This window comes from Scytonema millei VB511283 (assembly GCF_000817735.3).
Lineage (GTDB): Bacteria > Cyanobacteriota > Cyanobacteriia > Cyanobacteriales > Chroococcidiopsidaceae > Chroococcidiopsis > Chroococcidiopsis millei_B.
Genome location: NZ_JTJC03000003.1, coordinates 230687 through 461372, shown reverse-complemented (window position 1 = coordinate 461372; position 230686 = coordinate 230687). Strand labels below are relative to the sequence as shown.

Below are 230686 nucleotides of genomic sequence, written 5' to 3'. Positions count from 1 at the left end.
CGCACCAACTCAGGAAGCAGCCAACCAAGCTTTAGAAACTGTTAAATTCAATCCTGATTTTCGCGTTAACCAAGCCTCACTTGGAAATCCAACCTCTGGTTATCCAATTACAGGTTTAACCTGGATCATGGTCTACAGAAACTACGAACAACCAGGTAAAGCCGATGCCGTGAAGCGGATGGTAAAGTGGATGTTAACTGACGGTCAAAAAATTAACGACCAGCTCGATTACACGCGAATTCCTTCTAGTGTTGCTAGCCAAGTCGTACAGACTGTAAACAGCGAAGTGAAGTAGATAATTACATGTAGAGACGTTACATGTAGAGACGTTACATGTAACGTCTCTACATATGTGATTTCAATTAAGTGATTTCAACTAAATGATGTATGTCAGAACCACATGTAGAAAACAATCGGCAGTTTCCTCTTCAGTCAGAGAGTGATTTAGCTGCATCTTCAGGAAAATTTGCGTGGTTCGACCAAGGGTTTACCTGGCTGGTATATGGCTTAGCGTTTGCTATGGTAGCCCTGCTATTTTGGATTAGCTTTATTATTTTTGAAAATGCCCTGCCAGCTATTCGACAATTTGGACTGAGTTTTTTGTGGAGTCAAGAATGGAATGTAGCAGATCTCAAATTTGGGGCGCTGCCATTCATTTTTGGTACTCTAGTCAGTTCGGCACTCGCAATGTTAATTGCCGTTCCCGTGGGATTAGCAGTAGCTTTAATTACGAGCGAAGATATTTTGCCTGCTTCAGTGCGATCGCCCATTGCTTTCATGGTAGAGTTGATTGCCGCTATTCCTAGCGTCATCATTGGTCTGTGGGGCATTTTCGTACTCATTCCGTTCTTGCAACCGATTCAACAATGGCTCTACGACCATTTCGCTTGGATACCGCTGTTTAGCACTCCACCAGCAGGCTATGGGATGTCGAGTGCAGGCGTGATTCTGGCAATTATGGTTTTGCCGACAATGGCAGCAATTAGCCGCGAAGTTTTACTTGCCGTCCCAAAAGAATTACGCAGTGGTTCGATGTCTTTAGGTGCAACCCGTTGGGAAACTATCTTTGGCGTACTATTACCGGCAGGTATTTCTGGCATAGTTGGAGCGGCAATTTTGGCACTCGGACGAGCGTTAGGGGAAACAATGGCTGTGACGATGGTAATCGGAAATACAGCACAGATTAGCCCTTCATTGTTAGATGTTGCATATACGATTCCAGCCGTGCTAGCAAATGAGTTTGGCGAAGCATTAGATGGATTGCATGTCGGTGCGTTAATGTACTTAGCTTTAATTTTATTTTTGGTTACGCTACTGGTAAATATTGCTTCAGTAGCTCTGGTAAAATTTATTAGCCGACATAATTAATTAAATGGCGATCGCCAAGTATAAACTTCATCTGACTGTCTCATCACTGATTGTAAGATTCAATAGCTATGCACGATCGCCCAATTGCAGAAAAGATCGACCCATCTTTGGCAGCAGAATTACGCCGTCCCTTGCCTACATATAGGGCAGTTTTTAATAGCGGTATGACTGCGATCGCTCTGCTCTTAACGGCTCTAGCTATATTACCTCTAGGATCGATCTTGCTCGAAATTCTAATTAGGGGTGGTCAAAACTTTAGCTGGGCTGTTTTTACGAATATACCTGCTCCCGTAGGCGTAACGGACGTTCCCAATGGCTTTGGGAATGCGATCTTGGGTACGTTAATGATGGTAGGTATTGCCTCGGCGATCGCAATTCCAGTAGGAGTGCTGACGGGGATTTTCCTATCTGAATTTGGTAGAGGCACGAAGATCGGAAATTCGATCCGCTTTATCATTACCATTCTCACGGGTATACCTTCGATTATCGCGGGCGTATTTGCTTACGGCGTATTGATCTTGAATAAAGTTACGCAATTTTCCGCCGTAGCTGGAGGTTTTGCCCTGGCAGTCATCATGCTGCCAATTGTGGCGCTGACGACGGAAGAAGCTTTGAAACTGATCCCCAATCACCAACGCTTGGGTTCCGCCGCCTTGGGTGCAAATCGTCTGCAAACAACATTTCGCGTTGTCGTTGCTGCCGCAATTCCTGCCATCACCACTGGCGTTTTACTCGCTGTTGCCCGTGCAGCAGGTGAAACAGCACCGCTACTATTTACTGCTTTATTTAGTATTAGCTGGCCCGATGGATTGTTTAATCCTACCCCCGCGCTATCCGTCCTGATTTACAACTACGCCAACTCTCCTGACATTGGGCAAAACCAGATGGCATGGACTGCGGCTTTAGTTTTAGTAGGTTTGGTTTTATGTATTAGTATTATCTCGCGGATTGTAACCCGAAGAAAACAGTGACTAGTGGCTAGTGGCTAGAGAATTTTAGATTTTAGATTTTAGATTGAAATTCTCCCTCAGCTTCCTCAGCTCCCTCAGCTCCCCCAGCTCTCTTTCCCGACTCCCCCATTCATGAATTACACAAAGTCAGTAGCAACAACTTTAATTCCAGCGCTGCGAGTGAAAAGCCTAAACTTTTTCTACGGCACTCGTCAGGCGATCGATCGCGTCACAATGGATATTTATCAAGGACAAGTTACCGCGATTATCGGTCCTTCTGGTTGTGGGAAATCAACTTTTATTAAAGCTCTTAACCGGATTAGCGAACTGGAAGGCAAAGTTAAAGTTGAGGGTCAGGTAGAGTTTTTCGGTCAAGATATTTACGATCGCCGTGTCAATCTGAATCGCCTACGGCGCGAGATTGGTATGGTATTCCAAAAGCCTAATCCTTTCCCTATGAGTATTTACGATAACGTGGCTTATGGCGTAAGAGCGCAGTCTCGTCCGTCGCGAATGCAGTTGGATGATATTGTCGAATCTGCCCTTAAAGGTGCGGCTTTGTGGGATGAAGTGAAGGATAATCTGAAAAAATCGGCTTTGGGTTTATCGGGTGGACAACAGCAGCGTCTTTGTATTGCTAGGGCGCTAGCTGTCAAACCTAAGATTTTGTTAATGGATGAACCTGCATCTGCCCTCGATCCGATCTCGACGATGAAGATTGAGGAATTAATTCACAGTTTGCGGGGAGAATTGACGATCGCGATCGTGACTCATAATATGCAACAAGCCGCCCGCGTCTCTGACTATACGGCATTTTTCAGCACGGATGAGAGCCGAATCGGTCAGATGGTGGAGTTCGACGAAACGGAGAAAATCTTCTCCGATGCTAACGATCCTCGTACTAAGGATTATGTGGAAGGTCGTTTCGGTTGAGGATTATTGTTGCGATATTATTACTTTCGTTTGCGATCGCGTTTCCTGCGGTTGCTGGTGTTTGTCGGACTCGTGACGGACATCAAATCTGCATTTTGAGTCTTCAACGCAGCGCCAAAAATTATTGGGAATATCGGGCAGATGTCAGTATAGATGGTGTGAAAGGGGATACAGAGGTTTATAATTGCCGCGATCGCGTGAAAGTTCGCAAGGATCGAGTTGTGGCGTTTAGATCGGGCGATCCTGGCGATCTGGTCTGTAGTTTTTTCAAGCGATCGTAGGGGCGGGTTTATCGGTTAGATTTACCGTAGGGGCGGGTTCACCAACAATATATCCTGAGAGCGGAGTTGCTTGATAAACCCACCCTCAAATGTCACGCAAAGACGCATACGCGCAGCGTTCTCGTAGAGTAGGCGCAAAGGGTTAGCAAGGGATCTGGGTGGTTGCAAATATATCTACGAAGGTTCTTTAGCTGCTAAGGGTGTGGGTAAACCGTCGATACTGACAAGATTTTTTTGCTTTTGATAGTCTTGTAATCCCTGTTCGCCTTTTTTGTGCGCCCACTTGATAAGGTTTTCTCGTTCGCCTTGGTGTTCGTATAGCGGTACGCCAAAGCCACAGGATGTCTGCACGCGATCGATCTCGGCGATGATGATTTGGCGCGTTCCTGGTGTCGGTGAAAACAGGGAGTGTAGGTTATCCCACTCAGGGTTATTTGGTAATACTGTATAGCCCGTGCCGTAAAGCCGCAGAATGGATGGTGAACCTTGAAAGGCGCAAAACATTAAGGTGATACGCCCGTTTTCTTGTAAATGGGCTGATGTTTCGTTCCCGCTACCCGTTAAGTCTAAATAAGCAACGCGATTGGGGGAGAGAATGCGAAAGCTGTCTAAACCTTTGGGTGAAACGTTAATATGCCCGGTTGAACTGATGGGTGCAGTCGCTACAAAAAAGATGTGTTGGGTAGCGATGAATGCTTGTAGTTCGTCCGTAATGCGATCGAAGACTTTAGCCATTTTTGAGAATCAAGCGCGTATTTTTCGATTCTATCAGTAGCGATCGCGTGCCGAGAGTGGGAGAAAATGGGAAACTAAAGTAAATAGACCCACACCACCAACAAAATCCCTTCCACACCCAGTTCAAGTTCAAGTTAATAATTTATGGCGATGCGCGTTCTTTCAGGAGTTCAACCAACTGGCAATTTACACTTAGGTAATTACTTAGGAGCAATTCGCAACTGGGTAGAAGGACAAAGCCAGTACGACAACTTTTTCTGCGTGGTAGACTTACACGCCATCACCGTACCGCATAATCCAGCAACCCTAGCAGCTGATACTTATACGATCGCCGCCCTCTATCTAGCCTGTGGTATCGATTTAAAGTATGCCAACATTTTCGTCCAGTCTCACGTTTCCGCCCACAGCGAATTGACATGGTTGCTCAATTGCATTACACCCCTCAACTGGCTGGAAGACATGATCCAGTTTAAAGAGAAAGCGATTAAGCAGGGAGAAAATGTTAATACTGGTCTGCTAGACTATCCCGTACTGATGGCAGCAGATATTTTGCTTTATCAAGCTGATAAAGTCCCCGTGGGAGAAGACCAAAAGCAGCACTTGGAACTGACGCGCGACATTGCGGCGCGATTTAACTATCAATTTGCCCGCGAAAACCCAGTGTTAAAGTTACCAGAACCCCTCATTCGGGCAGAAGGCGCAAGGGTGATGAGTCTGACGGACGGAACCAAAAAAATGTCGAAGTCAGATCCATCGGAGTTGAGTCGAATTAATTTGCTGGATACACCAGACCAAATTCAACAGAAAATTAAGCGCTGTAAAACCGATCCGATTCGCGGCTTGGTATTCGACGACCCCGAAAGACCGGAATGTAATAATCTTCTGACTCTTTATATGCTACTATCTGGCAAAACCAAACAGGAAGTTGCAGCAGAGTGTCAAGATATGGGCTGGGGACAATTTAAACCATTGCTCACCGAAACAACGATCGCTGCCCTTAAACCGATCCAAGATAAGTACAACGAGGTGATGGTAGATAAGGGATATCTAGAGTCAGTATTGCGCGATGGCAAGCAAAAAGCAGCCGCGATCGCGAACGATACCCTGAGCAAAGTTAAAACGGCTTTGGGCTACTCCGTACCGCTTTAGATTGAGTCAGGTTTTCAGGGTGCAGTGCTATAACCTATACCTAATAACTAAAACTGAAATCTGATGCATAATACAACCCGTTTAAATTCATTTCGCAAAGCCGTCAAAGCCAAAGAGTTTTTAGTGACAGCTGAAGTTGCCCCTCCTAAGGGTGGCAATCCCAGCCACATGCTACAAATGGCGCAGGCGCTTAAAGGACGGGTACACGCAGTTAATATCACCGATGGTAGCCGTGCCGTAGTACGGATGTCTTCTTTTGCCTCATCTGTTATTCTTTCCCAGCAAGGAATCGAACCGATTTGTCAAGTTGCCTGCCGCGATCGCAACCGCATTGGCTTAGAAGCTGACTTGCTAGGCGCACATGCCCTTGGCATTCACAATATCTTGGCTTTAACTGGCGATCCTGTCAAAGCAGGCGATCGCACTGATGCTAAAAGTGTCTTCGATCTGGAATCGGTACGACTGCTACAACTGATCGGCAAAATGAATCAAGGTTTAGACTGCGACGATAAGCCTTTGACAGATGGGGCGACAGATCTATTTGTTGGTGCGGCTGTCGATCCGCAGTGCAAAAGTTGGTCGGGATTGCAGAGTCGATTTGAACGCAAATTAGCAGCAGGGGCGCAGTTTTTTCAAAGTCAGTTGATTACTGATTTCGATCGCCTAGAAAAGTTTATGAGTCAGATTGCATCTGGTTGTAACAAGCCAGTTTTAGCAGGTATCTTCTTATTAAAATCGGCTAAAAATGCTCAGTTTATCAATCGCTGCGTTCCTGGCGTAAACATTCCCGAACATATTATCGATCGCCTTGCCCAAGCCAAAGAGCCTTTAGCAGAAGGGATAAAAATTGCTGCCGAACAAGTGCAAGTTGCCCGTCAACTTTGCGACGGCGTGCATATGATGGCAGTGAAACGAGAAGATTTGATCCCCCAAATTCTCGATTTAGCCGGAATTTCTCCTGTAGTTAGTTACAGTTTGCCATCTCAGGCAGTCAGTTCGCTGAGATGAAATAACGCTTCACAAATCAGCCTGCCGTGGAGGCAGGCTATTTTGTATGTATTTTAATCATTTAAAATTACATACAAATTTTTGTCTTTTCAGTGCATTATCTAACACATTCTACAAATTTTTGCCTTTTGCCTTTTGACTTTTGCCTTTTGACTTTTATCCTACTATTCATTCATATTGCGATAAGTCGCCACAGCAGAAGGAGAAATTCTGTTGAGATAGCGGAAAATCCAGTATTTAAAAATTGTGTCGAGAATCACGGGAAATGTCGCAATAAATAAGAAGATAAAATCGTGATTTTCTGGTAATCCTAAGTGTCGCGATACGCTAGATAAAATAACTTCCCAACCGTGGGGAGAGTGAAATCCAACAAATACATCTGTAAATAGAATAATAATAAATGCTTTGGCACTATCGCTTAAACCATAAACAATTTGATCGAAAAACTCTTTCAAAACAGCGAGTTCTCGCTTGCTCATGAGTAGCAGCCAAATAAAAGCCCCAACTGAGAGTAGATCGGCAAAAACATTTTTAATTGCATTAGAACTTTCGGCACGAAATTCCTCAGCAATTTCTGTTACTCTCTCCTGTAATCTCTTTTCAATCTCAACTGGAGAGATTTCCTCGCCTCCATTTAAAAAACTTTGAAATCTCAGTCTCTCCTCAGACTTCCGCATTTCTTCTAATGCTTTCTCTTCCATCTCATAGTTGAGGAACATCGTAGCCTGTTCGGGATTGCGGAAGCGATCGACAAGCGGTCCAATAACTAGATTTTTTGAAATTTGAAAAGTTAGAAAAGGAACTATAACTAGTAATAATACTAATCTAACTGAAATGAGAGTTCTTCTTTGCGAAGTACGAAAATTTTTGACAACTTCTTCTTCAGCGCTCGGATCTAATTCTACTTTCAGTCGGTTCAAGGTACTCAAGATCGAGCGAGGTAATACACCTGTCTCTTCAGTTTTACTACTAGGTTTATTATTTTTCTCTGAACTTTCAATGGAGTTGGAGCGAAGTTTTTCTTGAGTTCCTTGAAGATCGCGATTATTGAAAACCGCATCCGATCGCATAATCTGAGGCTTAAGTGCAGGAAGGGTTTCTGTTTGTTCTTCCTGATATCTTGATGCGATTTCATCAATAAATCTAAGTTTTTCTAAAATTAAACTTGGATTATTTCTTGCTTGTATAGCAAAAGAATCTCTGTTGGAATTTATCCCATCTTGCCTAGATAATTTAGTAATGGTTTGATTAGAATCTCCAAAAATAGTACGACTGGCATTAAACTCAACGAGTCTCATGCGAATCGTTTTCAGATGTTTTTTCAGATCTGACTCAAACATCGCCATCGTATTGCGCCCGAAACTGGCAAATTCTGGTGAGATTTTCCGACCACCAAAATGCTCATCTTCGATCGTCTTAATTAGAAGTGCAGCTTTGTAAGCTTCATCGAGCGATCGCTCTGGCGTGTCAAAATACCACTGTTGGGCAGAGCGTAAGAAAGCATAAATTTTTTGCGTCCAACTATAATTTCTCATCGCCAGCCTTGAGTCAAGTTTATAGTGGTTAGTGGCTAGTGGCTAGTGGTTGAATTCTAATGTCTAGTCACCAGCAATCGCTCGCTAGTCACTGATGACTGATAACTGGTCACTGATCACTGGTCACTGGTCACTGATTAACATACCGGGTATATTAACAAATCTCCGAGGATAGAGTTAGTGCGAATTATTTCGGTTTGGATGGTTGGTTCTACTCGCAGTGGCAAAACAACTCGTTTAGTCGAACAGTTTTGTACGTGGTTGCAAGCAGGCGATCGCCAACAGTCCTCTTGGGGACGACAACGCTTATATCCCCATCAAGGAGAACCAGCAGTTTTAGTCTTAGCAGCAAATGACGATAATCGGCGGGAATTACGAGATAAATTAGCGGCAGCAACAGATGGTAAATATCCGATTCGCGCTAAAACCTTATTAGGTTTTTTTCAAGATGAAGTCACTTTATTTTGGCCCCTGCTGCTCCAGATTTTGGGGCTGAAAGCTCAGTTTCCCGTGCGGTTGCGCCCAGAAACCGAACAGGAATTAGCCACGCGCCTGTGGCGACAGCAGCTAGATGAAATTCCCCGTCCAGCAGGGGTAAGTGAGTCTCGTTGGGTGCGTCGCCTGCTGGATATCTTGCAGTTAGCAGCAAATAGCGGCACTGCGATCGAAGATGTGGGGTGTATTCTCGCAGCACTGGAAGAGGAGCAGAGGAGCAGAGGAGCAGAGGGAGAGAAGAGAGCTGAGGGAGCTGAGGGAGCTGAGGGAACTGAGGGAGAAAAACTACGCGCCACTAGCCACCAGCCACTAGCCACTCTCCTGACTCCCGACTCCCTCATTCTTAACTGGCGCAATTGGTGTTGGGAGAGGGGATTTTTAACTTATGGAATCACGACAGAACTCTACAGCAAGTATCTTTTAGGCGATCCCTACTATCAGCAGCATTTACTACGACGCTATCGCTACATTCTGGCGGATGATGTCGATGATTATCCAGCTATAGCCCGCGATTTGTTTGAGTTTCTCCTCGACCGAGGAGCGGTTGGTGCGTTTACTTATAATCCCGATGGAGCCGTGCGTTTGGGACTAGGAGCCGATCCCGAATACTTGCAAGGCTTAGCAAAGCGCTGTCAGATAGAATTTATCCAACCTTCCTCGATCGCACTGGCTGACGATTTGGCAACGCCAGTAGTAGAGTTAGTCACGGAACCACTGGCGCTGTTTTCGTTACCAGAGTCAGTGCAAGCAATCCAAACCATATCGCGGGGCGACTTACTGCGACAAACTGCCGATTTCATCATTCAAGCAATTAAATCGGGGCAAATTCAGCCGCAGGAAATTGCTTTAATTGCTCCTGGTTTAGATGCGATCGCCCGTTATACCCTAGTAGAAATTCTGACTAAACACGGGATCTTTGTCGAATCCCTCAACGACCAACGCCCATTGACAAGTTCTCCGATTATCCGTGCTTTGCTCACCCTCCTCACCCTCGTCTACCCAGGTTTAGGACGTTTAGTCGATCGAGATATGGTAGCGGAAATGTTGGTAGTTTTGAGTACGAGGCGAGAGGCAGGAAAGCAGGGAGTAGGGAGCAGGGAGCAGGGAGTAGGGAGCAGGGGAGCTGAGGGAGAATTTAATTCCGAATTCCGACTGCCGAATTCCGAATTCCAAATCGATCCTGTCCGTGCTGGCTTGATTGCTGACTACTGTTTCCAACCGCACCCAGAACATCCAAATTTACTACCAGCAACGACCTACGATCGCTGGGATCGCTTGGGCTATGCGGCAAGTTTAGCTTATGCTCAGATCGTGCAGTGGATTGAAGATCAGCGATCGCAGCAAGAACAGCGGCTCCTCCCCAGTCCCATTGTTTTACTCGACCGCGCTATTCAGAAATTTCTCTGGCAAGGCAGTAACCTCCCCTACGACCAGCTAGCAGCATTACGAGAATTACTAGAAACAGCTCAACACTATTGGGAAATCGATGCACGACTGCGGCAGTCTGAAGGGATCGATACTCCTGCTCACACTACGATTGCCCAATTCATTCAACTGCTACGACGGGGTACAATTACGGCAAATTCTTATCCCGTGCGTCCGATTGGTGCTGCTAGTCGTGCTGTCACCTTAGCAACTATCTTCCAATATCGTTCCAGTCGGCGGTTTCATCGTTGGCAATTCTGGTTGGATGCTGGCTCTCCCTTGTGGTCGCGTGGTGGTGCGGCAACTTTGTACGGTGCGCCATTATTTTTACAACATCGATTCGGTCGTCCTTGGACGGCAGAAGACGATCTAAGCGCCGACACAGAAAGACTGCGGCGAATTCTGCGCGATTTACTTGGGCGTGTAGGAGAAAGAGTTTATCTATGTCACAGCGATTTAGCCGCCAACGGACAAGAACAAAACGGTACTTTGTTATCTTTAGTCAACTCGGCGATTCCAGTTATAAACAACGGTTGATGGGAAACGCGCTCGCTACACGGACGTGTTGACGGTTGACGGTTGACGGTTGACGGTTGACAGTTGACTGATAACCGATAACTGATAACTGACAACTGATAAATGCTTACCGCAAACGATAACATACGCCTCCTTCCTGCTGTATTCGTTCAAACGATTCATCGAGATAAATTGTGGTTTCACCACCACCGAGAAATAAGTAGCCGTCCGGTCTTAATTGCTGTCTAACTTTTTTGAGAGTAGATTTTTTTGTCTCAGTATCAAAGTAAATCAATACATTTCGCAGGAAGATAATATCCATTGCTGGCATTGATAACCACGGGTGGATGAGATTGATTTGACGAAACTCAACCATCTGGCGGATCTTGTCTTTAATCTGCCAGTTCTGCTGCTGTTGCTGAAACTGAAAATATTTCTCTCGCAGCTCGACGGACAATCCGCGCTGAATTTCCCACTGGCTGTAGCGACCTTGACGAGCGCGGGCAAGGATATGACTAGAAAAGTCACTGGCAATTATCTGCAAATCCCAAGTTGTGAGTAGAGGAAAATGTTCGCGGATCAATATCGCAAGGCTATAGGGTTCTTGACCGCTAGAGCAAGCTCCACACCAAATCTTGAGCGATCGCTCTTTTGCCCGTCGCGAGATTAATTCTGGTAGCGTGAAATTTTTGAGTACTTCAAATGGATAACGATCGCGGAAAAATGATGTTTCAGTTACGAGCAGAGCTTCGATCGCTCGGACATGCAGATTGCTAAATGGATGCGATCGCAAATGCTCTACTAGACTGTTTAAGGAACCAAATCCCGCCGTTTCTGCTATTGGTTTTAAGTGTAACTCTGCTAAATAGTCTTTACTGACATCCAGCACGATCGCCGCATGTTGATAAACTAGCTGACAAAGATACTGAAAATTAATGTTGCTAATGTCTGCTGTCTGCTTGTTACAGACTCTTAACATTGTTAGATAAAAATATTGACTATATTTTAGGTATTATTACACACTAGGCGGCTCATTTCATCTGCCATCTGGTCGATCGGCAACACTCGGTCGGCAAGTCCGGCGTTAGCTACAAACCCAGGCATTCCCCAAACGACGCTACTCGCTTCATCTTGAACTAAAACTCGCCCCCCAGCCTCGCGGAGCTGTTGGCAACCCCGCAATCCGTCTTGACCCATACCTGTTAAGACAATTGCGATCGCGCTGGCACCAAAGACTTCTGCGACTGAGCTAAATAAGACATCGACGGAGGGACGACAAGAGTTTTCTGGTGGCGCTTGGTGGGTGACTAGGCGCACAACCTTGCCATCCCGTTGCACGGAGAGATGAAAATCTCCTGGGGCAATCCAAACCTGTCCAGGCTCCAGCACGCTCCCAGAAACAGCTTCAGCTACTTTTAAGCGAGACTTGGCAGCCAGCCGTTCTGCTAACATCTGAGTAAACATGGGTGGCATATGCTGCACGATCGCAATGGGTACGGGAAAATCTGCTGGCAACTGCGATAGTAATATGGCTAAAGCATTTGGTCCTCCGGTAGAAACGCCAATGGCTACGATTTTGGGAGTCGGGAGAATTCGGAATTCGGAATTCGGAATTCCGAATTCGGGAGTCGGGAGTCGGAAGTTGGTAGGGGCGCACAGCTGTGCGCCCCTACTAGTTTGACTTTTGACTTGCTTTGTCCCAAACAGTTTTATTTTCGGTACTAAGTCGTTAAAAACATGTTGGCGGATAGCTTCGATATTGCCTAAGTGACTCGGCTTGGTAGCGTAATCTGATGCACCTAAAGACAGAGCATCCAAAGTTGCGATCGCCCCTGCGCGGGTGAAAGTGCTAAACATAATCACAGCAATATAAGGATAGGTCTGCCGGATCGCTGCTAAAGTTGCTAAGCCATCCATTTCTGGCATTTCTACATCCAAAATCGCCACATCAGGATTGAGTTGAGCAATTTTTGCTAGTGCAATGCGACCATTCGCCGCTACTCCCACCACTTCCAATTCTGGATCTTCAGCTAGTAGCTTACTCAGGCGGTTGCGCACAACCACTGCATCGTCAACTACAAGAACTCGGATTTTTGGCATGAGTCATGAGTCATTGGATTAGTAAATAAACCGATCTACGACTTTTTGCAGTTCTACTGCCATACGGGCTAGTTCGCTAGCTGCTTGGGAGGTATTGCTAGCACCTGCGGTTGTAGCTTGAGCGTTACGCGCGACGATGCCAATATTTTTGGCAATATCAGTAGTACCTTTGGCGGCTTCGGCAACGTTGCGGGAGATTTCATTTGTTGTTGCAGTTTGCTCCTCTACAGCACTGGCAATCGTATTTTGAATATCATTAATCTGATTGATAATATCAGTAATTTGAACGATCGCCTCGATCGCGCTCTTTGTATCGGTTTGAATTGCTTCAATTCGTTGACTGATATCTTCTGTAGCACTGGCGGTTTGTTTAGCTAATGCCTTCACCTCACTTGCCACGACAGCAAAACCTTTACCTGCCTCTCCTGCCCTTGCTGCTTCAATCTCATCAAGGGTAGATTCCCCGTGGCTTGTCACGTTCATGAACACAGCGGGAGTGCGTCCCGAAGGGCAAATTCCGTAATGCCCCGTCCGCTTGCGGCGGGGATAGGAATTTGAGCGCCCCGCAACTTTTTACTTGTGGCATTCAGCGCTAATAAATTTGTCTGCTGGGCAATAGATGTAATCACCTTGATGACTTTGCCAATTTCACCGCTACTTTGCCCTAATTTAGTAATTGTATCGTTGGTGCGATCGGCAGTTTGAACGGCTGTATTGGCTACCTGCGCTCCTACAGCTGCGTTTTTGGCAATCTCGCGGATGCTGGCGTTCATTTCTTCTACTGCTGTAGCGACGCTGGTAGCATTGGTACTCACTTGTTCGGCGGATGCGGAAGCAGATGTTGCTTGTTCGGCAGTTTGAGTCGCGTTTTCTGCCATTTCGGTGCTTACTGCTGTTGTTTCTTCCGCAGCAGAAGCGACTGTAGTTGATATATCGGCAATCTGTTTCATGGAAGCTTTGAGATTGGCGATCATCTGATTGACGCTCTGCGTCAAGTCTTGAAACTCTCCTGCATTTTGCGCTTCAATTTGTTGAGAGAGATTACCCTGAGATATAGCTGATGTGACATCAGCTATGCTTCTCATCTGCTCTGCGAGATTGGCAGACATTGCATTTGTGTTGTCGATTAGCTCTTTCCAAGTCCCAGCAGCACCCTCAACGGTAGCACGAGCATCTAGTTTGCCTTCCGTCCCCAATTCCCACGTTACCCGCGTCACTTCGCCTGCGAAAAGATCGATTTGACTTACCATTTGGTTGAACTCTTTGGCAACTTCACCCAACCCATTTTCTTCAGATAAACGCACAGTTAGATCGCCATTTTTTACCGCTTGTATAGCTTTCAATAGCGGTTGTAGTTGCGTTTTATTCTCGCTTCTTTGCCTAGTACTCGTTCTAGTTTTACTACCCGTTTGAGTTACTTTTCTATTTGATAATCTTTCAGAATTTTCTGAAGACTCTAAGCTTTCTGTGGATGGTTGACTGGATTGATTAGCATCAGCCATTAGTAGAACTTACCCCTTGCTAATTTAAATATGAGTATGCAATGTATTCTTTGCGTCTATTCTACGAGAATCCGCTCTGCGTCTTTGCGGCTTTGCGTGAAATGATTTATCTAAACTTTTAAAACTTTTTCAATATCTAAAATCATTAAAAATCCTTGTGATAATGAGTATGTACCTCGTAATACTTTCCGCATTTGACCCGTTAACGTAGCGGGTAAAGGCTCAAAGCGATCTGATGTAAATTCCAACATATCGCCTATGTCTTCTACGAGCAAGCCAGCAATCTCATCCTTGGTTTGAACAATAATGTTATGAGCCAAAAATTCTTCATCTAACTCTAGATAAGAGATAGAAGACGGCAAGCTTTGACCCATTCCTAACCTATATTGTAAATCGATGACTGTCACAATTTTTCCGCGCAAATTAATTAAACCACAAATATCAACAGGCGCAAGTGGTACGGGATTTATCTCAGGAAGACGAATGACTTCTTGTACCTGTTTGATGTCGATCCCGAAATGAATTTTGTTAATAAAGAAAGTACAATATTGCTGAATTTTTGTCATTTGTAAGTAGTTGATTGATTATCACCGATCGCTGATAACTGATAACTGATAACAGTTAACAGTTAACAGTTAACTGATTGAAGTAAATACGGATAGACAATTTGAACTATTGTATGCAGGTCGAGAATCTCGGTAACTTGACCCTGAATAGCTGCCAAATACAGGATACCGGATCGAGTCGCATGACCCGCGATCGCCAGTGGTTCCTCAACAATATCGAGAATGCATTCTACTACCAAACCAAGACTGCGCTCTCGATCTAGCTCTACAACAATGACTTGCAGTTTATCATCTTGCTCATTTGTACCCTCCCTTTCCAAGGATTGGGGAAAGATTGCCCCCCTTGACAAGGGGGGTTGGGGAGATTGCCCTTCTGAAACATCAGAGGCAAGTTGAGGCGATTTTGCCCCCCTTGGCAAGGGGGGTTGGGGGGATCTACTTTCAGGAAAATCAGAATTACCGAATATTCGATCCAAGTAAATCAAAGGCAAAATTGTATTTCGGTATTGCACTACAGGTCGATCTGCCACAATTTCCACCGCATTCGGATCGAATTCTTCTAAACGGAAAATCTGAGACATCAGTAAACCCATTCGTGCGCCCGATCCGCCATGAAAAAGCAAGATCGACTGGCGATCGCCCGTGCGTTCTTCTAATACGGTAGCTGTGGCGATCGCCAGTTGCTGCTGTAATTGCGAAGTCACACCAGCACAATTTGCTAAACCAACGGCATCGATAATAAATGCGATTTTGCCATCACCAAGAATTGTTGCTCCCGCAAAAGCTGAGACATCTCGCAGTTGTTTGCCCAAAGGTTTGACGACAATATCTTGGATGTCTTGAATTTCATCGATAACTAAACCAAAGTAGTAGTTATCCGCATTGATAACAACTATATTAATAATCTCTGCATCGGCTCTTGCTGCCTGTAGTTGTAATGTTTGGTTTAGATAGACCAAAGGCAATAATTTGCCACGCAACCTATATACAGGAATATCGTAGAATGTTTCAATCTCAAGCAAAGATGCCTCTACTTCCAGTTGCTCCAATTCTTGAATGCTTGCTTGAGGAATGGCAAAACGATGGTTCCCACTATAAACGACCAAGGCAGGAATAATTGCCAGCGTTAAGGGAATTTTCAGCTTAAACTTTGTTCCTTGTTCTACCTGGCTATTAACCTCAACCGTGCCATCGATCGCTGCCAAATTGGTTTTCACCACATCCATCCCGACACCCCGTCCAGAGAGATTGGTGACTTGTGCTGCTGTTGAAAAACCCGAGACAAAAATCAAATTTAGTGCTTCCGCTTCGCCGATCTTTTCTGCTTCGACTGCACTGAGAATTCCGAGTTTTTGCGCTTGCTGTTTGAGCTGTTGCGGATCGATCCCGTTACCATCATCGCTAATTTCAATCTTAACAGTGCCACCTTCATGCCAAGCAGAGAGAGCAAGCTTACCCTGAATCGACTTCCCGCGACTGCTGCGAATTTCCGGTGTTTCAATTCCGTGAGCGATACAATTGCGGACAATGTGAGTTAAAGGGTCTTTAATTGCTTCAAGAATAGTGCGGTCTAGTTCCGTATCCGCACCATTCATTTCTACTTGCACCTGCTTTCCAGAGGCGATCGCCAAATCGCGCACCACGCGAGGAAATTTCTGCCAAATCGTGGCAATAGGTTGCATCCGAGTTTTCAGCACCTCTTCCTGTAGCTGAGCCGTCACTCGATTCAATCGTTGGCAAGTCGCAGTCAAGTCTGAGTCTGCTACAGTCTCGGCAAATTGTACCATTTGGTTACGAGCCAAAACCAACTCACCCACTAAATTCATCACGCGATCGAGCAGTTCCACATTCACCCGAATTGTAGAGTCTGATGGATTGGTAGTTGGTAGTTGGTAGTCGGTAGTCGGTAGTTGATTGTTGACGGCTGACGGTTGACAGTTATCAGTGACTAGTGACTGGTGGCTAGTGGCTAGAATTGCTCTCCCCTCTCCCTTGTCTCCCTCAGCTCTCTTCCCCCCGACTCCCGACTCCCGATTCCCGACTCCCGCTCCCTGCAACGCTGCGATTAATGCGGCATAATCACCATCTCCCTCATTGCCTGTCGCTTCAACTTGGGTTAAGATTTGGCGAATTGCATCGACAGTTTGAAGTAAAGTACTGGCAATCTGAGGATTGAGATTGAAATGCTGTTCCCGCAATTTGCCTAGTAAATTTTCTCCTGCATGGGCGACTGATTCTAGTTTGGGCAATGGTAAAAAACCGCAATTACCTTTAATTGTATGGAGAGCGCGATAAATACGAGTTAAATGTTCGGAATTTGCAGAATTACCTTCTAGATCGAGAATAACTTGCTCGATCTGATTCAGATTTTCGTAACTTTCATCTAAAAATGCTTTGATATCGTCATCGATTTCGAGTGACTCCATGACTGATAGGAATTAAATACATCATATATTTGATAGCCTATACTACACTGACTGTCGGTAGATGTAAATTTGTTATTTGCAATTTGTCTTTGGTGAGTGATGCGTGAAATACTTCCTGCTGATTTTTTCGATAATATGATAGTGAATAGCTTAGAAGATCGGCAATGATATCTGTTTTAATAGTTGATGATGCTGCATTCAGCCGCCGGATGATTCGCAAATTTTTGCAAGCTGATGGCTATGAGATTTGGGAAGCGACGAACGGCAAAGAAGCATTAAGTATCGTTCGCGATCGCGCTCCAGATTGCTTGGTAACAGACATTCTCATGCCTGATATGAATGGGTTTGAATTGATCCAAACTTTAAAAGAACAGGGATTGGCTATTCCCACAATTATTATCTCAGCAGATATTCAAGAAAGTTCTCGTCAGCGAGGATATAACTTAGGAGCAGCTGCTTTTATCAATAAGCCACCCAAAGAAGATGAGCTACGCCAAACCGTCCGACAAGTTTTTAGCTTCTAGAGGTATATCTCTCGTGAAGCAGTTGACAGTAGACCAAATTGATGCTTTAAAAGAGTTGATTAATATTGGCGTGGGTCGAGCTGCCAGTCTCTTAAATGAAATGGTTGGTTTTCCCATCTGCCTGGAGATCCCCTTCATTCAGGTATTCACTGTTGAAGATTTGCAGCAAGAATTAATTGCTAGATTTAATAGTAACTATTTAGCTACTGTAAGGTTGGAATTTTCAGGCTCCATTAATGGCAGCGCAGAGCTAGTATTTCCTACCGAGAGTGCATCAACACTCGTATCTATTCTCACAGGAGAAGATCTAGGCTCTCCCGATCTTGATGCAGTGAAAATTGGCACTTTAACCGAGGTAGGTAATATTGTCATCAACGGCGTAATAGGTTCGCTGGGCAATCTATTGAAGCAGCGGATGAATTACTTAATTCCTACATACACGGAAGATACTGTAGAAAATTTATTTGCTGCTGTTGAGCCAGATGACTCCACAATTGTATTGGCGCAAGCAAGTTTTACAATCGAACAGCTTCAAGTGATTGGCGATCTTATTTTTATATTTGAATTGCAAACGTTCGACCAACTTATTGCAGCGATCGAAGAAGTGGCATAGTTGTATTAGAGATGATAGTTTAGCGCTGAAATTTTTGGCGATCGCCATTTATTTTTGAGTATGGAGCAACTGAAGCAAGCCCAGCAGAAGTTTAGTATTCTAGACCAAGTACCTTTAGGGGCTTGTATTTTGCGTTCGGATCTAACGATCTTGTTTTGGAATAGCTGCTTAGAAGAATGGACTAAGCTATCTAGAGCTGAAATGTTAGGGACTTGTATCGGCGATCGCTATCCCCACTTTCGTCAAGCTCAGTATGCCAACCGCTTGCAGCAGATATTTCAAGGGGGACCGCCCACGATCTTTTCTTCTCAGTTACACAAACACGTAATTCCCGCCTCTCTACCCCAAGGGCAAATGCGCATTCAGCATACAACTGTCACCTCGTTGCCTGCCTTGGAGGGTGATGAGTTTTATGCCCTATTATCAATTCAAGATGTTACAGATCTCACATTTAGAGTCCAAGAATATCGCCAAATGCGCGATCGGGCATTGGCAGCGCAGGAAATAGCAGAGCAAGCAAACCGGGTTAAAGACGAGTTTTTGGCGATCGTCTCCCACGAGCTTCGTTCCCCCCTCAACCCAATTTTAGGTTGGTCGCGACTATTGCGAACAAAGCAATTAGATCCAGCGACGTTCGATCGCGCCCTCGATACCATCGAACGCAATGCCAAGCTGCAAGCACAATTAATTGAAGATCTATTAGATGTCTCCCGCATTCTGAGAGGAAAGCTGAAGCTCAATTGGGAAATAGTCGATCTGGCAAATACAATTACATCCGCCTTAGATACCGTAGTTCTGGCAGCAGAAGCAAAATCAATTCAGATCGAACTCAGTTTGAACCCGAATGTAGGACTGGTGCGGGGTGATAGCAGCCGCCTCCAGCAAGTCGTATGGAATCTACTTTCTAACGCAGTAAAATTTACTCCATCTGGGGGACAGATAGAGATCTCGCTTACAGAAGTAGGGAGCAGGGAGCGCTTCGGTGCAGGGAGCAGGGGGGAGAAGAGAGCTGAGGGAGCTGAGGGAGACAAGGAAGACAAGGAAGACAAGGAAGACAGGGAGCGCTTCGGTGCAGGGAGCAGAGTCAGAGAGCTGAGGGAGCGGAGGGAGCAACAACCGTTAACTGTCAACCGTCAACCGTCTTCACGCAGTGTAGCGCCAGCGTCTACCGTCAACCAACTACCAACTACCAACTACACCCAAATTCAAGTCATCGATACAGGTAAAGGCATTAGTGCAGATTTTCTCCCTTACATATTTGAATATTTTCGACAGGCAGATAGTAGCATGACTCGTGCCTACGGCGGTTTAGGACTTGGTTTAGCGATCGCTCGTCAATTAGTCGAGCTACATGGCGGTACAATCCGGGCAGAGAGCCACGGTGAGGGTATGGGGACAACATTAACGGTACAGTTGCCTATTTATGAAGGGAGCAGGGAGTAGGGGAGAAGAGAGCGGAGGGAGCGGAGGGAGCGCAAGGTTGCTGAGGGAGCAAAACAATTCAAAATTCACGCATTCACGCATTCACGCATTCCCCACACCCATTTACTACTGGTTCCACTAGCCACTAGCCACTCTTAACTGATAACTGTCAACCATTTGCTGCTTGCTGTTGAGCTATGTACGGGTTTTGCTCTATTTGTGCATTCTGAGGCTGCCAGTACCCTTTGATACCATAGTTAAATAAACCCATGTATTCGTAGAAGATCATCATTGCCCTTCTTGTGGGTGGCAAGTTTGCAGGCAAAGGAGTAGGACGGGGAAAAACGGTGAACCCCAGACTGCGAAACGTTAATAGCGATCGCATCATATGTGGCGAGTCCGTGATCAAAACAATTCGCTTCACTCCCAGTGGTTGCAGCATCGCCGCTGTAAATAGTGCGTTCTCTTCTGTTGTCTGAGAACAACTTTCGGCTTTCAATACTGACTTGGGGACTCCTTCCGTTTTGAGCATTTTCACAATATCTGCCCCATCCCCTGCACCACTCGCAAAGATTAGGGGAGCGCGTTTGCTTTTCCACAGTTCAGTCGCAACCTCTACCCTAGACTTTCTCATATACGCACCGCGACCTAAAATCACGATCGCGTCCGCTTTTCTCCCTGGATCTTCAGGTAAAAAAGCAATCAATCCCTTACTGGCGATCGCCACTGTAGCCGGAAAACTAGCAAGAAAGTAAGCTACTAACGATAAACTTCCCATCACCAACATGTAACGCTTCCAACGCCATGTGGGAAAAAACTTGATTAGCAGAATAAAAGCTGTTAGCGGTATGACAACCAGTACGGGAGTCATCAGCCAGTGGGAAAGCGTGGACTTCAAGACAAGCCACTGGCTCAGAGGACGAGCGCATAAAGCAGGGTCTAGCATTGAAGTTACCCTCAGCAGTACAAATACTCACTATATCATTAAGCTATGTAAACATACTAGGTAGATTTATAACTTTTCACTACGAGTTATAAACCTTAGATCTACTATTATTTATCTGTAAATTTCAGTGTCGCAATATACATAAATTACTAAATTAAGAATACAGAAGATGGGAGATAAAGCATTCCCAAATTTAAGACCTCCTACCCTCTTTTTATGTTCCTGCATTTTCGAGAATCCACGTAGCGATTTATATTTATATAGCTATATAAATATTCTTAGAAATACAATATAATCGCAACCTGCAATCTACCGTTGAGCTTTTAGCAATCGACTGAAACTATTTGCGATCGCTGCCGAATTTCTGCTAATGCTTGTCCCGCCTAGTACTTTCTATAGCTTCCGAGCCGATACAAGTTGGCATTAATGAGTAGAAATTAGTAATAAATATAGAGATGAAATAAAATTCACCTCCCTGTTGAGAGAGTGTGGAATTGCTAGTGCAATTGGTGAATCGGCTAAAATTGACTAAAATCTCACCTAAAATCTCACAACTAAAAAGTATGTCGCTACTCTCGAAGAAACTTCGTTCTATCTAGCTGAGTTGAATTTAATTGCTGTTCCAAAGCTTGCCAATCTTCTCGTACAATTAATTGCGCGATTTCATCTAATCGATCGCGGTATTGTTGTAGCGATCGCAACAACTCTGGGCGATTGTACCGCGCCATCATCACTCCTAATTCAGGATTCCCACCTCCAACGCGACTCGTATCGCGAAATCCAGAACTAGCGAGTTGTTGAGCTAATTCCAGAACTGCTGGGTTAGGTTCGCTTGCACAAACAGCAATTAAACTGGCGCTAACCATGACTGGTAAATGAGAAATCCAACTGACGGCGCGATCGTGATCGGCTGGATGACAATGATAAATAGTAGCTTGGAGCGATCGCGCTAATTGCTCGACAACCTGTACGGCTTTTGGTGGTGTAGTATCAATCGCGGCGATCGCATAAGGCTTACCGATAAACAGTCCTGTTTGGGCAACTTCAATCCCACTCTCAGTTTTTCCAGCCATTGGGTGTCCGCCCACAAAATTCTGCCACAAGGGGGCGATCGCGTCTACTATTGGGGCTTTTACCGAACCGACATCGGTTAAAACTGTTGCTGGATCTATGTGGGGAATCAGTTGTTCTACGGTAGGGCGAATTGCTGCCAAAGGAGTGCAGATAAAAATAACTTCTGCGGTTTTGAGACTGGTAAGATCGGCGCTAGCCGTATCCACAGCACCACAAGCGATCGCTTGCGCGCAAGTGGATTCGCGCCGACTGACACCGAAAACTTTGTGTCCTTGCGATCGCCAGTCTAAGCCCAACGAGCCACCAATCAACCCTAGTCCGATAATACCGATATTCATGACTTGACAATTTTGCTTCCAATCTCAATACTTCTTGGTTATGATGCATAGCCCTTCGAGATCCCCCTTAATCCCCCTTAAAAAGGGGGAAACAATACCATTCTTAGCCCCCCAATTCATCGGGGGGTTGGGGGGATCGAGTCTTAACCGAAAAGTATTGCTTCCGATCTTACCGTCATTCCCTTAAATCTAGCGATCGAGGGGGAGAAAGATTTGTGAGAGCGCGATAAATTGAGTAAGAGGATATGGAGGGAAGATTATGAGTTCATGGCGCGATCGGATTAACCGGATGTCAGGGCGGACTCGGTTTGTTGGCTGTCGGATATTTCTCCATCTTGCAGGGCAAGAAGTAGCACCGCTATTAGGAATTCTCAACCGTCAGGCAAGGGAAGCCATAGACGCTGATGGCGATATTGAAGTTGTAGGCGAAGGTTTGGCAGAAATTTGTCAAAGCTTGCTGCAATATGACGAGTATTGGCTTTCTGGGGCAAACGAAGGCGATGTGTTTTGGGATGAAGGTGCAGCCAGCGACTATTTCAACGAATTATTTACCGATTCTGCCCAACGTTACTTAAGCGAACCAGATTTAAGTTCACCCGCTACTACAGATGAATCTTTTTCCTTGCCCGTTACTCGTAACTTAGTCGTCATGCTAAGCGTGGTTTATGACGGAGAAGTGCCAGAATTAGAAACTAATCTGGCAGATATAAATGCGATGAAGGCTGGATTGAAAGCCCTGATTAATCTGCACTATCAAAAAAGATTGTGGGCAATTCAAGTTCAGTTTTCTCCCGCTCAATTTGGCGAAGAACTGACGAACGATCAACTATTACTACATTTTCCCGAATTAGTACCTTTGTAAAAGGAATAGAGTGTAAAAGCATAAAAGTAATAGAGTGTAAAAGCAATAGAGACGTAAGATTTTGCGTCTCTACTTTACAATAAATCAACCTTGTCCTTTTCCCCCGTAGAAATAGCTTCTAGACGATTTCTTCCCATAATTCTAAGCGTAACCTGCTTCATCAGCCAGTACAAACCAGTAATAACTGCGAAGGTAACAATCATAATGACAACTGGACGTTTGCCAAATAAATCTTCAACCACAGCAGTAAGGAGAATATCGGGTTGGGTGATGAAATCCCAACTATTAAACCGCAAAAATCTACCTAAATAGACTCCTACCGCACACAAAGCGTGAGTGATGAGTTCTGCCCCCAAAATCCACGTACTTTTACCAATTCTTTGTAAATAAGAACCTAGATTAATTAATGATAGTACGTATGCCTCAAATCCAGCTCCCATAAATAATACATATACTGGTATAAGAACCAAAGTAATTAGCCAGACTGAGTGAATATCTCTAATATCTCGATATAAATGAATGATATCAGTTAGAACATACGGTGCGTTCGGCAAAAAAGCATAAAATACTAAAAATAAAATTGACCAGTTAAAAGTTTGCCAATGCTCTCTACCGGATGAGATAAATAATAGATATAAAGGAATACAAACTAAGGGTACGAACCATATTAGCTCAGATGTAACGATACTCGTACTGAAATGTAATACATTAGTGAAAACATGACGCACACTTGGTAAGAAAGTCAACAAATCTATAAATAATAAACAGAATAGCCAACGCCGTTTTTGGCTTCCTCTGAGAAACAGCCACGCACTCAAAGTTAAAGGAACAAAAGCTAGAAACAAATTCCAGCTCATCCAACGATTATTTTTAGTTAGTACGTGCCATACGTCTGTCATCACGGCTAATAGATCCGCTTGCATAGGCATATCCTCGGTGAAGTTGGTGTTTGAGTAGGAACTTTAACCAACCAGTATAGCTATTCCCAATTGATGCTCAGCCTTCTGAGTGCGATCGCGCGGATAGTCAAACAAAGGATATGAAAACAAAAAGGATGCACTTGAGATGCATCCCGCGAATGTCAGTATTTTATCTGTTGTTTGTAATTTATCAAGTTAGTGGCACAAAGCTTTAGTACAGCTTCAGTTGAAGTATCTCATTTCTGCTTCTAGCTGGCGGATGAGATTCTCATCTCCGCTAGCTCTAGCAACATCCAGACGATGTTGTAGACTTTTTTGAATATTCTGACGGTGAGCTTCGGCAGCTTGTTTTACAGCTTGTTGTTTATTTCTGCTCATAGAGAACATTATTTTTACTTATCTTGTTTATGTTGACTTATCCTAACATACCGATTTTTCAGTAACAATAGCTACAGAAATAAATTTAAACATTTTTAAGACATATTCTAGTGAATGCCTGTAATACAGATGAATTCAAACCGGATTTTGACTTTAACCAGTGATTTTGGCTTCAGTGACGTGTATGTAGGAGTCATGAAAGGCGCGATCGCCCAAGTCAACCCCAGCCTGACAGTTATCGATATTACCCACGAGATCCCGCCCCAACATCTCGCTGCGGCTAGATTTTGCTTAATGGATGCCTATCGCTATTTTCCACATGGAACCGTGCATGTGGCTGTAGTCGATCCTGGGGTAGGTAGCAATAGACGCGCGATCGCCATAGAATTCGAGCATGGATTCTTAGTGGGACCGGATAACGGAATTTTTAGCGGCATATTGAGTCAAAGCCCTGCGATCGCCGCAGTAGAACTGACTCACTCTCAATACTGGCGTACTCCTCAACTCTCAAAGACTTTTCACGGACGAGATATTTTTGCCCCAGTAGGGGCGCATCTTGCGAGTGGAGTTCCCTTAAGAGAATTGGGAAAAGCAATCGATCTTGCTACGCTACTACAGTTAGACTTACCCCAGTTAATCTATACTTCTACAGAAATAATTGGTTGCATCCAATATATCGATCGCTTTGGCAATTTAGTCACTAATATTCCTGGTAGCGACGTGGAAAATCAAACTTGGACAGTACGATTAGGCGAACGAATCGTCCCAGGGTGTCAAACCTACAGCAACGTCTCTCCTAGAGAGGCACTCGCCTTAATTGGTAGTCATGGCTGGGTAGAAATTGCCATCAATTGCGGCAATGCCCAGTTACAATTGCAGCAGCATTGGGGAGATAGAGTAGAAGTGGTTATTAGTGAGAGGTAAGTTATGACTCAACAAATAGTATCCGAAACATATCAAGGTCAGTTTGGTGAGTTTACAATCGACAAAAGCGATCGCCTCGGTGTGATTGTCTATCGGACTGGCTTAGCGATCGCCGCCCTTAGCTTTGCCATTAGTAGCACTCTAGTTCTGTTGAACCCTCAGCCCAGTGTTTTTTCAGCACTCACACCCCTATTTTTCTGTTTTTGCGGTGCATTGGGTGTTAGCTTGCTAACTATTCATATATACTTGGCAGTACTGCATCGTGTACTACAAATATTTTGGGCGATCGGAACGATCGCCGCAGTCGCGATCGCATTTACCAATAGCACGCCGCTAGCTGTCACAGTTTACGAACATCCAGTAACTTTATTAGGTGTTGGGTTTATTTTTGCAGCGCTAACAGGAATTTACTTTAAAGAAGCATTTTGTTTTAATCGGTTTGAAACCAAATTTCTGACACCTCTAGTACCAATTTTATTGTTAGGACATTTAAGCGGTATTTTACCGCTCCAGTGGGAACAAATTATGCTTGGTACGTGGGCTGTACTATTCGTTGTCTTTGCCATTCGTAAGGCAGTACAACCAATTCCACCTGATATTGGTGATAAATCTGTGTTTGCTTATTTAAAAGCACAAAAGACAGCAACAGTAGATAGTCAGTAAAAGTAACTTTACACTAGTAAAACCACAACATCAACGTAAAAATCGTTAACTTTCTTATAGTTCGCGCAGGCGAACTTTGTTTGTGTAGTCGCGAATTCTATTCGCCCAATCCTACTGAAATCGAATTTTGGTTTAAAGTAGATTCTACACCCTAAGCTATGCAAAACTACATTTTTAATGGCTGCTAAAAAGCGATCGCAATTCAAACTACTAAATATCACTCTCATTCGACGACAAGAAATATGGCTCCCTACGGTATGGGGATGGATATTTCTGGTTTTATTAACTCTAAGTTTATTAACTATCGGTATTAGCAACTTACCATCATTTCTAGCGGTCAATCAACCAATTAACGCTGAAGTTTTGGTCATTGAAGGATGGCTGCCAGATTATGCAGTTAAAGAAGCGCTGAATAGATTTAGACGCGGTTCCTATCGCCAAATCGTGACTACAGGTATTCCCATCGAAAGAGGATGCTATTTGGCTGAGTATAAAAATTATGCTGAGCTAGCGGCAGCAACCTTAAAAACCTTGGGATTAGAGCCTGAAAAAATCGTTTCCGTCCCGACACCAGAAGTACGTAAAGACCGAACTTATGCTTCTGCTATTGCTTTTAAACAATGGTTAGAAAAGGCAAATATACCAATAAAATCGATCGATTTACTTACACTAGATTTACATGCTAGAAGAAGCTGGTTGCTGTATCGTCAAGCACTAGCTGCAACAAATACTAAAGTTGGTATTATTGCCATGCCACCCATCGATTACGATCCGAAATACTGGTGGCGCTACAGTGCAGGCGTGCGCAAAACGATCAATGAGTTAGTTGCATATATTTACGCGCGTTTTATTAACTGGAATACTTAAACCAAATACACGCAACAATTGACTAGCTTGCGATCGCCACCAGTGTTCAGTACATGACATGATTCAAATTTTTACCTTTCCTTTAAAAAACGTACGTGTATTCTCGTAGAATTCAAATTTTGCGTAAAGAGATAGTGCCGAGCGCTAAAAAAACAAGCCGATCGCTGTAAAGATAGTTACATTATAAATATATTTTTAAGTCTTATCTTCTGATGACATCTTTACGAATGCCATCAGAGACAGATTCAAAGATATTATTCAAAGTTATTAAAATCAGCTAGGTAGTCATTTTATCCGGCTGCATTGTGCAGTTGATATTTGTATTTCTAGAGGTATCCTTAGGTGGATCGTAATCAGAATTTTCGTATTGCGTGGTTGTTACCTGTTGCGTGGTTTTATTGGCAGCCAGCAATCGGTCAATTTACCCAGATATTTCCTCAAACAAAAGTATTTACCGGACTTTTTCCTGGGTTTGCACGAGGGTTCGAGAACTCATTTGTAGTAGAAGTTGTCGGCAAATTTCAGGTGCTAGAAACGGCGCGAGAGACGACAGGTTATGGCTCTAATTTTACATATCTGTCTCCCAGGATTATTTTCCACTTGCTGCGGCTTAGACCTCATGCCATCTTTTCTAGTTCTTTTGGCATTTGGACCATTCTGGCACTTCTATTAAAACCGCTTTGTTGGTGGCGAGTCATCATTGCCTATGAAGGTAGTTCGCCTGGTGTAGACTATCGCAATTCAGCATTACGTTTATTAATTCGACGACTAATGGTCAAGCTTGCTGATGCTTGCATTACCAACAGTCATGCTGGAAAAGCGTATTTAGTAGATATTCTTAACGCTAAAGACAGCCGCGTTTTCGTTCAGCCTTACGAAATTCCCGATACCAAAACCTTAGCAATTCAAGAAAATATTGAGTTAGATAATTCTCAACTCCAGCGACCAGTTTTTCTTTTCGTCGGGCATATTATTCCCAGAAAAGGCTTGCAGATACTGCTAGAAGCCTGCAAGATTCTTCACCAACAAGGATATCGAGAATACACATTACAAGTTGTAGGCAATGGATCGCAACAAGAAGAACTAGAAAAATTCGCTCAAGAGTATCATCTGACTGACTGCATACAGTGGGTAGGTAGAGTAGATTACAACCTCATCAGTGCTTATTTTCGTAATGCTGATGTCTTCGTTCTACCGACTCTAGAAGATACATGGGGCGTAGTGGTACTAGAGGCAATGCTACTAGGTAAACCAGTTTTATGTTCCACAGGTGCGGGAACGTCAGAACTCATAGTGAATGGTGAGAATGGCTATGTATTTGACCCCAATCAGCCGGAAAAACTAGCCGAACTTATGCGTCAGTTTATCGATCGCCCGACTGCGATCGAGAACATGGGTAAAAAATCGCAACAAATCATGTCTCAATATACTCCAGAAGCAGCATCAAAATGCTTAGCTCAGGTGACCAATTTAGTTTTAAATAATTGAAATTTATGACTATGAAAAAAGTTGCTATCCTGACGCATGACATTGGAGGTGGTGCGTTCACTAGTTTAGGAACTGCCCTCTCTCGCGGCTTTCAGGAGTTAGGAATCGATTGTGAGTTTGTGGTTTTAAAAGCAACTCAAGCAGAAAAAGACCAATATCCAGACATTAATATAGTTACTCTTAATACTCGACGCACGGCTTTTTCTCTACTACCAACTATTCGCTATCTTAAACAAAGTAAACCAGATGTTATCTTTCCAATGCCTTGGTATTTTAATGTTACGGCAATTTGGGCAAGGTACTTATCAGGAATTGATAGCAAAATTATTATTGGCGAACACAATATTATTAGCTTAGAAACAGGCATCGAGCATCAAGATAAACTGCATTTGCAATCTCTACCAACGCTAATGCGGTACACGTATCCCTATGGTGATGGCTTAATTGCCGTTTCTCAAGATACGATCGCTGACTTAGTTGAAACTATTAAAGTACCACCGCGCATTCCGATGCGGGTGATTTTCAACCCCATCGACCTCGATCGCGTGCAACAACTAGCGAAAAAACCAACCGATCACCCCTGGTTTTTAGACTCGGAAACACCAACCATCGTTACCGTAGCTCGTCTAGCCAAGCAAAAACAACTCGATGTATTGCTACGTGCTTTTGCCCGCGTTGTCAAGATTCAGCCTGCCAGACTGTTGATTTTGGGTGAAGGACCCTTGCGATCGCAACTAGAAACCCTGTGCTACGAACTCCAAATCGAAGATTGCGTGGCGATGCCGGGATACGATCGCAACCCTTACAGATACATGTCTGCCTGTGACGTATTCGTACTCGCATCAGCTTGGGAAGGTTGCCCGATCGCTTTACAAGAAGCAATGGCTTGTGGTGCGGCTGTTGTTGTCAACGATGCCCCAGGTGGCTCGAAGGATTTGATCGAATATGGCAAGCACGGAATGATGGTAGCTGCTGGAGATCCAGAAGCACTGGCAACAGGAATTTTGCAAATTCTCAGCAACCCCAGCCTCAAGCAGCATTATCAAACCCAGGCACGTAAACGGGCGCGAGACTTTCAGTATCTAAAAATCGCTCAGCAATATTTAGATTTCTCTACTACTGGGTTAGTTCGCCAAGAGGTACTGTGTCGATGAAGATTCTATTGTCTGCCTATGCCTGCGAACCAGGTCGAGGAACTGAATTAGGGGTAGGCTGGAACACAGTTCGAGAGGTTGCCAAATACCATCAAGTTTGGGTACTAACTCGACCTGATGACGGTCGCAAGGCAATTGAGGCAGAGCTAGCCCGTCATCCAATCCCCAACCTGAATTTTCTCTATTTCACCTTGCCAATCTGGGGTGGCGGTTGGAAATGGGGCAATGGAGCATTTCAAATCCACTACTATCTCTGGCAGATTCAAGCTTATTTTGTTGCCCGTCAACTGCATCGTCAAATTGGCTTCGACTTAATTCAGCACGTCACTTTTGTTAAATACTCTAGTCCTAGTTTCCTCTCTCTGCTGCCAGTTCCCTTCATTTGGGGTCCTGTGGGCGGCGGTGAATCTGCACCAAAGGCTTTTTGGCAAGACTTTAGCTGGCAAGGCAAAGTTTACGAAATACTGCGTGATTTCTCGCGTCGTTTAGGAGAACTCGATCCGTTTGCTCGCCTGACAGCAAGACGCTCTGTCTTAGCTTGGGCAACTACTGAGGACACGGCGCGGCAACTCTCTCAAATGGGAGCGAAAAACGTCAAAGTACTTTCCCAAGTTGCCTTACTCCCAGAAGAGATCGCCCGTTTGAGTCAGAATTGCATTTCTAGCGATCGCCCAGTCAGGTTTATTTCTATTGGCAGACTGTTGCATTGGAAGGGTTTTCACCTGGGACTACGTGCTTTTGCTCAAGCAGATTTACCCTCTGATACCGAATATTGGATTGTGGGAGACGGACCCGAACGGAAACGGTTACAAATCCTCGCCCAAGAGCTAGGAATTATCTCTCAAGTCAAGTTCTGCCCTGAGATGTCCCGCGATCGCATCTGGCAAATGATGGCAGATGCAAGGGCATTGGTTCATCCTAGTTTGCACGAATCTGGAGGATTTGTCTGCTTAGAAGCAATGGCAGCAGGTTGTCCGGTTGTCTGTCTCGATTTAGGTGGACCAGCGGTTCAGGTCACCGAGGCAACAGGTTTTAAAGTCCCCGCAATCGAACCTCAGCAAGCTGTCACAGGTATTGCTGATGCTATGTCTCGTCTGGCAAACGACGCTGAACTGAGTGCCGAATTGGGCAAGGCAGGACAGAAGAGGGCAAACGAGCTGTTCAACTGGGCAAATAAGGGTCAGCAATTAGTTCAGTGCTACGACAACATTCTCAATCGACAAACGATTCCTCATGCGTATTCTCACAGTTCATAACTATTACCAACAACCCGGTGGTGAAGAACAAATCTTTGCTACCGAATCGGCTCTTTTAGAAACGCGCGGTCATCAAGTACATCGCTACACGATTCATAACGATCGCGTTGAGGGAATGAATCCTCTGACTCTGGCGAAAAAAACAATCTGGAATAATGATGTATACCGCGATCTCCGGGCGATCGTCCGCCAGGAACGACCGGAGGTTGCTCATTTCCATAACACATTTCCTCTGATTTCCCCAGCCGCGTATCACGCCATGAAGGATGAGGGTGTACCAGTCGTCCAAACTTTGCACAACTATCGTCTCTTATGCCCCAATGCTCTGTTTTTTCGCGATGGCAAAATCTGCGAAGACTGTTTGGGTAAATGCGGTTCTATACCTGGCATCATTCGCGGTTGCTACCGAGATAGTCAAACAGCAAGTGGAGTCGTAGCAGCAATGGTAAACTTGCACTCAATGATGTGTACTTGGACAAAAACAGTAAACGTATTCGTAGCGTATAGCCATTTCGCTTTGCAGAAATTCGTTCAAGGTGGCTTACCGGAGAACAAAATTCTATTTAAAACTAATTTTCTACATCCCGCTCCCGCACCAGGAACAGGACGTGGTGGATACGCCATTTTTGTCGGGCGGCTTTCGCCAGAAAAAGGTTTAGGGACACTACTAGCTGCTTGGGAACAATTGGGTGGAAAAATCCCTTTGAAAATTGTTGGCGATGGACCGTTAGCACCTCAAGTTGTTGAGGCAACAAAGCGCATACCAGGAGTAGAGTGGCTAGGACGCAGACCGTTGGAAGAAGTCTACGAGTTAATGGGAGAAGCTGCCTTGCTGATTTTTCCTTCTGAATGGTACGAGACTTTTGGCAGAGTTGCGATCGAGGCTTTTGCTAAGGGAACTCCTGTCGTAGCTTCAGCAATTGGTGCGATCGCCGAGTTAGTTACGCCTGGGCAAACCGGACTTCATTTTCTTCCAGGTAACACCCAAGACCTTGTCGAGCAGGTAGAGTGGGCTTTATCACATCCAGAAGAACTGATGCAGATGCGCCGAGCAGCTAGGGCTGAATTTGAGGCTAAGTACACTGCGGAGGAAAACTATCGCCGCATGATGGAAATTTATACATTAGCTCCTCATGCCTAACTTACACGTAGCGGCATACAGCCCGCTCTGGTGCTTGTATCTAGAGGTGGATCGATGAACGTAGAGGCGGCGTGTCAGCAACAACGCAAGGGATTCATTAAAAGTTCCACAATTGTACTATTGGCATTTGCTACTGCTTATTTTGCCCGTATCATCGAGGCATTAGGAGTACCCGCAGCAATTAATTTTTTACACTTTGCTACAGTTCCACTTGCCTGTGGCATTGCTCTTGTCAAAGCTCGCTCTAAAAACCAGCGTCAACTTACCATCGTCCAGGAAATTCTCTTAGGATTATTAATATTTTTCGTCTTAATGTGTGCTAGTGGACTACTTAATAATGCTGGATTAATTAATGTAGTTCTCAATTATTTAATGCTGACCGAGCCGTACTTACTTCTAGTCGCGATCGCCTGCATTCCCCTGTCTCTAACTAGTACAGAAAAACTGCACTGTTGGTTAGTGCGTTTTGGCTTTATAAATCTCCTGCTTGCTTTGTCCCAGCGCTTTGTTCTCAACTTACATCTTCAGGAAGGTTTAGAAGACAATATTAAAGGAGTTTTTTTAAACCAAGGTTCTGGTCATGTTGTTGGTGCTTCAGTTTCATTGACATTTGGTACGTACTATTTATGTATTGCTAAAGAACGTCCACTTTGGCTGCGAGTATCTGTATTTCTTGCTACTATTGTTCACGTATTAGTATCAGATGCCAAACAAGTTCTAGCAGTATTTTTAGTTGCTCTCGTACTTCTTTTTTGCACTAAATTAAAAGATATTACAGAATTTGTAAAATACTCAATTGGAGCAATTTTAGCTGTATTTCTCGCAGTTTGGTTGGCAAATAATGGGTTTCTCGCCTGGAGCGTCGATATGACTTTAGAGGGGATGAAGCTTAAACTCGTAGGATTCTCAATTATTTCTTCTTTCTATCATTCACCGCTCAACCCCTTACTGGGGCTTGGTCCTGGTCATACGATCGGACGTTTAGGAGGATGGATGCTGCGTGATTATTGGGATCTGCTCTCACCTCTAGGGGCAACTCAACTTTCTGTTAGCGAAGCTGTATGGAGTGCGGTAGGAGCAAGCTGGTTTGGCGATAAATCTAGCATGTTTTCGCCGTTTTTTGGTTGGGCAGGAATTTGGGGAGATTTGGGTCTGCTAGGGTTAGGAGCTTATTTTTATCTTGCGTTTCTTGTTTGGTACAGGCTGTGTTCGGACGATATTTCTCGGTTTTTTCTCCTAACTATATTTGTTTTTGGGTTGATTTTCACTCAAATAGAAGAACCTGGCTACATGCTCTTTATGGCTACTCTTATCGGTCTGCAATGGCAAATCAATCGCTTGAGACGGATTTCATAACTTCTGTATTTTCAGAGTTTTGCGATCGAGCAATTTACGAGTTATTAAATAGAAGCAAATCTGCTACTATAGCTGGGTAGCGATCGTACCATGACTGAGCAATTATTATTTTTTAATGAAGTTGCTGAACTACTATTGCTTGTCAGTAAGCTTTGGTATAAATTTAGACATATAGATAAGTTTCAGGGTAGGTTTCATCAATCCCACCGTACTTTGAGAAAACGTGTAGCAATCTCTCAAATCTATAGGTGCTGTTATCTCTGTTGATTCATGTTTAACAGATAATATTTATAGTTTCGTCATCACTTCTATGGCTCATTTACCATACAGATTGAATTTAATCAAATAAATCATGAGTCGTCAAAACAATAGCAAGAAAATTAAGATTCCTCTAAAGTCTTTCTAGTAAAAACTAGAGTTTTGAGGAATTTGCAATTTTTCTTTTATCGTTAAAAGCGCAAATAATCAATGATTAGCAATACTATAAATTACTTTCAAACTATACTGTCATTCATGGCAATGACTCAAGTGAAGAGTTCAGGGAAATGAGATTTGATACAACAAATAAAGTAGAAACAGTGGAGTTAATCCAACAAATAACATCGGATTTCTCCGGTCTAGCGATCGCTCAATCGTTTCATACTCCAGTAAATAAATTGGAGTTAGAAGTTATTCCGGCTGAAATTCCTCAAATCAGAATTTGTGTGATTGGCTCACCAGTCACGGTAGCACCTTTCGATCGCCAAATAGACATGATATTGGAGTGGGCTAGCAGCCGTTCTAGCCGATTTGTGTGTGTGGCGAATGTCCATATGCTGACAGAAGCCTACTGGCATCCAGAATTTTATGCAGTGTTAGCTCGTGCAGATTTAGTCACTCCTGATGGTATGCCCTTAGTATGGATGATGAAACTAATGGGCGCGCAGCATCAGAATCGCGTTGCTGGGCTAGACATCATGTTATCTATTTGTCAACAGGCTCCCCAGCGTCGGATAAAAGTCTTTTTTCTTGGTTCGGAAGCCTCCATATTAGAACAGATGCGAAAGCGCTTAGAGGGTGACTTTCCCGCTTTAGAAATTGCCGGAATGGAGCCATTACCATTCCGTCCGCTTACAAAAGCAGAGGATGCGGCGGTCATTCAAAAAATCCATGATAGTGGAGCTGGAATTGTGTTAGTCGCTCTAGGATGTCCGAAGCAAGAATATTGGATGGATCGACATAAAGGCAAAATCCATGCCGTCACGATCGGTGTAGGCGGAGTATTTCCAGTGTATGCAGGAATTCACAAACGCGCTCCCTTGTGGATGAGAAACTTTGGTTTGGAGTGGTTTTACAGATTAGTTCAAGAACCACGTAGACTCTGGAAAAGATATACTACCACCATGCCCCTGTTTATCTGGCTAGCTTTGAAGCAGCTATTAACTCAGGGAGCAGAGAGCAGGGAGTAGGGAGCAGGGGAAAGAGAGCTGAGGGAGCGCGATCGGGAGCTGAGGGAGAGAGTTGACGCACCACGCACCACGCACTTACTGATAACTGATAACTGATAACTAGCCCCCTGTCCCTAATTTGTGGCAATCTGAGAAACAGATAGACTCATCTGATAATCTCGCTACAAAAATTCAGCCAACAGGTTATGCAGACTCTCCCGAACCCAGCTACAGTAAAATCTTCTTCTGGCGAACTTTCCACCGATACTACTATCCATCGCCGCCAGACTCGTCCGATTCAGGTAGGAAACGTCACGATTGGTGGCGGTCATCCGGTGGTGGTGCAATCCATGATCAACGAAGACACCCTGGACATAGATGGTTCCGTTGCTGCTATTCGTCGCCTACATGAAATTGGCTGCGAAATAGTCCGCGTAACCGTACCAAGTATGGCACACGCTCAAGCCCTGGCAGAAATCAAACAAAAGTTGTATGCCTCTTACCAACCAGTCCCAATTGTGGCTGACGTGCATCATAATGGGATGAAAATTGCCTTGGAAGTTGCCAAGCACATCGATAAAGTGCGGATCAATCCCGGCTTGTACGTATTTGAAAAACCTAAATCCAATCGCACCGAGTACAGTCAAACAGAATTCGAGGAAATTGGAGACAAGATTCGTCAAACTTTGGAACCACTGGTAGTCTGCTTGCGCGACCAGGGTAAAGCCATGCGGATTGGCGTGAATCACGGCTCCTTGGCAGAAAGAATGCTGTTTACCTACGGCGACACCCCAGAAGGAATGGTAGAGTCAGCGCTGGAATTCATTCGGATTTGCGAATCGCTGGACTTCCGCAACTTAGTAATTTCTCTTAAAGCATCGCGAGTGCCTGTGATGATCGCTGCCAATCGTTTGATGGTTAAGCGTATGAATGAGCTAGGCATGGACTATCCTTTGCATCTAGGCGTGACGGAAGCTGGAGATGGCGAATACGGTCGAATCAAATCTACTGCTGGGATTGGGACGCTATTAGCTGAAGGGATTGGCGATACCATCCGCGTATCGCTGACAGAAGCGCCAGAAAAAGAAATTCCCGTTTGTTACAGCATTCTGCAATCTTTAGGTTTGCGAAAAACAATGGTAGAGTACGTTGCCTGTCCTTCTTGCGGACGCACCCTCTTTAATTTAGAGGAAGTGTTGCATAAAGTTAGAGAGGCAACTAAGCACCTAACAGGTTTAGATATTGCCGTTATGGGATGTATTGTCAATGGTCCTGGGGAAATGGCGGATGCGGACTACGGCTATGTAGGAAAGCAACCTGGTTACATTTCTCTCTATCGCGGTCGAGAAGAGATCAAGCGCGTTCCTGAAGATCGAGGAGTGGAAGAATTGATTAACTTAATTAAGGCAGACGATCGCTGGGTCGATCCGTAAGCAGTGACCTGTTACCAGTGACCAGTAACCAAGGTTTGTCTGCTGCGGTTATCGATCGCTGTCAAAACTGGTCACTGTCTGAGCGCCCTGTGTTAAATTGGGCTTACTTGGTTTGCTTTGTTCTCCAGCTGTGCAGTGTCAATATGATCGGGAATAAGCGCGGAATTCTATTGGGTGCAACGGCAGTGATGCTCTCAACTGCCGCAGTTGCCAGTTTTAGCGATCGTTCTCAAACTCAAGCTTTCTTTCGTGAAAGTCCGAAAGAATTAGTCGATGAAGTTTGGCAAATTATCGATCGACAGTATGTGGACGGGACTTTCAACAAGGTCAATTGGCAAGCTGTGCGCAAAGAGTACTTGAGCCGCTCTTATGCCAATCGAGAGGATGCTTACAAAGCAGTCCGTCAAATGCTAGAAAAGCTCAAAGATCCATATACCCGATTTATGGACCCAGAAGAATTCAAGAATATGCAGGTAGATACTTCTGGAGAACTAACGGGAATTGGGATTCAAATCGCCCAAGACGAGAAAACAAAGCAACTAACTGTAATTGCCCCAATTGAAGATACACCTGCTTTCAGTGCTGGAATTCTTGCTAGGGATACGATCGTCAAAATCGATGGTAAAAGCACTAAGGGAATGGACGTGAATCAAGCAGTCTCGTTGATTCGCGGACAACCAGGTACAGAAGTACAAATCACGATTTTGCGAAACGGACAGCAGAAAGATTTTCGGATAAAACGAGCGCGAATTGAAATTCATCCCGTGCGTTACAGCTATCAAAATAATCCAGCAGGTGGTGTGGGATATATTCGCTTAAATCAATTCAGTGCCAACGCTGCTACGGAAATGCGCGATGCGATTCAAGATTTAGAAAAGAAGCAGGTCTCTGGTTACATTTTGGATTTACGTAATAATCCTGGCGGTTTGTTACTAGCGAGTGTAGAAATTGCTCAAATGTGGCTGGATGACGGGGTAATTGTTTCGACAAAGAACCGACAAGGGAAACAAGACATTGAAAGGTCTAATCACCGACCGTTAACAAATAAGCCTCTAGTCGTGCTAGTGAATGATGGCTCAGCGAGTGCCAGTGAAATTCTTTCTGGCGCTCTACAGGATAACAAACGCGCGGTTTTAGTTGGAGAAAAAACTTTTGGTAAAGGGTTGGTACAGTCGGTACGCAGCTTGGGAGATGGTTCCGGCTTAGCTGTAACCATAGCGAAGTACTTTACCCCTAACGGGCGCGACATCAATAAGTCTGGGATTGCTCCTAATGTGGTAGTGTCCCTGACGGACAAAGAAAAACAGGCTTTATTCCTGCGCAACCGCGACAAAGTTGGTACGCCATCAGATCCGCAGTATGCGAAAGCATTAGACATATTACAGAAGCAGATTGCAGCTAAGGGGAACTCTGCGACAAGGTAGGGGCTTAAGGCTAGGGTAAGAAGTCAAAAGTCAAAAGTCAAAAGTCAAAAGTCAAAAGTCAAAAGTCAAAAGTCAAAAGTCAAAAGTCAAAAGTCAAAACTTACCTTTTGCAAGAGCGCTTCTCATCGATAACCAATCACCAATCTAAAATCCATCATCCAAAATTCAAAATTTTCTTCTCCCAAGCCCGAGCGCCGCTCAAATAGGTTGGCATTTTCCAGCGCGGATGAGTCCGATTCGGCGGGCGATCGCTTCTGCTTGAGATGGAAACGGTCCCCAGCGTTTCCGTGCCTCCGAATCTATTTCTACATTCACCTGCTCGTCGGAAACAATTTGGCAGTGACCGTCTGGTAGCTTGACAACGTACCAAGTTTGTGAGTTTATCATAAGAAAAAATTGGGCGCTGCTTGGTTTAGTATTCTCAATTTTATGCTTTCCAAAGCCTATATGTATGTCAGAAAAAAATTCCTCTAGATCCCTTGCTGGGAAAGTTGGGGATGACAGTAATGCTAATTTGACGACGATTATTTGTAGGGGCGCACAATTCGTAGGGGCGCACAATTCGTAGGGGCGCACAGCTGTGCGCCCCTACAGATCGTGTAATTTATCTAATCGAAAACGACCGATCTTTTTAGCAGAGGTAATCAAGCCCGATGCATCAACGATTGCCGTTACCGTTACTGCCAGTTGCCAAAACTCGCTCTGCTAACTTGTCAGGAACTTCTTGTAAGTGATGGTATTGCCATTGGAAGGAACCAACACCTAGAGTTAGCGATCGCAACTCAACGATGAAGTTCTGCATCTCGGCTTGGGGTAAGTAAGCAGTGAGTTTGTCCCACCCCGACCAATCCGATCTGCCTTCATAGCCGAGAATTTGTCCCCGTCGTCCGCTCACGAGTTGCATCACCTTGGAGGTGAATTCGCTGGGCGTATTGACTTCAACTGAGGCGATCGGCTCTAATAGCGTTGGTTCGCACTGAGTCATTCCCGTTTGCATAGCTAGCCGTGCCGCTTGTTTGAATGCTTGCTCGGAGCTATCAACCGTGTGATAAGAGCCGTTGGTCAGGGTGACGGCAACATCAACTACGGGGAAGCCTAAGGGACCGTGTACCAAAAACTCCCTCACGCCAACTTCAACGCCAGGAATATATTGCTTCGGAACCACGCCACCTACAATCTTTTCGCTAAAATTAAAGCCTTCTCCGCGCCCAAGCGGTTTAATATCTAGGTAAACATCGCCAAACTGCCCATGTCCTCCTGATTGGTGCTTGTAGCGTCCGTGAACTGAAGCAGCAGGCTTGCGAATGGTTTCTTTATAGGGTACTTGTGGTAGATGAGTTCCCATCGGCAAATTATACTTCCGACGCAGGCGATCGAGGGCTACTTGCAAGTGAATTTCACCTTGTCCCCACAGGATAACTTCGTGGGTATCACCGTGTTGTTCCCACATTAAAGATGGGTCTTCTTCTAACAGCTTAGTCAGCGCCGCACTCAATTTAACTTCGTCGTTACGTTTTTCTGGGGCGATCGCCAAGGCATAAACTGGTTTGAGTATTTCTGCTTTGGGTAGTTCCTTAACTTGCCCATTTGCAGACAGAGTATCGCCAGTTTTCACGCCATCCAAGCGGCTGAGGGCAACAACTTCACCAGCTTCAGCTTCATTTATCGAGGTCTGTTGCTGTCCTAGTAGCCGATAAATCCCGCCAGCGCGAGTACCATTCAACACGATGCCATCGGTTAACTTACCTTGCCATACCCGTACTAGGGAAAGTTTGCCTCCTTGGGGCGTGTAATAGGTTTTCAATACTTGGGCTATGGGAGTTTCAGCAGTAGCGCCAAGCCCTCGTCGTTGAGCGGTGTCTTGTGGTTCAGGTGCTTCTCGTAACAGTGCTTCTAAAAGCGGTCTAACTCCAAAATCTCGGTCTGCAACTCCACAAAATACTGGAACGACTAAATCTGCCCCTAGTTCTAATTTCAAATCTTGCAGAATTTCTTCTTGAGGCGGCTCGATTTCTTCTAAAAGTTCTTCCAATAAATGGTCGTCAAAGTTGGCTAATTCTTCCAACATTTCCGCTCTAGCTGCTTGTTCTTGTGCTTTTAAAGATGCTGGCAATGGAATCGGATCGGCTGGTGCGCCAGAGTGGTATTGATATGCTTGTTCGCTGACTAAATCGATAAATCCAGTTAGCTGTTCGTCTTGAATAATGGGATATTGATGCGGTACGAGCGGACGCTTGGAAACAGCTTTAAGGGCGTGCAACATATCCATGAAATTGTTGCTAACCCGATCCATTTTGTTAATAAATACGAGATGGGGAATTTCCCAATCGTCAAGAAATTTAAATAGAGGAGCGAGGGTAAGTACCTTCTGACGCAGACCATTTTCATTATTATCATTTGCTGGTTCGCAAACAACAACTGCTGCATCTACACCCATAAGAGCGTTATATGTCTCTTGGGCAAATTCGACCGAACCCGGACAGTCAACAAATGTGAAGCGGACACCTTCATACTCGGTACTAGCGGCACTTACTTCTACACTCATTTGGCGATCGCGCGCTTCCGCTGCACTGTCTCCTACGGTGTTACCGTCGCGGACGCTACCTTTACGAGTGATAGCTCCGGTGACGGATAACAAACTTTCGAGCAAAGTTGTTTTTCCGCTCAAATATGGACCGACAATTGCAACATTGCGCGTACTCGCTCTGACATTTTCATTCATACAACCTCCTACGCGGATTCTTTTATGAGAAGCCGCACGATCGTGAGTAGACAAGAGATAATGTTGTAGAGAATTATCCCGTCTTTAATCCGACCTTATCTTGTCTTTAATCGTAAGAATGAAAATTGTAGTTTCTCGTAAGAATTAGCTGAATTAAAGTTAATTAGCTTGAAGTTTTATGCAGATATTTGGAGTTTTATCAAGAAGAGAGGGAGTTGGGAGTCGAGAACGAGAGTGGTGCGTGGTCACTGGTCACTGACGCTAGCCCCTCTCATCAGGCTTTGCAAGCAAGCATTGAGTAATTCCCAATTCAAAGAGTTATATTTTGTCTGCCCTTCCTTGCGAATATCGAGTAACCCTGCTTCTGATAGGGTTTTGGAGTGGTGGCAGAAGAGGGCAAGGCTAATGCCCAAAGATTGAGCTATTTCCGTACCGCTCAATTCTCCTGCGTTGGCGAGTAACTCGACAATTTTCAATCTGGTGGGGTCGGCAAGGGCTGCAAAGATTTTTGCCCGACGACAGCTATCGTCTACTTCAGCTACAGGTAGGGACACGAGCTTTTCTGAATTAGTCTCTTTCATGGTCGTTCGTCCGCGATCGCACTACTTGTTAAATAGTTAAATAGCTACTTGACTTTTTAATTTATATTGTCTAGCATAATAGTCAAGTGGTTGTTTAACTACTTAAATTTTAACCTACGGTTGGCGATCGGTAATAGGTAGTTGGTAATTGCCTGTTGCCCGAACTAATCCGGTTTTGATGAAGAAGGAGACTTGTAGGTATGACAGATCGTGTCAAGCCGTTGACTCTCACTGCTGAGAATTTTCAAACAGAGGTGATTGAGAGTAAAACACCAGTGCTAGTAGATCTTTGGGCAGCCTGGTGCGGACCTTGTAGGGTGGTTAACCCGATTGTGGAAGAGATTGCTGCCAATTTTGCCGGACGCGCCACAGTAGGCAAGCTGAATATTGACGAGTACGGAGAAATTGCTTCTAGATATAAGGTGCAAGCAATTCCGACGCTGTTATTTTTCCAAGATGGCGTAGTTGTAGATCGAGTTGTTGGCGTTGTGCCAGCAAAAGCGATCGCGCAAAAATTGAATGCTTTGTTAGAGCCAGCAGCAGATCGACAAGCTGCTTAGAGATTACATCTGTAGAGGCGTGAAATTTTGCGCTTCTACAGTCCACACCAGTTCACCTAATTTTCATCCATTTACCCTAGTAAAGCCTATGAATACAAATATCGATCTATTCTCACCCGTTCGGCTCGGTCGTTACGAATTACCTAACCGAATGGTGATGGCTCCCTTAACGCGCAACCGTGCGGGAGAGGGTAACGTGCCGAGAGAATTGAATGCGGAATATTACGCTCAAAGAGTATCGGCAGGACTGATTATTACGGAAGCGACTCAGGTGTCGCCACAAGGCTTAGGTTATCCATTTACCCCTGGTATTCACTCTCAAGAACAGGTAGAAGGCTGGCGGCTAGTGACGAAAGCCGTACACGATCGCGGTGGCAAAATTTTTCTCCAGTTGTGGCACGTTGGGCGAATTTCTCACCCCGATTTGCAACTCAACGGAGCCTTACCCGTTGCACCTAGCGCGATCGCTCCATCAGAAGGCATGGCATCAACCTACGAAGGACAAAAGCCATACGTTACACCCCGCGCCCTAGAAACAGCAGAAATTCCAGGAATTGTAGAACAATATCGCCAAGGGGCAAAAAATGCGCTAGCGGCTGGGTTTGATGGTGTAGAAATTCACAGCGCGAATGGGTATCTGCTCGATCAATTTCTCCACGATGGCTCCAATCACCGTACAGATGAATATGGTGGTTCGATTGAAAACCGCGCCCGTTTGTTAATGGAAGTGACTGAAGCAGTCGTTAGCGTTTGGGGCGCAGATAGAGTGGGAGTCAGACTTTCACCCAGTGGCACTTTTGGCAGCGTCTACGACTCCGATCTCAAAGCATTGTTTACCTACGTAGTTGATGCGCTGAATCAATTTGAATTAGCTTACCTGCATTTGGTAGAGCCGAGAGTTGCTGGTAACGAGACAGTAGAAAACCCAACTTCAGAACTATCATCAAAATACTTCCGTCCGATCTACAAAGGGACTCTCATCAGTGCTGGCGGCTACGATCGCGAATCGGGAAATACAGTATTAGCCTCTGGGGATGCGGACTTGGTTGCTTATGGTAGACTGTTTATTTCCAACCCCGATTTACCGCAGCGTTTTGCTCTCAACGCACAATTAAACCCCTACGATCGCTCTAGCTTTTATGGCGGAGACGAGAGGGGTTATACAGATTATCCATCTTTGGAATTGCAGGCTGCTGGTTGATGGGGGTAGGGGCGCTTTCTCTGTGCGCCCCTACTTTACCCAGATTATTTGCTAGCAGGTGGTTCTTTATCTTTGAGCAAATCTGCGGCGACTTTGAGCAGATCGCGCAGGATTTTGCGTAGTTGATACTCTCCTTTTGCGATCGCTTCTCCTACTTCTTTGAGTCTATCTTCCAGCGATCGCCCTTCTACTGATTCTCCAGCATCAGCTTTGTTACCAGTACGTTGATACCAATGCGTAGCTTCGTCTATTCTTTCTTTAATCTCCTCGTAACGTCCGCCATAGCGTGCGGCTAGGTTAGCACGAACGATCGCTAGTTGTGCTTGGAGTTGAGCGTAACGCTTCTTCATTAAAGCGAACTCTTCGCTATTTTTGAAGGCATTAATAGCGGATTGGATCGAATCTTTCAAACTAGAATCTGATTCTTTACCAACTTCTTCTACATCAACCAAGAGGCGATCGATCTCTTGTTGTAGCTCCTCTTCTTGAGAGTCAATTCTTGACTGTAGTTGGTGAACTTCTGCCTGATCTTTGACAATAGTTTGCCGTTTGCCACTACTGTAACCTGCAATAAATCCTTCTACAGCAGCCGTAACTTCCTCTTTAATTTCGCTACCTTTATCCTTAAAGTTATCGCTGACTGCTGAAATGGTATCTCTAAAAATTTGACGAATATCGCTAGACCCTGCTTTTATCTCCGTGCGGATATCGTATATAGCAGATTGGACGATCTCGCGAATTCTACTCGATCGCAACTGTCCGGTCGATTTTGCCTCTTCAAATTCGGAGCGGATCTGTAACCTAATTCGCTCGACCAAATTGCCATCTAAATTAGTTTTTGTATCTGTCTCATCTACAGGACGTTGAGCAAAATTTTCAAAGTTATCGTAATCCTTGGGGTCTAAATTAGAGTCGTATTGGTCGAGATTAGGAGTTGCTTCTTCATGAACTAACCCTGGCTTCCCTTGAGCTAGATCGTTCATGATTTTTTGTTTTTCTTCGTTACTTAAAGTCACTGTTGTTTCTCCTACTTACTAAATCAAACTACTAAAACTGAACTGTAATAAAAGAGCTGTTTTTGCGTTCTTCTTTACGCCTTTGCGTCTAACGCTTCGCTAACGGCTTCGGCTAATGCGTGAAAGGCAATCGCAGCCTCATCCAATCTAAGAAAAAATCTCTGATATCGTGTTCGGTTAATCGCTCGTAAATACCGTCAGGATCGATTCTGGAAAACCCGCCCTTGCAATAATCTGGCTATTACAACAAACGTGATATGACTTATTACTACACTAAAGATAAACAGATTCGATCGCACTCTTTCTGACGGATGAAAGTCGATCTAGAACAAGCTGAGTTGCTGAGGAAATGGCTGCAAATCGTTCCAGGGAAGCGGCGGAGCCACAACCCCTTTTTGTGTCAATAACTGGTGAAAAGACCGAGCATTGTGCGGCGATCGCTCTTCTATGGGACAATGGACGAAGAAATAAATGTGGGTTCCTTGACGTAAATTGCGATCGATAAAATCAACCCATTCTTCAAGAAAGGGCTGATTTAACTCCCACTTTGGATGGCTAATAAAGCGAACTAAGCTAAACGGCGCGGTGATACTAAATTCTACTGGTAACTTAGGTTTGCGGCGTTCGGAATGACTTTGTGGGTCATCTGGCGCATCGTATATCGGACGGCTATCGAGTAAAACTCTACCTATTCCCAACTGTTCTAAAAGCGTTCTTAGCTGATTAGCATACGGCTCTTGAAACCAGTTTGGATGACGCACTTCTAAAGCCAGCGATGCTTTTTCTCTCAAAGCATTTAAGAATATTGTTAAGTCCTCTATTGCTTCTGGACTATATCGCGGCGGAAGTTGAGCAAAAATTGGTCCCAGGCGATCGCCTAAACCTTGCATTCGTGCGATAAAACTCAAAGCATCGGGAATATGTGGTTCTAGCAAGCCTTGATGGGTAACGTCTCGCGGTAACTTAAGGCAAAATTTAAATCCTGGTGATGTTTCTGCTGCCCATCTCGCTACAGTATCGGCATCAGGGATAGCGTAAAAGGTGGTGTTTCCTTCAACAGTCGTGAGTCGCTGGCTGTATAAATGTAAAAATTCTGTCGCACGGCTTCCAGTCGGATAAAAATCGCCTACCCAACCTTTATACGACCAAACAGCACAGCCGAGATGAAAAGTCAAAAGTTAAAAGTTAAAAGTCAAAAACTAAAAGGATTTTTTACTGATGAACTGAGCCATCGGGCATAATTGCCCCAGTTAAAATTGCTCCGGTTAATTTGACCATAATTCGGTCTTTTGTGCCTACTTTGGCTCCTTTTAAATTAGCTTTACTTAAATTTGCTCCACTCAAGTCAGCACCAATTAAATTTGCTTCCTGTAAATTGGCTGAAGTCAAATTCGCGCCTAATAAGTTAGCACGAAATAAGTTGGCTTGAGATAGATTTGCTTCTTGTAGATTGACTTTGTGCAGAAAAGAATCGCTCAGATCGGCTTTACTTAAGTTAGCTTTGCTCAAGTTTCTCCCCGATAAATCTTTTTCTTTTAACTCAGCACCCCGTAAATCGGCTCCAGTCATATCGGGATAGTGAGGACGGTAGGGCTGCTGGGAAGATGAAGCAGTGGCTTGCTGGGGCGACTTAGAAGCAGAATAGTAAGATTGAGAACTGCTCTGTTGGGGCGATTGCGATCCCGAGTAATAGCTTGAGGGAGGAGATTGCTGCTTGTAGCTCGACTGTGAGGCTGAGTAGTAATCTGACTGGTACGGTTGCTTATAGCTAGATTGCGAATGTGGCTGCTGGTGCGGCTGAGTAGAGTCGTAGTGCGATTGTGACGGTTGTTTGTAACTAGATTGTGAATTATTGCCGTTCGACTGCGAACTTGCCTGTTGACGCGATCGCGACGTTGAATCGTAATATGACTGAGAATTATTGCTGCTCGACTGCGAATAACTTTGCTGGCGCGATTGTGACGCTGAGTAGTAATGAGACTGAGAATGAGTCTGCGACTGTTTAGATCTACTGCGGGACTCTGGTTTTGGTTGCGCCGGAGTAAATTTACCCGTGCGAGTCTGAATTACCCGCAATTGCTCTCGCGCTTGATTAATTTCTTTTAATTTTTCTTGCGCTTTTTGCTGCAACCGCTGATTCTCTTTCGGGATGCGATCGGGATGCCAAATAAAAGCCAAGTCCTTATACGCCTGGTTAATTTCTTCCAGGGAGGCTCCAGGCTCTAATCCAAGTACTCTGTAGCAGTGGTTCAGGTCTAACATTACTACTGCCGCATCCTCACTAGCTTGGTATTACCCATGATAGGCAGCTAATTGCGTATTCGCTACCTTCTTTTAGGCGATCGCCTAATAAGAAACTTAAACTAAACTTGTCACTACTGAGATAAGACTAGTGCAAGAAAGCAGGAGGCAGATGGCAGCAGGATTTAATCTATACAGCATCAGCCAGTCGTGCTGATTCAACTATATAGTTATTCTTGCCATAATCCGCTACATTTTTTCTCGACTTCCCCAGTCCTTTAGCCTCCAATTTCCCATGTCGAGTCATGCCATTTGATTTTCAATTGCCCAACGTGCCAGTTCAGTACGATTGTGCAGTCCCGTTTTACCAAGCATATTAGACACATGGCTTTCTACTGTCCGCTGACTCACATTCAGTTCTTCGGCAATGTCGCGATTAGCTAGACCTCTCGCCACGTACTGCACGACTTTTAGCTCTGTTTGCGTCAGATGCACGTCAAAAGGAACTTGAATTTTTGTCTCGTTTTCGCCGTTGCTACCTGATTGTTGTCTCTGGCGATAAGCTTGTTTGAGAGAAGCTTCCACTTGAGCCACTAGTTCCTCTGGCTCGAATGGTTTAACCATGTAGACATCAGCACCGATGTTTAAACCTTTGATTTTGTCTTGGCTTTGACCCTTGGCAGAAAGAAATAGAATCGGAATCCAACTGGTGCGTTCGTCTTGTCTTACCTGATTGACAAACTGATAGCCATCCATTTCTGGCATCATCACGTCACAGATAATCATATCTGGAATTTCCTGCTCCAGAACTTCTAAAGCCTCTCGCCCGTTTTCTGCGGTGATGACCTCATAGCCTCGGAATTCTAGGTAATCCTTGACGAGTAATATGAGGTTGGGGTCATCATCTATTAATAGCAGTCGCTTGTGCTCTTTTACGCTAGTTTCCTTCATGCTGCGCTTACTCGCCACAATTGAGTCAGTCGAACTTTTCAATAGCAGTTTCTCTTGCAATTTATCGGTTTGGTGGTATTTTACTGACCTTGGTCTCGCTGATTTGTAGTCGGAAAGCCATTTTAATCTTCAAAGAAGATTTATAGCTTTAGTGCTGCACTGCAACTGCAAAGATTTCAGTCTTAGTACGGACACCTAATGATACGCCCTATTTGGTATAACTTAGGCGATATCATTATATATTCTTTTTTCGGCGTTGTCGTATAAAACCTGATACAATAACAAAATATACTTGTCTTTATCTGAAAGAATCAGTAAAACCCACTAAAGTACGAGTAAACGCCAAAATTTGTACTGAGAAAAGTCAGTCAATTTTGTTTACCAAATCAAATATTCTTTGTAACTATCCTTAATAAATGGTGATGAGATGGGGTCTCGTGCAAGAAAGCTGATGGCTTTTATGTTATCTCATCAATTCTCTTGACTTTTTGGTTGATAATTGGCAACCTATCAACTTCTCTCATGCTGTACTAATTGTCCTCTGCGATCGCAGTCGATGTCGGTTCTGGCAGAGGATGAACGAGAAAGGCATATTCGCGCACAATTTTGTTGCCGATGAGATGTTCTTGGATAATCCGTTCGATAACTTCGGGGGTTGCCTGACGATACCAAACCCCATCGGGATAGACTACGAGAATTGGACCATGAGTACAGACGCGCAAGCAGTTAGCCTTCGTGCGAAAGATACAACTGGGGCGATCGCTCGTTGGTTTATCGAGTTTTAATTGTTTGAGGCGTTTTTTCAAGTAATCCCAAGATTCTAGACTCGCTTCCTTAGAACAGCACTGTGGTAAAGTCTGGTCGGCACAAATAAAAACATGGCGTTGAATTTGCGGTAAACCTAAAGCCTGGACGCAAACAGCCAAAGCTTCATCATCTTTAGGTTTACAGGTTTCGTCTTTCTCTAGGTTATCGGTCATGTGAGGAGTGAGGAGTGAGGAGCGAGGGAAAAAATCTCAGCTTCAGGGAATGAAACGGGTGAGTTAGGTAATTTACACGCATACACATTGCATTTTAAATTGTCTTGTCCCCCTTGTCCCCCTTGTCCCCCAGCTCCTCTGCTCCTCTTTCCCTCACTCCTCACTCCTCACCCCTCACCCCTAGTTCGGAAACCCGTACAATTGGATTTGTTGCCATGATCTCTATCTTTTGGCTAAATTAGCACTCAGGAGTTGAGAGTGCTAACAAGGCGAGGAATTTGTATGGCAGCAGTATCTTTAAGCGTTTCTACAGTTAAGCCACTAGGCGATCGCGTATTTGTCAAAGTCAGCGCCTCAGAAGAGAAAACCGCTGGCGGTTTGTACTTGCCCGACACTGCTAAGGAAAAACCCCAAGTTGGTGAAATCGTCGCCATTGGTCCTGGCAAGCGTAATGATGATGGTTCTCGCCAAGAACTAGAAGTTAAGGTTGGAGACAAAGTTCTTTACTCTAAGTACGCTGGCACAGACGTAAAGCTAGGTACAGATGAGTACGTCCTGTTGTCTGAGAAAGACATTTTAGCAGTTGTTAGCTAGTGACTGGTGACTAGTGGTTAGTGGTTAGTGGGAGCAAGCAACTACCAACTACCAACTACCAATCATCAACAATTTATTTGGGAACCCACAAGCAAGAGAATTTTAGACAACTATGGCAAAGCGCATTATTTACAACGAAAACGCTCGTCGCGCCCTAGAACGGGGTATGGACATTCTAGCTGAAGCGGTAGCCGTTACGCTGGGTCCAAAGGGTCGTAACGTGGTGCTAGAGAAAAAGTTTGGCGCACCGCAGATCGTTAATGATGGCGTTACCATCGCTAAAGAAATTGAATTAGAAGATCACGTAGAAAACACTGGTGTATCTCTAATTCGTCAAGCTGCTTCCAAAACCAATGACGCTGCGGGTGATGGTACAACCACTGCAACCGTATTGGCTCATGCCATTGTAAAAGAAGGCTTGCGTAACGTTGCTGCGGGTGCAAATGCAATTTCCCTCAAGCGCGGGATTGATAAAGCGGCTAACTTCCTAGTCGAAAAGATTGCCGAACACGCTCGTCCTGTAGAAGATTCTAAGGCGATCGCGCAAGTCGGTTCCATTTCTGCTGGTAACGATGAAGAAGTTGGCAGCATGATTGCTGAGGCGATGGATAAGGTGGGTAAAGAAGGTGTCATTTCCCTAGAAGAAGGGAAGTCCATGACTACCGAGTTGGAAATTACTGAAGGGATGCGCTTTGACAAAGGCTACATCTCTCCCTACTTTGCCACCGATCCCGAACGGATGGAAGCTATTTTAGACGAACCTTTCATCCTAATCACCGACAAGAAAATTACTCTAGTACAAGATTTAGTCCCCGTACTAGAGCAAGTGGCTCGTTCTGGTCGTCCGCTGCTGATTTTGGCAGAAGATATCGAGAAAGAAGCTCTAGCTACCTTGGTAGTTAATCGCCTGCGTGGCGTACTCAACGTAGCTGCGGTCAAGGCTCCTGGGTTTGGCGATCGCCGCAAGGCTATGCTGGAAGATATCGCTATCCTCACTGGGGGTCAATTGATTACTGAAGATGCTGGTCTGAAGCTGGATAATACCAAGCTAGACATGCTCGGTAAAGCACGCCGCATCACCATTACTAAAGACAACACCACTATTGTTGCTGAAGGTAACGAACAAGCTGTTAAGGCTCGTTGCGAACAGATTCGTCGTCAAATGGACGAAACCGAATCTTCCTACGATAGAGAAAAGCTGCAAGAGCGTCTAGCTAAACTAGCTGGTGGCGTTGCTGTGGTCAAAGTCGGTGCTGCAACTGAAACCGAAATGAAAGACCGCAAACTACGTTTGGAAGACGCGATTAACGCTACTAAAGCAGCCGTAGAAGAAGGGATCGTTCCTGGTGGTGGTACAACCTTGGCTCACCTAGCTCCACAGTTGGAACAGTGGGCAAACAGCAGCCTCAAAGGTGAAGAATTAATCGGTGCATCAATTGTGGCTCGCGCTTTAACTTCCCCCCTGAAGCGGATTGCTGAAAACGCTGGTCAAAACGGTGCGGTCATCGCCGAGCGCGTCAAGGAAAAAGAATTCAATATCGGCTTCGATGCTGCTAAAAATGAGTACGTCGATATGTTTAGCGCTGGTATTGTCGATCCTGCTAAAGTGACTCGTTCCGCACTGCAAAATGCTGCTTCTATTGCTGGTATGGTGCTGACCACTGAGTGTATCGTGGTTGACAAGCCAGAACCAAAAGATGGCGCTCCTGCCGGTGCTGGCGCTGGTATGGGTGGCGGCGACTTCGATTACTAAAGTCTGTCAGGGGTAGGCTTTTGTCTACTTCCGTTGTGAAGAATACAGCTGCTTCCCTTGAGGAGGCAGCTTTTTTTGTCAAGTCAAAAGTCAAAAAACAAAACTATATCCGCGTTCGTCCGCATTCATCCGCGTCCATCTGCGTTCAAATTCACAAAAAATCTACTTTTGTAAGCAGTCTCTTGTCCGAGTTAGAGCTAATTATAAATATTAAAATTAAAATTGAGTTGGTAATAGCTACAAAAGCCAAAATGACAAAATATATTCTTTATGTAGCCACAAGTATTGATGGATACATAGCGCGATCGGACGGAAGTATTGATTGGTTATTACCACCTGAACAAGTAAATAAAAATAAAGATTACCTCAAATTCTATAACTCAATTGATGCTATAGTAATGGGTTCTACTACCTACGAGCAGATTTTAGGATTTGGAGATTGGGCATATCCTGGCAAACTTTCCTATGTCTTAACTAGTCGAAATTTATCCACGCTACGTCTTGATATAGTTTTTATGAAAAGTATGGAAGAAATTGTAGAAGACGTAAATAAAAGAGGATATCAGCGAGTTTGGTTAATGGGAGGTGGAAGAGCTGCATCTCCATTCATTCAAAATGGATTAGTTGATGAATACTTCATTTTTATCATCCCAATTATTTTAGGAACAGGAATAACTCTTTACCAGTCGCTCTCAGAACTCAAGCTCGATCTGATTAGTCAAAAATCCTGTCCTTATGGTGTTGTAGAACTTCACTATAAAAGAAAATAATATACGAGATACGCTTGTTAAAGCCGATCGTCAAGGGACAGGTATTCTAATTTGACCATATCAGCCACATACTAAGATAATATGCTACATCGCCAAACACCAACAGAAATAATTGCGATCGCCCAACCGACTCATGCTTGGATTGCAGGTTGTCTGGCGCAGGCTTGGGGAAACGAAGATTTTGGATATTTTACGCCTAGAGAAGAAGTTTGTCTCGGTGCGGCGATACATGATATTGGCTGGGTATTTTGGGAAGACAAACCGACTTTAAATCCCCAGACAGGATATCCTCACAACTTCATGGAACTCCCTTCGGAAATATCGGTCAAAATTTGGTCTGGCGTAAAGCATTTAACTTTATCTTACGGTAGATACGCAGCATTACTGATCTCGCTCCACGGTACAGGGTTATTTGAACGCTTCCGAAAATGGGAAAATTCACCTGAGTCTACTCAGTTAGTTAAGGAATATTTACAACAAGAATACGCTTTTCAAGAACAGCTAATTAATCATTTGAAAAATGATACGTACTACGCAAATTATGCAATTCCAGAAGCCATTCACCGGAATCGCAATTTAGTAGCAATTTGGGATTCGCTCTCGCTAGCTTTGTGTATGGGAGTGCAGGAAGAAAGACAATTTGATGGTATTCCTACTGCATTAGGAGAAACTACGCTGACTCTCGTTCCCCTAGATGATAAGTTTGAAAAAGTTAAAGTTTCGCCTTGGGCATTCGATCGCGATGAGGTAAAACTCAATTACGATGGGCGAGTGTTACGCAATCGCTTTACAGATGAAACTCAAATGCGTCAAGCTTTAGCAAATGCAGAATGGGTGAATATGTCTACTGTTTTGATTCCTATGTAGAGACGTTACATGTAACGTCTCTACATTAAATGAAAATTATTGCAGAACGTTTCTGGTAATTTCGATGGAAATTTTGCCACTAAAATCTGGTATGGGTGCGGCGGGTTTAGATAATTTGACTTTGACTTGTTCTATCCCCTTTACTACTAAAATAGATTCTGCGATCGCAGTTGCTAGCTTTTCGACTAAAGCGAACTTAGAAGTCTTAACTAAATGCTGAACGTTACTAATAATATTACGATAATCGATTGTGTCTTCAATAGCATCGCTCTTACCCGCCACCGATAAATCTAACCACAGCGTTACATCAACCTCAAACCATTGTCCTAATACCTGTTCTTCTGGCAAATATCCCGTATAGCCATAACAGCGAATTTTTTCTAGATGAATGCAGTCCATAGATTAGGGTTTGAAGGTTAGAAGTGAGGGACGAGCGAAAGTAGAACTTGAATAGGGTGTAAAGGTATGAATTCATCAAATCGTTTGACTTGAGAACGACAAGAGTAACCAGTAGCTAAACATAATTTTCTCTGTTCTACATCGGATGAAATTTGCCGTTTCCAGCTCATAGCATAAATTCCTTGAGATTCATTATAGTGTTCGGCTTCATGTCCGTAAATCCCTGCCATGCCACAACAGCCTGTAGAAACTAAACTCAAAGGAATTTTTAACATTTGAAAGACTTGCTGCCATTGTTTTTGTGAGTTTAAAGCAAGCGTTTTTTCGGTACAGTGACCGAATAAGTAATAATGGTTTAATTCAAATATGCGATCGCCTATTCTTTGCTTTAATCGCTCGCGTTTTTCCCACAAAAATTCTTGCAGTAGTTGCACTTGAAAATTTGCTTTTAAGCCTTGAACTTTGATATACTCATCTCGGTAGGTAAGGACGATACTAGGCTCAATTCCTATCAGGGGAATTTCTAATTGTGCTAATCGATTGAGATAGTCAGTATTTTTTTGCGCGATCGCCTGAAATCTTTTTAAAAACCCTTTAACGTGTAAAGGCTTTCCACTTGGAAAAAATGGCGAAACGTACACTGTATATCCCAACTGGCATAAAAAATCGTAGGTGTCGAGAACTATTTGCGATTCGTAAAAGCTGGTAAAAGCATCTTGCAATAAAATAACGCTGTTTGCTCGTTCCAAATCGCTAAGCGTAGATAATTTCTCTAAATTAAAAACTGGTGCTTGTCTTTGTTTTAATCCGTGTCTGACAGTCAGCGTGCTGACTGCGGGTGGATCGACCATTCGGACAAGTTTTTGAATTAACCAGTGCGTCACCGAGTTTTGAGTCAGAAAATTGACTAAAACAGGTGCGTGAGATTGCCAACTGGCATGAATTTCAATATAACCGACAAAATAATCGCGCCAATGCCGGAGATAGCGGGTGTGATAGAGTTCGAGAAATTGGGCTTTCAGGCTGGGAATGTCTACATGAATCGGACATTGGCTAGCGCAAGCTTTACAGGAAAGACAGCCGTGCATTCCCTCGTAGACTTCATGAGAATAGTCATAACTTCCCCAGATCTTAGTTAAATTATTCCAGAACTTGCGGGTAAAATTTCCAGATTTTTCGAGTTCTTCACTTTTAGTTATTGCCAATTGCCGCAACCATTCCCTCATCAAACTGGCACGACCTTTAGGCGAGTGGATGCGATCGCCTGTAACTTTGGCAGACGGACACATGACATCATCGGGATTGTAGTTAAAGCACGCGCCATTACCATTACAGCTAAAAGCAACTTCGTATTGCGATCGCACTTCTTTGGCAACTTGGCGATCGAAATGTCCCCGTAAAGGTGCTTCGACTCGTACCACCTCATCGGAACTAGCGTTTGGCGCGACAATTTTCCCAGGGTTCAAGCGATTTTCAGGATCGAAAGCTGCTTTAATTTTGCCTAAATCGGGATACAGTTCACCAAAAAAAGTAGGAGTATATTCGCTGCGAAATCCTTTGCCGTGTTCCCCCCACATCACGCCACCATATTTTCTGACCAGCGCCACAACTTTGTCAGATAATTCTCTTATGAGTGCTTCATCTTGCGGTACTTTCAGATCTAGTGCTGGTCGAACGTGCATACAGCCCACATCTACATGACCGTACATGGCATAATCGAGCTGATAGGCATTGAGTAAAGTTTGAAATTCGCGAATGTAATTAGCTAGGCACGCTGGCGGAACTGCGGTATCTTCTATAAAAGCAATCGGTTTGCGATCGCCTTTCGCATTCCCTAGCAATCCTACACCACGTTTGCGCAAGTCCCATAGATGAGAAATTTCTGTTTCGTTTTGCGCCAAGTAATATCCTATTGGTTGCTGAGGCTGGCTTCGATTTAAGGTAATGCTTTGGCAAATTTGAGCAATTTTTTGTTCTAATTCCTCTACATCGTCGCCTACAAACTCAACTAAGTTAATTGCACTTGCACCTAAAATAAAATGTTTAACTTTTTCATAGATTTCATCCTGCTTCGCTAAATTCAGGATTTTCTCATCAATGGTTTCTATAGCTGCGGGTGCAGAAGCTAATAAAGTCTCTGCTGCAAATAAAGCATCGTTGAAACAGTTATAGTGAATTGCTAATAATTTTTTATATTTAGGAATCGGATTTAAATTTAATTTGGCTTCAGTAATCACAGCAAGCGTTCCTTCCGAACCTGCTAAAATCCAGTTCAGATTAAATGTTCGATCTTGGGATGAGTAAACCTTTGCCAAGTTATATCCCGTCATGAATCGAGGCATTTTGGGAAAACTTTTTTGAATTAAATCCTGCTTTGCCGTAACAATTTCATCAACTTGTCTGTAAATATCTCCGATGCGATTTGGCTGTTGCTTTAGATGATTTAATGTATTAAGGTTAATAGCGTGCGATCGCCCCACAGTACCATCTGGTAAAACCCAACTTAATTCTAAAATATGGTTGCTGGTGCGTCCGTAAATCCGCGAACCTTGACCGCAAGCATCAGTATTAATCATACCTCCAATTGTCGCGCGATTACTAGGAGATAAAGACGGCGCAAAAAACATTCCATAAGGCTTTAGTTCGGCATTCAATTTATCTAAAATTACCCCTGGTTGCACTCGTACCCATCTCTGTTCCAGATTAATTTCTAAAATCTGGTGCATGTACTTAGAGCAATCAATAATAATTCCAGAGGAAAGCGATTGACCGTTAGTTCCCGTTCCTCCACCTCTAGGCGAGAAAGTGACAGATTTAAATTGTTCTTGCCGTGCTAATTGAAATAAATGCAATAAATCTGTTTCAGTTTTAGGATAGACAACTGCTTGCGGTAAAATTTGATAAATACTATTATCAGTAGACATCATCAGCCGACTGGCAAAATCGGGGCGAATCTCTCCTGAAAATGGTGTTTTCGCCAGTGCCTCTAGGAAAAGTAGATATTCAGACTTTAGGTTTTCCTTAAGATTTAGCTTGGGAATCATAAACCTAGAAAAGGTCAAAGTTAGGAAGATTGAGCATTACATTTCAGTGTATCTAAAGATACGAATGCTATCTTCTTCCCTATATCCGTTCGGCATCCAACCCTTAAGTAACACTCTGTCAGTAACGATTGCCATTGCAACTCCCATATCGTCCAGCAAAATCGTTACGAATAACTAATGCAAGCGCCTAGCACTCCTCACAGCATATTTGGAAGATCGATCGATTTACGTCTTTGACGAATGGGCTTCCGACCAAGATCCAGCATTCAAAAAGATTTTCTATACTCAACTTTTACCAGAACTGAGAAGCCGAGGCAAGGCAGTTGCAGTAGTCAGTCACGACGATCGCTATTTCGATCTACCAGACCGAATTGTAAAATTAGATTACGGCAAGATCGAATATGGCAAAAACATGCATTAGGTATGCATAGTTAGTATTTTACATATACGTCCAACTTACAATCCGTTTGCAACTACCTCAATCTACTTGCGTCAACCCTAGATATTTTGTTAAATAAGGCGAAAACACCTCATAAATCAGCGTCAACGGCTTGCCATGATGCCAGAACAAATAGTGACGACCCCAAAATGGTCCCTGGTGTTGAAAACCTGCTTCTAATGCCTCTGAGTGACCGTAATAAACTCCTTGCACGTCCCGATACAACTCAGTCCGCAAACGTGCCAAACTAGCCCAAATTGGTAAAGAACGATTTTGTAAATATTCATCTACGTGGCTGGCTTCCCACCAAGATGCAGCATATGCCAAACGCTGACCCGATTGTTTCCTCAACCACACTTGTCGTCTCAATCTCGGTCCTGGGACAGCTTCGATGATACTAGGTGCATCATCTAAATCCATGCCAATTACCGACATATCGATTACATCAACTTCCGTAGGTTCCCCAGTTAATAGCTGTAAATGGCGCGTCGGAGAACCATCACCCAATAAAAGTAATTGCCAAGCCGGAGCAAGACGAGAATGAGGCAAGCCTGGTTGTATAGCGTTCTCATCGCCTTCCCAGATGGGTGAGAGACGATACCAACACTTGGGTAGTGCCTGCTTATCTGTAAAGTTATAAGTCGCAGTCAATTTGTTTACAAAAATTCATGACTTTCTTATTAATATAGCAGGGAGCAGGGAGCAGGGAGTAGGGAGCAGCGAAGAAGAGGACAGGAAAACTAGGGAGTTATGGAGAATTAACCACTAACCACTCTTAACTGGTCACTGGTCACTGATAACTGGTCACTGAAAAATGCGGATGGCGAGACTCGAACTCGCAAGGCAAAGCCACACGCCCCTCAAACGTGCGCGTATACCAATTCCGCCACATCCGCTTAGCAGATATATAATTTAGCATACTTGTGGAACTTGACCAGCAAAGATAAACAAAAAAGAGGCGATCGCTTGTGAGAGAATGATTCCGAATTCTGAATTCTGCAATCCCTATGCCGATCGTAGGTCAATTCTGACTTCTGACTTCTGACTTAGAGACTTCTGACTTCGTTAAGATGCGCTTTGACAAAATTCTGATTGCTAACCGAGGGGAAATCGCCCTGAGAATTCTCCGTACTTGTGAAGAAATGGGAATTGCGACGATCGCGGTACACTCAACTGTAGACCGCGACGCGCTCCACGTCCAATTAGCTGATGAAGCGGTTTGTATTGGCGAAGCTCCCAGTAGCAAAAGTTATCTCAACGTCCCTAGTATTATTGCCGCAGCTTTGACGCGCAACGCGACTGCCATCCATCCTGGCTATGGCTTTTTAGCGGAAAATGCGAAATTTGCGGAAATTTGTGCCGACCACCAGCTTGCCTTTATTGGACCAACCCCAGAAGCAATTCGAGCTATGGGCGATAAATCCACAGCGAAGGAAACGATGATCGCGGCAGGAGTCCCTACCATCCCTGGGAGTGATGGATTAGTCAGAGATGAAAAAGAAGCACGAGCGATCGCGCGTCAAATTGGCTACCCAGTCATGATTAAAGCCACTGCTGGGGGTGGTGGCAGGGGAATGCGTCTGGTTCGCAGCGATGAAGACTTAGGGCGATTATTTTTAGCGGCTCAAGGAGAAGCAGAAGCCGCCTTTGGCAACCCTGGTCTGTATGTTGAGAAATTTGTCGATCGCCCGCGCCATATTGAGTTTCAAATCTTAGCAGATAGCTACGGCAATGTCGTCCACTTGGGGGAACGAGACTGTTCGATCCAGCGCCGCCATCAAAAGCTATTAGAAGAAGCTCCCAGCCCTGCTTTAACCCCCGAATTACGGGAGAAGATGGGAACAGCCGCGGTAATGGCTGCAAAGTCGATTAATTACATCGGTGCGGGGACTGTAGAGTTTCTCCTGTCGCAAACCGGAGAATTTTACTTCATGGAAATGAATACGCGGATTCAAGTCGAGCATCCCGTGACGGAAATGATTACGGGACTGGACTTAATTGCCGAACAAATCCGCGTTGCCCAAGGCGAAAGCCTGCAATTCACTCAAGAGCAGATAAAATTGCGGGGACACGCAATTGAATGTCGGATTAATGCTGAAGATCCAGACCGAGATTTTCGTCCCGCGCCAGGACGAATCAGTGGCTATCTCGCCCCTGGAGGACCAGGAGTCAGGATGGATTCTCACGTTTACACCGATTATCGCATCCCGCCTTACTACGATTCTCTGATTGGTAAGCTGATTGTTTGGGGACCAGACCGTCCAACTGCAATTAGGCGAATGCGACGCGCCTTGCGGGAATTTGCCCTCACAGGCGTACCGACGACTATCGGCTTTCACCAACGGATTTTAGATACCCCAGAGTTTCTCAAGGCAGAGGTTTACACCAATTTTGTCGAGCAGGTGATGTTGAAGAAATAGATCGGCAGAGACGTTACACGTAACGTCTCTACATAAAATTTCAATGCATCAGCATCATCAGCAGTCCTTGCTGACCGAGCAGTATTTCTCGCAGCAGGCTAAAAATTCCGACCCAGATGATGGGGGTAATATCCACGCCGCCTATGGGTGGTACTAGTCTTCGCATCGGTACTAATAAGGGTTCTGTTGGTACAGCAATGAGCTTATATGGAAAACGCTTAAGGTCGATTTGGGGAAACCAAGTCAGCACGATACGGAAGATAAACAGCAGAATCATCAAGCCGAGAAAGATCCCCAGCACTAAATTTGCGATCGCAGCAGTTGTCATGGATTGTCATTAGTAGTTGGTAATGGGTAATTGGTAGTTGGCAAGAGGTAAGAGGCGAATTTAGATTTCTAACTTACGACTTACGACTTACGACTTTACCCTGTCACTTAAATAGATTTTGCCACTAAAATCGAGGATTAGTGGTGGAGCAACTATTGTGGGTGGTGTGAGAAATGCGCCGTTCAACCTCTTGGCAGCGTTTAGCAATTTACGGTTTGAGCGGTCCTGTTATTGCTCTGAATATTTGGTTATTGAGTCAAGCTTTTCAATATTTTCAGCATACGATCGCCGTATTGACGATCGCGGCTATTTTGGCTTTTCTACTCAATTACCCAGTCCGGTTTTTCGAGCGGGTTGGCTTTAGTCGTTCTCAAGCAGTGATCGTCGTTCTATTTTTGAGTTTAGTCTTGTTGGTGGCGATCGGTCTAACTCTAGTGCCATTGGTCTACGACCAAACGATCGAATTGATTCAAAGAATTCCTGATTGGTTAAATACAATTCAAACACAGTTGGGAAGACTAGATAGCTGGGCGCGGGTAAGAAAGTTACCTCTCGATCTGAGCGGTTTTAGCAATCGCGTTAACGATACGATTGAAAGACGCTTGCCATCTATACCTGAACAGGCGTTTGGAGTTGCCCTCGGGACGCTGTCGTGGTTAATCGAGACCATTTTAGTGGTGGTACTGGCATTTTACATGCTGCTTTACGGCGATCGCCTCTGGCGCGGTCTCATTAGCTTCCTACCACCAGAAATTGGACTCCCGTTTAGTGCTTCCTTGCGACTCAACTTTCAAAATTTCTTTCTGACTCAACTATTACTGGGGTTATTTATGTTTGCCGCTTTAACCCCAATTTTCGTAGTCCTCAACGTGCCATTTGCTCTATTATTTGCCCTCTTAATCGGCGTAGCCGAACTCATCCCATTTATTGGTGCTAGCTTGGGCATTGGTACAGTCACGCTGTTAGTGATGGTGCAAAATTGGTTGTTGGGGTTGCAAGTTGCATTTGCCGCAATTGTCTTGCAACAAATTAAAGATAACGTGCTAGCACCTAGATTGATGGGCAATTTTACGGGACTCAACCCAATTTGGATCTTTATTGCTATCTTAACTGGAGCCGAAATGGGTGGTTTTTTGGGTGCAATTGTAGCTGTTCCCCTGGCTGGTACGATTAAAAATACTATTGATGCAATTCGTAATCTGCGGCGCTCTACTGTAGCGGCTAAAATTACCATCACGCATGAGGATGCGGCTTCTACGGAAGGGAAAGACAATCTCAGTTTTTGATTTATGTTAAGGTGGGCATTACCCACCCTACATTCATTATTCGCCCCAAACTTGACATAAAACTGTTCGTTTGCGAGCGCCGTCTAATTCAAAAAATAAAACTGATTGATAGGTTCCCAATGCAAGTTTTCCATCGACTATGGGAATAACTTCGCTATTGTTGAGCATCATCGCCATTAAGTGCGAGTGAGCATTTATCGGCTCATCTTCAGGGATATTTTTTCTTAAGTGCAAGTCGTTATGCAAGTAGCGTTCTGATTCGGGAACTAATTTGCTCAAAAAAACTTTGATATCTTCTAGTAATCTTTCTTCGTCTTCATTAATCGCTAATGCGGTTGTCGTATGACGAGAAAAGACTACAACTTGTCCGTTACTAATTCCTGTATTAAAAACTATTTTCTCAATTGCTGGCGTAATATTGTGAATATTAATTCCCGCAGTGGTTTCGATGTCAATTAATTTATGAACGATTGGCATTTGTTTACCTACGACAACTGTACGGGCGGGTTTTGAGAGAAAATTTCTGACTTTAGGCTTGAATCTCGTACTAAACCCGCCCCTACGATAACTGAATAACTGAAACTTAACCTGGACTTACTGACTTATTAATAACGCGATCGCTAAGCTTAGAAACAGTCTGCATTTCTCCTTCCCTCCTCGTAACTATGCAGAGATTAAGGATTTAGTCAAGATAATGAGTGTTTTTCGACAATTTCGACTATCTGGAGCGATCGCCCCCGTCAAAACAATTCCAGTAAAAATCATTTTAGTCGCAACAATGTGTGTAAGCTGCTGGTATTCTACCCCAGCTAGAGCGCAACCTAAATCTTTAAATCTCGTCCTCAGTTCTGAGGGAATGCCTTCTTTTGCTCGTTTGATGCAGCAAGCCGAGTCACAGACTAGCAAGTTGATTCAGCAAGAGTTCGATCGAAAACCCAAAGTTACAGAAATCACTGTAACAGTAGTAGGCGATCGCAATGGGCAACAAGTCCCTTTACTCCATACTAAAGTCTCGCGAGTCGATTGGCGATCGCAACCCGTGTTGAGTCACTGGACGAGATACTTCAGTAACTCCGCACTTTTGTTAGGCTTTTCCTCATCGCCAAACGGAACTGTAACCGAGAGTCAGCGTACTCCCGTGAATGTAAATACTGCTCGTAGGTTAAGAGAAGACGATCCCGCCTATCGCGATGACTGATTGAAATGAGAAATGTACGTAATTCTGCAAATTTTGATTCTTTTTATACACGTTTGTTCTTTGTGGCGATCGCAGAGATTGACTGCTGCAAACAGCATAAAATCGTTTAAACGAAAAATTATATCCGATCGACTCTCATTTCAACTACTAGCTTAATTAGGAAAATCTCATTAAACGAACAAATCAAATTGTGCGAATAACTAAATAGAGATATTTGCTCAACATTCTTTAGAAAAGAGAACTGGAGGAATCCGAAGTAAAAAATTGACTCAGTATTAACCGAGTGATTAACTCACCTTAATGTTGCAGGATTATCGTAACTAAGGCAACAATTTTGTTTGAAAATTAAGTTTCTGTCTCGATAGTTAGTAGTAGAGAAAAAACGAGAGCAGGTCTTTTGGTTACAGCTCGATGCCAAGCTTTGTTCAATGGGTTTGTTATTAAAAATACATAAGCTCGTAAAAGAAGGCGCGGAGTACAAACTTTGCGATCGCGTTGAAACTTGACGGAATCAAAAGCCAGTAGCACTCTGCACTCTCTACTAACAATCGCAATACAGACATTTTCAAACTTGAGGATCTGGCGATTCCGAATCAAGAGGGAGTTTCATGTCTAGAATTACTCGGAGGCAGCTGTTAGTTTTCTTCGGTGCGGGTGTTGGTGCTGCTGCTTTCTCACCCGTGCTAGAGAATAAATTGTTTGGTGCTGGTTCTAGCACCGCCCAAGCAGCTGAGGCTTTATCGTTCACCCCTGTACGATTGCCCCATCCGTTACCCATTTATCAACAACTGCCTAGTTACCTACCAGCAGGCAGCGAAAAAGGGCAAGTTTTACAACCATCGGCAGATGCGAGATTGACAAAATATACCGTGTACGACGATGTTATCGTACCACCAGAATACGAGCGGTACGTCATTGTTGGCTGGGGCGATCGCGTCTTCCCCAACCCAGACGATTATTTTGGTTATAACTGCGATTACACTGGTTTTATTCCTATCAGTGGTAACGGCGATCGCAATATTACTGACGGTAGCAGCTACGACAGCATTGCTGTTAAAGACGGCTACTTGTGGGTGAACCACGAATACGTTTCCTACCCGATTTCCTTCCTCGCGCCTGAAACCCCAGAAGATCTGGCAGGGTTCTCCGAATCTTTCCCTTATTTAGGAATTAATATTAGCGAGAAAAACCGCACCTTACTAGGTGAGTTTCTCTACAACATGGGTGGCTCGATTGTCAGAATCCGCCAAGGTAATGACCGACGTTACAGCGTTGTCAAAGACCCGAAAAATCGCCGCATCCACGCCTTGTCAGGCTTAGGAATCAACAGCGATCGCACTGATGCTTACAAAGAAGTCACATCCTGGGGCGAAAAAAGCTACCAGAAAGGCGATCTCAACTACCTCATCGGTACGGGTACGGCTGCTAAGGATGTATTTGAAGCCGTTAACACCGATGGATTGGGTAGCAAAATCATCGGTACGGGACACAACTGTTCTGGTGGTACAACTCCTTGGGGAACGATCGTGTCCGCAGAGGAGAACTTCCAAGCTAGTGAAGAGTTCTTCGTCGGAGTTACAGAAGCAGTTCTGCCTAACGGTACGCAGACAGAATACACCGAAGGCACGACTGGAGCTGAATTCGGTATGGTCGGGGAAAAATACGGCTGGATGGTCGAGATCGATCCCGCCGATCCCAAATGGCGATCGCGCAAACATACTGCTCTCGGTCGCTTCCGTCATGAGAATATCACTATGGTGGCGGAGTCTGGAAAAAAACTCGTTGCCTATATGGGTGACGATCGCCGTGGCGGACATACCTGGAAATTTGTCAGTGCAGAGAAGGTCAAATCCCCTGAAGACAAGAAAAATAGCGAACTATTCGAGGCAGGTACGCTCTACGTGGCTCGTTACAATCCTGATGGTACGGGTGAATGGCTACCGTTGAAGATTGGTGCGAGTACCAACCCCATTTCCCCTTCTACGCTTGGCTCGGTGGAAATTCAAGCTTTGGGTAAAGCGACGCGCAACGCACTGCTACCATTACCGCGACGCAATGGCATTGCTGCACAAACAAAAGATGGTGGCAAGTACAACATTACGACCGAGAATGAAGCTACGGCTTTAAAAGACTACCAAGGTAAGAAACTCTCAGATTTCTATACCAGTCAAGGCGCGGTGTTAGTTGATGCTTTCTTAGCTGCTAACCTCATCGGTGGTACTCCTACCGCTCGTCCTGAAGATTTGGAAATCAATCCTCGCAATTCGAGGGAAGTCTTCATCGCTTATACCGATGGTGCGCCAGGTAGCGATGGTTATCCAGATTCTCGGATATTTGTTGTCTCTAAATACAGCAAAGATGTCAACGCGGGACAGCCTTCAGGAGAACTGTTTAAGATTACTGAAAACAGCTCCGATAATACAGGTCTAACTTTCCGTTGGGAACGCTTAGCCAAAGGTGGGGAAGCAGGAGCCGAGCCAGGAGACGGTTTTGCTAACGTGGATAACCTCGCCTTCGACAGCCAAAATAACGTCTGGGGTGTCACGGATATGTCCACTGGCGCTCATAACGGTTTTGGTGAAGGAGCAGAAGCAAAACCACTCAACATCGACCATACAGTAGTTGGAGCTGTGGTAGAAGGTGCGTCCTCCGATCTCAACATTCAAACATCCGATTTAATTGGAGTTTTCGGTAACAACTGGCTGTTCTACATTCCTCTAGATGGTGAGAATGCAGGGCAGATCGTCCCGTTTGCCTATGGTCCCCCGCGCTGCGAAATGACAGGACCTACCTTTGTCAGCGATACCTTAATTATTGCCGTGCAGCACCCTGGGGAAAACTGCCCCTTCAATCCGCCTCAAAGTCTCAATCGAGATATTGAGATGCTGAATTTGGATGGAACTCTGTTCACGCAAAACAGAACTGTCCCACGCGGTAGTAATTGGCCTAGCAATTTAGCGGGAGATCTTTACGGACCACCCCGTCCTTCGGTCATCGGCATTCGTCGTAAAAATGGTAAAGGCGATCGCTTTGTTTAATAGTTATCAGTTGTCAGTTATCAGTTATCAGTTACCAGTTATCAGTTATCAGTTACCAGTCACTTACGACTTACGACTTACGACTTACGACTTGTAACCAGTGACTAGTTATTAGTAGGGGGGGGTAATACTTACCCTACTTTTTTGTTACTAAATTATAAAAAATTTCTTCATTTATTCACTCAGATAAGTTTCCTTAAGTTATCTTGCAAATGGCTTCATGATAATCCTACGTGGGAGTATTTAGCATTAGGACGATCGCGCTTATCTGGGTTATGCGATCGCCTTAGTATTAGCTCCCAATTTTCTCATTCGTCGGATCGCAATCGGGAAAAAGCGGTTGAAGATAGCGAATTAAGATGTGTTTGGTTTCAGTCACGATCTGCTGTCGCAACCGTTCTGTTTGGGCAAGGGATAATAGCTGTAAGGCTCCAGTAATTTCTACGCTGACTAAAGCCGCTAGCTGGCGTTGCTCTGGTTCCATCTGCGGTTGTCGCAAGGCAAAAAAAGCTGCTTTTGGATTCAATACACTCCAAACACTAACCTTATGCTGAGAAAAATCGATCGAAATATCTGGGTTGGCGAACGGGAATTTAAGTTTTTCGGTCTAGAAGTGGGAACGAGAATGACAGTAATTCGCCTTGACAATGGCGAACTTATAATTATTTCTCCCATTGATGTTGATGAAATAACTATCCAGCAAATTAACGAATTGGGCAACGTCACCACAATTATCGCGCCAAATTGCTATCATCATCTTTTTATCACTAACTTCAAGTCGATTTATCCTAATGCTGAGATTTGGGTTGCTCCAGGTTTAGACTTGAAAAGACCAGATATAACGAGCGATCGCATCCTCAATGAATGTGGTAAAATTGGCAATTTGAATGAAGTTGAATATCTCTTATTCGCCGGATTTCAAACTATAGGTATCGGCAATTCGGGAGTATTAAATGAAATTGTATTTTGGCATCGAGAAAGCCAAACTTTGATATTAACTGATACGGCGTTTCATTTTGATGCTGATTTTTCCTGGCAAACGCGCTTAATTGCCAAAGTTTTAGGAGGCGATCGCCAGTTGGAACCAACATTATTAGAAAAACTTGCTTGTCGCGATAAAACACAGGTAAAACACTCAATTCAAAAAGTTCTTTGCTGGGATTTTCATCGAGTCATCATGGCTCATGGCAGCATTATTGAACGTGATGGTAAGCGTCAATTACAAGCAGGATATGAAAAGTTTTTATCTACAAAAAATCTACAGATAGCTCGTTAGTAATTCGATAGTCATGACCGGGACTCTTAATTAGAATTCAAAAGTAGTACGAATTGTCCCAACATATAAAGTATCGTTATTGTTATCGTGTTCGGGATTGATAATGGCTAAGAAACCTGGAGTCATTGAAATTTGTTCGCTGAGTTGCAAGCGGTAGAATGCTTCAAAATGCCAAGCTGTATTGCGGTCTTGAAAATCTGTGCTGAGATCGCTGTTAGTGACCTTGGGTGGTTGACCGATAACAATTCCACCCAAGCTACCCTCTTTCCCCAAGTCAGGAAAGGCAAGGGTGACAGCATAGTTAAAAATTTCTGCGGTTGGATTACCTGGTAAATCTGCGGCTGTCGCATTTGTCAAACCTATCCATCCACCGATCGCAAATTTAGGATTAATCTGCCAAGTTGTCGCAATACCATAAGAATTTGCTCGGATAGCATCGCTGTTTTCATCAAAAGGATCGTTGGCTAGTTCGCTTCCCGTACCTGTATCTAGCTGGTTGTAGGAATGTACGTAAGTTAAACCTAACTCAAATCGATCGCTATACTCAAAATACAATTGCGCGATCGCACCGTAAGCACTACCACCAATTCCAGATTCCGGTTCGTTAGCATCTTCTGCGACATATCCTAGTTGCAGAGAAATCTCCTCAGTTAAATCGTATTCCACACCTACTCCCGTACCTGAACCTTGTCTGTATATCGGATTGCGCCTGCCAAAGCGGGATACTGCCCCCCGACTGCTACTATCAAGGAAAGTATTGACGGTATCGGCAAAGTCATCTATGCCGCTACCGAAGATTCCAGCGTAAACTGTAGTTTGTTCGCCAACGGGAAAGCGGTACTCAATGCGAGTTAATTCAAACTGATTCTCGCTATCCCCTTCAAATCCCAATCGCGCCATTGTTGTCCCTGCCGCATCTTCAACTCCTGGGAAGTTATTCGCTTGTATACGCACCCTCAGACGATCTTCCCCCATGAAACTAGAATTAAAAGTTAGTCGCACGCGATCGCTCAAAACTAAATTGCTATCAACTTTTTCGCCACTACCATCGGCTTTTTCCGCACCTACAGCGCCACTGACAGAAAAGATGACTTGACCTGAGAGAGTTGTGGTTGTAGAAAATTGTTGTGCTTCAAGCAGTTGGGTTTGACTTTCTAATCCCTCTACTCGTCTTGTTTGTAGACTAGCTAATTCAGTCGCAAATTCTGTTTGCAATCTTTGCAATTTGGTGATGTCTGTTTGACTCACTCGTTTAGCGTCACCTGTAGCAATTAGTTTTGCGATCTCCGTGAGAATAGGATCTAAAGTAGCGGCAAATTCATAACGTGTGAAGCTGCGATCGCCGTTAAATTCAATTGTCGTATTATAGCGTTGGCTCAGAAATTTTAATGTTTGCCACTGCCAATCATGAGCGCTAATATTGTCGAGTTGGGAAACAGGAGTTATGCGATCGAGGCTGTTAGATTCATAAGGTGCAATCTCCTGAAAACTAGAAGATAAGTTATTTGCTTGCTCTAAACCTGTGTTTTCTTGCTTCAATTCGCTGGCAAATACGCTATTTGTTAGTGCAAGCGTTGCACTAAATACAAATACGATTGTACGAATATTATTACTAATAATCTGTAACACGATTCCTGCGACTAGAAACACTCAATAGAATATACATGAATTTTTTTCACAGGTGCAAGACTACCATATGAAAGTAATAAACTCATGAATTTAAGATGAGAAAAATCTCATTTTTACTACTCTTGAGAAAGATTACGAACAGTCGTTAAATATTTTCCTAAGAAAGGTAAACCACCAATCGCAGGTAGTAAGTAGCGAGACGTGCATAGTAAACCTAAAGCTGCTGCCGTAGGAGCATTGAAATAGGGTTGGTAGAACGCAATTAATGCAGCATCGCGAGTACCAACACCAGCAAATGTCAGCGGTAATAATCCGGCTAAAATCGCTAATGGAGAGAGAGCGAGATTGGCTAAAAATGGTGTCCAGGCTTTTAGAGCCAGAATGAAGAACCAAATCTGTAATAGATGTAAAAACCAAATAAAAATAGACGTTAAAGCAATTTTGAATAAATTGGCTCGATCGCACCAAAAGTACTTATGCATTTCCTCCCAAGAAAATTGCAAGTTTTGAAGTTTAATTTTAAGTTTTTTAGTGGCAATCGCTTTACTTAAGACAAAAAATATTTGGGCAAATTTACGAAAACTAAGTAAGAGTAACCCAAGGGTTAGACCTAATCCCACACCTACTGTCATTAGCCAAAATAACCAATTTTTATCAGGATAAAGAATTAAACCAAAAACACACCATAATAATAATGATAGTAAATCGCAAGTTTTCTCAAAAACTACTAAAGATAAAGACAAAGAGCCAGTTAAATGCCCCTGTTGCCGCATAAAATAAGCTTTAGCAATATCGCCCATTTTTGAAGGTAAGACCATATTAAGGACGCTAGCAGCTAAAATTAATTTATTTGCTTCCCCAAAGCTTAATTGAGCTTGTTTAGGAGTTAATTGCTGCAATCGCCATGCTGTAATAGTTGTTATAGGTACGACCATACATAGACTGATTATCATCCAGTAAATGTTTGAGTTTTGAAATACTTCGATGAGATTAGTAAAGTCTATTTTCCAATAAATAATTACTAAAATTATTAAGCTAACTGCAATAGAAATTATTCGTTTCATATCTAGAACTAAAAAATTTTCAATTTCTTGGAGAGATGATGTATCAACAATACTTTCTAAAAATATCGTTCTAATTTTAGCAATTCGCCTGGGGCGAGTTGTTTGACTTCTTCAGCCAAATTCCATTCAGTTTGCAATTGACCGATTTGAAAAGTTCGACTCATGACAACATAAATTGAAGTGCGATCGCAACCAATATCAGCAGCTATAACGTTTCTCCAATTCTGCGCTTTCAGTTCGTCAAGTACGTGTAATTTCCCATTTTCCCAAAGCAGTTGACGTTGGAACCAAAATGGTGCGTCTTTCTTACCAACGATCAACACTTTTTGTAACAGCTTCCGAATCAAATTAGGAAAAAATCGTCCGAAGCCCAGCATTACTATGCGTAATATCATTAAGTTGGCTGGTGTCATTTGTTTTTGTTTCGCCCATCCCAACTGTCCTTGAATTGTAATTTTGTTTTGTTCTAGAGCGATCGCATAATTTCCTACTAAATGTCCGACTGCATTCTTAATTTTTTTACCTTCTTTAACCAAAAGTGAAAACTGAGTATCTGATGCGATTAACTGGTTGTTACGAAATAGTTTGAACGTACCTCCCTTATTCAATGCTAAGTAGAGTTCGTACGTTGGAGAGTTGTTAGAGGCGCACGACTGTGCGCCCGTACTAGGGAGTCGATCTATCAAAATTCTCGCTTCGGGTAGCCAAATTCTACCTATAGGACGAGATTGAGATAAAGGACGTTGAGGAACAAAATCGCGCCAAGCTAACAAGTAATTCCAAGCATGATGTCCGATAATATGGTCGTCACTATAACAAGGTGCTAAACCATTAGCTAATCCATTTAGAAAAGCATCATTAATTCTTAAAGCATCTGGAAACCATTGCCCGACTAATTCAAAACCATGAGGAAAGAAATTATATGTATTGCGACTAGTATATTCTCCCCCGTAGGAACCATCGGGATGTACGAACTGAGCAGCTAGTTCAACTGCTTTGATTAATGCCTCTTTGATGCGAATATCAGGTTTAATTTGATAAATTCGCGCTAAACAAGAAATAGTTAAAGTATGGTAGCCAGGATCGCAACCTTCATATTCTTGAAACCAGCCTTCGCTACTTTGCCAAGCTAAAACTCGTTCTAAGCGCTGAACTTTTGCCCGATCCCAGTGAGAGGTTCTTAATAGATTTGAAAGTAATTCAAAACACAAAACAATCAAGGCTTGGTGATTGGTGAGTTTACCACTTTCATGATGTTTTGCCAACCAATCAGCACGTTTAGTAAAAAATTGCAGAGCGATAGGATTATTGAGTTTTAATAGAGTGTAGCTATCAATACAGGCAAGCAGAGAAAAAGCCGCTGCACCAGCAGCTCGTTCGTAGGGAAAATAATCGTCACAGGAACCATCTTTATGAGCGCTACGAGCAGCATATAAAATTCCTGCTTCCACCCACTGAGGAACGATCTTTTGGCGGTAAAAAGGGTTATCTGGTAAATCTGTATCGTATGCCAAAGCAAGAGGTAAGACAAATTCTTGCGCCATCCCGCTGGGAAAATCGATAATTTTATAATGCCAAAAATTGCGATCGCAACATCCATAAGTAGGGCTGTGAACATTACGATCCATCAAGGTTAAAATTTTAGGAATTTGGGCGATCGCTTCTCTAGCAAAAAGATTTTTATTTGGCACTGTTAATTGGTATTGGTAATTGGTAATTGATAATTTTTTTTATTCTCCCCGACTCCCGACTCCCGACTCCCGACTCCCTTCAATATCCGCCCGTCGCAGTCGCAGTTGAATTTCTTCTAAGACTTTGCGGTTGACTGCTAAAAGATCGGCAACTAAGCCAAAAAGCCACAATTGTACGCCAGTAATAATTAAAATTGCAGCTAAAATTAAGCTAGGAATACGAGTACGAGTTGTACCATCAAGAAAAAATATCAGCCATCGAATCCCCAGTAATGTACCCAAGCTAAAAGGAATGCTGCCTAAAATTGTGAAGAATTTTAGGGGCTGATATGTCATGAAAATGCGTAAAATTGTAAAGAGCGATCGCTGAATGTAAGTTGGAATGTTTTTAACTAAACGCGAAGGTCTGAGATATTTATTCGTTCTAATCGGAACGGCAGTCATCGGAATACCTTTTTGTCCAGCTTGAATGATTGTTTCTAGCGTATAAGTATATTCGTTAAATACATTTAATTGCAGTGCTGCTGCTCGACTAATTGCTCGAAAACCGCTGGGTGCGTCGGGAATGTTCGTGTTGCTAGCAAGGCGAACTACCCAACTGCCTAATTTTTGTAAAACTTTTTTAGTTGGGGAAAAGTGTTTGATTTTATAAATTGGTCGCGTGCCAATGACAATTTCTGCTCTACCTAATAAAATAGGAGCAATCAATTTAGGAATATCGTCAGCACAATATTGATTATCTGCATCAGTATTAACAATAATATCAGCTCCTGCGATTAAACAGGCTTCTATCCCTGCCATAAAGGCTTTTGCGAGTCCTTGATTGTGGTTCAATCTCACTATGCGATCGACCCCAAAATCTTTAGCAACTGCAAGTGTTTTATCCGTACTACCATCATCAATTACCAACCATTCTACACAGCTAATTCCAGGTATTTCACGCGGTAAAGCCGAAAGAGTAATTCCTAAAGTTTCTGCTTCGTTATAACAAGGAATTTGAATAATTAGCTTGGTCATACGGTAATATATACAGAATTCATAAGCTTTTTAGTTGTTTGTGAGTGGCTGGTAGCTAGTGGCTAGTGGCTAGTTTTTTTTCTAATCACCAGCCACTCAACACTAGTCACTTTCTTAAAATACTAAATTAAAATGTAACAATTACCCCTTCGCGATCGCCTGTATATTCGTAGGTTCTTATTTTACCTTCAGCTAGTTGCGGCTGAATAACTTCTTTGATAATGGTAAAAGTACAACTATTATTGCCAATATCAATTTGCAACTTATTGCTGAGAAACTGATATTCTATATCGTTTATATAGTTGGCACACATCGTTTTTACCTGCTTATTACTATTGACTAAATCTTGAATATCTTCAATTTTCTTTTTATATTCTTCTGGTGGTTCTGGCGGTTCGGCAGGTCGGCTAGGATTTCTAGGAGTGCGTCGCGGAAGTTTAAAAGAAGGATTGTTGTCTGAGTTAGGAGAGGTAGATTGCGCTGCCACAATTGCAGGCAATGTCAGAAAAGCGATCGCGGCGATCGAGCTAAGAATTAAACGCATAATTAAATTTACAGTTTATGAGATTAACCGGGAAGTCGTAGGTCGGAATTGACTGATAACTGATAACTGATAACTGACAACTGATAACTGACAGCTATTCACTGCTGACTAACGAAACGGTATCCCATACCTCGGACGGTTTCAATCAGATGAGAACTGATTTTTTTGCGTAAATAGCCAACATAAACATCAACGATATTAGAACCAGGATCGTAGTCGTAGCCCCAAACAGCACTGAGGAGTTGCTCGCGGCTGAGGACTTGATTGGGATGCCGCAGAAATGTTTCGATCAACGTAAATTCCTTAGCAGAGAGTTCGACTGAGCGATCGCCAATTCTAACTTGTCGCAGCCGCAAATCTAGGACAAGACTACCTGCTTTGAGTTCCGCAATCTCCTTCGTGACATTCTGAGTTTTGTCGCGTAACCGCAAACGCACCCTTGCTAACAGTTCTTCAAACCGAAATGGCTTGGTCATGTAGTCATCAGCACCTCCCTCTAGTCCCGCTACTTTATCATTCACATCGTCGCGAGCAGTGAGAATGACGATCGGTAAATATTCTCCTTGACCGCGCAATGTTGATAATATCGTCCAACCGTCTTGTCGCGGTAGCCCTATATCGAGAATCATGAGGTCAAAATCTTTACTATTGGCTACAAGTAAAGCTTCATCGCCATCCCGAACTACTGAGACTGTGTAGCCATTGGCTTTTAGCCCTTTTTCAATAAAAGCGCTAATCCGGGGTTCATCTTCGACGATTAAAATTCTACTCATGAGATGATATCTCTGATGTGGGTTCGACAGGAAGTACGATGGTAAAAGTAGAGCCGCGACGAGGACGACTACTTAGTTCAATTTTGCCACCGTGAGCTTGAGCGATCGCCCGCACGATTGCCAAGCCTAAGCCAGCACCTTCAGAACGCCTTTGACTTCTGGTAGTGCGAGCAAAGCGTTCAAAAATTCTTTGTTGGTCTGCTAGAGAAATACCTTCGCCCGTATCGCGCACCCATAACCGTACCCAATTGTGTCTCTGCATACAGCCTAAAGCGATCGTATCTCCCGTTGTCGTGTGTTGGGTGGCATTCTGAGCCAAGTTTATCATTGCTTGGGTGAGGCGCTGACGGTCGGCAATAATTGTCCCTGGACTATGGCGATCGATCTGCCAGTGACGATCCGTTGATAGGGCGATCGCTTTAGAGTAAATTTCTGCTACCAAGGTAGTCAGATCTAATCTTTCCAGCTTTAAAAAGTTTGGTTGCTCCGCCTTGGCGAGGAGTAACAGATCGTCAACAAAACGACTCATGCGATCTAATTCGTCTGTCACTAAGGCTACAGTTTCCTCTCGTTCTTGGGGATCGTCGCCCATGAGTTCCAAGTGACCGCGAATAATAGTTATTGGCGTTCGCAGTTCGTGACTGGCATCGTTAATAAAGTTGCGTTGGCTGCTGAAAGCAGCTTGGAGGCGATCGAGCATTTCATTAAAAGTCGTTGCTAGTTCGGCAATTTCATCCGACCCCTTGACAGGAATGCGACGAGTCAGGTCAGATTCGCGAATCGAGCGTGCAGTTTCCGTGAGTAAATGTAGAGGAGTCAGCGTTCTACCTGCCACTAACCACGCAAGGATAGCTGCCCCAATAATGACAAAAATTTTGACTTGAATAATCACTGCCATTGCTTCATCCACTTCTTGGCGTTCCCCTGCTGTCAGTTGAGCTACCACAAAGACACCGTGAGTTTCATCTCTAATAATGGGGGCGGCGCGATAAACGATCGTGCCTGCGGTCGTCTCTCTGGCTCCCTGCTCTGGCTTGGTCAATTTACCAAAATATTGAATTAGCTCTGAATTCTGTTTTAGTGGCTCTGGTAGCGCTCTAGGGCTAGAGCGATCGATTTCACCTTCAATGATGGCAATCAAAAACTCATCGTCATCGGGAATGTTGCGATTGAGAAAAACTCTAAACAAAGCTTTAAGGTTATGTTGAAAAGGTTTTCCCGTGTTGGGATCTTTGCCATTAGCTAAAACTCGAAACTCCTTTACTTCCTGCAACAAAGAGTTTTCATGTCTTGTCTCTAGGCGCGCCAGTAAGACTTGCCGGATGACCAAGGTGGAAAGAAACGCACTAAAAGTTAACAGCAAGACATACCAAATTAAAATGCTGGTACGCAAGCTATAAAAGATCCGCCGCCATTGTTGAGTTTCGTCGAAACGATTTGGTGGTGACACTTCTGTTTGTGATTGCTCAAACCTATTGCAGAATTTTTGACCTCGATCGCTGACTTCCCACGTTTGTTGTGTCTGATGCAACTATCTGTGGTTGAGTTCCATAAGACTGACCTTAAGGATGCACCATTTATAGTGTGTTGTCTGTTTTAATTTATGTAAAGAGTGCAAAATTATCCTTTGTAATTAGTGATGGTTTCGGTAGCAAGGCAATTTTTCTCTCAAGAGATCGATCGCTCTGACGAGCAGATCGATCTAGCCAAAGCAGCTCTCTACATTGCTCAGGAGGAATATCCAGAACTCGATCCAGCAGAATATCTCAACGCTCTAAATACGATGGCAGAAGAATTACTAGAGCGGCTACCCATTCAGAGATATCCGTTGCGTGTCATTCAAACTATTAATCAATACTTATATGAAGACTTGGGATTTAAAGGAAATGTTAATGAATATCACGATCCGCGTAATAGCTTCTTAAACGATGCGATCGAGCGACGGACGGGAATTCCGATTACACTATCGCTAATCTACCTAGAGTTAGCTAAGCGAATTGACTTTCCGATGGTTGGGGTGGGAATGCCGGGGCATTTCCTGATTCGTCCTGAGATACCGGAAATGGAGATTTTTGTCGATGCCTTCAATCGAGGTGAAGTACTGTTTCCTCAAGACTGTCAAGCAAAATTGAGCCAAATTTACGGACAGCCTGTAGCATTACGAGCGGAATTTTTGCGATCGGTGACTCATCGGCAATTTTTAGCACGAATGCTGACAAATTTGAAGTATATTTATTTACAACAGCAGGATTTAGAAAAAGCACTGGGAACAGTAGAAAAGATTTTGCTGTTGTTTCCAGATATCCCAGGTGAAACACGCGATCGCGGTTTAATTAACTACCAGTTGGGACATTGGTTTTCAGCCATTTCCGACTTTGAATCCTATCTTGCCCAAGCCCCCCATGCAGAAGATGCTCCAGTAATTCGCAAGTTGTTAAGTCAACTGGGAAGAGGATAGAGTTGGAAGTCGTAAGTCGTAAGTCGTAAGTCGTAAGTCGTAAGTCGAGAATTAACTGCTCCCTACTCCCTGCTCCCTACTCCCTACTCCCTGCTCCCTGCTCCCTGCTCCCTGCTCACTTCCTCAGCAACCTGCTTGAGGCGCTGGAGTTGAGTTTTCATGTCCGCTTGCGTCCAGGGGGCGGCGAAGGTGTGGAAACCCCAGCTAACGATGGGATTGGGTATATCAAATTCAAAGCGGTTAAGCAGGCGCGTTCCTTGGGATAAGGGCTGACACTCCCAGCGATCGCTACCTTGAAAAAAACCCTCAAACCCCCAGACAATTAACCCAGGAGCGCGACCGATCGTGATGCACTCTAAAGTGGGTTTGACTAAGGGAACTTGAATAATAAAACGGCTGCGGCTACCTATTTCCGTACTCCACTCGCCTACAGGTTCGCAACGCAGGGCTGGGTTCAACCACCGATGCATTAGATGCAAGTCGGTAACGCAACGCTCGACAGCCGTTGCACTAGCAGCAATCTCAATTGATTGTTCAAATATTTGTGTCATTCGTTCAGTTGTCAGTTGTTAGTTGTCAGTTGTCAGTTGTCAGTTGTCAGTTGTCAGTTGTCAGTGATGCGTGGAAGAGAGTTTTGAATGTTGAATGTTGAATTTAACTCAAAACTCAAAACTCAAAACTCAAAACTCAAAACTCAAAACTCAAAACTTTGGTCACTGGTCACTGATAACTGCTCCCTGCTTCCTCAGCTCCCTCAGCTCCCTCAGCTCCCTCAGCAACCTTGCGCTCTCTTCTCCCCCTTGTCTCCCTGATTTATCAGAAAATTTAATCATAATCTTAACGAGTAAATTGATTTGATTTCGCACCTATCGCAAGAATGAAAAACCTAAAAACTCACTAATCCGGGGATTCTTCTGGCATAACTACTCACTAAGGTAGATGTGGAATGAGAAACTGAGGAATCACTCTGTATAAGAACTCTATATTTCTCCTCACTAGCTAATTTGCTGACAAAGTACAAAAATACAAGGGAGTTGTAGCAGGATTTTCAATTCTGCTACCAAAAAGAGCGGTGGCTGGTACTTTCTCCTCATGAAATTTACAGTTAACTCGGAAAATTATGAATGCAATTTGGCACGGGATAACCCACTTCACTAACTGGGATAGACCCCTGCAAGCGTCTTGGCAACATTTGGCGCAAGCAGCACCACCAGTACAGCAGGGACAACAGGCTGTTGAGCGAAGTGTAGACTACGTACAAAATATTTGGGGTAGCTTGTTAGCGTTTATTCCTAACTTGCTGGGAGCAGTCTTAATTCTGGCGCTTGGTTTGATCGTGGCTGCGATCGCTAAAGCTATAGTTAAAGGCATCCTCAATCGCACGGATATTGACAACCGCATTGCAGCCAGCATTACTGGTCGTTCGGATAGCCGCGACTTACCCAGAGTCGAAGAACTGATTGCCAATCTAGTCTATTGGATTGTGATTCTCTTCACCGTAGTAGCGGTGCTAAACGCACTTCAACTAGAGGTGGTGTCTCGTCCTTTGGGTGGCTTCCTCAATACTGTACTGAGCTTCATTCCTCGGATACTAGGAGCGCTGATCTTCCTGGGTGTAGCTTGGGCAATTGCCACAATCGTGAAGTTGATTACAGTCCGAGGACTGCGCGCTGCTAGGCTAGACGAGCGTTTAGACCAGCGACCCCAAGGGGTAACTCGACCACCAAACCAGCTATCGCTCAGCGATACGATTGGCAATGCCTTGTACTGGTTTATATTTTTGCTGTTTTTAATTCCTATCCTCGATACTCTTGGTTTGCAGCAAGCATTACAACCAATAGAGGGTTTGGTGAGCGAGATCCTCTCAGCTTTACCAAATATTTTGGTAGCAGTCATTATTGCTGCTGCTGGTTGGTTGTTGGCGACTGTAGTGCGTCGGATCGTCACTAATTTGCTGATCTCAACTGGAATTGACCAAGCAGGATCGCGCTTTGGACTGCGAACCACGGCGGGAGGGCAATCTTTATCGGGAATTATTGGCACCATCGTCTACGTCCTGATTTTGATTCCAGTAGCGATCGCGGCACTACAACAACTGCGCATTGATGCGATCTCGACTCCGGCGATCGCCATGTTGCAACAGATCCTTAATGCTTTACCACTAATCTTTACAGCAGCATTAATTCTCATCCTGGCTTACTTCCTGGGGCGATTCGTTGGCGATTTGGTGACGAATATTCTCACAAGTATTGGTTTTAACAACATCTTCTCTGTGTTGGGACTGCCCACTCTCAGACGCAGAAGCGCCGCGCCAAGTCCCACCTATGAGGAACCAGGAGCAATTCCACCCCCACCAACGACGGGACAGCCAACAGTCATTCAAAGGGAACCAGCGCCTACAATCTCCGCTCGTACGCCAGCCGAAATTGTGGGCATTATTGTATTTGTAGGAATTATGCTGTTTGCCACGGTGACAGCAGTTAATATTTTGGGTATTCCTGCATTAACTACCCTAGTTAGCGGCATCATCGTAATTTTTGGGCGAATTTTAGCAGGATTGGTAGTATTCGCCATCGGTTTATTTTTGGCAAACCTGGCTTACAACATCATCACCAGTTCGGGCGATCGCCAAGCCCAGATTTTAGGACAGATAGCCCGTATAGCAATTATTGCCCTTGTCTCAGCGATGGCACTGCAACAGATCGGTATTGCCCAAGATATCGTGAATTTAGCATTTGGATTGCTATTTGGCGCGATCGCCGTTGCTTCTGCGATCGCCTTCGGTTTGGGTGGTCGGGAAATCGCCGGACAACAAGTACGGGAAATTCTCGAATCCTTCAAGCAGCAGCGTAATCTGCCTCCGCGTGTATAAGATAGTGGCTGGTGACTGGTGACTGGTGGCTAGTGAAGAAAGGGTGTAGGGTGTGGGGTGTGGGGTGTAGGGTGTGGGGTGTAGGGTATGGAGATTGTAAATTTCTTTCTCCCTTGTCTCCCTCAGCATCCTCAGCTCCCTCAGCTCTCTTTTCTAGCCCCTAATTTCGCGACCAACTCATCTTTAATCCGATTCAGAATAGAAGTTTGGTCGAGGGAGGACAAAATGCGCGTAATGACGGCTTTCGGTCCTTCTGGTCCCCAAGTTGCGCCGTTGGCGAGGTATGCTTTTGTCACTTGTCCGATGCTGTAAGCAGAAACACCCGCCACGCCTGCTTGGGTAATAGCAACAGAAAGGTAGGGAGCCAGGGTAATGCCCCCGGTAGCGGGGGTAGCTATACCCAATAAGCTTTTCAGGGAACTTAAGCCCAAATTTGCTAGCAATTGGCTGGCACTAATTCCGCCCAAACTCAGGGCGATTTTTTGTAGCAATTGCAAGGCTCCTGTCTGTGTCATCGGTATGTCATATAACTTAGCTAGAGACAGGATGAGGATTAAATCGATCGCAGCTCCACTGAGCAGATCGACCATCATTATTGGGTTCAGGGCGATCGCTACGGCTTTGGTCATGGTTGCCCGCCAAATCAAGCGCTCGGCACTGCTGGCACGAATTTCGAGTTTACGCTTGACAATTTGCTCGTTCACGTTGTCGGCATAAAGCATTGTATTGAGAGCAACTAAAGCTTTGCCTTCCCGATGTAAAATTTCGAGAATTTTTAATTTCAATTCCTCAATTTGCGGCTGTCCCTGGCTGAGTTGCACGCTTCTGGTTCCATCAGGACGCACGATCGCTTTTTTGGTCAAAGGAGAAGCCGCCGCCATGACAATTTCATCGGGAGAGAGTAATTCTTTGACTCGTTCGTCGCGAATTTTGTGATAGATCGCTATCCGGTCGGCTTGGGGATATTGGTCGATTTTATTAAATACCAACAGGATCGGCTTGCCAACGTCTCGCAGTTGGGAAAGAGCCTTGTGTTCTACTTGCGTCATATCTCCGGCGATCGCAAATAAAATCAGATCGGCACGATTGGCAATTTGCGCGGCGAGGGCAGCGCGAGTTTCCCCATCAACCTCATCTAAGCCGGGGGTGTCAATCAATTCTACTTGAGAATCACCGCTACTAGGCAAGGTAAATTTAACGTAGCGATCGCCCGTACCAATCGTTTCTTCTGTAACTTCCCACTGTGCTTTTTGAGTGCTGCGAGTTACGCCATGCAATGGACCCGTTTCAAAGACTTGCTGCCCTAACAAAGCATTAAGTAGAGATGATTTTCCCCTACCTACCATACCGAAGACAGCAATTTGCACCACCCTCTGCTCCAGATTTTCCAGCATCGTCTCTAACTGGGCGATTTCTGATTCTAATCCCTCTCGTTCTTGTGGTTTGAGGTCGAGACGAGTGACTAAGTTATGAAGAGTATCTTTTGCCTGTTTGTAGTTAATTTCTGCCTGAATATCATCAAAGCCCCAAATTGCCTTATCTAATTCATCGGCTAATTCCGTCTCTTCTAAAGGCTCATGCATAGATGGAAATAATCTCAGTTTTCAGTGACTAGTGACTAGTGACTAGTGAAGACGAAAACTAGGAATCTAGCCACCAGCCACTAGCCACTAACCACTCAAGACTCACTTTCTTTCGTTAGAAAGATCGCTTTCGCCTCTTCGATCCTATAAGTTGGTTTTGGTATTGTGGGAAGTAAGTCATTCGGAAAGCATTTCATAACGGTAGTATCATTGTGAGTCGTAAACGATTACCAGAAACTGTTGCCCACGTTCGGATTACACGACAATCTTGGCAGCATGGTTTGCTAGAAGGAGAAGTGTGCGCTGGTAATTTTGAGTGGCAATTCCAGTGGCAATTTCACCGAGGCGAGTTATCTGTTAAACCTTCGCAAGGACGGGCATTGATCCAAGAACCTCTTGGTCGCTTTCTAGAGCAACGCGACTATCAGCTAGAACCAGGCGGAGATTATGCATTTAAAATTCGGGCAGAAATTTAATGGTCATTTGTCATTTGTCATTCGTGAGGAGTTGGTAGTAAGTGACTGTTGACTTACGACTTACGACTTACGACTTACGACTTAACAAGTATCTTTCAATCAGCAATATTGCTACAATATCGTCGATCGCCCGTGGGGGTTGACGCATTCCCTGCGGGATGAGGCGAGAAAGACCAGTTGGAGGATACATCTGCCAGTAGCGATCGCGTGCTTCTAAAGTCGTGTTGCGTTCGTCTACCATGACTATGGTTAGCGGTTCTAGTTGTGCTTGACTAATTTTTTGCTGCCACTGTTTGGATGTGGTTCGATCGCCCATAACTAACAGGGAGATGCGGTATTTTTGGCGCAAGGCTTGAATAGTAGCGATCGCTTCTGCTGCTGATACAACTTGATGGTAGGACAAATTACCATCCAGTCCCATCACTGCTACACCACATTTATCTCGACCAGGATCGAAGCCTAATATCACAGTTGAGTGCATCTCCATACCTACTCCCCACTCCCCACTCCCTGCTCCTCTGCTCCCTGCTCCTCTGCTCCCTGCTCCCTGCTCCCTGCTCCCTGCTCCCTGCTCCCTGCTCCCTGCTCCGTTGGCTGCGGTAAACTCTGTTGAGTACTAAATATCACCTGTCCGTTTTGAGTTGCCAGTAGCTCGACAGCTATAGGTCCAGCAGTGTAAATATTCTGAGCGGCGATCGCTTTTAATTCTAATGGGCGATCGTAGCTCTGGAGTTGCTCGAAAAAGCGAATTAGGGTTTGGATACGATTGTCGGCAATTAGGAGATTCTCATCCAACACTCCAGCACGTTGAGCGCTAAATTTAGCAGCTTCTAACAACAAATCTATGCGTTGTCTCACTTCTCTGGTTGTCATTACTGCTGGGTTCGCTTCGATTCTAGATAATACTTCTCCAGGTTTAAAGACTTGTTGATTCAGCGCCACATCAGCAAAAACTTGCACCGAACTTTCCCCGACCACATAATTGTTTGCAGCGAGAATGCGGACGAAATAATCTCGCCCATCGTCAATTTGCTTGATGAGCTGTTCGACTTGTTTTTCCGAAATTTTGACAACCCTTTGGGAAATTTTTTCTACTCCAGGTTGAGTTTGATTCATAGCATTACGGTTAGCTTCGCGCAAAATTTCTTCGACAGCTTGACGAGCGGCTGAAGGGCGAACGATGCGCACTACCCGCGCCGCTAGGACTTGACCCCTGACTAATGCAAGATTCCCCTGGCGCAGCAGTTGTAAGTTCCTTGCTAAAGCAATTGCTTCTTTTTCCAAATCTTTCAGTAAAGCTTCTCTTTGGGCAATACTCAGGTCTCGCCGCTGAATTTCTGCGTCTAATTTGGCAATTTCTCGGTCTTGCTGGCTAATTCTTGTTTTAAGTTGATTTCGTTGGGCAACTAATGCTTGCAGTTCTTTCTGATTCTGTTGAATTTCTTGTCGTAGCCTGCGTGCTTGTCCAGTCACCGTGTTCAGCTGCGCTTGCGCTTGCTGATATTGGGCAGAAATTCGTTCGAGCTGACCGCGAGTGCGGTTGAGTTGAGCTTGGGTTTGTATTTGTTTAGTTAAGGCTGCCCGTAAAGATTGATTAATTTCTTTCAACCGCTTTTGGGCTGCTGCTTGCTGTCTTTGAGCTTCTATCTGCTGAGCTTTCTGTTCTTCCCTGGCTTGAGTCAGTTCTTGCTCGACTTGAGTTTTGGCTTTGGTAGTTGTTTCTAACTGCTGTCGAGTTTCGGTTAAATCTTGTCGCCTTAATTCCAGCAATCGTTGTACCCTACCAATCTCAAAGACCCCATCTCGCAACCGCTTGTCAAAAGCTAGCAAAACCCCCAAAGTGGAAAAAGAAATTACCATTCCAGTCAAGATGGTAATCAAAGTAGCCGTATTACGGGGACGCAGTTTAAACAAACTCAGCCGCGCTTTGCCTACTTTCGTGCCGATGCGATCGCCCACCGTCGCGATTACACCCCCCAAAATAATAATTGCTGCAATCCAGATGAATCCGGTGGACATTTCTTGCTGCGATTTACATCATCCAGATACAGCCTACCCTAATAATGAGGGAGTAGGGAGTCAGTTGTCAGTTAACAGTTATCAGTTATCAGTGACCAGTGAAGAAAGGGTGTGGGGTGTGGGGTTTAGGGTGTAAGGAATTGGTAGTTGGTAGTTGGTAGTTGCTTCTCTGCTCCTCTGCTCCCCTGCTTCCTTGTCCTCCTTGTCCCCCTTGTCCCCCATATCTTCCTCGTCCTCTCACTCCTCACTCCTCGCTCCTCGCCCCTAAGTAAACTGCTGACTCAATATGACAGGGTTGTGAACGGTGATTTTCTTTTTGTGGATGGAGATCATATTTTTATCGCGCAAGTCTCCTAGCAAGCGGGTGACTGTAACGCGGGTAGAACCAATCGCTTCTGCGATCGCCTGATGGGAAAGCTTGAGATCGACCGTGATCCCATCTGGACTGGGAAGACCAAAATCGCGGCAGAGAATTAACAAAAAACTGACTAAGCGCGAACCCATATCGCGGTGAGCCAGGGTTTCAATCATCATTTCCGTCTGCAAGATCCGCGAAGATAAGCCCCGCAGCATTAACATTGACAGATCGGGATTTTCTTTCAGCGCTTGCTCGACTTGCTCGATTGGTGCTGAGAGTAACTCCACTGGCGTAAAAGCCACTGCATGATAAAAGCGATCGCTACGATTGCCTGTCAGCAGCGACAGCACGCCAAATACGCTATTTTCTCGCAATAGTGCAACGGTGATCTCTTCTCCGGCTTCATATACTCTCGACAACTTCACCGCGCCTTTGAGTAAGAAATAGACCCGTTCTGCCGGATCGCCAGGAAAAAATATTGTTTTGCCCCGTTCAAATACTTCTACGACTGGTGGAAACGAACCAGCTCCTACCTGCCGAAATACCTGTGCTAGCGGTCTATCTTGCGTCACGACCATATTCCTTGCCCAACCAGATGTCCGTAAAGACTACACCAAAGAGTACATCAGATAACATCATCAACAAACCGATCGAGTCAAAATCCAGAAGATCTGCTCTTTATGCATCTAAATCAGAATCTTCCAGTTTTTTTGTATTCAAAGCTACAAAAACTTGAATAGACCGCAAAGAAATCGATTCTAAAGCAAAAATGGCAGAGTATTTTGTCCTCAAATCTCAATTACTTAGCATGAAAACTACTTGCCAATATATCTTAAGCGAGAATAAGGAATTTTACTTAAATTCTAGCTAATTGATTTGAAAAAGTTGCGATCGGGGAGTGACTAAATGACTAGTGGCAAGAGAGAGACAAGGGAGACAAGGGACAGAGGAAAAACTACTGACAACTGACAACTGATAACTGACAACTGATAATTGGTCACTGATATAGGTGTATGCTGCTAATGAGTTTCCTGACACAGTTCGTATGCTAGATTTAACTGGAAAAAACGCCCTTGTCACTGGCATAGCCAATAACCGCTCCATTGCTTGGGGGATCGCCCAACAGTTACACAAAGCTGGTGCAAACCTGGGGATCACCTATTTACCAGACGAACGGGGCAGGATGGAAACAAAAGTTGCCGATCTAGTAGCTCCCCTGAACCCTAGCCTGTTTTTGCCCTGTGACGTGCAGAATGAAGCGCAGATTCAATCTACCTTTGAGGCGATCGCAGAAAAATGGGAGAGACTAGATATTCTAATCCATTGCCTTGCCTTTGCTAACAAGGATGACTTGAGCGGAGATATCAGCAGTACTTCGCGATCGGGTTACGGTAAAGCTCTAGATATTAGTGCTTACTCTTTACTGCAATTGAGCGGAGCTGCTAAACCCCTAATGACAGCAGGGGGTAGTATTGTCACTCTCACATATTTAGGCGGCGTGCGAGTAATTCCTAACTACAACGTGATGGGAATTGCTAAAGCAGCTTTAGAAATGAGCGTGCGGTATCTTGCCTCTGAAATGGGATCGCAAAACATCCGGGTGAATGCTATTTCCGCCGGTCCAATTCGTACCCTCGCTTCTTCAGCAGTAGGTGGAATCTTAGATATGATTCATCATGTCGAGCAAGTTGCTCCTTTACGTCGCACGGTGACGCAGACAGAAGTGGGTAACACCGCAGCTTTCCTCTGCAGCGACTTAGCTAGCGGTATCACGGGTCAAGTGATATATGTCGATGCTGGTTACGAAATTATGGGTATGTAAAAAAGAAACCTACCCAATACCTGGGTAGGCGAAACTGCTCAAAACTATTTTTGTATTAAGTTGTCTTGTATAGGGAGCAGAGAGCAGAGAGTAGGGAGCAGATGAAATTGATATATTTGCTTCAAATTAGAGATATAAAATCTGTTTCTAAAACCAAATTAACTGTAACCGATCGCCAATAACTATTCTGAAATTAGCATCGCCAACCAGTTACAAAAATCATCTAGACAAGCAACCAAAAATCCAGCCATATAACCGATCTCGTAAGCTTGCTTGGTGAAGTAATCGACAACGCGATCGCTTGATTTAGTAGGGGAAAGAGATTGAACTGGCTGAATGTTTGTCATAAATTTGAAGTGGAAGATTTAAGCTTTTTCCAGCTTAGTCAGTCTTGGCTATTTTAGCCCACTTGACTGGGTAGATATTATCAAAGCTTTAGAAACTAGCCAGGGTTTGTAAAGTCTTAAAGATGTGAAGCTTTGAGGGAGAACTTAATATAGCACTCGAAGTATAGATTAGGACGCAAGACGAACAGAAGCATCTACTCGTTCACGAAAGTTTTCAATGGTTCCTTGAGATTTCCTTACTCGGTTTTTAATCGGAAACCAGTAATGCTCAATCTCATTTAAATCGGGAGAGTAAGGCGGTAAGTATTCAAGTTCACATTTTGCTTGGGCGATTAATTCTCGGATTTTCTCAGATTTATGAAAGGTAGCATTGTCTAGAATTAAAGTCTGTCCTGGTTTTAAATGCGGTAACAACTTTTCAGATAACCATTGCTCAAAAACTAAGCGATTGCAAGCGCCTTCAAATGTGAATGGAGCTATCAATTTACCTTGACATAAACCACTGATAATGCTAACTCTCATACTTCTTTTTCCCGATTTCAAGTCAAAGAATCTTTGTCCTTTTTCATTCCAGCCATAACCATAGTCGTCTCGATTATCTATTCCTGACTCATCTATATATACTCGCTCTTCTATGCCTTTTTGACCAATCTTTTCGAGAAACTCTTGCCTTTTGGCTTCATCTCTTTCTTGATACCCGTAAGTTTTTTTTTCGAGTAAATCTAATTTTCTTCAAAGCTTTGCCAATAGTTCTGTCACTAATTTCTTCTTGCCAAGAAGAAGCCATTTCTTTTTGAGTTCGACTGCCATGTTTTCGGACAAATTCCTTAAACTCTTCTAAATCGGTAATTTTTGCGCCATAGCCTCGCTGATATCCATCTTCTGCTCGATAATCTCCTGTTTCTTCCCTTTTCTGAAGCCAGAGATTGATGGTGTTCCGGCTAATTTTAAAGATTTTACTGGCTTGGGTTTTTCCCATTCCACCATCTATTGCCTGTATGACTTTTGTTCTCAAATCATAACTATAGGGAGCTGGCATTTTTTCTCTCGTTGATTTCTCCTCTATTATGTCCTAATCTTTGTTTCGAGTGCTATATCTTGTATGGGAGCGACTATAAGTCGCGACTACACAAACAAAACCCGCCTGCGCGGGTTAAAAACCTCGCTTACGAGTCCGCGCAGGCGGACTTCGCTTATGTAGCTGCGAATTCTATTCGCTGAGGCTTCCTCATCAGCCTCCTTCCAATCGCCAACCGAAGGGAACAAACTGCTGGGCATTAGTAGCAGCAGGGTTATGATGAGATTTTGTCTCTCCGTCTAAGACCTTGATTACCTTTTGATAGATATCTTCTGCTTGTTGTGGGGAGTCACCGATACTTGTCAAGCCTAGTTTGCCAAATTCTGACAGACAACCCATCAAATGAAAAACAGTCCCCGTTTCTGTTCCCGTGTCGAAGTGCAAGCGGTGGGAAGCGATAATATCCATTAGATCGTTTGGTAACAGACCTCGATAGCGTTTCTTATGTAAATTGTCGGTAGCAACATAATATTTTGCTCGCCCTTGTTGGCTGTAAAATAGTCCGGTTGAAAGGTCATAACGTCCGTTCGTTAATAACTTTAATGTCATGAAAGGATGGGTCGTTCCACCTTTACGAAGGTTGATTTCTATTGCTTGCAAGTCCCACTTACCATCAGCTTGCTGTACAGCCATGAAATCAATGCCAAACCTTTCTAAAGCGCCTTTTTTCGCTAAAGTCCAGCCAATTTTCAAGCCCAAATCTTGTAACTGGACTCGATAAGCTTCGTCAGCGGGAAACCGACAGCCGAGATAAATTTGTCCGTCTGGACCACCTAAAATTTGGTCGTGAGTAGAGAGAATTTCAACCGTACCATCAGGTAAAATTCGACCTTGAACGCTGGGCGATCGCTTCACTTCTCCTTCAACAAATGCCTCGACAATTGCCCCTAATTCGGGAACGCGGCTGGCATAATTTGTCCAATTTTCTGAGGCAGCTTGAAATCGCAAAGAAGGTAAACTATCTTTGATAGCAGCAACGCGATCGCCATGAGAAATTTTTCCTGGGGCAAATTCCTGTAAAGGTTGCAGGTCAAAAAGAGCATTTGCCTCGCCAGAAATTCCTTCATTTAATTTGACAACCATTCGTTTGAGATGCGGTTGGCGTTCCCATAATTCAGCGGTAGCTGTGGCTAAATCGTCTACACTATCGAGGCGATCGTGGCACCCATCGGGATGAGGTACGCCACTCTCAGCAAAAATTTGCCGACTGCCGCTTTTTGTCCCCCAAATTGTGAGGTCGGGATCGGCAGCATAAAGAGGAATTTCTAACTTGAGAGATAATTCTCGTTCCCAAGGGGAAGTGTTGTAACAAATCATAAACGATTGATCCCGCCGCAATGCTTGCTTGATTCGTTCGATCAGGCGGGGTCGTTCTAAAATTTTTTGAGTCAGCGGTTTGAAGGAAGAATCGTAGGTAGATAAGAGTAATAAGCGATCGCGGGCATGAGAAAAGGGAATGCCTGGTAGCAGTTGTAAGTAATAATCGATGACACTGGGATGTAGGGGTTGAGATGTAATATAAATCAGTCGCGTGCGGGGATTTTGCAAGCGAATCAGTGAAAATAACAGGCGTTCTTCGTAATGCAACACGCCTTCAATTTTTTGAATCTCTCGCTGATCGACACTCAGAGAGGGAATGACTAAAATATCTCCGTCACTTCGATCGAAGCTTTCTACATTTTTCCACCGATCGCGCAACTGCATTTGTAACTGACGAAATGTTTCTACCTGTGTCGATAGATGACGGTCTAATATTTGCATTGCCCTTTGCCCTTCAATCCTTGGCGATCCCGCTAATTGCGATCGTACTACAACCACATTTTTTGCAATATATGTCCTAAGGAGCAATCAATAATTCTCAACAATTGAGTATTGCAGACACAAATATTCATACACCAAAAGAGCGATCGCGTTCTGTATCTGTTTCCACCTTCAGACTGAATAACCGCACTCGAACAATTAGCTAAATTTAAGCGGAGTGAAAACATTACAAATGACAAAATTAAGGGAAAGTTTATGCCAGAAGAACAACCGTTACAACCTCCTCAACAGCAAGAACAAAGACCAGGAAAAGAGTCTGAAATGACTCCTCAACCCAAAGCCGATGACTCTAAATATCGTGGCAGCGGGAAGTTGCAGGGTAAAGTAGCGCTAATTACTGGCGGTGATAGCGGCATCGGACGAGCAGTAGCCATTGCTTATGCTAAAGAAGGCGCAGATGTGGCAATCCTTTACTTAAACGAACACGACGATGCGAAAGAAACAAAGCGTCTCGTAGAAGAACAAGGTAAAAAGGCGGTGGCGATCGCTGGCGATATTGGCGATGAAAACTTCTGTAAGCAAGCCGTACAACAAACAGTTGATGAATTTGGCAAGCTAGATATCTTAGTAAACAACGCCGCCGAACAACATCCTCAAGAAAGTATCGAGCAGATTAGCGCCGAACAATTGGAACGTACCTTCCGCACCAATATTTTTGGCATGTTTTTCTTGACAAAAGCAGCAATGCCCCACCTAAAAGAAGGTAGCGCGATCGTCAATACAACTTCTGTCACTGCATATCAAGGCAATCCAACACTGTTAGATTACTCTTCCACCAAAGGCGCGATCGTTGCCTTCACGCGATCGCTATCCAAGAGCTTGATTGAAAAAGGCATTCGCGTCAATGCTGTTGCCCCTGGTCCCGTTTGGACTCCTCTCATTCCTTCAACTTTCCCAGAGGATAAAGTTGCCAATTTCGGTAAGCAAGTCCCGATGAAAAGACCCGGACAGCCAGAGGAAATTGCCCCCAGCTACGTATTTCTTGCCTCAGATGATTCTTCCTATATTGCAGGTCAAGTCATTCATCCCAACGGCGGTACGGTTGTGAACGGGTAAAACATGCGATCCTTCGGGGAGTCGGGAGTCGGGAGTCGGGAGTCGGGAGTGGCTAGTAGTAAATAGGGTGTGGGGTGTGGGGTGTGGGGTGTGGGGTGTGGGGTGTGGGGTGTGGAGTGTAGTGGCTTGTTAACTGGTCAGGATTTACTGGTCAGGATTCACTGCTCTCTTTTCACTGCTTCCTGCTCCCTGCTCCCTGCTCCCTGATAACTGCTCCCTGCTCCCTTCCTGGTAAAATATGACAGTTGGATTCTGTGGCGGTCGTGATCGAGCGTTATACTCTGCCCGAAATGGGCGAAATCTGGACGGAGACATATAAATTTAAAACGTGGCTGCAAGTAGAAATTGCAGTGTGCGAGGCACAGGCAGAACTGGGATATACCCCAGCAGCAGCAGTAGCAGAAATCAAAGCCAAGGCAAATTTTGACCCCCAGCGAATCTTAGAAATTGAAGCAGAAGTTCGCCACGATGTCATCGCATTCTTGACAAACGTAAATGAATATGTAGGCGATGCAGGGCGCTACATCCACTTAGGCATGACAAGTTCGGATGTCCTCGATACAGCATTGGCGCTACAACTCGTCGCTAGTCTAGATTTGATTTTGGTACGGTTAGCAGATGTCATCGCTGCCATCCGCAAACAAGCACAGCAGCATCGTCACACGGTAGCAATTGGGCGATCGCACGGAATTCACGCCGAACCAATTACATTTGGTTTTAAGCTAGCTGGTTGGTTAGCCGAAGTCTTGCGCCACCAAGAACGCCTCACCAAGATGCGAGAAGAAATCGCTGTGGGTAAGATTTCCGGTGCGGTCGGAACTTATGCCAACATCGAACCGCGCGTAGAAGCGATCGCCTGTGCCAAACTCGGACTCAAGCCAGATACAGCCTCAACTCAAGTCATTTCTCGCGATCGCCACGCCAACTTTGTCAATCATCTAGCCCTTTTAACTGCCTCCATCGAACGCTTTGCCGTTGAAATTCGCAACCTCCAACGTACGGATGTACTTGAGGTAGAAGAATATTTCTCCAAGGGGCAAAAAGGTTCCTCCGCCATGCCTCACAAGCGCAACCCGATCCGTTCCGAACGCCTCACGGGAATGGCACGGATGGTACGCGCTGCGGCTGTAGCAGCTTTAGAAAACGTCGCTTTATGGCACGAACGCGATATTTCCCATAGTTCCGTCGAACGAGTCATGCTACCAGACGCTTGCATTTTGACGCATTTTATGTTGAAGGAGACAACCGATTTGGTGCAAAATCTGTTGGTATATCCCGAAAACATGGCGCGAAACATGAATGTTTACGGGGGTGTTGTCTTCAGTCAGCGAGTGCTATTAACTTTAATTGAAAAAGGCATGAGCCGAGAAGAAGCTTATGCGATCGTTCAATCTTGCGCCCATCAAGCTTGGAACACACCAGGAGGGAATTTTCACGATTTGGTGACAAAAGAGCCTCGGATCGCCCAAACACTTTCACCTGAAGAAATTGAAGCTTGTTTCGATCCCCAACACCATTTGCAACATTTAGAAGAGGTATATCAAAGATTAGGGATTTAATGGTAAATGGTAGTTGGTAATTGGTTAGTGGCTGGTGGCTGGTGGCTAGTGATGAGTTCTGTTTTCTCCCTCAGCTCCCCCAGCAACGCCTGCTCTCTTCTCCCCGACTCCCGACTCCCGACTCCCCACTAAAAACTAATTGAGTTTAGACACTGCGATAGTAGAAATTTTAGCGGCGCTTTCGATTTCGGCGGCGGCGGGAATTAGAATTACTTTGCCTTTGCTGGTTCTAGGATTGTTGCAGGGAGAAAATTTTTGGTACAACGTTCCCATTCTATCTAACATTTATCCGCCAGTCGTGTTAGGTATTCTAATAAGTTGTTGTTTAATTGAGTTAATCGCCTCAAAAAATTTGCTCGGTCAGCGTTTGCTGCAAATCGCATATTTACCACTTTGCCCAATTATCGGAGCAATATTAGCGATCGCACCAACTCAAGATCTATCAAAAATTTTGATTGGTTTAGTTGGTGGTTTTGTTGCTTTACTCTTACAGCTGATCCAAGCTGGTTGGTTTTATCGTTGGAATCGTTTTCCTCTTTGGGTATCTTTTCTGCAAGATAGCTTATGTATTTTCCTCGTTTATTTAGCTTTGACAGCACCACAATTAGGAGGTATCGTAGCGCTGATTCTTTTGGGGTTAGCTGTCAACAGTTACAAAGAATTAAGGCAATGGTATCTTAGGCAATATCAATCGCGTCGCGATCGCTAGAGAATTAATTAACATGCATAATCAGTAGGGGCGCACAGCTGTGCGCCCCTACCAGCATCGTACACGCAATTTTTTAAATTGTAATTCAAGATTTCTGCAATTGCATATAACTCAACAACCAGTTAGCCGCCGTAGCACGGCGAGTTTGGCGCGGTCCAAATTCCCCGATTTTGTAACCTTTAAAACCCAATTGTTCTTTTAATAATTGCTTGTTTTCTGACGGAATCGAACGAGTCAGCTTAACGCTAGCCGGACGACTATCAATAAAATCTGGGGGCGTATTCGGATACTCGTCACGCCATTCTGGAGCTACATTTGTAGTATCCCAAACATTATTTGTCTCATCGTAACGGTAGCCTAGATAGTACCAAACCAGATGGTTCACCGTATTATCGTCAATTTCTTCGTTCAGAATCGCCCAGATTGTCTCTGTATTAAGCGGTGGTATTAACATATCGTCAGTTATCAGTTATCAGTTATCAGTTATCAGTTATTAGTGACTGTCAACTGTCTTCACGGAGTGTAGCGCAGCGTTTACTGTCAACTGTCAACCAATTACTAATAAAATTATCCTCCAATATGTAGACGAGAACTCTCGTGAAAACGAGCTAAGTTTCCCTTAGACGATCGCAAACTAGGTAATTTGATGAAGATTGCATATCTTGGCTTAGGAATTATGGGTAGCGGGATGGTGGGTAATCTCCTTCAAGCCGGACACTCAGTAACAGTCTGGAATCGGACACCAGAACGCTGCACTCCCTTGGTAGAAAAAGGTGCGAGTCAAGCCGACACGCCAGGACAAGCAGTAGCCAACGCCGAGATCGTCATGTATTGTTTGAGCAATGAAGCAGCGATCGCAGATACGGTTTTTGGTGCAGATGGTATTCTTTCTGGGGTGCATCAGGGACAAATTGCGATCGATATGAGTACCGTTCACCCAAATACAAGTCGGCGGGAAGCAACTGCATATGCAGAGAAAGGGGTAGAATTTATCGATGCACCAGTTTTCGGTAGTAAAAATGAATCTGCGGCTGGTGGTTTGTGGATTGTTGTTGGCGGAAAGAAAGAAGTTTTTGAAAAAGTAAAAACCATCCTCGAACCATTAAGTGAAACCATTCATTATATGGGCGAAACGGGCATGGGGGCGACGATGAAATTAGTTGGTAATGCAGTTGTGATTTCCCAAATCGAAGCCCTTGGGGAAGCCATGATCTTAGCCAAAAAAGCGGGTTTAAATCCTCAAGATGTACTCGATGTTTTGCACGTAACTGATTTTAAATCACCCATTTTTGATGGAATGGGAAGTACGTTAATTCAAAGAGATTTTAGTACGAGTTTTGCCTTGAAGTGGTTGTTAAAAGATGCTAATTTAATCGCGCAACTCGCTCAAGATAATAATTCTCCCATTCCCGCGATCGCACTTGCCCGCGAGACAGTTAAAGCTGCGGTAAATCACGGTTGGGGCGAGGAGAATGCGTCAGCAGCAATCAAAGCTTTGGAAGTACAAGCGGGAATAGAGATAAAATAAGCAGCTAAATAATCTCAAACTCCAAGCGATCGCTCTGAATAAAATTATGGGTGAAATGGTCTACTAGATTCGTATCGGCTAATTCTAAATTATAGAAATCTACCACTTCATGCTCGAAATATGGTCCAGCGTGCCAAGTTCCTACTGCTAATTTAATAAAACAATTTCCAGGAATCCGAAAAGCCTTTATCTCTTCTATTACTGGTGTATCGACATCATTATGAGGAGGTACAACAGCAATTAACCAATCTTTTCCTTCTAAAGAACCCAAACACTGAGTGCATTGTACGTGACGAGTTATTGTATGAAATTTTCGCCCTCGTCGCTGTAACCGCATAATATAAAATCTCGGTATACCATTTTGCAAATTTAGCTGAGCATCGTTTGAATCGTAAGCTCTACCATCGTTACTGGGAAGAATTAATTGCCCATAACGCTGAAATTTTTCCTGCGTCACCCACTCAGCCTGTAATTGTTGTACTGTATTTGCTGTAGTCATTTTTTTGTGCTGCTGTGGTTTGTTAATTATGACAGGGAGTAGGGAGTAGAGAAACCATTTTAAAGTATTATAAAATACCATTTTTAATAAAAAAAACGTATAAGTAACTAAATTGGTACTCATAAATTAGAGGGATCGCTGTATGTTAGAACTCAGTCGGCGTAAATTTTTACTCTACGGTTCGGCTGCATTGGGTACAAGTTTGTTACTTAAGGCTTGTGGCAATTCTAATCCTACCCAAACGAGTAATAACCCCACTGCTGCGGGGGGTGGTGAAGGATTTAAGGTGGCGATCGCCCTGCCTGGAGTAAGATCGGATAAAGCTTGGAATCAGGCAGGCTATGAAGGCGTAAACATCGCCAAACAAAAACTAGAGGCGGAAACAGCTTACGTCGAACAAGTCGCGCAACCAGATCAAGCTGAGGCTTTGTCAGACTTTGCCCGTCGCGGTTTTAATGTCGTCTTCGCCCACGGGGGACAATTTGACGCAGCAGTGGAACAAGTTGCGACTCAATTTCCTAAAACGTTTTTTGTCGCCGTGAATGGTTCGGTAAATGCAGAAAATGTAGCTGCATTACGCATCGATCATTTACAAGCTAGCTATTTGTGCGGCATCATTGCGGCATCAATGACAAAATCTAATAGATTAGCTTATTTAGCCGGACAATCTTTTGAGGCGACATTACAAGAATTACGCGGATTTGAGTTAGGGGCAAAATCTGTTAAACCTAACGTACAAATTAGTTCTAGTTTTACAGGCGATTGGAATGATATTGCCAAGGCAAAAGAAGCAACTTTAGCAATTATTTCATCAGGTGCAGATGTGATTTATCAATGGTTGGATAATTCGTCTCCCGCAGTATTACAAGCAGCTAGCGATAAAGGAATTTACGCTTTTGGCAATACAACCGATCAATTAAATATTGCGCCCAAAGCAGTTCTAACGAGTGCTTTAAAGCGGATCGATCTGGCGATCGCCTTTCTTGCCGAACAAGCAAAAAATGGTCAAATTAAAGGTCAAACTTATGCCCTTGGTTTAGCAAGACCAGATATTTTAAATTTAGGTAAGTTCGGTCAAATGGTTCCAGAAGCATTACAAAAACAAGTACTTAGTACTAGACAAGCAATTATTGATAATAAAATTACATTTGAAAGTTGTCAGGAAGGTGGAAAAGAAACGCGATGCGTGAAGACAGCATCAACATAATTCGTCATTTGTCATAGCCTTCGGGAAGGGCTTCGCCCTACGTCATTTGTCATTAGTATTTTGACTTACGACTTACGACTTACGGCTTACGACTTATTCTCATGACTTATTTACGCCTGGAAGGAATTACTAAACGCTTTGGTTCTTTTGTTGCCAATGACAATATTAATTTAAGTGTTGCATCTGGAACGATTCACGCGCTTTTAGGAGAAAATGGCGCGGGTAAGTCTACTTTAATGAATATTCTCAGCGGACTTTATCAACCGGATGTCGGACAAATTTATTTAGAAGATCGACCAGTTCAAATTAATTCATCTAGTGAGGCAATTCAATTTGGTATTGGCATGATTCATCAACATTTTATGCTTGTACCGCAACTCACAGTCACAGAAAACATTATTTTGGGAACAGGCGATCGCTTTAATTTAAATTTGCGACATAAGCAACAAGAAATTACTGAATTATCTCAAGCTTATAATTTAGAAGTCGATCCAAAAGCAAAAGTAGGAGATTTACCAGTAGGAGTACAACAGCGAGTAGAAATTCTTAAAGCTTTGTACCGTAAAGCCCGGTTGTTAATTTTAGATGAACCGACAGCCGTACTCACACCGTCAGAAGTTGAATCTTTAATTGTAATTTTACAGCAACTAGCAGCAGCAGGACAAACAATTATATTTATCAGCCACAAGCTGGAAGAAGTCATAAGTTTATGCGACACTGTAACTATATTACGGCGAGGTCAAGTCGTAGCAAATACCACGACAAAAGATTCTAGTCCGCAACAATTAGCCGAATTAATGGTAGGGCGAGAAGTTGTTTTACAGTTACATAAATCAGTTGCTTCTCTAGGACAAAAAATATTATCCGTACAATCTTTACAAGTGGAAGACGATCGCGGTGTTGCTGCGGTGAGAAATATTTCGTTTCAACTCCATGCAGGTGAAATTTTAGGTGTTGCTGGAGTCGATGGTAACGGACAGCGAGAATTAGCAGATGCGATCGCGGGTTTGCGTTCTGTAAAAGCTGGAAAAATTCTGTTAGACGGACGAGACGTGACGTTATGGAATTCTCAAAAGCGAGTTCGAGAATTAAAAGTAGGATACATCCCTGAAGATCGTCAAACAATGGGTTTAATAATGGGATTTAGTATTGCAAATAATTTGATTTTGAAAGCTTTTACTAATGTACCTTTTGTGAGACGTTTCTTGCTACAAAAACAGGTTATCGCGCAAAATGCCGAGACTAAAATTCAGCAATTTGATATTCGCGCCTCTGATGGTCATGTGAAGATAAGTCAGCTATCAGGTGGAAATCAGCAGAAAGTTGTCTTAGCACGAGAATTAGATCGAGAACCATCATTAATTATCGCCATGCAACCGACGCGGGGGCTAGATGTGGGGGCGACAGCCGCAGTACAACAACAATTATTATCTCAACGCGATCGCGGTGCGGCTATTCTCTATATTTCTACAGAATTAGAGGAAGTTCTGGCAATAAGCGATCGGATTGCAGTTATATATCGGGGCGAATTTAGCGATGTTTTAGAGCGGGAAAACGCGACGATAGAAACAATTGGATTATTAATGGCTGGAGAAAAAGGAAGTCCAGTCTAGTTTTCTGGTTCAAACAACTCTTTTGCAGCCGCACAAACCGGACACACCCAATCATCCGGTATATCCTCAAATTGCGTACCTGGTTCTATTCCCGCTTCTGGATCTCCTGCTTCTGGATCGTAAATGTAACCACAGACACTACATATGTGTTTTTGCATGGTTGTTCTTCCGGCATTTCCAGAATTAAATTATGTATGTTGTAGGGGCGCACGGCTGTGCGCCCCTACAACATGTAAACACAAATTATACGGTCATTTTTGATGTAGACCAAATGCCGTTTTCATCTTGCTCGAACTGTTCGCGCACGATATCCCATGCGTGATGTTCGGCCTTAGATTCATCGCCAGATTGGGCGAGTTCGCTGTTGTAGTTAGCAATAAACAGTCTTTGTGCGTCTTCCGATAGATGAGAACGGATTTCGGGAGACAAATGGCTGGGATCTTCAATTTGTCCTTTTCCAAAGCGCGGTAGAGGCGTTTCATTAATATGTACTTCTTCACCACCAGCACTTCCGAGAAACTTATTGCTTCACTTGGAAAGGCTAAAAACATCAAAAATGCTTGAAATCTGTCAGTTATGGAGATTTACAGGCAGAACAAAGGAGCCTAGAGCCAACATCAACTCTAGAAGCAACTAATGATGCAATCCCTGACCTGGGCTGGTTTTATTAGATAATCTTCCGAACGGGATAGTGTCTCGTGTCACTTCACCAATGTAGTAACCATAAAAGCCCAGAACCACGCTTTCAAGCAGGTTGAAAAGCACTATTGAGAATTCGGTTTTAGCTGCCAGGGTACTTTCCATGATACAAGTTTCTCTGAATCAGTAACGCGATGCAGCGCCGCGAGTGGGGCGCTTTCAAGTAATAGCTGAATTTCACCAGATTTGTTTGCTGGAACCTCAACACCTACCATAAAGTCACCCGCTTCGATGCGAGTTTGGTAAATTGTTGCTTTATCTTCCGGCATTCCTAGAGTCGCCAAAGCAGAAGCTAAACCTGCACCAGCACTACCCGCGATCGCACCAGTCGCAGCACCTAACAAAGCCGCACCAATGGGACCTGCTGCTACCAGCGTACCAACAAAAGGTACAAATAACACTCCTACTCCCGTCAGCAAACCGAGAGCCGAACCGAAAAGGGAACCAAAAATAGCACCTTGTTTCAAACCGCCTAAAATTACATCTTTCTTCGTCAGAAAGCCAGCAATTTTAGTTTCAGAGTGGAAGTTTTTCCCGATTACAGAAATGTCATCGCGGGAAACACCCCGATCTAGCAAACGGCGAATGACATTATCGACTTGTTCCTTTTCTTTGAAAATTGCCGAAACAGTACGCTCAGCCGTTGCAACTGCTGGTTGAGTTTGCTCTCCTGTAGCTGTCATTTTGTTCTCCTAGAACAGATTTTTCACGCTCTTTCATCTAGGAGAATACCAACCTCTAAATTCCGTGCCGTCGCCCTTAAGGTTGATTAGCAAAGTTTATATTTTACGTGCAATTAGAGACTAGAAGCGAACCCACCTGCGTTGAAAACGGCTGAAAACACCCGCCGCGATCGCAGCTAGCAGTAGAATCCAAATGATCCCACCAGGGAGAAACGTGACAATTCCCAAGCCGCGCAACACCCAAATTGCGATCGCGGTTAGTAAAAGAATTATAAATAAACGCAAAGCCAGATTTCGCGATTTCGTAAAGCGATTGATTTGTTTCATCTGCGGTTTTCTGAATCTACCTCATCTGATGAAGCGGGCGATCGTAAATTGGATAAATCCAATTCGGCAACTTGGCTTAAATCCACGGTAATGTTTTCTTCGGGATAAGAACGCAATAGACCGATAATATTCATGCCATCATATTCTCGCGAGGCAAGAGAAACGGCAGCATGTAATTGTTCTACTGTCATGTCAGGAAAAGCTAATCCTAAAGCTGCTAGCAGTTGTTTCCCATTAGCAGAACTTTGCCAGCGTTTCATCGAACGGTCGAATTTTTTCGGATCGAGATCTAAACGGCGATTCAACGTATCTCTCACATCATCCGTCAGCCAAGGCGCGTAGAGTTGCAAGCTACCCGATAACTTTCCCTTCTTAGCAAAACGCTCTAAATCCTTCATTTCGATTTTCTGCTCGAACGAGCCTAAGCGAAAAGTCACTGTCTCGGCTGCTGTAGCTGCTGGTATGGTAGCACCCCAACCAAAAGCCAGAAAGAGACTTGATAAGAATCCGATTCGCGATCGCGTGAATTTCATCGCAGCTTACTATGAGGGATAAGTCTAGCTTAGCTTCTGATGTACGGTATGAGTTTTTTGGCGATCGCGATTCCCATTCAGATGATAAGAAAATCGAAAAAACTAATACCTTAACTGAATGTGGAGCTTATCGTATTACAAATCCGATCGCTGAATTTTGTGGTGGAATGCGATCGCGTGACTCACTCAGAATCAAAGACAGTTATGATGAAGCGACTCATAGCAAGTATCGTTAGCATTTGTTTCGTACTGGTAGCGTGTCTGTCCTTTCCTGAAATCGCCCAAGCCAAAAGCTGCACTTTACGAATAATTGGCTGGGAGGGATATATGGATCCCTCTTTTGCCAAACCATTCGAGCAGAAATATGGTTGTAAAGTCATCCCAACTTATGCAGGCTCCTCTGATGAGATGTATGCCAAGATTAAAGCTAGTAAAGGCAAGACATACGATCTCGTCACGGCTTCGGGAGACTTAACCAAACGCTTGTATGATGCCAATTTAGTAGAGGCGATCGATTTAAGTCTAGTTCCCAACTACAAAGATTTATTCCCAATTTTTCAGCAACCAACGTATAACACCTTTGACGGTCAAGCCTACGGTGTTTCGATTGCATGGGGACCAGATTTTTTGATTTACGACAAATCTATCGTCAAATCTGAACCGAAAAGCTGGGATGTCCTCTATCAGCCAGAATATCAAGGTAAAGTTTCTCTACCTGACTACCCCATCTTCAATGCTGATGTGGCGTTGTGGAAAGGTAGCTCTAAGATCTACGACATTAGCAAAGACCAGTTGGCAACAGAAATTAAACCCGATCTTTTTCGCTTGCGCCCGCAGGTGAGAAAATTCTGGAACAGCCAAGGAGAATTAGCCCAACTCTTTTTAAACAAAGAAATTGCTCTAGCGTGGGGTTGGCCCGTAGCAATTGAAGAACTAAAACGCGCCAACTTTCCTGTAGGAGCGACTATTCCTCAAGAAGGGACAACTGGATGGAGCGATTCTTGGATGCTACTCAAAGGCTCTCCTAACAAAGAAATCGCCCATGCTTGGATGAATTATATGCTGACGGGAGCAGCTCAGAAACCCATGACAGAGGTTACTGGCTACTGGGCTGTTTCCCAGCAAGTTTTACCACTACTCACCGCCGAACAGCGCCGCGACTCCCATTTAGAAGACATCGAAAATTACTACAGCCAAATCCACTTCTGGGAAACCGTACCTAACTACGATGACTGGGTAGCCCTGTGGAACGAGTTTCGAGGACAGTGACAGTTATCAGTGACTAGTGACTAGTGGCTAGCGGCTAGAATTGCTCCCCCAGCTCCCCCCTGCTCTCTTCCCCCTGCTCGTGCGCTCCCTACTCCCTGCTCCCTCGTTAGGTACGGGAATCCTACCTCAGTGACAGGTTAGGGCTGGGTTAGAAGCGATAAATTAGTAAATGTAGTTGGTGCAAAGCAAATAGCTAGCACGGTGTCAGAATTAAACGCTATAAGCAACTGCAAATCATTTGGAGTTATTACTAAGGGCAAATCGTATTACCCTAAAGGAAATAAACCAAAGTCAATATTGTTTTTCGGGCAGTGAGATATGCGTAATAAACTGCTTTCAGTCATGAAACCGTTGATAAAATCTTTGTTCGTATTCGGTCTAATCGCTACTTTAGCGTTCGGTCAGGCAGACAATGCATTAGCAGCTAGTGGTGGTCGAATTGGTGGTGGCTCTTTTAGAGCGCCTAGCCGTGGCTACTCTACTCCTAGAACCTACGCTCCTGGTGGTGGCGGCTACTACGCACCCTATCCTGGTGGCGGATTTGGCTTTCCTTTCTTGTTTCCTTTCTTTGGCATCGGCGGCGGCTTTGGTGGCTTGTTTACGATCCTGATCTTTTTTGCGATCGCCAACTTTATGCTACAAGCCTTCCGACGTGCTAGCAGTGGTGGTAGCGTAGAGGAATTAGAATACGACAGCAATCCTACTGTCAGTGTCACTCGCGTACAAGTCGGTTTGTTGGCTGAAGCAAGAGGCTTACAGGCTGAACTCAACCGAATTGCCGAACTCGCCGATACTAACTCTCCTGAAGGCAGAGTCCAAGTATTGCAAGAAGCTTCTTTAGCTCTGTTACGCCACCCCGAATATTGGGTCTATGCTGGTGGTAATACTCAGCAATCTCGCTTAACGGGTGCAGAGGCTGAATTTAACCGTTTATCCTTGGCAGAACGTAGCAAGTTTAGCGAAGAAACTCTTTCCAACGTCAATAATCAGCTCAAGGCTGCAACGCCTAAAGCAGAATTACCAGCGGGTGACGGTGGTAGTAGCGATTTAGCTGTGAAAGATCCTGGTGAATACATCGTCGTTACTCTGATTGCAGCGACTTTAGGTAAGTTACAAATACCAGCAATCAATAGTACTGACGATCTGCGTCAAGCTCTACGTCAATTTGGTAGTATTCCTAGCGATAAACTCTTGGCGATTGAAGTGTTATGGACACCTCAAGCTGAAGGTGACACCCTCAGTTCTGATGATGTTCTAGCAGAATATGCAGATCTGAAACTGGTATAAGATTTGCAACATTGAATAAACTTGTAGGGGCGCACGGCTGTGCGCCCCTACGCATATATGACACCTACACGGAAAACGCTAGATTTGCGCCCCTAACGTTTATGTTTAGATATAACTCTCGATAAATGCGATCGCATCTGTTAATCCAGCCTGAGTTTTTAAATTTGTAAAAATAAACGGTTTATCGCCGCGCATTTTCTTGGCATCCCGTTCCATCACACTTAAATCAGCCCCTACATAAGGCGCGAGATCGGTTTTATTAATTACCAACAAATCTGATTTGGTTATACCTGGTCCACCTTTGCGGGGAATTTTATCGCCTGCGGCGACATCAATTACGTAAATCGTCAAATCTACGAGTTCTGGACTAAAAGTAGCTGCAAGATTGTCACCGCCACTTTCCAGAAATACTAAGTCCAGATTGAGAAATTTTTGTTCTAACTGCTCGATCGCGGCTATATTCATTGAAGCATCTTCACGAATCGCCGTATGCGGACAACCGCCAGTCTCTACACCTAAAATGCGATCGCTCGAGAGTGCTTGAGCGCGTACCAAAAACTGAGCATCTTCTTGAGTATAGATATCATTTGTGACTACAGCAATATTGTATTGTTGACGCAGATGCTTGCACAGCGCCTCTACCAAGGCTGTTTTTCCCGAACCGACAGGACCAGCTACACCAACTCGAAATGCACTCATAGCGATCTGATTTTGTAAAAAAAACAGTGCCTAGACTCAGCATAGACACTAGATTTAAACAAATTATCCTATTTATCCCGTAGCGATCGCTGCTTATTTACCAAACTTGCGCCAAGGTCCCCAAATTGCGAAGGTGATGCCAGGGTCTTGAATATTGACAAACATCGTTCTACCATCGGGCGAGAAACACGCTCCAGCAAACTCGCTGTCATTAATTGCGTTGCGAGCGAAATCATACAGTTCCCCTTGGGGAGTAATGCCAACTACAAACTGCTCGCCTTCACCATCTTCGCAAATAAATAAATCGCCTAAAGGAGAAATAACAATATTATCAGGACCATCTAAAGCATTTTGTTCGTTCGGCTCTACAAATAGTTCGATCGTACCACCATATCGAGAGTTGTCAGGAACGTAACGCCAAACTTGACCGAGTTCTGCTTCGCCACCATCAGTAGAGCAAAAGTAAAATTCACCGTTACCGTACCAGATTCCTTCCCCACGGGAAAATTGTGCTGCACCTTTGGCAAAACCTTCAACCCTGACAGTATCTTTAACGGGGTTAACATCGTCGATACGTACCCACTCGACTGCCATTGGCTGTCCTACAGGAAAATTCGTTTTGGTAATTGCCTGCGGCATATCTTTAATCTTCAGTGCTTCCAGCACTCCGCCTGCTTGCAAGTTTCCAGGCAATTTGGGAATAAAACGGTAAAATAGACCATCTCCCCTATCCTCCGTCTGATAGACAATACCAGTTTTAGGATCTACAGCGATCGCTTCATGGTTAAAGCGACCCATTGCCACCAGTGGAATCGGATTTACAGGTTCCGTAGCACTACTCGGTACTTCAAAGTTATAGCCGTGTAGCTTCGAGACATTAGTAGCAGCACCGGGTTGATTATCTGCTGGAGTAGAAGTATTTTCTTCGCAACTAATCCAACTACCCCAAGGAGTGGGTCCGCCAGCACAATTGCGGTAAGTTCCAGCCAGGGAAGCAAAATCTTTTATCAGTTCCCGATTGGGCCCTACAATCAAAGTTGTCGTACCACCACGACATAAAGTGTCGTACTGTTTTTCTTCTGAAGCCTCAACTTTTGGTTTGGTCACTTCATCTGGACTGAGTTCGTGGTTGCGTACTAAAATAGTCGTGCCTCGCGCTCCAGGGAAAGCCGCCATACCGTCATGGTCGCCTGGTACGGGTTTACCATCGCTCATCATGTCCCCAGTGCGAGAAAAAGCTCGATATTGAAAACCAACTGGTAAATCCAACAAGCCGTTCGGGTCTGGTTGCAGCGTACCGTATCCTATACCTTTAATAGATTCACCGCGAGCCTGTCTAGCATATAGTTCTTTTAATGGCGCTGCTAAAATTGTCCCTACGGTGCTAGCACCTGCTAAAACAAAAAAAGAACGTCGCGATATACTCATTTTGTTATCTAACCTTAACCCTGCGTCCACAGCTTAGTTGGCACAGATCAAAGGCAGACAAAGACTGAATTAATTTCTAGTTAAGGTTTATTTGTGAAACGATTATTTTCAGGACGAAAAAAATATTTTTTCTAACTATAATTTGTGGCGATCGCTACCCATTATTCGTACTACCATCTGGCATTGTCGCACCGCGTAAATTTGCACCCGTGAGGTTGGCGCTACTGATTTCGGCTTTAAATAAGTTAGCGTTATCTAAGTTTGCATCGGTTAAGTTTGTTCGCGCTAAAAATCCTTCAATTAACGAGCTATCAATTAAAATTGCTCCTAACAAGTTAGCTCGACTTAAATCGACTCGATTCATTCGGGTTTTAGTTAAGTTAGCGTAACTTAAGTTTGCTTTAGTGATTTTACTATCAGGTGCGATCGCATCGCTTAAATTAGCACGGGTTAAATCTGCTTCATTCAACAACACTCGTTCGAGTTTAGTATTACTTAAGTTTGCCTCTCTTAAAATTGCCCGATCTAAATTAGCATCGCTGAGAAATGCATCAGCTAAATTAGCTTCACTTAAATTAGCACCGTAAAGATTAGCACCCCGCAAATTAACTTCAACTAAATTAGCACAGCGCAGGTCGGCTCCAGACAAATCTACACCCGCCATATTCGCACCCCGCAAATCAGCTTGAAATAGTCTAGCACTACGTAAATTAGCTGCATATTCTTTCTGTTCTTGTCTGAGGTTAGCACCGCGAAGGCAGACACCTGTTAAGTTAGCACCGCTCAAATTAGCATTACGTAAATCTGCATCAATTAAATTTGCATCGAGTAAGTTAGCTAGCCTTAAATCGGCACTGCGTAGATCCGCACCTTGTAAAATTGCTCCGTGTAAATCGGCATCGTGTAACTTGATTTCGCGTAAGTCGGCTTGCGTTAAGTTAGCGCCACTTAGTTTTGTACTACTTAAATTCGCTTTATGTAACTGCGCTCTATTTAAATAAGCAAAAATTAAATTAGCACTACGCAAATCAGTTTGAATCAAATTAATACTAATGAGATCTGCACCAATTAAATTAATTCCTTTTAATTCTAAACCGCTAAAATTAATTTCTCCACTTGCATAGCGTTTTATGAGTTCGTTGGCATCCATAAATTATGTATAGCAAATATTGTGGATATTACAATCGAGGTTAAAAGTCAAAATTTAAAAGTCAAAATTTAAAACATGGGTTTAAGTGCTTGACTAATAATATTGGCGATCGCCAGATACTCATGAGGCTTATTCAGTTTTCGAGCTGTTAAATTCAGGGTGTCAACTAAAACCTCAAAAGATTGACATGTATAAGTTATATTACGAATCAATTCATATAGTTCTGTACTTCGCAACGCCGCCCAATCTTGCTGACTCCAATCAAATTGATGCTCTACAACCGAAAATAATAATATTTTTGCTTGCAAGGGATTGGTTTGAGTCATGACCTTTAAGCGTATTTCAAATGGCTCAACTTTCTTCTTAGTTTGTACAGATGGTGAAGTAGGAGCTAAAGTAACAAGAGCTTCTTGACGAACTGCCGTGACTAAAGGAACGGTAATTAGATCGGACTCAAAACTTAGTTTATTTTTTTGAAAATCGTATAAAATTTTCGCTTCAGCAATAATCGTGCTAGCAACACTTAAGTACTGCTCTGGCTTATTTAAAGTTTGTGCCATTCTATAGATGTTTTTCTTTAGACTCTCGATGTCTGAATAAATAGTAAATAATTCTCGAACTAAATCGGTCAAACTTATACTATCTAACTGATTTTGGTCTCTAGCCCAAACTTGTTTTGCGACGTAGAAAACTAGTTTTTTAATTCGAGCTGAATCTTCATTTTGGTCTAAAGATTGTACGACTTGAGTGAATAAGGATGAGTTTTCCATAGATCGAGCAGCGCGATCGCTCCAGTTTATACTGTTCCCGTGATAAGAAAACACGATCGTAACACAACCTAAATGCGCTATAAGGATTAAGATCGCGATGGAGTCCCGCACGCATCTCGTTCATGACAAAATCTCGTATTCGTGCTGCTAAACCAGACACACAGCCTCACTTTGACTACTTTTACGACAAACCGGGTAGTCTACCAGGAACTTTGAATATTGGGGTTGACGCTCAACCACCAGTTATCGTTTTAATTGACTATAACGAAGCAGACGCAACACGCCAAACCCTAGCCACACCAGAAGAATGCCTTCCCTATCTGGACACCGAATCTGTCTCCTGGGTTGACGTGCAAGGCTTAGGTAGCGAAGATATCTTACAAAGATTGGGACAAGTTTTTAATCTGCATCCATTGGTTTTAGAAGATATCGTCAACGTGCCGCAACGTCCTAAAGTAGAAGACGATTACGAAGACCATTTAGTCATTATTGCGCGGATGGTGATACCAAAAGAAAGTGGTGGTTTCCATAGCGAACAAGTCAGTTTTATTTTAGGAAAACACTACTTACTCACAGTCCAAGAGGAACCAGAACACGACTGCTTTGAACAGGTACGCCTGCGAATTCGTTACAACAAAGGCAGCGTCCGCAAGTTAGGAGCAGATTATTTAGCCTATACATTGTTAGATTCGATTATTGATGGCTTTTTTCCAGTTCTGGAAGCTTACGGCGAACAAATGGAAGATCTAGAAGACGAAGTAATTACTAAACCGACACGGCAAACATTAAACAAAATCTATCGCGTCCGACGAGAATTGCTCAGCTTGCGGCGGGCAATTTGGCCCCAACGAGATGCGATCGCCATGCTGATCCGCGATGATAATGACAGTTTAATTAGCGATCGCGTCCAAGTCTATTTACGCGACTGTTACGACCATGCCGTACAAATTCTAGACATGGTAGAAACCTATCGCGAACTAACTTCTGGTCTAATGGATGTCTACCTATCAGCCGTGAGTAACAAAATGAATGAAATCATGAAGTTGCTGACGGTAGTTTCTTCTATATTTATTCCCTTAACTTTCATTGCTGGAGTCTACGGCATGAACTTTAACACGGAAAAATCTCCCTGGAATATGCCGGAGTTGAATTGGTACTGGGGATATCCCTTATGCTTGGCAGCTATGGGAGCAACCGCTGCTGGACTCATCTATTTCTTCTGGCGGCGAGGTTGGTTTGAAAACTTCTCCGATGTCAAGGATAGAACCACCAGTACGTCAAGAAGAAGTCGTAAGTCGTAAGTCGTAAGTCGTAAGTAAGAAACGTTAGACAAATGACAAATGACAAATGACCATTACACTAGATCTAGAGAGAGTAGGCGCAGGCAGTTGCAGCCAGCTTTTACAGCTGGTCTGAGGAAAGTCTGGACTCCCGAAAGACCAAACTTGCTGGGTAACGCCCAGTGCGAGCGATCGCGAGGATAGTGCCACAGAAAGATACCGCCTTTTTCAGTGACCAGCGAACAGTGACCAGTGACCGAATGATAACTGATAACTGATAACTGATAACTGAAAAGGGTAAGGGTGCAAAGGTGCGGTAAGAGCGCACCAGCAGCATCGAGAGGTGCTGGCTCGGTAAACCCCGGTTGGGAGCAAGGTCGGAGGAACTACGGTTGGTCTTTTACCAGTTCCGCTATTGGTGTACCGCTAGAGGTGTCTGGTAACAGGCATCCCAGATAGATAACTGCCTTCTGTATGTAGAGACGCGATCGCGTTGATGCAGCAGAAAACAGAATCCAGCTTATGTTCTGCTCTCTCAGCATTACGATCTGTAAGGGCGCACACGTGTGCGCCCTTACGAATTTATTGCTCCAAGATCGAGTGACAAATTACCAAACAACGATTCATCAAACTCGTAGCTAAACACTTGGATAGATGTAATTATTAATGCTTTGCTGCTAAAGAACTTACATGAGTTCTACTACGTACCATGACACAACAGCTGACGAGGCAAGACCCTTCAACTTGGGTGGAGCGACTGGCGAGATTTGGTTATGCAGCTAAGGGAGTGGTTTACGGTATTGTTGGATTGTTGGCAGCACAAGCGGCTTTTGGCGCAGGTGGAAAAACAACAGATACCGAAGGTGCATTACAAACGGTATTAACTCAGCCATTCGGAAAATTTTTACTAGCCGCGATCGCTCTTGGTTTACTTGGTTATGCACTTTGGCGGTTCGTCGAGGCAATTAAAGATCCCGAACATAAAGGCACAAATGCTAAAGGAATTTTTCAGCGACTCGGTTATGCAATTAATGGGTTTATTTATGCTGGATTAGCTTTTAGTGCAGTTCAATTAATTCTTGGAACTGGTGGTGGAGGCGGTGGTAATGCGACTCAAGATGGGACGGCAGCGCTACTTTCACAACCCTTCGGACAATGGTTAGTCGGAACTGTAGGCGCGTTTATTATTGGCATGGGTTTCTATCAGTTTTATCGCGCTTTTACTGCTAAATTTCGTAAAGAAATGGATCTGCATCAATTAAGTGAAACTGAGAAAAAATGGGTATTAGGTATTAGTGGATTTGGCACGGCAGCACGGGGAGTCGTATTTTGCGCGATCGGCTTCTTTCTAATCCAAGCGGCAAGAAATAATAACCCCAGTGAAGCAAGAGGATTGGGCGAAGCATTACAAGTACTATCTCAGCAACCTTTTGGCAAGTGGATTTTAGGAATTGTGGCTTTGGGATTAATTGCTTACAGTATTTATATGGTGTTGCAAGCACGGTATCGTAAATTGAAAACAAATTAAATCGTGAGTGAAATACGAGGAATTTGGATTACCAATACCGATAGTGCAGTTCTTGACTCTCAAGCGAATATTGCCGAGGCGATGAATTTCTTGGCAGCGACGGGATTTAACGTGGTGTTCCCCGTTGTGTGGAGTAAAGGGGCTACAGTTTATCCCAGTCAAGTGATGCGATCGCAGTTTGGCTTGGCGATCGATCCGCGCTACACTGGACGCGATCCGTTAGCCGAACTGGTGACTGAAGCAAGGCGAGTCGGACTGAAAGTTATTCCCTGGTTTGAATACGGTTTTGCGAGTTCCTACAACCAAAATGGGGGACAATTACTCGCAAAAAAACCAGAATGGGCAGCCCGTGACTGTAAAGGTAATTTACTGAAAAAGAATGGTTTCGAGTGGATGAATGCCCTCGACTCCCAAGTACAAGATTTTTTGCTGAGTTTAATTTTAGAAGTTGTCAATAATTACGATATAGATGGCATTCAAGGTGACGATCGTATTCCTGCTATGCCGTGTGAAGGCGGCTACGATGTGGGAACTGTAGCCCGTTATCGCCAAAAATTTCGCCGTCAACCTCCCTCAAACCCCCAGGATCGGCGGTGGCTGCAATGGCGGGCAGATATTTTGACTAACTTTCTCGCCCGTCTGAATCGAGAAGTCAAAGCCGTTAATCCCAATTTACTCATATCAATGGCTCCTAGTATCTACGACTGGGGTTATAAAGAATACTTGCAAGATTCTCAAACTTGGCTGCAACGAGGATTAGTCGATCTACTCCACCCCCAAGCTTATCGCCGCGATTTCAATAGCTACAAACAGATTATCGATCGCCTTGTAAGAGAACAAGTGACTCCTCAACAGCGATCGCGAGTTGCTCCAGGTGTTTTACTCAAAATTAGTTCGTACCGCATGACTCCTCAATATTTATCGCAGACGATCGCCCACAATCGTTATTGCGGTATTAACGGAGAAGTCTTTTTCTTTTACGAAGGCTTGCGATCGGATAATAATGCTTTAGCTAAAGTTTTACGTAACGGTGCTTATGCGAAATCTGCTGCCTTTCCCTCTGTTGCCAGCCTTGCCCAGCCCCAGCCTGAGAACGCTGGTTCTTCGGTAGCTAGAGGAATTCAGAATTTATTCAAATTGTGGCAGAATCGCTTTTAATAATGATTATCTGTAGGGGCGCACAACTGTACGCCCCTACTACCAACCGCGATTTCATCCAACAGAAAACGGCAATAAAAAGTAAGGATAAATGGAATATCAATTACAGGTAAAATATAATATTGATACGCTCAAACACGATTTACCAACTCTGTTTGAACGGGATATTTCCTACGATATCTATACACAAAATATCTATTTTCAAGATCCAGTCAATAAATTTAAATATAAATTCAATTATCGAATTATCTTTTGGACGTTACGATTTCATGCCAAATTATTTTTTACAGAAATTTACTTCGACGTACACGACGTACATCAGAAAGACGAACAGACAATTTTAGCAACTTGGACTGTTCGAGGAGTATTACGACTACCTTGGAAACCCCAAGTATTTTTTAACGGCTATTCTAACTACAAATTAAATGAAGACGGCTTAATTTACGAACATATCGACACTTGGGATCGCCCACCGAAAGAGATATTACAGCAGTTCTTTCGCAAAGACTAATCTGTGTCAATCTACGTTCATCGGCGTTCAATTGCAACAGCTAACGCTTATACTAATAATTCTTCTAACTATAGCGTTTCAGCTCAAAAAACAAATGACAAATGATAAATGACGTTTGACAAGACTCGTTCCAGCTTACCAATTATCTTTCCAAAGACATTCCTGTTGATGTGTGGATAATCTCGGCATCAAGGTAAGTAAATCTTTTTGCGGTAGAGAAGATTTGCAGTAATAGGGATATTTCGGTTCTCTCGAACTGTAATCGTAGAACAGAGCAAAGCGATCGCTATTTTCCGGCACTTTACCTCGATGGAAAATGCTACCAGTATCCACTAAAATTACCGTACCAGCCGTACCAGTGCATGAGATCCATTCAGATTGAGGAATAATCGGTTCTACCGTCTTATCTTGTAGATAGCCGTGTTTGTATCCCAGCGAACTAGATAAAAGCGCAGTCAAAGGTTTAGAAATATATTGAAAAGGACCATTACCTTCGCTGACATCATTTAAGTAAATGATAATTTTAAACACACAGCGATCTTCTGTGTCTATGTGCCAAAGCCTTGATTTGAGTTTGACATCATTTGCTAAATCTTTCCGAAAGTAGACACCGTGATATGCGATCGGTAGACCAATGTAATTCTCGGTAATATCCAGCAATCTATCTTCTAATCCCCAGAGAAAAAGCTCTGGATGTTCCATAACTTGCGCGTTGCTCGCGTGAATGGCAAATTCTTGTTTGTTGCTGGGTAAAACGTTTAGTAAGGTTGGCAATACTTTTTTTACAGATGCCAGAACTGAAGGTGTAGAAGAAATATTTAATGCTTCTAAGGAAGTCATAAAAATTCCTTCTTGTTTGAGTGTCTTAACAATCTGAGAGTCGTTGGGAGTAAGTCCGGGTAACTTATAAGTATGCTGCTCAACTGCCTCTTTATAAGCAAGTTCTGAGGGAATTGTAAATACTGGAGTATCAAAAATCTTTCTTAAGATTTTATTACGTACTTGATGTATTCTTTTTGTTATGAGCATTTCAGTTACTTACACGCTTACTCTCGATTTAAAAGTGTTTGTTTAACCGGGCTAATTGATGATTTATGTATTATGTATAAATTCTAACATACACGTAAACTACCTCTTTGGATAGAGTGACGAGATAAAATGAGTGTAAATCTAAGTTGAAGAAACGATGAAGTGCTTGACGATCGCCGCTCTAGAATCGGGTGGAGAATGCATGTGAGAGCGATCGATGCTTACTTTTGCTGTACTCGCTGTGAACGAGACTTTGTGTGAATGGATGTCATGCGCGCTTGCTAGAGGTGGATTTAGTTAAAATACTGTTCGTCATAAGCAAATTCCGCGAAATATAGCTCAATTTCATGTAGATGTAATATATTGTTACGAATGACTTGTGGATATTAGCAAAACATCGCGTCATCCACTGCACCGTTAAGCGCTGCGCTCGCCAATTTACGATTCGTTAGCAGGAGAGACTTTTTGAACAATGCTTTCTCTCTGCGGTGGTTTAACTAACCAACGCTGGCTAATAGCCACGAACAGCACGGTTAACCCCTGAATAGCAAAAACAATCGTGACGGGAACACCGGCGCTGCGTTGCATGACATTTGCACCGCTACGGAGGGCGCTAAAAAATAGAGACGTGAGAATAACTCCGAGAACGCTACCGCGACTCAAAAAAGCGATCGCGATCGCATCAAAGCCGTAACCGGGTGAAACTTGCTCGAACAGGCGAAATTTCAAACCCATCACCTCCGATGCACCAGCCAACCCCGCCAAACCACCCGCCAGCGCCATGACGAGCATAATGGTACGCTGTACAGAAATACCACCATAACGGGCTGCAACTGGATTCATCCCCACGGCTGCGGTACGATAACCGAAAGGCGATCGCTGTAACAGTACCCATAACACCCCAGCCGCTACGAGTCCGACTAAAATTCCGGCATGGGCTAAACTACCTGGAAGGATAATCGGTAGTTGGGCAGAGCGGGCAATAATGGGAGAATAAGGGCTAGGTGCATTAGGAGCCATTAACGGTCCCTGAACGAGGTAACTGACTAAGTTGAAAGCAATATAATTGAGCAACAGCGTAGTAATGACTTCATTGACTCCCCGCACTGCTTTAAGGTAACCAGGAATTAAACCCCAAATTCCCCCAAAGAGAAAACCCGCTAGTAGTGCTAAAGGGACGTGAATTAATGCAGGTATACCTTTGATAGATAATCCCGCGATCGCGCTACCCAACGCCCCCATGTAGATCTGTCCTTCGCCACCAATATTAAATTGTCCTGCCCGTAAAGCTATTAGAACCCCTAGACTTGTTAATAGTAGGGGAGCCATTTTTGTGAGCGTATTGCCAAAACCGAAATAAGTAGAGAGGGATTCTTGAAATAGGGCTGTATAGGCTGCGATGGGATTTGCACCTGCAACTAACATTAATCCCGCACCTACAAGTAACGCTGAAGCGATCGCGACTACTGGAGGTAGCAAAGATAGGATAACTGCCAGTATTTGCCTAAATATCTTCTGCATCAGGATCTACACCCATCGATCTTAACCGTGCGGCTAGGCGATCGGCTCATATTGTTGGACGCTCAACTTAGTCATTAAGTAGCGATTTTGGTCTACAAAACCCACCTGACGGTAGAAATTTTGTGCTTTTGTATTGTGCCGCTCGACTTCTAAATGTAAGGCATTAATTTCTAGTTCGGAGCAAATTTTTTCCAGAAATTGGATCGTTTGTTTACCTATTCCTTGCCCGCGATCGCTGGCTCTAATATAAAACTCATCAATAAATGCATCTCTACCTCGATATTCTAAGCTGTAGCCGAAAGTAATAACAATATAGCCGATCGCCTCTTCACCTTTACGAATCAGCCACACTCGCCCCAGATTAGCATCAAGCAGCAGCTTTAACAATGTGGTACGAATACTATTCTCATCAAATATATGACCGTCAAACTCGTAAAATCCTCTAATAAAATTTACCAGAGTTTCTATATCAGAGGTTTCAGCAACTTTAAAATTAATCTCCATATATTTGTAGGGTGGGCAATGCCCACCATGAACTGCTTGCTTCAGTTATGCTAATTGTGGTGGACGCTACGTTTAATTAATTTCTAGAGCTGCTGACCTCATTTATGCTAATGGTGTGGGCGCTGCCCACCCTACATTTAATTTTTTGTTGTAGTTATGTTAAATAGAGAAACATAGCATTGCTTTTCTCCGCAGCATCTTGGTAATAGGCTATCAGTGGGTAGTAAGTATACTCAAATATTCCCATACTTAAATCTTCGGTTTATTTGCATTATTATGAGTTATTTTCAAAACAGGAATTTCGTCACCAGTCAAAGTGACTACTTTTTCATCCTGCATAATGCTAATTGACTCGCCTAGCTTGCGGTGTTTTTCAATTGCTGCTGCAATCGCTGCTTTAACTCCAGCATCAATTTTGTCATGCATTTGCTGCATTTCTTCTTCAGTCATTTCCTTCCTCCGAAATTCTTCTCCAAGTCTCTTTCTCATAGATTATAGGCTGCTGATTAATAATACGTTCAGCTACCAATTGAGAAGATGAACTAGAATTATCATAAATCATCCAACCATCGCATAAAGGTAAATACAGAGAAAACAGATTTCTCCTTCCCCTCTGATAGCGTCTGCGAATTACTGCTTCTGGAATCGAATGTCCGCCACTAGCTACCCGTCTCGCTACCCGTTCTACTGCCAATTCAGCACTTTGCAACCAGAAATAAATTAGATTAATTGTATAACCTCTTTCTCTACAAACACCCATAAAAGATGCAAAAGTTCTGGCTGCTAAAGTTGTTTCAAAGGCAAAATCGACACCTGAATCTGACAAGCTTCTCAACCTTTGAATCATTAAACGTCCTGCTTCAATCGCCATAGACTCTGGATTGAAGGGAGAAAGTCCAATAGCGATCGCGTCAGCATTTACGTACTCGTAGCATCCCAGACTTGGCAACAAACTCATTGATACAGTTGTTTTACCTGCACCATTTGCACCGCCAATAATATAAAGATTCGGCATTTTATTTCATTTTAGTAAATCCTAAGTTCGCAAGATACACGAAAAAATAACGCATACGACATCTGATTAACTCGAAGCACTGGTGTAAAACCGTAAGGCAAACCGCCAAAATACAGTAGCGATCGCAAATAGACATAGTGCTAACAGTCCCGCACCAATTACCCAGCCTAACTGAACTCTGCCTAACATTGTCTCGGCTGGAACTGTGGTGAGAAAAGCTACGGGGACGACAAAGGTAAAGAAGAAACGATAGGCAATTGGATAAGCTACCATTGGATATCGTCCTGCTTCCAATAATCCCCTTAATACCTCGGTGACGTTGTAAATTTTGACAAACCAAATACTCGTCGCCCCAAGTATAAACCACAAGCTATAGAGGCTAATAAAGCCAAAGATTAATGGAATTGTACTTAGTAAGTAGTCACCAAGCGTCAAACCGAGTAGACTCCCAGCGTAGCCGATAATTATGCTGCCAAAAAGAATATCGGGAACCCCCCAAGGGGAAAGGGTGTGGGTAGAAAGCCAAAATTGGCTATTAATTGGTTTTAACAACACAAAATCCAACGTTCCCTGTTGGACGTAAGTGACAATTCTGTTGAGATTGGGAGAGAGAAACGTACTGGAAAAGCCCTGGAGTAAAGTAAAAACGCCCAATACGATTAAGGCTTCTTGCCATTGCCAGCCTTCAAAAGTATAACCAGTGCGATAGAACAGGAAAAGTCCGAACAAACTGCCTGCAAGATTGCCAAGGCTGGTGAGGGTTGCTAAAACAAAATTAGCGCGGTATTCTAACTCAGCCGCGATCGCAGCACTCCACAACAACTTAATTACATCTAAGTATCGATTCACGTTAAGGCTGTTATCGATCGTCATTACTGATTCTAAACGAGATATTCTTACTTATCTGCGATCGGATAATCCATGCCCGCCCAGATCGACTAAATCTGGTAGGATAAATGTTTTTGTTGCGTGTTGAGAACTATTTTCCAATAAATCGACGTGACGAGTTTCCATCAAATCGATATGACGTGTTGGCATATGTTGTTTCGATCTGCGAGAAGAACGGCTACCTCTAATCTCAAAATACTGTAGAGTCTTGGCAGCTTCAGCATCCACCGGACGCGAGAAGAAATAACCCTGTCCGTAATCGCATTTCAAGGCTTGCAATTGATACATTTGCTTTTTCGTTTCTACCCCTTCAGCAACCACATTGATGCCCAAGTTCCATGCCATAGAGACGATAGTACGGATCATCTCAATTTTTTCTGGATCGCAATCAATATCGTTAACAAAAGAGCGATCGATCTTCAGCGTATCTATGGGTAGGCGGTGAAGATAGCTGAGGGAAGAATAGCCCGTACCAAAATCATCGATCGCCAACTGAATTCCCAACGTCTTCAACTGCTGCAAAATAGCAACCGCAGCATCAACATTATCCATCAGTACGCTTTCAGTAATTTCTAACTTTAAGCTACTAGGAGAAAGCCCAGTTTTGTGCAGAATTTGTTTAACTTCCCGCGCCAGATCGGGTTGTGTCAGTTGCTTGCCAGAAAGATTAACATTCACTGTTAATCGAGAGTCAACTACAGAATGCTGCTGCCAAGTACGTAACTGCTGACACACTTGTTCGAGTATCCACCAGCCAATCGGGACGATCGACCCAGTTTCTTCAGCAACAGGAATGAATTCTGCGGGTGATACCCAGCCTCGTTGGGGATGTTGCCAACGAATCAATGCTTCAAATCCAGTAACTCGTCCGCTGTTGAGCGAGACAATCGGCTGGTATACTACCATGAACTCTTTGTGTTCTAGCGCCCGCCGCAGGTCAATTTCAAGCTGCATTCTGGCGATCGCCCGATCGTGAATCGCAGGTTCAAAGACTTCCGATCGCGCTTTACCCATAGCTTTAGCACGATACATGGTCATATCGGCATCTCGCAGCACGTCTTCCGAATGTTCGTATCCGCTATGACTTAAAGCAATCCCAATACTAGCGGTGCAAAAAACCTCATTGCCTTTGAGGTTGAAGGGGGTTGACAATTCTCGATGAATTTGCTCTGCAATTTGCCGAACTCGAAGAGCATCGCAATTTTCCAACAGGATTGTAAACTCATCTCCTCCTAACCTAGAGAGAGTGCTATTGGATGGTAAGCACGCTTTTAAGCGAGTTGCGATCTCCAAGAGGAGGCGATCGCCCATAGCATGACCTAAACTATCGTTGACCACTTTAAAGCGATCGAGATCTAAAAATAGGAGGGCAAATTGAGATTTCGGGTCTTGTTTTGTTTGGTGAATGGCTTTTTCTAATTGCTCCATGAACCAGAGGCGATTTGGTAGACCTGTTAACCCATCGTGGAAAGCATCGTGCAGTAATTTCGCCTCGGCTGCCTTATTTTGAGTAATATCAGTTTGAGAACCAGCCATGCGATATGGTTTACCTTCAGAATCGCGCACGGCTAGCCCTCGACAAAGCATCCAACCGTAGCTACCATCTTGGTGCAATAACCGATATTCAGTTTCAAAATGGTTGGTTAATCCTGCTAAATGGGCGCTTAATTCTCCTTGAAACTTAGCTTTATCTTCAGCATGTATGCGATCGAACCATTCCGCTAAGCTGTTACCTATTTCTTTCTCCTCATAACCCAACATCGATTTCCAACGAGGAGAATAATAAATATGATTACTTCTAATACTCCAGTCCCACAAACCATCGTGAGCGCTCTGAGCGATTAAAGCATAACGTTCGCGGCTCTCTTGCAGTGCTTTTTGTGCTTGGTGGAGTTCGTTGATTTTTGTTTGCAATTCGCGATTCGATCGCGCCAATTGTTTGTAAAGTTGAGTTTGGTGTAAAAGTCGGCGGACGCGCTGCCGTAAAACAGCCCAGTGAATGGGCTTGGTTACAAAGTCGCTGGCACCGGCACGGAAGGCGCGATCGACTGATTCTTGGTCTTCTAAAGCCGTGATAATTAAAACAGGTGCGTGCTTAGAGCGAGAAAGAGCTTGTAGCTGACCGCAGCAAGTAAAGCCATCCATTACAGGCATGAGCGCATCGAGTAAGACCAAATCTGGATGACATTGAGTATACGCCTCTAACGCTTGCTGTCCGTTTACCGCTTCTACTACCCTATAGCCATCTTTCTCCATCGCTTGGCGCAGCAAAATCCTCATGGTTCTATCGTCGTCCACCACGAGGATTAAGGGTGTAGTTGAAGAGACGGGGTTAGAGTTCATAGTGACGAACACCCATGAGAAGTAGGAAAGGTTAGTAGAGTTGCAGCAGAGGAGAAAGACTTTTTGCACTGCCAACTGTTTAGTGTTGCCAGTACTTTGATTGCCAGTATTGCTACTGGCGATCGCTTTGAGAGAATCCATTGGATCTCGTAGCTTCACTATGAACTAACATTGGCAGCTTTCACATCGAGTAAATCACGCAATTTTGTTCCAATCTCATAAATTTTTGATAAAGAAAATTTTGGGGAAATCAGAACATTCTCCCTGCTCTCTGCTCCCTGCTCCCTGCTCCCTATTCACTGATAACTGATAACTAATTCCGGGAATACTAAATGCGAACGTAGCGTGAAGCATTTGTCGGATTGGAAATTAAGATATGGCTTCTAGTCGAATAGCAATTGGCAAGATAGCACGGCGAACATTATTAAAAATTACAGTGAGAGTAACTCTTGTGATTATTGCTGCTAGCGCGATCGGTTATCTCCATGTTTTATCGAGTTTGGAATCTCATGTGCGAGAAGACCTCAAACAATATGTCATTGAACGAGGTCGGCAAGAGAGCGATTTTTTAGCTTTAGCAGCAGCAACTCAGGACGAGCGACGCTTAGCTTCAACTGGTACTGACATTCCAATTGACAATCTAGTGAAGAGAACGGCAAACGAGTGGTTACCAGGATCTTACAGTATGATTTTTCACTCCGACGGTCGCCTCATTGCTCATCCAGATTTGATTTGACGGCTCCCCACGAATAGAATTCGGGGGATTCCGAAGGGTAGTTACCCACTCTTCCTCCACTCAAAAATAGACAATTGCTCGTATTTTTGAGGGTTCCTGGACTCAGCAACCAACGTCGCTGATTTCCCCTGTCTTGCAACAGGCTTCTCAGGCGTAACTTTCTGGGGGACTCCCAGTAGTGGCAGCGATATGCCAAGTTCTTTCAATCCGCGTTGCCGGATTACGACAGCGGCATCAATATCTGCATCGGCTATATGACCGCAAGACTCGCACAAAAACTTCTCTTGGTCGCGGTTTGTGGGGCTTTTGTAGCCGCAGCAACTACATTCCTGACTGGTGTGCCTGGGATGAATCGAATGAATCAAAACACCTGACTTCGCAGCCACGACAATTGTTTTTTGTTTCAACTCACCCCAAGCCGCATCTCCGATAACTCGATTCAAACCTCGCTTCGCAGCCTGACCGTTATGTAGGTAGCGTCCGGTTTCGGGATCTACCTTGGGCTTGCAGCGTGCCATCATTCGCTTGATATTGAGATCCTCGAAGATGATGAGATCGGTGGTACGGGTTAGTTTGTGTGCTACTTTCCACTGATAATCCGTGCGTCGCCGCTCTATTTTTTGTTCAAGACAAGCTAGTTTTTTATATGCTTTACGACGGTTCTTAGACCCTTTTCTCTTGCGAGATGCGCGTCTATGTAATATTCGCCGTCGCCTTGAGCTAGATTTCAGGAAGCCTGGGTTGGGAATAATTTCGCCCGTGTCGATAGAAGCTAGTTTGGCTATACCAACATCCACACCAATTGCACTTTTTACAGCTAGTGGTGTTGGGGTGGTTGGGACAGAATTATCCTGCAATCGAACGCTAATATACCAGCCATCAGCCTTAGAGCGGACTGTTACAGTCTTGACGGTAAAGCCGTCTGGAAACGGGCGGGACTGGAAAAACCGACACCAACCAATCCCAGGCAGACGAACGCGATTACCTTGAAAGCGCACGTCTCCAGGAGGATAGCTAAACGAGCGAAATTTACTTCGTCGCTTGGGTTTGGGGTAGCCCGCCTCTCCTCGAAAGAACCGTTGAAAGGCATCGTCTACCCGCCGCAGCATTTGCTGGAGAACGTGGTGCTGAATCTGCCCGTACCAGGGGCGCTCTCGCTTAAGGTTGGGTAAATCGGCATCTTGTTGTGCCAACGCGCTTCGCTTCTTGCCCGATGCTGTCCAAGGAGAGCCGTATAGTGCATTTTTCGAGACAGAGCAAGTTAGAGGACAGCACTCAGATGAAGTTGCTAGATCGCAGTAATTGCCTAGCACCGGACTTTTGGCTTGCTCATACGCTTGGGCTCTTTCACGAATCCGAAAGTTGTATTGCAGTCTTAACATCTCTACGTGCTTCTCCATCACAGCCGATTGACTGGGAGACGGGTTGAGCTTGTAGATATATCCGACTAACATAGTTACTATACACTTAAGCTAAAGTTAGTATACAGCTATGACTTAAATAACACAAATAAAAATTGAAACATCAATTCAAATCCAACAAAAACGTTGTCTACTCCTGTAAGTACCACATCGTCTGGTGTCCCAAATACAGACGCTCAGTACTCAAGTCGGGTGTGGATATTCGACTCAAAGAAATCTTGCAACAGATAGCCCAAGAAATTCAAGTAGATATTTTAGAGATGGAGATTATGCCCGACCACGTACACTTGCTAGTCGAGGTAGACCCGCAGTTCGGGGTACACAAAGCGATTAAACGTTTTAAGGGCGCATCGTCTCGTTATTTAAGACAAGAGTTTCCACACTTGAAAAGCAGACTTCCTACTCTTTGGAGTAACTCGTACTTTATCTCTACTGTTGGTGGAGCGCCTTTAGAAGTAATTAAGCAGTATATTCAGTTTCAGAAAGAAGTTTGACGGCGATTAAAATCGCCTGCGCCCTTATCCCCATAGCTAGAAGACTAGGGGCTTGCGGGCGCGTCTTTCCGGTCACAAATTCAAGCTAGTCAGGGTAAATATTATCTCGATCGAGCGGGCGATTTGCATTTGCAAACTATTTTTAAATTAGTCAAGCAGATTCAACCTGGAGAAATAGTCATAGATAATGCTCAAAATAACGAGTATCTTGCTGTTACTAGCATTCCCGCTCTGAATTGGTATTTCGTAGTTGTCCTTCCCAAGTCAATTTTGTTCCAGCAGGCATGGTCTAACGCTAAATTTATCCCGATCTTAGGGCTATCATCACTGTTAATAGAAATTGCCTTAATATTTGTCACTTTACGCCAGCAAATTGCTAAACCTTTAAGGAGATTGCTGACAGCTACAGAACTGATTGCAGCGGGAAACTTAGATATCCAATTAGATGCCGATAGACAAGATGAATTGGGCTATCTGGCGACATCATTTAACAAGATGGCAAATGCGATCGCTCATCGGGATGCCCAGTTGGCAGATCAAAATACGAAGCTAGAACAAGAAGTAGCCGCGAGAACGGTAGCTTTACAGACAGCCTTAGAGCAAGCGGAAGCCTCTAGTATGCAACTTGTGGAATCAAAAACAGCATTGGAAGTGTTGCAATTGGAAACGCAGATGGCTCGTACCACAGCTGAGGCTGCCAATCAAGCTAAAAGTGCGTTTCTCGCCAACATGAGCCATGAAATCCGTACTCCCATGAATGGAGTTGTCGGCATGACAGGTTTGCTACTCAATACATCTCTAACTCCCCAACAGCAAGATTTTGTAGATACGATTCGCAGAAGCGGCGATGCTTTACTGACAATCATCAACGACATTCTAGACTTTTCCAAAATTGAATCAGACAAGTTGGATTTGGAAGAACAACCCTTCGATTTGCGAGTTTGCATTGAAAATTCTCTCGACGTGCTAGCTCCTCATGCGGCGGAAAAGAATCTGGAGCTGGCTTACCTGCTCGATCCACAAACACCAGATACGATTGTGGGAGACGTGACGCGGCTGTGTCAAATTCTAGTCAACTTGCTGAGCAATGCAGTGAAGTTCACGGAGCATGGAGAAGTTGTAGTTTCAGTCACGACTAAAGAGGTAAATAGTAGCGAGTATCTAGAGGGAAGAAAAAAAGAGCAACTGCCGCAGACTGCCGACTATCTCATGCCGAGATTCTATGAAATTCAATTTGCCGTTAAAGACACTGGGATTGGAATTCCTACCGATCGCATGGATCGGTTATTTAAGTCCTTCAGTCAAGTCGATACTTCCACTACTCGTCAATATGGCGGGACGGGGTTGGGTTTAGCGATCTCTCAGCGATTAACTGAGATGATGGGCGGGAGAATGTGGGTAGAGAGTCAAGTCGGGGTTGGTTCTACCTTCCACTTTACGATTACCGTAGCAGCACCCAATATCGTGCAAAATGAGAGTTTCTGTATTTTGCCGCAATTGCACGGTAAGCGTTTGCTAATTGTGGATGATAGCCCTACTAATCGTAAAATTCTGATGTTGCAAGCTCAATCTTGGGGAATGCTTCCCCGTGCGGCTGCTTCTGGTGCAGAAGCATTGGAATGGTTGCAACGTGGAGATCCGTTCGATCTAGCAGTGTTAGATATGCAAATGCCGCAGATGGACGGTTTAAGCCTAGCGACAACCATCCACCAACAACCTAGCTACCGCAAGCTACCTTTGCTCCTCTTGACTTCTATGGGTAAGCCAGAAGTCGCCAGTCAAAGTCCAGCAGTCAAGTTATCTGCCTGTCTGACAAAGCCTGTCAAACAATCTCAGCTTTATAACGTACTGTTGAAAATTTTGAGCGAACAGTCGCAGCCATCCCAAGTTGCACCATTTTTGCCTAAATCCTCAACTCTTAGCGCTCAAATAGCGCAAACTCATCCTTTAAATATTTTATTAGCTGAAGATAATACGGTGAATCAAAAGGTAGCGTTATTAATGTTGCAGCAGATGGGATATCGGGCAGATGTTGCTAACAATGGACTGGAAGTTCTAGCCGCGCTGCAACGTCAGCCTTACGATGTTGTGTTGATGGACGTACAGATGCCAGAAATGGATGGATTGGAGGCAGCAAGACAAATTTGCCAGCGTTGGTTCCATCCGCATAAACCGCGAATTGTGGCTATGACTGCAAATGCCATGCAGGGCGATCGCGAAGCCTGTCTCTATGCTGGTATGGACGATTACCTAACTAAACCCGTGAAGATCGAGCATTTGGCTCAGGCTTTGAGTCAGTGCCATCCCGTAGAAGATGGGAGTCGGGAGTCGGGAGCCGGGAGTCGGGAGAAGAGAGCTGAGGGAGCTGGGGGAGCTGAGGGAGAAAAACCACGCGCCACTAGCCACCAGTCACTAGTCACTCACTACACCCTACACCCCACACCCCACACCCCACACCCGCATCAATCGCACCACGTACCACCTTTATCCTCTCCTGTAATCGATCCTAAGGCTTTGCAAGCATTAAAGGAGATGGCGGGGGAAGGTGGAGCCGCAACGATCGCAGTGGTGGTTGATGCTTATTTAGAAGACACTCCAAAATTAATTCAAACAATTCAAACTGCGATCGCATCTGTAAATGCTACAGAATTACAACGAGCAGCCCATACTCTTAAGTCTAGTAGTGCTACTTTGGGCGCAATGCATTTCAGTCAGCTATCAAAGCAATTAGAAATCATCGGACGTAATAGCACAATTGAGTTCCCAAAGAGTAGAGAAATTGTCTCTGAGCTTGAGGCTGAGTACATAAAAGTTAAAGCAGAACTAAAGAAATACTTAAATACTACTGAGTTATCAAATAACTCGTAGTAGTGATTACAAAATATTTTCAGCTTGTTGACTCGTTAAATTGCGTCTGATATTGTGGCGTTGGAATAAAGTAAGAGTAAAGTCAATATTAGTAGCTGCCAATCGAAATAACTTTCTCTCATTTGATTGAGCGTTGTCTGGGCAGTTCGTTTGCGTCAATTGTAGGTCAGGTGTTCGTCAGTGCGAACAAAATATTTTGGCAAACAACCCATCAATCGACGTTGACTCTCAACATATAATTCACGGCAAGTCATAGAGAAGGAGAATAACAACTTAATCAATTTAACGATCCAGGTTCGAGACAAGAAACAGCAGACAACCATATCCTCAAATAAGGAGAGTGAGCCATGTTTCAAGTCGGCGATCGCGTTATTCATCACGCTAGCGGACAATCTGGCAATGTCATCGGTTACGGACACCAGATTATTGATGGAGTTTATCAGCCAACCTTAATAGTCAGAGTCGTGAGAGATAGGGAATTAAGACAAACAGGTGTGGTTGAAGACTTATCAGCTAACTGGATACCGAGTGAAGAGGAAATACACTCGCAAGTTGCTTGAATCAAATTACATAAATGAAATGAGAGCGCACGATTTGGCGCTCTTATTTTTTGCGATCGAGTAGAGTCTGACGCGCTATGCCGTACCCTATTCACCAATATCCTCATTCCAAAGAGAGGGATTTTCTTCAATAAAATCTCCCATCATTCGCTTGCACTCATACATATTTAAATCGATAACTTCTACGCCATGTGCCTCCATAAAGTCTTTGGCTCCAGCAAAATTGGCAGATTCAGCCGCAATCACCTTTTTAATCCCAAACTGCACCACAGCACCAGCACAGAGATAACAAGGCATCAATGTGGAATAAAGAGTTGTACCTTTATAGTTACCAATTCTACCTGCGTTGCGGAGGCAATCGATTTCTGCATGAGTTACGGGATCGCCATCTTGAACTCGCTTATTGTGTCCCTTGCCGACAATTTTGCCATCTTTAACCAGTACCGAACCGATAGGAATACCGCCTTCTGCTAACCCTTGTTGCGCTTGGGCGATCGCCGCTGCCATAAACTCATCCATGAATATTTCTCCAATTTATGTCTAAACAACTCGTACTAATGGATTGTGACGGTGGTGTAGATGATTATCTAGCAACTATGCTACTGATGACGATGGAGCAGGTTGAATGTCTCGGTGTTGTTGTCACTCCAGCTGATTGTTACGCCCACGCCGCTGTCAGTGCTACCCGTAAAATTCTCGATTTCATGGAATGCGATCGCATTCCAGTTGCAGCTAGTACCGTACGCGGGATTAATCCTTTCCCCCGTCTCTATCGCCGCGATTCTCTCATTGTCGATTGCCTACCCATTCTCAACCAGCAAGATACCATTCGCACGCCTTTGGTTGAGCAAACAGGTCAGGAGTTTACGATCCATACCTTGCTGAATGCGCCAGAACCCGTGACTTTGATGGTAACTGGTCCCCTGACCACTATTGCAGTTGCTTTAGAGACAGCTCCAGAAATCGAAGCTAAGATTCAACGCCTGGTTTGGATGGGTGGAGCGTTGAATGTTCCTGGTAATGTGGAAAAAAGCATCGAACCAGGACAAGATGGCTCGGCGGAATGGAATGCTTACTGGGATGCAATGGCTGTCGATCGCGTTTGGCGAACCCAGATTCCGATTGTGATGTGTCCTCTCGATTTAACAAATAATGTTCCAGTCACAGCCGCGATCGTGCGGCAAATGGGCAAACAGCGTCATTATCCCCTTTCAGACTTGGTAGGACAGTGTTATGCCTTGGTCATTCCGCAAGATTATTATTTTTGGGATGTGTTAGCCACAGCGTATCTGGCTCATCCAGAGTTTTATCAACTACGGGAGTGGGAAACGACAATTATAACTACAGGTGCAAGCCAAGGTCGCACCAAAGTTCAACCTGGCGGGCGCAAAGTTCAAGTCATGGAGCGAGTCGATCGCGAGAAATTTTATGACTACATATTACAGCAGTGGCAAAGATGAGAGACAGTTATCAGTTATCAGTTATCAGTTATCAGTGACTAGTGACGAGTGGCTGGTGGCTAGAATCGTTTCTAGTTACTAGTCACCAGCCACCAGCCACTCATCATCAACCGTCGCTTTCTTAAAAATATGTAGATTTTTATTAACATTTGCTGCGTTTATCTACTCCTAATGGACTAAGTAATAATACTTGAGCGGTTTAGGGTAAATAAATGTTAAGAAATAAATATTAATCTTGCATAAAATTCCCAAAAAATTTCATAATTAATCCTAATTAGATCCAAATTTGAGTGACCTGCGAGAAGTATCTAGGGATATTTAGCCTAGTGAAGCAATTTCAACTGCAAGCGAAATAGTATAAAAGGAAACAAGTGCTGTCAGATCGCAGGGGGCAGCACGATCGATCTTGTGTTGCGATCGCAGTCTAGTTGAGTTTTTCAGAAGTTGCCGTCAATCTCATCGTCAGAAGCCAGGAGTATTGCAAATGTTCGGTTCGATCAAAAAAATACTGAGTGGGATAGTGTCCTTCTTTCTAGGTTTTTTCAGTAGCAAGAAATCCTTGGAAGGTAAACCCAATAAACCGCGCAAGGGTAATGGTTATTTTCTTGAATTAGAAGAAACAGAAGTCCCCAAAGAACTAAAAGCTGCTGCTAAATCAATTGCTTCAGCAACTAACGAAGTTAAAGCTAAAGCGTCAGAACTCGTCACTGCTGTAACAACTAAAGAATCTGAGTCTAACGCTAAAGCAGAGCCAGCTAAAGCAGAGCCAGCTAAAGCAGAGAAGGTAAAAACTGCTGATGCGGTTGCACCAGCTAAAGCAGAAACGGCAAAAGCTGAGGCTCCTACCAAAAAACAACCCCCTAAAGTAGAAGTAGAATTGGTGCAAACTGCTGAGGGAGTCAAAGCTCAGGTTGTTAAGCCAACCAAACCAGTGAAAGCTGTTGCTGATAGCAATGGTAAGGCTGCTTCTACGTTTGCGCCCAACTACCTAATGCCGTCTGCTTCTAACAGCCGTCGTCGTCCTGGAGCAAATATGAATTCTTTCTTGGATATGGCACGCCAAGTGAAGACTCCTGGTTAGATTGAAGTACAAAATGTAGAGTGTGGCGGATCGCCTCTCTAGATTAATTTTTCCTTCCTTTTAAGAAAGCTAATCCACTGTAAAGATGGAATGCCGCATCCCAGTTAGTGGGTTCGCGGCGGAATAGATGGATGTGAGATGGGATTGGAGCGAGTAAATCGCTCCGATCCAAAGCTGTTTCAGCAAAAATGGTAAAATCCGACCAGGATTCAGCGCGTTCGAGTTTTTGGTCGAGAAAATTCTGTAAATGATTCCAGTTGATTCTGACAGTTGTTTGATTGTGCGTTTGCTGCTCGGAAAAAGGAATGCCATTGTGGAACATATAATTGCGATCGCATAGTCGCACGATATAACCGCGATCGCTTAAGTGTAAATCGCAGAATTGGGCGTAGTCTTGAGTTTGAGTTTTGCGTTGTAGCTTGCCACGCACATTTAGGTCTACGACTTGCTCGAAAAGGGGTAGTAATCCCGTCACTTTATGAGTCACTTCCGACCATTGAAAGCTCAGAAAACTCAGCTCATCTACTTCATTTTGACAAACAACACTGGCTGCTGGAGCGACTTCAAAATATCGCGCTTGGAAAACTTGGATCTGTTCGATTTCTGCCAAAGTTGACCAAAAACATGGTATGTTAGCAGCCAAAAGTTGTTGACCGAAAAATTGTAATTCGCCAATTGCTCCCGTACGATACAACCGCCAACCGCGACTTGGGAGCTGAAGTCGAGCTGTATAGGGGTCAATTTGCATAATTTGGGCTAAATTGCCAGCAGCTTCAGATTTGCGATCGCTAGCAATCGGTTCTAATACCAACACGCCTTTTTGCATATTATCGGAATCGGCAGTAGCTTGGGCGATCGCCTGCTGGCGTTGTGCCTTTATAAGTGATTCAATGCGGGTTATACCCTGACGCGCTTGCACCACAATCCTAGCGTGAACGCGATCCGAATCCAGTAACAGTTGCCGATAAATCTCTGCGGCTGTATCTAATTTGCCAGATATTTCATCTAATCTACCCGAGTAAAATTGTACCCAAGGGTCTGCGGGAGAACTATGTCGCAGCTGCTGTAATAACTGGGCTGCGGTGTCATAATCTTGGCGTTCAAAAGCAGCAGCAATGAGATCGAGCATCGATAGGACAAGAGAGCAACTGTATTTATGTTGCCCAAAATGTCAGTTATCAGTTATCAGTTATCAGTTGTCAGTTATCAGCGATCGGTTGTCAGTTGTCAGTTACTTACGACTTACGACTTACAACTTACGACTTGTTCCTCAGCTCTCTTCCAGTGGTGGTTACCCCTAGTTAAGGCAACAATGATAATGCTAAACTGGTTTCCAGCACTATTTATGGTATGTAGTCACCGAACAAACGAACTTTAGGGGAGACTACAATTGAATTGATGATTTTGAGGAAAGAGATAGAATGACCCAAGTGCTTCTCGGAGAAAATGAAGGAATTGATTCGGCATTACGGCGGTTCAAGCGCCAAGTATCCAAAGCGGGAATTTTGGCGGATGTAAAATATCATCGTCATTTTGAAACACCCCAAGAGAAACGCAAACGCAAAGCTGTTGCAGCTCGACGCAAGCGACGGATGAGATAGATAGATCGGAAATTTAAATTTAATATATTCTCAATTGGTGACGCTGCTGAACTGGATTGAAGGAAGAAAGTCACCGTGTTAGATAAAAGGTGAAATAAGGATACAAGATAGGCGATCGCTAGTTACCTACAGCCTGTTTTGTATCCTTAGCGTTTAATAAGATATTGCGGTTATTATAGCGGTTCATTGCTTGCGCTACTCCTTGCTTTAAGCTTAGTTCTACAGCTTCTAACGCCATTTGTAAAACTTCAGCTACTAATGGGGCTTGAGCAGAGGAAAAGCGTCCTAGCACGTAAGATATAGTCGATGCGTCTTCTTTGGTATTGTTGCCTTGAGGTCTACCGATACCGATTCGTAGGCGGGGAAAGTTTGGCGTTCCTAGGTGAGCGATCGCACTTTTCATCCCGTTGTGTCCGCCAGCCGAGCCGGATAAGCGCAGACGAATTTTTCCCAAGGGGAGATCCATATCGTCGTAAATTGCCAGTACCGATTCTGGTGGTAGCTTATACCAATCCGTGACAGCGCGAATTGCCTGACCGGAGTTATTCATATATGTTAGGGGTTTGAGTAAGCGGATTTTACCTGCATTACTCCTACCTTCACCAAATATGCCCTGAAATTTGCGATTGTCTGCCAGTGGAATTTGCCAAGCACGAGCGATCGCATCAACAGCAGCAAAACCGATATTATGGCGGGTTTGGTCGTATTTAGGCTCTGGGTTGCCCAAGCCAACAATGAGTTGCGGCACGATGATAGCCTGGTTGGAAGTTGAATTAGACGCGATCGCTTCTGTCATTACACCTATCGATCTAGCTTTTATTTGTCTAGCTTTGCTGCGTTGAAGAAGTTGTCGTATTGGTAGAAACGGTTTCTTCTGTTGCTGCTGGCGGAATTTGCTTTGGTTCTAGTTCGGCAGTTGTCTGCATTGCCTGTTCTATCTGTTCCGCTTCGCGCTTAAACTCTGACTGGAACTCGTTAGAAGCATCTTGGAAACTGCGAATAGCCTTCCCCAAGCTCCGACCGATCTCTGGCAGCTTTTTGGGTCCAAAGATCAACAGTGCAACTACAAAAATCAAAGCCATTTCTGGCAGTCCAATTCCGAAGACATTCATAAACCCTCCTGCAAAGTCAATTCCCCCAGTCCTAGTATAGGGTGCGAACAGTTATCAGTGACCAGTTATCAGTTATCAGTTATCAGTTATTTCCGCACCACTCCCGACTCTCGATTCCCCAGTTACAAAAAAAACCCAGATCGATTCTGGGTGGAATGCAAGTTATAAGTATTGTTAATATTTCTCAGCTTTCTAAAGGTTAACCACCTAAACCAGTCCAATTGGGGGCAATGTCAGGTCTTTCAATCAGCAATGATTGGTTATAGATTTGCAGGATGATCAAGAGAAAGACGAAAAATAATAGTATGAAAATTGCCATTACGGGAGTAGTTCCCCAACCAGGGGCAACCTTACCATACTCTGAATTCAAGGGTCTGAGGATTTCTCCCAACCAAGTCCGTTGTGCCATGACTCACCTATGATGAATTGCGAAAGCATTTTTTAACGTTCTGTAATATTGTATAGGAAGAGTACTCATAATCTATCGCTATGATGGAACCCGCAACAGTTCTTAGCATTTCCTTGGCTGCCGTATTGATTGCCATTACTGGCTGGACAGTATATACATCCTTCGGTCCTCCAGCAAAAGAGTTAAGAGATCCGTTTGAAGAACACGAAGATTAAAGATAGTTATACTTTCATTAACAGTGACCAGTGACCAGTTATCAGGGAGCAGGGAGCAGGGAGCAGGGAGTAGTGACCAGTTATCAGGGAGCAGTTATTTGTTTAACCGTTAACTTTCTTCACGGAGTGTAGCACTGGCGTTGACCGACAACTGACAACTGATAACTGATAACTGATAACTGATTTACGTTTCATCTAGCCTTGAGCTTTAAGCTGATAATCTTCCACGGTGAAACACTCTTGGCTGTTCGGTCGACTGGATTAGTAGCTATGGGTCTTTCTAAAAGATCGAGATTGTCGGCTACGCTTAAATTTAAGGTGTTCTGTAGGTCTAATTGAGCTGTATCGCCGTGGCATTCATAGCATCGCAAAATTAACTCTTGCGGGTCGTCTTCTGAAGGCTTGAACGCCATCAAAATTAAGTTATCGGCTGATATTGTTAAAAAGCTTGTAGTAGCTGGGATCTTTCCTGATGTAATAGTCGCAGCAGGCAATAGTAAAACTTGCAACGGTATATTCAGTTCGTAACCATGCCTAACTGTTTGTGCTTGTTGCCACGTACCAGCGTGAGGATAAAGCGCGTAGGTAAATTCATGTAAGCCTGTGTCTGCTTCGGGATCGGGCCATACAGGACTACGCAGTAATGTTAAACGAAGTCGATCCGGTTGGCAATCGTAGCCATATTTACAATCATTGAGCAAGCTGACACCACGATCGCTCGTACTTATATCAGCCCAACGTAAAGCTGGTACTTCCCATTTTGCTTTTTCTGCGGGAGTTTGGGGTTGCGTCGGTCTAGCGATCGCACCGCAGGGAATTTCATAAGTAGCATAGTCTGCTGATACATTCAGGGGAAAAGCAGCTTTTACCATCACATGACGTTCTTGCCAGTCAACGCTCGTTTTAATTGTGAGGACGGGAGAACCTATTTCTAAAATGTAATCTTGGCTAAAAATTGACTGACCGATTTTTCGAGCTATACTGACGCAACTTTGGAGGAAATCGCGATCGCCATGTTGGTTAATACTTATGAGTTCAGCAGATGGTAACGGGTGTTGAGCATAATTAGGATCGATGTTCCATGCATCCCAATATTGTCCGCTATCTTGGAAAGCTTGCAGTTGATTACCTGCACCACTGAGGATTTCCCATCGATTGATTTTGTCAAAAACGCTGGATAAATCTCCCGTATGAGAATCTACAGTAACGCGCAAATACTCATTTTCAATAACATATTCGGTAGAACTGGCTACCTGAGAACTCAATGCAATGAAATTTGTGCGAGGAGATAACCAATAAACGCGATAACCAACGGCAGGAATATCTTTGGCGAGAAAAGAAATGATTCCAGTAGATGTTTGTCGATCGCTCGTAAATTCAGCAACGCTAATGTAAGATTGAACGCTTTCTCCCGTGGAATTACAGATTTGCCAGTTAGTATCTTGTAGATTTGGAACTGTAAGTTCAACAACTTGCGATCGCGCCCAATTGAGCGAGTTAAAAACGACAATTGGCTGAGCTTCAGGATGAGGAGGTGGCGGAAAATTAATTTGAGAAGCGATCGCTTGCAAAGATTGGTTTAAAATAGCTGTTGCTGTTTGCTCTGCTTCTTGCCAGCCTTGGTTAGCATCGGCATAAACTTCAGGAATAGCAGAACCAGGCAAAATATCGTGGAATTGATTAAATAAGACTTTTTTCCAAGCCTCTTCAATTGCTGTTTGAGGATAGGCTGTCTTAGCAGTCAGCATTGCCAAAGTTGCGAACAATTCTGCTTGATATAACAAGTCTTCGCAGCGACGATTGAATCGTTTTTGATCGGCATGAGACGTATAACAGCCGCGATGAAATTCTAGATAAAGTTCATTTTGCCAAATTGGTAGTTGGTAGTTGGTAGTTGGTAGTTGGTAGTTACTCCTCTGCTCCCCTACTCCCCTGCTCCCCTGCTCCCCTGCTCTCTGCTCCCTGCTCCCTGCTCTCTGAATTTCCCGCAAATACTCCTCAGCGGTGGTAAATTTCAAATCGGGAAAAAAGGGTGATTGTTGCCAGCGTCGTGCGACTTCGAGCATATCGCGGGTAGGACCACCACCATGATCGCCGACACCAGGCAGCCAGAGAAATTGTGGTAATTGAGTTTTAGCTTCCCAGTCGCAAGCATAGGTTGCCATTTTGACCGGATCGATGCCTTCACCGATGGGCGCAGACATGAGGCTCAGTATATCCGTACCGTCAGGCGATCGCCACCAAAAGACTTCATCGGGAAATTGCGTGGTGTCATTCCAGCGTAATTTCTGGGTGACGAAATATTCCATTCCTCCTAAACTCAGAAATTGCGGTAGAGTCGCGCAGAAGCCGAAACTATCTGGCAACCAAGCAACAGAGGAAATTTGACCAAATTTTGCTTGCACGTATCTTTGTCCGTACAATAGCTGCCTGACAATTGATTCTCCGCTGACGGTGTTGAGTTCTGGCTCTACCCATAAACCGCCGACAATTTCCCAACGTCCAGCTTTGACTTGTTGCTGAATTGCGGTAAATAAATCGGGACGGTGTTGTTCGATCCAGGCGTAAAGAGCAGGAGTAGAATGACAAAAAGTGAGTTCGGGAAAGGCTTGTTGCAGGTTGAGAACGGAAGTAAACGTGCGCTGAGCCGCCTCCCAGGTTTCGCTGACAGCCCACAACCAAGCTAAATCCAAGTGAGCGTGTCCGAGGAGAAAGATTTTAGATTTTGGATGTTGAATTTTGGATTGGAGATTTTGGCGTAGAGTATGGAGCGATCGCCCCAATTTGTCTTTATCTGGTAAACTCGACCAATCGATTTGAGCGACAGCAGTAGCAAGCGTGGATAATTGTTCTGGCTCAAAGGTTTCTAAACGTTTCTGGAGAATGGCTAATTCATCTGCCACAAAACCTGGCTCTGGATCTGCTGGATCGTTTGATTCGTAAAGACACAGCGATCGTACTAAGGCTCCATCGTCGTGATTTGGACTGACTAGCCGTAAACTCAGATGAAATTCTTCCCCAGGAGTCACGCCAGAACTGAGGATTATTCTCGTCGAGCAATCGAATAAATCTCCCTCTTGTACCAATTCGTCATTGACATAAATCTGCGCCAATTCCGCCCACCAAGTCAAAGCCAGTCGCAGCGATAAGCCAGCCAGAGGATAACCCTGTAATTGTGCTGGAACTACTATCTTTTGCTGCAACCACAAAACTTTTTTTCCTTTATCCCAGGCAATATGTCCTTTAGTGTTGAGGGAGCAGGGAGCAGGGAGTAGGGAGCAGTTAATACCGACTTCCGATTCTGGCTCCAGCCACCCCAACCAATTCATCTGGAGATCGACTTGAGTACAGTGGCGTAACTGGGCGATCGCTTGTGAAATTACCTCTAGATTGGAGTGTGGTACAAAAGATGTCATATATCTAGCCCAGTTATGAGGACACTACCAGTTATGAGGACACTAAATTATAAAAGCACTAAGTTGTAAAGATATAAATTGTAAACATAAAAGCACGGTTGAGAAGTGGTAAGAGTCGATCTATTTTAAGATTTCAGGTGGCAACAAACGTTATAAAAGGATCTGTTTCTCGATAAGATCGGTGCATCTCTGCCAACATGAATGTTAGTCGTCTCAAGGATAAAATACTCATTCATTTTTTAGATCGTTCGTTTCATAATTTATAATTCCTCGCCCACACTTGGTCTATGACTCCCGCTTCCTCCGCTCGCTATCAAAGCAGACTGTTTAGATTCGTTCACAAGCAGTCGCGCCGCTTTACCCAGCAGTGCGATCGCGCTTGGCGCAATCTCCAATCTACTGCTAGTTGGGTTGCAGCTGTGGGCATGTATCCCATATTTCTCCTGTTGCAGTCCAGGCGATCGACGGTAAATCAAGTACATCAAGCAGTTGAAACAACCCTACGTCAGTTACCATCTGATGATGCGGTGATTCAAGAGGAATCGCCAACGGTTGATACTCCGATTCGGCAAGTCTTGCTGTATGTTAAGGGAGCAGGGAGAAGAGAGCTGGGGGAGCTGAGGGAGCTGGGGGAGCTGGGGGAGAAAATACCAACTACCAACTACCAACTACCAATTACTACTCACTCCATAAGAGGTATTGCCTCGCAGCTAGCTAGTCGCAACTTGGTATTAGTGACAGCACAAAATCAAACTCTGGATGTTCTCGATCCTCAGCAGCAGGCGGCGTTACAAGACCAAATCATAACTGCCATCGCTCGGTACTGGCAATACCGTCAAAAAATTGGACATCAATCTCAACTCCATAGTACGGGCGGGTTTAGAAACTTGCCCCTACCGACTCCCCCGTGGCTGACTTCTTTAGACCATACTGTGGCTGAGGTAGAATCTCATCATCTCGTCCGAGTTAAGTCAGCTGCGATCGCCTTCTATCAAAGCATTTTCTCTCAAAGTACCGAACTTGCAGGTTCAGAGCGTCCTACAGCCAACGTGCGAACTGAGGCAAGCAGCAAAACTCACACGACAAGAATTCTATCTCTGATTTGGGCGGCGATCGATTACTTTTTTGGGACGGACGATCGCGCCACAACACTTCCCCTAACACCTGGTATGACTCACAAGGGAGTTTCCCCGCTCACAGGTAGATCGATCCCCGTAAATCCTAAATTTGCCGCTCGTCGCCCAACTACTAGACTTCCTGCTAGTAACGATTCAGCCGATGAAGATTTAGAAGATCCCTGGCTGACGGCTAGCGATCTCTTCGGATCGGTTACGCAACAGACGACAGGCGATCGCAACGTATCGACTTTTGCTCTTCCCGCTCATCCTACCGTTGACTATACTTTCCCTCAAGAGCGCGGGTGGTTACGTCAATTTTTGTCCAAAATTAGAGCGCCTAAAGGCATAGTTAAGCAGCAACAAACTCGGGCAAGCGATCCCCTCAACCCCCCTTACAAAGGGAGGCGGGCGAACGATCCCCCCAACCCCCCTTACAAAGGGGGGCAGCAGTCTACTCCTGAAATTTCAAGGCTGCAAAATCGTCTCAGCAAGAGAATATTGTCCCCCTTCTCAAGGGGGGTTGGAGAGATCGAACCTAGAGTAAAAAGCGCTGAAATTCGTAGAACTAGCAAAGGCAAACAATCGCTGCATAAAGCCGAGCCGAGCAATATTTCTACATCAGAGACTCAAAACTCATCCGTGCAGTCAACACCAGACTGGATTGAAACCCCTGCAACCTTAATGGGTTATGTTAAACATCCACTAGAGCAAATCTTGGCATGGCTCGATCGCGCCATGTTGTGGTTTGAAGAAGTTTTTCTGAAATTTTGGCAGTGGATACACAAGCTGTGGCGTAAGTTCTAAAAACTCAGCTTGAAGAATTTAGCTTGCAAAAACAGCTAAAAAAACTGGAGAATTCCGAGACGCGATCGCCCCTATTTTTCCGATTCATCTTTTTCAAAAAACGTCCGCAATCGCTCTCGCCAACTGCGATCTTGCGCCTTACGCGATCGCCCTTTGTATTCCCAATTTTCTATACCTGTAAAATTTCTGGCATCTGAGGATTGACGCGAGAAGATCTCTAGCTGTACCAACCACCAATGATAAAACTGGGGATATTTAACGTTTTCGGTAGAGCAGTCTAGCAATTCCATTGCCCGTGCTTGAGGTGAGAAAGTCGTATTGCCGCTGTCGTCTGTTTCTTCCAGAAGCACCATTGCCCGCTCTCTAATTTTATATTGAATGGTTTCGACCGATAGCCTCATGCACTCTGGGCAAATGTCACCTTGGATGAATCCTTCGTCATTGTGTAGGAGCGTGCGGACTCTACCTGATTCAAACATGCGATCGCAGACAGTACAACATAGGTGATGGGGGCATGAACTTAACTTTCGTTCCAGTCGAATCCTCATTGTAATTTTTTACTCCATCAGTGTAGTTGAGTCTGAGAGTGCAAAGACAAAATTAACCGTTCGCTCCCCTATAATTAGTCAAATTTTGAGTCAAATATTGTAAATTTCAACATTAGAAAAACTTTTATCTATAAAGCTCGTACTACTCTAAGTAGTTACACTTAGCTAAGCTATATTATTGTCACATTGTTTGTCTTACCTTACACCTTCACCTGTAGAAGATCCAACTTAGCTCTACTGTGAAAGTAAAAGCAATCGGTGAGGGAATAGTTAAGTTACAAAACATGATGTAGCTCTGCAAGACTAACTTACTTCATCATAATTTTTAATGCACCTTAAGGACGAATTCTTCCCGCAAATCGAGGGGTAGCATTTGTTATCAGTACTGGATGGGAAAGTCGTAGAAAAATCTATCTCACAACTTAGAGGCAATCGTTGATTCAGCTCCCCCAGCCTCCCCAGCTCTTTTCCCCTGCTCCCTTGCTACTTTTTGTTGTTGGCTGCCAGTTCTATTTTCTATATTGGCGCTGAAACCCCACTGAAATGTAACGATCTAATAATTATTTGTTCATTTAGCTTCACAACTATAAGCATGACTGCTCGAAGGTATATATTTGCTTTTGCTTTATTCAAATATAAGAACGAGGAGTCAGAGTGAGGAGAACGTTGCAGTCAATTGCAGCGCTATTGCCGCTGTTTTTGGCGTTAGAATTTTTTGGCACGACTAGTACTGCTGTAGCATCAGGTTTTGCAATTCTCGAACAAAGCGTGCGCGGTTTAGGCAGTGCTTTTTCTAATAGTGCGGCGGCGGATGATGCCAGTACGATCTTTTTTAACCCTGCTGGATTAACTCGTCTGTCAAATAATTCGGCGATCGCGGCAGGATACTATATATCTCCTACAGCTCTGTTTCAAGATCGAGGCTCGGTAGTTGTCACTGGCGCACCTTTAACAGGTGGAGATGGCGGAGATGGCGGCGTGGATATTTTTGTTCCTAACTTCTACGCTGTCTGGAATGCCAGCGATCGCGTCAAGCTAGGTTTGGGAGTGAATTCGCCTTTTGGTCTGAAGACGAGGTACGATCGCGACTGGGTTGGGCGCTACTACGCGATTAATTCAGAACTCGTCACAATTAATATTAATCCTACTGTTGCGGCAAAACTGACAGACAACCTTTCTTTAGGTGCTGGCATCAACTTACAATATGCTGAGGCAAAACTATCAAATGCGATCGATTTTGGTTTGATTGGTGCTACGAGATTGCGTACCGCGCCTCAAGCAACTGATGGTTCTGTCGAATTAGAAGGCGATGATTGGAGTTGGGGTTATAACTTGGGGTTACTCTACGAACCCAATCGGAAAACGCGCCTCGGCTTGGCTTATCGTTCGGCGATTACTCACGATTTAGCAGGGGAGGCTGATTTTAACGTTCCTGCTGCGGTATCAGCTTTAACTGCGACTGGACGATTTCAAGATGGTAGTATCGATGCTGAATTGAACCTACCCGATACTCTATCTCTCAATGCCTATCATCAAATTAGTTCTCGCATTGCACTTACAGGTGACGTAACTTGGACGAATTGGAGTCGGTTTGAAGAGTTGCGCGTCACATTTGACAACCCAGTGGAACCGGATAACGTGCAGCCAGAAAATTGGCACGATACAGTGCGCTATTCTGTAGGAATTAACTATACATTGAGTCCAGCCTGGGAATTACGTGCTGGTGTTGCTTACGATCCGAGTCCGGTAGATAGTACGTATAGATCGCCCAGAATTCCCGATAATAATCGAACGTGGTTAGCGATCGGTGCTACTTTTAAAGCTTCTGATGCTATTAGTTTTGATGTCGGTTACGCTCACTTATTTGTTGATGACAGTGAGATCGATTTATCTAGCAGTACTAGCGGTAACTTGAGAGGACAAATTGATAGTGATGTTGATGTTGTGGGGTTACAGCTAACGTGGCAGTTCTAATACTATGGTGATAATAATTGCCTTAAGATTACGGCTTTTTGGCTAAAATTATGTAGTCATCTAGTACATAGTTCAAATTGTGTTTAATTCCTAGATATTTTTGAGCTAAATTTAGCATGTGCTTTTGAGCGGGTAAGTTCTCTGTAGCAAATTTTGCAAATTCAGATTTAATGAGGGTTCTTTTTCCTGTTGAAGTTGCATAATTGTACCACTCTAAACTCAGCTCTAAATCTTCTAAGAATCGAGCGATGGTCTTAAGTTCTTGAGGAATATCTTCTGTTTGTGACAAATCGTAAAAATTAAATAGTTTTCTACCCTGAACTATCAATAATACATAGCCGCCTGGTTTTAAGCAAGTTGAAAAAATGTTTTTAAAGACTCGATAGGATTGCAGCCTTTGTGCTGGATCGGAAAAGAAACAATGAGAAATTACGATAAAATCAAAGAAACTTTGAGGCAACCGTTGACTATTTTCAATGTTTGAAAAAATATCTGTTGTATCAAATCTAAAGTAAGAATTAGTTGCAATTGGCAAAATCTCCATATACCTGCGCCAAAATTGCAAGCCTCGATGCTGAAACGAAGCTTGTTTTTCTAGAGAATGATAACAAATATGAGTTTGAGGTATCTGTAGCAAACTATCAAAAGATTGCAATAGCAGAGATAAACCATAAGCCATTGTAGCTGGACCAGCAGCAATATCAAGAATATTAATTTTAGTTGGCAATAAACCTGACTTGTAAACTAAAAACCAAGCTAAATACGCACCGTAGACGTTATTTAAAAAATATTTAATAAAGTAAACGTGGGGAGATAAATCTAAATTATAATTAGGGTCTTTCCCATTTTTCAAATTATCGATATCATTAGACGCTGCTTTCATCGCTTTTTTTAACTGAAGCTGAACTGTCGATTTCTTTTCAAGTTCTTGTTTTAAATATTCGACTAATGTGAATTCAAATTCATCAAACAAATGCCGATCGATACCAGTACACTGTAACTTATATTCATCATGCCGAATTAATTTGAATTGGTCTGAAATCGAACCGATTAATTGAAATTCGGGTTGCAGTCGATCGCTTTGAGTTTCATGAAAACGATATTTGTTTTCTGTATCTTCTAATCTTTGAAAAGCTTGCTGCAACTGCTGTTGTAATGTTAATACTTCTTGTCTAGATTCACGGTTAGCTTGTTCTAAGCATAATTTATCTCGGAAAATTTTCTCTAACCAAGTTAGCCGCGTACCTGAATTTTGCTTATTTCTTAATAATCGTTCTGCTAAATGAATATTACCTTGTTTCAGAGCATTGCTAAATTGGTAATTTCGCCACCAGCGATCGATAAAATCAATCATATCCAAATCCTGCTTGTCCTTCTTTGATTTCGATGTCAGGAAGCATAGCAACTAATTTATCCCTGAATACTAAATAATTTAGTTGTTCGTTGTCATACCACCAAGAGTATTTTTTCGTAATCTCCAGCGCCTCTGGACGAGTTGATGCCACAAGGGTACGATTATGACTAGCGTGAAATTCCTGAATTACGACGCGATCGACAACTTGAAGTTTGTTAATTAAACTAAACATATCGGCTTCTAGAGTTGGTAATAAAGGTGTCATTGTTACAGAAAATCTGGTGTCGTAGTCTGCATTGCAAGGTAAACTATGTTTTAAAATACCGATAGCTCTCAAACGAGCAAAAATACTAGGCGATCGCGGTTCAAAATCTCTTCTAACTCGTTCGCTACCTGTAGGTACGCTTATATTAATCCGCAAGCGATGGAATTGTCGCAATAAATTGATATCTCTCGTAATCATCGGACTGCGAGTTTGAATAACTAACGTAGGTTGATATTTCACCATCACCTCTAACAAACTACGAGTTAGTTTTTCCTTCCCCTCAATTGGCTGATAGGGATCGGTAACGCTACTCATGTAAATACTGGGAGAACGAGTAGGATTTTTCTCGTACCATTTCTGTAACTCTTTCTCTAAAACTTCTGCCGCATTTTGTTTAATAATTACCCAATTACCCCAGTCTTGACGCATCGGAGGATTAGGACTAAAAGCAACAGCATAACAATAGCTACAACCATACTGACACCCGCGATATGGATTCAGAGTAAAGTCATAAGCTGAAATAAATCCACTTGCTTTATTCAGAACAGATTGAGTATTTTTTGTATATACGTTGGCGTTACCAAATTTCTCTTTAACTAAAATTGTTGGCGTACCTTTACAATACCCTTCATAAGCTTGAGTTTTAGCCATAATAGGTAAGTCAAAAGTCAAAACTTAAAGTTTATAATTGAATTACTATAGCGGTTCTAAATCAATTGTGCAATTGCCATTTATCTGTTTGTGACACGAAGAATTGCGTTCTCACAAATGACTAACGATCGATGAGTAATGACAATTCTCATGAGGAGTTTGCAACTCAAATAGAAGTGCTATATAAGAAAACTATCGCTCAGCTTTAGGAATATAAAAATTAGGTTCTCTAGAAATCTCTATTCCTAAACAAGCACTCAGTTCTTGCGCTAACCATTCCATTTCCGGTTCGCTGAGCATTGAGTCTCTCCATAACTCATACTTATCTCTACCAATCCAAATATGCATAGAACGACGGTTGCCGCGATACCCGTAAATTAATTTTAATGCCGTTACATATTGTGTGTCAGTCTTGAAAACTTGTCTATACTTCCAACCTAATATTTCATGGGTAAAAGTAATTTTTCTATCGCTAATCTTGAGCCTGGTGCGCTTGAATAAATACTTAATAACTCCCGATACCAGAATATAGTTACCGTACCACAAACCGCCAATAATCAGTAATAATGACGGATGTCTACTAAAAGTATCAAAAGCTATACCTGTTGTAGGAATGAGAATTGAATTATAGAGACTTGCAAAAGCCGTAGTAAATCCTACACCAAAATCCCAGCCTTTTTCCGAAAGGATAATGTCTAAACCATCTATTTCTCTATTTAGTGTAACTCTAGTCTCACATAGTTGTTTATATGTTGAAGGAAGGGGACGAACAATCCGAGGCTGAATCAGTTCTTGTAATGCATGTTCGGCAGAAGTAAAGCGACGTTCTAAACTTGGCTCTATCATCCGCTGCAACCACCGAGTGAATTCAGAACTGAGATTTGTTAATAGCTCGAATTGTATTCGTCCATCTTTTTGCGGTAAATCTGCCGGATGCGTCCCCGTTACTAGATAAACTAAAGTTGTACCCAAACTGTAAAGATCGGAAGCAGGAACGGTGCGATCGCCAAATTGTTCGGGTGGCATATAACCATAAGTTCCTACTATTGTCATTGTTCCGCCTTCTTTTGCTGCTAAAGTTTGCACGGAACCGAAATCAACTAAATAGACTTGTCCGATACTGTTACCAGAGCGATCGCCCAGTAAAATATTACTCGGTTTAATATCGCGGTGAATGACTGGCGGCTGCCTGCCATGCAAATAAGTCAAAATTTCTAGTACTGCTGTCGCTAGCTGTTTAATCTCTACTTCATCAAAGCTACGTCCAGATTTAAGATAGTTTTCTAAAGATTTTCCAGAAATATAAGTTTGTACTAAAGCAAAACCCTTGTTACCGTTATTGAAATCGAGTTCGTAATAATCTAAATAACGAGGAATTGTAGGATGAGAAATTGCTTGTAATATTTTAGCTTCCCGTTCAAATAATTTCAGTGCATCCCACTCAAAATCGCTGGCGAAGCACAGGAGTTTGACTACAACTAACTCCTCAGTTTTTCTGTCACGCGCCAATAACGTGCGTCTGCCTGCTTTTTTTGCTAATTGTTGTATAATCTCATACCGCTGTTCTAGAGTATTGCTAGTCAGTGGTGTCTCCCAATTGCGCTCGGACATAAGATTAAGTCGTAAGTCGTAAGTCGTAAGTCGTAAGTGACCGATCGCTTGCTGGTCACTGATAACTGATAACTGATAACTGATAACCGTCTTCTATTTGGTGATTAACATAACTTAATATAAAGATAGAGTAGGTTTTATTTTGACTTTATATCCATGCTAAGTAGGTTAGCGAGCGATCGCAAATCGCGTGTTGTCGTCATCGGTGCTGGAATTGGTGGTTTGACAGCGGCGGCGCTGCTTACCCGTCGCGGCTACCAGGTTTTAGTCTTAGACCAGGCAATCGTCCCTGGAGGGTGTGCCTCAACCTTTAAACGCAAAGGATTTACCTTCGATGTCGGCGCGACTCAGGTAGCTGGTTTAGAACCAGGTGGAATTCACCATCGCATCTTTACCGAACTAGAAATCGATCTACCAGAAGCAACGCCTTGCGATCCTGCCTGTGCGGTATATTTACCAGGAGAGACTCAACCAATTAACGTTTGGCGCGATCGCCGCAAATGGAAAGCCGAAAGAGAAAAACAGTTTCCAGGTAGCGATCGCTTTTGGCAATTAATAGACAATCTATTTCAAGCGAGTTGGGCATTTCAAGCCCGCGATCCGGTTTTACCACCCCGCAACATCTGGGATTTGTGGCAACTGACGCAAGCTGTTCGTCCAGGGACTTTAACTACCTTACCCTATACCTTTTTGACCGTGGGCGATGCTTTACGGGGACACGGTTTGGAAGACGATTGGCGATTGCGGACATTTTTAGATTTGCAATTAAAACTTTACTCCCAGGTAGATGCAGAAGAAACAGCTTTACTTTATGCAGCTACAGCATTAAGCGTTTCCCAATCACCGCAAGGATTGTCTCACCTCCACGGTAGTATGCAGGTATTAAGCGATCGCTTGGTAGAAGCCTTAGAAAAATATGGTGGCAAGCTGCTGATGCGCCATAGTGTAGAGAAAATTTTAGTTGAAAACGGCAAAGTCAAAGGTGTTTTGGTGCGCAACCAAAAAAATCAAGAAGTAGGGACAGAACCCGCTGACGAGATCGTGGCTAACGTTACGGTACAAAACTTAGTTCAGTTGTTGGGTAGAAATGCCCCCCAAGGTTACAAGCAACGTGTCGATAAATTACCCGAAGCATCAGGGGCTTTTGTCGTGTATCTAGGTCTAGATGAAACAGCGATTCCGCCAGGATGTCCGCCACACTTGCAATTCATGTACGATCGCAATGGAGCAATCGGGGAAAATAATTCTTTATTTGTCTCCGTCAGTCGAGCGGGAGACGGACGCGCCCCAGAGGGAAAAGGTACAATTATTGCTTCATCCTTTGTCGATCCGAAACCTTGGTGGCGCAGTGAAGACTATGAGGCGATGAAGGAAAAATATACTCAGGAAGCGATCGCCCGTTTGGGACAATTCTTTCACCTCACACCAGAAACGATATTACACCAGGAAACAGCGACACCGCGCACGTTTGCCCGTTATACAGCACGCGATCGCGGTATAGTAGGCGGAATCGGTCAAAGAGTCCCAACATTTGGACCCTTTGGTTTTGCCAACCGCACGCCTGTCAAAAATTTGTGGTTAGTCGGCGACTCTACGCATCCAGGAGAAGGAACGGCTGGCGTGAGTTATTCTGCATTAACTGTAGTCCGGCAAATTGAGGCAATGCAATAGGGAGTCAGAAAAATTTGATACCGAGGCGCGATCGCTCTATTCTCAGCAGCGGTTAACATATGAAAGCGAGTAGCCCTTCCGCTTGCTGCAAATAATTGAGCATGACTAGCCAAAACAACTCAGATGACAACAATAAGGCATCATCCCCAAATCCAGAGATGGTGACTCGATCTCGATCGTCTTTGGATCTAGATGATTTCCAAGACAACGATATATCGAATGAGAACTTGGCAACTCAGCAAGCACTCGCAGCGATTGCCGCAATTCATGCCCAACAACAATCGACTTCTGCATCAAATCTAATCGTCAAACGTACCAGTTGGCGCACGGCACATCCCAGGGCTTCTTTACTTACCTTAGTCGCGATCGCGCTCGTTTGGATTGGACTATCCTTTAATAACTTTTTGTGGATTGGCTGGGTAGGCACGCTGCTAGCGTTGTTACTTTCGCTGGGGGTACTTTTACCTTGGACGATAAAAGCAGTCTCAGACATATTTTCTCCCCTAGAGCGATCGCTATTTGTGGCGGGGACAGGTTTAGCTATTGCCTTAATCGGCTTATTCCGATTTGGAAATATCGGTCGTGCCATTATCGATTGGGCGACCAAATTAAACTGGGATGCGATCGGCGCATTAGGTGAAGTTTTTGGCGCGTTAGGACAAATTTTAATCGCAATTATTGCCGTTTATGTAGCTTGGCGACAATATGTAATTTCCAAAGACTTGACAATTCAACAAAACCTGTTGACAGTACAACAAAACTTAATTACCCAGCAGCAAACCATCGATTCTTACTTTCAGGGAATTTCCGATTTGGTATTAGATGAAGAGGGAATGTTAGAAGATTGGCCTCAAGAAAGAGCGATCGCTGAAGGGCGTACGGCTGCTATTTTTAGTAGCGTCGATGCTAGCGGTAAAGCCAAAATCATTCGCTTCTTATCTCAATCGAAGTTACTGACTCCCTTACAGCGAGATTTTCGTTTGGGTAGAGCCATTCTCAACGGTGAAGGCGGTTACTCCGAAGACCGTAACTATGGTATTCGAGTTATAGACTTAGGCGTAATGTTAGCTAGAGCAGATCTTTCTAATACCGATTTGCGTTGGACGGATCTCTCAGAAGCAAATTTGATTGCGGTAAATCTGAACAATTGCGACTTAGTAAAAGCAAATCTTTCCCGTACCATTTTGTATGAAGCACAGCTAGTTGGCGCTGACCTCAAAAGTACTCGTTTATTTTACGGTGATGCCCAAACAACTACCCCCCGCAGTCGCAATATTGCTCCCAACTACAATACAGGAGAACAGACGGGGGCAGTCATTGAAAATGCCGATTTTACTGATGCCCAGCGCATGTCTGAATCCTTACGTTATTACTGCTGCGCTTGGGGAGGCGAAAAAACCAGAGCCACTATTCCTGGTGGCTGTGAAGGGATTCCAAATAAATTGGGACGATGAATTAAGTGGCTGGTGACTAGCGGCTGGTGACTAGTGCCAGAAGGCACAAAGAAATCATAGTGACAACCTCAGAGCAAATTCCTTCTAGCCACCAGCCACGAGCCACTAGTCACTAAAATGTTTAATAATCGCGTCGGCAAATTCAGAACATTTGAGCGGTTGAGCTGGAGGTTCCATCAATCGTGCTAAATCGTAAGTCACTTCACGATTGGCGATCGCATCGCCGATTCCTTTTTTAATTAATTCTGCCGCTTCCTGCCAACCCATATATTCCAACATCATTACGCCGGAAAGAATGACCGAACCAGGGTTGATTCGGTCGAGTCCGGCGTGTTTTGGTGCAGTACCGTGAGTCGCTTCAAAAATAGCGCACTCGTCGCCAATATTTGCCCCTGGACCCATGCCTAAGCCGCCGACAACCGCCGCTGCTGCATCGGATAGATAATCTCCATTCAAGTTCATCGTAGCCAGAATGGAGTATTCATCGGGTCGGGTTTGGATTTGTTGGAAAATACTATCGGCAATGCGATCGTTGACCATAATTTTATGTTTCCATTGACCGTTGCCGTGCGTTTCCCAAATTTGGCTCAACACCGCTTCGACTTCCTGACAAATTTGAGCTTTTTTATCGGCAGTCAAAGCATTGTAGCCAGGTTCGAGCTGTCGGGCGTTGTCTTCTGTACTGAGGTCTGGGTTGTGTTCTTTGTTGCCAAGAATCCAAGATTCGCGTTCGGTGATGCACTCGTTGCGAAACTCAGATGTTGCTAATTCGTAACCCCAATCGCGAAAAGCGCCTTCGGTGTATTTCATGATGTTGCCTTTATGTACCAAAGTCACCATTTGTTTATTTGGAGGCAACCGTAGGGCGTGTTTAATCGCACGTCTGACTAAGCGTTGAGAACCAGTCTTGCTGATGGGCTTGATGCCGATTCCTGCATCGAGGGGAATTTGCTTTTTACCGTGTTCGGGGGTAGCAGGGATAAGATCTTCATTCAAAATTTTAATCAGGCGATCGCCAATTTCGCTTCCCTGTCTCCACTCAATGCCCAGATAAATATCTTCCGTATTTTCGCGATAAATGATGACATCTAGCTTTTCTGGGTTTTTGTGCGGTGAAGGCGTTCCAGGATAGTAACGACAGGGACGAACGCAGGCATACAAATCGTTGATTTGGCGTAGTGCGACGTTGAGCGATCGAATACCACCACCAATCGGTGTTGTGAGCGGACCCTTAATTGCCACGCCAAATTCTTTGATTGCCTGGAGTGTATCTTCAGGCAAATATTGGTATGTGCCGTAGACTTCGCAAGCTTCATCTCCAGCGTAGACTTTAAACCAGTCGATTTGCCGTTTGCCCTGATAGGCAGTTTGTACGGCAGCATCCATCACCCTTTGGGCGGCGGGCCAAATATCTACCCCCGTACCATCTCCGCGAATAAAGGGGATAATTGGGTTGTCGGGAACGATTGGTTCGCCATTACTGAAGGTAATTCGAGAACCAGTAGTAGGAGGAGTAATCTTCTCGTACATGGATTGCTACACCAGGAGTCTAGAAACTTTTATTTTGCCATCTGACGATGCTGTTATGGAACGCTAGCAGATTTTGACTCAAGGAAATGTATCAGTTATCAATTCCCGACTCCCGACTCCCGACTCCCGGCTCCCAATTTACGACTTCAGTTGACTTCTCCGTAATATAGTTAAAATTAGCGATCGGTGCTGAACTTTGTGCGTTTCTAGTGAGAGCATGACTAACCCAACTACGACATCAGATACTCCCATTGACTTTTCAGCTCTCCGCTTGCAGCTTTCGTCTGGGTCGGAAAAAGTTCAACAGCAACTCATTCAACAGCTAGCAACACTGGGCGAGCCAGGTTTAGAAGTGTTGATGGACTTTTTGCTACAACGCCGCGATCGCCTACCGACTTGGATTGATGGCAAAATCTACCAAATCCTCCATCGTTCCGAGTTTTCTCCGGCACGGGAATTTTTGCAAACTCACTTTCCCGCCGGAATTGTGACGCTGCGATCGCAATCTAATATCGATTACAGGACCCTACAACAATTGTTGATTGAGGGAGACTTCCAAGCAGCAGACCGCGTGACGCTACAAAAACTTTGCGAACTAGCTGGCTCAACTGCCGTACAGCGCAAGTGGCTATATTTCACAGAAGTCGAAAGATTTCCCATTCTCGATCTGCAAACCGTCGATACCCTTTGGTCGGTTTACTCCGAAGGAAAGTTTAGCTTTTCCGTGCAGCGAGGACTCTGGTTAGCTCTAGGCAAAAACTGGGAAAAACTATGGGCAAAAATTGGCTGGAAAAACGGTAACACCTGGACGCGCTACCCTGATGGATTTACCTGGAACCTTGATGCTCCCGTAGGACACCTACCCTTGTCAAATCAGCTACGCGGCAACCGGGCGATCGCCGCACTATTTTCCCATCCAGCCTGGGAGAAGAGGGAGCAGGGAGCAGGGAGCAGGGAGTAGGGACAAGAGAGCTGAGGGAGCGATCGGGAGAAAGAGCAACTGTCAACTGTCAACCCATTACTACCAATTACCCATTACCCATTACCAACTCCTTAAGAGTTAGCAAAATCTTTCTGTGATGAATTGTTGATCCTGAATAAAAATCGGGAATCTTAAGTCTAGTAGATATCCCTGAAATCAGGGTTAGATACAGCACAACATTGATGTTGCAGTTCGATCGCTTTCTTGCAGTGTAAGGTGGATTGGTAAATGGTGGAGCCAGAAAACAAATTAGTGTGTCGAGGGGATGCTGGCGTAGATCCAATGATAGATCGGCGCATGAAAGCGTTGTCAGAACTGGGTTTGTTGGAAGCTCAAACTACGCCAGTTTTTGAGGAAGCAACTCAAACTGCTGCCCACCTGCTAGAAGTACCGATCTGCATTTTGGGGTTTTTAGACCGCAATCGCCACGTATTTAAATCAGCAGTGGGTTTGTCGCGTTTGGGGTTGATGAATCCGCTAGCGCAGGAAAGACAGTTACCAATCCACGAATCGTTTTGCACTCAAGTGGTCGAAACGAGCCAAATCGTTAACGTTGGCAATACCCGCGCTCATCCTGCCTTTGCCAACAGCGTCTTAGTCCAGCGTTACGGTGTTCTGGCTTACCTGGGAGTTCCATTGATTGACTCCTCCGGTTTATGCTTGGGTGCGATCGCGGTGATGGATTTAGAACCTCGCAATTTCAGCATCCAACAGATGAAATTTCTCGAACTCATGGCTCGTTGGAGCATGAGTGAATTCGAGCGCAATCGACTACTCAAAATGCAGCAGTTGGAGCCACTAGAACAGCGGGCGATCGAGATTGCACCGCAAATTCTCAACCCTGTACCAGCAATTTCTTTCTCTCCCCCTACTGCCTTACCAGAAGCCCTTTCCATTGTCCAAGTCAAACTCAAGTTGCTAGAGCAACTCACCCAAGAACTCAGAACTCCTTTAACATCAATTTTAGGAATGGCAAATGTCGTAGGACGAGAAATTTACGGTCCTCTGACGACGAAACAGAAAGAATATCTCGAAATTATTCAAAATAGCGGTCGCTATCTCCTCTCCCTGGTTAATGAAGTGTCTCAGTTGGGAGTCGTAGAAGAATATTCCCTAAGTCTCAATTTAACTACTGTCGATATCGAAATGCTCTGCCAGCAGGTACTCAATACCTTAGATGAGGTCGCCAAACGCAAAGAACAAAAATTACGACTATCGCTAGAACCTGCTAAAACTCGAATGTGGGTGCTGGATAAAGACAAGGTAAGACAACTGATATACCACCTGATATCAAGTATGATTCAAGCTGCTACAAGTGGGAGTGCGATCCGCATTCACATTTCCTATAAAGGCAACTCTACAGCCGATCGCGTGGGTCAAAGCAATCTTTTGAATCTAGCAATTTCAGTTTCTCATCCTTGGTTAGGAGAAGGATTAACCCCCGTCGATCCCTACTTAGGACAAGTTTCTGCTTTTCATGCTGCTCGTAGTGGTGATGAAAGGCAGGAGTCAAAAAGCAAAAGGTCGATGCACGAGCATGACGATCGTGGGGAAGACAAGACAGAATTAGTTAATGTCAATAGCTTCAATCGTTCTTGTGAAAGCCTACGTTTGTTGCTCAGCCGTGCTTTAGCAGAACTACACGGTGGTCAAATTGATATTTTAGGGACTCCAGAATCCGGCTATCGTTATGTCGTTAGTCTTCCTGAGCTAACATTGGCGCAAGCTAATACCGAAATTTAACTTTATTCAGTTTGAGGCGATCGCACTTTCATCTGAAGTAAAAATGCGATCGGCTTTATAAGTTATACAGTTGTTAGCTTGAATAATCTTCCTTATTGGCGTTGCCAAACTTTAATATAGTCAATGTCAAAATAGCTAGGAAACGGCGTGGAGTCGTCTGGAAGCTTATTCGTCCAAATTGGACCAATTGCTAGAGTCGATAAAATATACATTGGTTGTTGCGGAATATTTTCGCTGTTTGTATAGCGCATTCGCTCTACTCCATCTACGTACCAAATCATCGCATTTGGCTCCCATAGCACTGCGTAAACGTGGTAGTTTTCTGAGAAATCAAAGTTGTTACCCCACGATAAAGATGAGTATGTTGGCTTGCCGCGATCGTTGATATAGTGCAAGACCATCAGCACGCTTTTCATATCTGAACCAACAAACTCCGCGATGTTCACTTCTGGAGGCCAGTTTCTATTCTCTGCGGCAAGCCACATGGTAGGCCAAAAACCCCTCCCTTTAGGGACTTTGGCTCGTATTTCTACAAAGCCGTACTGAAATGCATACCTTTGATGGGAAGAAATCATGCCAGATGTGTACTGAAATGTTGCATTGTAAGCATTCCAAATGCGTTTTTGAGTGCGTATACGCAAAATTCCATTTTGTACCAGCACTTCCTCTGGTAAAAACCATTGGATTTCTTGCGCTCCATGATTAGCACACCCCGCTCCCAAATGCCACCAATAGCAAGTATCCCATTTGAGCGGATCGAGAGATGTACCGTTGAATTCATCCTCGAATACCACCCGCCAGTTATCTGCCCGCACGACAGTTGGGCTGAATAATGTGGTTGCGATAATAGCAAAACTAAGCAAAGTTGGTCGAACGCTCTTTCGCAACCAAAAGCTGTGTTTCATATTTGTAGAACATTGGCAAAGTTAATTTCGGTCAATTGACTTCATTTCGTGTTTAACACTTGGTTGACAATTGCCCTTTAAGAATTTGGTAAGATTTTATATTTACGATTAGTAATTTGGCAATATCCTCGCGCTACTAGCGATATTTTATTTTGCTGGTACGGGTAGATTTATGCTCCAAAATGCAGAGCATTTTTTATACGTAATAGCTTCAAAACTTAGGGGAAATTGGAGCCAGATTGACAAACCTATAAATATACTTTAGACACATCTAGTCGAGATGTATTATTGTTGACTTTTTCAATAATTCATATCTGTCTGTAGATATATCTTTATACTGGCTATAGCCGACCAAAAAATTGTAGAGAAAAACTCCACTGCGTGGACATACGTAGCTCTTGATGATTTCTAAAAATCAAACAAACTGCTAGGTAAGCGATCGTGCGTGACTGAGAGGACTCAGCATTCACTTAGCAATTTACAAGTACTAATGGATACTACTAGAAATGTATTCAATGACAATCGTAAATTTGTAGAGATAATTGTGACTGACATTGTGTATTGAGCTAAGGCAAATAAAATTCGCGATCGCGGTCAGTCAAGTCAGCCTAACGTTGACTTAAGATAGACCAATCCCTATCCCGCAGCTCATGCTTATGAATTCAGTTTGGCAGCAATTTACTTTGTCTAGCTTGCCGCTGCAAGAATGGCGACGTGCAAGCTACTTACACCGTTCTGTTGTCGGGCTATTTAGTACTTGGCGACAGGGTAGCTGGCTGATGCAATGGTCGGAAGTCCTGGCAACTTTACTAGTGAGTTTGGTCTTCGCGCTTGCGCCATTTGTCTCCAACGACCTGATTGGCGTGTTACTCTTTGCTTGTGCTAGCTTCTGGGTACTGCTGACCTTGACAGACGAACGGCGTTATGAGCCAGAGCGTGCCAATACTCTGACTCCAATTCATTTGTTGGTATTGCTCTACTGGGGCATCTCTACAGTAGCTACGGCACTATCGCCCGTCAAAGCTGCTGCTTTCGTAGGTTGGCAAAAGTTGACTCTATATTTAGTGCTGTTTGCCCTGGCTGCGAGGATTTTGCGATCGCCGCGCATCCGTTCTTGGCTGATTACCCTCTACCTCCACGTAGCCCTGATTGTTAGCATTTACGGTTTACAGCAGTGGTTTTATGGGGCAAATGCTCTTGCTACTTGGGTAGATACTCAATCTAATCTCACTCGTATTACCCGCGTTTACAGCTATCTCGGTAATCCGAACTTGCTAGCTGGTTATCTACTACCAGCCGTGGTCTTGAGTTTGGTTGCTGTCTTTGCTTGGCAGCGCTGGGTTCCCAAATTGTTAGCACTAACAATGTTCGTTGTCAATAGTGCCTGTCTCGTTCTTACCTTTAGTCGTGGCGGTTGGATGGGACTACTCGTAGCGATTTTTGCCGTGTTGGTACTATTGGTGTATGTGTTGAGCGTCCATTTCCCCGCGTTTTGGCGTACTTGGTCGCTACCATTGCTTGTCGGCGGCGTGGCGCTGCTGTTAACAGGTGGAGTGTTGTTTGTCGAACCAATCCGCGATCGCTTTTTGAGTATCTTCGCTGGAAGGGGTGACAGCAGCAACAATTTTCGCATCAACGTGTGGATAGCAGTGATCGAGATGATTAAAGACCGTCCCATTTTAGGGATCGGTCCTGGGAACACTGCCTTTAACAAAATTTATCCGCTTTACCAATTGCCTCGTTACAATGCCCTAAGTGCCTATTCGATCTTGTTGGAAGTAGCCGTAGAAACTGGTTTTGTTGGTTTAGCTTGCTTGTTGTGGTTGCTAGCTGTCACCTTCAACTCAGGGTTGCAACAACTGCGCCGTTTGCGGCAAACTGGCAGTCGAGAAGCATTTTGGTTAATTGGAGCGATCGCGGCTTTATTTGGAACTCTGGTTCACAATATTGCCGATACTGTCTGGTATCGTCCTGAAATCAACACGATTTGGTGGTTTATGGTAGCGATTATTGCTAGTTACTATGCTGCCCCAGTCACGCGATCGGATCTTTTGGCTAATTCCTCTTTCGATCGCGGTTCGACGAACTGATTCGATCCCCCCTAACCCCCCTTAAAAAGGGGGGAATTGAAAGCCCCCTTTTTAAGGGGGTTGGGGGATCTGCCCACCAGGAAGATCGTTAAAAATCAACAACAGCCATCCTCTTTTCCCAAAAAGGCAGTAAAACAATACAGTAATACAACCGGATTGAGATCGAGCTGTGAGAAAAATGCAATTGATGGATAGACTGCGCTTGGGTGCGGCTGTATTGACAGCAAAAACCGTAACTTTTGGGGTGCGATCGCTGCGTCTGGGTGCGGCTAGCGTTTTACCAGGAGAAATTGCCCGTCGTCTTCAGCCAAAGTTGTTGCAACTGCTGAGTTGTCAGGTGAAGCAAGGAGTGATTCTCATTGCCGGAACGAATGGTAAAACTACCACATCCTTACTGCTGCGCACGATGTTAGAACGTCAAGGTTGGCGGGTTGTCCACAATGCAGCGGGGGCGAATTTAGAAAATGGTTTGATGACGGCGCTGTTACAAAACACCAACCCCATCGGTACACTAGATGCAGATTTTGCCATTTTGGAAGTAGACGAAAATATCGTTCCCAGGGTGTTAGCACCCCTGCAACCTCGGCTGATTCTAGCGTTAAACTTGTTTCGCGATCAGTTGGATCGCTACGGGGAAGTCGATACAATTAGCAGGCGTTGGGGACAGGCGATCGCACCTTTACCGTCAGAAACGATTATTGTTGCTAATGCTGACGATCCTACCTTGGCTTACATGGGGCAACAACTCAATCAAAATGTCTTATTCTTTGGATTGAGCGAACCAGAACACTATCTTGATGAAATTCCCCATGCTGTAGACTCAATTTATTGTCCTAGTTGTGGTACTCGTCTGGTTTATCAAGGTGTTTATCTTTCTCACCAGGGAGATTATAACTGTCCTAACTGCGGTTTTCACAAACCAGCCCTGGCGATCGATAGTCGGGAATGGGAGCAAATTTTAATTGGGTTGTATAACAAATACAATACTCTAGCGGCAGTGTTAGCAGCACAGCAACTTGGCGTAGATAAAGCGATAATCCGCGATACTATTGCTAATTTTCAGGCGGCTTTCGGACGTGCCGAAGAGTTGCAAGTTCGCGGTAAGCACGTCCGCATTCTCTTATCTAAAAATCCTGTGGGGATGAATGAGACAATTCGGGCAGTGAATGAGGTAAGAGGCGAGAGGCAAATCGAAGCGGAATCGCGTCAACTCGCACCTGTGTTGATGGTTTTGAATGACAGAATCCCCGATGGTACGGATGTTTCGTGGATTTGGGATGTGGATACAGAAAAGTTAGTCGAACGAGGAGGGACTTTAATAGTCAGTGGCGATCGCGTTTACGATATGGCTTTGCGTTTGCGTTACAGCCAGCCGCAGATAGATAGCAAAATGAATTTGGTTGTCAAGGAAGATTTAAAAGAGGCGATCGCAACTGCGCTAGCACAAACTCCAGCAAATGAGACTTTACACATTTTGCCTACCTATTCTGCCATGTTAGAAGTGCGGGAGATTTTGACGGGAAGAAAGATTTTGTAATAAGTTGTAAATCGTAAGTCGTAAGTCGTAAGTTGGAATGAACTGATAACTGATAACTGACTATGCTTTTATCTCAGACAGAAAGACATTTAGCTGCTGAAATCGATTTTGATGAGTCTGTTTTGGAGATGATTAAGCAAGAATGCCAAGTCAAAATGCAGAAAATTCTTTTAAAACAAGAGGTGTATCTCAAAGATAACGAATTGAGTTGTTTAAACGATGTTTTGCCAGCTTATTATCTTGAGTTTGACCAAGATGTTTACGGAGTTTACAATTATGGAGGTAATCTTTTAGTAGAAGGTTTGTCTATTATTATCCCAGCTTACATAAATTATAGAGAAATTTTTTTCAAGCTAAAACACTTATTGGCTCCGCATAGCTATCTGACAATCTGCGAAAATCGAGTTGGATTGACTCCAGAGAAAAACAGGTCGATCCAATATATTTCTAGAGTTTTAAATTATGTCACACAAGCAGAGTTAAGAATTGCAGTTTTTAAGGGTGAAGATCCTTTAGATCTGATTAAGATTTATCAGACTAACGGGTGGAATTATGATATTTCTCCTAAAGACATAATTAATAAATTCAAATCATGGCAAGAAGTCAGTGAATTTGAAATTATATTTGCTAGTAAAAGTAGCTTGAGTCTAGAATTCGTACGACCACCTACAGATATTGAAAAATTTGCTAAAGACGTAGCTGAAATTTGTCCCGATCTCCAAAATACTCAGCTAGTTGCAAGCAAGATCGAGAAGTATAAAAGCCTTTATTTAACCTGGAATTGAGCAAGAAATATATATGAATTTGGAAAATATGGAAATTACAATTGGCTGGTTATATCCAACTTTAATGAGTACCTATGGCGATCGCGGTAATGTTATTTGTATTCAGCGGCGCTGTGAATGGCGCAATTATACAGTGAAAATATTACCATTAGATCGAGATTCTACGGCTCAAGATTTTTATCAAGTCGATCTGCTGGTAGGTGGTGGCGCACAAGATAGACAGCAAGAAATTGTCATGCGCGACTTGCGCGGTGCTAAAGCTGAGGCGTTACGAGAAAAAATTGCAAATGGTACGCCAGGAATTTTTACTTGTGGTGCGCCGCAACTATTAGGACATTACTATGAACCAGGAGAAGGACAACGTATTGAGGGACTGGGATTATTTGATTTTGTCTCTATTCATCCTGGCTTAAATGCACGTCGCTGTATCGGTAATTTAGTCATTGAAGTGACAGCTAAAAAGTTAGCGCAGGAATTAGTAGCAATGACAGGTTCGCCACCCTACTTAATTGGATTTGAAAATCATGGTGGACGGACAAAATTAAGTCAAGTGGAGGCATTAGGACGGGTAGTATATGGTTTAGGAAATAATGGCGAAGATGGTACGGAAGGAGCATTTTATCAAAATGCGATCGCCACTTATTCGCATGGCCCCCTGTTACCTAAAAATCCATTTTTAGCTGATTGGTTGATTCAAACTGCATTAAGACAAAAATATCAGGAAGCGATCGCACTTTCAGCTTTAGATGATACTTTAGCTAACCAAGCACGGGAAGCAATGTTCAAGAAACTGCGCGTAAATCTGCCAGCTTTGGTTAAACAGTAGGGTGCGTTAAATAACGCACCCTACCTAATCGAGAATTAGGCGCGATCGCTTGAATCTTTTAATTGCTATGAATAGTAATCCTAGATTGGCGATCGCTAACACTAAGAAAACAATTAAAATTACGTGAGTCAAATTAATATTTTTTGCCGATCTCAAAAGACTTGTTTGTAATTGAGTTGGAATGAGGCTCAAACTCAAAAGTGGAATCCAAGTTAAAGCAATAGAAACAAAAGCTAATTGTTGGGCTGCTTGTTTGACTGTGGGACTGCGGAGAGAGACAATGACACCTATACTTGCCATAGCTGTAGCTGTCAAAATTCCCAATCCAATTCCAGTTAAAGTTATTCCTATCGGGTAGAGTAAAATTTCTCCTGTGTTATGAGTTAAATTAACAGCTATCAAGCCCGTTAGTAAGACTATTAACGTTAATAATAAACCATAGATAACAACTGTAATAATTTTACCAAATAGAATTGCTGCTTCTGATAGAGGACTTGCCAATAAAGTTTCTAAAGTATGTCTCTCTCTTTCTCCTGCAAAACTATCAGCAATAAGCGCCATAACTGGTAGAGTCGGTAGCCAACCCCAATAAGCAATTGTAAAGGGAGAGTCTACCCAAAATGTACCAATTTGAATGGGCATGAGCAAGCCGAATATTAAGATTAAAGGTAGCCAACTTAAAATCGTTGTTTTGAGGCTACCGCGCTGAAATAAAAGTTCGCGCCACTCTTTCCAAATGACAGTCCAAATATCAGTAATCAATTAGTTAATTTCTCTACTTTCTCCAACATTGATAACTTGTTGTGCTGTTAAATTTAGCTCTGGAAATAATTCCGATTGAATGCGATCGCTACCTCGATATTCTCTGGTTTCATATAACCCGTCTACGAGTTGGCAAACTGTAACTTTAGGAGATTCTGGAAACTCAATATCTTCAATAAAATCTACAATCCAATATTCCGGTACTTCAATTGCATTATAATCTCTACGCTTATAACGATGGTCGATCGCTACTGTCCCCGCACTAACTACTTCCACAACTAATGGGTGAATCATTCCTACAGCTAAAATAGCTTCTGTTAATGTATTTAAATATGGATCTTGTTCTGATGTGACTACCATCACGTCAGGAACATAAGCAGTATCCTTTCTTCCATACTGGGGAATTCTTACACCTGCACATCCTCGATAAGTTTCTAAGTTTAAGTCTAGCCGCTTAATTTCACCTCTATAAATGTCTTCTAAAAATCTAGCTATTTTACCATGTTGCGCTCGTCCTGTAGCCACAGGTACTAATTCTCCACGATGCAATTCATAAACAATATCTTGTGTTGCTTGGAAATTCAAATACTCTTCAAAAGTTACAGATTTAGTTAGAGTATCCATATATAATTACTTAATTTTTCTACGCTTTCCCATTTGCTTGTACTGGTTCTTTATACAAATACGATTTTTTTCTAAAAATTCTTCCAGCTGTTCTATAGGAACTTCAATCATCGCTCCATTCTTAAGTTGAACGGTAAACATAGTTAGTTGTTTCTCACAGTATTCCCCCATAATACTATGTAAACATCGTATTATAGGGAGCTAAATCTGGGCGACTTCTAGTCGCCCAATGCAAAACATGAGATAATTTAGCCACTAGTAGCGCGATCTGTCAGGCGAGTTAATACCTGATTAGAACGCTCGACAAAAGATTTCATTCCTTCAGCATTAAATCCTTTTTGTGCCATCAATGCTAAGTCATAAACGTGTTGGCAAATTGAATTAGCTAATTCGGCACTAGGCGATTGTCCTTCACCTTGAATAATACTGCCTTGGCTGAGACTGACTAAATTTTGAATCAGCGGATGAGCCGTATTAACTAGCAGAATATGATCGTCAGGAAACTGTGCTGTTTGCTGCTGGACGAAGGCACTCATTTCTTGAATGCGACGCATATATTCTGGTAACAATACCATCGCCGGAGGCGTACCTTGGGGATCGTCAGATTTTAATGCTTCAGTACGGATATTGAGTTTGGGTTTATTCAAGGCTTTTTCAAATAATTCCTTGATTAATTCGCTGCGAGTTTTATTCGTAGTCGGATCGACAATTTCCCCAGCTTTATCTTTGTCGAGTAAGGTTTGATCCAGATCGGAATCAACGCGAGAGAATTTAACGTCTGAATACTCTCTTTCTAGGAAAGAAATAAAGTGGGTATCGATGAAAGAATCCATGAACAGGACTTCTAAACCCTGTTTTTTATGCAGTTCGACATAAGTTGCTTGGGTAACTTCATCGGTGCAATAGTAGACGCGATTTTCATGACGTTCTTTGTTGCGTTCCAGGTATTCTTTCAGCGTTGTGTAGGAGGATGTTGTAGGGGCGGGCTGTTCGCCTGTACCGGAAGTCGATGCTGGTTGTACGTCTTGCCATGCGTCTCCTTCTTCTGCTTGCACCTGTACGGCTGGCGTTTCGCTTTTCGCCGCTTGAGTCTCGCCTTTCGCCTCGTAAGTTGTGCGATAAATGACGATATCTTCGACTTGCTTTTTGAATTTCTCGTCGTTGAGAGAACCAAACTTGACGAACGTACCTACGTCTTGCCAAACTTTGATGTAGTCTTCGCGGCTATCGCGGTATAGTTCTTTAAGGCGATCGCCAACTTTACGAGAAATATAATCGGCAATTTTCCTGACCGTCCGGTCTGTTTGTAAAGCGCTGCGGGATACGTTAAGGGGAATATCGGTACTGTCAATCACTCCCCGCATGGGTAGTAAGAATCGCGGGATAATCTCTTCGCAATGGTCGCTGACAAAAACTTGGTTGCAGAATAGTTTGATCTGTCCTTGGGTGACATCAACATCCGGTCTGAGTTTGGGGAAATACAAAATCCCGTTGAGGATGAAGGGATAGTCGGTGTTGAGATGCACCCATAACAACGGTTCTTCCTGAAAAGGATACAGGTAGCGGTAAAATTCCAGATAATCTTCTTTGGTGAGATTATTTGCCGACTCCCGCCAAGGTGCTTTCTGCTGGTTGATAACCTCGCCATTCAGTTTGATGGGGACGGGGAGAAAATCGCAATAGGTCTTGACAAGTTGCTTAATACGTGCATCTTCTACATACTCCTGCTCGTCTTCCATTAAATGCAGGGTAATAGTCGTACCGCGATCGCTCCGAGATGAATCTTCTAAAATAAACTCTGGGGAACCGTCACAACTCCAATGAACGGCTGGCGCACCTGCTTGGTAAGACAGAGTATCGATCTCGACTTTTTGCGCCACCATAAAGGAAGAGTAAAAACCCAAGCCGAAATGACCGATAATCTGCTGGTCAGATTTTCCCTCGTACTTGTGAATAAATTCTTCCGCACTAGAGAAAGCCACTTGATTGATATATTTCTTCACTTCCTCCGCCGTCATCCCGATTCCGTTGTCAGAGATGGACAGGGTTTTGCGATCTTTGTCTATAGCAATTTGAATCTCTGGTTCGCCCATCTCGCCGGAATACTCCCCAGCGCGGGACACCATTTTCAGCTTTTGGATGGCATCAACTGCGTTTGAGATCAATTCCCGCAAGAAAACCTCATGGTCGGAGTAGAGAGATTTCTTAATAATGGGGAAAATATTCTCAGTGTGGATGCTGATTGTGCCTTGTTCCCGCATACTAAATCAGTGTTGTGTGAAATGTTCTTTAATCAGGATCTTAATGGCTTAATCCCTGCGATCGCTCTTTACTTAACTAAAGATTCCCCCCAACGCCGATTCGGTTTACCCTACCTATTTTTGGATAAGGGAGACAATTCAATGCGCGATTTACAATAAACGTTGCGCTACACTACCCCTTCGGGGAAGCAAGCTACGTGAACGTAATTCGCAACTACTGCTGTACGGGCGGGTTTTGACCAAAAATTTCTCGCCGCCAGCCGTGAATCTCTTGCTAAACCCGCCCCTACGATTTCCTGATAACTGACAACTGATATGAAGGATATGCAACGCGATTTTACCAGCCGCGAAGAACTGGTAGCTTACTTAAAAGAACAATTTCCCACCGCCGCGAGTCGAGATGATAACATCAGCGAAACTGTGGGGGGTCGTAAAGCGGCTGAAACAGCTTTACAAATAGTAGATCCGGGACGTTACGCCAAAACTCGGAATTTTCTCACGGGTGCGGTAACTCGCCTTTCGCCTTATCTGCGCTATGGAGTTTTGAGTTTAGCTGAAGTTAAGAAATATGTCTTGAGCAAAATTCAGCAGCCAGATGAAGCGACGAAATTAATCAACGAACTCGGCTGGCGTGACTATTGGCAACGCCTATATGTCAAATTAGGAAATGGAATTTGGGAAGATCGAGAAGAGTATAAAACTGGTTACACTGCCAAAGAGTACGCCCTCGAACTACCAGAAGACATCAATACAGGGACGACAGGGTTAGTTTGTATTGACAGTTTCAGTCAACAAATGCGTCAGACAGGGTATCTACACAACCACACTCGGATGTGGATGGCTGCTTATATGGTGCATTGGCGACGCATCCGCTGGCAAGTTGGGGCAATATGGTTTCTGGAACACTTGTTAGACGGAGATCCGGCGAGTAATAATATGTCTTGGCAGTGGGTAGCGAGTACGTTTAGCCACAAACCCTATTTTTTCAACCGTGAAAACTTAGAACGTTATACGAATGGTGTTTACTGTCGCGAATGTCCCCTCTACGGACATTGTGACTTTGAAGGTAGTTACGAACAAATAGAACAGCGATTGTTTCCCAAAGCAGAATTTAATCGGCAGCCCAACAGTCAAAGTTGGCAACGCGGGAAAAAAAGGCGATAGGAATCAGAAGTGGTAGGGGCGGGTTTAGCAAAAGATTCACCGATTGTAACAATCAATCCACGTCCAAAACCCGCCCGTACAGGAGTCAGGATATTACCCATTACCCATTACCATGAGTCAACCTATTATCTGGATACACGGAGATTGCTTGAGTCCAAAAAATCCCGCACTGCAAGAATATCCCAATTCGCCTGCAATTTGGGTTTGGGATGAGGCTTTGATTGAGGAGTGGCAATTGAGTTTGAAACGGATTACTTTTATTTATGAATGCTTATTGGAATTACCTGTTGTGATTAGACGGGGTGATGTGGTAAAAGAAGTGTTAGCTTTTGCCAAAGAACAAAATGCTAATTTAGTGGTGACAGCGAATAGTCCTAGTCCCAGATTTGAAACAATCTGTGATGAAATTGAGCGATCGCTCAAACTAGAAGTTCTTGAAGTCGAGCCATTTTTTGAGTACGATGGCTATATCGATCTGAAACGATTCTCTCGCTATTGGAAAGTAGCAGAAAGATATGTTTATGAATGAGGGTGCGTTAATTAACGCACCCTACTTACTCCCCGTGAAAGTTACCCCTTGAATGAAATAACGGTTGAAAAAGGCATAAATTAACAATGCGGGTAAAGTGAATACCATAGACGCAGCCATTATGTAATTCCAATAACTAATGTATTGTCCCTTGAATGTATTCAAACCTAAAGGTAAAGTAAACATGTCTGAAGTGGAAATAATCATTAATGGCATCAAAAAGTTATTCCACGAACCTAAAAATATAAATATAGTTTGGGCTGCTAAAGCTGGTCTAGCTAAAGGTAAGACAATCTGAAAGAAAGTTTCTAAATGACCCAAACCATCTAAGGCAGCAGCTTCTTCTAATTCCTTGGGAAAGTTAACAAAGAACTGCCGCATCATAAAGATGAAAGTTGCATTAACAATATTCGGAACAATTAATCCCTGATATGAATTTAGCCAGCCTAAAGATTTGAGAATTAAAAAACTAGGGATCAGCGTGACTTGAGCTGGAACCATTAAAACTGCTAAGATACTGAAAAACAAGATCTGATTTCCCTTAAATGGAATACGCGCAAGGGCATAACCAGCCATTGAGTTGAATAAAAGATTGAGAATAGTGACAGTGCTAGCAACGATAACACTATTCAATAACCAACGACCAAATAACGGTTCTTCTAGGAAAATTTTTTGATAATTTTCTAAAGTGAAATTCTGCGGAATCAAGTTCAAACCACCAGCGATAATTTCATTTAAAGGTTTAAACGAAGCAGAAAGCGCCCAAGCAAAGGGTAAAAAAGTGGCGATCGCATAGATAATCAAAATCGCATATAAAATTGGAATAAAAGATATCTTTTTATCTGCCTTCATCTGCATCTCCTGTAACAAGGCTTGCACCTACATGCGCAATGAATTTCCTTGAATACATACTTCAAATATAACTTCAGGAATCCGTGTTTTTTTACGGTTGTCTACAGATCGCAATTCTAGATTAAAATTTTGACAATAAAACTTAAAGGTCAATTGAAAAAACTAGTGAAGTTGTTCAATCGCTACCTATTCAAAACTAAATTTCTTCTCCTCCTACTCGTGGTAACTCTAACTTTGGTGGGATGTCAGGTGACACCTAGCAATTCTGGATTCACAAAAATTACGCTGTGGCAAGGGGTAAATCCACCACCCAATCGCGATGTTTTGCAAACACTGGTAGACCGCTTCAATCGAGAACATTCTGACATTCAAGTAGAATCTTTGTATGTCGGGCAAGCAGAACAGCAATTACCGAAAATTTTGGCAGCAGTAGTAGGAAATGCACCGCCAGATTTACTGTGGTTTAATGCGACGCTAACCGGACAGTTGGTGGAACTCGATGCAATTCGTCCTCTAGACGATCTGCTGCAAACTTCTCCCGTAAAGGATGAAATCGATCCTAGCTTGTTTGCGACGATGGAGTATCAGGGGCATACTTGGTCTGTGCCGTTTGGGGTAAACAATGTAGGCGTGTTTTACCGTCCTAGTTTATTTGAAGCCGCAGGAATAACTGAATTACCGCAAACTTGGGAAGAGTTGCGTCAAGTCGCGCGTCAATTAACCATTGATAAAGACGGAGACAAGCGGTTCGACCAACACGGAATGTTTTTGCCGTTAGGAAAAGGGGAATTTAGCGTCTTTCTGTGGCTACCCTTTCTGTGGAGTGGTGGCGGCGAGTTGGCAAGTAACAATCCCCAACAACCAGCAGATGTAAACATAGCAGATGACAAGGGTGCGATCGCCTCATTGCAGTTGTGGCGCGATTTAGTCGATGATGGTTCTGTCGTCCTATCTTTACCAGAACGGGGATTTGAAATCGATGCTTTCTTAGCTGGAAAAGTAGCGATGCAATTGACTGGACCCTGGACGCTGGGACAGTTCCAAACCACAGGAATAGATTTTGGCGTGTTTCCAATTCCTCAAGGCGATCGCCAAGCAACTGCAATTGGTGGAGAAAACCTATTTGTCTTCAAGTCTACGCCGGAACGCGAACGCGCCGCACTCAAGTTTGCCGAGTATGTTGTCAGTGAAGGATTTCAAACTGATTGGGCAATTGGTACGGGATATTTACCCGTCAATATGAAGGCAAGGGAAAGCCAGAAATATCAAGATTTCATCAAAAAACAGCCTGCCGTAGAAGTATTTTTAGCACAAGCAAAATACGGGCGATCGCGTCCGATTTTTCCTGGTTACAGTCGCTTGTCAGAAAATTTAGGTAGGGCGTTAGAAGCCGTCTTACTAGGAAAAAACACCCCTACCGAGGCATTACAAGCAGCACAGCAAAGGTTGGATTTGATTTTTCGCAATAGTGACTAGTGGTTAGTAACTGGTGACTAGACATAAGAATTCAACCACTAGCCACTAGCCACCAGCCACTCTCAATTTCCTACAAATTGTTAAATTCAAAACAGTAAGCGATCGCGAATAAATGTTATCTGGGAATAACATTTATGTACGTGTCTTGACGATTCGGGCGCTCTGGAATTTATGACCTTCTCAATTGTGGCTTGGGATGCGGCAACGCAAATGACTGGGGTGGCAGTGGCAACTAAGCATCTGGCTGTAGGGGCGCTCGTACCTCATGCTAAGGCAACTGTAGGGGCGATCGCGACTCAAGGTCAAACTAACCCGCTATTAGGCATTTGTAGCCTGCAATTGCTAGAACATGGAGTTTCTGCTGAAGATACGTTACAGCTTTTGCTGCAAGACGATCTCAATTGCCACCAGCGTCAGCTACATTTGGTAGATCGTCACGGTCATACAGCAGCTTGGACGGGTGAAGACTGCGTTGGTTGGGCGGGACACTTGACATATCCCTACTTTTCTGTTGCCGGAAATATGCTGGTAGGCGAACAGGTTTTGGTAGCGATGGCAGATGCCTATCAAGCCAAGGGGGGAATGGAGTTTTGCGATCGCCTGTTACATGCTTTGGAGGCTGGCGAGGTGGCTGGGGGAGATAAGCGAGGACGGCAATCGGCGGCGCTGTATGCAGTGCATCGAGATGTTTATCCGTATCTGGATTTGCGTGTCGATCGCCATGAGAATCCGTTGGTGGAACTGCGGTGTCTATTTGAAGAATCGCGTCAAGATTATTATCAGTCGTTTCGGCAATCTATGCCTCCCCAGTGTCCTCGGACTATGGTGAGTGCGATCGCTAAGTATTTAGCTACTCCGATTAGGGAGCAGGGAGCAGGGAGCAAGGAGCAGGGGAAGAGAGCTGAGAGAGCTGAGGGAGCTGAAGGGCTGAGGGAGCAACTCAAAATTCACACATGAATTCCGAATTCCGAATTCCGAATTCCGAATTCTCCCTACACCCTATTTCTCACACCCCTACAGTGCGTGACTGACGCATGGATTCGACGAACTTGGCAAATAAGTAATCTGCATCGTGGGGACCAGGGCTAGCTTCGGGGTGGTATTGGACTGAGAATAGGGGTAGAGATTTGTGCCGCAACCCGGCGACGGTGCGATCGTTGAGGTTGAGATGAGTAATTTCGACATCTGCGGGAATGGAATCCGCATCAATCGCAAAGCCGTGATTTTGACTGGTAATTTCGACTTGCCTTTGTAAGCCAGCAGGTTGATTCAAACCGCGATGACCGAATTTTAGCTTGAAGGTTTCTGCCCCTAGCGCCCGACCTAGTATTTGATGTCCCATGCAAATACCAAATATTGGTTTTTGGGCTGAAATGAGGGCTTTTGTCGTTTCAAATCCTTCGGCAACGGCAGCGGGGTCACCAGGACCATTAGAAAGAAAGATGCCGTCGGGATTGTATTTCAGAATTTCTTCTGGTGGCGTATTAGCAGGAACGACAATGACGCGACAGCCATAACTCGCTAGTCGCCGCAGAATATTGCGTTTGATGCCAAAGTCAATGGCAACAACGGTGAGAGTTTCCCTATTTGGGGCTACTGGTTTAAATTCCCATACAGAATCAGTAGTTCCAGCCCACTCATAAGCCGTGGGTGTAGTAACTTCACTGACCAAATTCAATCCTGCCATACTGGGGGCAGCGAGGACGAGTTGCAATAATTCTGCTTCGTCGAGAATTTCTGTAGAAATAGCGCCATTCATCGAGCCGACTTCGCGAATCTTGCGGACTAAGGCGCGGGTATCGATGCCGTATATACCAGGAATATTGTGCTGTTTGAGATAGTCCGGCAAACTGCCAGTAGAGCGCCAATTGCTAGGACGGTGACAGATATTTTTGGCGATCGCACCTTTCACTTGGGGGCGATCGGATTCTTCGTCTTCAGAATTTACGCCCGTATTTCCCAATTCTGGGTAGGTAAACGTGACAATTTGACCGCGATAACTGGGGTCAGTTAAGACTTCTTGATACCCAGTCATGCCAGTGTTAAATACGACTTCGCCAACGGTAGTACCAGTAGCACCAAAAGACAAACCATGATAAGCAGTACCATCGGCAAGAACGAGAAGGGCGGGTTGAGGGGTCATAACTAGGAGTTGTTGGTTGACGGTTGACGGTAAACGCTGCGCTACACTTCGTGAAGACGGTTAACCGATAACTGATAACTGCTAACTGATAACTGATAACTGTTAACTGTTAACTGATTCGAGATTCAATCAAACGAATAGCACGACTGACGCTTTCGGGGAGGACGACTACTAAACTACCACGGGAAGCCATGTCAAGGGCGGTGTTAATGGCTCTTGTCTCTTCCAAGATGGATTCGTAGTGGCAGTTGGAATCGGCTTGGCGGATGCCTTTTTCGATTAAGTCTGCGGCATCGCCACGGGGACGACCGCGCGTATCGTCGTCTTCTTTGACGATAATAAAATCAAACATTTCAGCGGCGAGTTTGCCCAAGGTAATGAAGTCTTCGTCGCGGCGATCGCCAGGTCCACCAACTACACCGATCCGTTCTCCTTGCCAGTTGCGGACAAAGCTACCCAATGCCTCGTAACTATGGGGATTGTGGGCGTAGTCAACTAATGCGTGATAATCGCCTAACTCAAATAAATTCATCCTACCTGGGGTTTGGCTGGCAGATGGTTGAAATGTCTGCAATCCAGCTTTAATCTGTCCCAAGGGGATTCTTTGGGTAAATGCTGCCAAACTCGCGGCTAAGGCATTGGCGATCGCAAAGTTGGCGCGTCCGCCCATCGTTAGCGGTACGTTGACTGCTTGTTCGAGTCGTAGTTTGATTTCTCCTTGCAATATTGACAGATAACCGTCTTCATGCACTGCTGCTAAGCCGCCGTGTCGAGTATGTTCTCGCACGATGGGATTATTTGGGTTGAGGGAAAAGTAGGCTATTTGAGCTTTCACCCGTTTTGCCATTGCCGCGACTAAAGGATCGTCAGCGTTGAGAATAACAAAGCCGTGGGGCGACACTGTTTCTGCAACGACACTCTTGAGGTGAGCTAGTTGCTCGACTGTATTAATGTCGCCAATTCCTAAATGATCGGCAGCTACGTTCAAAATAATTCCGACATCGCAGGCATCAAATCCCAACCCAGAGCGCAAAATTCCGCCCCGTGCTGCTTCTAATACAGCCACGTCTACCGTGGGGTCTTGCAGAATTAACTGGGCGCTTTGAGGACCTGTATTATCGCCTCGATCGACTAAACAATCGCCGATATACGTACCATCGGTGGTAGTGTAGCCGACAGTTTTACCAGTTTGCTTGACGATGTGGGCAAGTAAGCGCGTGGTTGTGGTTTTACCATTGGTTCCGGTAACGGCGAGGATGGGAATGCGGCTTGATTTACCTGGGGGAAACAGCATATTGACGACTGCTCCCGCGACATCGCGAGGCTTCCCTTGGCTGGGATGGGTATGCATCCGAAAACCAGGCGCGGCATTCACTTCTACCACTACGCCACCCACTTCTCGCAAAGGACGACTGATATCTGGGGTAACAATATCGATTCCGGCAATATCTAGACCAATAATTTTTGCTACCCGTTGCGCTAGCCAAATGTTTTCCGGGTGAATTTCATCAGTGCGATCGCAAGCAATACCACCAGTGCTGAGGTTTGCTGTGGCTCGTAGATAGCAAATTTCATCTCGGTCTAGAATACTATTTAAGCTGTAGCCTTGTTGTGCTAAGAGGCGATCGCTATTGCGATCGAGCTGAATGCGGGTGAGGATATTATCGTGTCCGTCGCCGCGATCGGGGTCTTGATTGATAATTTCGATTAATTCCTCAATCGTACTCCTACCATCTCCCACAACATGAGCGGGAATGCGTTCGGCAACTGCAACCACTTTACCATCAACTACAACTACGCGATGGTCGCGCCCTTGATAGTAGCGCTCGATAATAATGGAGCGAGAAACTGCTTTGGCTGCATCATAGGCGGCTTCTGCAGCTTCCCAAGTTTGAATGTTAAGGGTGATGCCTCTACCGTGGTTGCCGTCTAGCGGTTTGATAACAATAGGATAACCGCCTACAGAGGCGATCGCATCTTCTAGTTCGTCAAAATAGTTAATCACCGTACCTCTGGGAACGGGTACGCCAGCATTACTGAGAATGTATTTGGTAGCTTCTTTATCAGAGGCAAGTTCGACTCCTAAAATCCCCGTGTTACCGCTTAAAGTTGCCTGTATCCGTTTTTGCCGTTTGCCATAGCCGAGTTGAATTAAATAACGCGCCCCGAGTTGCATCCAAGGGATATCTCGCGCCTCTGCTGCTTGAATAATTGCTTCTGTACTGGGACCCAAAGCCGCATCTTGGTGAAGTGCTTTGAGATCTTGAAGATCTTGCTCTAGTTCCGATTTGGGATAGTATCCCGTGTCAACAATACTTTGACACAGCCTTACAGCGGCACGGGCTACATAGCGTCCGGCTTGTTCGTTCTCGTACTCAAATACAACGTGATAAACCCCAGGAGTAGCCGTCTCGCGGGTGCGTCCGAAGCCTGCTGGCATTCCTGCTAGTTCTTGAAGTTCTAGGGCTACGTGTTCGACTACATGACCCATCATCGTGCCTTCTCGTAGCCGCATTAGGAAGCCGCCGCGACACCCAGGAGAACAGAAATGTCCCTCTAAGCTGGGTAGTGCTTCAACTAACCCCTTGTAAAAACCTGGAATTTCATTAGATGGTTTTTCTGCCAATTCTTGCAAGTCTAGCTGCATAGCAACTAGTTGATGGCGGCGAATGCTCCAATAGTTTGGACCCCGCAATGTTTGAACTTTGAGAATTCTCATCCTAATTCATTCCTCTTGGGCAATTTGTAGTTATTGGGAAGTGAGTAGTTATCAGTGACCAACAATCGGTGGTTAGTCATAACTTCTGTCTTTTGTCGCCTGTCTCCTCGATTTTGACTTGTGACTTTTAACTTTTGGCTTTATTCTTCTTGCAGCCAACAATTTTCTAAAAAATCTATGCAATCTCGTTCCCAACAGCGTTCTACTTGATACATCCAATAAAAATTCCAGTGATTTTCAATTAAAAAAAAGTCCCAGCGATCGTATAAATAGTCTTCTAATTGCTGGCTTATATCTTGTAGCCAACATTTTTCTAAAAGCTCGATCTGGTACGTATACCAAAAAGCAGTAGGGCTGAGAATAACTTTATCTAGAGAACCAAAAAATAGTTGTTTGAGATATAAACGAAGCGGAAATTTAGTTTTATGTTTCCAGCCTGAATCCATATGACTTGTTTTCCTCTGTGTGCGATCGCGAAATTTGAATATCCCTCATCAAACCTGCATTTTGTAGCTCTTGACTCCAATTAGTTTAGAGCTTAGGCAAAAGATGTGAAGGATTTGTGAACGATCGCCTTGGAAGTAAGTCGTAAGTCGTAAGTCGTAAGTCGTAAGTCGTAAGTCAAAAACCTCTCGCCTTTCACCAACAACCGTCAACTGTCAACCAACTAGCCATTACCCATTACTATCTCTTCTTGTTGCTATTCGTAACTTAGCTGAGCGAGAGCGAGGATTTTGGGCTAGTTCATCTGTTTGAGCAATGAGTGGTTTTTTAGTAATAATTTGTAATAGCTCGGACGCTCGGAAGGCGTTTTTGACAATCCGATCTTCTAAACTGTGAAAACTAATCACGATAATACTTCCCCCGGGTTTGAGCCAAGTTGGTGCTAGTTGCAGGAAATTTTCCAGGGAGGTTAGTTCGTCATTTATAGCAATTCGCAATGCTTGAAACACGCGGGTAGCAGGGTGGATCGATTTTTGGCGCGTCTGAGAACGCGATTTTCCATGACGATATGCACCAGGAACAGCAGAGGCGATCGCCGCAGCTAGTTCTGTCGTCGTATGAAACGGGCGTTTTTCCACGATCCGCCGCGCAATCCGGCGCGAAAATCTTTCCTCGCCGTAATGAAAGAAAATATCTGCTAGTTTTTTTTCATCCCAGGTGTTAATCGCTTCCGCCGCTGTCAGCGATTGGCGATCGTCCATACGCATATCTAGGGGTGCGTCATGGCGAAAACTAAAACCTCTTGCCGCTGTATCAAATTGGTATGAACTTACACCTAAATCGGCGATAATACCGTCAAAAGTTGTGTCTTGAGGGCTGTAAGTCGCAAAATTACTGCGTAAAAATTGTACTCGATCGCCAAATTCTGCTAGTTGAGTTTGGGCTGCGGCGATCGCGGCTGCATCGCGATCGAGTGCTGTTAGCTTCACATCTGGCGCAGCTTGCAAAATTAGCCTACTATGACCCCCACCTCCAACGGTAGCATCTAAATAGTGTCCCCCCGCTCGCACCGCCAAACCAGCGATTAACTCTCGGCTCAATACAGGAACGTGGCTGAATGTAGCTGGTTCTGGGATTTCTGATTCTAGTGCATCTGATTCTAGCGGTGTGGGGGTAACATTCATTTGGAGGTAGTTTGTTTAGTATTTTTTGGTTTGGTGTAAATCATTGCTCCCTCTATTTTGCCGATTTTTTTCTCTAGGTCGCGAGTACTATCGTTGACAATAACGCCGATCGCTGCCGCTGAAATTTCTCGTATAAGTACACAGACACAATGCCTACATCATATCCCCGCGATTTAATCGGTTACGGTCGTACCCCTCCCGATCCCAAATGGCAAGGACAAGCTCGCGTCGCGGTTCAATTTGTCATTAACTATGAAGAAGGTGGAGAGAACTGCATCTTACATGGAGATATGGCTTCTGAAGCCTTTTTGTCAGAAATTATCGGCGCAGAACCTTTAGCAGGGGCGCGGCACATGAATATTGAGTCGATGTATGAATATGGCAGTCGGGCGGGGTTTTGGCGGCTGTATCGGCTGTTTACGCAAAGAAGGATTCCCGTTACGGTGTATGGGGTAGCGATGGCGTTAGAACGTAACCCCGAAGCAGTAGCCGCCATGCAGGAAGCAAATTGGGAAATTGCCAGCCACGGCTATCGCTGGATTGACTATAAATATTTTGGTGAGGATTTAGAACGAGAACATTTACAAAAAGCGATCGCCATTCATACCCAAGCGACGGGAAGCCGTCCCCTCGGCTGGTATACGGGACGAAATAGCCCGCATACGCGCAAGTTGGTAGTAGAAGAAGGCGGGTTTCTCTACGACTCCGACAGCTACGCCGACGATCTGCCTTACTGGGTGCATGACTACGGTAAACTCCATCTCGTTATTCCCTATACCTTAGACAACAACGACATGCGTTTTGCGACGGCGCAAGGATTTAATTCAGGCGATCAATTCTTTGCCTATCTGCGCGATGCTTTTGATGTTTTGTACGCCGAGGGAGAAACAGCCCCCAAAATGATGAGTATTGGGTTGCATTGTCGCCTTGTCGGTAGACCTGGTAGGGCTGCGGCTTTAGCACGTTTTCTCGATTATATTCAGCAACGCGATCGCGTTTGGCTCTGTCGTCGCATCGACATTGCCCGTCACTGGCACGAACATCATCAACCAAAAAGTTAAAAGTTAAAAATCAAGCATTCGTAGGGGCGGGTTCACTCGAAATCTCTGTCGCAGTCACAGTCGCTTGGTGAACCCGCCCGTACAAAAGTCAAAAGTCAAAAAGTTTTAGGTACGCGACGAGCCGAAGCAGTTTTCTCTAACCGTTGATTATTACCAATTACCAATTATCAATTACCAATTACCCAATTTCAGGTATTATAGAAAGTTTGCAGACTTAAGATGCTTGCCCCCAAGGAGTTACTTTTATGGCTCGGATGTACTATGACACAGATGCCAATTTAGATTTATTAGCGCAAAAAACAGTTGCAATCATCGGCTACGGCTCTCAAGGTCACGCCCACGCCCTCAATCTCAAAGATAGTGGTATAAATGTCATAGTCGGGCTATATCCTGGTAGCAAGTCAGCAGAAAAAGCAAAAGCTGCGGGCTTAACAGTATATCCCGTGTCTGAGGCAGCACAAAAAGCAGACTTAATTATGATTCTGCTGCCGGATGAAGTGCAAAAAAGCGTCTACCAACAAGAAATTGCACCGCATTTGAAAGAAGGTAAAGTCTTAGCTTTTGCCCACGGATTTAACATTCATTTCGCTCAAGTCGTGCCTCCGGCTGATGTCGATGTCGTCATGGTTGCACCGAAGGGACCAGGGCATTTGGTGCGGCGGACATACGAACAAGGGCAAGGCGTACCCTGCTTGTTTGCCGTGTATCAAGATGCTAGCGGACAAGCCCGCGATCGCGCTATGGCTTATGCTAAAGGTATTGGTGGGACTCGCGCTGGGATTCTCGAAACCACATTTAGAGAAGAGACAGAAACCGATTTATTTGGCGAACAAGCAGTATTGTGCGGCGGTTTGAGTGCATTAATTAAAGCAGGTTTTGAAACTTTAGTTGATGCTGGTTATCAACCGGAATTGGCATATTTTGAATGTCTGCATGAAGTCAAGTTAATTGTTGACTTGATTGTTGAAGGTGGTTTGGCAAAAATGCGCGATAGTATTTCCAACACTGCTGAATATGGCGATTATACTCGCGGTCCCCGGATTGTCACCGACCAGACGAAAGCAGAAATGAAGAAAGTGCTGCAAGAAATTCAATCCGGTCAATTTGCGCGGGAATTCGTCTTAGAAAACCAAGCTGGTAAACCTGGATTTACTGCCACGCGCCGTCAAGAAGCAGAACATCCAATTGAAGAAGTTGGCAAAGATTTACGCGCCATGTTCAGCTGGATGAAGCAAGATTAAAGCCATTCTTAGCCCCCCTTTTTAAGGGGGGTTGGGGGGATCTCTTCTGCCGCAGTCGAAAAGTAAAATGGTATTAGGGGATATGTTGATGTTTAGACTCTGAATTCCTCTAAATCTGTACTCCAATCCACCGCATGAATTGCCTCTCTCACTGAGTTAATATCATCAGGTGACACGCGCCTTACATGAATGCTACCCGTGCTGGAATCGGTCATTACGGGATATATTCAACGTAGTGAGGTTGTCTTCAATAAAGGTTTGTTGGAAAAGTATTTACCAAACCTTCAATACTTGTTGTAGGCTGCCACCAATAATCTCGATTGTTTCCCTACAAACCATCTCGAAGTACAAACCCTGTCCTTAAAACGCAACATCCGCAGCAATCTCCTGCCAGCGAGTCGCTAAATCCTCCGCAGTAGAACTTTCAACAGCGGCAAGGTTGAATGGATAGTTCACGTTGTCTCGCTCGCTCCAGCGCACGGCTGTGAATTGACCATTGCTTGCCCTTAAGATAAATCCAGACTCTCGACATTCACCAGAAGCGAGATATAAAACCCCTGGAGCTACTTGCTCTGGTCGTAAATCTTCTGGTTCATCCTGGACATTCCACATCCGCGTTTTGGCAACTGGCGAAATCGCATTAACGAGAATTCCATGCTCTTTGCCTTCAACCGCCAGCACGTTCATCAGACCAATCTGTGCCATTTTTCCCATCGCGTAAGCTGCAAGACCGCCCAGAGCATATTGCTGATAAATCGCTCTATCCGAAGTCGTCAACACAATCCGTCCATAGTGTTGTTGCTTCATCCTGGGAAAGGCAGCTTGAGACAACCACGTTGGTGCTTCTATGTTGATGTTGATGGCGCGTTCTAGAAAATCAGGTTTCAGGTCTTGTACAGTCTGATAAGCAACCCATCCAGCATTGTGGATCAAGATATCGAGGCGATCGAACTTTTCTAGTGTCATTTCTACCAGGCTGCGGCAGTTGTCTCGACTATCCAGGAGTAATCGAGACGCGATCGCCACTCCACCAGAAACGCAAATTTGATTGGCGATATCAACCGCCACATTGGGATCGAAGCCAGTCCCCTCTTTGTTAACGCCTGCATCGTGGATAACAACTCGCGCCCCTCTTTCTGCCAACAAACGAGCATAGGCTGCTCCTAAACCGCGTCCACTGCCTGTAATAATGGCTACTCGCTCGTCAAGTCGAATCACTGAACTTTCTCCTGACTTAAATTCTGCTTTTTAGGATGAGACGCGCCTCATATTTCTTACGATATTGAACAGCCTTGTGACTGTCCAATATATATTTGACTAAGATTAATAGGTTAGACATATAAGTGTGATGGAATTACGGCATCTGCACTACTTCATCGCGGTGGCTGAAGAACTACACTTTAGTCGAGCGGCGGAGCGGTTGCACATTTCCCAACCTCCGCTCAGTCAGCAGATTCGCGGTTTGGAAGACGAACTCGGAGTCAAGCTGTTTGAGAGAACGAAGCGGCAAGTGCAGTTAACTGAAGCAGGCAAAGTGTTGTTAGAGCGCTCTTATCTGGTGTTAGCGCAACTTCAACAGGCGATCGAAGAGACACAACGGATCGGGCGGGGTGAGGTTGGACGGTTGGCGATCGGCTTTGTTGACACTGCAATGTATACGTTACTACCAGAGATTTTAAGGGTCTTTCGAGAACAGTTTCCGGCTGTAGAACTGCGATTGCAGGAACTGACGACTGCTCAACAGATTCAAGCGCTGCATCACAAACAGGTTGATATTGGCATTGTTCGTTCTGCCATCAGCGAACCAGGTTTGAGTGTGGAGTGCTTTTTGCCAGAATCATTGGTCTTGGCGTTGCCACAAACCCATCCGTTGTCTGCCCAGACTCAATTGTCTCTCTCCACATTGGCTTCGGAATCATTTATCCTATTTCCTGCCAAAATGGGACCCGTCTTTTACGAGCAGATTATTAACATTTGTCAACAAGCTGGATTTCGTCCGCAAGTGGCTCAAGAGGCAGTTCAGATGCAAACGATCGTCGGCTTAGTTGCAGCAGGACTGGGCATTGCGATCGTGCCCGCCTCCTTGCAAAACTTCCACAGAAGCGGAGTCATTTACAAACCCTTGCAGGAACAGATCCCTAAAACCGGACTTTATCTGGCTTGGCGGCAGCATGATTCCTCTCCAGCAGTAAGAGCATTTCTGGGCTTGGCACAGAAGATGACGCAATGGGAGTCAAATCGTGATGATACGCGAGGCAGTTAGAGAGCGATCGCCTCACCTAATAGCCTCCAAGTACTGTCGGGAGCAGTAACCTGAAGCAGCTTAACTTCGTTTAGCTCCACTAACGCCAAATACTAAAATAAAATTTTCAAGCTATAAAATGCGATCGCACCTGAAAACCCATGCAAGTTAACTGGCAAACTGCCAAAACCTACGAAGACATCCTCTATCACAAAACAGACGGAATTGCCAAAATTACCATCAACCGTCCCCATAAGCGCAACGCCTTTCGTCCCAAAACTATCTTTGAAATGTACGATGCATTTTGTGACGCGAGAGAAGACAGAAATATCGGTGTCGTTCTCCTCACGGGTGCGGGACCTCATACAGATGGTAAATATGCCTTCTGTGCGGGCGGCGACCAAAGCGTTAGGGGTAAAGCTGGCTATGTTGATGACGAAGGAACTCCCCGCTTAAATGTCTTGGATTTGCAACGCCTAATCCGTTCCATGCCCAAAGTTGTCATTGCTTTGGTGGCTGGATATGCGATTGGAGGGGGACACGTCTTACACGTCGTTTGCGACCTCACCATCGCCGCTGATAATGCCATATTCGGGCAGACTGGTCCTAAAGTTGGTAGTTTTGATGGTGGTTTTGGGGCTAGCTATCTAGCGCGAATTGTCGGACAAAAAAAGGCACGAGAAATTTGGTTTCTCTGCCGTCAATATACTGCTACCGAAGCCTTAGAAATGGGTTTAGTTAACTGCGTCGTTCCCGTCGAACAACTAGAAGCAGAAGGAATTCAATGGGCGAGTGAAATTTTACAAAAAAGTCCCTTGGCAATCCGCTGTCTCAAAGCTGCTTTTAATGCCGATTGCGACGGACAAGCAGGCTTACAAGAACTGGCTGGTAACGCCACTTTACTCTACTACATGACAGAAGAAGGAACCGAAGGCAAACAGGCATTTTTAGAAAAGCGCCAACCAGATTTTCGCCAATATCCTTGGTTGCCTTAATCTGAAGCATGAAGCGATGAGAAATCGCGGCATCACACAGACAAAACCCGCCGACGCGGGTTTTCTGCAAAAAAATCGCACCACTGAAATTGGGATGCGATGTAAGTCTTAAAATGATTGATTGAATTTTTTTAAATTAAATTAGGTTTAAATTACATCTTTGGTGTATTCAGCCGGAGCTGAAAAACCGTTACATAAAGATACAACTATGCTAGTAACGCCTGTTGCTGTCTCTGAATACGAACGTGGCTGAACTCTGTTTCTAGTAACTCAGGCTCAGGCAGTTTGAGAGTAGTTGCGACAGGAGCAGCAGCAAGCACTGAAGCAGAAGTCAAAGACATCATTTCTTCTACTAAACTATTCCAATTGGAAGCAAAAGCAGTTACAGCTAAACTACAAGCTTTCCAATTGCCCTGAACTGGCACTTCCAGAACCTGACACTTACCACCTCGCCGTCCTTCTGGCTGGTAGTGCTGACAATAACGACAGGCAGAAGTTGCAGGATTGCAGCTGGTCATATAAGTAGCTGTTGTGGATGGGTCTACAGCATTTATTTTGCCTCTAGGGTTTTAGGGACTCAGAGGCATCAACTGAAGAATCACTCTAGGTTCTAGCCTTCTCAAAGCTAAAAATAACTTTAGAATTTATTTAGACTTGTCCCAGAAGGCTCAAATAATAACTACTTAAATTCAAGCCAAAACAATCGGGGATCAATTGGAAGAAAATCTTAAACTCGTAAAACTTACATTGACTTTCACAAAGAAAAATGCTCTAAAGGCGCGGAACTGAAGAGGGAATTTTAGCCAACAGTAGATTTACTACAAATCATCTCGCCTCTGTCGCTAGAGGTATTTTGTTACAGCAATAAATAGTTAAAAAAAGCACTAATGGAGACAAGCTTTTGATGAAATGCCAGCAGCTATTCTTACCACTGCTTAGCAGCACAAATCGAACAAACACCCCACCGCTCTAGTTCGCCTACAGGTGTATGACAGTGGCACTGAGGGCATAAAGGTAAGTGACGCGATCGCGTTTGTGTGGCTTCACTCCAGTGTCTAAATGCCACTTGAGGATGGCGAAAGCGCAGCTGGCGATCGCCTTTTGCTGCTGAATCATTACCAACCCAACTCGGGTGATCGCATCCTAACCCAGAAGAAGTGCGATCGCCAATTAATGAATCCTGTTTTGCCAGCTGCTGCCACTGAGCGCTAGAAAAGCGAATATCTAGCAAAGGTTGCGGTAATTGAGCATTTAACTTCTCCAAAATCCGCTGTCGTCTGAAAGCGAGTTCTTGCGCCCAGACAGCACTAGAAGTCGCGACCCAGAGAACTTGTCTTTGAATGGAAACTGGGCGAGTATGAGTAGCTACCATTGCCCCAACAGCCTCAACCCAGCACTGTAATACCCTTTGAAGCGGCTGCTCTTGCCAGCGACTTTCCTGTTTGATGGAGTTTAGTATATTGCCTAAAGGATTGAGGGACATGGGAGTTGGAAGACGAGGGAGAGGGGGGAGCTGAGGAGGCTGAGGGAGCTGAGGGAGCTGAGGGAGCTGAGGGAGCAGCTCAAAATTCACGCATTCACGCATTCAAAACTTCCCTACACCCGACACCCCACACCCCACACCCCGTTCACTGGTAACTGACAACTGATAACTGAATCTCAGGTAAGATACCATGTGTTTAATACTCTAACTAAATTAGTTGTTGAGCAATTTAGCTTTTGCCAGTGACGGGTTGGAGGGATTTAGCTTTAAGCCAGAACAACACCAATTAAATCGTCCATCAGAATGGAGAGCTGTCATGGGATTGATTGACCGCATCCTCAGAGTTATTCGCGCTAATTTTAATGCCTTGGTTGGGCAAGCCGAAGATCCAGAAAAAATTCTGGAGCAAACGGTCATGGATATGCAGGAAGATTTAGTGCAACTGCGACAGGCAGTAGCACAGGCGATCGCTACCCAAAAGCGCACCGAAAGACAGGCTCACCAAGCTCAGTCTAACTCTGAAGAATGGTATCGTCGCGCTCAACTTGCCCTACAGCAAGGGAACGACGTGTTAGCACGGGAAGCACTGACGCGCCGCAAATCCTATCAAGACACGGCTACTGCCCTCACAGCCCAAATCGAACAGCAAAATAATATCGTCGTCAGGCTGAAGAAAGATTTGCAAACACTGGAGAGCAAAATTTCTGAAGCGCGAACTAAGAAAGATATGTATATCGCTAGGGCGAGATCGGCGCAGGCTACTCAAAGACTGAATGAAGTGCTAGGGGGTGTGAATACAACGAGTTCTCTGGGTGCGTTTGAGCGGATGGAAGAAAAAGTTTTGCAGCTAGAAGCTCAATCAGAGGCGATCGCCGAATTAAGTAGCGACGACTTGCAAAAACAATTCGCCGCCCTAGAAGCCAGCAGCGACATCGATTCTGAACTTGCCAATATGAAAGCACAACTTTCAGGACAAACACCCCCGCCACAACTACCCAACAGTAACCAGTGAAGAATGGGGTGTGGGGTGTGGGGTGTGGGGTGTAGGGAAGTTTTGAATTTTGAATTTTGAGTTGCTCCCTCAGCTCTCTTCTCCCTGCTCCCTACTCCCTACTCCCTGATAACTGATAACTGATAACTGATAACTGATAACTGTATATAGGGCATATGTTAAGAATAAAAGCAGAGATGAATTAACTTTGCTTTGAGCAAATATAAATCATTCGTGCTGCGCCAGCACTCGCTACCTACTCTTAAACCGTGAACCCCGAAGGAAAAGCACAATTATGGGATTATTTGACCGGATTAGCAGGGTTGTCAAATCTAACCTCAACGATTTAGTCAGCAAGGCAGAAGATCCAGAAAAAATTCTAGAGCAAGCGCTTCTAGAAATGCAGGAAGATTTAATTCAGTTGCGGCAAGGTGTTGCTCAGGCGATCGCTGCCCAGAAACGTACCGAACAGCAATACAAACAAAACCAAAATGAATCAGAAAGGTGGGATCGTAACGCTCGTCTAGCTTTGCAAAAAGGTGATGAAAACTTAGCTCGGCAAGCCCTAGAGCGCAAGAAAAATTATCTTGAAACAGCGAATACGCTCAAAGCTACTTTAGATGGGCAAGTCACTCAAATTGATACCCTCAAGCGCAACCTGATTGCTTTGGAAAGTAAAATTTCTGAGGCGAAGACGAAAAAAGATATGCTCAAAGCACGTAGTTCTGCTGCTAAAGCGCAGGAACAACTACAAGGCACAGTTGGACGCTTAGGTACTAGCAGTGCTATGGCAGCCTTCGAGCGGATGGAAGAAAAAGTCATGATGCAAGAAGCTCGGGCGCAGGCGGTTGGAGAACTAGCTGGGAACGATCTAGAAAGCCAATTTGCTGCATTAGAAGCTGGTAGCGATGTCGATGACGAACTAGCAGCATTAAAAGCTCAAATGTCTCTAGGTCCAGCAACATCATCAAATCAACCTTCTCTACCACAAGCAAACGAGCAGTCAACTGCTGCCAAAAATCCAGTTGTGGATGCAGAGTTAGAAGACTTGAAAAAACAGTTGGATCAATTGTAAATCTTGGCAATGAAGGACAAGGGAGACAAGGGGAGAATTCAAAATTCAAAATTCAAAATTAAAATTTAAAATGACTCCTGGCTCCTGTACGGGCGGGTTTTGAGCCTAGATTTCCGGCTGAAGTTGTTTATCTATTTGCGCGCACCCGCCCCTACGACTCCTGATAACTGATAACCGTTCACTGTTTGCTGATGACGCTGACATGGCGATCGCGAGCGTCTCCTGTTTTGTACACGTAATGGAAAGCTTGGCGATCGCCCAATACCTCCGCCCGTAAAAACAGCGCACTCCAACGCGCTATAGTTTCGACTGCCCGCGATTGCTCGATTTGTGGTTTATTTGAGTCGGGAATTGGACCTGGTGGATTATTGGTATTGGTAATGCCGTAGTGGTTGGCACCTGAAACGGTAATCAGAGCTTTGGGAGGAGATTGGATGTTGGCATAAGTAGCTTGCGCCCTTTCTGGTAAAGCGATACTGTCGCGATCGCCTTGAATCAGAGCAATCGGAATACCAGCATTTTTGATGGGAATATACTCTTGAGTTGCTGGGTCGCGCAGACTGGTGCCAAAAAATGCCCCACCTACAAGCTCTTTAGGACGTTTGAAGGAACCCTCACACGTAACAGGAATAATACACAAGTTGCCGATCGCAGATAAACCGACAGCACCACCAGCAGAGTGACCGAGTAATGTCAGCTTTTGAGGATCGACAATCTTCGCAATTGGTGTGGAGTTGGACTTTTCTATTTTAATTTGGTTTAAAACTGCATCGATTTGAGAAGTATCCGGCAGCAGCCCTGTAAATCCAAATTGAGGCAGCGATCGCTGTTGAATGGGAACGACTACAACAAACCCGTAACTAGCGACAATTCTGGCGAAATCGCTATAACTAGACTTATCAACATTTGCTCCTGGCAGCAGTAAGGCAACGGGAAATCGCTGTCGCCCCTGTTCTTTAGGAGGCTGTTGGGGATAATATATGTCTGCTGGATTTTGATTCGCCGCGATCGTCGTACTGTAACTGGCAACTCGCTCGAATAAAGGTGTTGGTGTTGTTGCAGTTCGAGCGCTGCTAGTTCTGCCTACACCTGTGAAAATAGCGATCGCTAACGCAGTCATAGCCCATTTTCGTCGCATAGCAATAAAACTCATACAAATCCTCTGGAATCACTGTCGATCGCCAAGACAATTCAAAGGGCTAGATAGAATACTATGAGTACTACACCTGCAACTGATGAATTTTAGGAAAACCGAAGCATTTATTTTTAGACAAGTGGCGATCGGTCATTGATAACTGATAACTGATAACTGATAACTGATAACTGATAATAGTTGAGTGGTAAAAGAGGCTGTTAAGGAATAGTCACATGAGCAACGCAATTCAGATCGCAGACAAAGAGTTTGAAACAGAAGTTGTAAAAGCTGACCGACCCGTATTGATCTACTTCTGGGCTTCTTGGTGTGGTCCTTGCCGATTAATGTCACCTGCTATTGATTGGGTAGCTGAGAACTATAGCGATCGCCTCAAGGTGGTGAAAATGGAAGTCGATCCTAATCCTGCTACAGTCAAGCTGTACAAAGTAGAAGGAGTCCCTGCCCTGCGCTTGATTCGCGGTACGGAGGTCATTGCTGCTTCCGAAGGAGCGCTGAGCAAACCAAAAATCACCGATATGTTAGATACCCATTTGCCGCAATAAGAAACTTGTACGGGCGCACAGCCGTGCGCCTCTACCTACTCCCCAAAAAATTATGCAGTTTGCCAATCGTTTAGAGTGCTTGAAAGCAAATGTTTTTGCCGATATGGATCGGGCAAAGGCAAGAGCAATATTAGCTGGGCGAGATGCGATCGATCTGTCCCTGGGTTCTGCCGATCTAGCCGCAGAAACGCACGTTACAGAAGCGATCGCCCAATCTCTCCACGACCCCAAAACCCACGGATACTTACTTTTTCACGGCACTCAAAACTTTCGCCAAGCCGCAGCCCGCTGGTACGAGCAAAAATTCGGTATTGCTGTCGATCCACAAACTGAAGTTCTGCCCCTAATTGGCTCTCAAGAAGGGACAGCCCATCTACCTCTAGCCATACTCAACCCAGGAGACTTTGCTTTACTCCTCGATCCTGGCTATCCTTCCCATGCTGGCGGAGTCTACCTTGCTAGCGGTCAAATTTATCCCATGCCTCTGCTTGCAGAAAATAATTTTTTACCTGTTTTAGCCGACATTCCTGCCCCGGTATTAGCACAGGCGCGGATGATGGTACTGAGTTATCCCCACAACCCCACAACCGCGATCGCACCTCTTTCCTTCTTCCGCGAGGCAGTCGCCTTTTGTCAACAACACGATTTAGTCCTCGTCCACGATTTCCCCTATGTCGATTTGGTGTTTGAGGACTTAGGGAGCAGGGAGCAGAGAGCAGGGAGCAGTAACTTCCGAATTCCGAATTCTCCCCTAGCTCCTTCAATTTTGCAAGCCGATCCAGAGAAAAGCGTTTCGATTGAGTTTTTTACCCTTTCTAAGTCATATAACATGGGAGGTTTTCGCGTCGGCTATGCGATCGGTAATTCTCAACTGATTGCAGCTTTGCGCCAGGTGAAAGCCGCAGTCGATTTTAATCAATATCGAGGCATATTAAACGGGGCGATCGCTGCTTTGAGTGGCGACCAAACTGGAGTGCAAAGAATGGTAGAAACATTTCGCCAACGCCGCGATCGCTTTGCGAGTGCCTTACATCGTATTGGTTGGCAAGTTTCCATCCCTCAAGCAACCATGTATATCTGGGCAAAACTACCTGCACCTTGGGATAGAGATTCTGTCAGCTTTTGCACTCAATTAGTAGAAGCGACTGGAGTTGCAGTTTCTCCCGGTGCTGGTTTTGGTAAATCTGGTGAAGGATATGTCCGTTTTGCCCTGGTTCAATCGCCTGATGTTTTAGAAACGGCTGTGGATCGGATCGCTCAATTCTGGAAAGATTAGAGATAAAAATTAGAAAATTTTGGTAATTGCACCCTCACTTGCTTCCAACACTCGCTAACCGATCGCTCGGTGGCAATTTGCCATTATACTTGTGCTTGACTAATATGAATGATAACTCGCTAAGTGACAACTAGTCGCAAATGTAAATTCAGTTTTGTTTTAAATTGGTCTTCAATATAAGACTTTGAAGTGTGATACAAGCAACAACAGTTATTTAATTACACAAGTGAGTAACGCTGGATCGGTTGCACCAGCCAACCATATTCCAAAACGAATTTTATTGGTTGAAGATAACTATCTCAATCGGCAGATGTTGGAAGATTATCTAGTTTTTTGTGGATACCAGGTTTTGAGTTTAGCGGATGGCACTGGATTTTTTCAAGCTTTGGCTGACTTTCGACCCGAACTAATTTTATTAGACTTAAAGTTACCAGATATTGACGGTTATACTTTACTCGAACAAAAGAGTTGCAGACAAGACGATCGAAGTATTCCTGTTATTGTGGTTTCTGCTTTTGCTTTCAAAGCCGACCAGCAGCGAGCTTTAGAACTAGGTGCAAAGCGTTATTTTGTCAAGCCAGTCAGTTTGAGAGATTTGAAACAGGCAATAGAGGAAGAACTACAGCGATCGTAGAACCTCTTCTGAAATCATTCATCGCGCTGTTGCGTCACAAACTCTTCTACTGTCTGGCTGAGATTTTGTAAGTCCTGACCAATAACTGTGATTCGATCTTCAAGTTGTGCTAATAACAACACAGCTGTCTGAAGCTGGTTGAGCGTGTCATCAATACCGTTTCGATAGTTCAGTTCAAATTCTTCTATATTCATAACTCAGCCTATTGCAGCAAGCTCCTTAAATAACTTATCGTTTTTGACTTCTAGAACCAATTTAATCTCAGCTCATTTAGAATTTGGCCGATCTGTGAGAATTTCATCTTTGGCAACCAAAAATTAATTTATACTTTATAGTTGGTGTATAATTTATCACGCTTTTAGAAAAAAAAAGAGTATATTTACTATTATAGAAATATAAATAACTCGGCTAAGGCAGACAATTTATTCGATCAGTATATTCTTTTTAGAATTAATTTGGTGCAAATCAATAGGTAAGAAGAGTGGTAAGGAATCAATCAAGCTTCTCTGACTAGTAGTCAGTATTAAGAAGCAAAGTCGAAGTCTGGGAATGAGAAGTGAGATTTTCACCCTCAGTATAGAGAGTACAACTAAAGTCTGTAACCTCCAGCCCTCAATCCTCAATCCCTTCTGCGTCCAGTTTGATAGGATGACAGAGGAAGAGACTTAAGGCAAGCGGGTTTAGAGGGTAGTGACAGCAGCAAAGACATTGCCACTGGTAAGAGATCCAGAGCGTTTAGAAAGTCGGCTGAAAGAAATTCCTCCCGAACCAGGGGTTTATTTCATGCGCGACAGCAGCGATCGCATTATTTACATCGGCAAATCGCGTAAACTGCGATCGCGGGTACGTTCGTATTTTCGCGACCCGAAGCAACTGAGCGATCGGATCGCTATGATGGTGCGACAGGTTGCCGATATTGAGTTTATCGTTACCGATACAGAAGCAGAAGCCCTTGCTTTAGAAGCTAATCTCATCAAGCAAAATCAGCCTTACTTCAACGTTCTACTCAAAGACGACAAGAAATATCCTTACGTCTGTATCACCTGGTCGGAGCAATATCCCCGCATCTTCATCACGCGCAATCGCCGCCAAGGTAAAAAAGAAGACAAGTTTTACGGACCATACACTGACGCTCACTTGCTGCGGACGATTCTACGGCTATCAAAGCGAATCTTTGCTCTGCGCCAACGCCCCCAACCGTTATTTAAAGACCGTCCGTGTCTCAATTACGACTTAGGGCGCTGTCCAGGAGTATGTCAAAAACTAATTTCTCCCGAAGAATATCGCAAAACCGTGCAAAAGGTAGCGATGGTCTTCCAAGGACGAACGCAGGAATTGATCGATGTCCTGACCGCACAAATGCAAGCTAGCGCCGAAGCATTAAATTTTGAATCAGCAGCACGAATTCGCGACCAAATTGCTGGATTAAAGTCGCTGAATGCCGATCAAAAGGTATCGCTACCCGATGATACGATCTCGCGAGATGCGATCGCCCTGGCAGCAGATGAAAAGCACGCCTGCATTCAGTTATTTCAAATTCGCGCCGGACAACTTGTCGGTCGCCTCGGCTTTGTCGCCGAAGTAGGGGCGCATGGCTATGCGCCCCTACCCACTGCTACGGGCGGGTTTGTCACACAGACTCGCGAGGAATCAACAGATGATTCAGTTAAACCCGCCCCTACATTAGAACCAGGGGCAATCTTACAGCGTGTTTTAGAACAACATTATGAAACTGCTGACGATGTAGAAATTCCTACAGAAATTCTGGTACAGCACGAATTACCGGAAGCGGAGATGCTGGCGACAGCGTTAAGCCAGCGTAAGGGGCGAAAAGTCACGATTGTGAATCCCCAAAGGGCGTTGAAAGCAGAATTGATCGAGATGGTAGAACGAAATGCCGAGTACGAACTGGCACGAACGCAAAAATTGAGCGATCGCAACTCCCAAGCTATGGAAGATCTAGCCGCTATTCTCGACTTACCCGACTTACCCCATCGAATTGAAGGCTACGATATTTCTCACATTCAGGGTTCCAATGCGGTTGCATCCCAAGTGGTATTTATTGAAGGTTTACCCGCCAAACAATACTACCGTCACTACAAGATTAAGAATCCGACAGTCACGTCTGGTCATTCCGATGACTTTGCCAGTCTAGCGGAAGTGATTCAACGCCGCTTTCGTAAATATCTCGAAGATCCGCAAATGCAACGGGTAGGTAATCCTGATTGGCCCGATTTGGTGATGATTGATGGTGGTAAAGGTCAACTATCGGCAGTTGTAGCTGTTTTGCAAGAGATGAACTTAATGGAAGACTTGCGAGTGGTCAGCTTAGCCAAGCAGCGAGAAGAAATTTTTTTACCAGGCGAATCTCAACCTTTAGCGACAGATGCGGAACAATCGGGAGTACAATTACTTAGGCGACTGAGAGATGAAGCACATCGCTTTGCTGTCAGTTTCCACCGCCAGCAGCGTAGCGACAAGATGAGGAGATCGCGTCTAGAAGAAATTCCTGGTTTGGGCTACCATCGCCAGAAACAACTTCTAGCCCATTTTCACTCGATCGACTACATTCGCCAAGCCAGTATCGAGCAACTGGCAGCAGTAGATGGGATCGGTCCTCGCTTGGCAGGGGAAATTTATAACTATTTTCACCCGCCACACAGCATAAGTTGAGCAATTTTTCTATTTAATTTGACATAAATTGACAATTTATTGATAGAAAAGCGCTCGGCATTTTCTATTTGTTTCGCTTGGGGATCGTATCCCAGCAATCTAACCCTCGATGGAAACCAAACCTTAATAAAAGGTTAAAAATTGATAGGAGAAAACCCGATCGTGAGTCAAATTATTGATTGGACTTGGGGATCGGTTTGCCGATTGTCTTAGGAGTGAGTCAACGCTCACTGCCATTTGAAAGTCTGTTTACACTGTTATATAAGCTACAAAATCAAAGGATTCATCATGGGGATCGCAGCAAATGGAAGTAGTGTCCACGAAAACTTTTTAGATTTTCTACCAAAAGTGGCATGGATACTGAGCTGAAATCTTGCGAGAATATATATCGGAACGAAAAAAGATGACCGTCTCGGACAAAACCTAGCTGGATCGACTAGCTAGATTTCAACAATCGCGTTCCAAACTATATATTCGATTGACCTTCCAGTTTTTATTTCTTCTTTCTTAAAAATTCTTAGGCTCAAAAGGTTTGTCAAATGCAAATAAAACAACAGATTAGATGCTCCAACTGTGGCAGCGAAGCAGAAAGATTTTATGTATTAAGTAGCGAACTAACGCGCACGCAATGCAATAGCTGTGACTATCTCATGGTGACGTGCGCTCGTACAGGAAAAGTTATAGAAGCATATGCGCCGGGTATTAACCCAATGAAGGCTGTAGTTGCTGCGCCCGCAGTTGACCGCAAGCCGCCTCTGCTTCCAATCCACGGGAATAGCGGACGCTCACAGCGATCTGTTGCTGCTTCAGGACGTTAACAAAAGCCTGAATTTGACTCGAACTCGGTCGCTGGTAATCTGCTTCTCGAATCGGATTGTAAGGAATTAGGTTAACGTGACTTTGAAAACCTCGTAGCAGCTGGGCTAGCTCAGCTGCTTGTTTTATGCCGTCATTCACCCCAGCAAGTAAGACATATTCAAACGTGACGCGACGACCCGTTAAACGCACGTACTCGCGACATTCTGAAAGTAAGTCATGGAGAGAATACTTTTGGGCGCTGGGAATGAGTTTTTCTCTGGTAGCTTGGTTAGAGGCGTGAAGGCTAACCGCTAAGGTAACTTGTAGTTGGTATTGAGCGAGTTTGAGAATTCGCCCTGGAATTCCCACAGTCGAAAGAGTCATGCACCGCTGTCCGATACCCACATCTTGGTTCAGAGATTGAATCGCCGCCACGACATTTTCTGTATTTAGCAAGGGTTCGCCCATACCCATAAAGACGATATGGCTGACGCGCCGTTGAAAGTCGGATTGGACTGTCAGAACTTGATCGATAATTTCATGCGGGGCGAGGTTGCGACGAAAGCCCCCTTTACCCGTGGCGCAGAAGTCGCAAGCCATCGGACAACCTACTTGAGTTGAAACGCAAACGGTAAGGCGCTTATCAGTTGGGATACCTACAGTTTCAACGATTTGATTGTCTGCAAGTTGAAGTAAGTATTTGACAGTCTCATCAGGGGCTACAGTGCGATGATGAATTTGCGATCGCCCAATCGAAATATTTTCTACACTACTGCGCCACTGTTTCGGAAAAACCGAGATCTCGGATAGCGATCGCACTCCTTTGTGATAAATCCAATCGTATAGCTGTTGTCCGCGATATGCTGGCTGTCCTTGCGATCGTACCCAGGCGGTTAGTTGGGCTTGGGTTAAGCCTAATAAGGGGGAGTCGGGAGTTGGGAGTCGGGAGTCGGGTGAGTTGCTGGTGGCTAGTGGCTGGTGGCTAGAATTGCTTCCTTGTCCCCCTTGTCTCCCTTGTCTCCTGTCAGTATTACTATTAACCATACATTTTGCAAATTTCAGCTCACTATACGACGGTAGCTTATTGGTGCAACAATATGAGGCGATTTATGGGAATGAATCTGAGTTCCGTAGTAGGGTGCGTTAAATAACGCACCCTACGGGAATTTATGCTCTCTCACCTCAGCAGCATAATCTTGCACTGCCTGAGCGATCGCTTCACTTAAGTTTACATATACTTTGGCAAAGGGTGGTTGCCGTTCGGATAAACCCAACAGATCGGAAGTAACTAGTACTTGTCCGTCACACTCAGAACCAGCACCAATACCTATAGTAGGAATCGTTAACTCTTGGGTAATGCGAGCGGCTAAATCCGATGGAATGTGTTCTAAGACAATGCTAAAGGCTCCTGCTTTTTCGAGGGCGATCGCCTCATCCATAAGTTTCTGTTCATCTGTAGGTGTTTTCCCCTGTTGCTTCAATCCCAACTGATGAATCGACTGAGGTGTCAAACCAATATGCCCCATCACCGGAATCCCTGCCTGTACCAGCCGCGCCACAGTTTCTACAGTTGCCGGATGTCCGCCTTCGATTTTCACCGCTTGCGCTCCTGCTTCTTTCAACGCCCTTCCGGCTGAATGCATTGCTTGCTGCACGCTTTCCTGATATGACAAAAACGGTAGATCGAGTACTATCAACGCTCGTTTCACGCCTCGACGCACAGCCTTAGCATGGTGGATCATCTCTTCTAGCGTTACTGGTAGCGTTGTCTCATATCCTAGTGCGATCGCTAAAGTATCTCCAACCAAAATCAAATCTACTCCCGCCGCATCCAACAATCGTCCCGTAATATAATCCCAAGCAGTCAGGGCGACAATTTTTCTCCCTTGTTGTTTCCACTGAATTAATTGCCGAGCAGTAATTGACATAGCCGAGTGGTGATGGGGTGATGGGTAATGAATTGTTGGTTATTGGCAAGGAGTATTTTTACACACCATATGCCACTCTCTAGTGACGACTGACAACTAGTAAATGATTCAGGCACATTCAGTTTATTTTGTTACAAAATTTAACAAACTATAAATTTAATAATAAATTTTTATAAATGTGTACAGTACATTTAAATTTTAACTAATTCAATTCTTGATATATTGTTAAAAACCGAAGCTAGTTGGCAAGAAATAGACTTCCCAACTGGCGAGTGGAAGAGACTGACTCTTGGAAGAAAAATATGTCTTACGCGCAAACGAGAACCCAGACCAAATCGGGCTACCAGGCAGGGGTTAAAGATTACCGACTAACTTATTACACCCCCGATTACACTCCTAAAGATACAGACGTTCTGGCTTGTTTCCGCGTCTCGCCTCAGCCTGGAGTTCCTCCAGAAGAGGCTGGCGCGGCTGTAGCTGCTGAATCTTCCACTGGTACGTGGACGACTGTATGGACGGACTTGCTAACCGACCTAGACCGCTACAAGGGTCGTTGTTATTACATTGAGCCAGTACCAGGTGAAGACAACCAGTTCTTCTGCTTTGTAGCTTATCCTCTCGACTTGTTTGAGGAAGGCTCCGTCACCAACATGTTGACCTCGATTGTAGGTAACGTGTTTGGTTTCAAAGCCCTCAAAGCGCTGCGTCTGGAAGACATGCGGATTCCGGTCGCCTACCTGAAGACATTCCAAGGACCTCCCCACGGTATTCAAGTCGAGCGCGACAAACTGAATAAGTACGGTCGTCCGCTATTGGGTTGTACGATTAAGCCCAAACTCGGTCTATCGGCGAAAAACTACGGTCGGGCTGTATACGAGTGCTTGCGCGGTGGTCTAGACTTCACCAAAGACGACGAGAATATCAACTCTCAGCCTTTCATGCGTTGGCGCGATCGCTTCCTGTTCGTTCAAGAAGCAATTGAAAAGGCACAAGCAGAGACAGGCGAAGTTAAGGGGCATTACCTTAACGTTACAGCTCCTACCTGCGAAGAAATGATGAAGCGGGCTGAGTTTGCTAAAGAAATCGGTACACCAATCATCATGCACGACTACCTAACTGGTGGTTTCACTGCTAACACCACTTTAGCGAAGTATTGCCGCGATAATGGTTTGTTACTCCACATCCACCGCGCTATGCACGCCGTGATCGACCGTCAGAGAAATCACGGTATTCACTTCCGCGTCTTGACTAAGTGCTTGCGGATGTCTGGTGGCGACCACCTACACTCTGGAACGGTAGTAGGTAAGCTGGAGGGCGAACGCGGCATCACGATGGGCTTCGTCGATCTCATGCGCGAAAACTATGTTGAAGAAGACCGTTCTCGCGGTATCTTCTTCACTCAAGATTGGGCTTCCATGCCTGGTGTAATGCCAGTAGCTTCTGGTGGTATCCATATTTGGCACATGCCAGCGCTAGTAGAAATCTTTGGCGATGATTCTTGCTTGCAGTTCGGTGGTGGTACGCTCGGACACCCCTGGGGTAACGCTCCTGGCGCAACCGCTAACCGCGTAGCTTTGGAAGCTTGCGTTCAAGCTCGTAACGAAGGGCGCGACTTGGCACGCGAAGGTAACGACGTAATTCGCGAAGCTGCTAAGTGGTCGCCTGAGTTGGCTGTTGCTTGCGAACTGTGGAAGGAAATCAAGTTCGAGTTCAAGGCAGTTGACACCCTTTAAGAAGTAGTGAGTGATGAGTGGTGAGTGAGTTAGAATACTCAAAACTCACGACTCATACCTCATAACTCTACAAAGGCTGGGGTCAAGCATGGATATAAAGCGAATTGCGAAGGACACAGCCAAGACACTGCAAAGCTACCTGACTTATCAGGCAGTAAGGACGGTGTTGGCGCAAATTGGTGAAACTAACCCTCCTCTGGCACTATGGCTGCATCGCTTTTCTGCGACTGACAGAATACAGGATGGCGAAGCGTACATAGAAAATTTGTTTCGAGAAAAGCCTGATTTGGCATTGCGAATCATGACTGTCAGAGAACATTTAGCGGAGGAAGTGGCTGATTTCTTGCCTGAGATAGTACGTGCTGGGATTCAGCAAGCCAACATGCAACACCGCAAGCAGCATCTAGAGCGGATTACGCAACTAGAAACAAATCCTAGCCTTGATTCTGAGCCTCAAACTACCCCAGAAACCAATCTGGATAGTCCTTAAATCGTCATTAGTTATTGGTTATTAGTTGTTTCTACAACAAATGACAAATGACAATCATCAACTTTTCAGCAACCCACAGAGATAATCCATGCAAACCCTACCAAAAGAGCGGCGCTACGAAACTTTATCTTATTTGCCGCCTTTAACTGACGCTCAAATTAATCGACAAATTCAGTACATTCTCAGTCAAGGATATATTCCGGCAATTGAGTTCAACGAAACCTCTGAGCCAACAGAGTGTTATTGGACAATGTGGAAGTTACCTTTGTTCGGTGCTGGAAGTACTCAAGAAGTATTGAATGAAGTCCAAGCCTGCCGTTCTCAGTATTCCAACTGCTACATCCGTATCGTTGGTTTTGATAACGTCAAGCAGTGTCAAATCCTCAGCTTCTTAGTTCACAAACCCAACAGCAGTGGCAGTAGATACTACTAAAAACTAGAAATAGTTAAAGCGTTTTGAAAGGAGGGGTAGATTCTACCTCTCCTTTTGTGGATTTTTTGAATGCGATGGTTGCTTCGCAAACCGCCTTCGCATCGCCCCTACAAACAAACAGCCTTGCAAACAGACAGCCTATTCTACGAAATTTTCCAAACCGATCCAAGTATCGTGTTTGAACTTATTGGTAATGTTTCTGCTAGAGATACTACTTACAGCTTTGCCTCCCAAGAAGTCAAACAAACCAGCTTTCGGATTGATGGGATTTTAGTACCTCCTATTTATGCCACTGACTTACCTGTAGTCTTTGTGGAAGTGCAAGGCTATAAAGATACTAAAAAAGTGCTTTATTCCAGCTTTTTTAGCCAAATCTTTCTGTATTTACACGACTACCAGCCAGTTAATGATTGGCAAGCTATTTTAATCTTTACCAGGCGCAGCTTAGATCCAGGTTTACCCAGACACTACCGAGTATTTAGATCCAGTCCGCAATTTCAACGAATTTATTTAGATGAATTAGGCGAATCTGAAAATCTATCTTTGGGACTAAGTTTATTGCAGCTCATTGGTTTGAGACAAGAAGTTGTCTCTGAAAAAGGTAGACAGTTGATAATAAGAGCTAGACAGGAAGTAGCAGATGCCGAGAAGAAGAGAAAATTTATAGAATTAATAGAAACTGTATTCGTTTATAAATTTCCAGACTTGAGTAGGGAGGAAATTGAAGCAATGTTGGGGTTAAACGAACTAAAACAGACTAAAGTTTATCAAGAAGCTGTGCAGGAAGGTCTTGAGCAGGGTCTTGAGCAGGGTCTTGAGCAGGGTCGAGCAGAAGGCAAACTAGCAGCAGTACCTTTGTTGTTGAAAGTAGGATTAACAGTAGAACAGATTGCCGAACAACTGCAATTAGACATAGATGCTGTGAGAAAAGTTGCACAGCAGCAATCTTGAGTAGAGAAAAAAGCGATCGCAATAACCAAAAAAAACTTAAAATAAGTTTAAGCGGCTCGACCTATCTGATAGATTCATGAATTACTACATTGCACCTCGTTTTCTCGAAAAAATCGCTGTATTTATCACCAAGAACTATTTAAATATTCCTGGTATTCGCGTACCGTTGATTTTAGGCGTTCACGGACGTAAAGGCGAGGGAAAATCTTTTCAGTGCGATTTAGTATTCGAGAAGATGGGGATAGAAATTACTCATATTTCTGGTGGTGAATTGGAAAGCCCCGATGCTGGAGATCCTTCGCGTTTGCTGCGTCTGCGCTATCGAGAGACAGCAGAATTGATCCGCGTGCGGGGTAAAATGTGCGCCATCATGATTAACGATCTCGATGCAGGCGCAGGACGATTTGATGAAGGCACTCAGTATACGGTGAATACTCAGTTGGTAAACGCCACGTTGATGAATATTGCGGATAATCCAACTAACGTACAATTACCTGGTAGTTACGACGAAACACCTTTACATCGCGTCCCAATTATTGTGACAGGTAATGATTTTTCCACTCTATACGCGCCATTAATTCGAGATGGTAGAATGGAAAAATTTTACTGGCAACCCGATCGCAGTGATAAAGTTGGTATCGTTGCTGGAATTTACTCAGACGACGGACTCTCATCACGGGAAATAGAGCAGTTAGTCGATACTTTCTCCAACCAGTCAGTCGATTTCTTTAGCGCTCTGCGTTCTAGAATTTATGACGAACAAATACGCGATTTTATCTTTAAAATTGGCATAGAGCAGGTATCGAGAAGAGTTGTAAATAGTGCAGATAGACCACCGGAATTTAGCAAGCCCAAATTCAATCTATCCCGTTTGATTGACATGGGTAACTTGATGGTGAAAGAGCAGCAACAAGTACAGAGTTCTCAGCTAGTCAAAGAGTATAATCGAGCCTTAGATGGAAATAGGTATTTCAGAGAATATACTCCTCCAGCGCCACCAGAAAAACCGAAATCATCGCAGCAAGAAGCTGTGACTTCGCCCTCTGGTAATGGTGCAGAATCCGCAAAGAATCCAGTAAAAAATTATTCACCTATACAAACGCCTCTTCCTGTTTGGCAATCTGGTAATCGATTTGTCAATGAAAGTATTCAATTGCCCCAAGCTAGTAGTGGAGTAGTAAACTCAGTTGAATCTTACGAGCCTCCAGTTCATAATAATCGTCACAATGAGGTAATATCAACTCAAATTGGCTTACAAACTTTGGAGCAAGTACGAAATTTAATCGCGCAAGGCTACCACATTGGGATAGAACACGTAGATAAACGCCGATTTCGGACTAATTCTTGGAAGAGTTGCGGTCAAAGTATTGTAGGTGAATCAGAGGCAATTACTGCGATCGAAGTCAATTTGTCTGAATATCAAAATGAGTATTTGCGGATATTTGGTATTGAGCCAAGAACAAAGCGCCGGGTGATGGAAACAATTATCCACCGACCGGAATAGCTTTCTTTTTTGAGTGCAATATGTTTGTAGGGGCGCACAGTTAGCTGTAGCGCCTGATTTGTGACGATCGCTGGAGTTTGGTACGCGCGATTTATACTGATTTACTTGTGACTACGGCAGAGAAGATCCCCCCAACCCCCCTTGGAAAGGGAGCTATAGAAGCTCGTCTGTAGAGAAGAGCCCCCCAACCCCCTTGGAAGGGGGGCTATAGAAGCTCGTCTGTAGTTTTAGTGGCATGGTATCAGTATGAGTTCAGTTGGTAAGTGTTAAGTTTTATATACAATGAGACTATTGAAACTAATTATCAATAAAATTTGAATATTCCAAAAGTGCGGTGAGCCAGATTCTTGGCTGACACGCAAAATTCGTTTGCCTTTGTCTCGGTTCGTCTGGGTTCAATTTCCAAGAAATCTTGGAATGCGGCTCTTTGGCGACAAAAAATCAACTATAGGACTTCCCTATTAATGACAATATTTCTTGCTTGCTGTGCTTGGGTAATGACAATTGGTGCTTGTGTGAGCGCCATCCTTTCCATTGAAAAAGCCAGCGATCGCATCAAAACACTACATCAAATTCCCTGTTCTGGGTGTGCCTTTTTCACCAATGACTATCGGCTCAAATGCACGGTAAACCCAATAAATGCCTGTACGGAAGCAGCAATTGGCTGTCGCGACTTTGAACCCAGAACTCAGCCATGTCATGCTTGTCGTCAATGTCAGCATAAATTTGAATAGATTGAAACTGAATAGATTGAAACTTGCGATCGCGAAAGTTCTAGCCAATTCCAACATCTAAAAGATCGTGAATCAAGTAAAAGAATCGACTGCTAAACTCACGGGTGTGGCTGAAACGCTGACGGCATCAGAAATACAAACCTTTTGACGAAGTAAAGGGAAGACTACAATGAAAGTACTAGAGTGAAAATAGCTTACTTTCTGGTATTGCTCTATGTCTTCCATCAGCCTAAATTGTGTTTTTAGACGTTCGCTGAAGCGTCAAGCAGTCAAATTATGTTTTGCGTCTCTAGCGATCGCATCCGTATATATCTCTATTCCATCTGCGATTTCCAAAGAACTTCCGATCGTGCGATCGGCAGCTTTAGATCCAGGGATTGATGTGCCGTGGTCGCAACCTGTAAGAATTATCGATCCGTTTGAGGGAGAGTATGTAGGAATTTTTGATAAAAACTTCTTTTATCGACGCATTTTAAATACTAACGCCAGAATCCAAGTGGTAAGCCTCTGGCGGAATGATTCGGTACGCTTCTTATTAGCTTATAGCGATCGCGACTGTAGCTTCGGACATGGCTGGTTTGACCATCGTATCAGTAGAGACTGTTTAACCGCAAACGCAGCTTTGGGAATTGCCAATCTATATATCAAAGTAGGCGATCGCGTTTTTCAACTAGAAGGAGACAATAGTAGGTTTCGCGTCAAACCAGATTTAGCCTCTGCCTTGAAAAACTCCCCAAGTGAAAACATCGGTATTCGATTGGTGACGGAAAGCGGAGAAATTGTAGATAGCGAAATCGGGAAGAGTACTGTAGCAGCCTGGAAAGAGATTTATTAACACGTATATTTAAGCCTTTGCTTCAGGTAAACTTAGTACTTGACGCGCTCCATGCAATTTCACAAATCTCCTATACAACCACATGGTATCTCGTTCGGAGATTCCTTTGAGATTAACGAGATGATGTACTTTTTTCTGAGCGATTCTTTGCAAATAAGGTAAATCCTCAAATAAAGTCAAACAAGCGGCAAAATGCAACACGACTTGCAATAACGGTCGGGGCCAATTGAGATTGCTGTAGATATCTATAATTAGCTTATGCTCGTTAGCACCAACGGGAATGACATTGAACAAAACTGTAATGTATCGCTGGTTATAAACCGGAATACTCAACTCTACCGTATACGGAGTATGTAGAGTTAATCCTACTTCGACTATTGGTTGTCGCCAAATTCGTAATACGTTAGTAGGTGAATCTAACACAGTTTGAAATCTTACCATTCCCCCGCCTTGTGTCGGCTGAATTTGACTAACTCCAATCACTTTGAGGTTGTTAAGACTGAAATGGTGGATTGTCTCTAAGTGCTTGAGATTTAAAAGATGGTAAATTTGGCAAATGTAATGAAAGGGTAAGATATATTCTTGACGAATGACATGTTGCTCTTGCAGCTCTGACATTCTAGCTGTGGTCGCGTGTAAGCTATGCTCATCTATGGAGTTTCGTGCCTCAATTGCATAACTTCTGACTGCACCAATTCCACCAATATTTGAGCTTTCTTCAGGTTTGAGATAAATCCAGCCTAGTAAGAAAAAAGAAGCTGTAAATAAGTGTACCAGCTCTATAGAAGAGACATATCCATCAGTAAAAGCAGCAAAACTGCGATCGACAATACCAAATAACCAGGAAGGAATTCCAAACAGCCACAATCCGTTTCTAAAACTAGAAAAGACTAAGGGAAATTCAATCGCCGGTATATTGTTACTTTTGTAACTTTTATTCAGAGATTCTATCTGCATAGGATTCTTAGCAAAAAGCAGGTCTATTCTAACCGCATAAACTGAAAATTCAAGTCAGTGCGATCGCCATAGTTTGACTTGGAATAATTTAATTTAGATAGGAAAAGCTACAACCATTCCCTTGCCTAATTCTTAGGTTAACTTTGTTACGATATCCTCACCCTCTGTCGCAAGACAAAATACAGTTCTATCCAAATAATGAAAATGTAAAGTTAGATAAATCACAAGTCTGTATTGACAGCTACACATATCTTAACAAATGTTTTGAATTGCGATCGCGCTCCACTTCAGACTCTAGCTTTAGGTAGATATAGCGATTCTATTTGAGTCATGAACCGATCGTTGTGGTGGTTGACGGTTAACAGTTGACAGTTAACCGTTAACCGTCAACCGTCAACCAGCAATATCCCAGATTCACAAATCATTTAGGCTCGCTATATCTGGAGAAGTACAGTTGATGAAAATAATATTGAGATTTTTAATGAAGTTGATAGAGAAGCGATCGAACACTCAATCGTTTCTCCAATTTTCCTGACTTGCCTTAAAAGAGACTTTTGCTCGTATATCTTGGGGAGGAAGGTAGATTAACTTATCTTCTATCCCGTGAATGATTTTCAAACTCTGTTTGCGCGTAAGACAATACGGGTGTTCGTCACTGTATTAAAAAATCATGGCAAGCCCAATAGAATTTAGTTTATTTGCTCCATATAACAAAGGTGCGAAGCTAATTGGCTGCTTTTCGAATTGGGAAGAGATCCCGATGGAAAAAGGTAAAGACGGGTACTTTCGCACAAAAGTTGAATTAGAAGATGGCGTATATCAATATAAGTTTCGCGTCCAGTCTAAATCTTGGTTCTTTGAACCCGACCAATGGGTAGATGTTATCGATCCTTATGCTACAGATATCGATAACCCAACGCAGAATGCTGTAGCGCGGGTAAAAGATGGACAGCGGATTCTGGATACTTATGTATGGCAACACGATGACAAGCCATTACCGAGCGATCGCGAGTTGGTAATATATGAAATGCACGTTGGCGATTTTTCTGGTGGTGAAGACGACCCTCACGCACGCGGTAAATACAAACACGTCGTTGAAAAGTTAGATTACTTATGCGAACTTGGCGTTAATGCAATTGAATTGATGCCAGTAAAAGAGTACCCAGGAGATCATAGCTGGGGTTACAATCCCCGTCACTTTTTCGCCACAGAATCTAGCTATGGTTCTACAGATGAACTGAAAAATCTAATCGATGAATGCCATGCAAAAGGCATTCGCGTTATCATGGATGGGATTTACAACCACTCAGAAGCAGAAAGTCCGCTAACTCAAATTGACCACGATTATTGGTATCATCACGAACCCCGCGACCCTGATAATAACTGGGGACCAGAGTTTAATTACGAATTTTACGATGAAAATTTAGAAACATATCCAGCACGGAAATTTATTGGCGACAACGTGCGATTTTGGGTGGAAGAATTTCATATTGATGGCATTCGCTTTGACGCTGCAAGACAAATAGCTAACTATGACTTCATGCATTGGATAGTGAATGAAGCCAAGCAAAAAGCCAGCATGAAGCCATTTTATACTGTTGCCGAACACATTCCCGAAACCACATCCATTACCAATGTCGATGGACCGATGGACGGTTGCTGGCACGATAGTTTTTATCACGATGTTTTGGCGCACATTTGCGGTGACACCTTCGATTTAGAACGACTCAAAGATGTTATTGACTGTAAACGTCAAGGCTTTTTGGGTGCAACTAATGTGGTGAATTATTTAACCAACCACGACCACAACCATTTAATGGTAGAGTTAGGCGATCGCCAAATCTTTGACGAAGAAGCTTTTAGACGCATTAAATTGGGAGTCGCCTTATTAATGACAGCTGTTGGCGTTCCTTTAGTTTGGATGGGTGAGGAGTTTGGTGAATATAAACCGAAAACAACTGAATCTGCCAAAATCGAGTGGGGACTGCTGGGTAACGATCTCAATCGCGGCTTGTTTGAATACTACAAAGGTTTAATTAACCTCCGCAAGCACAACCACGCACTTTATACGGAAAATATTGACTTCTTCCACGAAAATCCAGAAGCTAAAGTCGTAGCTTACACTCGTTGGAATGATGAAGGTTCCCGCGTAGTTGTTATTGCTAATTTCTCGGAAAACTTTTTAGCTGGATATAGCGTCGATAACTTCCCTGCTGCTGGAAAATGGCACGAATGGACGGGTAATTACGACCTCGAATCTGGGGAAGATATGCTGCTAGATATTGGTCCTTACGAAGCAAAAGTTTTTGTTTGGCAGTAGTAAGGTAGGGTGCGTTGCAACAAACCTCTATTTGCGATGCACAGATCTTGACGATCCCCCAACCCCCTTAAAAAGGGGGCTTTGTTCTCCTCTTTTTAAGCTTTATTCTTCACTGGGGCAAGGACTAGTGAAGCCCTCCTGTTTCAGGAGGCTTTGTTCCCCCCTTTTTAAGGGGGGCTAGGGGGGATCTCTTCTGGCGTAGTTAAACAGTACCCGGCAAATTTAACGATGCATGTGTTGTTCCAGTAATTGTTGCGCCCTTGGACGATAAATTAAATAGAATAAAGCCTCAAGATAACGCAACAAGTCTTCGCGGTTTTCTTTGGAAATAAAATTCCAGAAACCGTAAATTCGTGCTAGAGATAACAGGCGCGTGGTGTGAATTTTCCAAGTATAAGTGCTGTAAACTCGGTCAATTCCCCGCGTGGAGATTTCATACCAATAATTAGGATTTTGTTCGCATTTCGTCACAAAATCCAAAATTTTATCGGCTGTTTCCTCTAGATGTGTTGGGTTGATGTAAAAACCATTTACCTTATCTTGAATGATTTCCAACGGTCCCCCGAACTGAGTGGCAAAAGTCGGTAAGCCAGAAATCATCGCCTCTAATACAGTTAAGCCGAAAGCTTCAAATAACGCTGGCTGCACGAAAATACCGTGACGGTCTGCAATGACGCGATAAACTTCCCCAGAAGCAGATTTAGGCAAGCGTACCCCTAACCAGCGAATCTTACCATGCAAATTGTACTGGTCGATGATGCTGTAAAGCTTGACAATTTCATCCTTTTCTTCGTTGTCTTCCGATTCTTCAACGCGCAATTTTCCAGCAATTAAGATGAGATTGCAATGTTCTTGCAACGCTTCGCTTTTACCAAAACACTCAGCTAAACCAGTTAAGTTTTTGATCCGGTCTAACCTGGCTACCGAGAAAATCGGACGCTTGCTGGGGTCGTCGAGTTTGCCGTAAGCTTGAACGGGATCGTCTAAGGTAAATAATAGGTCTTCTACCCGTTCGCGATCGCTTTGTATCCGATCTTCCATCCGTGAATACGGGAAGTAGTAACTTTCATTCACCCCAGGCGGAACCACGTTAAATTTAGGGCTAAATAGTTCGACTCCGCTAACAACGTGGTACAAATCCGGCATTGTGAAAGATTTGTACGATTCATATTGCCCTACGCTATCGCGAGTCCCGACAATTTCTTGGTAGGTGCTGCTAATCACAAAATTAGCCGCATTCATGGCAATTAAATCGGCAGTAAACTGTAATGAGAAGTGATATTTATCTTCTAAGTCTTGCCAGTACAGATTACTAAACAAATATTTAGACTTTTCTAGCGCGTGGGCAATATTACACTGAGTAATCTTCATCCGTCGCGATAGTAAGAATGCGACTAAATTACCATCAGAATAGTTACCGATAATTAGATCGGGTTTTCCATGCAATTCTGCTAGTAATTCCTTCTCAGCATCGATCGCGAAAGTTTCTAGGTAGGGCCATAACTCAAACCGCGAGATCCAGTTTTGTGTCAGTTTAGGATTGAATTCTCGCAACGGGACGCGCAAGATCCAAGCATTTTCCGTTCCGTAAACTTTCTCTAATCTTTGATTGCAAAGAGTTCCGTCGCTATTAGGAATTAAGCGGGTGAGAATGACAACTTTCGGCTTCACATTCATTCCATCCAAACCCGCCAGGGTTGTATCTTCCTGCAACTGTTTTTCTAAACTTTTTACCTGGTCGAGGATGTATACCACCTGACCCCCTGTATCGGGTCGTCCCAAAACTCCCTCTTGTCCGAACCAGCCGTGGGAAGAGACAAGGGCGATCTTAAAGATCATCGGAATCCGGGAAATAAAAGCTTCCAGGGTTTGCGGATCGGGAGAATCGATCAATTCATCGAGAATACTTAAAGTGTCCTGTACCCGTCCTGCCGTGTTACCCCAGCCAGGTTCAAACCCCATCATTTGTAAGTCAAATTTGAAATTTTCGTAGGGTTCTTCACTGGGGCGATCGCCCACAAATGCGATCGCTCTTTTGATTTGATCGGATAATTGTTGATGGGACTTAATTCTGCCGTTAATTAGCAGTTGAATTCCATCGTATTGATGTACCTGGAGGAAGTTAAACATACTTTCCAACCATTGTCTGGGGTCTTGAAACAATTTGCTGGAAAGATAGCGGTTGAGATACTGTACCCCTTTCCCAATATTTTTCGGGTCGCGAATGGTTGGAGTGTAATCGTAAAAAGGTCCAAAATCGAGTTCGAGAATATCCCCTTCATTTGGATGGTAACGGTTGACAAAGCGATCGCGAACATCAAGTAATTCCTGTATCGTCAGCACTTCTATCATCAAATCTTCTGTGATTCGATAGAATTCTTGACTGGCAATTTTTTGGCGGATAATTAAACAAAGATTGCCATTTTCTAGAATGATTTCTTGGGTATAGTAAATTAGCTTACCCAAATGAGAACCGCTATAAAATTCAGCCGACTTTTGGTACTTATTGCAATACTCGACATACGACATCAGAATGTCATTTCTCAACAAGTACTTCTTATCTTGATGGCGAATCTCGCTAAAAAACTGGCGCAGATCGCTTCTTTCTTCACTATCGAGAACAGCTTGCAGCAGTTCGGACATGATAAATTCCCCAAGAATGTTGTGATTGGTAGTTGGTAGTTGGTGAGTGGTAGTTGGTGAGTGGCTAGTGGCTAGTGGCTAGAATCTTTATCCAGTCACTAGTCACTAGTCACCAGACACTACTCCCTAAATTCCATACAATTCGCCAAATTTCTGTTTGATGTAGCTGATAAAGGGTTCGATTTGCAGGGGACTACCAGTCACCCGTTGGATTAATTCCGCCGCCGTATACTTGCGACCGTGTTGGTAGAGGTTTTGTTGCAGCCAGTCGTGCAAGGTGGTAAAGTTACCAGAGGCGATTTGTTGAGGAATTTCTGGATGTAGTTGCGTTGCAGTAGCAAAGAATTGAGCGCTCATTAAGTTACCGAGGGTATACCCTTGGAACGCGCCGCCAATCGCGCCACCGTACCAGTGGACATCCTGTAAAACACCAATACTATCACTGGGTGGGGTAATGCCAAGGTCGGATTTGTAACGTTCGTTCCAAGCGTCAGGAAGGTCGCGAACTGCTAATTTACCCTCTAATAACTGCAATTCCAGGTCGAAACGAATTAAGACATGGAGGTTATAGGTTACTTCATCGGCATCGGTGCGAATGAGCGATCGCTCGACTTTGTTAATCGCTCGGTAAAATGTCTCTAAGTCAACTTTTCCTAACTGTTGGGGAAAGGTTTCCTGCAACTGGGGATAAAAGCATTTCCAAAAAGGACGACTTCTGCCCACCATATTTTCCCACAACCGCGATTGACTTTCATGCACTCCCGCTGAAGTTCCTCCCGCTAGTGGCGTGGCTTCGTATGCCCGATTCACTCCCTGTTCGTAGAGTGCGTGTCCGGTTTCGTGAATCGTACTAAATAGCCCTTCGTTCAAGTCATTTTCGCGCACGCGGGTGGTGATGCGGACATCTCCCGTAGAAAATTTAATCATGAAGGGGTGTAGGGTTTTGTCCTGTCGTCCCCGTTGAAAATCGTAACCGAGTTGTTCGATAACTTTGAAACTGAAATCGAGTTGTTCGGCTTCGGGGAAATGCTGGTGCAAGCAAGATGCATCAGCTACGGGTTGAGCAGCAATTGCTTCAACAATGGGGACGAGTTCCTGACGTAGTTGAGTAAATAGCGATCGCACGCTCTTGACTGTCATGCCATAATCTGCGTCTGCAATCAGTGGATCGGCAATATGCTCGTACCCAGGAAAAAAGTTAGCGCGATCGCGACTCAGTTCTAATGTCTTTTCTAAATAAGGCGCAACTGTAGCAAAATCATTTGTAGCCCTTGCCTTTGCCCAAACTTCATAACACTCAGCCGTATGTTGTGAAAACTTAGCTGTAAAAGCAGGGGGAATATTAATTGCGCGATCGTAGTCGTGGCGCGTGATGCGGATCAGGCTTGCTTCATCTGAATCGTAGGCTAAGCTTTGTTCGTAGGGGCGTAAATCTTCTAATAGTTGTCCGATTTGCGAATCGGTAAATTTCGTGTGGGCAATCTGCGCGAGCGTTGCTAGTTGCCTTCCCCGTGCTGCTGCACCTTCGGGAGGCATATACGTTGCTTGATCCCAATAGAGAAGGGAAGCAGCCGACTCAATGTCGTTAATCTCTGTCAGGAGGGTTTTAAGTTGGGCGAGTTTGGGTTCTGTCTTTTCCAGGGTTTGCATGGGCTGAGCGTGTGGATTCAGGTTCCTTTTGTCAATACTAAGTCCGACTTGCCCACATGTGCATGGAATTAGCAACTATTTTCAGCAATCCTAATATCTATAGCAATTCTCGATTGCGTGCGTGACATCTGTAGGGGCGCACAGCCGTGCGCCCCTACGGTCGTGTGTTTTATCCAATTGAAAACCGCTATATATTTAGAAAATCCTCACTTTGGTGCAAAAGTACTACATATTGATAGATTTCAGGAACTCAACTTATTTCTTCTGTATTGAAGTTTAGCTATGGGCGATCGCTCTCAATCGATCGCTGACAAAATAGAGTTTTCTAGGAGAAGCACAATGGACAACGATGCTATTCAACAAGAAATAATGGCACTTCTCAATCAGGAAGATATATTGTCCTCCCTAAATAAGATATTCCAAAAATATGGCGTATTAGACACTAAAAATATTTCCATAGAATTCAATTTCTTTGAGAAAACACCATCCGATCGCGATTGTCGCCCTAATTCCAGCGTGTTGCCAGAGCCCTCACCAGAGAGTGTATTCCGAACCACTGCCTGGTTTTGCCCTTGCCCCCCAAACCAAGCTTGTGCGCCACCTCCTGGTAAGTGGATTGGCTGATGCAGCCAAGGGGATGTTTACAGCGATTTTCATTCTATGGCAATACGTTAAGGGGCGCATGGCTGTGCGCCCCTACAGTTCGTGTATACGATCCAATTGAAAACGGCTATTAGAAGTATTCCTGCGACAAGCGAGTTTTTCTAAGTCATACTATTGCCTGTCTGACATACTCAGATATGCTCTTAAGTATGTCAATGTCTGAGTAAATTTGAAAATGGCTCAAAGTAGGAGTAGTTGGGGTTGGCAGCTACGGCTGGCGTGCTGTGTAGCAGTTAGTGGAGCGATCGCCACTGAAGATCGGATTTCAGCTCAGGTTGTTCCCGACAATACATTAGGTGCTGAAAGCTCAGCAGTTAACCAAACTACTCCTCTAACTTCTCAAATTGAAGGTGGAGCAGCGCGGGGCAAAAATCTATTTCACAGCTTCGAGCAGTTTTCTGTCCCAGCCAACGGTGAAGTGCGTTTCAATAACGATCTGAATATTGAAAATATTATCACCCGCGTGACTGGCTCTACTGCTTCTAATATCGATGGCGCGATCGCCGCTAACGGTAGCGCCAACTTATTGTTAATCAATCCAAATGGAATTATTTTTGGCACTAATGCCTCGCTCAATATTGGCGGTTCATTTCTCGCCAGTACAGCGCGTAGCATTATTTTTTCCGATGGTACTCAGTTCGATGCAAATCATTCTCAAACTACGCCCTTACTAACAGTTAATACGCCGATCGGCTTGCAATTTGGTTCCAATTCTGGCGCGATCGTTAACCGCTCTCAAGCGTCTCTCAACGGAGCAGTAAATTACTTTGGCTTTCCTGCTGGTTTACAGGTAGTGACAGGTAAAACATTAGCACTTGTAGGAGGTAGTATTTTACAAGAGGGTGGAAATATGACAGCAGCAGAGGGACGAATTGAACTAGGCAGTGTTTTCGATAATAGTTTAGTGAATCTCAATCCTACAGAAAAAGGCTGGAAGTTGGGATACGAGCAGGTACAAAATTTTCAAAATATTGAGTTAAATAGTTCTGCAAACATACCTTATTTAGATGTCAGTGGTGAAAGTAATGGCGATCTTCACCTTCAAGGTAAGGTAATTCAAATTAACAATTATGGATTGACCTCTATAAATAGACAAGAAGTACAGCCAGGAAATTTGACGATAAATGCCTCAGATAATATAGAATTGGTGGGCGTAAATACCGTAATATCTACTCTAGCTTTTGGAGCAGGGAATGGAGGAAATATTACTTTCAATACTAGAAATTTAATTGTGAGAGAAGGGGCGCAAGTTTTTACTTCTACTTTTGCTACAGGTGCTGGAGGAAAATTAACTGTTAACGCCTCAGAGTCAGTACAAATAATTGGTAGTTTTCCTTTGGCTATTGATAATTTTGAGGCATTTAGTAGTTTATCTAGTGCAACTGCTGCTGCTGGAAATGCAGGGGACTTAACAATTAATACTGCAAAACTAATTGTCAGAGATGGAGCAAAAATATCCACAGCATCAGAGGGAAGTGTCTTCGATCTAACTCTCAACCAGTTCGTACCAGCAACAGGCAAAGGAGGAAACCTCACTATCAATGCATCTGAATCTGTAGAGCTGACGGGGACTACAAAAAATGGTTCTCCGAGTACCTTAACTGCGATCGCTCAAGGTGATGCAACTGCTGGAAATCTGAGAATTAATACAAAAAGTTTGACGATTGGGAATGAGGCGGAAATAAGTGTCAGCAGTTTCGGTACGGGCAATGCAGGAAACTTAGAAGTTACAGCTAACTCTATCCGTGTAGAAGATGGTGGCAAACTTACGGCTACCAGTAAATTCAGCAGTGACGGTGGAAATATAAACTTACAAAATCTGGACTTACTTACATTACGCAATAATGGTGAAATTTCTACTAGTGCCGAAGGTGCGGGCGATGGTGGCAACATTAATATTGATACGGACAATTTAGTATTAGCAGAAGGAAGCAATATTACTGCAAGAGCCGTTGATGGTCGGGGTGGTAATATCAGCATTACAACCCAAGGACTCTTTGTTTCCCCCGATAGTACGATCGATGCCAGCTCCGATCGCGGCATTAATGGAATAGTAGAAATTAGAAGACCAGATATAGACCCCAGCGCGGAATTGATTATCTTACCAGCAGATGTCGTCGATGTCAGCGGTTTGGTGGCTCAAGGGTGTTCTGTAGGTAGCGTAGCATCAGGAGAAAGCAGCTTCGCGATCGCCGGACGAGGTGGCTTACCCCCAACTCCCGCCCAAGCAACTAGAAGCGAGTCCATCTTGGCAGATTTGGGCATCACGGAAAAGTCAAAAGTTAGAAGTCAAAAGCTTGCCCTCGAACAAGGTGAAGGGTCAAAAACAATTCCGAATTCCGAATTCCAAATTCCGAATTCTCAATCTCCCGCAGAAATTTCCAATAAAGTTAATCCCGCCCCACTTGTGGAAGCTACAGGGTGGGTGGTAGGTTCTAATGGTGAGGTCGTACTGACCGCTGCTGTTATTACCGATACGCTTAATATTCCTTGGTTTAGACCGAATAGCTGTAATGGAACGTAATTTTTACAATAGTTTTGCATCCCTCCTCATAAAAATAACGGGAGGGATTGGTTGTATAAGCATTAGTTTTTGTTTACTAACTCCCAGTATTAATGCTAGTCCCGATCCGGCGATCGCCGCACGGACAAACTTACAAGCACAACTTCCAATAGCTCAAACTCCCCGCCTCCCTGCACCGCCACCCCGTCCCCAAGACGTAATTCCGCGCCCCGAACCCGCGCCTCCAGAACTACCGACACCCGCTCCCTTACCACCACCAGAAGATTTATTACAGCCGCCTGACGCACCTCCCACACCCGCACCAGTACCGGGAAAAATACCAGAAAAACTGACAGTGAAACGGTTTGAGGTAGTAGGAAGTACTGTCTTTAGCCCCCAAGATTTCGAGAAAGTTTTAGCCCCCTTTACGAATCGATCGCTATCTTTTGCCGAACTGTTTCAAGCCCGTACAGCCGTTACGCAACTATATATAGATAAAGGATATATTACCTCTGGTGCTTTAATTCCACCTCAAGCCATCCAAGACGGCGTAGTGAAAATTCAAGTCGTCGAAGGGGGATTAGAAGCAGTTAACATACAGGGAACGCGGCGTTTAAGACCCAGTTACATTCGCGATCGCATTCCGCAAGATACACCATTAAATCAGCAACGCCTGTTAGAGGCTTTGCAACTGCTGCAACTCAATCCCTTAGTTCAAAATCTGTCAGCCGAACTTTCAGCAGGGACTCGTGCAGGTACGAGCGTGCTAGATGTCACGGTGAAAGAAGCAGACACCTTTGATACACAAATTGTCTTAGATAACGGGCGATCGCCTAGTGTTGGTAGCTTCCGGCGGCGGGTTCAGTTGAATCAAGCTAATTTACTTGGATTTGGCGATGGGTTGAGTTTTGCATATAGCAACACCGACGGTAGCAACGGCATAGACGGCAGTTATACAATTCCCGTAAATGCTAAAAATGGCACGGTAAGCTTGAATGTTGGATTCACCGACAGCAACGTGATCGAACCACCATTCGACGACCTCGAAATCGATGGAAATTCTCGCTATTTTGAACTCAGCTATCGTCAACCTATATTACAATCTCCTAATCGCGAATTTGCCCTCGGTCTGACCGCAGCGCGACGCGAAAGCGAAATTTCTTCCGATGTTTTAGAAGAGTTTGACTATCCTTCCTCTTTACTGTCACCAGGCGCAGATGAAGATGGAGATACTCGGATCTCAGCCGTCCAATTCTTTCAGGAATGGACGCAACGTAACACGCGAGAAGTCATTGCAGCGCGATCGCAATTCAATTTAGGTGTGGGAGCGTTCGACGCTACGATTAACAGTAACGATCCAGACAGCCGCTTCTTCTCTTGGCAAGGACAAGCGCAATGGGTACGGCTGCTCGCTCCCGATACTTTATTTTTACTCCGTACAAATATCCAAATTGCCGACGATCCGCTCGTACCATTAGAACAATTTGGCGTAGGTGGACTCGAAAGCGTCAGAGGCTACCGTCAAGATGCACTGCTATCAGATGGCGGTTTATTTGCTTCAGCAGAACTGCGCATTCCAGTGTATCGCGTTACCGAACGGCAACTAACATTGCAAGTCACGCCCTTCGTTGATTTTGGCACAATTTGGAATGAAGCTGGGCGATCGGTTGATGATTTGACTCCGCCTGAAGACGAAGATACCTTAGTATCTGTAGGCTTGGGATTGCGCTTTCAACTAGCAGATACCGTAACTGCTCGTCTAGATTGGGGTATTCCCCTAGTCGATATTGAAGACCGCGATCGCACCTGGCAAGAAAACGGCGTATATTTTTCGGTGAATTACAGTTTGTTTTAACAGTTGTCAGTTAACAGTTATCAGTTATCAGCGCTCGCCAAGCCACGTTTTCAATAAATTTCGAGCCAAAATGTGAATAGGATGCAAGGAATGCTTAGAGACAAAACACTGTTTGTTGTCTAGTTAAAGGCTTAGGATAGATGACCGCAAAAGCTTTTGACAGTTCCGATCGAGTTGTAGAAGAACTTAGTAAATTGCGGCAAATTATTCAAACAAGTAGAGAACAATGCTAACTGATAACTATTAACTGTTAATGCATTCAATCTCAAAAACTTACCTCGCAGTATTATTAATTTTCCTCCCTGGAACCGCGATCGCTGCTCCATCCGCTCCAGAAATCGCTTCGCAACCAACACGAAGTAGTGGTGATGACGCACAATTATTGCAACAAGGCAGAGAACTCTATACAACCGGACAATTTGCCCAAGCAATAAAAATTTGGCAACAAGCAGCGCAAAACTATAAAGCCAAAGGAGATAAGCTCAATCTCGCGATCGCTTCCAGCAATTTGTCTCTAGCCTATCAGCAACTCGGACAGTGGCAGCAGGCAGAACAGGCGATCGCTGTTAGTTTTGATGTGTTGCAAGGGAGCAGGGAACAGGGGAGCAATTCAAAATTCAAAATTCAAAATTCAAAATTTCCCGACTCCCGACTCCCGACTCCCGACTCCCGCGGTCTTCCCGTCCTCGCCCAAGCCTTAAATACCCAAGCCAGCTTGCAGTTGGGAATGGGACAAGCAGAAACAGCCGTAAGTACGTGGCAACAAGCTGCTACTGCCTACGAACGCGCAGGCGATCGCTCGGGAAATATTCAGAGTTTACTGAATCAAAGCCAAGCACTGCAAGCCTTGGGACTGTATCGTCGGGCTTTAGAAACGTTAACTTCTGCCGATCGCAGCCTCAGCGCTACCCCAGATTCTCCACTCAAAGCTGCCGGACTCCGCCAAATGGGGAACCTACTGCGATCGATAGGCGATCTGCCGCAGTCTCAGCAAATTTTGCAACGGAGTTTAGAATTAGCGCGAAAACTCAACTCGCAGTCAGATATTGCGGCTAGTCTATTTAGCCTCGGCAATACAGCGCGATCGCAAAGAGACAATCCCACCGCCTTAGCCTACTATCAACAGGCTGCTACGACCGCGATCGCACCAATAACAAAACTGCAAGCCCGACTCAACCAATTCAGTCTGTTAGTAGACACGCAAGATTCTACTGCCCAATCGCTCATTCCCGAAATTCAATCTCTGCTTGCTACCATCCCCCCCAGCAGTAAAACAATCTATGCCCAAATTGATTTTGCTCAAAGTTTGATGATACAAGGGAGCACAGAGCAGGGAGCAGGGAGCAGGGAGAAGAGAGCTGAGGGAGCTGAGGGAGAAAAAACAACACTCAACCGTCAACCGTCTTCACAGAGTGTAGCGCCAGCGTTTACCGTCAACCGTCAACCGTCAACAACCAATTACCAATTACCAATTACCCAAATTGCCCAATTACTAGCAAGTGCTGTCGATCGATCTCGCAATTTAGGCGATAGACGAGCTGAGGCTTATGCAATAGGTAGTCTAGGCAGTTTATACGAGCAAAATCGGCAATGGCAAGATGCTCAAGAGCTGACACAGCAGGCTTTAATCTTATCTCAGGCAGCGAATGCACCAGATATTACTTATCGCTGGCAGTGGCAATTGGCACGCTTATTGAGAATGCAAGGAGATACTCCAGGGGCGATCGCTACCTATAGAGAGGCAGTAAAAACTTTAAAATCTTTGCGTAACGATCTCGTTGCTGTCAACCCAGAAATTCAATTTAATTTTCGCGATGAAGTAGAACCAGTTTATCGAGAACTCGTTGCCTTGCTGTTATCTGGGCAAAAGTCAGGCGAAACCCCTCAGCAAAACTTAGCCCAGGCACGCGAAACGATCGAAGCATTGCAGCTAGCAGAACTAGATAACTTTTTTCGGGAAGCTTGTATTGAAGCCCAACCTGTAGCGATCGATCGAGTGGTAGATCGGGATAATCCTACAGCAGCAGTAATTTATCCAATTATTTTACCCGATCGCCTGGAAGTCATTCTCAAAATTCCCCAGCAACCCCTGCGCCACTACACGATCCATCAACCGCAAACTCAGGTCGAGCAAACTGTAGAACGGTTGCAGCGATCGCTGACAGAACCCGATCGTACTAAAGATGTCAGAGATTTATCTCAACAAATCTACAACTGGCTGATCCAACCTGTTGCCAACGAGTTGCAGCAAAGCGGAGTCAAAACCCTAGTATTTGTCCCAGATGGGGTGTTGCGAAATATTCCCATGTCTGCTTTATTTGATGGTAAGCAATATCTGGTAGAAAAATACGCGATCGCCGTGAGTCCAGGCTTGCAACTCACCAACCCTCAGCCTATCTCTCTAGCCAATCTCAAAGCCTTAACTGCTGGACTTAGCGTTCCTCCTGCTAACTCTCCCTTTCCACCCTTACCCGCTGTCAGGTTGGAATTTAATCTAATTCAACAAGCCGGAGTCGCGATCGCCGAATTACTCGATCGCGCCTTTACTAGCAAGAGCCTAGAAACTAAAATCGATTCAAATAGCTTTAACGTAGTTCATTTAGCGACTCACGGTCAATTTAGTTCTCAAGCCGAGAATACATTTATCCTCGCCGCAGATGGACCAATTAACGTTAGGAAATTTGATGACTTATTGCGATCGCGCAACCGTCGCCGTCCGAATGCGATCGAATTACTCGTCCTCAGCGCCTGCGAAACTGCTACGGGAGACAGACGCGCTGCCTTGGGATTAGCAGGAATTGCAGTCAGGGCTGGGGCTAGGAGTACCTTAGCTTCTCTGTGGCAAATTGACGATGAAGCAACAGCTATTTTTATTGGTGAATTTTATAAACAACTCACCAAAACTAAACTCACCCGTGCCGAAGCCCTACGTCAAGCCCAACTGAATCTAATGAAAAACTATCCTAACTACCGTCGTCCTGGCTACTGGGCAGCTTATGTTTTAGTGGGAAATTGGCTGTAAACAGTTATCAGTTATCAGTGACCAGTTATCAGTCACTTACGACTTACGACTTACGACTTACGACTTCTTACCACGTTATCGTGGAATATACACCCACAGACGTAAATAAATACAGATAATGCAGCCGCAGGCATTAAGGCGATCGCCAAAACGCAAATCTTCCCCAAGGTTTAGTTCTCAACCCAAACATCCCCTCAAACGCTTACTTGCCTATACGCGCCACTATCGAGGGCAAATTTGGCTGGCATCTCTCTATTCTGTCTTAAATAAAATCTTCGATCTGGCTCCACCTGCATTAATTGGCGTGGCTGTTGATGTGGTAGTACAACGTCAAGATTCAATTATTGCCCGTTGGGGAGTTAAGGATGTTTTTGCCCAATTTCTGATTCTCTCCGTCCTCACGGTGATTATTTGGATACTAGAATCAATTTTTGAATATGCCTATGCTAGGAAATGGCGTAACTTGGCGCAGAGGATTCAACACGAACTCCGCCTCGATGCTTACAACCACCTACAAGAATTAGAACTTGCCTATTTTGAAGAACGCAGTACGGGCGGCTTGATGTCAGTTTTGAGCGATGATATCAACCAATTAGAGCGATTTTTGGATAATGGCGCTAATGAAATTATTCAAGTTACCGCTACAGTCTTAATTATCGGTGGAGCTTTCTTCATTCTCGCTCCGAGCGTGGCTTGGATGGCAATGTTACCCATGCCTTTTATTTTGTGGGGTTCGGTAGCGTTTCAACGGCTTTTAGCGCCGCGTTATGCAGAGGTGCGAGAAAAAGTTAGCTTATTGAATGCACGGCTGGCAAATAATTTGTCCGGCATTATGACGATCAAAAGCTTTACTGCCGAAGCCTATGAATCGAGCAGACTTGCAGAGGAAAGTCAAGCCTATCGTCAGAGTAATAGAAAAGCGATCGCGCTGTCTGCTGCCTTCGTTCCCTTAATTCGGATGATTATTTTAGCGGGTTTTACCGCTTTACTTTTATTTGGAGGCATGGAAGCGATCGCGGGCAGAATGTCTGTAGGCACGTACAGCGTATTGATCTTTTTAATTCAGCGTTTGTTATGGCCTTTGACTAGATTAGGCGAAACCTTCGACCAATATCAACGGGCAATGGCTTCCACAAATCGGGTAATGAATTTACTCGACACTCCCATTGATATTCATACCGGAGACATCGCTTTACCAATTCATGAGGTCAAAGGAGAGGTGATATTAAAAGATGTCACCTTTGCTTATTCCGAGCGATCGCCCGTGATTGAACATCTATCTTTGCAGATTCCCGCTGGAAAAACCATCGCGATTGTTGGTTCCACGGGTTCGGGGAAGAGTACTTTAGTCAAACTCCTGCTCAGATTATACGAAGTGCGATCGGGAACGATTACCTTAGATGGCATCGATATCCGCGATTTAAAATTGAGAGATTTACGCGCTTGTATTGGCTTAGTCAGTCAGGATGTCTTTTTATTTCACGGTACTGTTGCCGAGAATATTGCCTATGGTAGTCCCGATGCAACTAGAGATGAAATTATCTCTGCGGCAAAAGTTGCAGAAGCACATGAATTTATCATGCAACTGCCCCAAGATTATGAAACAATTGTAGGGGAAAGGGGACAAAAATTATCCGGCGGACAACGACAGAGAATTGCGATCGCCCGTGCAGTATTAAAGAATCCACCAATTCTAATCTTGGATGAAGCGACATCAGCCGTCGATAACGAAACAGAAGCAGCTATTCAGCGATCGCTCGAACGGATTATTGTCGATAGAACCACAATTGCGATCGCGCATCGTCTTTCCACCGTCCGCAATGCCGATTGTATCTACGTCATGGAGTACGGCAAACTGATCGAATCGGGAACCCACGAACAACTCCTAGAACGCGGAGGAATCTACGCCACGCTCTGGCGCGTCCAATCCGGCTTAAGATAATTACAACTTACGACTTACGACTTACAACTTACGACTTATGTTCTCATTTGGTAGCCCTCAACCTGTCGGAGAAGATGGACAATGGCGACAACAATTAGATTGGTTTGTTAAGGAGAATCAACAAGAGTTAGCAGCGCTATCTTGGGGGTTATTTTTGGAAAAAGGAGCCAGCGATGACACCTTGGGTATCGATATCCAACCGACACCACATTTTATCTTTTGTCCTAAATCTGCAATTGAAAAATTAAACGATCGCGTCAATAGTCAGATCCAAGAAATTTTAGGATTTATTGATGCTCATAACCCTGAAAAACAAGTTTTAATTCTCGGCATTGGTAACGGACAAATTAAGTTAATTCAATTTGAAATCGAACCCCCTCCCCCTGTTTGTTTCGAGCATCTTGCCTCTGATGTAGATACATTGTTAGGTAGATTAGAGCAGCGTTTGAGTCAGTACGTGCAAACATGACCTTTAAACTAGAAAATGTCGTCCCTTGGGGGCGATCGATGCAAGAATACGTAAGGATGTTCGACCTCAAACCTAACGAACTAAAACTAAACATTTTAGATTGTGGTGGTGGTCCCGCTAGCTTTAATGCAGAAATGACGCAGCAAGGATACAGCGTAATTTCTGGCGATCCAATCTATCAATTTACTGCGGCAGAAATTGCTCGGCGAGTGCAGGAAACTTATCAAACAATTATTGATGGAACTAAAATTCATTACGATCGCTTTGTTTGGCAAGAGATTCAGTCGCCGGAAGAGTTGGGAAAAATTAGACTAGCAGCGATGAATAAATTCATTGCCGATTTTCCCTTGGGACTGCAACAAGGTAGATATGTTACAGATGAATTACCTCACCTATCATTTCATTCGCATCAGTTCGATTTAGCATTATGTTCTCATTTCTTATTTACTTATTCTGACAATCTTTCCTTGGATTTTCACATAGCAGCAATTAGTGAAATGTGCCGAGTAGCAAAAGAAGTCAGAATTTTTCCACTCTTAGTCCAATTTTCAGGAGGAATTTCGCCGTGGCTGCAACCAGTTATAGATGAAATGCAAAAGCAAGGGTGTAAAGTAGAAATTAAACAAGTAGCTTATCAGTTTCAAAAAGGTGGCGATCGCCTTTTAACAGTGACGAGCGACCAGTAATCAGTTACCAGTTTCTTATTTCATGTTGGTTGGGTTTAAGTTAGAAGCCAATTGGTGGTAAGCGCATAAGGCGCGGGTGAAATCGTGTTTTTAAATCATTGGTTTCCTTCTGTCTCCTGTTTTCTTTGACTTTTGACTTTTGACTTTTGACTTTTAACTTGCTTATATTTAGATTTGGCATTCTGCGAATTCTCTGTGCTTGGAATATCGATCTTATGACTCAAATTGTCTGGATTGCTCGTCACGCTAATCGTCATGATTTTGTCAATCCTGAGTGGTTCCTCTGTGCAGAACGACCCTTCGATCCACCGATTTCTGAAGATGGTAAAGTTCAAGCTCAACAACTGGCGCAACGGCTGAAGGGAGAAAAGATCGGTCATATCTTTGCTTCCCCATTTTTGCGCACGGTGCAAACAGCCAACTACGTAGCAGAAGCCCTCAGCCTTTCGATTAATTTAGAGTCTGGTTTGAGCGAATGGCTCAATCCTGCTTGGATGCCACAAGCGCCAAAAAGAGCGCCCCTGGAAGTTTTAACCCGCATGTTTCCCAGGATCGACACTAGTTATACTTCTCGCGTCACGGCAGAATATCCCGAAACTGGAGAAGTTGCCCTAGAACGGGCTGGTAAAACGGCTCGGTTGTTAGCAGAAGAATTTTCCAAAGATATTCTGTTGGTAGGACACGGGGCATCTGTAGTAGGTGCAACAATGGGTCTGGTAGGCGCAACGGCTCAGACAGAGGTTAACGCTGCTTTGTGCTGTTTGGTGAAAGTTGTCCGTCCAGCCCCAGAACAAGCTTGGGTCATGGAGTTAAATGGCGACACGTCCCACTTAAGTAAAACCGAAAAAATTATTCGATTCCATTAAAGCGATCGCTATGACAATACTGTTAGCAGGAGATATTGGTGGCACGAAGACGATCTTGCGTCTGGTGGAGACAACAGAAGCAAAACCCACACCTCTTTACGAACAACGCTATAACAGTCGCGACTATCCAGATTTAGCGCCCATAGTCCAAGAGTTTTTAGCCACATCTGAGGAAAAGTTGGGCAAAAAACTCCTACCGCAAAAAGCTTGTTTTGCGATCGCGGGTCCAGTTGTCAACAATACAGTACAGTTAACTAACCTAACTTGGTTGCTAGAAGCATCCAGGCTAGAAGAAGAGTTGGGGATCGAGTCCATTTCCCTAATCAATGACTTTGCAGCTGTTGGTTACGGTGTATTGGGTTTGCAGGAATCAGATTTGCACACTCTCCAAGCAGGTAAACCCCAAGCAGGTACACCCATCGCGGTTATTGGGGCAGGAACGGGATTAGGACAGGGATTTTTGATTCAACAGGGGGATACCTACCAAGTCTTTAGTTCTGAAGGCGGACACGCTGATTTCGCACCTCGTTCCGAGTTAGACTTTCACCTGTTGAAATATCTATTAGACAAGCACGACATCCAACGAGTTTCAGTAGAACGAGTAGTATCGGGACAAGGAATTGTCGCCATCTACGAATTTTTACGCGATCGCCAAAACGTGAAAGAATCGCCAGAAATTGCCCAAGTTGTAGAAGCTTGGGAAAAACAAGCTGGCAAGAAAGAAAAAACCGTCGATCCAGCCGCCGCAATTTCCCAAGCCGCCCTAGAAAAAAGCGATCGCCTGTCAGAACGGGTAATGCAGATTTTTGTTGAGGCTTACGGCGCAGAAGCAGGAAACCTCGCCCTCAAACTCCTACCATATGCAGGGTTATACATTGCTGGTGGCATCGCCGCGAAAATTCTCCCCCTGATGCAAGAAGGTACTTTTATCCGCGCCTTCACCAGTAAAGGACGGATGCGACCTCTATTAGAAAACGTTCCCGTACATATCGTCCTGCGATCGGACATTGGGCTAGTTGGTGCTGCGATCGCCGCAGATCGTTTGTAGATGGAGACAATTCGCAATTCGCAATACCCCTACGATACTCGCAAGCTACGCAATTCGCTATGACCTCTGGAAGGGCGGGTTTTGAGGCAAGATTTCTTGCTGTGGCTGTGAATTTCGGGCTCAACCCGCCCCTACACGACTCCCTTTGCCAACTCCCGTACGGGCGGGTTCACCAGACAACTTCGTTTTGACAGAGATTTTTGCTCAACCCGCCCCTACCGACTCCCTCAAATAACAATGACAATCCGGTTTCTCAATTGTTGATTCAACTAAAGTATTCAGGGCTACTGCCGCTAATAATCCGCCACCCATTGTTCCCTCGACAGTAATATAGGGAATACCAGAACGCATCAAGCGACGTTTGGCAGCTGGGGCATGGCTGAAACCAATCGGCATTCCGATGATTAAAGCGGGTTGAAAATTTCCCTTGGCAATAGCATCGCAAGCAGCAATGAGTACTGATGGGGCGTATCCCACCATAAAAATACAGCCTGCTGGTAACTGTTGTAGCTGTTCTTGCCATTGGCTTTGATGCCAAAAGGCTTGCTCGGCTTCCACAACACTGCTAACGTGGGGATCGGCGATTAAAGTAGTGACTGTACAACCTAAATGAGACAAACGGGTGCGATCGCAAGCCACAATTACAGGGGCAACATCGCCGACAATCTGACAGCTTTGAGTGAGGGCATGACGCGCCGCCGCGATCGCCCCTTTACCCACGCGGATAAAATTAACTAAACTAACATCGCCGCAAGCTAGCACCAGTTTAGACAACAAATCAACTTCAATCTCCGAACGATTGGAGAGATCTGGTAACAATTGTTGCAATGATTCCTGAAATTCTTCTGGGTGAGCGTGAGTCGCTGCATCCCAATTTTCCCACAGTTGTTCTAACTGTCCCAATCCATCTTGGCTTTCCACTTCTAATAAGCGTAACTGGGCAATCGCCTCTGCTTGCAGGGTTTGGCAAGAGCGATCGCGTCCGAGTAGTCCTTCTAGTGCCGTCGCTGTCTGCCGCAATCGCGCCATTTGTTGCATAACTGAGTGGTATTGTTGTTGTAACTGATGTGTTAAATTTTTTACTTCGCTAGCAGCATCGCTTTTGAGGAGTTCGCGAATGTGGGAAAGTTGAAAGCCTTGCTGTTTGAGTGCCACAATCCGCCGCAACTGTTGCACGTTTTCCTGAGTATAGAGGCGATAATTGCTACGCGATCGCTCTGGGGGTGGCAAAATGCCGAGTTGGTGATAGTGTCGTACCATCCGAGGAGTACAATTTCCCCCCACTGCTTCGGTAAGTTCTTTGATGGTTAAACGTGCGGCTATCATGTTTCTCCAGGGGATTTGATGCGATCGCAAATCTAAAAGTTAATTACGTCAAACAATTCTAGATTAACTCCACCATATCAAATCGAGTCCTATGCTTAACTTACCAGCGATCGATCCCTTTTTAAAATTTAAAACTCGAAATATCTTTATTTTATTTTTTATTCTTGTTGTTGAACTTGTTTTGATTTCTGATTTTGTCTTACTCTTTTTTAACTGGAATAGTGACGAGCCGATATTTTACCATCTGATGTACTATTTGATTGCTATTGTACTTTTTAGCTGGATTTTACACAGATTGCATCAATTATCTATTCACCCTAAATATTTAATTGGCAAATTACCAAGTCGCGATCGCTGGCTATCTTTATGTGGAATTGCCGTTGCTATCTGCCTATTTACCTGGGGAATCGATCTACTGTTCTTTTACAGCTTATCTTTATTTTCTCCTTCGTTAACTGTAAGTCTAGTTAATTTATTGTACGATCCTCCTGCTAGTACTTCGGCTTTACCAATTCTTGCTTACTTATTAAATATCATTTCTTTAGTTGTAGTTGCTCCTATTACGGAAGAATTTATTTTCCGAGGCATACTCGTACATCGGTGGGCAATAAAATGGGGAATATCGCCAGCAATGTTAGTTTCTGCAATCATTTTTGGTTTAGGTCATATTGTTCCCTTCGGTGCAGCAGTTTTTGGACTTTTGATGACACTGCTTTATTTCAAAACTCGCTCGTTAATTGTACCTGCGATCGCTCATGCCATGAATAATGCTGCCACAATTGTTCTAGAATTTTTCTTCCCCAGTCAACAGATAACGACAAATTATAATTTTTCTGAATATTTCCAATGGGGAATCGTACTGATAGTGATTTCAGCTCCTTTTGTGCTTCGTTTTGTCTATAAAAATTGGTACAAACAGCAATTATTATTACCTTATTTTACTAATACATCTCATAGCAATTCTCGATTGCGTAGATGACGTTGGTAGGGACGCACAGCTGTGCGCCCCTACCAATCATATATTTCACCCAATTGAAAACCGCTATCAATAATATATTTGCAATTGCGATCGCCGTAGGGGGCTTTAATTAACGCACTCTACTACAATTGAGGCTTCAAAACCGATAAAATATCTGTTTTATCTGCTGCTGTCTCCTCTGACTCAGAAAAGCGATCGCGAATTTGACTAATAAATAAGGTATTGCCAACATATTGCTAAAAATTACTCGCCACCGACACCAAGAAAAAATTGCTCTTGAGGTGGGGTACACCCCCCAAAATTGATTGACAGAACACACCATGTCGTTACCTAATGCCGTGACTTCATGCCACCATCCCATAGGGATATACAGCATTTCTCCTGGTTCTAATACGATTTCTTGTTTGTGTTCTAAGGCTCTTTTGAGTTTGGGAAATGCTACGAAATCTGGATTTTCTGGATATACTGTACTAAACCAAGCTCGCAGTTCTAAACCGCGTAGTAAGTGGACGAATACTGAAAATGGATATAAATTATAGGTCTGACTTGGTGGAAATAATAAGACTTTTTTTGCTCCATGCATCTGAATCAAAGTGCCATCCAACGTATCGTAGTGTAGGCACTCTAAATGCCCCCCAGGTGCTACCCAAAGATTGAGATTGCCTATAGCTTTTGTTAAACCTATTTGTTCGCCAATACTAGTTAAAGAATTGTTGTCTACCAACTTTATGTTTTTCAGCGAACATTTAGCCAAATAAATATCTTTTTCGTGCGCCTCATGACTGTACAACAACTTTGCATATTCGTTAAATGACATTGTTTTGAGCGGAACACCACTACCAATGTTTTGCCAAGTTCGTTTATCTTGTTGATATCTTTCCTGTCCGTAATAGCGAAAGAGAAATTCTTGCTGACCTAACTTTTCGCAGAGGTAATCTAGATTCCAGTCATCTACTTTTAATCCAGTAATAATGACTGGAATTCCCATTTTCTGATATTTTTCAAAAAATAAATCTGGCGAGATCGACGATAGATCTCTTCGTGTAATTGAGAATGTTGTGTTATCAGCTATGCTGTCAGCAACATTGCCACTAGTTAAACGCATATAGATTTTAAGATGTACTTTCTATAACTTACCCATCGCAGCAAGAAAAAATACTTTTTTAAGATAGTTTAAATATGTATTAATCTTTTTGTGTTGTGTAAAAAAAGCAAAAATGTATACGACTGCAACACAAAACGCACTCGAAATAATTAAATATTGCAATTATTATTTATAATAACGCAGACAAAAGGTGCGAGGAGCCAATGACGAATTTATTGCTGCCACTGTTGCAAACTGTTGCCGAGCATACAAAGGATAACTTTGTTAAAAAAACGCGCCAAGTTGAGGCAGTACAAGAGCGATTTCTGCGAGATTTACTACGAGCTTATCAGGCGACAGAGCTAGGGCAAAAGTATGGATTTAGAGATATTAGAACTGCCGAGCAATTTCGCCAGCGTATTCCCGTATCATCCTACAGTAGCTATTTACCCTACTGCGATCGCATCGCCCAAGGGGAACAGAACATTCTCACCCCCGATCCCGTTGTTTTTTTTAACCTGTCGAGTGGTTCTACAGGAGCGCACAAGCTCATCCCAGTTACCAAACGCTTTCAAAACTCCTTGCGCCGTCCCAACTTAACTAGTATTGGCTTTCTCAGCTCGGCATTAAGACAACGGGGTTCTAAATTTGGTAAAGTTATCGCCACTAACTCAACTCAACTGATGGGACGTACCAGTGGTGGAATTCCATACGGTCCCGCTAGCGTTGGAGTCCTGCGGATGGGAAAGTTTCTCTGCGAGCAAATATTTGCTCATCCCTTTGAGACACTGCAAGCAGCCGATAGCCTGACGCGCCATTATCTGTGTCTGCTATTTGCGCTACAACAACCCGATACAAGGGGAATAGCCGCCAACTTTCCCATGCTGATCCTCCGCACCTGCGGCTATTTAGAACAATATGCAGAAGACTTTATTCGCGACATTGACAAAGGAATGCTTGCACCTTGGTTGCAACTAGAACCAGAATTGCGGTTAAAACTAGAACGGCAAATAGTCGCTAACCCCAACCGTGCCAAACAACTACAAGAAATCTTGCAAGCAGAAGGTAGACTCACCCCCGAAGCAGTATGGTCGAATCTTGCCTTTACAGTCGCAGCCAGAGGCGGAACTTCAGATTTTTACTTCGAGCGCTTTCCTGCTTACTTTAGCAAGACACCAGGTTTTGGCGCGGTTTGTTGTTCGTCAGAAGGCGCGTTTGGCATTTACCCAGAGCTGAATTCTGATGCCAGTATTTTAGCGATCGAAAGTGCATTTTTTGAGTTTATTCCTCAAGATCAGTGGGATGTAGAACAACCAAAAACACTACTGCCTAGCGAAGTCAAACCTGGAAACTACTATCGAATTTTAATGAGTAACTACAGTGGTTTCTATCGCTATGATATTGGCGATGTCATGGAAGTAGTAGGATTTTACGAACAAGCGCCACTGATTGTATTCCGCCATCGGCGCGGTGGCTTGCTGTCTTCAACCTCAGAAAAAACTACTGAATTTCATGTCACTCAAGTCATGCAGGTATTACAACAAGAATTTGACTTACCTCTAGAAGATTTTTGTATTACTTTATCTGATGATGTCATTCCCGCTTATTATTTGGTGAATATCGAGCTTGCGCCTGGGAAAATATTAGAAAATCCGCAGCAATTTCTCGATCGCTTTGACCGTCAGCTCAGTGCAATTCACACGTCCTACGCCGTCAAGCGGATTAACAACGATCAAATTCCCCCACCAAGATTGCGAATTCTTGCCCCTGGTAGCTTTGCGATCGTCCGGCAAAGACAATTAGAGAAAGGAGTACCAGATTCCCAGCTAAAATTTCCCCACATCAGCGAAGACCGCAATTTCCTAGCTGGCTTACAAGTGGAACGGGAAGTGCAGTTATTAGTGACTAGTGACTAGTGATTAGTGGCTAGAAAAGAGTCCACTCACCAACTACTAGCCACCAGCCACTAGCCACTCCCCACTCACCACCAAATTGTCATATTCTAAACACAATTAATCTGCTTGAATCAGTATTTGATGAGTTGAGAAAGCTGAATGGTCAATCTCGTTCTGTCCGCTTTAAATGCTGTTACAGGTTTGACAAAGGCAAACTTTATCAAAAAAACTCGCCGAACGGCAGAAGTACAAGAACGGTTTTTGTTGCGCTTATTACAAGCTCATCGCGATACAGAATTTGGTAAGAAATATCAGCTCGGTGAGATTAAAACAGTCAATCGCTTTCGCGAACGAGTGCCAATTTTACCGTATTGCAGTTACGAACCTTATCTAGAACGCATTGCTGGGGGCGAAGAAAATATTTTAACAGCCGATCCGGTGGTGTACTTGACGCTGACGAGTGGTTCGACGGGGAAAAAGAAAATGATTCCGACAACGAGGCGATCGCAGAATATCACTCGTCAAGCTACCCTAACCAGTATGGGTTTTCTAACCGCCGCCTTACGTTCTAGAGGGCAACAGTTTGGCAAAATTCTCCTGACAAATTCTACTCAACAATGGGGACGTACCAGTGCTGGTATTCCCTACGGACCTGCTAGTGCGGGTGTCCTCAGCATGGATAAATGGCTGTACGAGCAATTTTTTGCCCAGCCTTACGAGACGCTCCAAGTTGCAGATAGTTCTGCCCGTCATTACCTCGCCTTATTATTTGCCTTACAAGATCCTTTAATGCGAGGCATGTTGGCTAACTTTCCGATGCTCATCCTCCGTACCTGCAACTACTTAGAAAAATTTGCTGAAGACCTAATTCAAGATATCGAAACAGGAACCATTGCCAATTGGTTAGAAGTAGAACCGGAACTACGGCTGAATCTAGAGCAGCGCTTATCAGCCAATCCATTTCGAGCCAATAAATTACGGGAAATTATCCAGTCGGAAGGTAAGCTCACCCCTCATCTCGCCTGGTCAAATTTGTCTTTTGTCGCCTGCGCCCGTGGGGGTACGTCCGACTTTTACTTTCAGCGATTCCCTACCTATTTCGGCAACACACCAATTTTCGGTGCAGTATTTTCTTCTGCCGAAGGGATGTTTAGTATCTATCACGAACTCGACAACGACAGCAGCATTTTAGCCCTGGAAAGCGGTTTTTTTGAATTTATCCCTCAAGACCAGTGGCAAGCAGAACAACCGAAAACATTACTCGCTACCGAAGTTAAGCCAGGAGAACGGTATCGCATTCTGACTACAAGTTATAACGGATTTTATCGCTACGATATTGGCGATGCGATCGAAGTCGTCGGATTCTACGAACAAACACCGTTAATCGTATTTCGCCACCGCCTGGGAGGATTGATTTCTTCTACAACAGAAAAGACGACGGAAGCCCATGCGACTCACGTGATGCAAGCCGTACAGCAGGAATTTAGCTTATTACTAGAAGATTTTTGTATAACTTTATCGGAAAATGATTTTCCCGCCCGTTATTTAATCAATATTGAGTTAGCTCATGGTTATACGCTTGAAGATCCCCAAGCTTTTTTAAACGAATGCGATCGCAAATTACAAGCAGCAAATACCCACTACGAAATCAGTCGTAAAGACCCCATTCCACCCCCGCGACTGCGCATTTTAGCCCCTGGTAGCTTTGCGCTCCTCCGCCAACGTCAAATAGAACGGGGAGTTCCCGATTCTCAACTCAAGTTTCCCCACATCAGCGAAGACCGCAATTTCTTATCTGGCTTGCAGGTACAGCAAGAGGTGAGGTTACCAGAAGATAGGGACAGTGGCTAGTGGCTGGTGGCTAGTAGTAGATAGGGTGTAGGGTGTGGGGTGTGGGGTGTGGGGTGTAGGGTGTAAGAATTTTGAATTGTTTTGCTCCCTCAGCTCCCTCAGCTGTCTTTCCCCTACTGCCTGCTCCCTGCTCCCTGCTCCCTGCTCCCAAACAAGAGCAACAACATCCCAACGACAATCGAAGCACTTGCAGCCGTAAAAAAAGCAGCTTCTATACCGTGATTTTTGACGACAAAGCCCAACACAATTGGACAGAAAGACTGCCCGATGAAGCCCGCTCCAGCCCCCGCTGATAGCACGCTCGATCGCAACTGGGAAGGCGCAAGACCCGCCAGAGCATCGTAAAGGTTGGGTAGGATCAGACCAAATCCAGCACCAAAACCGACCGCAGCTAACATAATTAAACTAATCTCTCGTAAAAATGGGATCGTGCTGAGTGTCAGCGCCATTAAGATGAAGCCGACAGCCGTGGCTTTATACAAACCCAACGACTGAGATAGCTTTCTGGCTCCAAAAGCAGAGATAATCGCTGCACCCAAGGCACGAGAAGCTAAGACGAGGCTATTAGTCAACGTGTTGGCATTAATCGTATCTTTGAAATACTGCGGGGTATAGAAGACAACTGAGTACATCACGATTGATGTCAAGCTCAGAGTTAGCAATAACCAAATTGTTTGGTAGCGTCCTAAAACTTGCCACAGTTTATGCTTAGGTCGCTCTTGCTCTGTTTTGACTGAAGTGCGTTCGGGTGGCTGTGGCAAAATCTTGGCTGTCAATACTGCTAATGGTAGCCCGATCGCGTACAGACAGAAAATGTATCGCCAGTGGAAGAAATAGCCGACTCCACCCCCCAACAATGGAAAGACGATCCCCGCTAGCGTCAGCGTCCCCGTGGCGTAACCTAATGCTTTGGCTCGTTCCTCACCCTCATACATACTCGTGAGCAGACCTAAGCTAGCGGATGTAATGCCTGCTGTAGCGATTCCCAAACATCCTCGTAACGCGATTAAGGGGAGAAAATCGTCTACTGTGACTCCAGCCGCACCAAAGACGGCATAACAAAGCAAGGAAACAACGAGTACCTTTACTCGCCCCACGCGATCGGAGAGAATTCCCAGGGGAAGACTAAAAAGACCCAGCGCCCAAACATGAGCGGCTGCTAAATAACCGCCAATCTCTGGAGCAAGCTGAAGCTGGTGTTTGATCTCCCCCAAGGCAGGGTTAAAAACTGCTCCAGTCATCGTAGTTAGGGAGCCAGCCGCCATCAGCACCATTAACTGAGGGTTACGGGCGATCGCGGCAAAAGCTACTGTTGGCGATAGTGATAATTTGCGCATGTTGAGGAAGTCGGGAGTCGGGAATCGGGAGTCGGGAGTCGGGGAAAGAGAGCTGAGGGAGAGTCGCGGAGAGTCGCGGAGAGTCGCGGAGAGTCGCGGAGAGTCGCGGAGAAAGAAATTTACAATCTTGACACCCCACACCCTACACCCTACACCCTACACCCCACACCCCACACCCCATTCTGCACTGACAACTGATCGCTGATAACTGACAACTGTAGTATGAGTGGACAGTTGGCGTGCTGTCAGGAATTATGCTGACAATTTTGCCGAATTAAGGGACACTAGAAAGCTAAATATCGTCAGAATCAGGCAAGAGAGGAACGATTCATGGAACTGGCTACGACCTTAACAAGTCAGACAGTTCAGAATGCTATCCGCGAGATCGGGATTAATCCAGATTACTGGTATCCGGTTGGGTGGGCAAATAAACTGCAACCTGGTCATATTATGCCCGTAACGATCTGGAAACAAGCAATCGCTGTTTTCCGCGACACGGGCGGAAAACTTCATGCTTTAGAGGATGCTTGCGCGCATAAGGGTGTAGCTCTCCATAAAGGGCAAATTCAGGGGAAACATTTATTATGTCCCTATCATGGTTGGGAATTTAATGGTGCAGGTCAATGCGTCAAAATCCCATATCTCCCTGAGACACACAAGCTACCATGCGCTCAAGTTCGCAGTTATCCAGTCTGCGAAAAATACAATCTGATCTGGGTTTTTCCTGGCGATGCGAGTTTGGCAACTAGCATTCCCTTACCAGAAGTACCGGAATTCGACGATCCAGATTGTCTGATGGTTCCAATTCCGGCTCATTTCCAGGCGCATTTCACCATCTGCAACGAAAACACGATGGATGTGTTTCACGGGTTTTTACACAAAAACCTCCAAGGTTGGTTTGACCCCGTGCTGACTAGCTTGAAAACGACAGAATCATCGGTTCATGCCGATTATCGAGTGTCTTACAAGGGAGTCATGACGAAAATTCTGGGTTTGAGCGATCGCGGTGATGAGGTGACAACCCGTACTGTCTCGCTCCATTACCAATATCCCCACTACCACAGTTCTCTAGAGGGGGTTTCCTCTTTGTACCTGATGCGATCGCCTATGGGAGCAGCGGAAACCAAATCGTTTACCTTGATGTTTCTGCGGCTGAATTTACCTAAATGGTTGGTGCAGCCGTTCAAACCTCTGATTTCTGCTTATGTCTGGCGCTTTCTATTTTCCAAGTTTCTCGATCAAGATATCGAAATGATGGAGAGCGAGCAACGCACTTATTCAAACAACCCCCAACGGCGCTATGTAGAAATTAATCCGGCAATCATTGCCCTGCAAAAAGTCATGATGCGGCAATACGAGCAATATCGCCGCAAAACCCTGTCTTCCCAACTTTCAGGGAACCAGCAGGAGGAATCGCTGTCTTTATCTGAAGCAATTTCCTCCGGTCGAGTAGAGTCAAGCTAATTCATCACCAATCGCATGAAGCAATTATCTCGGATCGACAATTCATGCCAGCGATCGCTAGCTCGATCGCGATGAGATGGTATATTTCTGTCACAATGTCTTATTCATAGACTCAATTAAGCTGCCCTCCGGCAGGAAATAAGAGCCTGGATAGTCTAAAAATACCTAACCAGGGAAAATATTAATAATGTTTAGCCAGACGCACAAAGCTATCTGGGAATTTCAGGTGAGGGGAGTAAATTCGTGCAAGTAGTCAAAGAGTACGTTCAGCGCTTATATGACAGCGGGCTAGCCCCCGACGAGTTCATTTGTCATCGCCGTCAGGGTAATTTAGTTGAAATCGAAGAAGGAGCAACGGGCAAGCGGCAAAATGTCTTGACATTCTGCACCAATGATGTATTAGGACTAGTACAGAATGAAGCCGTGCAGCAAGCGGCAATTGATGCGATTTTGCAGTACGGTACTTCTAATAGTGGAACTTCAGTTTTAAACGGTCGCATTGACTTACACCGTCAACTAGAAGCAGAGATTTCTGCTTTTAAGCATCTGCCCCACACCCAGCTATTTTTGAATGCTTGGATGGCAATGCAAGCCTTGATGGATGCTTTCTGTCATCTCGCCATTCCCGTACCAGGATTTCAAAATACGAGAGAGACTCTGATCCTAACTGACGTACTCAACCACGGCTGTATTGTCTCGGCTGTTGTCAATGCCGGAACTCGCTCTGGCAAAGTCTTCAGCCACAGCCCCCGCGTCCGCGTCAAAGCCTATCGTCACTGCGATACTGAAGACTTGGAGCGAAAACTATATCGCTATGCCCGTCCCGACGACAGAATTATGGTGGTTTCCGATGCTGTCTTCTCGATGGATGGTGACATCGCCCCTCTACCAGATATGCTTGACGTGTTGCAAAACTATGAAGGTAGCGTGCTGGTCATGGATGAGGCACACGCTAGCGGTGCGATTGGAGCCACGGGAAGGGGGATTTACGAATATTTTGGAATAACTCCTCAAAATGCGATCGCGCGGGGGATCGTGCCGTTGATTATGACCACATTTTCTAAGTTTGCGGCTTCGGCTGGGGCAGCAATTAGCAGTCCTGTGGCTGAATTGATCCCGTTGATGAATTTCTCTCCCACCTCCATCGGAACGGTTTCTTTACCTGCACCTACTGCTGCTGCTGCTTTGGAGAGCATTCGCCAAGTGCGCCAACATCCCGAACTGGTACAACAACTGCAAGCAAAAACCAAATATTTGCGATCGCGTTTGGCTAAGCATGATTTTGAAGCTTTGGGCGAAACCAACGTCGTCCCCGTCGTGTTACCGACTGAATGCAATCCGAAATACTTTGCCCGTCAATTAATGCAAGAACACGGCATCTGGGCATCGGCAATTTGGTATATTGCTAAGCCACGTTTGCGGATCACCGTGAATGCCTTGCACACCGAAGAGGATATGGATCGGTTAGTAGAAGGAATGGTAGCAATTCGGGATACGATCTACAAACCCATGATCAGCGCCTAGCGAAACGAGCTAAATTCCAAATTCAATTATTAAAAACTTAGATAATTTTTTAAGACCAGGATGCATTGCTGTATTTTGGTCTTAATCGTTTTTTTAAACATAATTTTCGCTTGCGTCCATAACATTTATAGGGGCGCACGGCTGTGCGCCCCTACGGAGCGTGTATTTCATCCAATTACAAACAAGAGCGATCGCACAATTTTTTTGACACTGCTGTGTAAATCATGCAAACGATTACAAAGTTTCAAATTAAGCCTGTCACAACTCCAGCAGAACAAGAACTTTTTCTCGATGTTCCTGCTAGGGTTTATGCGAACGATCCCTACTGGGTTCCCCCCATCCGCAGCAGTGAAGCCAAGCAATTCTTGCCTAGCAATACTTTCTTCGAGTACGGTAAGGCACAACAATTTATCGCTCTATCCGAATCAGGAGAACCAATCGGCAGAATTGTTGCTGCTGTGAATCGACGGTTAATAGAGAAAGAAGGTCAGAAAGTCGGAGTCTTCGGCTTTTTTGAATGTATCTCCGATTTTGATGTGGCTCAAGCCCTCCTCCAGACTGCTTGTGATTGGCTGCGAGAACAAGGCATGACTGTAGTTAGGGGACCAATCGATTTTTCAACTCACAACGGCTGTTTATTTTTAGTCGATGGCTTTGACTCCCCGCCAATGATTTTGATGCCTTACAATCCACCTTATTACCCGGAGTTCATCGAACGGGATGGTTGGTACAAAGGTAAAGATGCTTACACATATAACTTTCCCCTAGATAAACCTTTACCAACGGAATTTGAAAAGGCTTATCGTATCGCTTGTAAAGCTGGCATAACTTTTCGTCCCATTAGAACCAAGGGCGAGGCATTTGAGGCAGATGCCCTGAAAGTTTACGATCTCCTCGTGCGCATGTTTACCGACAACTACAGTTATTCACCGCAAACCCCAGCAGAGTTTTTAGATAAAGCGCGATCGTTTCAATCTCTGATCGACCCTGATGTTTTTCCCATCGCTGAATATAACGGTGAAATGGTAGGGATGTGGATGGGACTACCCGACTATAATATCGCCCTCAAGCATCTAGGTGGCAAACTCGATTGGCTCGGCACGTTAAAATTCTTGTGGTATCGCCGCCAAATTGACCAAGGGCGAGTCATTTACATTTGCTCCCTTCCTGAATATCGCCGCAAAATGGTTTCTTTAGCTCTGATTTATTTGGGAATGCAAGGCGGAATCAAAAAAGGCAAGCCTTACAAACGGGCAGAATTAGGACACATTTACGAAGATAACTCCCCTTCTCGCAAGCTAGTAGAGGCTGCTGGCGGTAAAATTCACAAAACCTACCGGATTTACGAGAAAGCTTTGTAAGCGGTTCAAATGTCTTGGCTGAAGAAGGACAAGGGAGACAAGGGAGCAGGGGAGCAGGGGAGCAGGGGAGCAGAGGGGCAACAACTGTCAACCGTCAACCGTCAACCGTCAACCGTCAACCGTCAACCACCAACTACCAACTACCAACTACCTTCATGAAAGCACTAGTTACTGGAGCTAACGGTTTTACAGGTTCTCATTTAGTCCGTGCTTTAACCCAACGAGGAGATACTGTTGTTGGTTTGGTACGCAAGTCTAGCGACCTTTCCCGTCTAGCTGACTGCCCCACAGAGTTAGTTTACGGCGATATTAGCGATCGCTCTGTCCTCCGCACTGCTATGGCTGGTGTAGACGTGGTATTTCACACGGCGGCTTATGTGGAATTAGGCATAGTCGATGCAGCCAAGATGGAACGGGTCAATGTCGAAGGAACCCACGCCGTTTTAGATGTCGCCCAAGAATTAAAAGTAGAAAAAGTTGTTTATTGTAGCACTGTCGGAATTTACGGTGATACTCAAGGAAAAGTTATTGACGAAACTTTTAATCGCACTCAAACTGATTTTTCTTCTGCTTATGACGTGACTAAATACAAAGCACAAAAGTTAGCCGACCAATTCGCTGCCCAAGGTTTACCTATAGTTAGCGTCATGCCTTCGGGAATTTTTGGTTCTGACGATCCCCATTTTGGACCCGTACTGAAACAATTTCTCAAAGGCGGACTAAAAGTATGGGCTGGAGGCGATCGCATTACGGGGATCGTCCACGTTGATGACTTGGTACAAGCGATGCTTTTAGCTGCTGAAAAAGGCAAAACTGGCGAACATTTCATTATCTCTGCCGGAGATTTGCCCACGAAGGAAATGTTTCAAATTATCTCCCAAGAGTCAGGAATTCCCGTTCCCAAGGAAGCACCCAAATCTCTGGTAAAGCTTGTCAGTAATATTCTCGATCCAATCGGCAGATTGTTGAAATGGCAACCACCCCTCAGCCGCGAACGAGTTCATTACGTCTACGATCGCTGCGTGCGGGTTGACGCTACCAAGGCGAGAAAAGAGTTAGGCTGGCAACCGCGATCGGTGGAAGAGGTATTGCGTCAAATTGTGAAAGAATTAACCTAAAGACGCAAAATTTCGTATCTTTACATTACGACGTGTAGGGGCGCACAGCTGTGCGCCCCTACCCAGATCGAAATTTCTCGTAGGGTGCGTTATCTAACGCACCCTACGATTTCTAATGTTGCTTTAACATCCCATCTTCTAAATAACTGACGCGATCGGCAACGTCAATAATCCTGGGGTCGTGTGTCACCATTAAAACAGTGCAACCTTGCTCTTTCGCCAAATTGCGAAGTAACTGAATCACGTTGTGACCGCTTTGAGAGTCTAAAGCTGCCGTTGGTTCGTCTGCCATAATCAATTTGGGATTACCAGCCAAAGCACGGGCGATCGCCACTCGCTGTTTTTGTCCGCCGGATAGATCGCTGGGTTTTTGGTTCACCTGCGCCCCCAATCCTACTTGTTCTAGCAAAGTTCGCGCTTGTTTTTGGGCGATCGCACCATTAAGCCCCTTATAGTTCAGCACTAACTCGACATTTTCTGCTGCCGTTAGCGCCGGAAATAAGTTAAAACCTTGGAAGATAAAACCAATATTATGTAATCTAAATTTTGCCAGCTTTTCACGGGACATTCTAGTAATTTCTTTGCCAAGCAAGTAAACACATCCTTCTGTTGGCGTAAGCAATCCTGCCAAAATTGAGAGTAAGGTTGTCTTACCCGAACCGGATGGTCCCATCAGTAATTGAATATCACCAGCTCGAATTTCAAGGTCGATTCCCTTCAGCACGGGATACTGCTGTTGTCCTGACTGAAATGCCATCTCTATCCCTTTGGCGACAATGGCTGACGATTCTGGGATATTTGCACCACAGTTCGATTCCGCCGATCTTTTGCGGTGCTTGACTGAAGGCTTAATTGCAGTGGCGAAATTGATTAAAGAGGCTGTCATTATTGCAAATATTGAATCGATATGGTTTTAACTTCACGAAAATTTGGAGTAGCCAGGAAAAAAATATTAATCTTTGTAATGCATGAATGTATTCTACTTACCTTATTTATTTCTCCCTATATAGCTTTCGGAATAAATGAAGCATTTATGAAGTTGTATATAGATATTGTAAATAGTTTTTTTCTCTCCCTGGGAAGAAGGAAATTATGCCTTGAAGACGATTGCCGGATCGACCCGCGTTACCTTTTGAATGGCAAAGATTGCCGAACCGACACAAATTGCTACCGTAATGCCAAACACGGCGATTGCCGTAGCAGGGGTAATCAAGATCGTTATACCTTGCGTTGCAAAAGTCCATGCACCAACTCCAAAGCAAAGAACTATACCAGGGATATACCCTAAAACTGCCATCCAAAGTGATTGTTCGATAATTACGCCATAGATAGTCCAATCGGATGCCCCCATTGCTTTAAGCGTGCCAAACTCCCGCAAATGGTCAGATACGGAAGAATAGAGAATTTGACCTACAATAATGCCCCCTACGATAATGCCTACGGTTGCACCCAACCCCAAAATAAAACCAACCCCCGTTCGTCGCTGCCAAAACTGCTGTGTTTTCTTAATCAACTCAGCTTGAGTATATGCAGTGGTATTGGGTATAGCTGCTTCTAATCTCTGCTTGAGCTGTTGCAGGTCTTGCCCAGATTGAGCGCGAATTAAAATAAAAGAAATCGTGTCTGAAGCTGCTAGCTGGCGCGGTTTCGCTTGAGGACTCTGCTTCTGATTTGTCGGTATACTCGTACACTGAATGTCTTCCGAACCAGTCTGCAACTTACAGGACAACCTAGCGTTCTGACCGCCAGTTGCATAAGCATTGGCATTCTCTAAAGACGTGAAAACAAATGGATTGGAAGTAATTGAGCGGTTGCCTTGAGTTAAGCCTACCAAACGTACTGGTAGAGAACCGAGTTCTGCCAGATCGCCAACTTTGCTCACGTTTAGCGATCGCAACGTGCTAGTGTCGGCGATCGCGGTGTAAGGTTGTTGCAAAGCTTGCCTACTACCCTGAATCAAATTGTCGGGGTTAAATAGTTGTCCTTGCGGATCGAAACCAATCACCCGTACCAAATTGATATCGCTGCTGGAATGTCGCCAAACAGCACTCTTAAAAATCAGTGCTTCAGCGCGTGCTACTCCTGCTACTCCCTGAGCTTGGTCTAATGTTGTTGCTGGTAGCGGCAAGCTGAGTTCTGGCTGAACTAATGTATCAGAAGTTACCCAAATATCAGCATTGGCATTATATATTAACTGTGCCGCCGATCGCGTAAATCCATTGAATATCCCTGTTTGAATTGTTACCAGGCTCACGGCGAACATAATTCCTGCTTGCGCTACCAAAAAGCGAGGAATATCTTCCAGCAGGTTTTTACGAGCGAGTGAAACCATAAGACAAGAGCGTGTATAGGAATATCTTACCGAGCAGCAACTTTTGTTTTTCTGACAGTAGACAGTTTGTTATTTGTCATTTGTCATGCGTCATTTGTCATTTGTAAGGAGTCAGAAGTCGTAGGGGCGGGTTTACTAAAAAACTCCGTACTAAGCAGAGATTCTAGGTGAACCCGCCCGTACAGGAGTCAGGAAATTTTGAATTGCTCAGGCGCGACTTCTCCCCCTTGTCTTTCCCTCACTCCTCGCTCCTCGCTCCCCATCCCTACACTTGAAACCATGCAGTTAAGGCTACTGCTAAAGCATCGGCAGCGTCGTCTGGCTGAGGGATGTAGTCTAGATTTAATTCGCGGGCTACTGCGAGTTGGACATCGCGTTTATCGGCATTGCCCCACCCCGTCAGCGCTTGCTTAATTTGGGCGGGAGTAAACTCGATGTAGGGGATGTTGTGCTGGGCTAGGACAAGCATTAAAACTCCCCGTGCTTGAGCTACGGAAATAGTACTAGCCATACGGTAAAAGAACAGCTTTTCAATTGCCACTAAGTCCGGTTGCCATTCTTGAAGTATGGTATGTAAATCTTCATAAATCGTACAAAGTCGGCTGCCGATCTCGTTTTTAGCAGCAGTTTGAATTATGCCAAAGTCGAGCAACTTGACCGAAGTGGCGATCGCTGGGGTCGGAATTGGGGCAGACTTTAATGAAGTTGCTGTTGCGATCGGATCTCCTACTGGCGTACAAATAGCACCGAAGCCTAAAATTGCTAGCCCGGGATCTAATCCCAGAATCCGTTTTTCTAGGCGTTTTTCCAGATGATGTTCGATTGGTTGTTTCGATCCCACTGAACCCTTTTACCTCATTCCCATGTCTAGATTGCTATCATTGTTTCGCAACTTCTCTCCAGCAAGTTTTCTAAAGTGAGTTAGTCTCTAGTTGGTCGATCGTCTGATATACATTGTCATATCTCTACCTGCATCATATTCACCTGCGTTATGTCCACCTGCCACGTATCCAGTTATGCCTTTTAATACTCCTAAACGAATTCTCAAGTATTTTCGGCAGGACTCCCGCGCTGTCACTCCCTATCGTGTCAACCAATGGTTTAAGTGGTTATCTCCTGGTTTATCAATCAAGCGCTGGTTATTAATTAGTGCTAGTGGAGTCTGTTTTGTTGGTTTAGGTTTGGCAATCTGGATTAAACTAACACCAATTTTTTATGCAATTCAATTAGTTGAAGGGTTCCTAAATAAGGTTACAACTATTTTACCTAGCTATATTAGCGGTCCTTTAGTTTTGTTATTGGGCTTTTTGTTAATTCTCTGGGGGCAATCTCGAACCGTAGGTTCAATTACTGAGGTATTCCGCACAGATGGCGATGAAGAACTAATCGATTTACTATTGAACTATCGCCGCTTAAACCGAGGACCAAAAATTGTGGTTGTGGGTGGTGGTACGGGACTATCAACGCTATTAAGGGGATTGAAAACATACAGTGCTAACATTACTGCTGTTGTCACTGTAGCGGATGATGGCGGTTCCTCTGGAAGGTTGCGTCGCGAAATCGGCGTTTTACCCCCAGGAGATATTCGTAGTTGCCTAGCCGCGCTAGCATCAGAAGAAAAATTATTGACAGAACTATTTCAGTATCGCTTCAAAGCTGGAGATGGATTAGTCGGACACAGTTTTGGCAATTTATTTTTGACCGCTATGAGCGATATTACTGGAGATTTGGAACAGGCGATCGCGGCAAGTTCCAACGTTCTTGCTGTCAGAGGTCAAGTGTTGCCAGCAACTCTCAGCGATATGCGTTTGTGGGCAGAATTAGCGGACGGTCGCCGGATAGAAGGGGAGTCTAATATCACTCATGCTAAGGGTAGTATTATCAGACTCGGTTGCACTCCTACCAATCCCCCAGCACTACCCAAAGCCTTGCAAGCGATCGAGGAAGCAGACTTTATTGTGATTGGTCCTGGCAGTCTTTACACGAGTATCATTCCCAATTTGTTAGTACCAGAAATCGCCGCTGCGATCGCCAAACGGTGTCAAAAGGGCAGTCCTCCGATTCCCTGTATCTACGTCTGCAATATCATGACTCAACCTGGTGAAACTCAAGGCTATTCTGTTGCAGATCACATTCGCGCGATCGATCGCGCTTGCGGGCGACATTTATTTAGTGCTGTACTGGTACAAAAGCAATCTCCTTCAGAAACTAGCTTAATCCGCTATGCTCAAGAAAATTCTCATCCTGTTTTTCTCGATCGCGAAGAAGTAGCACAATTAAAGCGACGCATTATCCTTGCTAACGTCATGGATGAAGACGAACAAGGTTTGGTACGCCACGATCCGCAGCGCTTGGCAGGAGTCCTATTTCGCTGGTACAGTCGGGCGAGTAAGATGAGAGGATGAGGTTAAAAGTCAAAAGTCAAAAGT

Annotated in this window: 211 protein-coding genes, 1 tRNA gene, 1 other RNA gene and 4 pseudogenes (1 of these 217 only partly in view); 117 read left to right on the top strand and 100 right to left on the bottom strand. The window is 44.3% G+C overall.

What is annotated here, in order from left to right; translation table 11 throughout:
* The 5 genes from pstS to QH73_RS13850 all read left to right on the top strand — a co-directional run.
* On the top strand, positions 1 to 295 hold the final stretch of the coding sequence (gene pstS / locus QH73_RS13870) for a phosphate ABC transporter substrate-binding protein PstS (RefSeq protein ID WP_039713314.1). 755 nt of this gene lie to the left of the window's left edge; 295 of the gene's 1050 nt are visible here — the last part of the coding sequence; the start codon falls outside the window, past its left edge; its stop codon occupies positions 293 to 295.
* A gap of 92 nt (positions 296 to 387) precedes the next feature.
* Positions 388 to 1368, top strand: coding sequence for a phosphate ABC transporter permease subunit PstC (gene pstC / locus QH73_RS13865; RefSeq protein WP_039713315.1), 981 nt, complete (start codon positions 388 to 390; stop codon positions 1366 to 1368).
* A gap of 68 nt (positions 1369 to 1436) precedes the next feature.
* A complete protein-coding gene (gene pstA, locus QH73_RS13860; protein WP_052289741.1) occupies positions 1437 to 2339 on the top strand; it encodes a phosphate ABC transporter permease PstA in 903 nt (300 codons plus the stop codon).
* Between the two features lie 111 nt (positions 2340 to 2450).
* Positions 2451 to 3251 carry a phosphate ABC transporter ATP-binding protein PstB gene (gene pstB, locus QH73_RS13855; RefSeq protein ID WP_039713316.1) on the top strand — a complete coding sequence of 267 codons (801 nt, stop codon included), beginning with the start codon at positions 2451 to 2453 and terminating at the stop codon, positions 3249 to 3251.
* On the top strand, positions 3248 to 3532 hold the full coding sequence (locus QH73_RS13850) for a hypothetical protein (protein ID WP_132867030.1): 285 nt from the start codon (positions 3248 to 3250) through the stop codon (positions 3530 to 3532). The genes pstB and QH73_RS13850 overlap by 4 nt, the downstream gene beginning before the upstream one ends.
* 174 nt (positions 3533 to 3706) lie before the next feature.
* On the opposite strand, the gene QH73_RS13845 is transcribed toward QH73_RS13850, so the two are convergent.
* Positions 3707 to 4267 (bottom strand): pyridoxamine 5'-phosphate oxidase family protein, encoded by a 561-nt coding sequence (locus QH73_RS13845; RefSeq protein WP_039713317.1) that lies wholly within the window; start codon positions 4265 to 4267, stop codon positions 3707 to 3709.
* A gap of 144 nt (positions 4268 to 4411) precedes the next feature.
* Between QH73_RS13845 and trpS the strand changes: the two genes are divergently transcribed.
* Together trpS and QH73_RS13835 are read left to right on the top strand one after the other, a co-directional pair.
* Positions 4412 to 5416, top strand: a complete 1005-nt coding sequence (gene trpS, locus QH73_RS13840; protein ID WP_039713318.1) for a tryptophan--tRNA ligase — start codon at positions 4412 to 4414, stop codon at positions 5414 to 5416.
* 63 nt (positions 5417 to 5479) lie between these two features.
* Entirely contained in the window at positions 5480 to 6424 is a 945-nt protein-coding gene (locus tag QH73_RS13835) for a methylenetetrahydrofolate reductase (RefSeq protein ID WP_039713319.1), read from the top strand.
* A gap of 164 nt (positions 6425 to 6588) precedes the next feature.
* On the opposite strand, the gene QH73_RS13830 is transcribed toward QH73_RS13835, so the two are convergent.
* The gene (locus QH73_RS13830; RefSeq protein WP_039713320.1) at positions 6589 to 7959 is read right to left on the bottom strand and encodes a proton extrusion protein PcxA; all 1371 of its coding nucleotides are present in this window, start codon (positions 7957 to 7959) and stop codon (positions 6589 to 6591) included.
* Between the two features lie 201 nt (positions 7960 to 8160).
* On the opposite strand from QH73_RS13830, the gene QH73_RS13825 reads away from it, so the two are divergent.
* Positions 8161 to 10416 (top strand): recombinase family protein, encoded by a 2256-nt coding sequence (locus QH73_RS13825; RefSeq protein ID WP_039714472.1) that lies wholly within the window; start codon positions 8161 to 8163, stop codon positions 10414 to 10416.
* A 106-nt stretch (positions 10417 to 10522) separates the two neighbouring features.
* On the opposite strand, the gene QH73_RS13820 is transcribed toward QH73_RS13825, so the two are convergent.
* From QH73_RS13820 to QH73_RS13795, 6 genes are all read right to left on the bottom strand, one after another.
* A complete protein-coding gene (locus tag QH73_RS13820; protein ID WP_039713321.1) occupies positions 10523 to 11374 on the bottom strand; it encodes a CheR family methyltransferase in 852 nt (283 codons plus the stop codon).
* Between the two features lie 26 nt (positions 11375 to 11400).
* Positions 11401 to 12495: a protein-glutamate methylesterase/protein-glutamine glutaminase gene (locus QH73_RS13815; RefSeq protein ID WP_039713322.1), complete on the bottom strand. Its 1095-nt coding sequence runs from the start codon at positions 12493 to 12495 to the stop codon at positions 11401 to 11403.
* Between the two features lie 18 nt (positions 12496 to 12513).
* On the bottom strand, positions 12514 to 12978 hold the full coding sequence (locus tag QH73_RS28810; RefSeq protein WP_063777299.1) for a methyl-accepting chemotaxis protein: 465 nt from the start codon (positions 12976 to 12978) through the stop codon (positions 12514 to 12516).
* A complete protein-coding gene (locus QH73_RS28180; protein WP_286194109.1) occupies positions 12975 to 13997 on the bottom strand; it encodes a methyl-accepting chemotaxis protein in 1023 nt (340 codons plus the stop codon). Before QH73_RS28180 ends, QH73_RS28810 begins: the two co-directional genes overlap by 4 nt.
* A 110-nt stretch (positions 13998 to 14107) precedes the next feature.
* Positions 14108 to 14563 (bottom strand): chemotaxis protein CheW, encoded by a 456-nt coding sequence (locus QH73_RS13800; protein WP_039713323.1) that lies wholly within the window; start codon positions 14561 to 14563, stop codon positions 14108 to 14110.
* A 62-nt stretch (positions 14564 to 14625) separates the two neighbouring features.
* Positions 14626 to 16989, bottom strand: coding sequence for a chemotaxis protein CheA (locus tag QH73_RS13795; RefSeq protein ID WP_039713324.1), 2364 nt, complete (start codon positions 16987 to 16989; stop codon positions 14626 to 14628).
* 164 nt (positions 16990 to 17153) lie between these two features.
* On the opposite strand from QH73_RS13795, the gene QH73_RS13790 reads away from it, so the two are divergent.
* The 3 genes from QH73_RS13790 to QH73_RS13780 are packed head-to-tail and all read left to right on the top strand — an operon-like array spanning position 17154 to position 19569.
* Entirely contained in the window at positions 17154 to 17513 is a 360-nt protein-coding gene (locus QH73_RS13790; RefSeq protein WP_039713325.1) for a response regulator, read from the top strand.
* Entirely contained in the window at positions 17473 to 18126 is a 654-nt protein-coding gene (locus QH73_RS13785) for a chemotaxis protein CheC (protein WP_236147007.1), read from the top strand. The genes QH73_RS13790 and QH73_RS13785 overlap by 41 nt, the downstream gene beginning before the upstream one ends.
* Before the next feature lie 60 nt (positions 18127 to 18186).
* Complete coding sequence (locus QH73_RS13780) at positions 18187 to 19569, top strand: sensor histidine kinase (protein WP_039713327.1); 1383 nt, start codon at positions 18187 to 18189, stop codon at positions 19567 to 19569.
* A 148-nt stretch (positions 19570 to 19717) separates the two neighbouring features.
* Here QH73_RS13780 and QH73_RS13775 read toward each other — a convergent pair whose 3' ends face one another.
* Positions 19718 to 20494, bottom strand: coding sequence for a YdcF family protein (locus QH73_RS13775; RefSeq protein ID WP_039713328.1), 777 nt, complete (start codon positions 20492 to 20494; stop codon positions 19718 to 19720).
* A 569-nt stretch (positions 20495 to 21063) separates the two neighbouring features.
* The gene (locus tag QH73_RS13770) at positions 21064 to 21906 is read right to left on the bottom strand and encodes a prephenate/arogenate dehydrogenase (RefSeq protein WP_039713329.1); all 843 of its coding nucleotides are present in this window, start codon (positions 21904 to 21906) and stop codon (positions 21064 to 21066) included.
* 259 nt (positions 21907 to 22165) lie between these two features.
* Here QH73_RS13770 and QH73_RS13765 point away from each other — a divergent pair, with 259 nt between their 5' ends.
* Positions 22166 to 22768, top strand: coding sequence for a DUF1517 domain-containing protein (locus tag QH73_RS13765; RefSeq protein ID WP_039713330.1), 603 nt, complete (start codon positions 22166 to 22168; stop codon positions 22766 to 22768).
* Positions 22769 to 22842: 74 nt separating this feature from the next.
* Here the strand turns inward: QH73_RS13765 and QH73_RS13760 are convergent, their stop codons facing one another.
* Both QH73_RS13760 and pirA read right to left on the bottom strand, forming a co-directional pair.
* Entirely contained in the window at positions 22843 to 23691 is an 849-nt protein-coding gene (locus tag QH73_RS13760; protein WP_039714473.1) for a DUF1361 domain-containing protein, read from the bottom strand.
* A 219-nt stretch (positions 23692 to 23910) separates the two neighbouring features.
* Complete coding sequence (pirA, locus tag QH73_RS13755) at positions 23911 to 24066, bottom strand: arginine synthesis PII-interacting regulator PirA (protein WP_165587694.1); 156 nt, start codon at positions 24064 to 24066, stop codon at positions 23911 to 23913.
* 129 nt (positions 24067 to 24195) lie between these two features.
* Between pirA and QH73_RS13750 the strand changes: the two genes are divergently transcribed.
* From QH73_RS13750 to ctpC, 11 genes are all read left to right on the top strand, one after another.
* Entirely contained in the window at positions 24196 to 24990 is a 795-nt protein-coding gene (locus QH73_RS13750) for an SAM hydrolase/SAM-dependent halogenase family protein (RefSeq protein WP_374189032.1), read from the top strand.
* Between the two features lie 3 nt (positions 24991 to 24993).
* Complete coding sequence (locus QH73_RS13745; protein ID WP_039713332.1) at positions 24994 to 25653, top strand: DUF2301 domain-containing membrane protein; 660 nt, start codon at positions 24994 to 24996, stop codon at positions 25651 to 25653.
* A gap of 177 nt (positions 25654 to 25830) precedes the next feature.
* Positions 25831 to 26520, top strand: coding sequence for an ElyC/SanA/YdcF family protein (locus QH73_RS13740; protein WP_039713333.1), 690 nt, complete (start codon positions 25831 to 25833; stop codon positions 26518 to 26520).
* Between the two features lie 342 nt (positions 26521 to 26862).
* Positions 26863 to 28008 carry a glycosyltransferase family 4 protein gene (locus QH73_RS13735; protein WP_039713334.1) on the top strand — a complete coding sequence of 382 codons (1146 nt, stop codon included), beginning with the start codon at positions 26863 to 26865 and terminating at the stop codon, positions 28006 to 28008.
* Between the two features lie 5 nt (positions 28009 to 28013).
* Complete coding sequence (locus QH73_RS13730) at positions 28014 to 29162, top strand: glycosyltransferase (protein WP_039713335.1); 1149 nt, start codon at positions 28014 to 28016, stop codon at positions 29160 to 29162.
* Entirely contained in the window at positions 29159 to 30418 is a 1260-nt protein-coding gene (locus QH73_RS13725; protein ID WP_039713336.1) for a glycosyltransferase family 4 protein, read from the top strand. Before QH73_RS13730 ends, QH73_RS13725 begins: the two co-directional genes overlap by 4 nt.
* Positions 30396 to 31559 (top strand): glycosyltransferase, encoded by a 1164-nt coding sequence (locus tag QH73_RS13720; protein ID WP_039713337.1) that lies wholly within the window; start codon positions 30396 to 30398, stop codon positions 31557 to 31559. The genes QH73_RS13725 and QH73_RS13720 overlap by 23 nt, the downstream gene beginning before the upstream one ends.
* Before the next feature lie 54 nt (positions 31560 to 31613).
* Complete coding sequence (locus QH73_RS13715; RefSeq protein ID WP_039713338.1) at positions 31614 to 32915, top strand: hypothetical protein; 1302 nt, start codon at positions 31614 to 31616, stop codon at positions 32913 to 32915.
* Positions 32916 to 33460: 545 nt separating this feature from the next.
* Complete coding sequence (locus QH73_RS13710) at positions 33461 to 34363, top strand: WecB/TagA/CpsF family glycosyltransferase (RefSeq protein WP_236147006.1); 903 nt, start codon at positions 33461 to 33463, stop codon at positions 34361 to 34363.
* Positions 34364 to 34548: 185 nt separating this feature from the next.
* Entirely contained in the window at positions 34549 to 35775 is a 1227-nt protein-coding gene (gene ispG, locus QH73_RS13705) for a (E)-4-hydroxy-3-methylbut-2-enyl-diphosphate synthase (RefSeq protein ID WP_039713339.1), read from the top strand.
* A gap of 143 nt (positions 35776 to 35918) precedes the next feature.
* Entirely contained in the window at positions 35919 to 37199 is a 1281-nt protein-coding gene (ctpC, locus tag QH73_RS13700) for a carboxyl-terminal processing protease CtpC (protein WP_039713340.1), read from the top strand.
* Between the two features lie 198 nt (positions 37200 to 37397).
* Here the strand turns inward: ctpC and QH73_RS13695 are convergent, their stop codons facing one another.
* From QH73_RS13695 to QH73_RS13685, 3 genes are all read right to left on the bottom strand, one after another.
* Positions 37398 to 37586, bottom strand: coding sequence for a hypothetical protein (locus QH73_RS13695; protein ID WP_052289904.1), 189 nt, complete (start codon positions 37584 to 37586; stop codon positions 37398 to 37400).
* 271 nt (positions 37587 to 37857) lie between these two features.
* Positions 37858 to 39921 carry an elongation factor G gene (locus QH73_RS13690; RefSeq protein ID WP_039713341.1) on the bottom strand — a complete coding sequence of 688 codons (2064 nt, stop codon included), beginning with the start codon at positions 39919 to 39921 and terminating at the stop codon, positions 37858 to 37860.
* 245 nt (positions 39922 to 40166) lie between these two features.
* The gene (locus QH73_RS13685; RefSeq protein ID WP_039713342.1) at positions 40167 to 40502 is read right to left on the bottom strand and encodes an ArsR/SmtB family transcription factor; all 336 of its coding nucleotides are present in this window, start codon (positions 40500 to 40502) and stop codon (positions 40167 to 40169) included.
* A gap of 200 nt (positions 40503 to 40702) precedes the next feature.
* On the opposite strand from QH73_RS13685, the gene trxA reads away from it, so the two are divergent.
* Together trxA and QH73_RS13675 are read left to right on the top strand one after the other, a co-directional pair.
* On the top strand, positions 40703 to 41062 hold the full coding sequence (gene trxA, locus QH73_RS13680) for a thioredoxin (protein WP_039713343.1): 360 nt from the start codon (positions 40703 to 40705) through the stop codon (positions 41060 to 41062).
* Positions 41063 to 41150: 88 nt separating this feature from the next.
* The gene (locus QH73_RS13675) at positions 41151 to 42263 is read left to right on the top strand and encodes an alkene reductase (protein WP_039713344.1); all 1113 of its coding nucleotides are present in this window, start codon (positions 41151 to 41153) and stop codon (positions 42261 to 42263) included.
* Between the two features lie 44 nt (positions 42264 to 42307).
* Here QH73_RS13675 and QH73_RS13670 read toward each other — a convergent pair whose 3' ends face one another.
* The 6 genes from QH73_RS13670 to QH73_RS13645 form a co-directional block, all read right to left on the bottom strand.
* Complete coding sequence (locus QH73_RS13670; RefSeq protein ID WP_309476481.1) at positions 42308 to 43279, bottom strand: histidine kinase; 972 nt, start codon at positions 43277 to 43279, stop codon at positions 42308 to 42310.
* 323 nt (positions 43280 to 43602) lie between these two features.
* Positions 43603 to 44454 carry a DUF72 domain-containing protein gene (locus tag QH73_RS13665; protein WP_039713345.1) on the bottom strand — a complete coding sequence of 284 codons (852 nt, stop codon included), beginning with the start codon at positions 44452 to 44454 and terminating at the stop codon, positions 43603 to 43605.
* 37 nt (positions 44455 to 44491) lie between these two features.
* On the bottom strand, positions 44492 to 45541 hold the full coding sequence (locus QH73_RS13660) for a pentapeptide repeat-containing protein (RefSeq protein WP_039713346.1): 1050 nt from the start codon (positions 45539 to 45541) through the stop codon (positions 44492 to 44494).
* 282 nt (positions 45542 to 45823) lie between these two features.
* A complete protein-coding gene (locus QH73_RS13655; protein ID WP_039714477.1) occupies positions 45824 to 46471 on the bottom strand; it encodes a response regulator transcription factor in 648 nt (215 codons plus the stop codon).
* Between the two features lie 530 nt (positions 46472 to 47001).
* Positions 47002 to 47451, bottom strand: coding sequence for a (2Fe-2S) ferredoxin domain-containing protein (locus tag QH73_RS13650; RefSeq protein WP_039713347.1), 450 nt, complete (start codon positions 47449 to 47451; stop codon positions 47002 to 47004).
* On the bottom strand, positions 47448 to 47615 hold the full coding sequence (locus QH73_RS13645) for a hypothetical protein (protein ID WP_165587693.1): 168 nt from the start codon (positions 47613 to 47615) through the stop codon (positions 47448 to 47450). The genes QH73_RS13650 and QH73_RS13645 overlap by 4 nt, the downstream gene beginning before the upstream one ends.
* Before the next feature lie 118 nt (positions 47616 to 47733).
* Between QH73_RS13645 and groES the strand changes: the two genes are divergently transcribed.
* The 4 genes from groES to QH73_RS13625 all read left to right on the top strand — a co-directional run bounded on the left by groES (position 47734) and on the right by QH73_RS13625 (position 51435).
* The gene (groES, locus tag QH73_RS13640) at positions 47734 to 48045 is read left to right on the top strand and encodes a co-chaperone GroES (protein WP_039713348.1); all 312 of its coding nucleotides are present in this window, start codon (positions 47734 to 47736) and stop codon (positions 48043 to 48045) included.
* Positions 48046 to 48157: 112 nt separating this feature from the next.
* A complete protein-coding gene (groL, locus tag QH73_RS13635; RefSeq protein ID WP_039713349.1) occupies positions 48158 to 49798 on the top strand; it encodes a chaperonin GroEL in 1641 nt (546 codons plus the stop codon).
* A gap of 20 nt (positions 49799 to 49818) precedes the next feature.
* Positions 49819 to 50568: a dihydrofolate reductase family protein gene (locus QH73_RS13630; RefSeq protein WP_236147005.1), complete on the top strand. Its 750-nt coding sequence runs from the start codon at positions 49819 to 49821 to the stop codon at positions 50566 to 50568.
* Between the two features lie 81 nt (positions 50569 to 50649).
* Positions 50650 to 51435, top strand: coding sequence for a DUF3891 family protein (locus tag QH73_RS13625; RefSeq protein WP_039713350.1), 786 nt, complete (start codon positions 50650 to 50652; stop codon positions 51433 to 51435).
* Positions 51436 to 51471: 36 nt separating this feature from the next.
* Here QH73_RS13625 and folB read toward each other — a convergent pair whose 3' ends face one another.
* Positions 51472 to 51834 carry a dihydroneopterin aldolase gene (gene folB, locus QH73_RS13620; protein WP_039713351.1) on the bottom strand — a complete coding sequence of 121 codons (363 nt, stop codon included), beginning with the start codon at positions 51832 to 51834 and terminating at the stop codon, positions 51472 to 51474.
* 17 nt (positions 51835 to 51851) lie between these two features.
* The gene (gene ydiJ / locus QH73_RS13615; protein ID WP_039713352.1) at positions 51852 to 54878 is read right to left on the bottom strand and encodes a D-2-hydroxyglutarate dehydrogenase YdiJ; all 3027 of its coding nucleotides are present in this window, start codon (positions 54876 to 54878) and stop codon (positions 51852 to 51854) included.
* A gap of 181 nt (positions 54879 to 55059) precedes the next feature.
* Here ydiJ and QH73_RS13610 point away from each other — a divergent pair.
* Positions 55060 to 55299 (top strand): annotated as a pseudogene (locus tag QH73_RS13610) (cyclic peptide export ABC transporter); the annotation flags it as partial.
* A gap of 57 nt (positions 55300 to 55356) precedes the next feature.
* Here QH73_RS13610 and QH73_RS13605 read toward each other — a convergent pair.
* Both QH73_RS13605 and QH73_RS13600 read right to left on the bottom strand, forming a co-directional pair.
* The gene (locus QH73_RS13605) at positions 55357 to 55968 is read right to left on the bottom strand and encodes a chorismate lyase (protein ID WP_039713354.1); all 612 of its coding nucleotides are present in this window, start codon (positions 55966 to 55968) and stop codon (positions 55357 to 55359) included.
* Positions 55969 to 56132: 164 nt separating this feature from the next.
* Positions 56133 to 56213: transfer RNA gene (locus QH73_RS13600), tRNA-Leu, on the bottom strand.
* Positions 56214 to 56387: 174 nt separating this feature from the next.
* Here QH73_RS13600 and accC point away from each other — a divergent pair.
* On the top strand, positions 56388 to 57737 hold the full coding sequence (gene accC / locus QH73_RS13595) for an acetyl-CoA carboxylase biotin carboxylase subunit (RefSeq protein WP_039713355.1): 1350 nt from the start codon (positions 56388 to 56390) through the stop codon (positions 57735 to 57737).
* A 40-nt stretch (positions 57738 to 57777) separates the two neighbouring features.
* Here accC and QH73_RS13590 read toward each other — a convergent pair whose 3' ends face one another.
* Positions 57778 to 58065 (bottom strand): YggT family protein, encoded by a 288-nt coding sequence (locus tag QH73_RS13590; RefSeq protein ID WP_039713356.1) that lies wholly within the window; start codon positions 58063 to 58065, stop codon positions 57778 to 57780.
* Between the two features lie 173 nt (positions 58066 to 58238).
* Between QH73_RS13590 and QH73_RS13585 the strand changes: the two genes are divergently transcribed.
* Positions 58239 to 59351, top strand: a complete 1113-nt coding sequence (locus QH73_RS13585) for an AI-2E family transporter (protein ID WP_039713357.1) — start codon at positions 58239 to 58241, stop codon at positions 59349 to 59351.
* Positions 59352 to 59387: 36 nt separating this feature from the next.
* Here QH73_RS13585 and QH73_RS13580 read toward each other — a convergent pair whose 3' ends face one another.
* A complete protein-coding gene (locus QH73_RS13580; protein WP_039713358.1) occupies positions 59388 to 59828 on the bottom strand; it encodes a secondary thiamine-phosphate synthase enzyme YjbQ in 441 nt (146 codons plus the stop codon).
* Positions 59829 to 60045: 217 nt separating this feature from the next.
* Between QH73_RS13580 and QH73_RS13575 the strand changes: the two genes are divergently transcribed.
* The 3 genes from QH73_RS13575 to QH73_RS28805 all read left to right on the top strand — a co-directional run bounded on the left by QH73_RS13575 (position 60046) and on the right by QH73_RS28805 (position 63684).
* Positions 60046 to 60549, top strand: coding sequence for a hypothetical protein (locus QH73_RS13575; RefSeq protein ID WP_052289742.1), 504 nt, complete (start codon positions 60046 to 60048; stop codon positions 60547 to 60549).
* A 608-nt stretch (positions 60550 to 61157) separates the two neighbouring features.
* Positions 61158 to 63587, top strand: a complete 2430-nt coding sequence (locus tag QH73_RS13570; protein WP_039713359.1) for a PhoX family protein — start codon at positions 61158 to 61160, stop codon at positions 63585 to 63587.
* The gene (locus QH73_RS28805) at positions 63562 to 63684 is read left to right on the top strand and encodes a hypothetical protein (RefSeq protein ID WP_286194107.1); all 123 of its coding nucleotides are present in this window, start codon (positions 63562 to 63564) and stop codon (positions 63682 to 63684) included. Before QH73_RS13570 ends, QH73_RS28805 begins: the two co-directional genes overlap by 26 nt.
* A 195-nt stretch (positions 63685 to 63879) precedes the next feature.
* Here QH73_RS28805 and QH73_RS13565 read toward each other — a convergent pair whose 3' ends face one another.
* Positions 63880 to 64113: a hypothetical protein gene (locus QH73_RS13565; protein ID WP_039713360.1), complete on the bottom strand. Its 234-nt coding sequence runs from the start codon at positions 64111 to 64113 to the stop codon at positions 63880 to 63882.
* 21 nt (positions 64114 to 64134) lie between these two features.
* Here QH73_RS13565 and QH73_RS13560 point away from each other — a divergent pair, with 21 nt between their 5' ends.
* The gene (locus tag QH73_RS13560; RefSeq protein ID WP_039713361.1) at positions 64135 to 64863 is read left to right on the top strand and encodes a DUF4336 domain-containing protein; all 729 of its coding nucleotides are present in this window, start codon (positions 64135 to 64137) and stop codon (positions 64861 to 64863) included.
* A 30-nt stretch (positions 64864 to 64893) separates the two neighbouring features.
* On the opposite strand, the gene QH73_RS13555 is transcribed toward QH73_RS13560, so the two are convergent.
* The 7 genes from QH73_RS13555 to QH73_RS13525 all read right to left on the bottom strand — a co-directional run bounded on the left by QH73_RS13555 (position 64894) and on the right by QH73_RS13525 (position 73031).
* The gene (locus QH73_RS13555; RefSeq protein ID WP_309476480.1) at positions 64894 to 66492 is read right to left on the bottom strand and encodes an iron uptake porin; all 1599 of its coding nucleotides are present in this window, start codon (positions 66490 to 66492) and stop codon (positions 64894 to 64896) included.
* Between the two features lie 116 nt (positions 66493 to 66608).
* Positions 66609 to 67556 carry a lysylphosphatidylglycerol synthase transmembrane domain-containing protein gene (locus QH73_RS13550; protein WP_039713362.1) on the bottom strand — a complete coding sequence of 316 codons (948 nt, stop codon included), beginning with the start codon at positions 67554 to 67556 and terminating at the stop codon, positions 66609 to 66611.
* 56 nt (positions 67557 to 67612) lie between these two features.
* On the bottom strand, positions 67613 to 69247 hold the full coding sequence (locus QH73_RS13545) for a hypothetical protein (RefSeq protein ID WP_039713363.1): 1635 nt from the start codon (positions 69245 to 69247) through the stop codon (positions 67613 to 67615).
* A 39-nt stretch (positions 69248 to 69286) separates the two neighbouring features.
* A complete protein-coding gene (locus tag QH73_RS13540; protein WP_039713364.1) occupies positions 69287 to 70264 on the bottom strand; it encodes a glycosyltransferase family 2 protein in 978 nt (325 codons plus the stop codon).
* Between the two features lie 127 nt (positions 70265 to 70391).
* Positions 70392 to 70808 (bottom strand): glycosyltransferase family protein, encoded by a 417-nt coding sequence (locus QH73_RS13535; RefSeq protein WP_039713365.1) that lies wholly within the window; start codon positions 70806 to 70808, stop codon positions 70392 to 70394.
* A 98-nt stretch (positions 70809 to 70906) separates the two neighbouring features.
* Complete coding sequence (locus tag QH73_RS13530; RefSeq protein ID WP_039713366.1) at positions 70907 to 71581, bottom strand: response regulator transcription factor; 675 nt, start codon at positions 71579 to 71581, stop codon at positions 70907 to 70909.
* Complete coding sequence (locus tag QH73_RS13525) at positions 71574 to 73031, bottom strand: sensor histidine kinase (protein ID WP_039714481.1); 1458 nt, start codon at positions 73029 to 73031, stop codon at positions 71574 to 71576. The genes QH73_RS13530 and QH73_RS13525 overlap by 8 nt, the downstream gene beginning before the upstream one ends.
* A gap of 186 nt (positions 73032 to 73217) precedes the next feature.
* Here QH73_RS13525 and QH73_RS13520 point away from each other — a divergent pair, with 186 nt between their 5' ends.
* Positions 73218 to 74039 carry a SirB1 family protein gene (locus QH73_RS13520; protein ID WP_039713367.1) on the top strand — a complete coding sequence of 274 codons (822 nt, stop codon included), beginning with the start codon at positions 73218 to 73220 and terminating at the stop codon, positions 74037 to 74039.
* Between the two features lie 83 nt (positions 74040 to 74122).
* Here QH73_RS13520 and QH73_RS13515 read toward each other — a convergent pair whose 3' ends face one another.
* Positions 74123 to 74590, bottom strand: coding sequence for an SRPBCC family protein (locus QH73_RS13515; protein ID WP_039713368.1), 468 nt, complete (start codon positions 74588 to 74590; stop codon positions 74123 to 74125).
* Between the two features lie 569 nt (positions 74591 to 75159).
* Between QH73_RS13515 and QH73_RS13510 the strand changes: the two genes are divergently transcribed.
* A complete protein-coding gene (locus QH73_RS13510; protein WP_039713369.1) occupies positions 75160 to 76911 on the top strand; it encodes a mechanosensitive ion channel in 1752 nt (583 codons plus the stop codon).
* 140 nt (positions 76912 to 77051) lie between these two features.
* On the opposite strand, the gene QH73_RS13505 is transcribed toward QH73_RS13510, so the two are convergent.
* Positions 77052 to 78494 (bottom strand): GTP-binding protein, encoded by a 1443-nt coding sequence (locus tag QH73_RS13505; RefSeq protein ID WP_039713370.1) that lies wholly within the window; start codon positions 78492 to 78494, stop codon positions 77052 to 77054.
* A 212-nt stretch (positions 78495 to 78706) separates the two neighbouring features.
* On the opposite strand from QH73_RS13505, the gene QH73_RS13500 reads away from it, so the two are divergent.
* On the top strand, positions 78707 to 78970 hold the full coding sequence (locus QH73_RS13500; RefSeq protein WP_039713371.1) for a DUF3146 family protein: 264 nt from the start codon (positions 78707 to 78709) through the stop codon (positions 78968 to 78970).
* A 67-nt stretch (positions 78971 to 79037) separates the two neighbouring features.
* Here the strand turns inward: QH73_RS13500 and QH73_RS13495 are convergent, their stop codons facing one another.
* From QH73_RS13495 to ntcA, 4 genes are all read right to left on the bottom strand, one after another.
* Positions 79038 to 79451 (bottom strand): pre-16S rRNA-processing nuclease YqgF, encoded by a 414-nt coding sequence (locus tag QH73_RS13495; RefSeq protein ID WP_236147004.1) that lies wholly within the window; start codon positions 79449 to 79451, stop codon positions 79038 to 79040.
* An 8-nt stretch (positions 79452 to 79459) separates the two neighbouring features.
* Positions 79460 to 80989: a DUF3084 family protein gene (locus QH73_RS13490; protein ID WP_039713373.1), complete on the bottom strand. Its 1530-nt coding sequence runs from the start codon at positions 80987 to 80989 to the stop codon at positions 79460 to 79462.
* Positions 80990 to 81077: 88 nt separating this feature from the next.
* On the bottom strand, positions 81078 to 81230 hold the full coding sequence (locus QH73_RS13485; protein WP_165587692.1) for a hypothetical protein: 153 nt from the start codon (positions 81228 to 81230) through the stop codon (positions 81078 to 81080).
* A gap of 23 nt (positions 81231 to 81253) precedes the next feature.
* Positions 81254 to 81925 (bottom strand): global nitrogen regulator NtcA, encoded by a 672-nt coding sequence (gene ntcA, locus QH73_RS13480; RefSeq protein ID WP_015152650.1) that lies wholly within the window; start codon positions 81923 to 81925, stop codon positions 81254 to 81256.
* A 467-nt stretch (positions 81926 to 82392) separates the two neighbouring features.
* On the opposite strand from ntcA, the gene fabI reads away from it, so the two are divergent.
* Positions 82393 to 83169: an enoyl-ACP reductase FabI gene (gene fabI, locus QH73_RS13475; RefSeq protein WP_039714482.1), complete on the top strand. Its 777-nt coding sequence runs from the start codon at positions 82393 to 82395 to the stop codon at positions 83167 to 83169.
* 182 nt (positions 83170 to 83351) lie between these two features.
* On the opposite strand, the gene QH73_RS13470 is transcribed toward fabI, so the two are convergent.
* The 3 genes from QH73_RS13470 to QH73_RS13460 form a co-directional block, all read right to left on the bottom strand.
* Positions 83352 to 83516: a hypothetical protein gene (locus QH73_RS13470; RefSeq protein WP_165587691.1), complete on the bottom strand. Its 165-nt coding sequence runs from the start codon at positions 83514 to 83516 to the stop codon at positions 83352 to 83354.
* Between the two features lie 168 nt (positions 83517 to 83684).
* Positions 83685 to 84555, bottom strand: a protein-coding gene (locus QH73_RS13465; protein ID WP_132866633.1) for an IS630 family transposase whose coding sequence is annotated in 2 segments (ribosomal slippage) — positions 83685 to 84248 and positions 84250 to 84555 — 870 coding nt in all. Because the reading frame shifts where the segments join, the coding sequence is not laid out codon by codon here.
* Between the two features lie 192 nt (positions 84556 to 84747).
* Positions 84748 to 86355: a peptide ligase PGM1-related protein gene (locus QH73_RS13460; RefSeq protein ID WP_039713374.1), complete on the bottom strand. Its 1608-nt coding sequence runs from the start codon at positions 86353 to 86355 to the stop codon at positions 84748 to 84750.
* Positions 86356 to 86610: 255 nt separating this feature from the next.
* Between QH73_RS13460 and QH73_RS13455 the strand changes: the two genes are divergently transcribed.
* From QH73_RS13455 to QH73_RS13445, 4 genes are all read left to right on the top strand, one after another.
* Positions 86611 to 87471 (top strand): SDR family oxidoreductase, encoded by an 861-nt coding sequence (locus QH73_RS13455; RefSeq protein ID WP_039713375.1) that lies wholly within the window; start codon positions 86611 to 86613, stop codon positions 87469 to 87471.
* A 263-nt stretch (positions 87472 to 87734) separates the two neighbouring features.
* Entirely contained in the window at positions 87735 to 89030 is a 1296-nt protein-coding gene (gene purB, locus QH73_RS13450) for an adenylosuccinate lyase (protein ID WP_039714483.1), read from the top strand.
* Positions 89031 to 89036: 6 nt separating this feature from the next.
* Positions 89037 to 89162: a hypothetical protein gene (locus QH73_RS28800; RefSeq protein ID WP_286194105.1), complete on the top strand. Its 126-nt coding sequence runs from the start codon at positions 89037 to 89039 to the stop codon at positions 89160 to 89162.
* 7 nt (positions 89163 to 89169) lie between these two features.
* Positions 89170 to 89739, top strand: coding sequence for a DUF4126 domain-containing protein (locus QH73_RS13445; RefSeq protein WP_201278135.1), 570 nt, complete (start codon positions 89170 to 89172; stop codon positions 89737 to 89739).
* Positions 89740 to 89824: 85 nt separating this feature from the next.
* Here the strand turns inward: QH73_RS13445 and QH73_RS13440 are convergent, their stop codons facing one another.
* Positions 89825 to 90193, bottom strand: a complete 369-nt coding sequence (locus QH73_RS13440) for a DUF1823 family protein (protein ID WP_039713376.1) — start codon at positions 90191 to 90193, stop codon at positions 89825 to 89827.
* Positions 90194 to 90385: 192 nt separating this feature from the next.
* Here QH73_RS13440 and QH73_RS13435 point away from each other — a divergent pair, with 192 nt between their 5' ends.
* Positions 90386 to 91267 carry an NAD(P)-dependent oxidoreductase gene (locus tag QH73_RS13435; RefSeq protein WP_039713377.1) on the top strand — a complete coding sequence of 294 codons (882 nt, stop codon included), beginning with the start codon at positions 90386 to 90388 and terminating at the stop codon, positions 91265 to 91267.
* A 4-nt stretch (positions 91268 to 91271) separates the two neighbouring features.
* Here QH73_RS13435 and QH73_RS13430 read toward each other — a convergent pair whose 3' ends face one another.
* Positions 91272 to 91766: an ureidoglycolate lyase gene (locus tag QH73_RS13430; protein ID WP_052289907.1), complete on the bottom strand. Its 495-nt coding sequence runs from the start codon at positions 91764 to 91766 to the stop codon at positions 91272 to 91274.
* Between the two features lie 142 nt (positions 91767 to 91908).
* Here QH73_RS13430 and QH73_RS13425 point away from each other — a divergent pair, with 142 nt between their 5' ends.
* Together QH73_RS13425 and QH73_RS13420 are read left to right on the top strand one after the other, a co-directional pair.
* Positions 91909 to 92973: a BMP family protein gene (locus QH73_RS13425; RefSeq protein ID WP_039713378.1), complete on the top strand. Its 1065-nt coding sequence runs from the start codon at positions 91909 to 91911 to the stop codon at positions 92971 to 92973.
* Between the two features lie 101 nt (positions 92974 to 93074).
* Positions 93075 to 94586 (top strand): ABC transporter ATP-binding protein, encoded by a 1512-nt coding sequence (locus QH73_RS13420; protein ID WP_039713379.1) that lies wholly within the window; start codon positions 93075 to 93077, stop codon positions 94584 to 94586.
* On the opposite strand, the gene rd is transcribed toward QH73_RS13420, so the two are convergent.
* The 5 genes and pseudogenes from rd to QH73_RS13395 all read right to left on the bottom strand — a co-directional run bounded on the left by rd (position 94583) and on the right by QH73_RS13395 (position 96828).
* The gene (rd, locus tag QH73_RS13415) at positions 94583 to 94744 is read right to left on the bottom strand and encodes a rubredoxin (RefSeq protein WP_039713380.1); all 162 of its coding nucleotides are present in this window, start codon (positions 94742 to 94744) and stop codon (positions 94583 to 94585) included. The two genes, QH73_RS13420 and rd, sit on opposite strands and share 4 nt — an antisense overlap.
* 85 nt (positions 94745 to 94829) lie before the next feature.
* Positions 94830 to 95015 carry a ChaB family protein gene (locus QH73_RS13410; RefSeq protein ID WP_052289743.1) on the bottom strand — a complete coding sequence of 62 codons (186 nt, stop codon included), beginning with the start codon at positions 95013 to 95015 and terminating at the stop codon, positions 94830 to 94832.
* 404 nt (positions 95016 to 95419) lie between these two features.
* Positions 95420 to 95968 (bottom strand): annotated as a pseudogene (locus QH73_RS13405) (general stress protein); the annotation flags it as partial.
* A 120-nt stretch (positions 95969 to 96088) separates the two neighbouring features.
* On the bottom strand, positions 96089 to 96295 hold the full coding sequence (locus QH73_RS13400; protein WP_039713381.1) for a hypothetical protein: 207 nt from the start codon (positions 96293 to 96295) through the stop codon (positions 96089 to 96091).
* Positions 96292 to 96828, bottom strand: a complete 537-nt coding sequence (locus QH73_RS13395; protein WP_039713382.1) for an alpha/beta hydrolase — start codon at positions 96826 to 96828, stop codon at positions 96292 to 96294. The genes QH73_RS13400 and QH73_RS13395 overlap by 4 nt, the downstream gene beginning before the upstream one ends.
* A gap of 11 nt (positions 96829 to 96839) precedes the next feature.
* Here QH73_RS13395 and QH73_RS13390 point away from each other — a divergent pair, with 11 nt between their 5' ends.
* From QH73_RS13390 to QH73_RS13380, 3 genes are all read left to right on the top strand, one after another.
* A complete protein-coding gene (locus tag QH73_RS13390) occupies positions 96840 to 97064 on the top strand; it encodes a hypothetical protein (protein WP_132867025.1) in 225 nt (74 codons plus the stop codon).
* Positions 97065 to 97155: 91 nt separating this feature from the next.
* Positions 97156 to 98097 carry an ABC transporter substrate-binding protein gene (locus QH73_RS13385; RefSeq protein ID WP_201278134.1) on the top strand — a complete coding sequence of 314 codons (942 nt, stop codon included), beginning with the start codon at positions 97156 to 97158 and terminating at the stop codon, positions 98095 to 98097.
* Between the two features lie 318 nt (positions 98098 to 98415).
* Positions 98416 to 99384 carry a DUF1517 domain-containing protein gene (locus QH73_RS13380; protein ID WP_039713383.1) on the top strand — a complete coding sequence of 323 codons (969 nt, stop codon included), beginning with the start codon at positions 98416 to 98418 and terminating at the stop codon, positions 99382 to 99384.
* 105 nt (positions 99385 to 99489) lie between these two features.
* Here the strand turns inward: QH73_RS13380 and ureG are convergent, their stop codons facing one another.
* The 4 genes from ureG to QH73_RS13360 form a co-directional block, all read right to left on the bottom strand.
* On the bottom strand, positions 99490 to 100083 hold the full coding sequence (ureG, locus tag QH73_RS13375; protein WP_039713384.1) for an urease accessory protein UreG: 594 nt from the start codon (positions 100081 to 100083) through the stop codon (positions 99490 to 99492).
* 93 nt (positions 100084 to 100176) lie between these two features.
* On the bottom strand, positions 100177 to 101511 hold the full coding sequence (locus tag QH73_RS13370; protein ID WP_039713385.1) for an alkaline phosphatase PhoX: 1335 nt from the start codon (positions 101509 to 101511) through the stop codon (positions 100177 to 100179).
* A 154-nt stretch (positions 101512 to 101665) separates the two neighbouring features.
* Positions 101666 to 102661 carry a pentapeptide repeat-containing protein gene (locus QH73_RS13365; RefSeq protein WP_039713386.1) on the bottom strand — a complete coding sequence of 332 codons (996 nt, stop codon included), beginning with the start codon at positions 102659 to 102661 and terminating at the stop codon, positions 101666 to 101668.
* Between the two features lie 68 nt (positions 102662 to 102729).
* The gene (locus QH73_RS13360; protein WP_039713387.1) at positions 102730 to 103431 is read right to left on the bottom strand and encodes a hypothetical protein; all 702 of its coding nucleotides are present in this window, start codon (positions 103429 to 103431) and stop codon (positions 102730 to 102732) included.
* 122 nt (positions 103432 to 103553) lie between these two features.
* Between QH73_RS13360 and corA the strand changes: the two genes are divergently transcribed.
* The 5 genes from corA (at position 103554) to QH73_RS13335 (ending at position 107908) form a co-directional block, all read left to right on the top strand.
* The gene (gene corA / locus QH73_RS13355) at positions 103554 to 104732 is read left to right on the top strand and encodes a magnesium/cobalt transporter CorA (RefSeq protein ID WP_039713388.1); all 1179 of its coding nucleotides are present in this window, start codon (positions 103554 to 103556) and stop codon (positions 104730 to 104732) included.
* Positions 104733 to 104802: 70 nt separating this feature from the next.
* An RNA gene (rnpB, locus tag QH73_RS13350) (RNase P RNA component class A) lies at positions 104803 to 105249 on the top strand.
* 171 nt (positions 105250 to 105420) lie between these two features.
* On the top strand, positions 105421 to 106239 hold the full coding sequence (locus QH73_RS13345) for a DUF1206 domain-containing protein (protein ID WP_039713389.1): 819 nt from the start codon (positions 105421 to 105423) through the stop codon (positions 106237 to 106239).
* Positions 106240 to 106242: 3 nt separating this feature from the next.
* Complete coding sequence (locus QH73_RS13340) at positions 106243 to 107397, top strand: glycoside hydrolase family 10-like protein (RefSeq protein ID WP_052289744.1); 1155 nt, start codon at positions 106243 to 106245, stop codon at positions 107395 to 107397.
* Between the two features lie 91 nt (positions 107398 to 107488).
* Positions 107489 to 107908: a C6orf136 family protein gene (locus tag QH73_RS13335; protein ID WP_039713391.1), complete on the top strand. Its 420-nt coding sequence runs from the start codon at positions 107489 to 107491 to the stop codon at positions 107906 to 107908.
* Positions 107909 to 108043: 135 nt separating this feature from the next.
* Here the strand turns inward: QH73_RS13335 and QH73_RS13330 are convergent, their stop codons facing one another.
* The 7 genes from QH73_RS13330 to QH73_RS13300 form a co-directional block, all read right to left on the bottom strand.
* Positions 108044 to 108937, bottom strand: a complete 894-nt coding sequence (locus tag QH73_RS13330; protein ID WP_132867023.1) for a 2OG-Fe(II) oxygenase — start codon at positions 108935 to 108937, stop codon at positions 108044 to 108046.
* Between the two features lie 438 nt (positions 108938 to 109375).
* Positions 109376 to 110458 (bottom strand): ABC transporter permease, encoded by a 1083-nt coding sequence (locus QH73_RS13325; RefSeq protein ID WP_039713392.1) that lies wholly within the window; start codon positions 110456 to 110458, stop codon positions 109376 to 109378.
* Between the two features lie 33 nt (positions 110459 to 110491).
* Entirely contained in the window at positions 110492 to 110962 is a 471-nt protein-coding gene (locus QH73_RS13320) for a GNAT family N-acetyltransferase (protein ID WP_039713393.1), read from the bottom strand.
* Between the two features lie 249 nt (positions 110963 to 111211).
* Positions 111212 to 111412 carry a hypothetical protein gene (locus tag QH73_RS13315; RefSeq protein WP_039713394.1) on the bottom strand — a complete coding sequence of 67 codons (201 nt, stop codon included), beginning with the start codon at positions 111410 to 111412 and terminating at the stop codon, positions 111212 to 111214.
* The gene (locus QH73_RS13310; RefSeq protein WP_039713395.1) at positions 111405 to 111977 is read right to left on the bottom strand and encodes an ATPase; all 573 of its coding nucleotides are present in this window, start codon (positions 111975 to 111977) and stop codon (positions 111405 to 111407) included. The genes QH73_RS13315 and QH73_RS13310 overlap by 8 nt, the downstream gene beginning before the upstream one ends.
* Positions 111978 to 112043: 66 nt before the next feature.
* Complete coding sequence (locus tag QH73_RS13305; RefSeq protein WP_039714490.1) at positions 112044 to 112826, bottom strand: ABC transporter permease; 783 nt, start codon at positions 112824 to 112826, stop codon at positions 112044 to 112046.
* Positions 112827 to 112877: 51 nt separating this feature from the next.
* Positions 112878 to 115349 carry an EAL domain-containing response regulator gene (locus tag QH73_RS13300; protein ID WP_201278132.1) on the bottom strand — a complete coding sequence of 824 codons (2472 nt, stop codon included), beginning with the start codon at positions 115347 to 115349 and terminating at the stop codon, positions 112878 to 112880.
* A 235-nt stretch (positions 115350 to 115584) separates the two neighbouring features.
* Here QH73_RS13300 and QH73_RS13295 point away from each other — a divergent pair, with 235 nt between their 5' ends.
* Positions 115585 to 115944: a hypothetical protein gene (locus QH73_RS13295; protein ID WP_132867021.1), complete on the top strand. Its 360-nt coding sequence runs from the start codon at positions 115585 to 115587 to the stop codon at positions 115942 to 115944.
* 41 nt (positions 115945 to 115985) lie between these two features.
* Here the strand turns inward: QH73_RS13295 and QH73_RS13290 are convergent, their stop codons facing one another.
* The gene (locus tag QH73_RS13290) at positions 115986 to 117398 is read right to left on the bottom strand and encodes an RNA-guided endonuclease InsQ/TnpB family protein (RefSeq protein ID WP_039713397.1); all 1413 of its coding nucleotides are present in this window, start codon (positions 117396 to 117398) and stop codon (positions 115986 to 115988) included.
* A gap of 62 nt (positions 117399 to 117460) precedes the next feature.
* Here QH73_RS13290 and tnpA point away from each other — a divergent pair, with 62 nt between their 5' ends.
* The 3 genes from tnpA (at position 117461) to QH73_RS13275 (ending at position 121287) form a co-directional block, all read left to right on the top strand.
* Positions 117461 to 117859, top strand: coding sequence for an IS200/IS605 family transposase (gene tnpA, locus QH73_RS13285; RefSeq protein WP_039713398.1), 399 nt, complete (start codon positions 117461 to 117463; stop codon positions 117857 to 117859).
* A gap of 129 nt (positions 117860 to 117988) precedes the next feature.
* The gene (locus tag QH73_RS13280) at positions 117989 to 120727 is read left to right on the top strand and encodes a response regulator (protein ID WP_052289745.1); all 2739 of its coding nucleotides are present in this window, start codon (positions 117989 to 117991) and stop codon (positions 120725 to 120727) included.
* A gap of 347 nt (positions 120728 to 121074) precedes the next feature.
* Positions 121075 to 121287: a hypothetical protein gene (locus QH73_RS13275; RefSeq protein ID WP_132867019.1), complete on the top strand. Its 213-nt coding sequence runs from the start codon at positions 121075 to 121077 to the stop codon at positions 121285 to 121287.
* Between the two features lie 87 nt (positions 121288 to 121374).
* Here the strand turns inward: QH73_RS13275 and QH73_RS13270 are convergent, their stop codons facing one another.
* Positions 121375 to 121806, bottom strand: coding sequence for a nucleoside deaminase (locus QH73_RS13270; protein ID WP_039713399.1), 432 nt, complete (start codon positions 121804 to 121806; stop codon positions 121375 to 121377).
* A gap of 17 nt (positions 121807 to 121823) precedes the next feature.
* On the opposite strand from QH73_RS13270, the gene QH73_RS13265 reads away from it, so the two are divergent.
* Together QH73_RS13265 and QH73_RS13260 are read left to right on the top strand one after the other, a co-directional pair.
* On the top strand, positions 121824 to 122747 hold the full coding sequence (locus tag QH73_RS13265) for a nucleoside hydrolase (protein ID WP_039713400.1): 924 nt from the start codon (positions 121824 to 121826) through the stop codon (positions 122745 to 122747).
* Positions 122748 to 123231: 484 nt separating this feature from the next.
* On the top strand, positions 123232 to 123828 hold the full coding sequence (locus tag QH73_RS13260) for a hypothetical protein (RefSeq protein ID WP_039713401.1): 597 nt from the start codon (positions 123232 to 123234) through the stop codon (positions 123826 to 123828).
* Positions 123829 to 123871: 43 nt separating this feature from the next.
* Here the strand turns inward: QH73_RS13260 and QH73_RS13255 are convergent, their stop codons facing one another.
* Positions 123872 to 124957, bottom strand: a complete 1086-nt coding sequence (locus QH73_RS13255) for a tetratricopeptide repeat protein (protein WP_039713402.1) — start codon at positions 124955 to 124957, stop codon at positions 123872 to 123874.
* 27 nt (positions 124958 to 124984) lie between these two features.
* Between QH73_RS13255 and QH73_RS13250 the strand changes: the two genes are divergently transcribed.
* Together QH73_RS13250 and rpsU are read left to right on the top strand one after the other, a co-directional pair.
* On the top strand, positions 124985 to 125206 hold the full coding sequence (locus QH73_RS13250) for a hypothetical protein (RefSeq protein WP_132867017.1): 222 nt from the start codon (positions 124985 to 124987) through the stop codon (positions 125204 to 125206).
* Between the two features lie 43 nt (positions 125207 to 125249).
* A complete protein-coding gene (gene rpsU, locus QH73_RS13245) occupies positions 125250 to 125429 on the top strand; it encodes a 30S ribosomal protein S21 (RefSeq protein ID WP_015157038.1) in 180 nt (59 codons plus the stop codon).
* A gap of 118 nt (positions 125430 to 125547) precedes the next feature.
* On the opposite strand, the gene pth is transcribed toward rpsU, so the two are convergent.
* From pth to psbH, 3 genes are all read right to left on the bottom strand, one after another.
* Positions 125548 to 126225, bottom strand: a complete 678-nt coding sequence (pth, locus tag QH73_RS13240) for an aminoacyl-tRNA hydrolase (RefSeq protein WP_039713403.1) — start codon at positions 126223 to 126225, stop codon at positions 125548 to 125550.
* Between the two features lie 28 nt (positions 126226 to 126253).
* Positions 126254 to 126541 (bottom strand): TatA/E family twin arginine-targeting protein translocase, encoded by a 288-nt coding sequence (locus QH73_RS13235; RefSeq protein WP_039713404.1) that lies wholly within the window; start codon positions 126539 to 126541, stop codon positions 126254 to 126256.
* A gap of 199 nt (positions 126542 to 126740) precedes the next feature.
* Positions 126741 to 126950, bottom strand: coding sequence for a photosystem II reaction center phosphoprotein PsbH (gene psbH, locus QH73_RS13230; RefSeq protein WP_015157035.1), 210 nt, complete (start codon positions 126948 to 126950; stop codon positions 126741 to 126743).
* Positions 126951 to 127033: 83 nt separating this feature from the next.
* Between psbH and psbN the strand changes: the two genes are divergently transcribed.
* Positions 127034 to 127165, top strand: a complete 132-nt coding sequence (gene psbN, locus QH73_RS13225) for a photosystem II reaction center protein PsbN (RefSeq protein WP_041462633.1) — start codon at positions 127034 to 127036, stop codon at positions 127163 to 127165.
* Between the two features lie 191 nt (positions 127166 to 127356).
* Here the strand turns inward: psbN and QH73_RS13220 are convergent, their stop codons facing one another.
* Positions 127357 to 130581: an alpha-mannosidase gene (locus QH73_RS13220; protein ID WP_039713405.1), complete on the bottom strand. Its 3225-nt coding sequence runs from the start codon at positions 130579 to 130581 to the stop codon at positions 127357 to 127359.
* Between the two features lie 287 nt (positions 130582 to 130868).
* Between QH73_RS13220 and QH73_RS13215 the strand changes: the two genes are divergently transcribed.
* On the top strand, positions 130869 to 132503 hold the full coding sequence (locus QH73_RS13215) for a hypothetical protein (protein ID WP_132867015.1): 1635 nt from the start codon (positions 130869 to 130871) through the stop codon (positions 132501 to 132503).
* 71 nt (positions 132504 to 132574) lie between these two features.
* On the opposite strand, the gene QH73_RS13210 is transcribed toward QH73_RS13215, so the two are convergent.
* The gene (locus QH73_RS13210) at positions 132575 to 133051 is read right to left on the bottom strand and encodes a hypothetical protein (protein WP_132867013.1); all 477 of its coding nucleotides are present in this window, start codon (positions 133049 to 133051) and stop codon (positions 132575 to 132577) included.
* A 654-nt stretch (positions 133052 to 133705) separates the two neighbouring features.
* Between QH73_RS13210 and QH73_RS13205 the strand changes: the two genes are divergently transcribed.
* A complete protein-coding gene (locus tag QH73_RS13205; protein WP_052289746.1) occupies positions 133706 to 135025 on the top strand; it encodes an OmpP1/FadL family transporter in 1320 nt (439 codons plus the stop codon).
* 28 nt (positions 135026 to 135053) lie between these two features.
* On the opposite strand, the gene QH73_RS13200 is transcribed toward QH73_RS13205, so the two are convergent.
* The 3 genes from QH73_RS13200 to QH73_RS13190 all read right to left on the bottom strand — a co-directional run bounded on the left by QH73_RS13200 (position 135054) and on the right by QH73_RS13190 (position 138906).
* The gene (locus QH73_RS13200) at positions 135054 to 136379 is read right to left on the bottom strand and encodes a class I SAM-dependent methyltransferase (protein WP_039713408.1); all 1326 of its coding nucleotides are present in this window, start codon (positions 136377 to 136379) and stop codon (positions 135054 to 135056) included.
* Entirely contained in the window at positions 136372 to 137295 is a 924-nt protein-coding gene (locus QH73_RS13195; protein ID WP_039713409.1) for an SPL family radical SAM protein, read from the bottom strand. Before QH73_RS13195 ends, QH73_RS13200 begins: the two co-directional genes overlap by 8 nt.
* A 192-nt stretch (positions 137296 to 137487) precedes the next feature.
* Positions 137488 to 138906 carry a serine/threonine protein kinase gene (locus tag QH73_RS13190; RefSeq protein ID WP_052289747.1) on the bottom strand — a complete coding sequence of 473 codons (1419 nt, stop codon included), beginning with the start codon at positions 138904 to 138906 and terminating at the stop codon, positions 137488 to 137490.
* Positions 138907 to 139062: 156 nt separating this feature from the next.
* On the opposite strand from QH73_RS13190, the gene crtD reads away from it, so the two are divergent.
* Together crtD and QH73_RS13180 are read left to right on the top strand one after the other, a co-directional pair.
* The gene (gene crtD, locus QH73_RS13185; protein WP_039713410.1) at positions 139063 to 140577 is read left to right on the top strand and encodes a C-3',4' desaturase CrtD; all 1515 of its coding nucleotides are present in this window, start codon (positions 139063 to 139065) and stop codon (positions 140575 to 140577) included.
* Positions 140578 to 140735: 158 nt separating this feature from the next.
* A complete protein-coding gene (locus tag QH73_RS13180) occupies positions 140736 to 142031 on the top strand; it encodes a pentapeptide repeat-containing protein (protein ID WP_236147003.1) in 1296 nt (431 codons plus the stop codon).
* Positions 142032 to 142136: 105 nt separating this feature from the next.
* Here QH73_RS13180 and QH73_RS13175 read toward each other — a convergent pair whose 3' ends face one another.
* Positions 142137 to 143561 carry an NADP-dependent isocitrate dehydrogenase gene (locus tag QH73_RS13175; protein ID WP_039713412.1) on the bottom strand — a complete coding sequence of 475 codons (1425 nt, stop codon included), beginning with the start codon at positions 143559 to 143561 and terminating at the stop codon, positions 142137 to 142139.
* A gap of 217 nt (positions 143562 to 143778) precedes the next feature.
* Here QH73_RS13175 and QH73_RS13170 point away from each other — a divergent pair, with 217 nt between their 5' ends.
* Positions 143779 to 144522, top strand: coding sequence for a GUN4 domain-containing protein (locus tag QH73_RS13170; RefSeq protein ID WP_039713413.1), 744 nt, complete (start codon positions 143779 to 143781; stop codon positions 144520 to 144522).
* A gap of 249 nt (positions 144523 to 144771) precedes the next feature.
* Complete coding sequence (locus QH73_RS13165) at positions 144772 to 146286, top strand: GAF domain-containing sensor histidine kinase (RefSeq protein WP_039713414.1); 1515 nt, start codon at positions 144772 to 144774, stop codon at positions 146284 to 146286.
* Positions 146287 to 146378: 92 nt separating this feature from the next.
* On the opposite strand, the gene QH73_RS13160 is transcribed toward QH73_RS13165, so the two are convergent.
* Positions 146379 to 147191: a glycoside hydrolase family 16 protein gene (locus QH73_RS13160; RefSeq protein WP_039713415.1), complete on the bottom strand. Its 813-nt coding sequence runs from the start codon at positions 147189 to 147191 to the stop codon at positions 146379 to 146381.
* 656 nt (positions 147192 to 147847) lie between these two features.
* Here QH73_RS13160 and QH73_RS13155 point away from each other — a divergent pair.
* The 4 genes from QH73_RS13155 (at position 147848) to QH73_RS13140 (ending at position 152429) form a co-directional block, all read left to right on the top strand.
* Entirely contained in the window at positions 147848 to 149281 is a 1434-nt protein-coding gene (locus QH73_RS13155; RefSeq protein WP_039713416.1) for an IctB family putative bicarbonate transporter, read from the top strand.
* Between the two features lie 178 nt (positions 149282 to 149459).
* Positions 149460 to 150818: a Mur ligase family protein gene (locus tag QH73_RS13150; RefSeq protein WP_039713417.1), complete on the top strand. Its 1359-nt coding sequence runs from the start codon at positions 149460 to 149462 to the stop codon at positions 150816 to 150818.
* A gap of 62 nt (positions 150819 to 150880) precedes the next feature.
* Positions 150881 to 151603, top strand: coding sequence for a DUF4253 domain-containing protein (locus QH73_RS13145; protein ID WP_039713418.1), 723 nt, complete (start codon positions 150881 to 150883; stop codon positions 151601 to 151603).
* 13 nt (positions 151604 to 151616) lie between these two features.
* Positions 151617 to 152429 carry a type 1 glutamine amidotransferase gene (locus QH73_RS13140; RefSeq protein ID WP_201278131.1) on the top strand — a complete coding sequence of 271 codons (813 nt, stop codon included), beginning with the start codon at positions 151617 to 151619 and terminating at the stop codon, positions 152427 to 152429.
* Positions 152430 to 152453: 24 nt separating this feature from the next.
* On the opposite strand, the gene QH73_RS13135 is transcribed toward QH73_RS13140, so the two are convergent.
* From QH73_RS13135 to htpG, 3 genes are all read right to left on the bottom strand, one after another.
* Entirely contained in the window at positions 152454 to 153191 is a 738-nt protein-coding gene (locus QH73_RS13135) for an ABC transporter permease subunit (RefSeq protein ID WP_039713419.1), read from the bottom strand.
* A complete protein-coding gene (locus QH73_RS13130; RefSeq protein WP_039713420.1) occupies positions 153192 to 153815 on the bottom strand; it encodes a Uma2 family endonuclease in 624 nt (207 codons plus the stop codon). It abuts the gene before it with no gap.
* Positions 153816 to 154063: 248 nt separating this feature from the next.
* A complete protein-coding gene (htpG, locus tag QH73_RS13125; RefSeq protein ID WP_039713421.1) occupies positions 154064 to 156076 on the bottom strand; it encodes a molecular chaperone HtpG in 2013 nt (670 codons plus the stop codon).
* A 21-nt stretch (positions 156077 to 156097) separates the two neighbouring features.
* Here htpG and QH73_RS13120 point away from each other — a divergent pair, with 21 nt between their 5' ends.
* The 3 genes from QH73_RS13120 (at position 156098) to QH73_RS13110 (ending at position 157769) form a co-directional block, all read left to right on the top strand.
* Positions 156098 to 156235: a hypothetical protein gene (locus QH73_RS13120; RefSeq protein ID WP_165587690.1), complete on the top strand. Its 138-nt coding sequence runs from the start codon at positions 156098 to 156100 to the stop codon at positions 156233 to 156235.
* A 165-nt stretch (positions 156236 to 156400) separates the two neighbouring features.
* Positions 156401 to 157240, top strand: a complete 840-nt coding sequence (locus QH73_RS13115) for an FAD-binding domain-containing protein (protein WP_039714496.1) — start codon at positions 156401 to 156403, stop codon at positions 157238 to 157240.
* 112 nt (positions 157241 to 157352) lie between these two features.
* Positions 157353 to 157769 carry a DNA polymerase gene (locus QH73_RS13110; protein ID WP_039713422.1) on the top strand — a complete coding sequence of 139 codons (417 nt, stop codon included), beginning with the start codon at positions 157353 to 157355 and terminating at the stop codon, positions 157767 to 157769.
* 21 nt (positions 157770 to 157790) lie between these two features.
* Here the strand turns inward: QH73_RS13110 and QH73_RS13105 are convergent, their stop codons facing one another.
* On the bottom strand, positions 157791 to 158621 hold the full coding sequence (locus tag QH73_RS13105) for a carbohydrate ABC transporter permease (RefSeq protein WP_039714497.1): 831 nt from the start codon (positions 158619 to 158621) through the stop codon (positions 157791 to 157793).
* Positions 158622 to 158840: 219 nt separating this feature from the next.
* On the opposite strand from QH73_RS13105, the gene QH73_RS13100 reads away from it, so the two are divergent.
* Together QH73_RS13100 and QH73_RS13095 are read left to right on the top strand one after the other, a co-directional pair.
* Entirely contained in the window at positions 158841 to 160097 is a 1257-nt protein-coding gene (locus QH73_RS13100; RefSeq protein WP_374189028.1) for an ABC transporter substrate-binding protein, read from the top strand.
* 171 nt (positions 160098 to 160268) lie between these two features.
* Positions 160269 to 161054 carry a DUF1028 domain-containing protein gene (locus tag QH73_RS13095; protein WP_236147002.1) on the top strand — a complete coding sequence of 262 codons (786 nt, stop codon included), beginning with the start codon at positions 160269 to 160271 and terminating at the stop codon, positions 161052 to 161054.
* Between the two features lie 49 nt (positions 161055 to 161103).
* Here the strand turns inward: QH73_RS13095 and carA are convergent, their stop codons facing one another.
* The 4 genes and pseudogenes from carA to rsmH all read right to left on the bottom strand — a co-directional run bounded on the left by carA (position 161104) and on the right by rsmH (position 166587).
* Complete coding sequence (gene carA, locus QH73_RS13090) at positions 161104 to 162240, bottom strand: glutamine-hydrolyzing carbamoyl-phosphate synthase small subunit (RefSeq protein WP_039713424.1); 1137 nt, start codon at positions 162238 to 162240, stop codon at positions 161104 to 161106.
* Positions 162241 to 162358: 118 nt separating this feature from the next.
* Positions 162359 to 164959, bottom strand: a pseudogene (gene cphA / locus QH73_RS13085) (cyanophycin synthetase); the annotation flags it as partial.
* Positions 164960 to 165099: 140 nt separating this feature from the next.
* Complete coding sequence (locus tag QH73_RS13080; protein WP_039713426.1) at positions 165100 to 165405, bottom strand: hypothetical protein; 306 nt, start codon at positions 165403 to 165405, stop codon at positions 165100 to 165102.
* 228 nt (positions 165406 to 165633) lie between these two features.
* On the bottom strand, positions 165634 to 166587 hold the full coding sequence (gene rsmH, locus QH73_RS13075) for a 16S rRNA (cytosine(1402)-N(4))-methyltransferase RsmH (RefSeq protein WP_052289748.1): 954 nt from the start codon (positions 166585 to 166587) through the stop codon (positions 165634 to 165636).
* 149 nt (positions 166588 to 166736) lie between these two features.
* Here rsmH and puuE point away from each other — a divergent pair, with 149 nt between their 5' ends.
* Together puuE and ilvC are read left to right on the top strand one after the other, a co-directional pair.
* Positions 166737 to 167648 carry an allantoinase PuuE gene (gene puuE / locus QH73_RS13070; RefSeq protein ID WP_039713427.1) on the top strand — a complete coding sequence of 304 codons (912 nt, stop codon included), beginning with the start codon at positions 166737 to 166739 and terminating at the stop codon, positions 167646 to 167648.
* Positions 167649 to 167893: 245 nt separating this feature from the next.
* Positions 167894 to 168889 carry a ketol-acid reductoisomerase gene (gene ilvC, locus QH73_RS13065; RefSeq protein ID WP_039713428.1) on the top strand — a complete coding sequence of 332 codons (996 nt, stop codon included), beginning with the start codon at positions 167894 to 167896 and terminating at the stop codon, positions 168887 to 168889.
* A 92-nt stretch (positions 168890 to 168981) separates the two neighbouring features.
* On the opposite strand, the gene QH73_RS28795 is transcribed toward ilvC, so the two are convergent.
* Both QH73_RS28795 and QH73_RS13060 read right to left on the bottom strand, forming a co-directional pair.
* Entirely contained in the window at positions 168982 to 169104 is a 123-nt protein-coding gene (locus tag QH73_RS28795) for a hypothetical protein (RefSeq protein ID WP_286194104.1), read from the bottom strand.
* Positions 169105 to 169249: 145 nt separating this feature from the next.
* Positions 169250 to 170107, bottom strand: a complete 858-nt coding sequence (locus QH73_RS13060; protein ID WP_039713429.1) for an SDR family NAD(P)-dependent oxidoreductase — start codon at positions 170105 to 170107, stop codon at positions 169250 to 169252.
* A gap of 130 nt (positions 170108 to 170237) precedes the next feature.
* Between QH73_RS13060 and QH73_RS13055 the strand changes: the two genes are divergently transcribed.
* The gene (locus QH73_RS13055) at positions 170238 to 171152 is read left to right on the top strand and encodes a LysR substrate-binding domain-containing protein (RefSeq protein WP_039713430.1); all 915 of its coding nucleotides are present in this window, start codon (positions 170238 to 170240) and stop codon (positions 171150 to 171152) included.
* A 140-nt stretch (positions 171153 to 171292) separates the two neighbouring features.
* Positions 171293 to 172126, top strand: a complete 834-nt coding sequence (menB, locus tag QH73_RS13050) for a 1,4-dihydroxy-2-naphthoyl-CoA synthase (RefSeq protein WP_039713431.1) — start codon at positions 171293 to 171295, stop codon at positions 172124 to 172126.
* Between the two features lie 206 nt (positions 172127 to 172332).
* Here the strand turns inward: menB and QH73_RS13045 are convergent, their stop codons facing one another.
* A complete protein-coding gene (locus tag QH73_RS13045; protein ID WP_132867011.1) occupies positions 172333 to 172644 on the bottom strand; it encodes a hypothetical protein in 312 nt (103 codons plus the stop codon).
* A 407-nt stretch (positions 172645 to 173051) separates the two neighbouring features.
* The gene (locus QH73_RS13040) at positions 173052 to 173609 is read right to left on the bottom strand and encodes a DciA family protein (protein WP_039713433.1); all 558 of its coding nucleotides are present in this window, start codon (positions 173607 to 173609) and stop codon (positions 173052 to 173054) included.
* 5 nt (positions 173610 to 173614) lie between these two features.
* Here QH73_RS13040 and QH73_RS13035 point away from each other — a divergent pair, with 5 nt between their 5' ends.
* The 3 genes from QH73_RS13035 (at position 173615) to QH73_RS13025 (ending at position 175675) form a co-directional block, all read left to right on the top strand.
* Positions 173615 to 173764 (top strand): hypothetical protein, encoded by a 150-nt coding sequence (locus QH73_RS13035; RefSeq protein WP_165587678.1) that lies wholly within the window; start codon positions 173615 to 173617, stop codon positions 173762 to 173764.
* A 161-nt stretch (positions 173765 to 173925) separates the two neighbouring features.
* The gene (locus QH73_RS13030; RefSeq protein ID WP_039713434.1) at positions 173926 to 174621 is read left to right on the top strand and encodes a PspA/IM30 family protein; all 696 of its coding nucleotides are present in this window, start codon (positions 173926 to 173928) and stop codon (positions 174619 to 174621) included.
* 274 nt (positions 174622 to 174895) lie between these two features.
* On the top strand, positions 174896 to 175675 hold the full coding sequence (locus QH73_RS13025; RefSeq protein ID WP_039713435.1) for a PspA/IM30 family protein: 780 nt from the start codon (positions 174896 to 174898) through the stop codon (positions 175673 to 175675).
* A 178-nt stretch (positions 175676 to 175853) separates the two neighbouring features.
* On the opposite strand, the gene QH73_RS13020 is transcribed toward QH73_RS13025, so the two are convergent.
* The gene (locus QH73_RS13020; RefSeq protein WP_039713436.1) at positions 175854 to 176828 is read right to left on the bottom strand and encodes an alpha/beta hydrolase family protein; all 975 of its coding nucleotides are present in this window, start codon (positions 176826 to 176828) and stop codon (positions 175854 to 175856) included.
* Between the two features lie 215 nt (positions 176829 to 177043).
* On the opposite strand from QH73_RS13020, the gene QH73_RS13015 reads away from it, so the two are divergent.
* The 3 genes from QH73_RS13015 to QH73_RS13005 all read left to right on the top strand — a co-directional run bounded on the left by QH73_RS13015 (position 177044) and on the right by QH73_RS13005 (position 179283).
* A complete protein-coding gene (locus tag QH73_RS13015) occupies positions 177044 to 177373 on the top strand; it encodes a thioredoxin family protein (RefSeq protein ID WP_039713437.1) in 330 nt (109 codons plus the stop codon).
* 52 nt (positions 177374 to 177425) lie between these two features.
* Positions 177426 to 178649, top strand: a complete 1224-nt coding sequence (locus tag QH73_RS13010) for an LL-diaminopimelate aminotransferase (protein WP_039713438.1) — start codon at positions 177426 to 177428, stop codon at positions 178647 to 178649.
* Between the two features lie 226 nt (positions 178650 to 178875).
* A complete protein-coding gene (locus tag QH73_RS13005; RefSeq protein ID WP_039713439.1) occupies positions 178876 to 179283 on the top strand; it encodes a response regulator in 408 nt (135 codons plus the stop codon).
* 14 nt (positions 179284 to 179297) lie between these two features.
* Here the strand turns inward: QH73_RS13005 and QH73_RS13000 are convergent, their stop codons facing one another.
* On the bottom strand, positions 179298 to 179477 hold the full coding sequence (locus QH73_RS13000; RefSeq protein WP_015157212.1) for a hypothetical protein: 180 nt from the start codon (positions 179475 to 179477) through the stop codon (positions 179298 to 179300).
* Between the two features lie 496 nt (positions 179478 to 179973).
* Between QH73_RS13000 and uvrC the strand changes: the two genes are divergently transcribed.
* On the top strand, positions 179974 to 181956 hold the full coding sequence (uvrC, locus tag QH73_RS12995; RefSeq protein WP_039713440.1) for an excinuclease ABC subunit UvrC: 1983 nt from the start codon (positions 179974 to 179976) through the stop codon (positions 181954 to 181956).
* A gap of 539 nt (positions 181957 to 182495) precedes the next feature.
* Positions 182496 to 182660: pseudogene (locus QH73_RS29400) on the top strand (replication restart DNA helicase PriA); the annotation flags it as partial.
* Here the strand turns inward: QH73_RS29400 and rlmN are convergent.
* Positions 182659 to 183798, bottom strand: a complete 1140-nt coding sequence (gene rlmN, locus QH73_RS12990; RefSeq protein ID WP_052289749.1) for a dual-specificity RNA methyltransferase RlmN — start codon at positions 183796 to 183798, stop codon at positions 182659 to 182661. The pseudogene QH73_RS29400 and the gene rlmN overlap by 2 nt on opposite strands.
* Positions 183799 to 183911: 113 nt before the next feature.
* Positions 183912 to 184682 (bottom strand): 3-methyl-2-oxobutanoate hydroxymethyltransferase, encoded by a 771-nt coding sequence (gene panB, locus QH73_RS12985; RefSeq protein ID WP_039713441.1) that lies wholly within the window; start codon positions 184680 to 184682, stop codon positions 183912 to 183914.
* Positions 184683 to 184984: 302 nt separating this feature from the next.
* Between panB and QH73_RS12980 the strand changes: the two genes are divergently transcribed.
* From QH73_RS12980 to QH73_RS12950, 7 genes are all read left to right on the top strand, one after another.
* A complete protein-coding gene (locus QH73_RS12980) occupies positions 184985 to 186415 on the top strand; it encodes a form I ribulose bisphosphate carboxylase large subunit (protein ID WP_039713442.1) in 1431 nt (476 codons plus the stop codon).
* 88 nt (positions 186416 to 186503) lie between these two features.
* Complete coding sequence (gene rcbX / locus QH73_RS12975; protein ID WP_039713443.1) at positions 186504 to 186905, top strand: RuBisCO chaperone RbcX; 402 nt, start codon at positions 186504 to 186506, stop codon at positions 186903 to 186905.
* A gap of 88 nt (positions 186906 to 186993) precedes the next feature.
* On the top strand, positions 186994 to 187338 hold the full coding sequence (locus QH73_RS12970; RefSeq protein WP_039713444.1) for a ribulose bisphosphate carboxylase small subunit: 345 nt from the start codon (positions 186994 to 186996) through the stop codon (positions 187336 to 187338).
* A 69-nt stretch (positions 187339 to 187407) separates the two neighbouring features.
* Positions 187408 to 188289, top strand: a complete 882-nt coding sequence (locus tag QH73_RS12965; protein ID WP_309476479.1) for an Rpn family recombination-promoting nuclease/putative transposase — start codon at positions 187408 to 187410, stop codon at positions 188287 to 188289.
* Positions 188290 to 188365: 76 nt separating this feature from the next.
* Positions 188366 to 189793, top strand: a complete 1428-nt coding sequence (locus QH73_RS12960) for a RuBisCO small subunit-like domain-containing protein (RefSeq protein ID WP_039713445.1) — start codon at positions 188366 to 188368, stop codon at positions 189791 to 189793.
* A gap of 347 nt (positions 189794 to 190140) precedes the next feature.
* Positions 190141 to 190527, top strand: coding sequence for a hypothetical protein (locus QH73_RS29170; RefSeq protein ID WP_309476478.1), 387 nt, complete (start codon positions 190141 to 190143; stop codon positions 190525 to 190527).
* A 214-nt stretch (positions 190528 to 190741) separates the two neighbouring features.
* Positions 190742 to 191362, top strand: coding sequence for a hypothetical protein (locus QH73_RS12950; RefSeq protein ID WP_039713446.1), 621 nt, complete (start codon positions 190742 to 190744; stop codon positions 191360 to 191362).
* A gap of 9 nt (positions 191363 to 191371) precedes the next feature.
* Here the strand turns inward: QH73_RS12950 and QH73_RS12945 are convergent, their stop codons facing one another.
* The gene (locus QH73_RS12945) at positions 191372 to 192319 is read right to left on the bottom strand and encodes a hypothetical protein (protein ID WP_039713447.1); all 948 of its coding nucleotides are present in this window, start codon (positions 192317 to 192319) and stop codon (positions 191372 to 191374) included.
* A 670-nt stretch (positions 192320 to 192989) separates the two neighbouring features.
* Here QH73_RS12945 and QH73_RS12940 point away from each other — a divergent pair.
* Positions 192990 to 194639 carry an alpha-amylase family glycosyl hydrolase gene (locus QH73_RS12940; RefSeq protein ID WP_039713448.1) on the top strand — a complete coding sequence of 550 codons (1650 nt, stop codon included), beginning with the start codon at positions 192990 to 192992 and terminating at the stop codon, positions 194637 to 194639.
* A 222-nt stretch (positions 194640 to 194861) separates the two neighbouring features.
* Here the strand turns inward: QH73_RS12940 and QH73_RS12935 are convergent, their stop codons facing one another.
* Complete coding sequence (locus QH73_RS12935; RefSeq protein ID WP_039713449.1) at positions 194862 to 197282, bottom strand: sucrose synthase; 2421 nt, start codon at positions 197280 to 197282, stop codon at positions 194862 to 194864.
* 126 nt (positions 197283 to 197408) lie between these two features.
* Positions 197409 to 198932 carry a carboxypeptidase M32 gene (locus QH73_RS12930; protein ID WP_039713450.1) on the bottom strand — a complete coding sequence of 508 codons (1524 nt, stop codon included), beginning with the start codon at positions 198930 to 198932 and terminating at the stop codon, positions 197409 to 197411.
* 339 nt (positions 198933 to 199271) lie between these two features.
* On the opposite strand from QH73_RS12930, the gene QH73_RS12925 reads away from it, so the two are divergent.
* The 9 genes from QH73_RS12925 (at position 199272) to QH73_RS12885 (ending at position 211986) form a co-directional block, all read left to right on the top strand.
* Positions 199272 to 199556: a hypothetical protein gene (locus QH73_RS12925; protein ID WP_132867008.1), complete on the top strand. Its 285-nt coding sequence runs from the start codon at positions 199272 to 199274 to the stop codon at positions 199554 to 199556.
* A 214-nt stretch (positions 199557 to 199770) separates the two neighbouring features.
* Positions 199771 to 202119, top strand: a complete 2349-nt coding sequence (locus QH73_RS12920; RefSeq protein WP_039713452.1) for a two-partner secretion domain-containing protein — start codon at positions 199771 to 199773, stop codon at positions 202117 to 202119.
* Positions 202109 to 203953: a ShlB/FhaC/HecB family hemolysin secretion/activation protein gene (locus QH73_RS12915; RefSeq protein WP_039713453.1), complete on the top strand. Its 1845-nt coding sequence runs from the start codon at positions 202109 to 202111 to the stop codon at positions 203951 to 203953. Before QH73_RS12920 ends, QH73_RS12915 begins: the two co-directional genes overlap by 11 nt.
* Before the next feature lie 253 nt (positions 203954 to 204206).
* Complete coding sequence (locus QH73_RS12910) at positions 204207 to 206975, top strand: CHAT domain-containing protein (protein ID WP_052289750.1); 2769 nt, start codon at positions 204207 to 204209, stop codon at positions 206973 to 206975.
* A gap of 118 nt (positions 206976 to 207093) precedes the next feature.
* On the top strand, positions 207094 to 208917 hold the full coding sequence (locus QH73_RS12905; protein ID WP_039713454.1) for an ABC transporter ATP-binding protein: 1824 nt from the start codon (positions 207094 to 207096) through the stop codon (positions 208915 to 208917).
* A gap of 37 nt (positions 208918 to 208954) precedes the next feature.
* Complete coding sequence (gene ccmS / locus QH73_RS12900; RefSeq protein ID WP_039713455.1) at positions 208955 to 209386, top strand: beta-carboxysome assembly chaperone CcmS; 432 nt, start codon at positions 208955 to 208957, stop codon at positions 209384 to 209386.
* Positions 209383 to 210072, top strand: coding sequence for a hypothetical protein (locus QH73_RS12895; protein ID WP_039713456.1), 690 nt, complete (start codon positions 209383 to 209385; stop codon positions 210070 to 210072). Before ccmS ends, QH73_RS12895 begins: the two co-directional genes overlap by 4 nt.
* A gap of 215 nt (positions 210073 to 210287) precedes the next feature.
* The gene (locus QH73_RS12890; RefSeq protein WP_039713457.1) at positions 210288 to 210938 is read left to right on the top strand and encodes a histidine phosphatase family protein; all 651 of its coding nucleotides are present in this window, start codon (positions 210288 to 210290) and stop codon (positions 210936 to 210938) included.
* Positions 210939 to 210948: 10 nt separating this feature from the next.
* A complete protein-coding gene (locus tag QH73_RS12885; protein ID WP_039713458.1) occupies positions 210949 to 211986 on the top strand; it encodes a glucokinase in 1038 nt (345 codons plus the stop codon).
* Between the two features lie 204 nt (positions 211987 to 212190).
* Here the strand turns inward: QH73_RS12885 and QH73_RS12880 are convergent, their stop codons facing one another.
* Positions 212191 to 213312 (bottom strand): precorrin-8X methylmutase, encoded by a 1122-nt coding sequence (locus tag QH73_RS12880; RefSeq protein ID WP_039713459.1) that lies wholly within the window; start codon positions 213310 to 213312, stop codon positions 212191 to 212193.
* Positions 213313 to 213607: 295 nt separating this feature from the next.
* Here QH73_RS12880 and QH73_RS12875 point away from each other — a divergent pair, with 295 nt between their 5' ends.
* Positions 213608 to 214291 (top strand): CPBP family intramembrane glutamic endopeptidase, encoded by a 684-nt coding sequence (locus QH73_RS12875; protein ID WP_165587689.1) that lies wholly within the window; start codon positions 213608 to 213610, stop codon positions 214289 to 214291.
* A gap of 136 nt (positions 214292 to 214427) precedes the next feature.
* Here QH73_RS12875 and QH73_RS12870 read toward each other — a convergent pair whose 3' ends face one another.
* Positions 214428 to 215396 (bottom strand): cupin-like domain-containing protein, encoded by a 969-nt coding sequence (locus tag QH73_RS12870; protein WP_039713461.1) that lies wholly within the window; start codon positions 215394 to 215396, stop codon positions 214428 to 214430.
* Between the two features lie 203 nt (positions 215397 to 215599).
* Between QH73_RS12870 and QH73_RS12865 the strand changes: the two genes are divergently transcribed.
* Together QH73_RS12865 and QH73_RS12860 are read left to right on the top strand one after the other, a co-directional pair.
* Positions 215600 to 217291 (top strand): GH3 auxin-responsive promoter family protein, encoded by a 1692-nt coding sequence (locus tag QH73_RS12865; protein WP_039713462.1) that lies wholly within the window; start codon positions 215600 to 215602, stop codon positions 217289 to 217291.
* Positions 217292 to 217429: 138 nt separating this feature from the next.
* Positions 217430 to 219121, top strand: a complete 1692-nt coding sequence (locus QH73_RS12860; protein WP_039713463.1) for a GH3 auxin-responsive promoter family protein — start codon at positions 217430 to 217432, stop codon at positions 219119 to 219121.
* Between the two features lie 113 nt (positions 219122 to 219234).
* On the opposite strand, the gene QH73_RS12855 is transcribed toward QH73_RS12860, so the two are convergent.
* On the bottom strand, positions 219235 to 220458 hold the full coding sequence (locus tag QH73_RS12855) for an MFS transporter (RefSeq protein WP_052289751.1): 1224 nt from the start codon (positions 220456 to 220458) through the stop codon (positions 219235 to 219237).
* Between QH73_RS12855 and QH73_RS12850 the strand changes: the two genes are divergently transcribed.
* The 5 genes from QH73_RS12850 (at position 220457) to QH73_RS12830 (ending at position 225925) form a co-directional block, all read left to right on the top strand.
* A complete protein-coding gene (locus tag QH73_RS12850) occupies positions 220457 to 220663 on the top strand; it encodes a hypothetical protein (RefSeq protein ID WP_132867006.1) in 207 nt (68 codons plus the stop codon). The two genes, QH73_RS12855 and QH73_RS12850, sit on opposite strands and share 2 nt — an antisense overlap.
* Before the next feature lie 125 nt (positions 220664 to 220788).
* The gene (locus tag QH73_RS12845) at positions 220789 to 221922 is read left to right on the top strand and encodes an aromatic ring-hydroxylating dioxygenase subunit alpha (RefSeq protein WP_039713464.1); all 1134 of its coding nucleotides are present in this window, start codon (positions 220789 to 220791) and stop codon (positions 221920 to 221922) included.
* A gap of 243 nt (positions 221923 to 222165) precedes the next feature.
* A complete protein-coding gene (locus QH73_RS12840) occupies positions 222166 to 223446 on the top strand; it encodes an aminotransferase class I/II-fold pyridoxal phosphate-dependent enzyme (protein WP_015157246.1) in 1281 nt (426 codons plus the stop codon).
* Positions 223447 to 223670: 224 nt separating this feature from the next.
* On the top strand, positions 223671 to 224807 hold the full coding sequence (locus QH73_RS12835; RefSeq protein WP_039713465.1) for a hypothetical protein: 1137 nt from the start codon (positions 223671 to 223673) through the stop codon (positions 224805 to 224807).
* Positions 224808 to 224821: 14 nt separating this feature from the next.
* A complete protein-coding gene (locus tag QH73_RS12830; protein WP_236147001.1) occupies positions 224822 to 225925 on the top strand; it encodes an NAD-dependent epimerase/dehydratase family protein in 1104 nt (367 codons plus the stop codon).
* 112 nt (positions 225926 to 226037) lie between these two features.
* Here QH73_RS12830 and QH73_RS12825 read toward each other — a convergent pair whose 3' ends face one another.
* From QH73_RS12825 to ruvC, 3 genes are all read right to left on the bottom strand, one after another.
* Entirely contained in the window at positions 226038 to 226682 is a 645-nt protein-coding gene (locus QH73_RS12825) for an ABC transporter ATP-binding protein (RefSeq protein WP_236147022.1), read from the bottom strand.
* A 333-nt stretch (positions 226683 to 227015) separates the two neighbouring features.
* Complete coding sequence (locus QH73_RS12820; RefSeq protein ID WP_039713467.1) at positions 227016 to 228257, bottom strand: FtsX-like permease family protein; 1242 nt, start codon at positions 228255 to 228257, stop codon at positions 227016 to 227018.
* A 265-nt stretch (positions 228258 to 228522) separates the two neighbouring features.
* Complete coding sequence (ruvC, locus tag QH73_RS12815) at positions 228523 to 229068, bottom strand: crossover junction endodeoxyribonuclease RuvC (RefSeq protein ID WP_039714505.1); 546 nt, start codon at positions 229066 to 229068, stop codon at positions 228523 to 228525.
* 205 nt (positions 229069 to 229273) lie between these two features.
* Between ruvC and QH73_RS12810 the strand changes: the two genes are divergently transcribed.
* Positions 229274 to 230662 (top strand): gluconeogenesis factor YvcK family protein, encoded by a 1389-nt coding sequence (locus tag QH73_RS12810; RefSeq protein ID WP_039713468.1) that lies wholly within the window; start codon positions 229274 to 229276, stop codon positions 230660 to 230662.
* Positions 230663 to 230686 lie beyond the last annotated feature (24 nt).

Coding starts and splice junctions, on each gene's coding strand:
- ccmS (WP_039713455.1), top strand. CDS start 208,955: ATGTTCTCATTTGGTAGCCCTCAACCTGTCGGAGAAGATGGACAATGG.
- pth (WP_039713403.1), bottom strand. CDS start 126,225: ATGACAGAAGCGATCGCGTCTAATTCAACTTCCAACCAGGCTATCATC.
- QH73_RS13570 (WP_039713359.1), top strand. CDS start 61,158: ATGTCTAGAATTACTCGGAGGCAGCTGTTAGTTTTCTTCGGTGCGGGT.
- QH73_RS28180 (WP_286194109.1), bottom strand. CDS start 13,997: ATGGCTGATGCTAATCAATCCAGTCAACCATCCACAGAAAGCTTAGAG.
- QH73_RS12960 (WP_039713445.1), top strand. CDS start 188,366: ATGAATTACTACATTGCACCTCGTTTTCTCGAAAAAATCGCTGTATTT.
- QH73_RS13660 (WP_039713346.1), bottom strand. CDS start 45,541: ATGTTAGACCTGAACCACTGCTACAGAGTACTTGGATTAGAGCCTGGA.
- QH73_RS13815 (WP_039713322.1), bottom strand. CDS start 12,495: ATGCCAAAAATCCGAGTTCTTGTAGTTGACGATGCAGTGGTTGTGCGC.
- QH73_RS13830 (WP_039713320.1), bottom strand. CDS start 7,959: ATGAGAAATTATAGTTGGACGCAAAAAATTTATGCTTTCTTACGCTCT.
- QH73_RS12905 (WP_039713454.1), top strand. CDS start 207,094: ATGCAGCCGCAGGCATTAAGGCGATCGCCAAAACGCAAATCTTCCCCA.
- QH73_RS28795 (WP_286194104.1), bottom strand. CDS start 169,104: ATGACCGATTCCAGCACGGGTAGCATTCATGTAAGGCGCGTGTCACCT.
- QH73_RS12895 (WP_039713456.1), top strand. CDS start 209,383: ATGACCTTTAAACTAGAAAATGTCGTCCCTTGGGGGCGATCGATGCAA.
- QH73_RS13165 (WP_039713414.1), top strand. CDS start 144,772: ATGGTGGAGCCAGAAAACAAATTAGTGTGTCGAGGGGATGCTGGCGTA.
- QH73_RS13295 (WP_132867021.1), top strand. CDS start 115,585: ATGGCTTCTAGTCGAATAGCAATTGGCAAGATAGCACGGCGAACATTA.
- QH73_RS13790 (WP_039713325.1), top strand. CDS start 17,154: ATGATATCTGTTTTAATAGTTGATGATGCTGCATTCAGCCGCCGGATG.
- pstB (WP_039713316.1), top strand. CDS start 2,451: ATGAATTACACAAAGTCAGTAGCAACAACTTTAATTCCAGCGCTGCGA.
- QH73_RS13320 (WP_039713393.1), bottom strand. CDS start 110,962: ATGGAGATTAATTTTAAAGTTGCTGAAACCTCTGATATAGAAACTCTG.
- QH73_RS13030 (WP_039713434.1), top strand. CDS start 173,926: ATGGGATTGATTGACCGCATCCTCAGAGTTATTCGCGCTAATTTTAAT.
- QH73_RS13490 (WP_039713373.1), bottom strand. CDS start 80,989: ATGTCCACCGGATTCATCTGGATTGCAGCAATTATTATTTTGGGGGGT.
- rd (WP_039713380.1), bottom strand. CDS start 94,744: ATGCAAAAACACATATGTAGTGTCTGTGGTTACATTTACGATCCAGAA.
- QH73_RS13715 (WP_039713338.1), top strand. CDS start 31,614: ATGAACGTAGAGGCGGCGTGTCAGCAACAACGCAAGGGATTCATTAAA.
- QH73_RS13775 (WP_039713328.1), bottom strand. CDS start 20,494: ATGCTAGACCCTGCTTTATGCGCTCGTCCTCTGAGCCAGTGGCTTGTC.
- QH73_RS13150 (WP_039713417.1), top strand. CDS start 149,460: ATGCAATTGATGGATAGACTGCGCTTGGGTGCGGCTGTATTGACAGCA.
- QH73_RS12950 (WP_039713446.1), top strand. CDS start 190,742: ATGTCTTCCATCAGCCTAAATTGTGTTTTTAGACGTTCGCTGAAGCGT.
- QH73_RS13530 (WP_039713366.1), bottom strand. CDS start 71,581: ATGAGTAGAATTTTAATCGTCGAAGATGAACCCCGGATTAGCGCTTTT.
- QH73_RS13325 (WP_039713392.1), bottom strand. CDS start 110,458: ATGCAGAAGATATTTAGGCAAATACTGGCAGTTATCCTATCTTTGCTA.
- QH73_RS13510 (WP_039713369.1), top strand. CDS start 75,160: ATGAATGCAATTTGGCACGGGATAACCCACTTCACTAACTGGGATAGA.
- QH73_RS13095 (WP_236147002.1), top strand. CDS start 160,269: ATGACCTTCTCAATTGTGGCTTGGGATGCGGCAACGCAAATGACTGGG.
- QH73_RS13560 (WP_039713361.1), top strand. CDS start 64,135: ATGCTGAGAAAAATCGATCGAAATATCTGGGTTGGCGAACGGGAATTT.
- QH73_RS13110 (WP_039713422.1), top strand. CDS start 157,353: ATGAGTCAACCTATTATCTGGATACACGGAGATTGCTTGAGTCCAAAA.
- puuE (WP_039713427.1), top strand. CDS start 166,737: ATGCCTACATCATATCCCCGCGATTTAATCGGTTACGGTCGTACCCCT.
- QH73_RS12980 (WP_039713442.1), top strand. CDS start 184,985: ATGTCTTACGCGCAAACGAGAACCCAGACCAAATCGGGCTACCAGGCA.
- QH73_RS13010 (WP_039713438.1), top strand. CDS start 177,426: ATGCAGTTTGCCAATCGTTTAGAGTGCTTGAAAGCAAATGTTTTTGCC.
- QH73_RS13400 (WP_039713381.1), bottom strand. CDS start 96,295: ATGAAACAAATCAATCGCTTTACGAAATCGCGAAATCTGGCTTTGCGT.
- QH73_RS13720 (WP_039713337.1), top strand. CDS start 30,396: ATGCGTATTCTCACAGTTCATAACTATTACCAACAACCCGGTGGTGAA.
- QH73_RS13275 (WP_132867019.1), top strand. CDS start 121,075: ATGTTTCAAGTCGGCGATCGCGTTATTCATCACGCTAGCGGACAATCT.
- QH73_RS13800 (WP_039713323.1), bottom strand. CDS start 14,563: ATGACAAAAATTCAGCAATATTGTACTTTCTTTATTAACAAAATTCAT.
- QH73_RS13270 (WP_039713399.1), bottom strand. CDS start 121,806: ATGGATGAGTTTATGGCAGCGGCGATCGCCCAAGCGCAACAAGGGTTA.
- QH73_RS13215 (WP_132867015.1), top strand. CDS start 130,869: ATGACTCCCGCTTCCTCCGCTCGCTATCAAAGCAGACTGTTTAGATTC.
- QH73_RS13200 (WP_039713408.1), bottom strand. CDS start 136,379: ATGATTGATTTTATCGATCGCTGGTGGCGAAATTACCAATTTAGCAAT.
- QH73_RS12865 (WP_039713462.1), top strand. CDS start 215,600: ATGACGAATTTATTGCTGCCACTGTTGCAAACTGTTGCCGAGCATACA.
- QH73_RS13390 (WP_132867025.1), top strand. CDS start 96,840: ATGAGGGATAAGTCTAGCTTAGCTTCTGATGTACGGTATGAGTTTTTT.
- carA (WP_039713424.1), bottom strand. CDS start 162,240: ATGACCCCTCAACCCGCCCTTCTCGTTCTTGCCGATGGTACTGCTTAT.
- QH73_RS13265 (WP_039713400.1), top strand. CDS start 121,824: ATGTCTAAACAACTCGTACTAATGGATTGTGACGGTGGTGTAGATGAT.
- QH73_RS28800 (WP_286194105.1), top strand. CDS start 89,037: ATGGTAGTTGGTAATTGGTTAGTGGCTGGTGGCTGGTGGCTAGTGATG.
- QH73_RS13170 (WP_039713413.1), top strand. CDS start 143,779: ATGACTAACCCAACTACGACATCAGATACTCCCATTGACTTTTCAGCT.
- folB (WP_039713351.1), bottom strand. CDS start 51,834: ATGGACTGCATTCATCTAGAAAAAATTCGCTGTTATGGCTATACGGGA.
- QH73_RS13765 (WP_039713330.1), top strand. CDS start 22,166: ATGAGTTCATGGCGCGATCGGATTAACCGGATGTCAGGGCGGACTCGG.
- QH73_RS13235 (WP_039713404.1), bottom strand. CDS start 126,541: ATGAATGTCTTCGGAATTGGACTGCCAGAAATGGCTTTGATTTTTGTA.
- QH73_RS13260 (WP_039713401.1), top strand. CDS start 123,232: ATGTTCGGTTCGATCAAAAAAATACTGAGTGGGATAGTGTCCTTCTTT.
- QH73_RS13255 (WP_039713402.1), bottom strand. CDS start 124,957: ATGCTCGATCTCATTGCTGCTGCTTTTGAACGCCAAGATTATGACACC.
- QH73_RS13040 (WP_039713433.1), bottom strand. CDS start 173,609: ATGTCCCTCAATCCTTTAGGCAATATACTAAACTCCATCAAACAGGAA.
- QH73_RS12820 (WP_039713467.1), bottom strand. CDS start 228,257: ATGGTTTCACTCGCTCGTAAAAACCTGCTGGAAGATATTCCTCGCTTT.
- groL (WP_039713349.1), top strand. CDS start 48,158: ATGGCAAAGCGCATTATTTACAACGAAAACGCTCGTCGCGCCCTAGAA.
- QH73_RS13770 (WP_039713329.1), bottom strand. CDS start 21,906: ATGAATATCGGTATTATCGGACTAGGGTTGATTGGTGGCTCGTTGGGC.
- QH73_RS13820 (WP_039713321.1), bottom strand. CDS start 11,374: ATGTTAAGAGTCTGTAACAAGCAGACAGCAGACATTAGCAACATTAAT.
- QH73_RS13315 (WP_039713394.1), bottom strand. CDS start 111,412: ATGACTGAAGAAGAAATGCAGCAAATGCATGACAAAATTGATGCTGGA.
- QH73_RS13690 (WP_039713341.1), bottom strand. CDS start 39,921: ATGAATGAAAATGTCAGAGCGAGTACGCGCAATGTTGCAATTGTCGGT.
- rsmH (WP_052289748.1), bottom strand. CDS start 166,587: ATGAATGTTACCCCCACACCGCTAGAATCAGATGCACTAGAATCAGAA.
- pirA (WP_165587694.1), bottom strand. CDS start 24,066: ATGAGCAGAAATAAACAACAAGCTGTAAAACAAGCTGCCGAAGCTCAC.
- QH73_RS13835 (WP_039713319.1), top strand. CDS start 5,480: ATGCATAATACAACCCGTTTAAATTCATTTCGCAAAGCCGTCAAAGCC.
- QH73_RS13655 (WP_039714477.1), bottom strand. CDS start 46,471: ATGAAGGAAACTAGCGTAAAAGAGCACAAGCGACTGCTATTAATAGAT.
- QH73_RS13190 (WP_052289747.1), bottom strand. CDS start 138,906: ATGTCCGAGCGCAATTGGGAGACACCACTGACTAGCAATACTCTAGAA.
- QH73_RS13625 (WP_039713350.1), top strand. CDS start 50,650: ATGCTACATCGCCAAACACCAACAGAAATAATTGCGATCGCCCAACCG.
- QH73_RS12860 (WP_039713463.1), top strand. CDS start 217,430: ATGGTCAATCTCGTTCTGTCCGCTTTAAATGCTGTTACAGGTTTGACA.
- ureG (WP_039713384.1), bottom strand. CDS start 100,083: ATGAGTGCATTTCGAGTTGGTGTAGCTGGTCCTGTCGGTTCGGGAAAA.
- QH73_RS13345 (WP_039713389.1), top strand. CDS start 105,421: ATGACACAACAGCTGACGAGGCAAGACCCTTCAACTTGGGTGGAGCGA.
- ntcA (WP_015152650.1), bottom strand. CDS start 81,925: ATGGTCGTGACGCAAGATAGACCGCTAGCACAGGTATTTCGGCAGGTA.
- fabI (WP_039714482.1), top strand. CDS start 82,393: ATGCTAGATTTAACTGGAAAAAACGCCCTTGTCACTGGCATAGCCAAT.
- QH73_RS13330 (WP_132867023.1), bottom strand. CDS start 108,937: ATGCTCATAACAAAAAGAATACATCAAGTACGTAATAAAATCTTAAGA.
- QH73_RS13730 (WP_039713335.1), top strand. CDS start 28,014: ATGACTATGAAAAAAGTTGCTATCCTGACGCATGACATTGGAGGTGGT.
- accC (WP_039713355.1), top strand. CDS start 56,388: ATGCGCTTTGACAAAATTCTGATTGCTAACCGAGGGGAAATCGCCCTG.
- QH73_RS13195 (WP_039713409.1), bottom strand. CDS start 137,295: ATGGCTAAAACTCAAGCTTATGAAGGGTATTGTAAAGGTACGCCAACA.
- QH73_RS13585 (WP_039713357.1), top strand. CDS start 58,239: ATGCGCCGTTCAACCTCTTGGCAGCGTTTAGCAATTTACGGTTTGAGC.
- ilvC (WP_039713428.1), top strand. CDS start 167,894: ATGGCTCGGATGTACTATGACACAGATGCCAATTTAGATTTATTAGCG.
- rpsU (WP_015157038.1), top strand. CDS start 125,250: ATGACCCAAGTGCTTCTCGGAGAAAATGAAGGAATTGATTCGGCATTA.
- QH73_RS13725 (WP_039713336.1), top strand. CDS start 29,159: ATGAAGATTCTATTGTCTGCCTATGCCTGCGAACCAGGTCGAGGAACT.
- pstC (WP_039713315.1), top strand. CDS start 388: ATGTCAGAACCACATGTAGAAAACAATCGGCAGTTTCCTCTTCAGTCA.
- QH73_RS13395 (WP_039713382.1), bottom strand. CDS start 96,828: ATGAAATTCACGCGATCGCGAATCGGATTCTTATCAAGTCTCTTTCTG.
- QH73_RS13535 (WP_039713365.1), bottom strand. CDS start 70,808: ATGCGTTTAATTCTTAGCTCGATCGCCGCGATCGCTTTTCTGACATTG.
- QH73_RS13120 (WP_165587690.1), top strand. CDS start 156,098: ATGTTCTTTAATCAGGATCTTAATGGCTTAATCCCTGCGATCGCTCTT.
- pstA (WP_052289741.1), top strand. CDS start 1,437: ATGCACGATCGCCCAATTGCAGAAAAGATCGACCCATCTTTGGCAGCA.
- QH73_RS13420 (WP_039713379.1), top strand. CDS start 93,075: ATGACTTATTTACGCCTGGAAGGAATTACTAAACGCTTTGGTTCTTTT.
- rcbX (WP_039713443.1), top strand. CDS start 186,504: ATGGATATAAAGCGAATTGCGAAGGACACAGCCAAGACACTGCAAAGC.
- psbN (WP_041462633.1), top strand. CDS start 127,034: ATGGAACCCGCAACAGTTCTTAGCATTTCCTTGGCTGCCGTATTGATT.
- QH73_RS12940 (WP_039713448.1), top strand. CDS start 192,990: ATGGCAAGCCCAATAGAATTTAGTTTATTTGCTCCATATAACAAAGGT.
- QH73_RS28810 (WP_063777299.1), bottom strand. CDS start 12,978: ATGAACGTGACAAGCCACGGGGAATCTACCCTTGATGAGATTGAAGCA.
- QH73_RS13440 (WP_039713376.1), bottom strand. CDS start 90,193: ATGTTAATACCACCGCTTAATACAGAGACAATCTGGGCGATTCTGAAC.
- QH73_RS13515 (WP_039713368.1), bottom strand. CDS start 74,590: ATGACACAAATATTTGAACAATCAATTGAGATTGCTGCTAGTGCAACG.
- QH73_RS13335 (WP_039713391.1), top strand. CDS start 107,489: ATGGAATATCAATTACAGGTAAAATATAATATTGATACGCTCAAACAC.
- QH73_RS13025 (WP_039713435.1), top strand. CDS start 174,896: ATGGGATTATTTGACCGGATTAGCAGGGTTGTCAAATCTAACCTCAAC.
- QH73_RS13435 (WP_039713377.1), top strand. CDS start 90,386: ATGAAGATTGCATATCTTGGCTTAGGAATTATGGGTAGCGGGATGGTG.
- QH73_RS12945 (WP_039713447.1), bottom strand. CDS start 192,319: ATGCAGATAGAATCTCTGAATAAAAGTTACAAAAGTAACAATATACCG.
- QH73_RS13210 (WP_132867013.1), bottom strand. CDS start 133,051: ATGAGGATTCGACTGGAACGAAAGTTAAGTTCATGCCCCCATCACCTA.
- QH73_RS13795 (WP_039713324.1), bottom strand. CDS start 16,989: ATGGAGTCACTCGAAATCGATGACGATATCAAAGCATTTTTAGATGAA.
- QH73_RS13845 (WP_039713317.1), bottom strand. CDS start 4,267: ATGGCTAAAGTCTTCGATCGCATTACGGACGAACTACAAGCATTCATC.
- QH73_RS13760 (WP_039714473.1), bottom strand. CDS start 23,691: ATGCAAGCGGATCTATTAGCCGTGATGACAGACGTATGGCACGTACTA.
- QH73_RS12885 (WP_039713458.1), top strand. CDS start 210,949: ATGACAATACTGTTAGCAGGAGATATTGGTGGCACGAAGACGATCTTG.
- menB (WP_039713431.1), top strand. CDS start 171,293: ATGCAAGTTAACTGGCAAACTGCCAAAACCTACGAAGACATCCTCTAT.
- QH73_RS13020 (WP_039713436.1), bottom strand. CDS start 176,828: ATGAGTTTTATTGCTATGCGACGAAAATGGGCTATGACTGCGTTAGCG.
- QH73_RS13745 (WP_039713332.1), top strand. CDS start 24,994: ATGACTCAACAAATAGTATCCGAAACATATCAAGGTCAGTTTGGTGAG.
- QH73_RS13300 (WP_201278132.1), bottom strand. CDS start 115,349: ATGGATTCTCTCAAAGCGATCGCCAGTAGCAATACTGGCAATCAAAGT.
- QH73_RS13505 (WP_039713370.1), bottom strand. CDS start 78,494: ATGCATGAGCCTTTAGAAGAGACGGAATTAGCCGATGAATTAGATAAG.
- htpG (WP_039713421.1), bottom strand. CDS start 156,076: ATGCGGGAACAAGGCACAATCAGCATCCACACTGAGAATATTTTCCCC.
- QH73_RS13160 (WP_039713415.1), bottom strand. CDS start 147,191: ATGAAACACAGCTTTTGGTTGCGAAAGAGCGTTCGACCAACTTTGCTT.
- rlmN (WP_052289749.1), bottom strand. CDS start 183,798: ATGGTTAATAGTAATACTGACAGGAGACAAGGGAGACAAGGGGGACAA.
- QH73_RS13140 (WP_201278131.1), top strand. CDS start 151,617: ATGAATTTGGAAAATATGGAAATTACAATTGGCTGGTTATATCCAACT.
- QH73_RS12915 (WP_039713453.1), top strand. CDS start 202,109: ATGGAACGTAATTTTTACAATAGTTTTGCATCCCTCCTCATAAAAATA.
- ispG (WP_039713339.1), top strand. CDS start 34,549: ATGCAGACTCTCCCGAACCCAGCTACAGTAAAATCTTCTTCTGGCGAA.
- QH73_RS13590 (WP_039713356.1), bottom strand. CDS start 58,065: ATGACAACTGCTGCGATCGCAAATTTAGTGCTGGGGATCTTTCTCGGC.
- QH73_RS13710 (WP_236147006.1), top strand. CDS start 33,461: ATGAGATTTGATACAACAAATAAAGTAGAAACAGTGGAGTTAATCCAA.
- QH73_RS12930 (WP_039713450.1), bottom strand. CDS start 198,932: ATGCAAACCCTGGAAAAGACAGAACCCAAACTCGCCCAACTTAAAACC.
- QH73_RS13425 (WP_039713378.1), top strand. CDS start 91,909: ATGTTAGAACTCAGTCGGCGTAAATTTTTACTCTACGGTTCGGCTGCA.
- QH73_RS12825 (WP_236147022.1), bottom strand. CDS start 226,682: ATGGCATTTCAGTCAGGACAACAGCAGTATCCCGTGCTGAAGGGAATC.
- QH73_RS13740 (WP_039713333.1), top strand. CDS start 25,831: ATGGCTGCTAAAAAGCGATCGCAATTCAAACTACTAAATATCACTCTC.
- QH73_RS13105 (WP_039714497.1), bottom strand. CDS start 158,621: ATGAAGGCAGATAAAAAGATATCTTTTATTCCAATTTTATATGCGATT.
- QH73_RS12845 (WP_039713464.1), top strand. CDS start 220,789: ATGGAACTGGCTACGACCTTAACAAGTCAGACAGTTCAGAATGCTATC.
- QH73_RS13380 (WP_039713383.1), top strand. CDS start 98,416: ATGCGTAATAAACTGCTTTCAGTCATGAAACCGTTGATAAAATCTTTG.
- QH73_RS13080 (WP_039713426.1), bottom strand. CDS start 165,405: ATGGATTCAGGCTGGAAACATAAAACTAAATTTCCGCTTCGTTTATAT.
- QH73_RS13460 (WP_039713374.1), bottom strand. CDS start 86,355: ATGCAAATATTAGACCGTCATCTATCGACACAGGTAGAAACATTTCGT.
- psbH (WP_015157035.1), bottom strand. CDS start 126,950: ATGGCACAACGGACTTGGTTGGGAGAAATCCTCAGACCCTTGAATTCA.
- crtD (WP_039713410.1), top strand. CDS start 139,063: ATGCTAAGTAGGTTAGCGAGCGATCGCAAATCGCGTGTTGTCGTCATC.
- QH73_RS13580 (WP_039713358.1), bottom strand. CDS start 59,828: ATGCCAATCGTTCATAAATTAATTGACATCGAAACCACTGCGGGAATT.
- QH73_RS13685 (WP_039713342.1), bottom strand. CDS start 40,502: ATGAAAGAGACTAATTCAGAAAAGCTCGTGTCCCTACCTGTAGCTGAA.
- QH73_RS12810 (WP_039713468.1), top strand. CDS start 229,274: ATGCCTTTTAATACTCCTAAACGAATTCTCAAGTATTTTCGGCAGGAC.
- QH73_RS12910 (WP_052289750.1), top strand. CDS start 204,207: ATGCATTCAATCTCAAAAACTTACCTCGCAGTATTATTAATTTTCCTC.
- QH73_RS12855 (WP_052289751.1), bottom strand. CDS start 220,458: ATGCGCAAATTATCACTATCGCCAACAGTAGCTTTTGCCGCGATCGCC.
- QH73_RS13180 (WP_236147003.1), top strand. CDS start 140,736: ATGGTGACTCGATCTCGATCGTCTTTGGATCTAGATGATTTCCAAGAC.
- QH73_RS13130 (WP_039713420.1), bottom strand. CDS start 153,815: ATGGATACTCTAACTAAATCTGTAACTTTTGAAGAGTATTTGAATTTC.
- QH73_RS13045 (WP_132867011.1), bottom strand. CDS start 172,644: ATGACCAGCTGCAATCCTGCAACTTCTGCCTGTCGTTATTGTCAGCAC.
- QH73_RS13575 (WP_052289742.1), top strand. CDS start 60,046: ATGAGTGTTTTTCGACAATTTCGACTATCTGGAGCGATCGCCCCCGTC.
- QH73_RS12925 (WP_132867008.1), top strand. CDS start 199,272: ATGGACAACGATGCTATTCAACAAGAAATAATGGCACTTCTCAATCAG.
- QH73_RS13430 (WP_052289907.1), bottom strand. CDS start 91,766: ATGACTACAGCAAATACAGTACAACAATTACAGGCTGAGTGGGTGACG.
- QH73_RS13145 (WP_039713418.1), top strand. CDS start 150,881: ATGCTTTTATCTCAGACAGAAAGACATTTAGCTGCTGAAATCGATTTT.
- QH73_RS12880 (WP_039713459.1), bottom strand. CDS start 213,312: ATGATAGCCGCACGTTTAACCATCAAAGAACTTACCGAAGCAGTGGGG.
- QH73_RS13310 (WP_039713395.1), bottom strand. CDS start 111,977: ATGCCGAATCTTTATATTATTGGCGGTGCAAATGGTGCAGGTAAAACA.
- QH73_RS13495 (WP_236147004.1), bottom strand. CDS start 79,451: ATGCACTCAACTGTGATATTAGGCTTCGATCCTGGTCGAGATAAATGT.
- QH73_RS13750 (WP_374189032.1), top strand. CDS start 24,196: ATGAATTCAAACCGGATTTTGACTTTAACCAGTGATTTTGGCTTCAGT.
- QH73_RS13365 (WP_039713386.1), bottom strand. CDS start 102,661: ATGGATGCCAACGAACTCATAAAACGCTATGCAAGTGGAGAAATTAAT.
- QH73_RS12890 (WP_039713457.1), top strand. CDS start 210,288: ATGACTCAAATTGTCTGGATTGCTCGTCACGCTAATCGTCATGATTTT.
- QH73_RS13385 (WP_201278134.1), top strand. CDS start 97,156: ATGGATCCCTCTTTTGCCAAACCATTCGAGCAGAAATATGGTTGTAAA.
- QH73_RS13175 (WP_039713412.1), bottom strand. CDS start 143,561: ATGTACGAGAAGATTACTCCTCCTACTACTGGTTCTCGAATTACCTTC.
- panB (WP_039713441.1), bottom strand. CDS start 184,682: ATGTCAATTACTGCTCGGCAATTAATTCAGTGGAAACAACAAGGGAGA.
- QH73_RS13650 (WP_039713347.1), bottom strand. CDS start 47,451: ATGACCGATAACCTAGAGAAAGACGAAACCTGTAAACCTAAAGATGAT.
- QH73_RS12920 (WP_039713452.1), top strand. CDS start 199,771: ATGGCTCAAAGTAGGAGTAGTTGGGGTTGGCAGCTACGGCTGGCGTGC.
- QH73_RS12970 (WP_039713444.1), top strand. CDS start 186,994: ATGCAAACCCTACCAAAAGAGCGGCGCTACGAAACTTTATCTTATTTG.
- QH73_RS13470 (WP_165587691.1), bottom strand. CDS start 83,516: ATGACAAACATTCAGCCAGTTCAATCTCTTTCCCCTACTAAATCAAGC.
- QH73_RS12965 (WP_309476479.1), top strand. CDS start 187,408: ATGCGATGGTTGCTTCGCAAACCGCCTTCGCATCGCCCCTACAAACAA.
- QH73_RS13000 (WP_015157212.1), bottom strand. CDS start 179,477: ATGAATATAGAAGAATTTGAACTGAACTATCGAAACGGTATTGATGAC.
- QH73_RS13675 (WP_039713344.1), top strand. CDS start 41,151: ATGAATACAAATATCGATCTATTCTCACCCGTTCGGCTCGGTCGTTAC.
- QH73_RS13220 (WP_039713405.1), bottom strand. CDS start 130,581: ATGACATCTTTTGTACCACACTCCAATCTAGAGGTAATTTCACAAGCG.
- QH73_RS13550 (WP_039713362.1), bottom strand. CDS start 67,556: ATGAAACGAATAATTTCTATTGCAGTTAGCTTAATAATTTTAGTAATT.
- QH73_RS13780 (WP_039713327.1), top strand. CDS start 18,187: ATGGAGCAACTGAAGCAAGCCCAGCAGAAGTTTAGTATTCTAGACCAA.
- QH73_RS13360 (WP_039713387.1), bottom strand. CDS start 103,431: ATGGAAAACTCATCCTTATTCACTCAAGTCGTACAATCTTTAGACCAA.
- QH73_RS28805 (WP_286194107.1), top strand. CDS start 63,562: ATGGTAAAGGCGATCGCTTTGTTTAATAGTTATCAGTTGTCAGTTATC.
- QH73_RS13540 (WP_039713364.1), bottom strand. CDS start 70,264: ATGACCAAGCTAATTATTCAAATTCCTTGTTATAACGAAGCAGAAACT.
- corA (WP_039713388.1), top strand. CDS start 103,554: ATGACAAAATCTCGTATTCGTGCTGCTAAACCAGACACACAGCCTCAC.
- QH73_RS13370 (WP_039713385.1), bottom strand. CDS start 101,511: ATGAGTATATCGCGACGTTCTTTTTTTGTTTTAGCAGGTGCTAGCACC.
- groES (WP_039713348.1), top strand. CDS start 47,734: ATGGCAGCAGTATCTTTAAGCGTTTCTACAGTTAAGCCACTAGGCGAT.
- QH73_RS13015 (WP_039713437.1), top strand. CDS start 177,044: ATGAGCAACGCAATTCAGATCGCAGACAAAGAGTTTGAAACAGAAGTT.
- QH73_RS13250 (WP_132867017.1), top strand. CDS start 124,985: ATGTTGCCCAAAATGTCAGTTATCAGTTATCAGTTATCAGTTGTCAGT.
- QH73_RS13290 (WP_039713397.1), bottom strand. CDS start 117,398: ATGTTAGTCGGATATATCTACAAGCTCAACCCGTCTCCCAGTCAATCG.
- QH73_RS12850 (WP_132867006.1), top strand. CDS start 220,457: ATGTTGAGGAAGTCGGGAGTCGGGAATCGGGAGTCGGGAGTCGGGGAA.
- QH73_RS13115 (WP_039714496.1), top strand. CDS start 156,401: ATGCAACGCGATTTTACCAGCCGCGAAGAACTGGTAGCTTACTTAAAA.
- QH73_RS13695 (WP_052289904.1), bottom strand. CDS start 37,586: ATGATAAACTCACAAACTTGGTACGTTGTCAAGCTACCAGACGGTCAC.
- QH73_RS13155 (WP_039713416.1), top strand. CDS start 147,848: ATGAATTCAGTTTGGCAGCAATTTACTTTGTCTAGCTTGCCGCTGCAA.
- QH73_RS12835 (WP_039713465.1), top strand. CDS start 223,671: ATGCAAACGATTACAAAGTTTCAAATTAAGCCTGTCACAACTCCAGCA.
- trpS (WP_039713318.1), top strand. CDS start 4,412: ATGGCGATGCGCGTTCTTTCAGGAGTTCAACCAACTGGCAATTTACAC.
- ydiJ (WP_039713352.1), bottom strand. CDS start 54,878: ATGATTCCCAAGCTAAATCTTAAGGAAAACCTAAAGTCTGAATATCTA.
- QH73_RS12870 (WP_039713461.1), bottom strand. CDS start 215,396: ATGCGTTTAACTAGTGGCAATGTTGCTGACAGCATAGCTGATAACACA.
- QH73_RS13455 (WP_039713375.1), top strand. CDS start 86,611: ATGCCAGAAGAACAACCGTTACAACCTCCTCAACAGCAAGAACAAAGA.
- trxA (WP_039713343.1), top strand. CDS start 40,703: ATGACAGATCGTGTCAAGCCGTTGACTCTCACTGCTGAGAATTTTCAA.
- QH73_RS12935 (WP_039713449.1), bottom strand. CDS start 197,282: ATGTCCGAACTGCTGCAAGCTGTTCTCGATAGTGAAGAAAGAAGCGAT.
- QH73_RS13055 (WP_039713430.1), top strand. CDS start 170,238: ATGGAATTACGGCATCTGCACTACTTCATCGCGGTGGCTGAAGAACTA.
- ctpC (WP_039713340.1), top strand. CDS start 35,919: ATGATCGGGAATAAGCGCGGAATTCTATTGGGTGCAACGGCAGTGATG.
- QH73_RS13785 (WP_236147007.1), top strand. CDS start 17,473: ATGAGCTACGCCAAACCGTCCGACAAGTTTTTAGCTTCTAGAGGTATA.
- QH73_RS13825 (WP_039714472.1), top strand. CDS start 8,161: ATGGTTGGTTCTACTCGCAGTGGCAAAACAACTCGTTTAGTCGAACAG.